The sequence below is a fragment of the Nocardioides sp. Root682 genome, from assembly GCF_001427795.1.
Classification (GTDB): domain Bacteria; phylum Actinomycetota; class Actinomycetes; order Propionibacteriales; family Nocardioidaceae; genus Nocardioides.
This window is the reverse complement of sequence record NZ_LMHJ01000004.1, coordinates 56919-287604: the sequence shown is the minus strand read 5'-3', so window position 1 is coordinate 287604 and position 230686 is coordinate 56919. Positions and strand designations below refer to the sequence as shown.

Sequence of the window (230686 nt, the reverse complement as noted above, 5' to 3'; positions counted from 1 at the left end):
CCACGCCCTCGCCCTCGCGGATCAGGCCGAGCAGGATGTGCTCGGTCCCGATGTAGGAGTGGCCGAGCTGCAGCGCCTCGCGCAGGGACAGCTCGAGCACCTTCTTCGCGCGGGGCGTGAAGGGAATGTGGCCCGACGGCGCCTGCTGGCCCTGGCCGATGATCTCCTCGACCTGGGCGCGCACGGCTTCCAGCGAGATGTCGAGGGACTCCAGCGCCTTCGCGGCGACGCCCTCGCCTTCGTGGATCAGGCCGAGCAGGATGTGCTCGGTCCCGATGTAGTTGTGGGAGAGCATGCGGGCCTCCTCCTGGGCCAACACGACCACCCGGCGGGCTCGGTCAGTGAACCGCTCGAACATCAGCACGCTCCTCACACGTCACAGGGTTGTTCAAGGGATACAACCCTTCGAACAGCCTACGCGTTCCGTGTTGGCGTTCCTTTCCAGTCCGCTGACAGCGAACAGGCCTCAGTTCGCTGAGTCGAACGCCTCGCGTACGTCGGCGGGGATCCGACCGCGCTCGGGGACCTTGAACCCGTTGGAGCGGGCCCACTCGCGGATCTCCTTGGCAGACGCTCCGGCGTCCGACGAGGCCGCGGCCCGGGCTCCGCGGCGAGCCGCGCGGCCGACCTTGCGGCCGTGGCCGACGTAGGTCGCCAGCGCCTCGCGCAGCGCGTCGGCGTTCTTGTCGTTCAGGTCGATCTCGTAGCTGGTGCCGTCGAGGCCGAAGACGACCGTCTGGCTCGCCTCGGTGCCGTCAATGTCATCGACCAGGGTGATGCTGACCTTCTGCGCCATCGCGGGAACTCCTCATTCATTTGCAATATCTCGAAACAACTCGTATTCACGAGTTCCGTTGCAAGGAATCAAAGCACAGGACTGCGGATACCGGAATCAACGCCGCCTATCGTTGATTGCGGAGGAACACCTTTTCCAGGCCGCGCAAGGTCAGCCACGGGGAATGGTCGGTGAAACAGCGACATTCTTCGAAGACGAGTGGCGCGAGGTGCCCGGTCGCAATCACCGCCACGTCGTCGGTCGCGCACCCCAGCGCGGCAATGAGGCGCCCGACCATGCCTTCCACCTGGCTGGCGACGCCGAACACCATGCCGGACTGGAGTGCCTCGACGGTGTTCTTGCCGATCACACCGCGGGGACGCACGAGCTCGACCATCCGCAGCTGCGCCCCGCCGCGGCTCAAGGCGTCGAGCGAGATCTCGATTCCGGGCGTGATCGCCCCGCCGACGTACCGGCCCTGGGCATCGACGACGTCGAAAGTCGTGGCCGTGCCGCCGAAGTCGACCACGATGGCCGGACCCGAATAATCGGCGGCGGCGGAAAGCGCATTGATGATGCGGTCCGTACCGACTTCGCGCGGATTGTCGACCATGATCGGAACTCCGGTGCGAATACCGGGTTCGACAATCACCTGCGCCACGTCGGGGAAATGCGCGGCCAGCATCTCGCGCCACGCATTGAGACCGGCCGGGACCGTCGAGCACACCACGATCCCGGTGACGTCCTGCTCGAGGTCGCCGAGCAGGCCGCGGATCAGCACCGACCACTCGTCGGCCGTACGGCGCTCGTCGGTCGACACCCGCCAGTCGGCAACCACGTCGCCGTCCTCGAGCAGGCCGAGGACGGTGTGGGCGTTGCCGATGTCGGCGGCGAGCAGGGACATGGGGCTAACCGGTCCGGAAGTCCAGGCCGAGGTCGAAGACGTTGACCGAGTGGGTCAGCGCGCCGACGGAGATGAAGTCGACGCCCGTCTCCGCGACCTCGCGGGCACGTTCGAGGGTCAGCCCGCCCGACGCCTCGAGGGTGGCGTTGCCGCCGGCCGCCCGGTTGATCCGGACCGCCTCGGCCATGTCAGCAGTGCTCATGTTGTCGAGAAGCACCTCGGTGCAGCCCGCGGCGAGCACGTCGCGCAGCTCGTCGAGGTCCATCACCTCGACCTCCACGCGGAGGCCGGGGTTGGCTGCCACGACAGCCCGGTAGGCAGGAACGACGCCACCCGCGGCGACGGCGTGGTTGTCCTTGACCATGGCGCGGTCGACGAGGCTGAACCGGTGGTTGACCCCGCCGCCGCAGGCGACGGCGTACTTCTGCAGCGCACGCCAGCCGGGCAGCGTCTTGCGGGTGTCGAGCACCCGCGCGCTCGTGCCGGCGAGTGCATCGACCCACGCGGCAGTCGCGGTGGCGACGCCGGACAGGTGCGAGGCGAAGTTGAGGGCGGTGCGCTCGGCGGTCAGGACGCCCTGGACGGGGCCTGCCACCGTGAGGACGACGTCGCCGGGGACCACTCGGGTGCCGTCGGCCACGCGGCCGCTCAGCTCCACCGTGTCACCGAGGGCGTAGACGAACGCCAGCTCCGCGATCGCGAGGCCGGCCACGACCCCGGGCTCGCGAGCGACGAAGTCGGCGACCGCGCGGCCCATGTCGGGCATCGCGGCGCTGGTGACGTCGTCGGCGCCACCGGGCAGGTCCTCCTCGAAGGCCAGCGCGACGTGCTCGTGGATCGCCTTCGGGTCGAGCCCGGCGGCGGCGATCTCCTCGACGAGCGAGGCCGGCAGGGCGTCGTACGACGTCCGGGCGATCACGCGTTGCCCCCGTCGAGCGTGCCGTCGGTGGCCGGGGAGGCGACGAACGCCACCGTGGTCACCCCGTCGGTCATCCGGACGTCGAAGTGGCCGGCCCAGTGGGCGTCGTCCCGCTCGGGGAAGTCCTCGCGCCAGTGCGAGCCGCGGGTCTCCTCGCGCAGCGCGGCGGCGTCGGTGAGGGCCGCGCTGATCGTGACCAGGTTGGTCGCCTCCCACGCGGCCTGACCGACGACGTCGGCCGTGTGGCCAGCCAGCTTGTCGAGCACGGCACCTGCCTCGGCGAGGCCGGGCGCCGTACGCAGGACGCCCACCTTCGAGGACATCGCCTCCTGCAGCTCACGGCGTACGTCACCCGCGACGAGTCCTGCCGTACGGCGGTCCTCGGCCGGCTCACGCCAGGGGGCGAGCTCTGCGGGCAGGACCTCGGCGATCCGCCGCGAGAAGACCAGGCCCTCGAGCAGCGAGTTGGACGCGAGCCGGTTGGCGCCGTGCACGCCGGAGCAGGCGACCTCGCCCGTGGCGTAGAGCCCGGGGAGGTCGGTACGACCGTGCAGGTCGGTCCGGACACCACCGGACGCGTAGTGGCAGGCGGGCGCGACGGGGATCAGCGCGTTGACGGGGTCGACGCCGTGGGAGCGGGCGGTCGCCAGGATCGTCGGGAACCGCTTCTCCCAGAACTCGGCGCCGAGGTGGCGGGCGTCGAGCCACATGTGCGGGCGGCCGGTCTCGATCATCCGCTTCATGATCGCCTTGGCGACGACGTCGCGCGGGGCGAGGTCGGCCAGCTCGTGGACACCCTGCATGAAGCGGTTGCCGCCCTCTTCCGGCGGGCCGTCGACCAGGAAGGCGCCCTCGCCGCGCACGGCTTCGGAGATGAGCGGCTGCTGGCCGCGGGACTCAGGCCCGAGGTACATCACGGTCGGGTGGAACTGCACGAACTCCAGGTCGCGCAGCGTCGCGCCGGCGCGCAGGGCCAGCGCCATGCCGTCACCGGTGGCGACGGACGGATTCGTGGTCTGGGAGAACACCTGACCGAGCCCACCACTGGCCAGGACGACAGCACGGCACTGGACGGCACCGACGCCGTCGCGCTCGCCCTCGCCGATGACGTGCAGGGTCAGGCCCGCGACGCCGCTCACGCCGTTCTCGTCCGCGCCGAGCAGCAGGTCGACGGCCAGCGCGTGCTGGATGACCTCGATGTCGGGGGCCGCCTCGATCGCGGCGATCAGGGCGCGCTGGATCTCCGCGCCCGTGGCGTCGCCGCCGGCGTGCGCGATCCGGTCGCGGTGGTGGCCGCCCTCCCGGGTCAGCGACAGCTCGCCGTCATCGGTGTGGTCGAAGTTGGTGCCGAGCGCGATCAGCTCGCGCACGGCCTCGGGGCCTTCGTTGACCAGCGCCCGGACAGCGTCCAGGTCACACGCGCCCGCGCCGGCGACCAGGGTGTCGACCTCGTGCTCCTCGGGGGTGTCACCCGGTCCGAGCGCCGCGGCGATGCCGCCCTGCGCCCATTGGGTCGAACCTGCCGCGAGCACGTCCTTGGTGACCACGAGGATCTTGTCGACCTGCCCACGCAGGCGCAGCGCAGCGGTCAGTCCGGCGATGCCGGACCCGACGATGACGACATCGGCGCGAGTGGACCAGCCGGGGCCGGGGGCGTTCAGCCGGCCCGGAAGGCGTCGTACTGCGGCGGGCACGTGGTCAGGCATCCCAGCAGGCTACTGATCCGCAGCCGCGTCAGCGCGCCGCGGTGACGTCGCCGCGCTCGAGGCTCGGGTCGCCGAAGGTCTCTGCCGGGTCGAAGCCGGTGGCCATGATCTTGTTGTCGGCGTCGACGAAGACGACGCTCGGCTTGAACTCCTTGGCCTCCTCGGTCGTCATCTGGCCGTAACCGATGAGGATGACCAGGTCTCCGGGGTGCACGAGGCGGGCGGCGGCGCCGTTGATGCCGATGATCCCCGAGCCCCGCTCGCCGGCGATCGTGTAGGTCTCGAGGCGAGCACCGTTGTCGATGTCGACGATGTGCACGAGCTCGCCGGCCAGCAGGTCAGCCGCGTCGAGCAGGTCCTCGTCGACGGTGACGGAGCCGACGTAGTGCAGGTCGGCCTGGGTGACGGTCGCGCGGTGGATCTTGCTCTTCATCATGGTGCGCAGCATGGGATTCCCCCTGGAATCGGCTTGGAGACTGGCTGGCTAGAACTGCAGGGTCATGTTGTCGATGAGCCGGGTCGTGCCGACCCTGGCTGCCACGAGGATCCGGCCCTCGGTGCCGGCTTCCGGGAAGTCGGGCAGCTCGCCCAGACCCGGATCGGTGAGCGCGAGGTAGTCGAGCTCGACGCCCGGCTCCTCCTTGATGACGCTCATGGCTGCCCAGCGGGCCGCCGCGACGCCGTACGACGCCCGACCCTGGGCCGCGCGCAGCGCACGGCTCAACGTGGCAGCTTGCTGGCGCTGCTCCTCGTCGAGGTAACGGTTGCGGCTGGACCGGGCCAGCCCGTCGGCCTCGCGATCAGTGGGGGCACCGACGATCTCGATGCCCAGGCAGAGGTCGGAGACCATCCGCCGGATCAGGGTCAGCTGCTGGTAGTCCTTCTCGCCGAAGACAGCGAGGTCGGGACGGACCAGCCCGAACAGCTTGGCGACCACGGTGAGCACACCCCGGAAGTGGCCGGGCCGGCTGGCGCCGTCGAGGACGTCGCCGAGCGGGCCGGGCTGAACGGTGACGGCCTGGGACGGCTCGCCCTCGTGCGGCACGCCGTCGGGGTACAGCTCGGCGACGACCGGCGCGAAGACGACGTCGACGCCCTCGGTGGCCGCCATCTCGAGGTCGGTGTCGAACGTGCGCGGGTAGCGGTCGAGGTCCTCGCCCGCGCCGAACTGCAAGGGGTTGACGAAGATCGAGACCACGACGACGCCGTCGACGCCGGCGCGCTCACGAGCGGCGCGCATCAGGGTCGCGTGTCCCTCGTGCAGGGCGCCCATGGTCGGCACCAGCACGACCGGAGTCCGGCCCGACGAGAGCAGGCCGGCGAGGTCTGCCCGGCTGCGCGCGACAGCCGGCATGACGGTTGCGGTCATGCCTGGTCGGCCTCGTTGGCTCGTCGTGCGCCGCCGAGGAAGGAAGCGGTGTACCCGGCCGGCCGGTTGCCGTAGGCGCCCAGCACGTCCGCGATCTTCAGTGCCTGGATCGGGATCAGCCGGCCATCGGTGACGGCCCGGTCGAGCGTGGCCCAGGCCATCGCGACGTACGACGGCAGGGTGTCGGGCGCGTTGCGCGAGATGTCGGCCAGGTGGGCCGCAACGGTCTGCACGTCGCCGCGCACGATCGGGCCGGTCAGGGCGGCGTCGCCGTGGGCGAGCGCGTTGTCGAGGGCGGCGTCGAGCAGCGGGCGCAGCGTGCCGGACGGGTCGTCCACACCGGCAGCGGCGAGCATGCCCATCGCCTCGCTCACCAGGGTGACGAGGTGGTTGGCGCCGTGGGCGAGACCCGCGTGGTACAGCGTGCGCATCTCCTCGGGCACCCAGGTCGGGCGTCCACCGAGGTCGGCGACGAGGGACTCGGCGACCTGACGCTCCTCGGGACCGGCGGTCAGGCCGAAGACGCAGCCGTGCAGGCGCTCGAGGTCGACGACGGTGCCGGTGAAGGTCATGGCGGGGTGCAGGGCGATCACGTGCGCGCCGATCTCGGCGGCCGGCGCGAGCACGGCGAGACCGTGGCGACCGGAGGTGTGGGCGACGTACTGCCCCGCTCGGAGGGCGCCGCTCGCGGCGAGGACCTGCACCACGTTGGGGAGCATGTCGTCGGGCACGGTCAGCAGCAGCAGGTCGGCGTCGCGCGCGACGTCGCTCGGCTTGTGCAGCGGTACGCCGGGCAGCAGCTCGGCAGCGCGGCGACGCGAAGCGTCGGACTCGCCGGCAGCGGACACGACGTGGTGACCGGCGGCGTGCAGACCCGCAGCGAGGACGGCACCGACGCGGCCAGCGCCGATCACACCCACGCGGAACTTGTGGGACATCTGAGAACCTTTCGTTCCCGTCCCTCCGACCACTCCTCCCTCTCGGGCGGAGCCGGGGTGGGTACCGGACGTTGTGCTCACGTATCTGCTTCCCGGGGTTCCGGGACGAGACAACGGTACGCGCACGCGACGGCACTGAGAACAGGTCCGGGCCGTGGGACGAGTCACACCCCGGGCGACCCGGGGTGCTCAGAGCTCGGCGAACACCTGCGCGAGGAACCGGCCCTCACGCTCGTGGTCGAAGGTGTACGGCGAGTGGAACGCCTTGACGACGTACGCACCACGCGGAGCGGGGATCTCGGCGACGCACCAGGCGACGTCGATCCGGTGGTTGCGGGCCGCCGCGATCATCCATTCGTTCTCGGCGGTGTAGGACTCCGAGGAGACCATGATCAGGTGCTTCGGCTCGAGAGCCAGCATCGCGTTGAAGAGCCCGCTGCCGGCGTACCCGCCGATCACCTTCGCCTCACGGAACAGCCGCGCCTGCTCGGCCAGGCTGTAGTCCTCGGGGTACACGATCTCGAAACCCTGCGCGGCGAAGAGTGCCTCCACCTCGGCGCCGTTGCGGCAGCTCCGCTTGCCGTGACGCCGGGAGACGAAGAAGCGTTCGGGATAGGCGCGGTCAGGAGCGTCGGCGGCGAGCGAGGCCCCGAGGTGGTCCCAGACCTCCGTGATGCCCGGATGGATGTAGTTGGGCTGCGAGAACATCGGCGTTGCCGCGATCAGCTTCTCGACCCGCACCGGCTCGTACTCGAACACCAGGTCCTCGCGGGCGACACCGAACCTGCCGAGGAGGTCGACCTCGAAGTCCGCCAGCTCACGGTGCTTGTTCTTGGCCATCACGACCTTCAGGCCGGGATGGATCTCCCGGGCCCGCTGGAAGGCCCACATCCGGGAGAGCTGCTCGGTCACCGCATGGCCGAAGTGGCCTCGGAACTCGGAGTCCCAGAAGAAGTGAGGGCCGTTGAGGACCTTGCGCGCCGGGCGCTTGTCCTTGGGTACGGCGAACAACGGCGCCCGCTCCGGGGCGTACTGGTTGCCCAGGCGCGGGCGCCCGATGTGGCGGTAGGTGTCCGGGAGCAGGAAGTGATCGATCACCGCCACCTGGCCCGGGAGGCACAGCACGTCGTCGTACTCGCGCAGGTAGAGGTCCGGGGCGGCGTACTCCCGCTGCCAGAAGCCTCCGAGGTCGGACTCGCTCTCCCGGAGCTCTGCTGTCGGACGCCACGTGACGCCGGGCCGGCTGTCGAGGACGCGCCCGCGACCGGTGGCCGCGATCACGGTGTTGGCGGCCTGCTCGTTGAGCTTCGCGTGCACGTCATGGCCGTTGGTGATCACGAGGTGTCCGTCGACGAACTCGACGGACGCCATGGCCGAGCGCAGGGACGTGATGTCGACCGGCCGCAGGCCGAACGGCCGGGGAGCGATCCCTGACCCCGGGTCGGTCACCGCCGCGACGAAGAGGAAGGGGCTGGACGTGGCGTCCACGGCCGGCGCAGGCGCGCCCGCCGCGGCCTCGGGGCGACGGGCCGCGTCAGGCACCACGAGGCGGCCACCGGCCCGTGCATGGAAGAGGAGGTCGGGGATCATCCGGACGCGGGCCGTGGGATTCGCGACGTCCAGGACGACCACGTCGAACCGCCCGGCCACCGCCAGGGCGGCATGCAGGTCCCACCGCTCACGGCCGGCGTCGAACACGAGCGGCGGCGTCGGGAACGCCTCAGCCAGACGGCCGGGCTCGTCCGTGACCAGCGCCAGTCGGCCACGCCCGGCCTCGGCGACGACCCGCTCGAACACCGAGCGCCCGCTCTCGGCTGGGCGCCGCGCGCGGCTGAGGCGCCGGCGTACCTTCCCCAGACCACGGCGAGCGCGGCCCGCCGAGCTTCGCAGCCGCGTCCGGACAGGAGGTCGTTCCACAGTCACGACCGACACCGTAGCGTCCGGTCAGCTGAGCGGTGGCAGCCCGTCGAGCACCTTCAGCAAGGCGGGCCCCTCGGCGTCGACGTCGAAGGTGAAGCCTGCCTGGACCCGGTTGCTGGCGACCGTGGCGCACACCACGCTGTCGATCCGGTGACCGCGTACGGCGGCCATCAACACCTCGTTGCGCGGCGTGTAGCTGCTCGACCCGACCTGGATCACGTGGATCGGGTGCGGGACGAAGGCAATCTGGAACATGCCGCTGCCGGCGAAGCCCGCCACCACCTCGGCCGAACGGAACATGGCGACCTGGTCACCCAGCGAGAGGTCCTCGGGGTAGACGATCTCGAAGCCGCGGTCCGCGAACATCCGCTCCACCACGTCCGCGTTGTCGCAGGCCCGTTTGGCGATCCGTCTGGCAATGAAGATGCGCCGTGGCCACTCGGTCCGACCGGCCTCGGCCGCGAGGCGGTCCCCGACCTCGTCCCAGGTCTGCGCGATCCGGGGATGGACGTACTCGGGGTTGCTGAGCATCGGCGTGCCCGAGAGCAGTCGTTCGACCCGGACAGCACTGTCGATCTTCACGATGCGGTCACGGGGGATGCCGCACGTCTCGTAGAAGTGGTACTCCCAGTCCGCGATCTCCGGACGGCCACGCGCCCGGCTCATCAGAGCCCGCACGCCGGGGTCGATCGCGAGCGCGGCCTGCCAGGTCCAGACCCTCGACAGGGTCTCGGTCATCAGGTGCCCGAAGTGACCGCGGACCTCGTTGTCGAGGTGGACGAAGGTCCCCTCGAGCCGGGGCAGGTCGTCACGGACAGGTCGCTGCGGCACACCCAGCCTCGGCCCGACGTCCACGACTCCGCGGTTCACGAGCCGGGCGTTCTGGTGGTGCCGGTACGTCTCCGCCGGGAGGACCCGCTCGGCGATCACCAGCTGTTCGACGTCCACGACCACGTCGCGGTAGTCACGCAACGTCAGGTCGGCGCGGTTGATGGCCCGGTCCATCGGCGGCTCTCGGAGGACCGGCACCTCGGTGATGACCGCAGCGCTCGGAGGGTCCTCGGCGGGAATCGTCGAGAGGATCCGGTGCCCGTGGCCACTCCGCTCGATCCAGGCGCTGGTCTGCGGTTCGTCCAGCTTGGCGAGGACGTCGGGCAGGTCGTGACGCAGCACGAGGTCCTCCCCGTCCGCGGTGGCCTGCACGTGCATGCGGACCGCCAGGAGGGCGTTGGCCGCGATCGAACGCAGGCGGCCCCCGCGGAGCGGCTCCTCGGCGAGCGCGGCGGCACTCGCGAGGTGATCGCCGAGCTTCCCGCGTCCGGGGCCCAGCTCGACGGCGCCGCCCGGTACGACGTACAGGCCGTGAGCGCGGACGTGGAAGAAGACCGTGCGGAACCGGAACAGGCGCCCCTCCTTGGAAGGCACGTCGATGATGGCGTCGATCGGGTCGAGCAGCGTCAGCTGGACCTGTCGCTCGTCGGCGTCGGTGGCTGCCTCCACGACCGTCCACGTCGGGGACGCAGCAACCAGGGCGTCGACGAGGCCACGTCGACCGCTGCCGAGCACGACGACGGTCGCTGACGGCCGATCACCGAGCTCGCCGCGCACCAGCGAGACCAGGCGGGCGTCGGACACGTGGCTGCCGTCCCTGCGCCGATCACGTCGGTCGCGGACGGACCCCCGGACCCTGCTCCACACCATGAACTCCCCCTCGACTGCTGGGCGGAAGCCTAGATGAGGATCACCGGATCGAGCCGACCTGGCTGTACCGTCGGGCGCGACGAACCTCGGCAATCTCGGACGGACCAGTGAGACAAGCAGAGACGGACCAGGCCCCCACCAGTGCCTCTGCACCCCCTCGGACAACCGGCTCGGTGACCACGATCCGGCCCGACATCGAGGGGTTGCGCGCCCTGGCGGTCGGATCAGTGCTGCTCTACCACGCCGGCCTGGCCTGGGTCCCGGGCGGATTCGTCGGCGTGGACGTGTTCTTCGTGATCTCCGGCTTCCTCATCACGTCGCTGATGGTGCGCGAGATCTCCCGCACCGGACGACTCGATCTCGCGAGCTTCTGGGCGCGTCGGGCGCGACGCCTGCTCCCGGCGAGCACCCTGGTGCTCCTCTTCAGCGGACTGGTCACCCTGCTGTGGCTGCCCGTCACCAGCCGGAAGGACTTCGGCGGGGACATCGTCGCCGCCGCGGCGTACGTGGTGAACTGGCGACTCGGCTACCGCGAGGTCGACTACCTCGCGGAGGACGTCGGGTCCTCGCCGGTCCAGCACTTCTGGTCGCTCGCGGTCGAGGAGCAGTTCTACGTCGTCTGGCCGTTGTTGATCGCCCTGGTCGTCGCACTCACGACCGTCGCCCGGCGCAAGCGGGCGTTGTTCGCGACCATCCTCGCCCTGACCGTCGCCTCGTTCTGCTTCGCGATCCACTACTCCGCGGAGCAGCCCGGCCTGGCGTTCTTCGTCTCGACGACCCGCCTGTGGGAGCTCGGAGTCGGCGCGCTGCTGGCGATCGGATGGCCACTGGTGCTGCGAGTGCCGGCCGCTGCGCGCGCCGCGGGCGGCTGGATCGGGGTCGGCGCTATCGCCGTGGCCGCCGCGACCTACGACCACACGATGACCTGGCCCGGCACCGCCACCCTGCTCCCGGTCCTCGGTACGGCGGCGGCCATCGCCGCGGGCGGAGACCGCATGCTGCGTCGCCCCGGGGTGGGTCGCCTGCTGGGGCTGGGCCCCGTTGTCTGGGTGGGCGGGCTGTCGTACTCCCTCTATCTCTGGCACTGGCCCTTCCTCGTCGCCGCCGAGGGCTTGTGGGGTGACCTCAGGGTGCGCCAGTCGCTGCTCGTCGTACTGGCGTCCGCGGTTCCCGCCTGGTTGTCCTACCGCTACGTCGAGAATCCGCTGCGCGTCAGCCCGCGTCTGGCCCCGACGCGGTCGGCGCTGTGGATGGGAGCCGCCGCCTCGTCAACTGCTGCCGTCGTCGGAGTGGCGGTGATCGCATCCTTCGCGCTGGTCGACACCGGCAGGCTCCCCTCGAAGGAAGAGGCGCCCGGTGCGGCCGCCCTGCAGGATCCCCGCTTCGCCGGGGTCGACTGGACCACGGTGGACAGCGTCGACGCGATCCGTCCCTCGCCGCTGGCGCCGGACCGCCCGGACATCTACACCACCCGCGAGTGCATGCCCGAGCCGCTCGAGGACCGCTTCTCGGCCTGTGAGTTCGGAGCCGTCGACAGCGACCACACCGTCGTGCTTGTCGGGGACTCGAAGGCTGCCCAGTGGTTCACGCCCGTGAAGGAGCTCGCCGAACGTGCGGGCTGGCGGATGGTCTTCATCGGCAAGGACGGGTGCCAGTTCGCCAACGTGATCCGGCCCTACGTCGGCGGACAGCCCAGTCCCACCTGCGACCGCTGGAGCCAGGAGGCGCTGCAGTGGATCATCGACGAGCGCGTCGACGTCGTGCTGACGGTGACCCGCTTCAGGGATGCCCTGCGGCCGGGCCAGGACGTCCAGGAGACCCAGACGCGCGAGGCAATGGTCGACGGCCTCGTCTCGCACTGGCGAGACGTCCTCGCCAGCGGGGCCCGACTGGTCTCGATCCTCGACACGCCCGGACGGCCCGGCAGCAACGTGCCCGGCTGTGTGCAGGAGCACCGTGACCAGCTGACTGCTTGCGGCTATCCGCTCGCCGGGCGCCTCGAGCGGACGGGCGCGCCGGCGCAGCTGGCGGCTGCGAAGCGGTTGCCGGAGGCCGCCATCGTCGACATGACCGACGTCGTGTGCCCGGGCGGGGCCGTGTGCCCGCCGGTGATCGGCAACGTGCTGGTCTACCGCTCCGGCACCCACCTGTCCGACTCCTTCGCCGAGAGCACCCTCGACCTGCTGGGTGAGCGGATCTCCGAGGCCACGGGCGGACTGTTCGGGGCGGCGCCGGACTGACGGTCCTGCGAAAGCGGCGCGGCAGGCCGGTCGTGAGAGGATTTCGGCCGTCCCCGACGCTCGCCGAAAGGTTCGTTCCCGCATGTCTGCTGCACCGTCCGACCGGCCACGCATCCTGACCGTCGGCGCCTACGAGCGGGACAACTTCGGCGACCTGCTGTTCCTCCTGGTGACCGAGAAGTACCTGCCCGGCACCCAGATCGTCGCCGCCGCACCGTTCGCGGCCGACATGACGGACCTGCTCGACCGCAAGGTCGTGGCCTTCGGGGACCTGCTGCGTGAGCAGGAGTTCGACGCGGTCTGGTCCGTGGGCGGAGAGATCGGCGGGACCACGGTCGAGTCGGCGTACCGCATGTCGATGCCGCCCGAGGTGTACGCCGGCTACACCGACGCTCCCTACGCCCGGAAGCGCGAGATGCTGGCCGAGTCGGTCAACGGCGCACCGATCGTGGCCGGCTACATCCCCACGCCGGGTGCCTTCCCCCTGAACGCGGGCGCCACCACCATCGTGAACTCCGCCGGGCTGACCGGCGTACGGTCCCGTCCCGTCCACGTGCGCGAGGAGATCCTCGACGGGCTGCGCCGGGCGGATGCCGTCTCCGTGCGCGACACGACTTCGCACGACTTCCTCAACAGCGTCGGCGTCGACAACTCGCTCGTCCCGGACGTGGTCCACGCGATCGGAGCCATCGACCCGTTCGACCGCGACCCGGATGCCGACAACGTCGTCGTCCAGGTCTCCAACGCGATCCTCCGCCAGGTCGGCCGCAAGCGGTTCGCGCAGGCCCTCGCGGAGAGCAGGAACCTCGACGGCCTGCGGATCCGCCTCCTCCTTGCCGGTACGGCGACCGGCCACGACTCCTTCGAGGCGATGGAGCAGCTCGCAGCCGACATCGCCGGGTTCGCGCCGTCGCGCGAGGTCGAGATCATCGCCGACCGACGTCCCATGGACCTGGTGGACCACATCCGCCGCGCCCGTGTGGTGCTGAGCAGCTCCCTGCACGTGCGCATCATCTCGGCGTCGTACGGCATCCCTCGCGTCACCGTGACGCGACCCAAGCCGACCCGGTACGCCGCCCACTGGGACGCGCAGATGCCCTACGGCATCGACGTCCCCGACCTCGACGCCGCCTTCGGTCGTGCCCTCGAGATCGGCGAGCGTGACGAGGTCCTGGAGGCGTCGCGGGAGCTCACCCGGCTCGCCGACTCCAACGTGCGTTCGCTGGCCGACCTCGTGCTCACCGCCGCCACCGAGCGAACTCCCGCACAGCGCGAGGAACGGGCGACCGAGCGGATCACGGCGTACGAGCCGCTCCTCGCCCAGCGCCTCGCCTGCGAGCCCCACGAGCACCGGGTCCGCGGCGAGCTCGACGAAGCCCGGCGCGAGCTCCGAGCCACCCGGGCCGAGCTGAACGCGACGCGACGCGAGCTGGACGAGGTACGAGCAGCAACACTGCGGCGGCGCGCCCGCCGGGTCGCGGGCAAGGTCAAGCGGCGGGTCAGTCGCCGAGGCTGAACGGGTCGTCCTTGCGGACGTCGTACACATGGCCGGACTGCTCGGAGATCAGCACGTCGACCGAGGTGTGCGCGACGACCTGCGAGTCCAGCAGGGTTCCCGGCGCCTCTTCACCGAACGCCTTCGTGCGCATCGGGGTACCGGTGCGCTCGGGGTTGATGCAGTTGACCCGCACGCCGGCGTCGGCCCACTCGTCGGCGAGCGCCTGGGTGAGGTTGACCGTCGCGGCCTTGGCCGAGGAGTAGAGGCTGTAGCCGCTGCGGCCACGGGTGTAGGAGCTCGAGGTGAACAGCAGCAGTGAGCCGCGCGAGGCCGCGAGGTGCGGGAAGAACTCCTGGGCGATGAAGATCGGCCCGAGGTAGTTGATCTCGGTCGCGGCGTAGACGGTCTCCTCGCTGGTCTCGAGCAGCTCACCGCGGGGCAGGACGCCGGCCGTGTTGACCACGAAGTCGATCGACCCGGTCGCGGCGATCGCCTGCTTCGCGGCGGCGGCGACGTCGGACCGCCGGCCCACGTCGGTGTTGGTGGTCGACCGGCTGAAGGTGAGCACCGTGGCGCCGTACGACGCCGCGAGGGCAGCGATGTCCGCGCCGATGCCGTAGCTGCCGCCGAAGACGACCATCGTCTTGCCGGCAAGGGCGTCGCGGTAGCCGTCGTCGGTCTTCGCGCGGGGCAGGTCGATCCCGGTCAGCTGGAAGAGCTTGTCGGCGATGAACACGTCGATCGGCTCGGTGACCTTCATGTTCCGGTCGTCGCCGTGCACCACGATGATCGGCTCGTCGGGGAGGTAGCGCAGCACGACGCTGCAGTCGTCGGTGGCGGTGAAGTCCGGGTCGGCGTCGGCGATCTCGTAGGCCTTCGCCAGCACGTCGAGCCGGAAGGCCTGCGGTGTCTGGCCGCGGCGCAGCGACGCACGTGGCGGGATGCTCCGGATCGTGTCGTCCTCCGCCACCTCGATGATCGTGTCCGCCGAGGGGATCGCGACGTCGACGGCCGGGTAGGCGTCGAGCGCGGCGAAGCACTCGCCGATGATCCGCGGCGTCACCAGCGGGCGCACCGCGTCGTGCAGCAGGATCCGCACGTCAGCGCCGCCTGCGGTCGCCTGCAGATGGCTGATCGCGAGCTGGGTCGTGGCGTTGCGGGTGTCGCCGCCCTCGAGGATCGCGGAGACCTTCGGGTACGCCTCGCCACGGGTGATCTCGCGGACCGCGTCGGTGTGGCCCGGCGTCATCATCACGATGACGTCGTCGACGTCCGGGTGGTCGTGCAGGGCCACCAGCGTGTGCTCGAGGAGCGTCTTGCCGGCGACCTTGATCAGCTGCTTGGGGATGTCGAGACCGACCCGGGCTCCCACGCCACCGGCGAGGAGGACGGCCACGTTCTTCACGGGAATCGACATGCCGACAGGCTACTTGTCACCGACCGGCGCGACCGAATGGGCACTACTGGCAGACGCGGAGCTTTCGACGTGCCACTTCCGCCCATCCGGTGCCGGTTTCGACCATCGATGGTCCCCAGCCCGAGCGGAAGCCCCTGGTCCTCCACAGGCCCGCTCGCTCGCAGCCCGGTGCGTCCGTTCGTCTGGCCAGCATCGGCAACATGCCCGACGTCACGCCCTCCCCCACCCGCCGCCGCGGTACCCGCTGGACCTCCCTCGGGTACGGCGTCGCCATCCCCTCCGGACTCGACGGCGACGATCTCTGGTGGGCCGAGCTGGCTGCATGGTCGGCGATACAGCCGGCGTCGTACGCCTTCACGGGGCTGACCGCTGCCCGGGCCCACGAACTCTGGCTGCCGCCGCTCCCCATCCACCTGCCTCATTTCGTCGCCATGCAGGAGTCCAGCGCCCGCCGACGCCGTCCGGCCCTGCGCGTGACCCGAGCACGGCAGGCACCCGCGAAGGTGACGATCAACGGCATCGCCTTCAGCCCGGTGCCCGAGGCCCTGCTCGCCTGCGCCCGTGACCTCAGCCTCCTCGACCTGGTGGTCCTGATCGACAGTGCTCTCCACCTCGAGAAGTGCTCGTTGGAAGAGCTCCAGACGCTGGCGCGGACGTCGCGGCCCGGCTCCCGTTCCCTTCGCGAAGGGCTGCGCTGGGTTGATGGACGGGCGGAGTCTGCCTGGGAGACGCTGTTGCGGCTGCTCCACACTTCATGCGGCATTGCCGTCACTCCGCAGGTCGATCTCCATGACGCCGACGGGCGCTTCCTGGGCCGCGCCGACCTCCTCGTCGACGGGTCCTTCACCCTGCAGGAGTACGACGGCGCCCACCACTTCAGGGACCGCGGCCAGTACAGCCGCGACCGTCGGCGCGACAGTCGCCTCGGCACGAGTGGCTACGTACGCCACGGATGGAGTGCACATGAGCTGCTCCACGACGGCTGGCTGATCCTCAAGGAGGCGCGCTCCGCCCTGGGCCAGCCGATCGGCGTCCAGGACATCCGCCCGTGGTTCGACCTGCTGAACCGGTCGCTCTTCACGCCTTCGGGTACCGCGCTGGCCTGCGCTCGGTGGCAGATCACGCCGGATGGGCAGTAATGGCAGGTCCGGGCCGTTGGACGCTGCCACTATTGCCCATTCCGTCAGGCGTCGGCGGTACCGCCGAAGAAGGCCTCGACCACCAACCGGGCGGACTGGCCGTCCTGGAGGTGGTTGTACTTCTCGTGGAACCGGGCGAGCTCCGGAGCACAGATCCGTTCGAGCCCCGCGAAGTCGCGCAGCAGCTTCACGGCCTCGTCGGCGGTGTCGACCAGCGGGCCCGGGGCGGAGTCGCGGTAGTCGTAGAGGAAGCCACGGACGCCGCCGACGTAGGTGTCGAGGTCGGGGACGAGGAAGATCATCGGCCGCTGGGTCAGGGCGAAGTCGAAACGCAGCGAGGAGTAGTCGAGCACCGCGGCATCGGACGCCAGGATCAGGTGGTTGATCTCCGGGTAGTCGGTGACGTCGAGGAAGCGGGCGGCGCCGGTGCCCGCGGCAGAGGCACCCGAGTGGAACCGGTGCCCGCGCATCAGCAGGACGTAGTCCGGCCCGAGGGCGCGGCTCGCGGCCTCGAGGTCCAGGTGGTGCACGATCTCGGCGCTGCGCCAGTTGGTCGCCAGGTCGTCGCGCCAGGTGGGTGCGTAGAGCACGGCCTTCTGTTCGGGACGGATCCCGAGTCGGCGCCGGGTCTCCTCGCGCACGGTGTCTGCTTCCGCAGAGACCAATACGTCGTCACGGGGGTAGCCGTGGCTGAAGATCGGCCCGTCGTAGGCGTACTCGCGGCGGTAGTGCTCGTCCATCGCCGGCTCGGGGGTGAGGATCAGGTCCCACTCCCCCGACGTGCGCACGAGCTCCAGGTCGATCCGCTTCGGGGTGAAGTTCTTGGCCCGCCACATCCGCAGGCCCATCGACTTGGCCGGGTAGCCGTGGAAGGTCTGCAGCATCTGCTGCCCCGGCTTGCGCGAGAACCACCGCTCCGGGTCGATGTTGAGGCAGAGGTACTTCGCGCTGCCGAGGACGCGGTACCACTCGCGCGAGTTCATCATGACCGGGATGCCGCCGTCCGGCACCCACGAAGCGGCCTCGCTGACACCCCAGTAGATCTTCAGCTCGGGGTGGGTACGACGGAGCTCGTGGTGGATCGCCAGCTGGCTGTCCGTGGCGGAGGCACCGACGTACGACTGGAGGTAGACCGCGTCGGCCTCGAGCGGGAAGTCGGTGGCGTCGTACCAGTCCTGCAGGGCCTGTTGGGCGAACGGCCCGCGGTCCTCGTCGGCCAGCGGGCGCTGCAGCTCGATGTTGCAGTCGCGCTCGAAGCGCATCAGTCGCGACGTGTAGGCACTGCCGACGGTGAACTGGTGCAGCTTGTCGACGGCCGGCTCACCGAGCAGGGCGATCGACGACTGCCCGCCGGTGACCACGGTGACCGGGTAGATGCCCACGGGGACCGGTCCTTCACGCAGGCCCCAGGGGTCGGTGACCAGCCGGAACCGCGCCCGGACCTCGCCGGCCGCACCACTGTCGGCGTCGATCGTGCCGACCACCGTGGCCTTCTGGCCGACCAGCTCGATCCGTACGTCGGAAGGCGGCTCGGCTGCGAGCCACCGACCGGTCACGGTGACGTCGAGGTCCTCGACCACGACGTCGTCGACGACGAGGACACCGGCTGCTTCGAGGACCTCGGCAGCACCACGTGCATCACGGCTGGCCACGATCTCGCCACCACCGACGCCCAGCCACTGCTCGGGCCGGGCCGGCCAGCCGATCGGGTGCTCGCGACCGTCGGCGTCCAGCGCCGTCAGCGACCAGCGGTTCTGCCCGGTCCAGGCCGGCGGGAGGTCCAGCCGGAAGGTCGCTGCTCCGGAGTCGTCCGCGACGGCGGCACGGGCCTGCTGCCCACCCCATGCGGCGCGAACTGCGGCGATCGACAGGCCGGCGGTGTCCAGGGTGCCGCTCAGGACGCGCCCCTCGACCGCGACCTCGCGCAGCCTGGGGCCGGAGTCGGGCAGCACCTGGATCCCGGCGAGCGAGGCGCGGGGGCTGAAGCCGACGAGTGCTCCGGCCACCGGGCGGGGTGCGAGGTGGTCCTCACCCACGAACCCGGCCGAGCCCTGCACGTCGACCCGGGCGATCGGGCCGGACCGGGTCACACCGTCCACGGTCAGGGTGACGTCGAGGAGCCAGGTGCGGCCGACGCCCGCGACACCGGCGGCCCGGGACGCGGCGACGATCTCGGCAGCGGGGACGGTCGCGACGAATGCGCCCCACGAGTTGTCCTGGTAGCGCCGCGACACCATCTGCGGCCCCATGTTGGCCCGGAGGTCGCGGGTCTGGCGCAGCGCCAGCTCGATCCGCTCACCCGATTCCTGGTCGACGAGGGCGCAGGTCGCCTCGGGGAGACCGGACATCGCGACGAAGTCGATCGCGGCGAACACGGTCAGCTCGACGGCGTCGTCGGCGTCCCAGCGCACGTCGCGCAGGACCGCGGAGAGCCGCGTCTCCTCGGCCGACATCTCGAAGAGCTCGGCGGGGATGGCGAGGTCGGCGTCGTCGTGGAAGGGCAGCTGGGCGAAGACCTTGCCGTCGCGTACGACGGTGGGTCGGCTGCCGCCCGTGAACAACCGCGCCGCGGCGTACGACGCCAGCTGCTCACGGTGGTCGTGCTGGAGCAGCCAGATCTTGATTCGCGACTCCGCGGACAGGCTCGACCAGACCTGGTCGTCGGCGGACTCCAGCAACATGGAGACGTAGTCGCGCAGGGTCTTCCACTGGTGGTCGTCGGCGCGTTCGACATCGGTCAGCAGCGGCTGGACCGCGGCGTCCAGGACGCCCCACAGCCACCAGTCGCGCGCGTCCGGGATCCCCGTCTCGATGACTGCCTGCCAGGTCCGCGCATGCTCGTCGAGCCAGTCGTCGAGACCGGAGAGTGCGTCGGGTGCGGATCCGACCCCCACGCCGTCCTTGCGCCCGCTGGGGACGTACGTCGACTGCTTGAGCAGGTCGAACGACGGCGCCTGGCGCAACAGCCCGACGGCGACGTCGGCACCACTGGGCTGGGCATCAGTGAACTGCAGGCCCGAACGCCGCCACAGGTCCGCGGTGAAGAGCTTGTTGCCGATCCCCAGGTCAGTGATCGCAATCGGTGAGGCCGCGAGCGTCGTACGGGAGACGTCGACGTGGTGGGCGGCATCAAAGGGTGCGTCCGGCACCCAGCCCACGGTGGACGGCTCCTTCATCCGGCCGACCACCAGCGCCGAACCAGAGGTCTCGTGCGCCGTGACCAGGCGTTCGATCGACGGCGGCAGGAGGTCGTCACCGCCGCTGATGACGACCACGACGTCGCCCCGGGCAGCCGCGATGCCTGCGTTGCGGGCCGCCGCGAGGGTGGACTCCGCGTGCCGGGAGCGGATCCGGATCCGCCAGTCCTCGACCGCGTGACCCTGGACGATCCCGAGAACCGTGTCGTGGCGGCCGTACGGCACGACGACGATGTCGAGGTTGCGGTAGGTCTGGGACCGCAGGGTGTCCAGGCAGGGCCCGATCCGCGTGGTCTCGTCGTCACTGAGGGGCAGGACGACCGAGACACGGGTGCCGTTGAAGCCGCCCCGGAAGCGACGGGTCGCTCGACCCACGGGCCCTCGCAACCTTCCGGGTCCCGACTTCCCGAGTCGGATCAGGGACTGCTTCGCGCGCGCTCGGTCGTAGGCCAAGAGTGAATCCTTCAGGTACGGCGGACGGTCGACTGGCGGGGGGAGAGGTCGATCCTAACGATCCGACCGATCCACCCGGAGGTCGCCCGACGCGTCGCCCCGGAGAGGCACCCGGAGAGCCGTGGCGTCAGACCGCCTTGCGGCCACTCCCGCGCGTGCGAGACTCCATCAGCTGCCACTCGGCCTGCAGGACGTCCAGCTCGGCCTCGAGCTCGGCCACGCGCACGATCGCCTGACCGGCACGCTCCTCGGCGTCGGTGAGTCGCTCGCCGAGCCGCTCGGCGACCCGCTGGGCCTCCGCCGCCTGGTCGTGGGCGTCCGCCAGCTCCTGGCGGGCGTCGGCCAGCTCCGAGGCGGCGTCGCCGAGGCGCTTCTCCAGGCGGGAGATGGTGGCGTCGCGCTTGGCGAGCCTGCCGGTCATGTCGGCTGCGAACTCGACGTTCTCGGCGGTGCGCACCTCGGTCAGGTCGGCGTACGCCTTCGCCTGGCCGGCACGGTCGCGCGCGGCTTCGTGGCGAATGGCGATCAGCTCGGTGTGGGCGATCTTCAGCGCGGCGGCACCGAGGACGACGGCGCCCGCAGCAGCAACGGTGACGAGCAGCCAGGAACCGGTCACGGCGGTACCCGCGACGGCCAGCGCCGCGAGCGTGAGGAGAGCGACGGCCACCAGGAGACGAGTGGACCGCTGACGACGACGGTTGCCGACGGGGGAAGTCATGTCAGCACGGTATGCCTCAGCGGGCCCATGAGACGGACGACACGCTTGACACATCTGTCACAACAGTCACACGGGTTGCAGCAGGAGGGCGGGTCAGTGGACCTCGGAGTCGTCCTTGCGCACCCGACAGGCCCGCTCGAGCAGCAGCGCCGCGACCATCGCCGCCACCGCGCAGCCAGTCGCGATCAGGGACCGCACGAGCCGCTCGTCGGCCAGCTCGGCCGGGTCGCCGATCCAGCTGATGGCGTAGCCGAGGTACCCGCCGGCCACGAGCGCACCCACCAGGGCACTCGCCCTGGCCAGCACCAGACGGTTGACCGCCTTGTGCGCCTCGAGCCGCTCGCGTCGTACCTGCACGGCCCGGTGGGTCGCCCAGGCGACGTACCCGAGGATCGCGGCGAGCAGCAGCAGCGCCAGCGGCTGGGGTGCCGTCACCAGCGGTGGTACGACGCCGAGCCGCTCACTGAGCGGATGGACCGCCCAGCCACCGACCAGGCCCACCAGTGCCCAGCCCAGCAGGCTCAGCAGCGGGGTGGGCCGCAGGGCACCGTTCCCGGACTCGGGGCCCGCAGCGCTCACTCAGTGCTCACTCAGGCACTCAGGTCACTCGAACTCGAGGGCCAGGTCGGACCGCGGCTTCAGGCCGGTGGTGTCCGCCTTGGCCAGCAGCTCCGAGATCGGGCCCAGGCCCGGGAACTCGGCGTCGGGCTCGAGGTCGCTCCACGGCTGCAGCACGAAGGCACGCTCGTGCGCCTGCGGGTGCGGCAGACGCAGGGACTCGGTGTCGCTGCGGCGGTCGCCGACCGCGATCAGGTCGACGTCGAGGGTCCGCGGCGCGTTCTTGACGTCGCTACGCAACCGGTCGTAGGCGTCCTCGATGGCCAGGGCGCGGTCGAGCAGGCGGTGCGCCGAGAGCGTGGTGTCGATCAGGACCACCGCGTTGAGGAAGGTCGCCGAGTCCGGCGGGCAGTCGACCGGCTCGCTCTCGTAGACGGGCGAGACGCCGGTGACCCACACGTTGGGGGTGTCGGCGAGTGCGTCCACGGCACCCTGCAGGTTCGAGAACCGTTCACCGAGGTTCGAGCCGAGGCCGATCACCACCCGACGAATGGGTCGCATCTCCCCGGTCAGGGTGTCCGCATCGATGATGTTCGGGTTGGGGGTCTCGGTCATGCTGGGCCCTCTGCCTTTCCGGTTCGGTCTCCCGCTGCAGGCGTCTCACGACGACGGGTGACGGTGAGCTGTACGTCGGCGAACGTCGCCTGGATCGGCGCATCCGGCTTGTGCACGGTCACACGCGCCCATTCAACACGACGGTCCAACAGACACACATCGGCAATCCGTTGCACGAGGGTCTCGATCAGGTCGACCGGGTCCCTCGTCACTGCTGCCACTACCTGGTCCACGAGGCTTCCGTAGTCCACGGTGTCGCGCAAGTCGTCCGATGCGGCCGCTGGGCGGGTGTCGACGCCGAGGACGAGGTCGAACTTGAAGACCTGTCCGTCCCGTCGCTCGTGGTCGAAGACGCCGTGATGGGCGAAGCACTCGATGCCGAGGATGCTCAGCTCATCCAGATGCTCATCCAGAGGATGGTCACTCACGCGCGTTCCTTCCCCGTCGCTGCCCGATCAGCGTTCTGAGTGGACCACTGTGCCGCAACTGCGAGGGCGTCGCGGTGGGCGCGCACATCGTGGACCCGCAGGCACCAGACCGGCGTCCCGGCCAGGCCGGCTGCGAGGAGTGCGGAGAGGGCGACTCCGGCCGCCTCCCGCTCGGCGACGGGGCGGGGTGCACCGTCCTCGTCCTCCAGCAGGCGTCCGAGGAAGTTCTTTCGGCTGGCACCGACGAGAAGCGGGAAGCCCAGGTCGGCGAGCACGTCCAGCCGCCGGAGGAGGTCCCAGTTGTGCTGGGCCAGCTTCGCGAAGCCCAGGCCCGGGTCGAGCACGATCCGGTCGTCGGCGACGCCCGCGGCCCGGATGGCCGCCACCCGGCCGGCCAGCTCGGCCCGCACCGCCGCGACGACGCCGCCCTGCTCGTCGTAGTCCGTGAGCTGCTGCATCCGGTCGCTGTGGTCCCGCCAGTGCATCGCGACGTAGGTGACGCCCGTTCGGGCCACCACGTCGAGGATGGCGGGGTCGGCCAGGCCGCCGGAGACGTCGTTGACGACCTGCGCGCCGGCCTCGACGGCCCGCGCCGCGACCTCGGCCCGCATGGTGTCGACCGAGACCACCGCGCCATGGGCGGCGAGCGCCTCGATCACGGGTACGACGCGGTCGAGCTCCTCGGCGAGCAGGGGCCGGGTGGCGCCCGGCCGGGTGGACTCGCCACCCACGTCGAGGATGTCCGCCCCATCGGCCAGCAGCTGCAGTCCGTGCGCGACGGCGCGCTGCGGGTCGTCGTACCGGCCACCGTCGGAGAAGGAGTCGGGCGTGACGTTGACGACCCCCATCACCAACGGTGCCGCACCCGCGCTCATGGGGAGGAGGCTAACGGTCGCGCGGGTCCGTGGATCAGTACGGTGGTGGGGTGAAGGCAACCGTCAAGGACACCGCGCAGGTCGCGGACTCGGCCCGGCTGGGCGATGGCACCACCGTCTGGGAGCTCGCCCAGATCCGCGAGGAAGCGACCCTCGGCGAGAGCTGCGTGATCGGACGCGGCGCCTACGTCGGCACGGGCGTCCAGATGGGCGACAACTGCAAGCTGCAGAACTACGCCCTCGTCTACGAGCCGGCGACGCTCGGCAGCGGCGTCTTCATCGGCCCGGCCGCCGTGCTGACCAACGACCAGTACCCCCGCTCGGTGTCCCCTGACGGCGACCTCAAGCGTGCGCACGACTGGGAAGCCGTCGGCGTGGAGATCGGCGACGGTGCCTCGATCGGTGCCCGCGCCGTCTGCGTGGCGCCCCTCAAGGTCGGCGCCTGGGCGCTCGTGGCCGCGGGGGCCGTGGTCACCCGCGACGTTCCCGACTTCGCGCTGGTCGCCGGCGTCCCGGCTCGCCGCATCGGCTGGGTCGGGAGGGCCGGCGTACGCCTGTCCGAGACCGCTCCGGGCGAGTGGACCTGCCCCGAGACCAGCGATGTGTACGACGAGAAGGACGGCGTCCTCAGCCGCCGATGACGACCCGGCGGACGCCCTCGACGTTCCACGCGTCGGCGTCCGTCGCACGGCGGCCGTCGACCAGGACGGTCACGCCGGGCAGGTCGCCGGGCTTGAGCGCCTTGTACTCCGGGTGGTCGGCCTGCACGATCGCGGCGGTGACCGGCTCGCCCTGGTGGGCGGGCAGGCCGAGCGACTCGAGCTCGGCGGCGGTGTACATCGGGTCGGACACGAACGGCACGGCGCCGCGCGCCTTCAGGCCCTCGACGAGCGGGAAGACGCCGGAGAACGCCGTCTCCTTCACCGCACCGCGATAGGCCGCACCGAGCACGAGCACCGGGACTCCGGTGAGGTCGCCCTGGGCGGCAGCCAGCAGGTCCAGGGCGTACGACGGCATGCCGGCGTTGGCCTCGCGGGCTGCGGTCACGACGGTCGCTGCCGGGTCGTTCCACAGGTAGAGCCGCGGGTAGATCGGGATGCAGTGCCCGCCGACGGCGATGCCGGGGCGGTGGATGTGGCTGTAGGGCTGCGAGTTGGAGGCGTCGATCACCTTGAGCACGTCGACGTCGATCTGGTCGGCGTACCGGGCGAACTGGTTGGCCAGGCCGATGTTGACGTCGCGGTAGGTCGTCTCGGCGAGCTTCGCGAACTCCGAGGCCTCGGAGGAGCCCAGGTCCCACACGCCGTTGCCCTGCGGAAGGTCGGGGCGGTCGTCGAAGTCGAGGACGGCGTCGTAGAAAGCCATCGCCGCGTCGGCGGAGGCCTGGTTGATGCCGCCGATCAGCTTGGGGTACTTGCGGAGGTCCTCGAACACCCGGCCGGTGAGCACCCGCTCGGGGCTGAACACCAGGTGGAAGTCCTCGCCGGCCTTGAGCCCGGAGAGCTCCTCGAGCTTCGGGCCGAAGCGGTTGCGGGTGGTGCCGATCGGCAGCGTCGTCTCGTAGCTGACCAGGGTGCCCGGCTTCAGGCCGCGGCCCACGGCCTCGGTCGCTGCGTCCATCCACGCCCAGCTCGGCGTGCCGTCGGCCGCCACGAAGAGGGGTACGACGATGACGACTGCCTGGGCTGCGGCGACGGCCGCGGTGGTGTCGGTGGTGGCGGACAGCAGTCCGGCGTCCACGGCTTCACGGAGCTTCTCGGCGAGGTGGGCCTCACCGGGGAACGGCTCCTCGCCACGGTTCACCAGGTCGACGGCGTTCTGGTCGACGTCGGCGCCGACGACGCGGTGTCCCTTGCTGGCGAACTGCACCGCCAGCGGGAGGCCGATCTTGCCGAGGGCGACCACACAGATGTCCACGTTTCCTGCTCTCCTCAATTACGTCTCAGCCGACCGAGGACCCGGCCCGCCAGCGTTCGTTCAACCGTCACGTCGACCAGGACCCGGTCCTCGGTCGAGGATGTCACCTTGATGGAGGCGTTCCACGATCGGGTGGCGACCTCGGAGGCCGCACTCACCGCAACACGGAAGGGGCGGTCGAAGATCCGGTCATCGGTCTCGATCCGCAGCCGCAGGCCCGCGCGACCACCGCCCTGTTCGATGAAGGGCGTCAGGTCGACCTCCGCCTGCACGTCCCCGTCGGCGCCGATCGTCATCGGCCCGCTGGCGAGCACGCGGGTGCCGTCGGACCGGCTCACGTCCAGCGCCCCGCGGGGGTCGCCGGCGTCGTTGAGCGGGCTGAGGGTCAGCCGGGCGTGCCGTGCCGACGCCGGGTCGAGGGTGGCCGTCGATGCGGTCACGAAGATCGTGTGCCCCTCGAGACGCACCGTGGCTGCCAGGTCAATGCTCTGGATCCACGGCGCGATGGCACCCTGCGGGATCACGAACAGGTCGTCAGGAAGCCCTTCGCGGAACCCCGGCAGCGGCGAGAACGCTCCCCCGGCCTCGACCAGGAGCGGGCCGGTCGTCGGTGCCTCGTCGGAGGCAGCGCGCAGCGCGGCCAGGTCGCCGGCGACGACGTGGTGCCAGCGCACCCGTCGCGGCACGGTCAGCCGGCGTCGTACGCCTTCAGTGAGGTAGCGGTCCGCGAGCACGGCGAGAGCGGCGAGCAGTCCCTCGCCCTCCTCGTCCGGGAGGAGGGGCAGGTCGCGGGTGATGAGCTTGTCGAACTCCCACGAGAAGTGCCGCACGAGCAGCGCATCGCGGTCGTCGCCCTCGGGCTCGATCTCGCAGAGGTGCTCGACGACCGACGTCAGGTCCGCGAGCCGCGTCGGCCAGTCGATCTTGTAGCTGATGTTGCTGTCGTCGCTGCGCTTGACGGCGAAGTACGCCGTCGGGGCTCCCAGCACGCCGATCCTGCGTGCCGCGCGGAGTGCCGCGAGCGTGAACGGCTGGTCACTGCCGACCCGCAGGTCGAGCGGGTAGCGGAGGCCGTGCTCGACGACGAGGTCGCGGCGGTAGAGCTTCGTGTTGGACAGCGAGTAGGGAAGCAACGTGCCGGGGTAGGCGAGGTCGGGATGCTCCCGCTTGAACAGCCGCTGATCCACCCGGCGTCCGTTGACTCCCTCGGCGACGGGTACGACGACGTCGGCCTGCCACGCGTCGGCGCGCTCGACCAGGCGTTCCAGCGCATCGAGCGCGAGGTAGTCGTCGGAGCCGAGGAAGAACACGAACCGGCCGGTCGCGACGTCGAGGCCGGCGTTGCACGGACGCGCCGGTCCCCCGGAGTTCTCCTGGTGCAGGACCCGGAAGACGTCGGGGTACGACGCCGCGTACTGCTCGAGCAGCTCGCCGCTGCCGTCGGTCGACCCGTCGTCCACCGCGACGACCTCGAGGCGCTCGTGACCGATGGTCTGGTCGACCAACGAGTCCAGGCAGGCGCTCAGGTAGTCGACCGTGTTGTAGACCGGAATGATGACGGAGACGTCGGCGCCGGGCGTTCCCATCAGCTGGTTGCCGGCTAGAGCCGGACGGCCCCGCCGTCCGTGGAGGAGGCGAGGATCCCGGCTGCCACCTCGACGGTCCGCATGCCCTGGGCGAGGGTGACGATGTCCGACTCCTTGCCGAGCACGGCGTCACGGAACTGCTCGTGCTCACGCAGCAGGGGTTCGCGCTTGGGGATGGCGAAGCGGGTGACGTCGCCCTCGACGACGCCACGGAAGGCACTCACGGCTTCCCACTCGGTCGGGACCGCACCGTTCGCGTAGAAGCTCAGGTCGGCGGTCAGGGTGTCGGCGACGAACGCACCGCGCTCGCCCGTGATCACCGTCGAGCGCTCCTTGAGCGGGCTCAGCCAGTTGACGAGGTGGTTGACGACGGCGCCGCCGTCGAGCTCCCCGACGACCACGATCAGGTCCTCGTGCTCGCGGCCACTGCGCCGGGCCGCCCGCGCGGAGACGGAGACGTAGTTCTGTCCGGTGACCCACGCGGTGAGGTCGATGTCGTGGGTCGCGAGGTCCTTGACCACACCGACGTCGGCGATCCGGCCCGGGAAGGGGCCCTGGCGACGGGTGACGACCTGGTAGATCTCGCCGAGGTCGCCGTTGGCGAGGCGGGTGCGCAGGCTCTGCAGCGCCGGGTTGTAGCGCTCGATGTGGCCGACGCCGCCGACCAGACCCTTCTCGGCGAACGCGTCGACCAGGCGCTTGGCACCCTCGACCGACGGGGCGAGCGGCTTCTCGATGAGGGCGTGGATGCCCGCGGCCGCGAGCTTGAGCCCGATCTCCTCGTGGGTGCCGGTCGGCGCCGCCACCACGACGTAGTCGGGCTTGAGCGCGATCAGGGCGTCGACGTCCGGGACGATCGGCGCACCGTGCGAGACCCGCTGGTCGGTGACGACCGCGTCGGCTGCGCCGATGAAGTCGACGTCGTCGAGGATCGACAGGATGCGTGCGTGGTTGCGCCCCATGGCGCCCAGGCCCACCAGGCCGGCCTTCAGCGTCATGCGGGGTCCCCGACGAGTTGTGCGCTGGAGGAGCGAAGCGGGGGAAGCGGAGAACTCGTTGGGGTGCTCATGCGTTGACCGCCACGACGATGCGGTCGAGCTCTTCAGCGGTGAGGGTCGGGAACACCGGCAGCGACAGCGCCTCGAGCGCGGCCTTCTCGGTCTCCGGCAGCTCCCAGCGCGGGTCGGGCACGCCGGCCTCGGTGAGGAACGGCTTCAGGCGGTGCACCGGCGTCGGGTAGTACGTCGCGCTGCCGATGCCCTGCTCGGTGAGCCGGGCCTGGAGGGCGTCCCGCTCGCCGGAGCGCACGGTGTACTGGTGGTAGGAGTGCAGGTAGCCCTCGGGCACGACCGGCGTGTCCGCCGTCTTGATCCCGGCGGTCAGCGTCGCAGCGTTGCTACGACGCTGCTCGGTCCAGCCAGCGAGGCGGCGCAGCTGGTTGCGGCCGACAGCCGCGGCGACGTCGGTCATCCGGGTGTTGGTCCCGACGACCTCGTTGGCGTAGCGCTGCTCCATGCCCTGGTTGCGCAGCAGGCGCAGCTGCCGGGCGAGCTCGGCGTCGGCCGTGGTGACCATGCCGCCCTCGAGGGAGTGCATGTTCTTGGTCGGGTAGAAGCTGAAACAGCCGGCCGTGCCGAGCGAACCGACGGGACGGCCATCGATGGCGGCGAGGTGGGCCTGCGCGGCGTCCTCGACGACGGCCAGCTTGTGCTTGTCCGCGATCGCGTTGATGGCGGTCATGTCGGCGGGCAGGCCGTAGAGGTGGACCGGCATGATCGCCACGGTCTTGGGACCCACCAGCGCCTCGATGGCCGCAGGGTCGATGTTGAAGGTGTCGGCCTGGATGTCGGCGAAGACCGGGGTCGCGCCGACGAGGCGGATCGCGTTGGCCGTCGCGGCGAACGTGAAGGACGGGCAGATCACCTCGTCGCCCGGACCGAAGCCCAGGGCGAGCAACGTGAGGTGCAGCGCCGACGTACCGCTGTTGACGGCGACGCAGTGGCGACCGTCGACGACCGCGGAGAACTCCTCCTCGAAGGCCTTGACCTGCGGGCCCTGCACGACCATGCCGGAACGCATGACCGCCACCACCGCTTCGATGTCGGATTCATCGATCACGGGCCGCGCAGCCGGAATCGGGGTGGGATTGGACATGATTCTCCTTGGTGAGGTCGGGACCGCCAGAAGAATATCGGCCACACACTCTGTGGGCGGCATCTCCACCGAGCGACGGCGCGCCCGGGAGGGTCTCAACGGATGCCGGACCGACCCCTGGCCGTGTCTAGGATCGTGGTCGTGAACGAGACTCCCAGCGACGCCCACCATTCCGCGTCGCCTGTCCCCGCTCCTCGGCACGCGTCACGTGGACGCGTCGTCATGTTGGTCGGAGCAGCCCTCGGCCCCGACTCGCGCGTCATCAAGCAAGCGCGATCCATTGCGGATAACGGCTGGGACCTGACCATTCTCGCGGCAAGCAACACGCTGGAACCCGATCAGTTGCCCGGAGTCACAGTGCGGGTCGTTCCCGAGGGCGGACGCGTCCCACACGCTGGAGGTCACCGCTCACTGCGCCTGCGAGCGCCGCTGGGATACTCGGCCACCGGCACCGCCGACAGGCGGTTCGGACGCGCCGAGTTCAAGCTCCTCGACATCCGTTCCAGCATCGACCGGGAACGGAGCAGTCCCTCTCCGGCGACCGGCCTCAGAATCGGCTTCATGCGCCTCAGAGCCCTCGGCACGAAGGGGCGGATAGCCGTCGTCCGGAAGCGGGCGGCCATGACCCATCACGCAGCCATGAAAAGACGACTGGCAAGTGGCTCGATCGACAAGGCCGTGACACGACTATGGTCGGCGACCCAGGGCGACCGCTCGTGGCGACGCCTGTGGCCGCAGGCGTGGAACCACGAGCACCGCTGGGGTCCGCTCCTGGATCAGCTCGAGCCCGACATCATCCAGGCCAACGACTTCGCCATGCTCGGCGTGGGCGCCCGCGCGAAACTGCGACTGCAGGCACGCGGCCTCAAGACATCGTTGATCTGGGACGCACGGGAGTTCCTGCCCGGCATGAGCCCGTGGAACCCGCACCCGCGATGGCACCTCTCGCAAATGGCGCTGGAACGGGAGTATGCCCCCGTGGCCGACTTCGTTGTGACCGTCTCGGAACCCTTGGCCGAGCTCCTGGTCAAGGAACACGACCTGGCTGAAATGCCCGCAGTAGTGACCAATGCGCCCGACGTGCAGTCGCCTCCTGTCGAGTGTCCCACCGACGTCCGAACTGAGTGCGGACTCGACGCATCGGTCCCGCTCGTGGCCTACTCGGGCGCTGCCGCTCCTCAGCGGGGCCTGGAGGTCCTGATTGACGTGTTGCCCAGCCTTCCCAGCGTTCACCTCGCCCTGGTCGTCAGGCCGCCCCACATTCCCGAGATCACGCCGTACGTCGGGTCGCTGATCGATCGGGCGAAGGATCTAGGTGTGTCGGATCGGGTGCACGTCCTGCCTTATGTCCCGAGCGCGCAGGTGGTCAGCTTCCTGTCCACGGCAACCCTGGGCGTGTTCCCGGGCCTCCCGTTCCTGAACCACACCATCTCCTTGATCACGAAGTTCATGGAGTACTCCCACGCCCGCCTGCCGATCGTGGTGAGTGAGCTGAAGATGATGGCGGACACTGTCCGCGCGACGGGCCAGGGCGAGGTGTTCGAACCCGAGAACGTCGAGAGCCTGCGCATCGCGCTCGAGCAGGTGATCGCCGACCCGGATCGCTATCGCAAGGCCTACGAAGACCGGGATCTCCTGGAGTCGTGGACCTGGGGTCCCCAAGCCGACGTCCTGGACACGGTCTACGCCCGTGCCGCCGCATCGATCTCACGAAACGGATAGACCCAGGTGTCAGTCTCCCCTTCACCCCACGTCGTCATGCTCGTCGACAACGTCATCATCGGCGACTCGCGCGTGCAGAAGGAAGCGCGCAGCATGATTGACAAGGGCTGGCGCGTCACCCTGGTCGGCCGACGGATGAAGCCCACGGACCCGAAGGCGGGCGAAGTCGGAGGCGTCCCGGTTCGCTTTGCCCACGTTGCGCAACAGGCGTCGACCCGACCGGAGCTTGATCGGTCGCCGCGGCTGCGCTCCCCACTGGCGTACCCATCGGCGCGTCTGGGACCACGGCGCGCGGCGCTGGCCGAGGTGCGGGCAATCGACGCGGGCACTGCCATCGAAACCCTGCGAAACGCCGGCCGGAACCAAGGACCTGGTTGGTTGATCGCTCGGATCCGGGGCCGTTGGGCCCGTGGACGCCGCGACGTCGTCCATCGCCGACTTGCTGCCACCGAGGCACTTCGCACACGCAGACTGCGGCGGGAAGGTCTGATCGATCGGGTCGCGGTGCGGTGGTGGCTGGCCATCAAGTCTGACAGCGCATGGCAGAACCTCGACCCCATCATCTGGGACTGGGAACTGGGTTATGCGCCGGTCATCGACGCCTTGGCCCCGGACCTCATCCACGCAAACGACCACCGCATGCTGTTCGTCGGCAGCCGCGCAGTCGCACGGGCACGTTCTCGCGGTCGCGACGTGAAACTGGTGTGGGACGCCCACGAATGGCTACCCGGGCTGGAGACCTCGGCCGCCATCAAGTCCTGGCTGCCCGCACAGACCGCCCTGGAACGCAGCCACGCCCGCCATGCCGACGCAGTCGTCACCGTGAGCGACGTGCTGGCCGAGATGCTCCACGAGGAACACGGTCTGCGCCAGCGACCGGCTGTCGTGGTCAACGCCCCGCTGACGTCGACGACACAGGTGCCGGCGACATCGCTTCGAGAAGCCATTGACCTGCCCGCGAACACGACACTGCTGCTCTACTCGGGCGCCATCTCGCCCGAACGCGGCGTGGACGCGTTGATCCGGGCGCTCACACTGCTTCCTGACGTGCACCTGGCGCTCGTGGTGCGCATCCCGCTGCAGCCCACGGTCAAGAACCTGCTCGAACTGGCAGAGGAGATCGGCGTACGCGATCGGGTCCACACGGCGCCGTACGTCCCGGTCGACGAGATCGTGCCCTATCTCAGCGGCGCCGACGTCGGGGTCCACACACTCCACCATGCACCCAACAACGAGATCGCCCTACCCACGAAGTACTACGAGTACGCCCAGGCACGGCTTCCCGTTGTGGTGTCCGACGTCAAGGTCATGGCCGCAACGACGCGAGAGAAGCGCAACGGCGAGGTGTTCCAGCCGGGCGACCACGAGGACCTTGCGCGGGCAGTGCGAGCGGTGCTGGCCGACCGGGAATCGTACGTTCGGCCCTACGACGACGCGGCACTGATGCACGCGTGGAGCTGGGAGGCCCAGGCCGAGACGCTCGATGCCGTCTACCGCACCGTGCTTGGGCTCAGCGCCGGGTCTCCATCGCCGAGATGACGGCGGCAGCGGCGACACCGTCGCCGTAGGGCGCACCCCGCTCACCTACGGGGGCGGGGCGTGTCGCTGTGGCCGACCAGACGCCGCTGTCGAGGTGATGCGGGTCGGGGACCAGCACGTTCCAGCCACCTTCGAGGGTTTCGACCCACTCGGTCTCGGGTCGGATCGTCGTACAGGGGCGCCCCAGCAGGAAGGCCTCCTTCTGGAGACCACCCGAGTCGGTGAGCACACCGACCGAACCCACCACTGCCGCGACCATGTCGCCGTACCCCAGCGGGGTGCCGACCTTCAGTGAGCCACGCTCCAGCGCGATCCCGTGCTCCGCTGCCTTCGCCACCAGGCGGGGATGTGCCAGCAGCGAGACCGGTACCGGCAGTGCTGCCAAGGCGTCGAGGATCGCATTGAGACGGACCGGGTCGTCGGTGTTGTCCGGCCGGTGCAGGGTCGCCACGAGGTAGGGCAGCGTCACGTCGATGTCGTGGGGAAGGTTCGTCGGGCCGTGGCCGGCTGTGAGCACGGCGTCACGGACCTGGAGGCAGACATCGACCATCACGTCACCCACGAGAACGGAACGTTCGGCGAGGTTCTCGTCGGCGAGGTGACCCATCGCGACCGTGGTCGGTGCCAGCAGCAGGTCCGCGGCGTGATCGGTAAGGACCCGGTTGTGCTCCTCGGGCATCCGCCGGTTGAAGGAGCGGAGACCTGCTTCGAGGTGCGCCACCGGCACGTGCAGCTTCACCGCGGCGAGGGCAGCCGCGACGGTCGAGTTGGTGTCGCCGTAGACGAGTACCCAGTCGGGCCGCTCACGGTCGAAGATCGGGTCCAGCTCGGCCAGCATCGCGCCCGTCTGCGCGCCGTGGCTTCCAGAGCCGATCCCGAGGTGGATGTCGGGAGCGGGGATCTGCAGGCCGGCGAAGAACACGTCGGACATGTCGGCGTCGTAGTGCTGCCCGGTGTGCACGATCAGGTGCTGGTGGTCGGTGCGCCCCATCGCCGCAGCGATCGGGGCGAGCTTGACGAGTTGGGGGCGAGCGCCAACGACGCTGATGACCTTCACCTTGAATGCTCCTGCCGTGGGCCGCTGGACGCGTGCGAGCCTAGCGGGCAGCGCAGCCGCCCTAAGATCGGGAGCGTGCAGAGAACCGGTGGCTCCCCTTCCGCCCGACCACGCCTGGCTGTGATCGTCGCCGACACGGTCACCGGGAACTCGAGGGTCCAGCGGGTTGCCCTGGCGGCCGCCTACGACGGCTGGGACGTGATGATGATCGGGCGTTCATCGACGGGCCGGGGCCGAGAGACCTGGATGGGCCCTGTGGAGGTCGTGCGTGTGCCGGTCGTGCCGCTCATCGAGAGGCAGGAGAACCAGCGTCGTCGCAACGCGCCGGGCCGGCGCATGCTGCGCGCCGGCATGACCGTCCCGGCCGACGTGGAACGCGCCCATGCCGTCCGAGCAGCGGCTGCCCGTCACCAGGAGGAGAAGATCGCTGGCCCCGCCGGCCTCCGGCGGTTTGCGCGCAGGATCGGTGCCAGGACTCGACGGGACCTCTTCGCGGCACGCCTCAAGGCGAATCGATGGGGCACCCGGATCACCTCGGACCCCTCCAAGCCACTCGGCGACTGGCGTCGCGACGTTCCATCGATCCTCGACTTCGATCGAATGATGGGTCCGGCCATCGAGGAATTCAGGCCGGACGTGATCCACGCCAACGACGTCGCGTCGCTCTACACCGCCGCCACCGCTGCAGCTCGGTTGCGCGGCATGGGGCACGACGTTCGCTGGCTGTACGACGCCGCCGTTCACGTCGCCGCCACGAGCTGGCCGACCCCACGGACCGTGAGCGGCTTCCCGCAAGTGGAGCGGCAATACATCCATCGCGCTGACGCAGTCATCGCGGCCTCACCCGAGATCGCAGCCGCCCTCAGCGACGCCCATGGGTTGGCGACCATGCCCTTGGTCGTTCGGAACACACCGCCGCGTGCCGCCGTCGGCCGCGCCACCGACAAGTCCGTGCGCGCGACGGTCGGGCTCGGTGAGACCACTCCGTTGCTGGTCATTGCCGGAGACCTTCGCGTCCAGCCCGCCGCGGCCACGGCCCTCGAAGCACTCGCGGCGATGCCCGACGTCCACCTTGCGATCGTCGCCAACCAGGCCGACAAGACGGCCGCCCGACTCCTGACGATCGGCCGGGACACAGGTGTTTCGAAGCGGGTCCACGTCGTGCCGTGTGTCGCCCACCACGAAATGGCTGACTACCTGTCGAGTGCTGACGCGGGGATCCTGTGCCACGAACCAGCGGCCGGTGAAGCGCAGTCCATCCCGACCACCTTTGCCGAGTACATGCACGCCGGGCTCGCCGTTCTCGTGAGCGATGTCCAGCTGCTCGGCGCCCATGTCCGCTCCCACGGTGTCGGTGAGGCCTTCGAGCCCGGCGACCAGGAGAGCTTCCGACGGGGCGCACGTGCTGTTCTCGACGCGCGCGACGTGTACGCCGGGCGGATCAGCGAGGACATCCTGACCGAGCTCTCCTGGGAGGTCCAGAGCGCCGGACTGCTTGAGCTGTACCGCCAACTGGGCGGCATCGCTGCGCTGCCGCCGTACGACGACGAAGCAACCTGGAGCGTCGAGGAGACGCCGCAACGCGTCAACCCGCCGGTCACCGCGGTCGCGTCCGGACGAGTCGAGCCCACCTGGCGCCCCCTGACACCGTCGACACCGATCCGGCTGGGGTTGGGACCCGCCAATTACGCCGGCCAGCTCGCGGCCATCGCCCAGGCCGTGACCAGGTACCGCGAGGATGTGTCCGCAGAAGTCACCATGCACACCGGGGGAAAGCCGCCCGGGTACTCAGCGGACGTGTACGCCGACACCTCCACCCTCCATCGTCTTGACGTCCAGGTGGCGCACCTCCGGCGCATCCTGCCCCGCTACACGCACCTGATCGCGGATGCCTTCAAACCGGTCTTCGGCACGCTGAACGGGAATGACATCGCCGGCGATCTCGCGGCGCTGGAGCAGGCGAACATCAAGGTGGCACTGCTGGCTCACGGCAGCGAGATTCGCTCACCAGAACAGCACCGTGCGCGCAACCCGCAGTCGCACTTCCACGACGCCCGGGACACGGACCTGCTGAATGCCCTGTCACGGATCGCCAACCGCAACCGAGCGATTCTCGCGTCGACTGATCTGCCCGTGTTCGTCACCACCCCGGACCTCCTCGACGACGTGCCGCAGGCGACGTGGCTCCCCTTGGTGATCGACATGGACTCGTGGGCGACGGCCACGCCGATCATGGAACGCGAGCGACCTGTCGTGCTCCATGCACCGTCCGCGAGATGGGCCAAGGGCACGGATCGATTCCTGCCTGCGTTGTTGGCTCTCGAGAATCAAGGCCTGATCACTCTGAACCTCGTCGAGGGACTGCCGTGGCCCGAGATGCAGCGCCAGGTCAAGGAGGCCGACATCGTGGTCGATCAAGTGGCGGTGGGCGCCTACGGTGCTTTTGCGTGCGAAGCCATGGCCGCTGGCAAGCCGGTGATCGCCTATCTCACCGAGAAGGTCACCGAGGTCGTGGGTGAAGAGCTCCCGATCCTCAACGCCACCGGCGCAGAGGTTGCCACGACGATCGAACACCTGGTCGCCGATCGCGAACGGGCCCGGACCATCGGCGCCGCTTCCGCGGCCTACGCTCGCGCGGTCCATGACGGCACACGCAGCGCAAGGATCCTTGACGACTTCCTGAGGTGACGCCGTCAGCCTCGGGGCTCAGCCAAGAAGCGCCGAGCGGCGTCGGAAACAACTCTGGCAGGCACTCCCACGAGCAAGCTGTACGCAGGCGCGACCGTGTTCTCCTTGACCACCGCGCCAGCGCCGACGACGCAGTGGTCGCCGATGTCGGATCCCATCAGGATGACGGCGTTCGCACCGACATGGACGTTGCGCCCGATCCGGGTCTGGCGCCGCTCGATCGGGAGGGCTCGGTCGCTCAGGCACCTCGCCACGGTGGAGTGGGTGTAGATCTGAGCCCCTGCAGCGATGTCACATCCGGATCCGATGGTCAGCCCGCCGCTTCCGTCAATGACGGTGAACGCGCCGATCCACACATCGGCACCGATCGTCGGCTCGCCGACGAGCCAGGCGAGCGGATGATAGGGGTTCGGAGGCAGTGGGTCACTCTGCACCACGTCGTCGGCCATCGCGCCTCCTCGTCTGAATCACGGGCCCACTTGGTAGCGTGCGGGCGCAAGCGGGAGCCTACGCCCGACCACGCTGGAGAATGAGCGCGCAATGTCAGTCAACTCGAAGTCCATCCTGGTCACTGGAGGCGCGGGCTTCATCGGAAGTCACCTCGTCGACCGCATCGTCGCCGACAACCCGGCGCGGGTCACCGTCGTCGACAACTTCTTCCTCGGCAGCATCGACAACCTGAGCTCATCGCTCGGATCCGGGATCGATCTCGAGGTGATCCGCCTCGACGCAGCCGATCTCTCGGCCATGCAGGACATCGTCGAGCGGCGGCAGGTGGACACCCTCTTCGACCTGGCCATGATCCCGCTCCCGACCTCGCTCGAGTACCCCGCGTGGACGGTGCAGACCAACGTCGCGATCGTCACCACGGTCTGTGAGCTCATCCGTCGCGGGTTGATCGAGCGACTGCTCCACGTCTCGAGCTCCGAAGCCTACGGGTCGGCGCGGTACATCCCGATGGACGAGGACCACCCCCACGACGCGATCACGCCATACGCCGCCAGCAAGAGCGCCGGCGACCGGATCATCGAGTCGTACGTGCAGACCTTCGGGATCGACGCCACGGTGGTCCGGCCGTTCAACAACATCGGCCCCCGGCAGAACCCCGGCTCCTACGCCGGCATCGTCCCGATCGTGGTCCAGCGGGTGCTGTCCGGCATTCCGATCGAGATCTTCGGTGACGGCGAGCAGACCCGCGACTTCATCTTCGTGCGCGACACCGCCGACATGATCGTCGCCGTGCACGACGAGCCGCAGTGCCGTGGCGAGGTCCTCAATGTCGCCACCGGGGTGGAGACCTCCATCAACACGCTGGTCCAGCGCCTGCTGTCCGTCATGGGCGCAGAGGGCCACGAGATCGTGCACCGCGACCCGCGCCCCGGCGACGTGCGCCGTCACCTTGCCGACGCCACCAAGGTCCGCAAGGCACTCGGTCGCGACATTCCGCTCCTGACCGACGAGGCCCTCGCTGAAACCGTCGAGTGGTACCGCGGAGTCCTCGCGTGAGGCTGAACATCCCCACGCTCGACGACGCTGAGCTCAAGGCCGTCGGCGAGGTCCTCGCCACCGGGATGTTGACGCAGGGCGCCCAGGCAGCTCGCCTCGAGCAGCTGATGTGCGAGCTGACGGGTGCATCGCGAGCCGCCGCGGTCAGCTCCGCGACGACGGGCCTGCACCTGGCCCTCGTGGCCCTCGGGGTCGGGCCCACCGACGAGGTCATCATGCCGGCCTTCAGCTTCCCCGCCACGGCCAACGTCGTCGTGCAGCAGGGTGCGCGGCCGGTCTTCGCCGACATCGACCCGGTCACCTTCAACATCCGCCCCGACCTGATCGAGGCGGCCGTCACCAGCCGGACCAAGGCCGTGATGCCGGTGCACGCGTTCGGCCTGTGCGCCGAGATGGATGCCATCAACGAAGTCGCCGGCCGTCACGGGTTGCCGGTGATCGAGGACGCCGCCTGCGCGGTCGGCGGCACGTTCCGTGGCCGGGCCGCGGGCTCGATGGGTACCGCCGGCGTCTTCTCCTTCCACCCGCGCAAAGTGATCACGACCGGCGAGGGCGGGATGATCACCACGTCCGACGAGGCGCTCGCTGATCAGCTCAACCTGCTCCGCGCCCACGGCGCACGACGCGGTGAGCTCTTCATGGAGTTCGTCGAAGCCGGGTTCAACTACCGCCTGTCGGACATCCACGCAGCGATCGGCGTCGTCCAGATGGGCAAGCTGCTCGCGATCGTGGCCGAGCGTCAGCGGCTGGCCGCCGCGCTCTCCTCACGACTGGTCGACATCGAGGGAGTGACGGTTCCGTCCGCCCCTTCCCACGTGGTGCCGACCTTCCAGTCGTACGTCGTCCGGCTCGATGACCTCATCGATCGCGATGGCGTGATCCGTTCCCTGCGCGAGCTCGACATCGAGTCGACCCTGGGCACCTACGGCATGCACCTCCAGCCGTACTTCCAGAAGACCATGGGTGATCTGGCGGCGGACCTCCCGAATGCGACGCAGGCGCACCACCAGGCGCTGACCCTGCCGCTCTACCCGGGCCTGGCCGACGGCGACCTCGACCAGATTGCTACGGCGCTGCGCGCTGCGGTTGCGAAGAACCGCCGGTCGGCTCAGCCGTCCTGACGTCCCGCACCACGAACAGCGGGCGAGCGCGGGTCTCCTCGACCGCACGCCAGAGGTACTCGCCCATCACACCGATCACGGTGAGCTGCAAGCCCCCCAGCAGGAGCACGACGACGAGAACCGTCGACCAGCCGGGAGGTGTGTCCACCCCGACGAGGACCCGGACCACCAGGAAGACGGCGTAGAGCAGTCCCAGGAACGCGACACCGAGGCCCGTGAAGGTGCACAGGCGCAAGGGCATCGACGAGAACTGGATGAGCGAATCCACGGCGAGCTGGAGCATGCGACGCCGCGTCCAGCGGGACTCGCCGTGCTTGCGGGCGACCTGGTCGTAGTCGACGCGGGTCTGAGTGAAGCCAAGCCAGGCGATCAGGGCCAGCACGTTGCGGTTTCGCTCGGGCATTTTCGCAAGCTCGTCCATGACGGCGCGGGTCACCAGGACGCCGGAAGGGCCTTCGGCCGGGTAGTTCTCGAGCTTGGCGTAGCGGGAGAACAGCAGCGAGAACGACTTGGAGAAGAGCTCCTGCGACACCGAACGACCGGTGCGCGTGCGTCGCACTCCCCACACCACGTCGGAACCTGACTCCCAGCCAGCGATGAAGTCAGCGATCAGGCTCGGTGGTTCCTGGAGGTCGGCACCCAGCACCACGGCGACGTCGCCCCGGGCGACGTCGAACCCAGCCGAGATGGCGTAGTGGGAGCCGAACCTGCGCGAGAGTCGTACGGCTGTCACCCGGTGGGCAGGATCGGCGGCGTCGAGGAGCAGGTCCGCCGTGCCGTCCGTGGACCCGTCGTCCACGAGGACCAGCTCGAAGTCGTATTCGGCGTGGGCAGCGGCAAGCGCGGCGAAGCGCACGAGAAGTCCCGGGACGTTGTCAGCCTCGTTCAGCGCCGGCACGACGATGGAAATCAGGCGGCGGGGCATCTCCTGCTGGGGCGTGTCCGTCATGCTCATCTCCATGGGCGGCCACGATAGGCCACCGCTCAGATCACTCGTTCAACGCAGTGGCACTCGCGCTACTCCGGCGGATCGTGGTCACCGCTTGATGGTCCCGGGGGGAGATAGATGACGACGGTCTGGTCGCCGATGTGCTCGGTCAACTGCACGTAGTGGGCGAGCCTGATCCCACAGTGGCGCAATGTCTTCCGCTCGAGCTTCGTGACCGGGCGGTTGAACAGGACGATCGGCTCGCGTTGGCCCCACCACCGGTCGTCGTCACACGTGCGGATGACTCCGGCGGTGGATCGCGCGGTGTCTGACGGCGCGTACCAGGCCTCACCCACCGGACGCCCATCGAGCAGAAAGACCAGGCCGGACATCGCGTCGAAGGCCATCATCGCGCGGCCCTCCTCCTCGACGTACGGAAGCAGCCTCTGACGTAGGTCGGCGTATTCCTCGGCATCGTCAGGGGCGAGCCGCAGAGAGTCGAGCGCCGGCACCTCCTTCGCCCTAGTGGTGCTCGCCTCGAACCCCGACGTGCGATACGGACGGTTCCACAGGCCGTCGACGGCGACGAACATCGTGGCGACGACGATTCCGGAAACGGCCCCCAAGATCAGCACGCGGGTGGCCAGGTGCCGCGCCGGCTCAGCCGTGGCTATCAGGATTGCGACGGCGACCCAGGCTGCGAGGCCGAGCATGGCCATGTACTGCAGGAGGTTCCCGGTTCCCATCGACACCGCGACCGGGAGCACGACCAGCATGATCACGATCACGGATCGCGGTGCACCTCGACGGACCGCGCCTCCAGAGGCCTGGTCCGGAACGGACCTCCACCGCCGCGGCAACGCGGCCACCAGAGCGGTGATCGCCACCAGCAGGATGGCCAGCAGGGGCGCGAAGATGGTCACCGTCAGCGGCATCAGATGGGGAGGCCCCGCGATCGTTCCGTCATGGCGAACCACCTGGGCGATGCTCGAAGCGAGAGCAAGAAGAACCAGCGCAAGGGCGATCCGCGGCCACCGTGCCAGGAACGGCACGGCCACAGCAACCAACAGCAGCAGCCAGTGCTGAGCGACGACGTCGTCGAGAAGTATCTCGCCACCGATTCGGTAGCGCGTCAGCAAGGCTGCCGGTGAGTTCGTCGAGTCCGCCACCATGGAATTCACTTCCAGCATGGGCGGCACGATCTTCTGGAAGGGAACGAGTGCGAACTGGACGAATGCTGCCGTCCCCAGCATTCCCGCAACTCCGAGACCCACCAGCCGGCCCAGGCGAAGCCATCCCTGACGAGCCGAGAAGTGCAGGACCAGAAGGACCGTGGCAACGCCGACGAGGACCAACGCAGCAGACGACCACTTCGCGAGCCCCATCACCACCGCGGTCGCTCCCATCCCGAGCGGCACCCAAGCAGCCGCAGGACGGTCGGCCAGGATGTCGCGAGCAATCCACAGAACGCCACCCGCGAGGACGAACGCGCAGGTGAGTGCCAGGTCGTTGTACCCGGGACTCAACGGCAACCAGGAGTAGGTGATCCCCGCGCAGGCCGTGATCGTCGCTGTTCCGGCGATCTCCCACCATCGGCTGGCGGGAGCCGCGGGGCGCTGCCAGCGCAACCAGGACATGAACGTCCAGCCGAACCAGACGTGCGCCGCCACGGTGGTTGCGAGGCGGACGAGGCGGAGTCGCGCGATGTCGAACCCGAGCAGCTCGAACACCGGCCCATAGACGTACTGCACACCGGAGAAGGAGTCGAAGTTGTCGTTCCACCAGCGGTAGCTGAGCAGGTAGAAGCTCTCGTCCGTGAGGTCGAGACCGCGGTTGGCGCAGATCACCGCGGCGACGATCCAGCTGAGCGCTGCGAGGCCCGACGCCAGGGCCGCGCCACGCAAGGCCATCAACTGCCCGCGGCCGGGGGGCTCAGGTGGCAACTGCACCGGGGGCTGCTCGAACTCCGTCTGCGTCACGCAGCGCTCTCCCTCGTGGCTCGATCGTCGGTCACCGGCGCGATCCTAGGCCCGCCCCGGCCACATCCCCTCGTCGTCGACGCCGCGGGTCAGTTGCGCGGGCTGTGGATCAGCGCCATCGCCTCGGCACGCGTCGACGCGTTCGAGAGCATCGTGCCGCGGACGGCGGAGGTGATGGTGCGGGCGCCGGCCTTGCGGACGCCACGCATCGTCATGCAGAGGTGCTCGGCCTCGATCACCACGATCACGCCACGGGCATCGAGCAGCTCCATCAGCGAGTCGGCGACCTGGGTCGTGAGCCGCTCCTGGACCTGCGGGCGCTTCGCGTAGACGTCGACCAGCCGGGCCAGCTTGGACAGCCCGGTGATCTTGCCGGTCTCGGCCGGGATGTAGCCGACGTGGGCGACGCCCGTGAACGGCACCAGGTGGTGCTCGCACATCGACCACAGCTCGATGTCGCGGACCAGGACCATCTCGTCGTGCCCGATGTCGAACGTCGTGGTGAGGACGTCCTCGGCGGTCAACCGGAGGCCGGCCGTCATCTCGGCGTACGCCCTGGCCACCCGGGCGGGCGTCTCCCGCAGGCCCTCGCGCTCGGGGTCCTCCCCGATGGCGATGAGCAGCTCACGGACCGCTGCCTCGGCGCGGTCGTGGTCGAACGCGGGCACGTCGTCGCGGTCCCGCTCAGGGACGGTGATCGGGTCGGCCATCGGGGGTCCTTCGTCAGGTGCCAGCGGAGGGCGTGGGCGGCTGCGGTTCGTTCGGCGGCACGATCGGGGGTCCACCGTGGACGTCACCGTCGGGACCCGGAGGCGTCAGGATCTGGCCGCCCTCGGGCTCGGTGTTGACACCATTGACCGTGAGACCGTTCTGCGCAGCGCGCCGACGGATCTCCTCGGGGATCTCCACCGGGGGGATGTCGGAGGGGATGCGCGTCGGGGAGCCGGTCCAGGCCGGACGACGCGGACGCAACCGCAGCGCGGTGAAGATCTCCGCGACCTCGGCCTTGTCCAGCGTCTCCTTGTCGAGCAGCGCGAGCACGAGCTGGTCGAGCACGTCGCGGTTCTCGACCAGGATGTCGAACGCTTCCTGGTGCGCACCGGTGAGGAGCAGCTTGGTCTCCTCGTCGATGATCGCGGCGACGTCCTCGGAGTAACCACGGCCATGGCCCATGTCGCGGCCCATGAACGGCTCACCGGCGGCCTCGCCGAGCTTGATCGCACCGAGGCGCTCGGTCATGCCGTACTGCGTGACCATGGCCCGGGCGACGCTCGTCGCCTTCTCGATGTCGTTGCCGGCGCCGGTGGTCGGGTCGTGGAAGACCATCTCCTCGGCCGCCCGGCCACCCAGCATGTAGGCGAGCTTGTCGAGCATCTCGGAGCGGGTCTGGGAGTACTTGTCCTCGTCCGGCAGCACCATCGTGTAACCGAGGGCCCGGCCGCGCGGGAGGATCGTGATCTTGTGGACCGGGTCGCCGCCCGGGAGCGCCGCTGCGACGAGGGCGTGGCCGCCCTCGTGGTAGGCGGTGATCAGCTTTTCCTTCTCCGTCATCAGGCGGGTACGACGCTGCGGGCCCGCGATGACGCGGTCGATCGCCTCGTCGAGGGTGGCCGCGGTGATGACCTTCTGGTTGTTGCGCGCGGTGAGCAGCGCGGCCTCGTTGAGCACGTTGGCGAGGTCGGCACCGGAGAAGCCGGGGGTACGACGCGCGACGGCCAGCAGGTCGACGTCGGTGTAGAGCGGCTTGCCCCGCGAGTGCACGTCGAGGATCTGCTTGCGGCCGGCCAGGTCGGGAGCGTCGACGGGGATCTGGCGGTCGAAGCGGCCCGGACGCAGCAGCGCCGGGTCGAGCACGTCGGGACGGTTGGTCGCGGCGATCAGGATGACGCCGCCGCGCACGTCGAAGCCGTCCATCTCCACCAGGAGCTGGTTGAGCGTCTGCTCGCGCTCGTCGTGACCGCCGCCCATGCCGGCGCCACGGTGGCGACCGACGGCGTCGATCTCGTCGATGAAGACGATGGCGGGGGCGTTCTCCTTGGCCTGTTCGAACAGGTCACGGACACGCGAGGCACCGACACCGACGAACATCTCGACGAAGTCCGAGCCGGAGATCGAGTAGAACGGCACGCCGGCCTCGCCGGCGACGGCGCGGGCGAGCAGCGTCTTGCCCGTACCGGGCGAGCCGTAGAGCAGCACGCCCTTGGGGATCTTGGCGCCCACCGCCTGGAACTTGGCAGGCTCCTGGAGGAACTCCTTGATCTCGCCGAGCTCCTCGATCGCCTCGTCGCAACCGGCGACGTCGGCGAACGTGGTCTTGGGCATGTCCTTGCTGATCATCTTGGCCTTGGACTTGCCGAACTGCATGACGCCCTTGCCACCACCCTGGACGTTGTTCATCAAGAAGATGAACAGCAAGATGATGAGGGCGAACGGCAGCAGCGTCGCAAGGATCGACCCGAGCAGGCTGGGCTTGGGGTTCTTCGAGTTGGCCTTCTCGATGGTGCCCTTGGCGACCTGGTCGTCGACAGCCGCGAGCAGCGTCTCCTGCTGGCCCTGGATGTAGTAGGCGAGCACCTTGTCGCCGGAGCCGCGGGTGCCCTTGTCGAGCGTGGCCTCGATGGACTGGTCGCCATCGATGAAGGTGATGTCCTTGACCTGCCCCTTCTCGATGTACTTCGAGAGCTGGGAGGTCTGGACCTCGTCGTACCCGCCGCCGGGCGCGAGCAGCTGCAGGGCGAGGACCACGGCGAACACCGCCACCACGATCCAGAGCCAAGGCCCCCTGAAAACGCGCTTCACAGACTCAACCGCTCCTCGTCGTCACATCAGAATCAGTCGACGGTACACGCCGACACCGCTGCCATTGTGTCCGGTCCATGGTGACCGGAGCACCATTCACGAGTACACGGAGGGCGACAGGGTGCCGATGTCGCGCAGGTTGCGGTAGCGCTCGCGGTAGTCCAGGCCGTAGCCGATGACGAACTCGTTGGGGATGTCCCAGCCGACGTACTTGGCCTCGATGGGCATCTGCAGGGCCTCGGGCTTGCGCAGCAGGGTCGCGATCTCGACGCTCGCCGGGCCACGCGAGCCCAGGTTGGACGTCAGCCACGACAGGGTCAGGCCGGTGTCGATGATCTCGTCGACGATCAGGACGTGCCGCCCGCTGATGTCGGCGTCGAGGTCCTTGAGGATCCGCACCACACCGGAGGACTTCGTGCCCGAGCCGTACGACGACACGGCCATCCAGTCCATCTCGACATGCTTGGTCAGGGCGCGCGACAGGTCGGCCATCACCATCACCGCACCGCGCAGCACGCCGACCAGGACGAGGTCCTTGCCGTGGTAGTCGCGGTCGATCTCGGCGGCCATCTCGGCGATCCGGGCCTGGATCTGAGCCTCGGTGAAGAGCACCTCGACCAGGTCGTCCCCGACGTCTGCTGCGTCCATGGGCGTCAGCCTGCCACAGCGGTGGGGCGGAACCGGAGGTGGCCGTCGCGGCGGAACGCCGTCACGTGGCCGGGGAGCTGGACCTCGCCGCGGATCTCGCCGGTCGCGAGCGCCAGAAGGGCCGTGACGTGGACGTGGAAGAGCTCGCTGTCGGTCGCTCCGGCGTCGAGAGCTGCCAGCCGCAGGACACGGGAGGCGATGGCGCGGTGGGTCTCGCAGAGCTCGACCAGCCGAAGGCCTTCTCCGTTGGTCGAGCCTGTCGAGACCAGGTTCTCGTACGCCGACCGGGCGATGGCGTCGAGCGCCTCCACGTCGTCACGGACCTGGTCGGCGGTGCGGGCCAGCGTGGACGCGACCCCGGGGCCGAGCTCCGCCTCGAGCAGGGGCAGTACCCGCTCGCGGACCCGGACCCGGGTGAACGCGGGGTCGCTGTTGTGCGGGTCCTCCCAGAACTCGACGCCCTCGGCCAGGCACGCGGCCACCGTGTCGGACGCAGCGACGTCGAGCAGCGGGCGCGCGTATCGGTCGAAGGTGCGGCGCATCCCGGCGAGGCTCCGACCGCCCGAACCACGGGTCAGCCCGAGCAGCACGGTCTCGGCCTGGTCGTCACGCGTGTGGCCGAGCAGCACCAGCGCGGCGTCGAAGTGCTCGCGGAACTGGTCGAGCACGACGTAGCGGGCGTGCCGAGCGGCGGCCTCCGGACCGAGGCCCGCCGGGTCGACCTGCACCCGGACGGACGCCGTCTCGTCAGCCCCGAGGCGTGCCATCTGGAGGACCACCCGTTCGGCGTGCTCCGCCGACCCCTTCTGCAGTCCGTGGTCGACGGTCGCGCCGATCACGCGGAGCCCGACCTTGTGGCCCTCGAAGATCGTGGCGCTGAGCAGGGCGAGCGAGTCGGCTCCGCCCGAGCACGCCACCAGGACCGGCGAGCCGGGCTCGATGCCGGCCAGCGATCGACGTACCCCTTGGCGGACGGCAGCGACGGCCGGGTGCAGACCCATCAGTCGCTGTTCATGACAGGACGCGGCGGACCCAGCCCTCGGGGTCGCTCAGCTCGGCCTTGCTCGGGAGGTTCTCCGGACCGGCCCACACGGCGTTGAACTCCTCCATGCCGACCTTGTCGACCACGGCCCGGACGAACTGCGCACCGTCGCGGTACTGCGCCATCTTCGCCTCGAGGCCGAGCAACCGGCGCAGCACGCGGTCGAGGGTGCCGACGCCCTTGCGGCGCTGGGTGAACTTGGCGCGGATCCTGTCGACGCTCGGGATCACGCTGGGACCGACGTCGTCCATGACGACGTCCGCGTGGCCCTCGAGCAGCGACATCATCCCGGTGACCCGGTCGAGGATCTCGCGCTGCTCGGGGGTGCTGAACATCTCGACGATGCTGCCGCCGTTCCGAGCGGCCTTGATCGCCTCGGTGAGCCGGTCGAGGCCGCCGTCGATGAGGCTGCTCGGGTCGACGGCGTCGCTGATCGCGGCGATCTCGGAGAACAGGTGCTCGCGCATCCACGGCACCGCCGTGAACTGCACGCGGTGGGTCTCCTCGTGCAGGCAGACCCAGAGGCGGAAGTCGTGCGGGTCGACCTCGAGCTCGCGCTCGACGTGGACGATGTTCGGTGCCACCAGCAGCAACCGGCCATGGTCCCCGTGGAACGGGTCGAACTGGCCGAGCACCTTGCCGGCGAGGAAGCCCAGCAGGCCGCCGACCTCGGCGCCGGTGATCTTCGAACCGACCTTGACCGCCAGCCGCCCCGGCGGCTTCGACTCCACCATCTTCTCGACCATGGGGCGGGTCGCGACCGCGAACGCCTCCGCGTTGGCCTGAACCCAGCCGCGGCGATCGACCACCAGGATCGGCGCCGTCCCGTCGGGGGCGTCGAGGCCGGTGAAGTCGCGGACCAGGCCGGTCGAGCGGTTCGCGCCCGCCCGCAGCTCCGCGACGGCGTCGTCGGCCTCGGTGCGGGACACCACGGGGCCCTCCCCCGCCAGCCGGGACCCGAGCGCCACCGCAAGGCCCCAGTCGATCATCGGGGGCAGTTCAGCGGTCGGCTCGGTCATGCGGGAAGCGTAGACCGCCCGCGAAGTGCGCTAACCGCCGCAGGAGCAGGCGCCCAGCCCGGCCGCGGCGTTGTCCAGCGCGGTCTGGGCCAGGGTCTCCTTCGGGTCCTTGATCCGGTCGGCCATGAGAACGAAGCCCATCAGGTTGCCGTCGCGATCGAGGGCGATGCCCGCGAGGGACGACACGTTGGACAGGGTGCCGGTCTTGGCACGCACCCGTCCGCGAGCGGCGGCCGGGCCCTTGTCCATCCGGTTGGCGAGCGAGCCGGTGAAGCCGGCAACGGGCAGGGCGGCCAGCAGCGGGCGCAGCTGCGGGTGGGCGTCCGAGGCCGCCAGCCGCAGGACACCGAGCAGTACGGCGGGCGCGAGTCGGTTGGCTCGGGAGAGCCCGCTGCCGTCGTACAGGACGGAGGCACCGAGGGGTACGCCGTTGGCGGCGAGGACCCGTTTCACCCCGGCCTGGCCAGCCTCGAACGAGCCGGCACCCTGGTCGGCGATGCCGATGTGGCGCAACAGCACCTCGGCGGCGGCGTTGTCGCTGACCTCGATCAGGCGCTGCACGATCTGCGCGACGGTCGGGCTGCTGACGGACCCCACGGGAGTCGCTGCGGCAGCTGCGGCTGCGTGCGTGGTGCGGCCGACGGCCTTGACGCCGTACCGGACCAGCGCCTTGCGGAACTCCTCAGCGGCGGTCGCGGGCGGGTTGGCCACGCGTCCCGAGCCGTCCGCCTCGCGGCCCTGGTCGACCCAGAGCGCGCCGATCGGCGCGATGTCGTCGGGCACGTAGCTCGGCTCCCAGTGCGGGTTGACCGCCGGTCCGGAGAACAGCGAGTCGTCGTAGGCGAGCTCGACCGAGCGGATGCCGTCCGCCTTCAGCGCCCGGGCGGTACGACGGGCGAGCGTCCTGATGTTCGCCCGCACCGGCACGAAGGTCGCCGATCCGGCGCCGGACGCGGTCTCCGGGGAGCGCGAGAGGAACGGGTCGCCGCCCCCGACGAGGGTCAGTCGGGGCGTCGTACCGGTCTGGTCGAGCACGGTCGTGGTGGTGAAGACCTTGTCCGGTCCGAGGAGGAAGAGCGCGACCGCCGACGTGACGACCTTGGTCGTCGAGGCAGGGATCGCGACGGCGGCACCCTCGGACCTCTCGTACGCGACGCCGGTCCCGTCCAGGGCGCCCACGATCGCCAGCACATGGCGGCCGAGGTCGGGGTCGTTCAGCCCGGCGAGCGCCTGCTCGACCGCCCCGGGGTCCAGCTGACCCAGGCCGTTGGCGGGCTCGGCCACCGCACTGGGGAGCACGACGTCCGGTACGTCGACCTCGGGCGGCGGTGCCACCGCGGCCGGATCAGCAGGGACACCGGACTGGCCGTTGCGGAAGTCGTGCCACTGGTCCTCGGCCCAGCCGGTCTGCCAGGCCACCCCACCGGCGGCGACGAGCGCGACCGCGACGAGCCCGCCGAACGCCTTCTTCCGGCGCCCGGAGACCCGCTCCTCGTCCCTGCTGGCCACTTTTCCCTCTCCCCGACTGCACGTTCGGAGACATTGTGCGGGACAATGGCGCCGACAACGACGCGGGGCAGGCCTGACGAGCCAACGGCCGCCCCCGCCGGACCCGCCAACCGGGCCAGAAATTTGTGGAGGAAAGCCAGTGCTGGAATTCGACGTCCTCGTGGAAATCCCGAAGGGGAGCCGCAACAAGTACGAGGTCGACCACGAGTCGGGACGCATGCGTCTCGACCGCTTCCTCTTCACCTCAACGATGTACCCCGCCGACTACGGCTACATCGAGGACACCCTGGGCCAGGACGGCGACCCGCTCGACGCCCTCGTGCTGCTGCAGGAGCCGACGTTCCCCGGCATCCTGATCAAGTGCCGCGCGATCGGCATGTTCCGGATGACCGACGAGGCCGGCGGCGACGACAAGGTCCTGTGCGTCCCCTCGGGCGACCCGCGCATGGAGCACCTGCGCGACATCAACCACGTGGCGAACTTCGACCGCCTCGAGATCCAGCACTTCTTCGAGGTCTACAAGGACCTCGAGCCCGGCAAGTCCGTCGAAGGCGCCGACTGGGTCGGCCGCGTCGAGGCCGAGGCCGAGATCCACGCGTCGTTCGAGCGTTTCAAACTCGACACCCACTGACCTGATCGCGCCGAGTTGGGGTTTGTCACCCGCGAGTTGGGGTTTGGGTGAGCCAGCCGGGTAGGTCGCCCATGGGCCGGTCTCCGGCCACCTCGGCGAGGGCCTCGACCATCGCGTCGAAGCGACTGGCGCCGAGCTGACTCCGCCAGCGGTCCATGATGCGCTCGAAGCCGGTCGCACTGGCCGCCAGGAGTTCGTCGGCGCGAGACGTGCGACGCAGCCGGACCGCCCTTCGGTCGCCTGGCACTGAACCCCGGGCGACGTACCCCGCCCCCTCGAGGCCGGCCGCGGTCTTGGCCGCGGCCTGCTTGGAGACGCCGAGACGCTGACCCAGCTCGTTGATCGTGCACCCCTCGGGGCCGATCGCCTGGAGCGCGAAGCCGTGCAGCGGCCGAGCCTGAGGATGGCCCTGCTCGGCAAGCTCCCCGTGGAGCGCGTCGACGGTGTCCCTGAAGGCGCCTGCCAGGAGGAGTACGACGCGCCAGCCAGGTTCGCTCATGAGCACCTCCAGATCGACAACACGGTTGACCATATCGAACCGGTTACCTACGATCGATAGACAACGACATTGTCTATCTCCCGGAGTCGGTATGCCCGCCATCAAGATCGCCCGCTCGGAAAGTCGCGTCACCGAGACACCCAACGCCTCGATGACCACCCTCGCTTCGCCCACCCAGGGCGGCACACAGGCGCTGAGCCTCTGGCGCGTCGCAATGCGCACCGGCCAGCACGGCCCCCAGCACACCTTCGATGTCGAGCAGGCATGGCACGTGCTCGACGGCACGGCGACCATCGTCGTCGACGCCGAGAGCATCGGACTGTCGGTCGGAGACACCCTGGTGATTCCTGCCGGCGCCCACCGTCAAGTCAGCACCGAGTCCGGCGCGGTGTTCGTCATCACCGGCCCGGCCCGTGGACTGGCGACCCCGCATTCACCTGCCGGTCCTGGCGACCCTGTCTCGCCCGCCTGGATCGTCTGACCCGCACGCCGCGAGCAAAACCCAACTCGAGGGTGACAAACCCCAACTCGAGGGTGACAAACCCCAACTCGCGCTAGTGAGGGGCCAGCAGTGAGGACAGCCCGGTCGCGATGGCGGCCGGGCTGTCGTCGTACTCCGGGGGCAGCGGGACGAAGCTGACGGCGAGCCGGGCCACGGTGCGCGCGAGCGTGCGCCGCTGGGTGGCGTCGACGTCGGGCCAGCTGGTCCGGAGCGCGGCCTCCAGACGGGTGCCGACATGGGTCAGCAGCGTGGCCGAATCAGCCGTGACCAGCTGGACCAGGTCCGGATGGGCGTCACCGGCGCGCACCCGCTGGATGAGCGGGTCGGTCGCGGCGACCTCGAGGTAGGTCCGCAGCCCGGCCTCGAGCCCGGCACGCCGGTCGTCGCGGTGCTCCTCCAGGGTGGCGGCGATCAGGTCACACAGGGCGTCGGCCAGGGCGAGCGTGTACGCCTGCGCCAGTCCGTAGCGCGACCCGAACGAGTTGTAGAGCGTCTGGCGGCTCACGCCGGCATCGCTCGCGACGGCCTCGAGCGTGATGTCGCCCCACGGCTTGGCGAGCAACAGGTCCCGCAACGCAGTGAAGATCGCGTCCCGCCGCGCCGCACTGGCCCGCCTCACGTGCGCTTGACCCCCCGGAAGTAGCCGATCGCCCCGCTCTTCTCGAGTACGACGTCCGCGATCCCCTGCCCCGCCAGCCACCCCTTGAGCTGGGTGGTGCTGCAGCCGGGACCCAGCACGCTGGCGAGCCGGCCGATCCGGCGCATCGGCTCGAACCGCAGGCCGGTGTCGTTGAACAGGGCACTGCCGGTGAGCACGCCACCGGGCTTGAGCACCCGGGCCATCTCGACCACCGCACGGGCGGGGTCCGGGAAGCAGTGCAGGCCGGTGAACGTGACCACCAGGTCGAACGATGCGGTGTCGAAGGGCAGGTTGCCCACGTCGGCGATCTCCGGCACGACCTGGTCGGCCACGCCGCGCGCCTCGGCTGCCCGCATCGTGCGGTCGAGCATGGCCTGCGCGATGTCGCCGGCGACGTACTCCACGCCCTGGCCGGGCTTGAGGCCGCGCAGCGCCACACCGCCGCCGCACGGGACGTCGAGGATCCGGCTCCCGGCGGGCTGGCAACCGATCTCCGCGGACGCCCTGTAGAGCCGGCGCAGGTCGCTGTTGATGCCGACGCGCCAGGCGGCGCCGCCGACGCGGGGGTGCTCGACGGTCCAGTCGTAGAACGAGGCCCAGAGCGGGTCCTCGTCCCAGTCACCGATGCCGGGGACCCGGGAGAGCGTCTTGCGGATCATGCGTGGTCCCCGACCAACGCCGGGGCACGCAGCATCTCGGCCGGGACGGCGAAGGCATCGACCAGGTCACCGGCGATCGGGCGCACCCGACGGCACAGGTCACCGATCTCGCGGGTGATCTGCTTGGACCGCTGGGTGGTGAGCCGACCGTGCTCCATGAACCAGGCCGCGTCCGCCTCGATGCTGCTCAGGGCGTACAGGTCGCAGAGCATGTTGAGGGCGAGCTTGTTGGTGCTGCCGTCGGCATCCTCGGCGAGCGTGCCGAGCTTGTCGACGAATGCCTCGAGGACGAGCCGCTCGACGTGGGCCCTGGCCGTGGAGATCACGTGGTCCTGGACCCGCGAGAAGACCTCCCCCGGTGCCATCCCGGAATCGACACCGCGCTTGAGGCGCCGGGCGACGCCGCCGATCCGGTGCTCCTCGCGGAACCGGAACATCGCCAGGTGGTAGCTCGGGTCGAGCAGCCCGCTGTCGGTGTACCAGGCGTCGTCACGGTCCGGGAGCGCGTCGCGGATCTGCTGCAGGATCTTGTGGACCCGGGTCTTCTCCAGCACCGTGTCGACGGCGAGGTTCGCCACGAACCGCACCATCCCGAGCTGGTCGAGGTCGGAGAAGTCGCTGGCGTAGTCGGTGAGCAGTCCCTTGCCGACGAGCTGCAGCAGCACGTGGTTGTCGCCCTCGAACGTCATGAAGACGTCCGTGTCGGCCTTGAGCGCGGCGAACCGGTTGACCGACAGGTAGCCGGCACCGCCACAGGCCTCGCGGCACTCCTGGATGACGTCGGTGGCCAGCCACGTCGACAAGGCCTTCGTGCCGGCGGCCCGCGACTCCAGCAGGCGCCGCGACTCCTCGTCGGGGGTGATCCCGGAGAAGACGTCGTGCAGGCGGCTGGCCAGCACCTCCTGGGCGAAGTGCAGGGCGTAGGTCCGGGCCAGGCGCGGGAACAGCCTGCGCTGGTGCAGGCCGTAGTCGAGCAGCAGTTGCTCGGCGTCCTCGCCCTCCTGGGCGGTCCCTGTCTCGAACTGCCGGCGCTGGAGGCCGTACTTCACCGCGATCGTCAGGGCCACCTTCGCGGTGCTGACCGCGGCCGACCCGACCGAGACCCGGCCCTGGACGAGGGTGCCCAGCATCGTGAAGAAACGGCGACCCGAGCTCTCGATCTCGCTGACGTAGGTGCCGTCCTCGGTCACGTCGGCGAACTTGTTGAGCAACGCCTCGCGCGGGACACGTACACCGTCGAACCAGATCCGGCCGTTGTCGACGCCGTTGAGGCCCATCTTGTGGCCGTCGTCCTCGATCCGGATCCCGGGCAGGGGCTGACCGTCCTCGTCGCGGATCGGCACCACGAACGCGTGCACGCCGTGGCCCTCGCCCCCGACCTCGAGCTGTGCGAACACGGCCGCCATCCGGGCGTGCTTCGCGGCGTTGCCGATGTAGTCCTTGCCGGCCTCTGGCGTGCTGGTGGTGATCACGAACTCGCTGGTGGCGGGGTCGTACGTCGCCAGCGTCCCGAGTGCCTGGACGTTGCTGCCGTGGGCCGTCTCGGTCATGGCGAAGCAGCCCATCAGCTTGCCCGTGATCAGGTCGGACAGGTACGCGTCGTGGTGCCGCTTCGTCCCGAGCTGCAGGATCGCTCCGCCGAACAGGCCGAACTGGACACCGAACTTCACCAACACCGAGAGGTCGCCGTACGCGAGCGTGTCGAAGGCGGCGATCGAGGCACCGATGTCGTCCCCGCCGCCGTACTCCTTCGGAAAGCCCACACCCGGGGCGCCGGTCGCAGCGATCTCGAGGACCACTCCGAGCACCCGTTCGCGGAACTCGTCGCGGGTCATCGTCTCGGCGTCCTCCAGGACCGAGGCGTACGACGGCAGCAGCTCGCGCACCTGGGCGCGCATGTCGGCGTACCTGCCGTCGAGCACGCTGGTCAGCGCAGCCACGTCGATGGTGAGCGCCGGGGGCTTGGTCGTCGTGGTCTCCTCAGCCATGGGCTGAACCTAACGGACCACGAAGTATTTCAGGGACGGGCGTAGAAATCCGGGGTGCGCCAGTAATAGAGAGATTCCTCGGTGACGGGGCGTCCGGTGCGGGGCGCGTGGATGATCCGGCCGTTCCCGGCATAGAGCGCCACGTGGTAGATCGAGCCGGGGTTGTTGCCCTCGCCCCAGAACACCAGGTCCCCGGGCCGCAGCTGTCCGGCGGAGATGGGCGTGGAGACGTCGTACTGGGCGACCGAGTAGTGCGGCAGGCTCTTGCCGCCGGCGGCCCACGCCTCGGCGGTCAGGCCGGAGCAGTCCCAGGCGTTCGGGCCCGAGGCTCCCCACCGGTACGGCTCCCCCAGCTGGGCGCGAGCGAACGCGATGGCAGCCTGGGCGCCGTTGCTGGGTGCCGGCGGCGGGTCAGCCGCGTCCGGCTCGTTCGGCTCGGGTGACGGAGTGTCGTTGCGGACCGGCGTCGGCTTCGGGGTGGCGGCGACCCGGGCAGCCCGGCGTTCCTCCTCGATCGCGCGTTGGCGCCGGGCGGCGAGCGCGACGCTCACGCCCTGGAGGCGGGCGAGGGTGCGGACCAGCCGGGTCTTCCGGCGCTCGATGCGGGCCGTGGTCGCGGTCGCGACCCGGGCAGCGGCCTGCGCCTCGTCACGCTTGACGCGAGCATCGGCCGCGGTCCGGTCCGCCTTGTCCGACGCCGCCGTTGCCGCGACGGACGCCTTCTCGGCCGTGTCCGCGGCGGCGATGAACTCGTTGCGCTGCTGGTTGAACATGGCCTGCACGTGGTCCGTCGCGGCGGATCGTTCGACCAGCGACTCCATGCCATCGGCGCTGACCAGGACGCCCACGGCCGACAGCTCGAGGCCCATCGCGTTGGCGGTGATCACCGCGTCGCGGTAGTCGGCCTTCTGGACGGTCATCGTCCGGTCGGCCTGCACCGACTCCGTGTCGGCGGCCCGCTTGGCCGTCCGGGCCTGCTCCGCGGCCCATCGGGCGCCGTTCCAGGCCTCGGCGGCCTTCGCGGCGCGGATCGATGCCGCTTCCAGGTCCGCGGCCGCCTCGGCCAGCTTCTGCTGGACCTTCTCGACCTGCGTCTTCGCGACCGCCGCCTGGTCCTGCGCGGCCCGGATGTCGCTGACTGAGGGGGTGTCGGGATCGGCTGGACCCGATGGATCAGCCATCGCTCCCGGGGCGAACGCGGCCGCCGTCAGCACCAGCGCAAGAAGACCTGACCCGAGAGTTGGAGTGCGCACTCGCGCCACCGTAGTGCGATTTCGTCACATCCGAAACAAAAATCCCAATATTCTCACCCGTCACCGGCGTGTCGCCTTGACGAACTACAACGATGTAATTCGTGAAAGGGGACACTACTCGACGTCGACAGGCACCTTCGACGTCGTCGTCGTGGGGTGCGAGTGCAGTCCGCGATCGAACTTCTGACCGCTCGCGACACCGCCCAGGTAGAAGGACACGACAGCGATCGCGATGCCGGCGATGTCGTCGGCGACGTAGTGCCACCCGAAGTACAGCGTGGCGATCACGGTCAGCCCGAAGTTCACCCAGAACACCCACTTGAGGATCTTCGAGCGCAGCGTGTACTGGACCATCAGTGCGAAGAGCAGCGTGATCGCGCAGTGCAGGCTGGCGAAGCCGGCGATGGAGTTCACCGAGCCGGTCGCGCCGCCGTACAGGACATTGCCCCTGGCTCTCACGATCCCGTTCATCAGGTCGGTCGTGCCGGTGTGCGCCAGACCTCCGGTTCCGTAGTACTCCGCGGCGTACGCGATGCCGGGGCCCAGGGTCGGGAGCAGGTAGTACGACAACGTGCCGAGCGACCAGGCCAGGCACTGGGACGTCACGAACCAGTAGCCGAACGACATGTTCCGCGACCAGACCAGCCAGGCGGTCACACCGAGCGGGACCAGCGGCAGGAACATCAGGTAGATCGGGGAGAGCACCTCCGCGGTGACCGTCTTGCCGAGAACGGCGTGCAGGACGTCGCTCGGGTCGTTCCCGAAGAAGATGACCCGGTCCATGATGTGCAGCTCGCGGTCGTACGACAGGGCCCTGACCTCGCCGGGTGCCGCCGACGGGTCGGAACGCACGAACGGCAGGAAGGACTTGAGGTTCCGGTAGCTGACGTAGGTCAGGTAGAAGCTGATGACACCGATCGCCACCAGCGTGGCGCGCTCCTTGGTCCAGTGCGTCTTGAGCCGGTGCCGGACGATCGGCATGACCCGGTTCGGACGGCCGCGAGCCTTCCACAGGGTCAGCGGCAGCAGGTCGAGCAGCAGTGCGCCGATCAGGAGCAACGGCAGGCGGATGTAGGACGGTCCGAGGAAGCTGCCCTCCGGGTCGAGCAGGCGGCGGTCGAGCTTGACCGCGGTGAAGACCGCCAGGCCCAGCATGAGCGCTGCCGTGCCGATGAGAAGGGTGTAGGCGCGGCGGTACACCGGGGCAGTCTAGGGCGAGCGCCCCAAGGGACCGCCCTTGCCGATCCCTACCGGTGCGCCTGTGCGTCGGGAATCACAGCGAGGCCGCGCCGATCCACCCGTACGGCGGCGACGTCCCCCGGCACTGGTGCCCACCCCGGGGCGCCGACCCCGGCAAGATCGCCGACACCGTCGACGGCCACGACCACGCGGCTCCCGTCAGGCGTCAGCTGGAAGTCCCGTACGACGCCCCCGCGACCGTCCCCGGGCCCGACCTGCACCGCGGACGACCGAACCGCCACCGCGGCGCCGGGTGGGACGGGCGCGCCCGCGAGGTCGAGCAGCGCGGCGGCCGCAGCTCCCTCCAGCACGCGGGAGTAGCCGAGGAACAGGGCGGTGTCGCCGTCGACCGGCGCGCCCCACACCTGCGTCGTGGCGCCCTCCTGCACGATCTTGCCGGCACGCATCACGGCCAGCCGATCGGCGACCGCGAACGCCTCGGCCTGGTCGTGGGTGACCATCAGCGCCGTGGTGCCGGACTCCGTGAGGATCCGGCGCAGGTCGGTGGCGAGTCGCCCGCGCAACCCCGCGTCGAGGGCGCTGAGCGGCTCGTCGAGCAGCAGCAGGCGTGGTCGGGCCGCGAGTGAACGGGCCAGTGCGACTCGTTGCCGCTCGCCTCCGGACAGCGTGCGTGGCAGCCGGTCGGCGTACCCCTCCAGCCCGACGAGGGTGAGCAGGTCGTCGACCTCGGCCCGGACCGCGGCACGCGAAAGGCCCCGCAGGCGCTGGGCGTAGCCGACGTTGCGGGCCACGGTCAGGTGGTCGAAGAGCTGCCCGTCCTGGAACATCAGCGCGAAGCCGCGGCGATGGGTCGGGGTGCCGGCGAGGTCCTGGCCCTCCCAGGCGATCGATCCGTCCACGAGAGGTTCGAGGCCCGCGACCGCGCGCAACAGCGTCGACTTGCCGCAGCCCGACGGACCGAGCACGGCCAGCACGTCGCCGTCCTTGACGGACAGATCCACGGCGTCCACGGCACGGGTGCCGTCGAACGTGACGGTCACGCCCTTGAGCTCCAGCATCACCAGGCTCCCGTTCCCGGCACGCGCAGCCGCTCGACGACGAGGATGACCGCGGCGGTCACCGCGGCCAGGACGACCGAGGCTGCCATGGCGGTGCCGTAGTTGAGGGCACCGGGATGGCTCAACAACCGGTAGATCGCCACCGGCAGCGTCGGTTCGGCCGGACGCACGATGAACGAGGTCGCGCCGAACTCCCCCAGCGACACGGCGAACGCGAAGCCCGCGGACGCGAGCAGCGGCCGCCAGATGACGGCGAGGTCGACGGTGCGAAGGGCCCGCAGCGGCCCGGCTCCCAGCGACGCAGCGGCCTGTCGTTGCCGGTCGTCGATGCCGGCCAGGACCGGCACGAGGGTCCGCACCACCAGCGGCAGGGCCACCAGCGCCTGGGCGATCGGCACCAGCAGCGGGCTGCTCCGCAGGTCCAGCGGCGGTTCGTCGAGGGCGATCAGGAACCCGAAGCCCAGGGTCACCGCGGACACACCGAGCGGGAGCATGAAGAAGCCGTCGAGCACGGTGCGCATCCGCCGACCCGTCCGGGTGCGAGTCCGGCGGGTCACCACGAACGCGACGGCCAGGCCGAGCGACAGCGACATCCAGGTCGCGTCGACCGCGATCCGCAGCGACGCGACCAGTGCATCCGTGACCGACACCTGGAGCAGCCCGTCGCCCGATCCCTCGAGCGCACGGTAGAAGTCCAGGGTCCAGGCGCCGTCGCTCCGGAAGGACGCGACGACCAGCGTCAGGACCGGCAGCGCCACGGCCAGCAGGGTCAGCACGGTCACCCCGATCGCTGGCGCGTCACGCCACTGCGGTCGCGCGGGGGCGGCCACGGATCGTCGTACCGTCGGGTCCGGGACGGCGCGCAGGCGGCCCACGACGACCAGGAGCACGACGACCGCGACCATCTGGACCAGCGACAGGGCCGCCGCAGCGGGCAGGTCCAGCAGGTCGGCGGTCAGCAGGTAGATCTCGGTCTCGACGGAGGAGTACCTGACCCCGCCGAGCACCAGGACCACGCCGAACGCCGTCGCGCAGAACAGGAACACCACGCTGGCTGCCGACACGATCGCCGGGCGCAGGGCGGGGAAGGTGACCGTACGGAACACCTGCCACGGTGAGGCCCCCAGTGCCGCTGCGGCCTCCCCCGGTCGACGGTCCAGGCCCTCCCAGGCCACGCCCACCGTGCGGATCACCACCGCGACGTTGAAGAAGACCAGCCCGATCAGGATGGCCACCGGGCTGCCGTCGAGGCCCAGGAAACCGAGCGGGCCCGACGTCGAGATGAGCTCACGGACCGCCAGGCCCACGACCACGGTCGGCAGCACGAACGGCACCAGCAGTGCCGCGCGCACCAGTCCGCGACCCCGGAACCTCAACCGGTGCAGGACGTACGCGGCCGGTACGCCGAGCAGCACCGCGATCGTCGTGGCCACCGTGCTCGTCCAGACGGTGAACCACAGCACCCGTCCCGTCCGCGGCCGCTGGAGCACCTCGCCCACGGCCCCTGGATCGAAGCCGCCCTCGGGCCACAGGCCCCGCTCGAGCATCGCCCCGACCGGCAGCACGAAGAAGACCGCGAACACCGCCACCGGCACGGCAGCAAGCAGCGCGAACGCGAGCTTGCGACCGGTCCCGGCAGTCGGTGTCATCGCGAGATGATCTCGGTCCATTCCTCGAGCCAGGCCTGACGCTCGCTGGCGATCTCGGCCGGCTCGACCTGCTCCGTGTCGGCGGGGCGCTTGGCGAAGGTCGCCCACTCGGCCGGCAGCTCGACGCCGTCGGCGACCGGGAAGACGTACATCGTCGGTGCGAGCGCGGCCTGCACCTCCGGGCTCAGCAGCCAGTCGATGACCGCGTGGGCGCCCGCGACGTTGGTCTCGTCGTCCTCGTCACCCTGCAGCACGCCGGCGTACTCGACCTGCTCGAAGCAGTTGTCGAGCAGCGCGCTGGTCGTCGACTTCGTGCCGGCCTTGTTGAGCGTGAAGGCGGGCGAGGAGTCGTAGGACACCACGATCGGGCGGTCACCACCGGAGAAGGTGAAGTCGGTGAAGTAGGCGTCGGACCAGCCCTTGACGACCTTGGCGCCGTTGGCGACCAGGTCCTCCCAGTAGGTGGGCCACTCGTCGCCGTACTCCTCGATCGTGGAGAGCAGGAAGGCCAGGCCGGGCGAGCTGGTGCTGGCGCCGGGGATCACGAACAGGTCCTTGTAGAGCGGCCTCGTCAGGTCGGCGAGGCCGGTCGGCGCAGGGATGCCCTGCTTGCGGAACCACGCGTCGTCGACGTTGACGCAGACGTTCCCGTTGTCGATCGGCGTCAGGGCGTCGTCGTCGTCACCCTCGAGCTCGAACTTCTCGGCGCCCGCGGGCAGCGTCGGCGAGTACGACGCGAAGACGTCCTCGTCGATCGCGCGCGTGGCGAACGAGTTGTCGACGCCGAACACGACGTCGCCGACCGGGTCGTCCTTGGTGAGGACCAGCTGGTTGGTGAGGGCGCCGGCGTCCTCGAGCTTGCTGATCTCCAGCTGGAAGCCGGACTCCTTCTCGAACGCCGCGACCAGGTCGTCGGGCAGAGCGAAGGACTCGTGGGTCACGAGGGTGACGCTCTTGTCGGTGGCGCCGGTCTCGCCGTCGTTCTCGCTGCTGATGAGCGAGCAGCCGGAGGCGAGCAGCGCGAGCGCCGCGACACCGATGACGGGGCTGGTGAGCCGGATGAGGTGGTTGCGCGCACGCATGATGGAGATGACTCCCTTCGCCGGTGTTAACCGGAGCAGGTTCAGAGGGTCTGCGGCGGATCCGCACTCTCAGCACCCTTCGGTGCTCCCCTGTCTGTGCCCGCGAGTCTAGTGCGCGCCGGCGCTGAGGCTCACAGCGCCGTGAACACGACCCCGTCGGCCTCGTCGGACGCAGTGGCCTGGCCGCGGGCGACGAGCAGGTCGAGGTGCGCCTTGGTCTCCATCGCCGCCATCCCCTGGCTGAAGATGTCGAGGTCGTCGAAGGCGTGCTCGTGACGGGTCCAGCCCAGGTCGCGGGCGACCACGATCGAGGTCACGTCGCCGCGGGCCTCCAGCGACGCCAGGCTCTGGTCGAGCCGGGTCTCGTGGTGGGCGAGCAGCTCGTCGACGCGGGTGTACGACGACGGCGCGACCGGCCCGTGTGCCGGGAGGATGCGCAGGTCGGGGAGGGCGCGCACCCGGGCCAGCGAGGACATGAACTGGCCCAGCGGCTGCTCGACCGCAGGGACCGTGAAGCCGATAGACGGCGTGATCGTGGGGAGCACGTGGTCGCCGGCGAACAGCACACCTTCGACCTTGTCGGCGTAGACGTAGTGGCCGGGCGTGTGGCCGGGCGTGTGCACCGCGTCGATGGTGCGGTGACCGACCTCGAAGGTGCGATCGCCCTCCAGCCACAGGTCGGGGAAGGCCCAGTCGACCGCGTCGGGCAGGACCCCGTCGTGGCCGGCCGCCCACAGCTCGGCGATCTCGGCGGCACCCGCGGTGCGGAGCACGCTGAGGAACGGGCTCTCGCCCAGCTCGTCCTCTGCAGCACGGTGCAACAGCTCGAGCGCCGGCTTCTCGTCGATGCCGAGCACCACCTCGGAGCCGAACTCCTGGCCCAGGACCGTCGCCATCGTGAAGTGGTCGCGGTGCACGTGGGTCACCAGGAACCGCTTGATGTCCCCGAAGCCCGAGCCGATCGACCGCAGGCTCTTGTCGAGCAGCTCGCGCGCGACCGGGATCGACCAGCCACCGTCGATCAGGGTCAGCCCGTCATCGGCCTGGACGACGTACACGTTGATCGCCTTGAGGCCGTCCATGGGCAACGGCAGCGGGATCCGGTAGATGCCGTCGGCGACCTGCCAGGCGCCCTCGTCGGCCCAGTACCGTCCCGAGTCCGGTGAAAAGGCGTGGCCGGTTGCAATGCCTCCCGTGGTCATCTGGCCACTTTAGGGAGCCGTCACCACGTGTGCTCCACCGGGCAGCAGATCGGGCAGGTTGAGGTCCAGGTTGGGCTCCTGGATGCCGCCGTCGACCTCGAGCAGCTTGCCGGTGATGAACTGGCCTGCGCGCGACGACAGGTACAGCACCGCCGCGGCGATGTCCTCGGCCTCACCGATCCGGCCCAGCGGAGTGGCTTCCTCCATCTGCTGCTTCATCTCGGGCACGCCGGCGACGAACTCCAGCGCGCTCGTCATCACCGAGCCCACGTAGACGCCGTTCACCCGGATGTTCGGGGACAGGTCGGTCGCCGCGAGCCGCGTCCAGTGGGCCAGCGCCGCCTTGGCGACGCCGTACGCGAGGTAACCGCGCGCCGCCGTACGCCCCATCATCGAGCTGATCGAGGTGATCGACTTCTGGCGTCCCTCGCCGGCCGACGCGAGCATCAGCGGGACCGCGGCCCGGCTGAGGGCGTGGGCCGTCGCGACGTTGAAGTGGAAGGACTCCTCGAGGTACGCGACATCGGTGTCGAGGAACGCGTTCGGGATCGTGCCGCCGACGTTGTTCACGACGATGTCGAGGCGGCCGAAGGCGTCGTACGCCGCCTGGGCCAGGCCGGCGACCTCGTCGGTGTGCGCCAGGTTCGCGGGTACGACGACAGCGCGGCGCCCGACGGCCTCGATCCGTGCCGCCACCTCCTTGAGCTGCGTGTCGGTGCGCGACGAGATGAGCACGTCCGCGCCGGCCTCGGCGAGCGCGATCGCGGTCGCTGCGCCGATGCCGCGGCCGGCCCCCGTGACGACGGCGACGTGGTCGGTGACGCTGAAGCGGTCGAGGATCGTCATGATGCTCCGTTGGTCGAGACCAGGCCACGTCCCGTGACGAGCGGCAGGTCGAGGGCGGTGATGAGTCCGGGCCGTGCGGCCACGACGGCCGGCACGGCGTTGATCAGGCGCTGGGCGGTGACGATCATCCCGGAGACGTTGTGGTCGCCGTGCTCGCCGTGGTGGGTGAACTCGACCTTCATGCACGGCTCGCCGGTGATCTCGATCCGGTAGCAGCCGTCGCCCTCATGGGGCCGTGGCCAGTCCGGCTCGGCCTCGGCGTCGGTGCGGGTGACGTGCTCCAGGGTGATCCGCGGGACGCCGTCGACGGTGCCGATGACGCGGAACAGCACCGAGCCCATGGTCCCCTCCTCGACATCGAGCGAGTGGGTCTTGGCCGTGCGCGGGGCGGGTCGTCGGGTGACCTCCTCGACCAGGGGCTCGTCGAGGGTGACGCCGAGTCCCGCGGCGATGACGCGCACGACCGGGCCCCACGCCGTACTCAGGATGCCGGACTCCCACAGCATCGGCTTGGTGTCCATCGACTGCCCGAAGCCGAAGATGTCGCGCATCACGACGGGCTGGTAGTAGGTGGAGTAGTCGGCGATCTCGCTGACCTTGATGTGGTCGATGCGCTGGCTGAGACTGGTCATCACCAGCGGCAGCACGTCGTTGGCGAAGCCCGGGTCGATGCCGTTGACGTGCAGGCTCGCGTTGCCCTGGCGGCCGGCTTCGTCGATGCCGTCGATCATCTCTGCAGGCAGCGTGCCGTCACGATGCAGCAGGATGACCGGCCCCGACGACACGACGTTGACCCCGTCGCGGATGAACCCGGTCAGGTCCTCGATCGACTCGAAGAGCCGGTCGTCGGTCATCGCGCCGTGCACGATGCAGTCGGGCCGCAGCGCGATCAGCTCGTCACGGTCGGTGGTGGCCTTGATGCCGAGCTCGCGACCCAGCTCGGCGAGCTCACCCGCGTCCTTGCCGTGCTTGCCCGGCGTGGAGGTCCAGACCCCGACCAGCTCGAGGTCGGGATGGGCGTCGACGCCGGCGATGGCGTGGCGCCCGATCGTGCCGGTCGACCAGACGACGACACGCAGTGGCTTCTCGGGGATGGCTTGCGACATGCGAGCCAATGTAGAACAGGTTCTAGTTTTGTGGAAGGGGTTCGGGGACTCGGACTCGCTACCGCGGCCCAGCCACCGGAATCTCCTCGCCCGGCGCCCACTCAGGACATCGCGTGCCGGAGTAGATGGTCGGCATGCAGCGGTTGCAGTGGATGCAGATCCCGCTCGCGGACTCCCCGGCCTGCAGGCGGTTGACCAGGTCCGGCTCACGCAGCAACGCCCGGCCCATCACGACGAACTCGAAGCCGTCGGCCATCGCCTGCTGCATCGTGTCGAGCCGGTTGATCCCGCCGAGCAGCATCAACGGGGTCGTCACGGCAGCCCGGAACTCGAGAGCCTTCGATCGGAAGTACGCCTCCTCGAACTCGTACTCCTTGAGGAACGACCGCCCCATCGGCGTCTTCATCCCCCACTTCACCAGCGTCGGCATGGTTGCGGCGAACTCGTTGACGGGCGCGCCACCGCGGAAGAGGTACATCGGGTTCATCAACGACGACCCACCCGACAACTGGAGCGCATCGAGGTGCCCGTCGGACTCCAACAGCTGAGCGAACTCGACACCTGCCTCGGTCGACACGCCGCCGGGGAAGCCGTCGGAGACCGAGATCTTGGCCGTGACCGCGACCGCGTCCCCCACCTCTTCGCGTACGACGCGCGCCACCTGCCGGGCGAGCCGGGCACGCCGCTCGAGCGGCCCGCCCCACCGGTCGCCGCGGCGGTTGAGCGCCGGCGCCAGGAACGACGAGATCAGGTACGAGTGGGCCATGTGGAGCTCGAGCACGTCGAAACCAGCACGCACGAGGGTGCGCGCCGTGTCGACGTACGCCCGAGTGACCCGGGTCAGGTCCTTCTCGCTCGCCGAGCGGATCATCTGCATCGACAGCGGGCTGGGCATCGGGCTGGCCGCGATCGCGGACACGCCGTTCGACCGGCCGTTGGCAACCGGGCCGGCGTGACCGACCTGGCCGGCGACCTTCGCGCCGGTCGCGTGGATCTCGTCAGCCAGCCGGGCCAGACCGGGCAGGGTCCGTTCCCCCACGACGATCTGTTCGCGATGGGTCCGGCCATCCGGAGCAACAGCGAGGTAGGCGACCGTGGTCAGGCCGACGCCGCCCTCGGCCGGCGCCCGGTGGTAGGCAATCAGCTCGTCGGTGACCTCGCCGTTCGGCGTACGTCCCTCGAAGGTGGCGGCCTTGACCGTCCGGTTGCGCAGGCGCACGGGGCCGAGGTCGACCGGGCTGAACACGTCGGGAGCACTCACCGCTGCACCCTAACCCCGAAACTGGAACACGTTCTCGTTTTCCGTGCCTGCGGAGAAACCGGGAGTGGTCACTCCACGATGATCATCGCCGTGGCGCCGGAGATGTCTTCCTCGACCGAGTAGGTCCCGGCGACGTCGAAGCGGTAGTACTCCTTGAGCCCACCAGAGATCGTCACACCGTCGAGTCCGGCGACCTCGACCGCGCCCACCTGGTCTCCAGTGTTGACGAACTCGACGGTCTGGCCGACCGAGATCGTGATCTCGGACTGATCGAACTCGCCTTCACCCAACGTCGCGGAAGCGAAGGAGAGCGTGGCATCTCCCGGGCCTTCGGTGAAGACCGGCTCGGCGGGGTTCTCGGCGGAGTCGGCGGAGTCGTCGGAATCGTCATCGGTGGAGTCGTCGCCGTCGTCGTCGGCAGCGTCGTCGGGAGCGTCGTCGCTCTGGTCGGACGCGGCGGGCGTGTCCTTCGCCCCGCTGTCGGAGTCGGCCTTGTCGTCCCCACAGCCGGTCAGGCCGAAGGCGAGAAGGACAAGGGCAAGGAGGAAGGCAGCGGCGCGGGTCATGGCGCGAACGCTAACGGAGACCAGCGCCGCGCCGCGGTCGGGTTTTGAACCAATTCAGTTGAACTTCGGGGCGCGCTTGCCCACGAACGCGGCGACGCCTTCGATCCCGTCGGGTGAGCCCGCCTGGTTGCGGATCGAGAGCGTCTCCTTACGGAGGGCCGCCTCGGGCGCGGGTACGGCGACCTCACGCAGCAGGCGCTTGGCCGCGCCGTTGGCCGAGGCCGAGCTCGCCGCGAGGACGCCCACGACCTGCTCGACGGTGTCGGCCAGCTCGGCGGCCGGGACCAGGCGCGCGACCAGCCCGGCGTCGTACGCCTCCTGCGCGGTGAGCAGGTCACCGAGGATCGCCAGGCGCAGGGTGCGGTGCAGGCCGAGCGTGTTGACGAGCAGCGAGCTGCCACCGTCGGGCGACAGTCCGACCTTCGTGTAGGCGAGGCTGAACTTCACGTTGTCCGCGGCGATCACGATGTCGCCCACGGCAGCGAGCGGGAAACCCGCGCCGGCCGCGGTCCCCTGGACGACCGTCACGACGATCGCCTCGGACCGGATCAGCTCGCCGACCGCCCGGTGCAGGGACTCGGCGAGGTCGTCGATGAAGTCGGCGGGGTCCTCGGCGCTCTCGAAGGCAGCCAGGTCGCCGCCGACCGAGAAGAACCGGCCCTCGGCGGCCAGCACGATGACCCGCGCGCCGTCGCGGCCCGCAGCGCGGACCGCGTCGAACAGCTGGGCGACCGACGCATGGTGGATCGGGTTGCCCCGGTCCCCGTCGACGAGGGTGATCCGGGCGATCCCGGCGTCGTGGGCGTAGCTGACGAACAATTCAGGGGCCTCGGTCACGGGTTCATGATGCCGGAACAATCAGGCCGCGCAGTCCCCGGTGTCCTTCTCGGACTCCTCCGTCTCGCCGGCGCGCGCGCTCGCCGCCACCTGCTTGGATGTCAGCGCATAGCCCGTCTCCGGGTCGGTGACCGACGCGGCGAACACGACGCCGGCGACCTTCCCCTCGGGCGTGACGATCGGGCCGCCGGAATTGCCGGGCCGCACCAGGCCGCGCAGCGAGAACACCTCGCGTACGACGGTGCCGGCTCCGTAGATGTCGGGCGAGCGGAGGTTCTGCATGGACCGGATCCGAGCGGTCTGTACGTCGAACGGCCCGTCCTGCGGGTAGCCGACGATCGCGACCGGGTCCTCGGCCGCGGAGGTGTCGTCGAAGCCCAGCACCTTCACGTCGCCGGTGTCGACGGCCAGCACCGCGATGTCGAGCTCCTTGTCGTAGAGCACCACCCGCGCCAGCTCGGTGCCGCCGTTGATGTTCACCTCGGGGTCGTCGACGCCGGCGACGACGTGGGCGTTGGTCATCACCCGGTCCTCGGAGAAGACGAATCCCGTGCCCTCGACACCGCGGCCGCACTGGTTGGCGCCGCGGATCTTCACGACGCTCTCGCGGGTCGCCTTCACCTTCGCCGTCCCGGGCAGGTTGGCCGGGCCCGGGGAGACCTCGACGATCTGCTCGGGAGCGAACGGCTCGAGGTAGCGCGGGAAGAAGCCGGTGCCGACGACGTTGTTGAACGCCTGCAGCACGTTGGGAGCCGCGTCCGGCAGCACCTCGTTGACCTTGGACAGCACGGTCGAGCTGCGCACCGTCGAGGTCACCGACCCGATCCGGGTGCCGGAGATCGCCACGCCCAGTGCCCACGCGACCAGCAGCACGGCCAGTGCACTCAGCAGCGCGCCGCCGATCGCATCGACTGCCCGGGCCGGCTGCCAGGTGATCCGTTCCCGGACCCGCGCGCCGGCGTACTGCAGGACCGCCTGGCCGAGCGAGGCACACAGGATCACGATGAACAACGCACCGAGAGACACGGCCAGTGACGGATCGAGGCTGCCGAGCACGACCGGCGCGAGCAGGATGCCGGCGAGACCGCCGCCCAGCAGGCCCACCGTGGCGAAGGCGCCGGTGACGAAGCCCTGCCAGTAACCGGACAGGGCATAGGCGAGGACGAGCAGCACCAACAGCCAGTCGAGGACGTTCACGCGCTCACTCGTCCGGCTCGAGGAGGTCCATGCCGTCGTCACCCGTCCGGTCGTCGTCGCCCGTCGCGGACGTCCGGCGGACGTACTCGGCGAGCATGTACTCCGGAAGATCATGCACCGGCGGGTCCTCCACTGGTGGGAGCCAACCGAGGAACGAGAAGAACCGGGTCAGGATCCCGCCCGTGAAGCCCCACAGGATGACGTCCTTGTCGTCGCCGATCAGGAAGCCCGGGCCGTTCCAGCCGCCGGGGTGCCGCACGCTGATCCGGTGCTCGGGATCGACCAGCTCACGCAGGCCGACCCGGTGGATCTCGTGGACCTCGTCGGGCGAGGCGACCCGGACCGGGCCGGGGTCGCGCCACCAGCCGAGGATCGGGGTCACCGCGAAATTGGAGGGCGGCAGCCACAGCTCGGGGAGCGCGCCGAAGATCTCGACACTGCCGGGATCGACACCGATCTCCTCCCACGTCTCGCGCAGGGCGGCCTCGACGGCCGTCTCGCCCGGGTCGATCGTCCCGCCCGGGAACGAGACCTGACCGGGGTGGGAACGCATGTGGTGGGCGCGTTCGGTGAGGAGTACGTCGCCGCCGGCGTCACCTTCGCCGAACAGCATCAGCACCGCCCCGCGGCGCGGGTTGCCCCCGGCAGGCGGGAGGAACTGGGTGAGCTCGATGCCCTCGATGCTGCGCGCCCCCTCGGCCAACGGCCGCAGCCAGTCGGGCAGGTCCTCGGGGATCTCGTCGGGGACGTGGTCGACCATCCGGGCCCGCACGTCGTCCGGCATCGGGGTGGTCATCGGGCCCCTTCCTGCGCTGTGTCGTCGGGCGTCCGGGGGGTCACGTCGATCCCGAGGTGCTGCTGGACCAGGGCCACCAGCTCGGCGACCGAGTCGATGCCCCCCGCGGACTGCTGGGTCGAACCGTCGGCGGCCACGAACACGAACTGTGGCAGACCCTGGATCACCAGGTCGGTCTCCTGGAGGTCGCCGCACGCGTCCGCCAGCGACGGGTAGGTGACCCCGCTCTGCCGCGCGAGGTCGATCGCCGCGCCGGGGTAGGTCTCGAGGTAGTCGACGCCGAGCACGCTCACCTGGTCGCCGTACTTCTCGTGGAACTCCTGGAGCACCGGGAGCTCCTTGCGGCACGGGCCGCAGTTGGACGCCCAGAAGTTGATCAGCGCCGGTCCACGGACCTCAGCCAGCGACCGAGAGGTCGTGCCGCCGAGGCAGTCCAGGTCGAGGTCGGGGAGGTCGGAGGCCGGCGCGGCGTCGTCGAACTCGGTGACGCAGTCGGAGATGCCGGCGGCCTCCCGGTCCTTGACCAGGTCGGGCGAGTCGACGTCGACCTTGCACGCGAGAGCCGGTGCGACGCTGTCGCAGCCGGTGAGCAGCACGCCGGCGGCGACCAGTGCGACCAGAGCAGCAGGAGCCCGCCTCAATTCGGACCCTCGGTGCGCAGCAGCTTGTCGGCCTCACCCGGGTCCGTCGGACCTTCGCCGTACGACGGGCACCAGCGCGCCACCGGGCAGGCTCCGCACGCGGGCTTCTTCGCGTGGCAGCAGCGGCGGCCGTGCCAGATCAGGTGGTGCGACAGCATCGTCCAGTCGCGCTTCTCGAACAGTGCACCGACCGCGTGCTCCACCTTCACGGGGTCGGTCTCCTCGGTGAAGCCGAGGCGCCGCGAGAGCCGGCCGAAGTGCGTGTCGACCGTGATGCCCGGGACGTCGAACGCGTTGCCGAGCACGACGTTGGCGGTCTTGCGGCCCACACCGGGCAGCGTCACGAGGTCCTCCAGCCGCCCGGGCACCTGGCCGTCGTACCGCTCCATGAGGGCGGCGCTGAGCTTGAGCAGGGACTCGGTCTTGGCCCGGAAGAAGCCGAGGGGGCCGACGATCTGCTCGAGGTGGTCACGATCGGCGGCGGCCATCGACGCGGGATCGGGGTAGGCGGCGAACAACGTGGGCCGCACCAGGTTGACCCGTTTGTCGGTCGTCTGGGCGGACAGCACGGTCACGACGAGGCACTCGAAGGCGTTGTCGAAGTCGAGCTCGGCCTTCGCGTCGGGATAGGTCGCGGCGAGCACCCGGTCGATCTTGCGGGCCCGCCGGACCCGCTGGGTGGGAGTTTCTTCCTCGACCGCAATCGCCCGCTTGTTCTCCCGCACGGGCCCAGCGTACGGGCGCCCGCCGACAGCACCGGCCGCGACAGCGCGTCGAAACCGCCGCCCGGCGACTAGGTGTGAGTTCGACCACTGGCTAGGATGCGGATCGAGCGTGTCGGTGGGTCTATTCCGTCCCTGGGGGGCGGACCCGCGACGCGCAGTGACTTTGGAGGAAGCGTGGACAACGACGTACTCCGTCAGGCGCCACTGTTCAGCGCGCTCGACGACGAAGCCATGGCCGCCCTGCGCACGTCGCTGGCGACCACGCGGCTGCGCCGCGGCGAGGTGCTGTTCCACGAGGGCGACACCGGCGACAAGCTGTACGTCGTGCTCGAGGGCAAGGTGAAGCTGGGCCGCACGTCCTCGGACGGCCGCGAGAACCTGCTCGCGATCATGGGCCCCGGCCAGATGTTCGGCGAGCTGTCGCTCTTCGACCCCGGCCCGCGCTCGGCCACGGTCACCGCAGTCACCGACGCCGACTTCGCCTCGCTGTCCCACGACGACCTGCTGCGCTGGCTCGAGGGTCGCCCGGTCGTCGCCCGCGGCCTGCTCACCCAGCTCGCCGGACGCCTGCGCAAGGCCAACGACGTCGTCGCCGACCTGGTGTTCTCCGACGTCCCCGGCCGGGTCGCCAAGGCGCTGCTCGACCTGGCCGACCGCTTCGGCCGCACCGCCGACGACGGCGTCCACGTGCACCACGACCTCACCCAGGAAGAGCTGGCCCAGCTGGTCGGTGCTTCCCGCGAGACGGTCAACAAGGCGCTCGCCGACTTCGCCTCGCGCGGCTGGCTGCGCCTGGAGCCCCGCTCGGTCGTCATCCTCGACGTCGAGCGCATGGGTCGCCGCGCCCGCTGAGCTGATCAGCACCAAGGTTTTTCTGCACGGTTCACCCCCGGACCACCCGTCCTGCGCGTAGGTACGGGTGAAAGGGGGTCAGCCGCATGCCACACGCACCACGGGACGCATTCGAAGAGTTCGTCCATGCCCGCACGCCGGCCCTGACCCGCACCGCGTACCTCCTCACGGGGGACGCCCACCTTGCGGAGGACCTCGTGCAGACAGCGCTCTTCAAGACCGCCCGCGCCTGGCACCGGATCCACGGTGACCCGGAGCCCTACGTGCGGCGCATCCTCTACACGCAGAACATCTCGTGGTGGCGGCGGCGCAAGCTGCAGGAGACCCTCACCCCGTCGTACGACGACAAGGCTGGCCCCGCACGCCAGCCCGATGGTGACCTGCGGCTGAGCCTGGAAGCCGCGCTCGCGCAGCTCACGGTGCGGCAGCGCTCCGTCCTGGTGCTGCGGTACTTCGAGGACCTGACCGAGGTGGAGACCGGCGCGGCCCTCGGCATCGGCTCCGGCACCGTGAAGTCGACGGCCCGTGAAGCGCTGGCCCGACTCCGCACCCGCGCTCCCCACCTCGAGGAACTGCTCGAGGGGGTGTCGTCATGAACCACCCCACTCGATTCTTCGTCTCCCCCGCTTCGCTCCTCCGACGAACAATCGATCGGGGACCCCGGTGACCGGCGAGCGCCTCCGCGCGGAGCTCGAGCGGATCGCCGAGGGCGCACCGCAGGTGCACCCCCCGAGCGATCTCTACGCCCGTGGCCGTCGCGCGACTGCCCGGGCGAGGATCCTCGCCGCGGGCGGGGCCGTGGCGTGTGTCGCGCTGCTCGTCACCCTGGTGGCACCGACCCTCCAACCCGATCGGACTCCGGTCGCAGGCAAGCCTGCACCGGGCGTGCCCTCGCACATCCACGCGGTGCCCCTGTACGTCGACGACGTCGAGACCGACCTGAAGATCGGCGTGGGTGCGGCGGCCTTCGTGACCGAGACCGGCATCCCGGTGGTGGTCAGCGCGATGACCGGCGAGTACCACCTGCTCGACCTGGACGGGCTGCTCGCCGGACCCGACACGTCGCCGATCACCCTGGACCATCCTCCGGTCGCACTGTCTCCCGACGGCACCCAGCTGGCCTGGGGGTGGGTGGACCAACACCCCATGGAGCAGGAGAACCGGGAGAGGACCCTCGACGTCAGTGGCATCCGCATCGCCGACCTCGAGACCGGCGAGGTGCGGGCCGTCAGGGTGGAGCACGACAGCTCCTCCGTCCAGCTGGGCAGGCTCTTGGTGAACCAGGTGTCCTGGTCACCCGACGGCCGCTGGCTGGCCTGGGGCGGAACGTGGATCACCGAGTGGACGGACGAGGCGTTCAGCACCCGCAACTACCTGGTCGGGGCCGTGGCGCCGGGCAAGGACAGGTCGAGCTGGGCCGAGCTGCCCGAGCCCACGATCGAGACTGACCAGGAGACAACGGCCGGCGACGTGCCGTTCCTGGTCGCCGTGTCGAACGACGGCGGGCTGAGCGCCATCTCTGGCAACCTGTGGTGGCGGAATTCCGGGCAGGAGCGGATCGTGCTGAGCAGTACCCAGCGGATCACCACGCTGTGGTCCGAGGGCGACCGCTGGTTCGCGCTCCTGTACTCCACCGGCGGCGACGAGGTTGCGATGGTGCGCGAGCTGCCCGACGGCGAGGACCAGGACGCGTACACCCTCGCTCCCCAACCCCGGATGATCGGTGTCCTCGGCGACGGAGCACGGCTCCTCCACCAGGAGTCACTCGACGGCGACGGCGGTGTGGCACCGATGGTCGAGATCATCACGACCGACGTGACGAAGGACGAGATCGGCGCCCGCAAGATCATTGACGTCGACGTGGGCGTGCTCGGCCTGACCCTGGCGAGTGATCTGATCGACCCCGACCGGCCGACCGTCAGCAGGCCGGAACCCGACTGGCCGTGGTCGACCGAGCGCAAGCTCGCCGTCGGCGGCCTGGCGTTGCTCGGCGTGCTGCTGCTCGGTGGGGTGGCCCTGATCGCCCGGCGGCTCAGTACCCGTTGAGGATCTTCCGGGTCGCCTCGTCGGCCGGGTAGAACGCTTCGATCGCCAGCTCCGACAGGGTCACCTCGCGCGGCGTGCCGAACACCGTCGTGGTGGAGATGAACGACAGCACCGTGTCCTCACCCACCCGCAGCTGCAGGGGTACGACGAGCGCGGACGAGTCGATCGACTCGACCCCGTCGCCGGTGACCTCGTCAGCGAGCTCCCCGATGAACGGGTCGCCCGTGGCGTCGTACTCGTGGCGAAGGCGCTCGGCGAGGTGCGCGCGCCACTCCTCGAAGTTCACGACACGGGGGCCGAGGCCGCGCGGGTGCAGCGAGAGCCGGATGACGTTGATGGGCGGCTCCAGCAGGTCCGGGTCGATGCCGTCCATCAACGAGTAGGCCGCGTCATTGGCGCTCACGAGCTCCCAGCGGCGGTCGACGACGAGGGCCGGGTAGGGGTGGTGCGCGGCGAGGATCGCCTCCAGTGCGGCATTCGCCTCGGCCATCGGCGGGTCGGTCAGCTGGTGCTCGGGGTGCGCAGGCGCATGGCCGGCGGCGAGCAACAGCTCGTTCTGCTCACGCAACGGGACCTCCAGGTAGTCGCACAGGCGCAGCACCATCGAGCTCGTCGGACGGGAGCGACCGGTCTCGATGTAGCTGAGGTGCCGGGTCGAGACGTCGGCCCGGCTGGCGAGCTCGAGCTGGGACAGGTGTCGTCGCTGCCGCCAACCGCGGATCAGCTCTCCTGCAGGTGCATTCACGTCGCCCAACCTAGCCAGCGGCCGGGGGCAGGGACATGACCTCGGAGGTCATCGGCACCGGCGCCTGACCGGAGGTGCGGCGCGGCTAGCCTTGCTGGGTGAGCCTCTCCGCTGCGACCACCGCACGGAGGGCGTACTCCATCTGGGTCGTCGCACTGCTCGTCTACCTGCTGGCGGTGTTCCACCGGTCCTCGCTCGCCGTCGCCGGGCTCGCAGCGACCGAACGCTTCGACATCAGCGCCTCCCAGCTCGCGACCTTCACGATGCTGCAGCTGCTCGTGTACGCCGCGATGCAGATCCCGGTCGGCCTGCTGGTCGACCGCTTCGGCCCCCGCCGGGTGCTGCTGACCGGCGCCGTGGTGCTGATCGTTGCGCAGGCCGGATTCGCCTTCGCCGACACCTACGCGCTGGCGCTGCTCGCCCGGCTCTTCGTCGGCATCGGCGACGCGATGACGTTCATCTGCGTGCTGCGCCTCGTGACCACGTGGTTCGCTCCACGCCGGATCCCGCTGATGACCCAGCTGACCGGCGTGCTGGGACAGCTCGGGTCGATCCTCGCCGCCGTTCCCATGACCTGGGCGCTGGGGCACCTGGGCTGGACCCGCTCCTACCTGCTCGCCGCATCGCTCGGCATCGTCCTGGTCGTCGCCCTGGTGGCGGTCGTGCACGATGCCCCGTCGTCGCGGTCCGTGTTCGGTCCGGCCCTGTCGTGGCCACAGATCCGTGCGTCACTGGGCGCATCGTGGGCCGAGCCCGGCACCCGACTCGGCTTCTGGATGCACTTCTCGACCCAGTTCAGTGCGACCACACTGGGCCTGCTCTGGGGCTATCCCTACTTCGTCCGCGGCGAGGGCCTGTCCGACCACGCCGCGGGCCTGTTGCTGACGCTGATGGTCATCGCCGTGATGACGGCAGGGCCGATACTGGCGTGGGCCATCACGCGCCACCCGTGGGAGCGCTCGACCATCGTGATCAGCATCGTCGTGGCGATCGTGATCATGTGGAGCGTCGTGCTGGCCTGGCCGGGCAACGCGCCAGTCCCCCTGCTGGTGCTGCTGGTGATCGTGGTCGGCGTCGGCGGTCCGGCCTCGATGATCGGCTTCGACCTCGGGCGCACCTCGAATCCCCCCTCCCGTCTGGCCAGCGCGACCGGGATCATCAACCAGGCCGGCTTCCTCGCCAGCCTGATGCTGGTCGTCGGCATCGGTGTCGTCCTCGATTGGCGCACCCCCGGGTCGAGCACGGACTACACGCCCGACGCGTTCCGCGCCGCGATGTCGTGCCAGTACCTGCTCTGGGGCGTCGGACTCGTGCAGATCTGGCGCTACCGGGTGAAGGCGCGCGCCAAGATCATGGCCGAGGAGCCCGAGGCGTACGGCCGGGCACCGCACCAGCTGGGCTAACGCCCCGCCAGGTACGCCAACTGTGCCCGCACCGACCACTCGGCCGCACCCCACAACGACTCGTCCACGTCGGCGTACACGACCTCGACGACCTTGCGGGGCAGGTCGGGGTCCTCGGCGACATCGGGCGGCAACGACGCCGGGGTGAGGCCCAGCCGGGAGAGGGCGCCCTCGACCTGGGCGAGCCGCTCGCGACGGTGCACCACGTAGTGGTCGAGCACGGCGGCCGCGTCCGGCAGCACCGGGCCGTGGGCCGGCCACAGCGACTGCGCCCGGCCGGCGGTGACGAGAGAGCGCATCCTCGCGATGGAGTCGAAGTAGGAGCCGAGGTCGCCATCGGGGTGCACGATCACCGTGGTGCCGCGACCGAGCACCATGTCGCCGGTCAGCAGCGCGCCGTCGGCCTCGATGAGCAGGGACACCGAGTCGCTGGTGTGGCCGGGCGTGGTCAGCACCTCGACCTCGAGGCCTCCGACCGACAGCACCTCACCGTCGACGATCGGCTCCGAACGCCAGCACTGCTCGGGATCCAGGCCCCGCACGCCACAGCCCATCCGCTCCGCGAAGGAGCGGGCTGCTTCGGTGTGGTCGAGGTGGTGGTGCGTCACCACGACGGCCTCGACCTGCCCGGCGACAGCAGCCACCGCGTCGAGGTGGTCGTCGTGCAACGGACCCGGGTCGACCACGATCGACCGGTCGGCGCCGGGCTCGCGCAGCACCCAGGTGTTGGTGCCGTCGAGCGTCATGATGCCGGGGTTGGGCGCGAGGACGCAGCGCCCGCGGGCGCCGTACTCGCCTCCCTGCCAGGGCACGAACGCGTCGCTCACGGCCTCAGGACCTCCGCGCAGCCACCAGCGGGCGCAGGTCGTCGGGCATGGACAAGGTGAACCCCTCGCCCAGCGGCTCGACCTGCGGCATGAACATCTCGACCGTGCGGCCCACACTGGCGGCCATCACCTCGTCGAGGTCGGGGTGGGTCCCGATCTCCAGGCAGGTGAGGTACGTCGGCGGGAGCATCGCGAGCTCGCCACGATCCGCCTGGTCGGCGGCCTCGGCGGCGGGCAGCCAGACGACTTCCGACGACTCCGTGGACACGTCGCGCGTGAGCTGGCCCTCGGGCAACCGGGCCGCGAAGAAGTAGGTCCGGTAGCGCTTCGGCTCGAAGACCGGCGTCAGCCAGCCGGTCCAGACGCCGAGCAGGTCGGTGCGCAGCACCAGCCCGCGCCGGGTCAGGAAGTCGGTCATCGACTCGGCGCGCGACTCGAGCGCGACGCGGTCGGCCTCCCAGTCCTCGCCGGTCGTGTCCGCGACGACACTGTCGGCGGACGTGCCCGCGAGCAGTACCCCCGACTCCTCGAAGGTCTCGCGCACGGCGGCACATACCAGTGCCCGGGCGACATCCTCGGTGGTGCCCAGGCGGGTCGCCCACTCGGCGGGCGAGGGCCCTGCCCAGGCGACGGTGTGGTCGTAGTCCCGCGGGTCGACGCCACCGCCGGGGAACACGCACATGCCACCCGCGAAGGCCATCGTGGTCTGCCGCCGCAGCAGGTAGACCTCAGGAGCGCCGTCGGCACCCGGCCGCAGCAGGATCACGGTCGCCGCGTCCCGCGGCTCGGCGGCCTCACGCTGCCCGTCGGCGTACTCCTGCGCGAGCGCAGCGAGCCGCTCCGGCAGCGGCACCGGCGGCAACGGAATCGTGGTCACCCGACGACCTCGGCGATGACCTCGACCTCGACAGCCGAGTCGAGGGGCAGCACGGCGACGCCGACCGCCGAGCGGGCATGCACCCCGAGCTCGCCGAACACCGCACCGAACAGCTCGGAAGCACCGTTCGCGACAGCGGCCTGCGCCGTGAAGTCCGTCGACGAGGCCACGAAGACGCCGACCTTGAGGATGCGGATGCCCTCGAGCGTCCCGGTCACCGAACGGATCGCCGCCATCGCGTTGAGCGCGCACTGGCGGGCGCACTCGTAGGCCACCTCGGGGGTGACGTCGGCGCCCACCTTGCCGGTCGCGATCAACGCGCCGTCACGCATCGGCAGCTGCCCGGCGGTGTAGACCATCGCACCGCTGCGGACAGCGGGGAGGTACGCCGCGACGGGCGGTACGACGTCGGGGACGGTCAGGCCGAGCTCGGCCAGACGCTGCTCGGCACTCACGTCACTGGGCCGGACGCTTGAAGTACGCGATGTCGTTGCCACCCTGGCCGGGGATGAGCGTGACGAGCTCCCACCCGTCCTGGCCGAAGTTGTTGAGGATCTGCGCCGCAACGTGATTGAGGACGGGCGCTACCTGGTACTCCCACTTGGTCATGCTCCGCACGATACTCAGGCCGGTCGCGGCCGCTGCCGCCGCCCGATCCGCGGCAGCGCTGCGGCAGCGCTGCGGTGAGCCGCAGCGGCACCGAGTGGCGGGCGTCACAACTTGTGCAACGATGCCGCGGTGAGTCTCGACAACGCCGTATGGATGCTGACCGCGCTGGCCGCGGTCGTCGTACTCCTGACCAGGATGCGACTCTCCTCGGAGCAGTCCCAGGCAGGCCACGCGCTCGTCCCTCTCGGGATCGTCAAGGCGCACACCATCGTGGGCGTGCTGGCACTGGCCGTGTGGATCTACTACCTGACCTCCCCGGGAGGCACCGTCGGCGCCGTCGCGCTGGTGGTGTGGTGGATCGAGGTCGCCGTCGGCCTGCTGATCCTGACCCGGTGGATGACCCGTCCGAGCAAGCACGCCGCCGACGCGACGGGCGACAGCTGGGCCCAGGGACCGGCCCTGTCGATCCTGGGGCACATCGGCATGTTGGTGGGCATCAGCTTCTTCACGTGGATCGTTCTCGCGGACAAGCTCTCCTGAACCACTAGGCTTCGGCCCGTGAGTGACTGGTCGAAGGTGCGTCTGCACATCGTCTCCGGCAAGGGCGGCACGGGGAAGTCAACCGTTGCCTCGGCGCTGGCTCTGGCGCTGGCCGGCAAGGGCAAGAACGTCCTGCTCTGCGAGGTGGAGGGCCGTCAGGGCATCGCGAGGATGTTCGACGTCGACCCGCTCCCGTACGTCGAGCGGCGCCTGACGACCGGTCTCCCGGACGAGGACGGCGGCCGCGGCGTGGTGCACGCGCTGCACATCGACGCGGAGTCCGCGCTGCTGGAGTACCTCTCCATGTACTACCGGCTCGGTCGCGCCGGAAAGGCACTGGACCGCTTCGGTGTCATCGAGTTCGCCACCACCATCGCGCCGGGCGTGCGCGACGTGCTGCTGACCGGCAAGGTCTACGAGGCCGTCGAGCGCAACAGCCGCAACAAGGGCGCCATCACCTACGACCACGTCGTGCTGGACGCGCCCCCGACCGGCCGGATCTGTCAGTTCCTCAACGTCAGCAACGAGCTCGCCGGCCTGGCGAAGGTCGGTCCCATCAAGGCGCAGTCCGACACGATGATGACGCTGTTCCGGTCGCCGCGCACGGCCGTCCACCTGGTCACCGTGCTCGAGGAGATGCCGGTGCAGGAGACCATCGACGGCATCGCGGAGCTGCGCGCCAACCGGCTCCCCGTCGGCGGCGTGATCGTCAACCTCGCCCGGCCCCAGGACCTCACGGCCGACGACCTCGCGGCGGCCCGCACCGGCAGCCTCGACCAGGCGCGGATCGAGAAGGACCTCGCCGCGGGTGGCCTCGCCGTCACCCCGACGCTGGTCGAGGACCTCGTCGCCGAGGCGGCCGACCACGCCGAGCGGCGCGCGCTCGAGGACTCCCAGCGCGAGCTGGTCGCGAAGCTGGACGTGCCCTCCTACGAGCTGCCCCGGATGGCCGGCGGCATCGACATCGGCGGGCTCTACGAGCTCGCCGCCCACCTCCGAGCACAAGGGATGGCGTGATGGCCCGGAGCAGCACGCAGCGACAGACCCGGGTCGGACCCGCGACGCCGCCCGCACGGCGGGCAGGCACCCTCGACGTCGACGCCCTCCTCGATGACCCGAAGACGGGGATCATCGTGTGCTGCGGCTCCGGCGGCGTCGGCAAGACGACGACCAGCGCCGCGCTCGCGCTGCGCGCTGCCGAACGCGGGCGGAAGGTCGTCGTACTCACGATCGACCCGGCCCGGCGCCTCGCCCAGTCGATGGGGATCGCCGAGCTCGACAACACCCCGCGACCGGTCACCGGTGTGCAGGGCGACGGCAGCCTCGACGCGATGATGCTGGACATGAAGCGCACCTTCGATGAGGTGGTCATCTCCCAAGCCAGCCCCGAGAAGGCGAAGCAGATCCTGGCCAACCCGTTCTACATCGCGCTGTCGAGCTCGTTCGCGGGCACGCAGGAGTACATGGCGATGGAGAAGCTCGGCCAGCTGCACCGCGACTCCCGCGCGGCCGGCACCTACGACCTGATCGTCGTGGACACGCCTCCGTCACGCTCGGCGCTGGACTTCCTGGACTCCCCCGAACGCCTGTCGAGCTTCCTCGACGGCAAGTTCGTCCGGCTGATGATGGCGCCGGCCAAGGGTCCGGCCAAGCTGATGTCGGCCGGCTTCGGCCTGATCGTGAACGCGATGACCAAGATCCTCGGCGCCCAGTTCCTCAAGGACCTGCAGACGTTCGTGACCGCGCTGGACACCGTCTTCGGTGGCTTCCGGCAGCGCGCCCAGCAGACCTACTCGCTGCTCAAGGCCGACGGTACGGCGTTCCTCGTGGTCGCCGCGCCGGAGCCGGACGCACTGCGCGAGGCGGAGTACTTCGTGGAGCGGCTCAGCGAGGACGGCATGCCGTTGGCCGGACTGGTGATCAACCGGGCCAGCCCCGAGCCGACCGGAGCGCTGTCGGCGGACGAGGCCATGACGGCGGCGGCGCGGCTGCGTCAGCAGGATGCGGGGTCGCTGACAGCGGGTCTGCTCCGGTTGCACGGCGACCGCGTGCGGATGGTGCAGCGCGAAGGCATGCTGCGCGACCGGTTCGCGACCGCGCACCCGCAGGTGGCGACGGTCGTGGTGCCGGCGCTCGCCGGAGACGTGCACGACCTCGACGGGCTGCGCACGGTCGGCACCCTGCTCGCACAGGGGTGAAGCAGCCGGGAAGGTCGCTCGCGCGGCCTTCCCGGATCAGGCCTCAGACAGCCGGAACGACCTGGCCGTCGCGCGCGTCCTCGAGGACCTTGCGCCACGATGCGCTCGGGCGGCGTCGCAGGAGCGCACGGCGCTCCCGTTCCGTCATTCCGCCCCAGACGCCCCACTCGATCTGGTTGTCGAGCGCCTCAGCGAGACACTCGGTGCGCACGGCACATCCCGAACACACTTGCTTGGCCTTGTTCTGCTCTGCGCCCCGGACGAAAAGCTGGTCCGGCTGCGCGTCCCGACAGGCTGCCCTTGGCGCCCAGTCATCTACCCACATGTTGTCCCCTTGTGGTTCCCACATCCGAAGAGCCAGCACCCCCACAGCGCATGGTCTCTCCGACCTAGACAAAGTAAAGGATGGAGACCCTTCTCCAACATCGCTCGTTCTGCCCAACCTGTCTAGTCACATCTGACTAGACGTTTGCTCGGTCGAGCGCGTCTCCGGTGCGACGGGGAGGCCGCGACGAGTCCGGGAGACACCCGTACGTCCCGTACCCTGAGGCCATGTCTCGTCTCCGCTTCGACGGCCTGCCGCCCGGCAAGATCGCCTCCCATCTCGGCGTGATGCTGCTGGTGTCCGCCGTCCTCGGCGTGGTCGTCTCGGGTCTCGCGATCCCGTTCGCCGGCGTGCTGGGCTTCACCGCCCGCAACGTGGCCGAGTCCGTCGACGACCTCCCGCAGCAGCTCGAGACCGAGCAGCTTCCGCAGCGCACCGAGATCAAGGACAAGGGCGGGCGCACCATCGCCACCCTCTACGACCAGAACCGGGTCGACGTACCCCTGCGGCAGATCTCGCGCACGATGGTCGAGGCCATCGTCGCGATCGAGGACTACCGCTTCTACCAGCACGGCGCCCTCGACGTGAAGGGCACGATCCGCGCGCTGTTCACCAACCAGGCAGCCGGCGGCGTCGCCCAGGGTGGCTCGTCGATCACCCAGCAGCTGGTGAAGCTGACGTTGATCAACCAGGCCAAGACCGACGAGGAACGCGCCGCGGCGACCGACGACACCTACGGCCGCAAGCTCAAGGAGCTCCGCTACGCGATCGCTCTCGAGAAGCGCCAGTCCAAGGACTGGATCCTCGAGCGGTACCTCAACACCGCCTACTTCGGTGACGGCGCGTACGGCGTCCAGGCCGCCGCCCAGCACTACTTCAGCGTCAACGCCAAGGACCTCGACCTGCGCCAGGCGGCCCTGCTGGCCGGGCTCGTGCAGAGCCCCGAGGCGTACAACCCCACCAAGAATGCCGCCCAGGCGGTGGTGCGCCGCAACATCGTGCTCGGCCGGATGGCCCAGCTCAGCGTGATCACCGACGCCGACGCCGACGCGGCCAAGAAGCGCCGGCTCGGGCTCAAGGTGCAGGAGCAGCCGAACGGTTGCGTAAACTCCGGAGCCCAGTTCTTCTGCGACTACGTCCTGCGCTGGCTCAAGACCGACCCCGCGCTCGGCGACACCCCCACCGAGCGCGAGGCGCTGATCTTCAACGGCGGCCTGACGATCAAGACCACGATCGACATGCGCTTCCAGAAGGCCGCACAGGCGTCGGTCAAGGCCCACGTCTTCAAGGACGACCTGGCCGTTGGCGCCCTCGCCCTGATCGAGCCCGGCAGCGGCAACGTGCGCGCACTCGCCCAGTCGCGGCCGATGGGCAAGAAGAAGGGCCAGACGTTCCTCAACTACTCCGTCCCGACCAAGTACGGCGACGCGGCGGGTTTCCAGCCCGGATCCACCTTCAAGGCGTTCGTGCTGGCTGCCGCGATCCAGAAGAAGATCCCGCTGAGCAAGCGGTTCCCGGCACCCAACCCGGGTCGCTTCCCGCTCAGCGAGTTCCAGACCTGTGACGGCCCCTACCAGGACAGCACCATCTGGACACCCGGCAACTCCACGAGTTCCTCCGCCGCACCCAACCTCTACGAGGGCACCCAGAAGTCGGTCAACACGTTCTTCGTGAACCTCGAGAAGGAGACCGGCATCTGCGAGCCGTGGAAGCTCGCCAAGCGGATGGGCATCCGCTCGCTGACCAAGGCCAACATCGTGCCGTCGTTCACCCTCGGTGTCGCGGACGTGAGCCCGCTGGAGATGGCCGAGGCCTACGCGACCTTCGCCGCGCGCGGCCTGCACTGCGACGCCCGCCCGGTCACGCAGATCGAGGACGTCGAGGGCAACGTGCTCAAGGAGTACGCGAAGAGCTGCACCCAGGTGCTGGCCAGCCCGGTCGCGAACGCCGTCAACGACGTGCTCCGCGGCGTGATCGCTCCCGGCGGATTCGGTGCGGCACTGAGCCCCGGCCAGCCGGCTGCCGGCAAGACCGGCACGACGAGCGGCAACAACTCGGTCTGGTTCGTCGGCTACACGCCGAACCTCGCTGGCGCGGCCACGGTCGCCGGCGCGAACCGGGCTGGCCACCCCGAGTCCCTGGACGGCAAGTCCGTCGGCGGCCGGACGCTGTACACGTCCTCCGGTTCGACGACGGCAGGCCCGCTGTGGGGCGACACGTTCAAGGCGATCGCGCAGTACCTCGCCGACGAGGACTTCGAACGGCCGTCCTCCACCGACATCGCGGGCGTGCTGACCCCGATCCCCGATGTGAGCGGTCGCAGCTACGAGGACGTCAGCGCCGAGCTGGAGGCCCTCGGCTTCACCGTCGTCCGTGGCCGCACGGTCGACTCAGGCTTCCGCGCCGGCCTGGTCGCCTACTCGTCCCCCGGTGCGGGCGCCGACCTCGGCTCGGGCGACACGGTCACCCTCTACATCTCCGACGGCAGCCCGAAGGCCAAGAAAAAGAAGAAGAAGCGCGGCGGCGATCCTCCCGCCGGCACCCCCGGGGCCACTGCCGGGGACGACTGAGCGCGCTGGCTCAGCCGAGCTGGCGTCGTACCTCTGCAGCGACAGCGGCGCCGTCGGCGCGCCCCTTGACCTGCGGCGTCACGATGCCCATCACCTGGCCCATCGCCTTGGGGCCGGCCCCGGCCGCGCCGACCTGCTCGACGGCGGCAGTGACGATCGCTGCGATCTCCTCGACCCCGAGCTGCTGGGGCAGGTAGTCCTGGAGCACGGCCGTCTCGGCCCGCTCCTTGGCCGCCTGCTCGGGCCGGTTGCCCTCCTCGAAGGCCACGGCGGCCTCGCGGCGCTTCTTGGCCTCGCTGGAGAGCACGGTGAGCACCTCGTCGTCGGAGAGCTCCTTGGCGACCTTGCCGGCCACCTCCGCGTTCGTGACCGCGGTGAGGACCATCCGCAGCGTGGAGGACCGCACGTCGTCACGGGCCTTGATGGCAGTGGTGAGGTCAGCGCGCAGACGGTCCTTGAGGGTGCTCATGCGTTGATTGTGCCTGCCGTGTGATGTGCTTGCCGAATGGGATTCGTGCGCGCTCTGCTGCGGACCGCAGGACTCGGCGGAGTGCTCGGGGCCACCGTGACGTCGTACGCCGCCTGGGAGGCCCGCCAGTACACGCTGCGGACCTACGACGTCCGGGTGCTCCCGGCCGGGATGCGGCCGTTGCGGGTGCTGCACCTCACCGACATCCACATGACGCCCGGGCAGACCCGCAAGCAGGAGTGGCTGCGGTCGCTGGCCGCCCTGGAGCCCGACCTGGTCATCGACACCGGCGACAACCTCGCGCACCGCGATGCCGTGCCGGTCGTCCTCGACAGCCTCGGTGACCTGCTCGACGTGCCCGGCGTGTTCGTCCACGGCTCCAACGACTACTTCGAGCCCCGCTTGCGCAACCCGATCGCGTACCTGCTGCCGGACGACGGCAAGCGCCACACCGAGGTCCCCCAGCTGCCCTGGGGCGACCTGAGCGCCGGCCTGGCCGGCGCAGGGTGGCTGGACCTCACCAACCGTCGCTCCCGCCTCACCGTGGGCGAGACCACCTTCGCGTTCGCGGGGGTGGACGACCCCCACCTCGGGTACGACGACCTCCCCGCCGTTGCCGGAGCAGCGGAGACCGACGCCGACCTGCGCCTCGCGGTGACGCACGCGCCGTACCTGCGCGTGCTGGACCAGTTCGCGGCGGACGGGTACGACGCGATCATCGCCGGGCACACCCATGGCGGTCAGGTCCGTCTTCCCTGGCCCGGCGGTGCCCGCGCGCTCACCACGAACTGCGACATCGATCCCGCGCGGGCTCGCGGCCTGCACCGCCACCCCGCCGACTCCCGTCCGGGCGATCCCAGGTCGGCGGTGCTGCACGTCTCGGCGGGCATCGGCACCAACCCGTACACCCGGGTCCGGATCGCCTGCCGGCCCGAGGCGGTCGTGCTCAACCTGCTGCCCCTGGCGTAGTACTGGCCGGGTCCCGGGCCGGTCGAAACCCGGCTCCCGATTGCAGGTCGGCCTCTCGCCTCCGCTATGCTCCCGTGCTTGTGAGCCGTCCCCGCAAGGGGGCTGGTGATCGGCGGGCTGTGGCGCAGCTTGGTAGCGCGCTTCGTTCGGGACGAAGAGGCCGCAGGTTCAAATCCTGTCAGCCCGACCGTGTGATCTCGCAAGAGATGCGAAAGATCCGAACCCTCATCGGGGGTTCGGATCTTTCCGTTTTCCCGATGTTCCGGGCCGTCACGACCGACACACCGGTCTTTCCTGCGCTCAGCCCGCACCAGGTGCGTGCTGAGCGCAGGAGAACGGCGTGTCCGGCCTCGCGTGGGGGTTGTCCCCTTGGCCGGACCTTCGTGACAGACTGCACGCCATGTCAGATGAGCAGGACAAGCTGAAGCTCAGCTTGGAACCGCCCAAGCTGTTCGGGCGCAAGAAGAAGCCGGTCGAGACGTCCGGCGCGCCCGAAGAGCCCACCCCGGCGGCCGCATCTCGTCCGACGCCCGCGACGGCTGAGGTCCCGGCGACCGAGGAGCCCGTCGCCGAAGAGCCCGTCGCCGAAGAGCCCGTCGCCGAGGAAGAGATCGTCGAGGAGCCCACGGCGGTCCTGGAGACTGTGGAGCCCGAACCCGAGCCGGAGCCGGAGCCCGAACCGGAACCCGAACCGGAACCCGAACCCGAACCCGAACCTGCTCCCGTCGCGACCAAACCGACCGTCACCCAGCCGAAGCCGGCGCCCAAGGCGGCCGCGAAGCCGGTCCAGGTCGAGCCGGAGCCGGTGTCGACGACCACCGCTGCCACCGAGGACGCCGAGATCGCAGCGATCGGGCCGGACGGCCCCCTGCTGACCCTCTACCGCGCCGCCGCCCTCACGGGCTTCGTGGTGGGCGCCGCAATGGTCGCCCTGACCTGGCTGTCGCTGCGCGGCTGTGAAGCCGTCCGGGGCACGTCCTCGTGCGGCGGTGGCCCGGGCTTCCTGCTGCTGATCGCCACCTTCGCACTGTGTGTGCTGCTGGGCAGTGCCCTGCTGAAGGTCTTCCTGATTCCCGACCCCGGCAGCAGCAGCTTCCTGGCGGTGGGCCTCGTGGCCGTGGTGGCCCTGTTGTTCCTGATCGACCTGCTCGACAGCTGGACGATGCTCATCATCATTCCCGTGCTGAGCATCGCGGGCTATCTCGCCTCGGTGTGGGTCACCAAGACGTTCGTGGAACCAACAGAAGCCTGATCCTGCACTGGGGCTGGACGACGAAACTCATGCCTGGACGACGAACCTTCCTCGTCCAGGCTTGAGTTTCACCGGCCGGCCGGTGAAACTCCCGTCACCGCGAGGCGGCGATCAGCTCCGCGATCTGCACCGTGTTGAGGGCGGCGCCCTTGCGCAGGTTGTCGTTGGACACGAACAGAGCCAGGCCACGGTTGTCGTCGACGCCCGGGTCCTGACGGATCCGGCCGACGTACGACGGGTCCTTCCCGGCCGCAGCGAGCGGGTTCGGGATCTCGGCGAGCTCGACGCCGGCCGCGCCGGAGAGCAGCTCGGTCGCCCGGGCAGCGGTCAGCGGCCGCTCGAACTCGGCGTTGATCGCCAGCGAGTGGCCGGTGAAGACGGGGACCCGCACGCACAGGCCGGAGACCCGCAGGTCGGGGAGGCCCAGGATCTTGCGGGACTCGTTGCGGAGCTTCTGCTCCTCGTCGGTCTCGTTGAGACCGTCGTCCACGATGCTGCCGGCCAGCGGCACCACGTTGTAGGCGATCGTCCGCTGGTAGACGCCGGGCTCGGGGAACGTGACGGCCTCGCCGTCGTACGCCAGCTCACGGGCCTTGTCGCCGGCTGCCTCGACACGCGTGGCGAGCTCCTCGACACCGGCGATGCCGGAGCCGGAAACGGCCTGGTACGTCGACGCGATCAGCCGGACCAGGCCGGCCTCGTCGTGCAGGGGCTTGAGCACGGGCATCGCGGCCATCGTGGTGCAGTTCGGGTTCGCGATGATGCCGCGACCGGCGGCGATCACCTCGGCAGCCGCCTCGGGGTTCACCTCCGAGACGACGAGCGGGATCGACGGGTCCTTGCGGAAGGCCGAGGAGTTGTCGACGACGATCACACCGGCGTCGACGAACCGGGGCACGAGCGCCCGGGACGCGGTGGCACCGGCGGAGAACAACGCGATGTCCAGCCCGGTCGGGTCGGCCGTCTCGGCGTCCTCCACGACGATCTCGCGGTCGCCGTAGGCGAGCACCTTGCCCGCGGAACGAGCCGAGGAGAAGAACCGGATCGTGTCAGCCGGGAAGTTCCGCTCCAACAGGATCTGGCGCATGGCGACGCCGACCTGGCCGGTGGCCCCGACGATTCCGATGCTGAGTCCCATGGCGTTCATCGCCCCGTTCCGCCGTACACGACGGCCTCGATCTCGTCCGAGCCCAGCTCGAAGGTGGCGTGTGCAGCGTTGACGGCGTCCTCGACCTGCGTCTCCGCGACGACGACGGAGACCCGGATCTCGGAGGTGGAGATCATCTCGATGTTGACGCCCGCCTCGGAGAGCGCCTCGAAGAAGCGCGCCGAGATGCCCGGCGAGGAGCTCATGCCGGCGCCGACGATGGAGACCTTGCCGACGCTGTCGTCGTACTGCAGGCTCTCGAAGCCGACCGCTTCCTGGATCCGGGACAGCGCGGTCATCGCGGTCTGGCCCTCACCGCTCGGCAGCGTGAACGAGATGTCCGTGCGGCCCGTCGCGGCGGCCGACACGTTCTGGACGATCATGTCGATGTTGATCTGCGCGTCGGCAACGGCGCGGAACAGTGCGGCCGCCTCGCCCGGCTTGTCCGGCACACCGACGACAGTGATCTTGGCCTGGCTGCGGTCGTGGGCGACACCGGTGATGATGGCGGCTTCCATGGATTCCTCCTGGACTACATCCTCGGCCTTGACGACCCAGGTGCCCTCCTTCTCGGAGAAGGACGAGCGGACGTGGATGGGCATGTCGTAGCGGCGGGCGTACTCGACGCACCGCAGGTGCAGGATCTTGGCACCCTGCGCGGCCATCTCGAGCGTCTCCTCGTAGGAGATGCGCGGCACCTTGCGGGCGCGCGGCTCGATCCGCGGGTCGGCGGTGAAGATCCCGTCGACGTCGGAGTAGATCTCGCACACGTCGGCCTTGAGCGCGACGGCGAGCGCCACGGCAGTCGTGTCCGAGCCGCCGCGGCCGAGCGTGGTGATGTCCTTGGTGGTCTGCGAGACGCCCTGGAAGCCGGCGACGATGGCGATCGCGCCCTCGTCGATGGCCGCCTGGATGCGACCGGGCGTCACGTCGATGATCTTGGCCCGGCCGTGCTCGGCATCGGTGATCACACCGGCCTGCGAACCGGTGAAGGACCGCGCCTCGTGCCCGACGCTCTGGATCGCCATGGCCAGCACGGCCATCGAGATCCGCTCACCGGCGGTGAGCAGCATGTCGAGCTCACGGGCCGGCGGCAGCGGGGAGACCTCGTTGGCGAGATCGATCAGCTCGTCCGTCGTGTCCCCCATCGCCGAGACCACGACGACGACCTGGTGGCCGGCCTTCTTGGTGTTGACGATGCGCTGCGCGACGCGCTTGATGCCGGCCGCATCGGCGACCGACGAGCCGCCGTACTTCTGCACGACAATGCCCACGGGGGCTCACTCCTGGCTGTACGGGGAAGGGGACCTGGCCACGACCGCGACACGGCACGGTGGGCCGAGCCCGATTCTACCGAGGTACGCGAGCGGATTTCGCCAGCGTCCAGCCCGGTCGTCGTACGCCGGTCCGGGCGACCGGGTTCAGTCGCCCAGCACCGCTGCCGCGACCTGGACCAGCTCGATCTCCTGGGTGCGGTCGAGGTCGACGTCGAGTCGGTCATGGGCGACCACCGACAACAGCGCCTTCATCGACGCGCCGGCGAGCGCTCCCCACGCCGAGACGTAGGAGAACTGCCACCACCACAGCGCTTCCTCGACGTCGCCGACGTCGTAGTGGCGCACGCCCACCTCGAGGTCCGCTGCGATGCTCGTCAGGTCGTCGGACAGCAGGCCCTCGACCATCTCGGGCTGGTACGGGTCGAAGACGTAGCTGTAGGTGTCGAGGTCACCGAGCAGGGTCGCCAGCTGGAGCCGGAGCCCGTCCAGGTCAGGATCCGGGCCGTCATCGGGCTGGAACTCGTCGCGCGGGGCGAAGTCCCGGTGCACGCCCAGACGCGCGCCGGTCAGCGCGATCTGGCTGATCTGGAGCAGCAGCAGGGACACCGCCTGCCCGCCCGTTGCCTCGGCCGCGACGACCCGCAGCCCGTCGAGGAACGACCGGACCGAGGCCGCGATCTCGTCGGCAAGGCGCACGGTCTCCGTCTCGAGGGCAATCAGCGCCTCGAGCGCAGCCAGTCCCGGAAGCTTGTCGGTCACCTCGGTGACGTTGGTGTTCTCGCTCATGTTGCTGTCTGCCTTCCCACGAATGCCCGACCCAAGGTGACCTCATCGGCGTACTCCAGGTCTCCTCCCACCGGAAGTCCACTCGCCAAACGTGTCACGCGCAACCCCAACGGCCCGAGCATTCTCGTGAGGTACGTCGCTGTCGCTTCACCTTCGAGGTTCGGATCAGTCGCGAGGATCACCTCGGTGACCACCTCGTCGGCCAGACGAGTGAGCAATTCCCGGATGTGCAGCTGCTCCGGACCGATGCCGTCGATGGGCGAGATCGCGCCGCCCAGGACGTGGTAGCGCCCCCGGAACTCCCTGGTCCGCTCGATCGCCACGACGTCCTTGTACTCCTCGACCACACAGAGGATCGACGGGTCGCGTCGCACGTCACGGCAGATCCGGCACTGGTCGTCCTCGGCCACGTTGAAGCAGATGCTGCAGAACTTCACCTTCGCCTTGACCTCGATGAGCACGTCCGCGAGACGGCGTACGTCGACCGGGTCGGCCTGCAGCAGGTGGAACGCGATCCGCTGGGCGCTCTTCGGACCGACCCCGGGCAACCGCCCGAGCTCGTCGATCAGGTCCTGGACAACGCCTTCGTACAACGCCGGTGTCCGCTCAGAATCCGAGCTGGCCCGGCAGGCCGGGCTCACCCGCACCGGGGAGCCCGCCGGCCAGCGGGCCGAGGGTGCTGCTGGCCAGCTCGTCGACCTTGGTCCGGGCGTCGCGGAAGGCCGCCACGATCAGGTCGCCGAGGTCGGCCAGCGCGGCAGCGTCGGTGCCGTCGAGGGCCTCGGGGGTGATGTTCACGGCGGTGAGCTCACCGACACCCGACACGGTGACCGTGACGACGCCACCGGCGACCGAGCCCTCGACGCTCGTGTCTGCCAACCGGTCCTGTGCGGCCTGGAGGTCTTCCTGCATCTGCTGGGCCTGCTGGAGCAGGGCGCCGAGATCCAGGCCCCCAAGGGCACCGGAGAGGTCGCCGCCACCGGAGAGTGCGTCGAACGGGTTCTGGCTCATGGTCATCTCATCTCTGCAGGGGGAACGGGGTCAGGGTGGAGGCGGTAACGCGGCGGCCTCAGCCGCGCGGGATCTCCTCGATGACGCGGGCACCGAGCTCACGGGCGAGCAGCTCGGCGCTGGACTCCTCGTCGACCTCGGCGTCGTCGAACGAGACCGAGGCGTCGGGGTCCTGCTTCGGGGCCTCGGCCTCGGCCTGGATGTCCGCCATCCGGGGACGGCGGGAGACCGGCTCGTCGGCCGGACCCTGGTCGCCCTCGACGGCCCACGGCGGGGCGTCGGCAGCGGACGCCTGGGGTGCGGCCGGCGCGGCCGGCTGCGGAGCAGCTGCGGCGACGGGCGCTGCCTCGGGCGCCGACGGCGCAACGGGTGCGGGTGGCGTGTGGGCGTTCGGATCGGCAGCCGGGTCGATGATCGCCTCGATCCGCACGTTGGCGCCGATCTCGTCGATCACCGCCTGCTGGACGATCTCGGCGTGCCCGCCGGACTCGAACGACTTGCGCGGTCCGTCGGACTGGAAGCCGAGGCTGAGCACGGCGTTGTTGAACCCCACCACCTGGGAGTTCTGGGTGAGGTGGATCCAGGTGACCCGCTTGACGCCCTTGACCCGGTCGATCACCGAGGGCCACAACCTGCGGATGTCGACGAGGGTGAGGGCGCTGCCGGCCGGCGCAGCGCTGGCAGGCGCGGCGGCGGGGGTGGCGGCAGGTGTGGCCGGCTCCGGGACTAACGCGACGGGCTCGGGAGCGACGGGCTCGGGGGCCACCGGCTGCGGGGCGACGGGCTCGGGGGCCACTGGCTCGGGAGCGGCCGCTTCGCGAATCGGCTCCGGCTCCGGGTCCGGTACGACGGCGACCGGCTCGGGCGCCGGCGGCGCCTGCCGCTGCGGCGGGGCCGGCTCCTCGGACCGCTCGGGCGCGGCCCGCTCGGCGCGCGACGGGACCGGGCGGTCCTGCGCAGGCACGGCTGCGGGGGCGGGCGCCGGAGCAGACTCCGCGGACGTCGTACCGCTGATGGCGGCACGGCGCTCGAGACGGTCCAGCCGGGCCAGCACGCCCTCGGTGCTGTGGTCGGCGGCCGGGAGCAGGATCCGCGCACAGATCAGCTCGAGCAGCAGGCGGGGAGCGGTCGCTCCGCGCATGTCGGTCAGGCCGGACGCGACGAGGTCGGCGGCCCGGGTGAGCTCGCCCCGACCGAACGAGGTGGCCTGGGCGACCAGCCGGTCGGCCTGGTCGCCGGACACGTCGATCAGGCCGGACGCGGCCGCGTCGGGAACGGCGGAGATGATCACCAGGTCGCGCAGGCGGCGCAGGAGGTCCTCGGTGAAGCGACGCGGGTCCTGTCCGGTCTCGATCACCTTGTCGACGACACCGAAGACGGCGCCCCCGTCGCCGGCCGCGAACGACGACACGACGTCGTCGAGCAGCGTGTCGGGGGTGTAGCCGAGGAGGCCGCTGGCGAGCTCGTAGGTCACGCCGGCAGGACCGGCTCCGCCGAGGAGCTGGTCGAGGACCGAGAGGGTGTCGCGAGCCGAGCCAGCTCCGGCGCGCACGACCAACGGCAGCGCTGCAGGCTCGATCGTGACGCCCTCCAGCTCGCAGAGCTCGGAGAGGTAGGAGGACAGCAACCGCGGCGGGATCAGCCGGAACGGGTAGTGGTGCGTGCGCGAGCGGATGGTCGGGATGACCTTCTCGGGCTCGGTCGTCGCGAAGATGAAGCGCAGGTGGGGCGGCGGCTCCTCGACCAGCTTGAGCAGGGCGTTGAAGCCCTGCGTGGTGACCATGTGCGCCTCGTCGATGATGTAGACCTTGTAGCGGCTGCGCACCGGCGCGAAGAACGCCTTCTCGCGCAGGTCGCGGGCGTCGTCCACACCACCGTGCGACGCCGCGTCGATCTCGATCACGTCGATCGACCCGGGGCCACCCCGGGCCAGGTCACGACAGCTGTCGCACTCGCCACACGGATCGGCGATCGGCGCCTGCTCGCAGTTCAGCGCCCGCGCCAGGATCCGGGCACTCGTGGTCTTGCCACAACCTCGCGGACCGGAGAACAGGTAGGCATGGTTGACCCGGTTGGCGGCCAGGGCCGCACGCAACGGCTCGGTCACGTGCTCCTGCCCGATCACCTCGGCGAAGGTCTCGGGCCGGTAGCGGCGGTAGAGCGCGAGCGGGGAGTCCACGTGTGAACACTAACCAGCCACGCCGACATCACCACAGGGCCATGCCCGGGTGGACGAGGGAGCGCTCACTCGATCCGATGCTCGTGGACCGTCGACTGCAGCGTCGTCTGGTTCAGGTCGAGGTAGAGCTGGCTCTCCGTGAGGGAGAGCGTGGTCACGTTGCGGCGTTCGATCGCAGCGACCGCGGCATCGATGAAGCCGGGATCGAAGCTGCGTACAACGACGTCCTGGGCGCGATGGATGCGCTTCCCCGACCAGGTGGCCATCACCCTGACCGGGTCGCGATGGGTGTAGACCGCCACCCGGTCCGCCAGCTTGCTGGCCTGGTGCAGGCGCTCGGCGTCCGGTGCACCCACCTCGATCCACGCAAGGACCCGGCCAGTCAGGTCACGGACGAGAACGGCAGGCTCCTGGGTCGAGGAGATGCCCTCGCTGAACGCGATGCCTTCCTCGTACTCCATGCAGTAGGCCAGCACGCGCGTGAGCATGTACGCGTCAGTCTCGGACGGATGCCGCGCCACGCGAAGGGTGAAGTCCTCGTAGACCCCACGGTCCATGTCGGCCCATTGCACGGTGAACGTGTGGATCATCGCGCCGGTTGCCATGTCGATCGACAGTACGGGGCGCAGGCACCGGGAACGCAAAGGCCCCCCGTGCACCCGACAGAGCTCACTTACCCTTGCTGCCTTCCGGCCCTGGGGGAGTTGGGTGAGATGCCGCCGCACGGGGGGTTGGGAGCACTTTAGTCGACCCCCGGCAGACCACCGAACTCAGGTGTCGATCCGCCAGCGCACGCCGACGCCGAGCCCACACGCGTTCATCGTCAGGCCGGTTCCGAGGCTGCGGTTGGTCACGCCGAGGCACAGACCGCCCCGCACCAGCCGGAACGACAGGCCGCCGGCCGGGTTGGCGAGGACGCGCCACTGCTGGTTCTCCTGGGTGCCGCACGAGTACGTGCCGACCTGACCGCCCGGACCAGTGCCGTAGGCGTCGTAGCACCGGCCGGTCAGGGCGTTGCGGAGCTGGTACGTGCCGTTGGCGTTGCGCGCGATGATCACCCGCGTCGCGGTGCCGTCCGGCTCCCGGATCAGCAGCTCGGAGTTCCCGGACGCGGCGGCGGGCACGCCGGCGGGGCGCCCCGAGCCGAGCTGGACGAGGGAGCGCTGCCCTGCTGCCGGAGCGACGGGCCCCCACGTCGAGACGTCAGGTGCACGGACACCCCAGCTCATCGCCAGGGACAGCCCGCAACGCCGGTGCCTGATCTTCGCGCCGCTCGTCATGCTCGCCCGGTCCGGGTGCAGGCAGGTCCCGAACCGCGCGCTGACCACGGCCGTCCCGGTCACAGGGTGCTTCACGAACCGGAAGCGCTGGGCAGCGATCGCACGGCAGCGCACGATCACGACGGCTCCGTCGGAGCGCGCCTCCAGGCAGCCACCGCCCACCCTGCGGATGGCGTAGCCCGTGAGCCGGCGCACCTTGAACGAGGTCAGCGTCCCCGCTGCCCCTCGCTGGACGAGCGCACCGGTCGAGCTGCGGCCCATGCGCAGCCCGGACTGGGCGTTGACCAGCGCGTAGCCCGTGGCGTCGGCAACGGAGATCGCGGGCCACGAGCTGACCGGGCCGGGCCGGGGCGCGGGATCGACGCGGAACAGCACCACGCCCGTCGCCGTACGCCCGGTGGAGTCGCGCACGACGTAGCGCACGAAGTCGGTCGTCCGACTCGACACCGCGGGCGGGACGTACGTCACGACGTTGCCCGAGTAGGACAGTCGCCCACCCAGCTGGCTGCGGGAGGCGACACCGGCCAGGGCGAGGGCGTTCCCGTTCGCGTCGTGGTCGTTGGCGGTCGGCCGGAAGGAGAAGGCCGTACCGCTGGTCTGGTGGATCACCAGGTCGAGAGCGGCGTACGGCGGCAGGGGCACCGTCTGCGCGGGGACGACCTCGAAGGGTGACACCGCCCGCACCAGTCGGTCGTTGCGGAGCCGCAGGATCGCGCTGAGCTCGGTGCCGTCGAAGCGGTGGAACTGGTTGCCCGAGTTGATGGTCGCGCCCTCGGGGCCGTTGGTGTGGTTGTCGTCCGCTCCCCAGACGTGGCCGAGCTCGTGGCGGGTCACCACCCAGGGTGTGCCCGTGCCGCCGTTCGCGCTGACGCCCCAGTCGCTGGCGATGGTGCGCAGGTAGGCGACGCCGCCACCTCCGGCCCCGCCGTGCCAGAGGGCAACGGCGTCGGCGCCGGAGTCCGCCTGCGCCGTACGCCACTCCTCACGGACGTCGCCGAGCGGCGAGTCGTACCCGGCATAGGGCTCGGCCGAGGCGGAGGCGCGAACGATCACCCGTCCCGTCGCCGGCCGGAGCCGGGCGTCGGTCTCGTAGGCGAGCTGGAGGAGCACGGTGTTGAGCTCGACGGCGTCGAGCGCACGCGCCACCGAACCGGTGACCGTCGCGGCGTCACTGAACCAGCGGTTCGCGAGGTCGTACCCGACGCTCCACCGATAGGTCCTGGACCCGACCTGCCCCGGGACGACCGTGACGTTGCGGGACGCGTCGGTGGCGGACGGCCACTTGTACGTCGCCGGCTGGGACAGCCCGCGGGTGCCCACCACCGTGGAGTCCACGAACTGCCAGGTGCCGCCACGATCGAAGGCGATCAGGCCCTCGACCTTGCCGTCGGAGCGGAGCACCGCGGCGACGCTCGCGCCCGGGACCCCGTCGACGGTGCCGAGGTAGGAGCGCTCCGCGGGCGCAGCGGTGGCGACCAGCGCGCCGCTCGCCTGCTGGACCAGGACCTCGAACTCGGGCGCCCGGGTGTTGACCCGGGTCAGCCGCACCTTGAGAGTGCGCCCGTCATGGGTGACCGTCCGCTCGAGCGACGACGGCGGCGCGGCCCCGGCCACTGCCGAACGTTCGGCAGGACCTGCCCCTCCTGCCGATGCACCCACCGGCAGGGCAAGCAGCCCTGCCAGCACGACCACGAAAACTGCCAGCGCACGGCGCTGCTGATCCCCCATGCCAGATCCTCCCCAGGATGACGCTCCGCGGATCAGTGTGGTGCAGAGGTGTCGCGCTGTCGAGAGCACTGAGGCGTGGACGATTTCATGCCGCTGCCGGGCGACGGGTAGCCTCCTCCGCGGAGGTATCGCCTAGTGGCCTATGGCGCTCGCTTGGAAAGCGAGTTGGGTTAACGCCCTCCGGGGTTCGAATCCCCGTACCTCCGCCAGATCGAACGGCGTCGACGCCCGTCGGCGCCGTTCGTCATTGCTTGCGCGCTACCGGGAACGCCAAGCCTTAACGTTGGTGAGTGCTCATGGTGCGTCCCGTAAGAATCCTGGCCTGGTGCGCGGTCCTGCTCATCGTCGGCCACGTCGCCAGCCTGGTCGCGCGTGAGGGCTTCGACGTCTACGCCACCAAGTACGGACTGGTCCGCCAGCTGGACCTGAACGCCGAGGCCAACATCGGCGCCTGGTTCTCCTCGTTCCTGCTGGGGTGTTCCGCCGCGTTGTGCCTCCTGGTCGCCCAGGTGCGTCGCCTCCGTCACGAGGCGATCGCTGGCCGGTGGGCTGTCCTGTCGGCGTTCCTGCTGGTCATGGCGATCGACGAGACCGCCCAGCTCCACGACATGGCCACCCGCCCGCTCCGCAACGCTCTCGGCCTCGACTTCGGGGTGCTCTACTTCTCGTGGCTGCTTCCCGCGCTGCTCGTCGTCGGCGCCGCCTTCTTCTACTTCACGCCGCTGGTGCGGAACCTGTCCGCCACCATCCGGCCGCAGCTGCTGGTCGCCACGATCGTCTACCTCGCCGGAGCGGTGGGCCTCGAGATGATCGGCGGCAGCCTCGTGTCGGGCGGCCACCAGTCGCTGAGCTACCTCACCGTGATCACGCTCGAGGAGAGCCTCGAGATCTTCGGCGGGTTCCTGCTCCTCACCGCCCTGCTGAACCAGGTGCGCGAGCTTCGTCCGGCCCTCGTCCTGCGCTGGACCGGTGTCCTGCCCGAGCTCGCGCTCGCCGAGGACCACGCGGTCTCATCGACGGACGTCTGAGCCGCCACCCGCACGCCGGCGCGCGAGCACCGGGCGCAGCACCAGCAGGATCACCAGAGCACCGCCCCCGCCCAGTCCCCACCAGACGGCGTTCTCGCGAGCGTCGGCGAGCAGGTCCGCCCGCTCCCGCGGCACCTTGGCCCGGGGTACGACGTCCGCCTCGTGTCCTTCGGCACCCATCCCGTTGATGTCCCGGAGGATCGCCTCGACCGGTTGTACGACGCCGTACCCGGTCAACGGGCTGGCGCCGTCGCTGTTGCCGCTCGCCGTGCCCTCGAGGCGCTCCTCGAGCTGCTGGGCCGTGTCGCTGCGGTGGACCGACCAGACGACGGCCGCGACCCCGGCGACCTGCGCGGCGGCCCAGTGCGAGGAGACCGTCGTGACCACGCACCAGGCGCCGTTGAGCGCCTTGGAGACAGATCCGGTGCCGGGGGCGGCGAGGTCGATGCCCGAGTTGCGGAGCACGCCATCGGTCGGCGTCGAGACACCCACCGAGACGACGCCATCACCGCCCGCCGGCCAGACGTCGGCGACCGCGTCCTCGCCGGGCGCGGCCGTCTCGCCGGCGTACGACTTCAGGAAGGAGTCATCGGCGGCCGGGCGGTCTCCCGCTGCGGCGATCACCAGGGCGCCGGACGCGACCAGCGCCTGCACGGCCTTCTCCAGGGAATCGGTGTGCAGGACCTCCATCGGGACCACCACGATGGTGGGGCCCTTGAGCTGTCCGCTGCGGCGACGTGCCGTGATGGCTTTCAGCCGCGCCTCGAGGGCATCCGACATCGGCACCCGGACACCGTCCTGCTCCTCGCCGCGCGGCACGTCGTAGAACGGTTCGTCGACCATGCGGGCACCGGGGGCGATGCCCACGGACACCGCCGGCTTCGGCTGGTTCGGCCCGGCGATGATCCCGCCCACGATCAGGCCGTGCGCGCTCTTCAGCGGCGACGGGCCGCGCTCGTCCACCCCCGTGATGCCACTGTCGACCACCACCACGGTCACGCCCGCACCCGGGCGCTTGCCTGCCTTGCTCGCCTCCGACCAGGCCTGCGGGACCTGGAGTGCCTCCATGGCGGTGTTCTCACCGGTCACGGGTCGCTCCACGTCGTCGTCCGGGGACACGGCCCCGCACTCGGGACCGTCCGCGACCGCGACCGTCTGGTGCGCCACCGACTCCCCCGGGAACAGCAGGACCGGACCACACACGAGCGCCGCGACGGAGGCGATCAGCGGTCGTCGTACGGTCACGAACACGTGTTCTTGTCCTCGTCGGCCTGCGACGGAGCGTTCGTCGTCGGCGGGCACAGGGCGGCGAGGCGGGAGAGGTCCGCGCCGGGCTGGAACAGCTTGTTCCACGAGTCGGGGACGACCACGGCTGGCACGTTCTTGTAGCCGAGCTTCTCCACCTCGAGGGCACCGGCCACCGAGTTGGTGCGCCCCCGGTCGTCGATGAGGAAGGTGGTCCCGCCGCGCGAGGTCGTCCACTCCGCCGATCGGATCAGGGCACCGCGACCGGACATGACATTCACCTCACGGCCACCGTTGGCGACACCGTCGAGCATCCCGGAGTCCGAGGGCGCGGTGGCGAGCAGGACCCGGGGCTGCTCGTCCTCCTCGGTCACGAGCTGGCCACAGATCTGGTCGGACGCGCCGGCCGAGTCGCTGAGCACGGCGTCGGGCCACGCCGCGGCGGCATAGGGACGAGGACCGTCCGCCACCTCGGTGTTGGCGCTCTCCGTCTCCGCCGGCGGGCGACCCGCACCGGGGAGCTGGGTGTTGCGAAGGACCGCCTCTGCGAAGTCGGACAGCTCGATGAGGCCCTGCTTCGACACGGCGTACCAGTCGCCGGAGCGCGAGACGAGGTCACCGACGCGGGTGCCGGACGGGTAGCCCGCGACCCCCACCGGTGCACCGAGGTCGGGGATCGCCAACCCGGACGCCGTCAGCGCGCCGCCGACCGGGAACAGCGCCAGCCACTCGTCGGGCACCGCGATCTCGTCGTTGGGCGAGACGCCGATGGCGATGTCGAGTCCGTCGTTGTCAGCCGGCAGCTCGTAGCTGTAGGCGCGCCGCGGCCGACCGTCCACGGTGGCCTCGGCAATGAGGTAGCGCTTCCCGCTGCCGGCCGCCCGCACGACGAACCCCAGGTCAGGCTCGAGCTCGACACCCGGTCGGTCCGTGACCTCGGTCTTGATGCCCTTGCCTGTCGCCGTGCACGAGATCCAGCCGCTGTTGATCAGCTGGCCGGCCGCCGGCACGGTCGCGGGCGCATCGAGGATGCCGATCGGCGAACCCTTCTGGCGCGCGTTGAGCTCGTCCTCGGGGACGCTCTTGGTCTTCACGTCGGCGCCCAGGATGAGCTGGGCGGAGGTCACGTTGATGATCTGCCGCAGCCGCGGCTGACCGGGGACTGCGTCCTCCTCGAGGATGACGTACAGCGCACCGTGGTCGTCGGTCACCAGGCCCGGGGTGTCCCAGTCGGCCGGCGGACGATCGGTGAGGGCGCCGGCGACCGCCGCACCCGCGATGAGCAGCACGGCCAGCGCCACGCCACCGACGATCATCCGTCCCGGACGGGCGGGCTCGACCTCGCGCCCGCCGGGCGCCCCGGACACGAAGGCAGTGACCAGTCGGCGACGGCTGAAGGAGTACGCCTCGACAAGGTCCTTCTTGGTCGCCATCAGATCGCCTGGCGGACCTGGGCGAAGAGGCCGACTGCCACGACCAGCAGGGGCAGCAGGGTGAGCAGCGCGACCGATTCGAGCACGTCGCCGAGCCGGCCCCGTCGTACCGACGGGACGGACGGCGAGAGGGTCGCGGTCAGCAGCACGGCACCCAGGACCGCGAGCAGGACCGACAGCGTGGGGCGCCAGTCGTCGTGCATCGACAGCACCGCGAGGGCAGTCACCACCAGGCCGGCGATGCCCGTCCCGAGTCCGAGCATCACCTCGCTGCCGGTGCGGTACTGCCGCGTCCGCAGCATCACGATGAGGCACGCGTCGACCGCGAGCAGCGTCCCGCTCACGCCCAGGCTGACCGCCAGCGGCGCCACCAGGACCAGCAGCAGGCCGACGGTGCCGGAGATCGCGAGCAGGATCTCGTGCGCGATGCGGGCATCGGCGGCGACCCGGGAGTGCTCGATGTCCTCGGGGTCGGCGGTGATGTCGGAGGGGGTGAAGAGCTGGTCGACCCGGGTCGAGGTCGCGCCGAGAGCGAGCCACGGGAAGACACTGCCGGCCAGCACCACCAGCGCGAGCACCGTGGTGAGCAGCGGAGCGGGCTCGAAGCCGTCGCCCCCGGCCGAGCGGAGGTAGAGACCCACGACGAGGGCCAGGACACCGATCACGACCGGCGGGAAGACCAGCGTCCGCCCGGCACCGAGACCGACGACGCAGATCAGCCCGGCCACGAGCGCTCCAGCACCCGCGAAGGCCAACGGCTCTGCGAACAGGTCGGCGTCGAGCGGCGCGAACATCACGCCGGCGCCGGCCGCATAGGCGGCTCCGAGCCACGAGACGCCGACCGCGGCCTCCGGCTCGTGCTGGGCACGCGACAGCACGATCCCGCCGGCACACAGGGCGAGGGCGACCAGGGCGGTCGCCGCACCGGCGAGGTCCGAGCCGCGCTGGATGAGCAGGGCGACCAGGCCGAGGACCAGGAAGAGTCCGGCCGCCGTCAACGCCGTACGACGGCCGGAGGCGGGCCGCCAGGGCTGGAGATCGTGCTCGACGACATCGGTCATCGCTTCGACCACGTCGTCGTACACACGCGGGGGCGGGTCGTCGACACCGGCGGAGACGGTGAGCAGGCCGCCGTCCTCGACGCCCTGCAGGATCAGGCCGGTGTCGGGCGCGAGCCGGCGACCGTCGGCCGTGCCGACGCGGTAGCCGCCGTGGACCGTGGCCGGATCGAGCAGCCCGACGCTGCGGGCCAGCTCGGGCAGCAGCTCCGCCACGGGAATCGCTCCGGGGAGCACGAGGTCCACACGCCGCGTGCCCGAAGTGATCGTCACCCGGACCAGTCCGGAGGCGACTGCCCCCGAAACCCGACCTGCCTGTGTCATCTGCTCAACCCTTCCCGAGACCGTCGTCCCATCCTGACATCAGCGAAAGGGACCGACGCGTGTGCGTCGGTCCCTCGCTGTGATGAAAGGTCGATCAGAATTCGAAACGACCCGCGCCGCGCTTGTCGGCAGCCATGTACTCGGCGTTCGACGAGTAGACGGTCTTGTGGCTCTCGTCGAGCAGGTCCTTCATCTCCTGCATCGCCCAGTCCCAGGCCGCCTTGGAGACCCGGTAGGCCTCCTGCTGCTGGCCGGACCAGGTGGCGACGTCGTTGGCGATGTCCTTCTCGAGGTTGTTGAGCGACTCGTCCAGCTTCTGGACGGTGGCGTACATGTTCTGGGCAGCGGCTTCGAGCTCGCCGTGGTTGACGCGGAGGCCGTCGAGGCTCATGTCATATCTCCTTGGGTTCTCGTCCGGCTCAGAGGTTGCCGAGTTTGTTGATGAGGTTGTTCATGCTGCCGCCGGCCTGCTGGTCGACCGCAACGTTGTCCTTCTCGGTCTCGGTCAGCGAGGCGTGGAACTTGTCCAGCGCCGTCGTGACGACCTTGTGCTTCTCGGTCCATGCCTGGTGGAGGACCATGAACGCGCGACCGCCGTCGCCCTCCCACTTGCCCTTCAGGGCGCTGATCTGGCCGTCGAGGGTGTTGGAGTGCTTGCCGAACTCATCCTTGGCCTGGATGACTCGATCGGCGATCCGCTTGAGTGCGCCTTCTGCCTGTCCGAACTCGACAGTCATGTCTGTTCTCCCTTGGTCTCTGGTTGCGGCCGGATCATCTGACTGGCCGCTGGATGCGGTTTACCTCTTTGAACTGGCTCCCGAGTTGCTTTCAAAGAGCCGACGCGATGGGTGGTACCCCGGCCACGGACCGGGCTAAACATCAGCCGGTGACTTCCCACAGATGACGGAAGAACCCGACGGCCACCACGAGGGCCCCGAAGGCGAACGAACCACACACGGCTTCGGCGACCTCGGCCCGTCGAGACCACCATGCCGAACGCCAGCCCCGACCCACCAGAACCCCCACCAGGACAAGGATTGCGGCCAGTGCGATGGCGGCCATGGCCAGGAATCCCGGCAGGCTGGAACCGTCCGACGACTCCCCCGGACCCATCACGCCGAGCATCGCCAGCGCGACGAGACCGACCGAAACGACACCAGCAAGTCGCAGCACGCGGCGGGCCAGCACGTGGCGATAGCTCCGGGCAGCGAGCAGCAGGGTTCCGCCCCCGAAGCCCACCAGGCAGCGTGCGCCGATCCGGTCCAGAGGCAGGTGGGCGGTCCAGAGAACCATCGGCGCGGAGACGAGGACGACTACCAGGATCGCGACCGCGGCGGCACTGATCGTGCGAGCACCACGAGCGGCGACCATGCTCACCGCCTGCTCGGGGACCACAATCCGGCCCCGACGCCCTGCCGGGCGTTCCCGGGCCGACCACGCCGTGACGGCGAGCCGCTCGAGGTCGAGGAGGTACTGGTCAGGTACGTCGATGGCCACCTCGGGCACGAAGCGCGCCCCGAGCACGGCCAGCAGGAACAGCACGGCCCACACCACCTGGGGGGCCACGTTGGTCAGTGCGCCGACTCCGGCCAGGGCGAACCACGCCGCGCCCACGATCATCTGGATCCGCAGTCCGACCTCGGCACCACTGTCCGGATCGGCGAGGGCCCGGCCCACCGCCGCCGTCACGGCAGCAGCCAGCGCGGCCGCGCCGAAGACGGTCGGCAGACGCTCGTCGAGCGGGTCCCACGCGGCGGCGAAGCATGCTGCCGCGGCAAACGCCGGGGCGGCCAGCACGCGTTGCGTCGCCAGCGCACCGAACGGCAGGCAGCCGACCAGTGCAGCGAGAAGCAGTACGGCGATCGTCGGCCACCGGTCGTCCGGCGCCAGGCGGGTCGTGGACCACGCGGCGGCGAAGGCAACGGCGACGGCGACCGTCAGCCAGGTGCTCGATGCCGGGCCGGGGGCCACGCCGGTGGAGCGGGACTCGCTCGATCCGGAGCGACGCGGCGGCGCCGGGCGCGACGACGGGTCGACCGCGACCAGTACCGACCCGGCGACGAGTCCGGCGGCACCGACCTCCGTCGACATCTGGAGCGGCTCACCGGTGCGGGTGACGAACGGCAGCGGCGCGGCCAGTCCCGTCTCGGCGGCATAGGTCGCGGCCAGGTCGGCGAGCGTCGCGTCCGTCGGCACCGTGAGGTCGAGGACGCCGAGGGGTCCGTGCACGGTCACCGCAGTCACTGATCCGGCCGCAGGCGGCCGGGACGGCGTACCCGACATCGCGCCTCCCGAGAAATCCATCGTCGTCACCGCGGTTCACGGCCCCGTCCGCAGGGTAGTCGTACGTTTCGTGCTTCCACAGACCTTCCTCTACCCACTGACGCCGCCGCCTATCATCGTGGCCGTCGCATGATCGGGCGTCGACGACAGGGGAGCACCGCATGACCGTGACACCGGGGACACCGGGTACGGCCCAGGGCCGGAGGGTGCGCACGGCTGCGCCCGGAAGCCTCACGCAACGAGCCGGTCGCAGCGAACGTCCCGACCTGCCGAGCGGCCAGCTGCAGATCCAGCCGCCGCCGCAGATCCAGCCCAGCGAAGGCGCTGCCGGGGTCGCGATGAACGCGATCCCGATGCTCGGCAGCCTCGGGTCGATCGTCCTGGTCGCCGGTCTCAGCACCGGCAGTGGACAGAACCCCGCGCTGCGCTACATCGCGGGCGGCATGTTCCTGTTCGCGACCCTCGGTTTCATCATCGTGCAGATCGACCGGCAGCGTAAGCAGCGCCAGCAGCAGGTGACGGGCTCCCGCACCGAGTACCTCCGCTACCTCGCCACCGTGCGGGGCGTCGCCCGTGACGCGGCCGACCAGCAACGCCGCGCGCTGACCTGGATCCACCCCGACCCCTCGGCCCTGCCTGCCCTCGCCGAGGACCGTTCCCGGGTGTGGGAGAGGTCGTCGGCCGACCCCGCCTTCCTGCAGGTGCGGTACGGCGTCTGCGCGCAACCCCTCGCGCTCGAGCTCGTGCCCCCCGAGGGCGCACCCATCGACGACGTCGACCCGGCATCGGCCTCCGCACTGCACCGCCTGCTCGTGGTCCACCGGCTGCAGCCCGACCTGCCCGCCTCGATCGACCTGCGCGCCTTCGACCGGATCGAGATCTGCGGTGCCGAGGAGGAGGCCCGGTCGCTCGCCCGGACGCTGCTCTGCTCGGCGAGCACCTTCCAGTCGCCGGAGAACCTGCAGGTCGCCGTCCTCGCGACCGAGGCGACGCTGGCCAACTGGGACTGGGTCAAGTGGCTCCCCCACGCCCACAGCCAGCACCAGACCGACGCGGTCGGCCCGGCGCGCATGGTCACCACGTCGCTGACCGACCTGGTCGCGATGCTGCCGCCCGACCTCACCGAGCGTCCGCGGTTCGGCGCCGACGAGCGCCCCGCCACACCGCACATCCTGCTGATCACCGATGGCGCAGAGCTGCCGCCCGGCAACCACGTCATCCCGCCCGACGGCCTGCACGGCGTCACCGTCCTCGACCTCCCTGCCCGGTGGGGCGAGCTCGACAGCGCGACCGCCCTGCGCCTGGAGATCGAGGACGTCCCGGCGCGTCAGCGCACCGGCGGCCGGCCCGCTCACGATGCAGGCACGAGCACGGTGCCCCTGGTCGCCGTACGACTCCGGACGGAGCCGGTGCGTGCCAAGGGCGACCAGTGCAGCCTGGTGACCGCCGAGGCACTGGCGCGACGACTGACCCCGCTGTTCACGCCGAGCGCGGGCTCCACGGTCGGGGACGACGCCGTCGACATCACCGCGCCGACCGACTTCATGGACCTGCTGGGGCTGGGCGACGTACGCAGCTTCGACCCCGACGCCGCGTGGCGGTCCCGACCCGCTCGCGACCGGCTGCGCGTGCCGATCGGCGTGGGCGACGGTGCCGCCCCGGTGCACCTCGACATCAAGGAATCGGCCCAACAGGGCATGGGGCCGCACGGCCTGGTGATCGGTGCGACCGGATCCGGCAAGTCCGAGTTCCTGCGCACCCTCGTGCTCGGCCTGGCGATGACCCACTCCCCCGAGCAGCTCAACATGGTGCTGGTCGACTTCAAGGGTGGCGCGACCTTCGCCGGCATGTCCGAGATGCCGCACGTCTCCGCGGTGATCACGAACCTCTCGCAGGAGCTCACCCTCGTCGACCGCATGCAGGACGCCCTGTCGGGCGAGATGGTGCGGCGCCAGGAGCTGCTGCGCGAGGCCGGCAACTTCGCCTCCATCCGCGACTACGAGAAGGCGCGCCTGTCGGGCGATCCCTCGGGTGCCGGCCTGCCGCCGCTGCCCTCCCTGTTCGTCGTGGTCGACGAGTTCTCCGAGATGCTCTCGGCCAAGCCGGAGTTCATCGACCTGTTCGTCGCCATCGGACGACTCGGCCGGTCGCTCGGCCTGCACCTGCTGCTCGCCTCGCAACGCCTCGAGGAAGGTCGCCTGCGCGGGCTGGAGTCGCACCTGTCCTACCGGATCGGCCTGCGCACCTTCAGCGCGCAGGAGTCGCGCGCCGTGCTCGGCGTACCCGATGCCTACGAGCTCCCGGCCGTTCCCGGCCTCGGTTACCTCAAGCCCGACCCGACGGCGCTGACGCGGTTCAAGTCGGCGTACGTCTCGGGTCCGCCGGAGGCCGGACGCCGCCGGGTGACCCGCGACAGCGGAGGCAAGGTGCGGGGCATCCTGCCGTTCACGATCTCCGAGGTGCAGGCGTTCGACCTGCCCGACACCGACTCCGAGCCGGACGTCGCACCGGCCGCCGCAGCGAGCGACAGCAGCATCACGTTGCTCGACGTCGCCGTACAACGGATGGAAGGGCGCGGCCTGCCGGCCCACCAGGTCTGGCTGCCGCCGCTCGACGAGCCCGACACCCTCGACCAGCTGATGGCCGACCTCGCCCCGCATCCCGAGCTGGGCCTGGTGTCGATGCGCTGGCGTGGTGTCGGCAACCTGACCATCCCGCTCGGCACCGTCGACCGCCCGCGCGAACAGCGCCGCGACACCCTGACGGTCAGCCTCAGCGGCGCGGCCGGCCACGTGGCCGTCGTCGGCGGTCCACGCAGCGGCAAGAGCACGCTGCTGCGCACCATCGTGACCAGCCTGGCCCTGACGACCACGCCGCTCGAGTCGCAGTTCTACGTCCTGGACTTCGGCGGCGGCACGTTCTCCCCGCTCGCCGCGCTGCCGCACGTCGCCGGCGTCGGCAGCCGCTCGGAGCCCGAGGTGGTCCGCCGGATCCTCGCCGAGGTCAAGGGCATCGTGGACCGGCGCGAGAAGTACTTCCGCAACCAGGGCATCGACTCGATCGAGACCTATCGCAGCCGTCGCAGCCAGGGTCGCGCCGACGACGGGTACGGCGACGTCTTCCTCGTCATCGACGGCTGGGGCACCCTGCGCTCGGAGTTCGACGACCTCGAGCTGGAGATCCAGCAGCTCGCCGGCCGAGGGCTCACCTTCGGCCTGCACGTGGTGACGTCCTCGACCCGCTGGCCGGACTTCCGCGCAGCGATGCGCGACGTCCTCGGCACCCGTCTCGAGCTGCGGCTCGGTGACCCGATCGACTCCGAGATCGACCGCAAGGTCGCGGCGCTGGTGCCGATGAGCCGGCCCGGACGCGGCCTGGTGCCCGGCAAGCTGCACTTCCTGTCCGCGCTCCCGCGCATCGACGGCGACCCGTCGGCCGGCACCCTGGGTGACGGGGTGGACGCCCTGATCTCCGCCGTCGCCAAGGCCTGGCGTGGCCCGACCGGGCCCAAGCTCCGGTTGCTGCCCGACCGGATCACCCTCGACGACGTACGGGCGCTCACCGCGACGCCGCCCGCGCGCCACCTGCTGCTCGCGATCAACGAGAAGGAGCTGGCGCCGGTCGGGCTCGACGCCGACGCCGAGCCGCACCTGCTGCTCTTCGGCGACGGCAAGTCGGGCAAGTCCAACCTGCTGCGGACGTACTGCCAGGAGATCATGCGGAGCCGCACGCCCGCGGAGGCGCAGATCGTCGTCGTCGACTACCGGCGCTCGCTGCTCGGAGAGGTCCCCGAGGACTACCTGCTGAACTACCTCACCTCCGCCACGCAGGCACAGCCGGCGCTGAACGACCTGGCGACGTACCTCCAGAACAGGATCCCGGGACCGGACGTCACGCCCGAGCAGCTGCGCAACCGCTCGTGGTGGTCCGGCGCCGAGGTGTTCGTGGTGGTCGACGACTACGACCTGGTCGCGACCCAGCAGAGCTCACCGGTCGCCCTGCTCCAGCCGCTGCTGGCGCAGGCACGCGACGTGGGCCTGCACGTGGCCATCGCCCGTCGGTCCGGTGGCGCGTCGCGCGCGCTGTACGAACCGGTCATCCAGTCGCTGCGCGACCTCGCGATGCCCGGCATCCTGCTGGCGGGCAACCGGGACGAGGGCGTGCTGCTCGGCAACGTCCGTCCCGGTCCGGCCCAGCCCGGCCGTGGCCGCCTGATCACCCGCGACCGTGGCACCGAGACCGTCCAGCTCGCCTGGACCGACCCCACTGTCTGATTGCGCGAGACGCGTCTTCGCAGGTTTTTTGGGCAGCAAGCTGCCAGCGACCTGCTCTCGCCGCGCTGCCGCGCCGCAGTCGACTTTTGCTGTGCGGACCTTGGCCTGGCGGCAAGCCGACAGTGTCAGTCAATCGGGGCGCGCGGGTGAGGCGACGAGGGTGGCCAGCGCCGTCGTGATGGGTACGGCGAGCACGAGGCCGACCGAGGTGACCAGGGTCCGGATCACCTCTTCGGCGAGCTGTTCGGTCGAGAGCAGGTCGATGAGCGGTCGGTCGTAGACCCGCAGCAGCATCAGCAGGATCAACGCGGTGCCGACGTAGGCGAACACGATCGTGTAGATCGTCGAGGCGATGTGGTCGCGGCCGATCCGCATGGCGCTGGCGAACACCTCGGCTCGGGACGCCTCCGGCGAGACGGCCCGCAGCTCCCACACGGCCGAGGCCTGGGTGATGGTGACGTCGTTGAGGACACCGAGCCCGGCGATCACCAGGGCGCAGCCCAGCAGCGCCTGGAAGTCCAGGGTCCCGAAGGTCGCGAGGATGGCGCCGCTCTCGTCGCTGATGCCGGTCAGGTGCGCATCGCCGATCGCGATCACGCCGATGCCGGCAGCGAGCACGATCCCGACGAGGGTGCCGGCGAGCGCCGTACTCGTCCGCAGGGAGAACCCGTGGGTCGTGTAGAGGACGACGAACATGATGGCGGCCGCGCTGGTGAGGGCGACGCCGACGCCGGGCGACCCGTCGAGCAGGGCCGGCAACATCCACCACCACACCACCAGGCCGCCGAACGCGAGCCCGACGAGCGCGAACACCCCGCGCCAGCGGGCGATCGAGATCACCACGACGACGAAGAACAGCGTCAGCCAGACCAGGGTGCCGTTGCGTTCGGTCGCGAAGTAGGAGTACGACGCCTCCTGGCCGTCCTCGGCCTCAGGAGTCGGGGTGCGCAGCAGCTCGACGTGGTCGCCCTTGGCGATCCCGGAGTCGAGCACCTCCGGCGGGACCTGTACGGCGACCTCGCCCTCACCGTCGACCTCGACCCGGAGCTCGCTGCATCCCGACCCGTCGGGCAGCCCCCGGCCCGGGCAGCGCGCACTGATCGAGACGATCTCGCCGCTCGGGAACGTCACGCCGGGAGCAGCGAACTGGCCGGCGGCGCCCCCGGACTCGGCGGCGCGGTCGGCGACGTCACTCGGCGGCCACCACACGACCAGGGCCACGAGGGTGGCGAGCAGCGCGATCCCGAGCCCGGCCAGCAGCAGGGTCCGGGCCGTCGTACCGACGCTGACGTGGTCGGCGTCGGTGTCGCTGGTGGCGCGATGGCTGTGTCCGGCACCCACGGGCGCTCCTCCTGGTCGGGAAGTCATGCGAACTGGTCGCCGGAGCGACCAGTTCGCATGACGTTAGCCGGAAGGGTTCACCAGCTCGACTTTGTGACCCCGGGCAGCTCGCGCGCCCGGCGCCGCCGGTCGGCGACGATCTTGCTCTGCTTGGCCATCAGCGCTCCTCACGGAAGTCGACGTGGCGTCGTACGACGGGGTCGTACTTGCGAATCGTCATCCGATCGGGGTCGTTGCGACGGTTCTTGCGGGTCACGTAGGTGTAGCCCGTGCCTGCGGTGGAGCGGAGCTTCACGATCGGTCGCACGTCGGATCCCTTCTTCGCCATCTCAGATCTCCCCTCGGGCACGCAGGCCGGCGACGACCGTCTCGATCCCGCGCTGGTCGATGGTCTTGATGCCGCGGGCGCTCACCCGCAGCGTCAGGTGACGCCCGAGCGAGGGCACCCAGTAGCGCTTGCGCTGGATGTTGACGTCGAAGCGCCGGCGGGTACGGCGGTGCGAGTGGGACACGTTGTTGCCGAACGCCGGTCGGGCGCCGGTCACCTGGCACACCTGGGACATCGCTGTTCCTCCTTCGTGGGATGTGGCATGATTGAGAACGATTCTCATTCTAACCATGGAGGCAAGACATGAAGCAGGGCATCCACCGCCACCACGACGACCGGGCCGGGCGCGGAGCGCAGCAGTCATGAGGGTCCCTGTCGTCCTGATCTCCGGAGTCGACCCCGAAGCCATGGCGTCCACAATGGTGGGACTGCAGTTCGACCTGCCCGGGGCGGTCGCCGTACGCCACGCCATCGACGTCGAGCGCGGCCTGCTGACGCGCACCGTCAGCGACCTGTCCGGCGTCGTCGAGACCCACGAGACGTTGCTCGAGCACGCCTGCGTCAGCTGTGCGATCCGCGAGGACATCGTGCCGACGCTGGAGCGCCTGGCACGCGACGGTCGCTGGCAGAGCATCGTGGCCCACCTCCCCGTCGGCGCCGAGGCAGCGCACCTCTGCTCGGTCCTGACCTGGGACACCCGGCTGGCCCGCTTCATGCGGATCTCCGCAGTCGTCACGGCCGTCGGATCGCAGGACCCGGTGCGGGACCTGCTCGGCGACGACCTGCTCGCCGATCGCGGCCACCACTGCTCGCACGACGACCGTCGAGGCGTGGGCGAAGTGCTCGCCGCGATGGTGGAGTACGCCGACGTGGTGACCTTCGACGACGCCGGGAACCAGGTGGACCCGGTGGCGCACGGCCTGGTCACCGCACTCGCGCGCCCGGACGCGGCCGTCATCGAAGGCGGTCACGGACTCGACGGAGCCACCCTCACCGGGCGGCTCCACCAGCACACGCGCACCGACGCGTGGACCTCACCCACCCGCACCGACGCCCTGCCCGACCTCCGGACCGAGGGCATCTGGCGACTCGATCTCCAGTCCCTGCAGGCCTTCCACCCCGAGCGGCTCCTGGAATCGCTCGAGCTGCTGGGCGCAGGAGCACACCGCTCCCGCGGCTGCTTCTGGCTGCCGACCCGCCCCGGCCGGGCACTCACCTGGGACGGCGCCGGTGGCCAGGTCAGCATCGGCGACCACGCCGGCTGGGCGCTGAGGCACCCGTTCACCCGGCTCGTGATCACGGGCGTGGGCGCGGCTCCCGCATCGTTGCGCGCGTCCTTCGACGACCTGCTGGTGCGCCCGGGCGAGCGCGGCACCTGGTCGGTGAGCGAGGACGGGTTCGAGCCGTGGCTCGGCCCGATCCGAGAGGTGGCGTGATGGCGGTCCCGAAGCGCCGTACCTCGCGGAGCAACACCCGGCACCGCCGTTCGCAGTGGAGGGCGACCGCACCCGACCTCGTCCCGGTCACGATCGAAGGCGTCCTGCACCGTGTCCCGCGACGACTGGTGGGCGCCGTGATGGACGGTCTCGTCGACCCGCGCACCGGGCGCCCGACCCGAAGGAGGGGCCGATGAAGGTCCGCAACTCGCTGCGCTCGCTCAAGTCCAAGCCTGGCGCCCAAGTGGTGCGCCGGCGCGGCCGGACCTACGTGATCAACAAGCAGGACCCACGCTTCAAGGGGCGGCAGGGGTGACCAGCCGCCACTGACCGGCCGACCCACCCCACCGACAACTAGAACACGTTATCGTTTCGGCATGGACCTGCAGCAGGAGTACGACGTCGTGGTGGTCGGGACGGGCGGCGGCGCCCTGACCGGTGCCGCCCTCGCAGCCAAGGCCGGGCTGAGCACCCTGGTGCTGGAGCGGACACCGCTCATCGGCGGCACGTCGGCGTACTCGGGCGGCGCCTGCTGGCTGCCCGGCACCGACGTACAGCAACGGGCCGGCCTGCCGGACTCGACCGAGGGAGCGCGCACCTACCTCGCTGCCGTCCTCAAGGAGGCGGACCAGGAGCGGGTGGAGGCGCTGCTGGCGCAGGCACCCAAGCTGGTCGCGCAGCTCGAGGCCGACGAGCTGATGGACTTCGAGTGGATCCCGTTCTCGGAGTACTACGACGCCCCCGGCCGGGTGCCGATGGGCCGCTCCATCCAGCCGAAGAACATCAAGCGGGCCGACCTCCATCCCGCAGTCGGCGAGCTGCTGCGACCGCCGGTCGAGCGTGACCGGGCCGGCGAGGGCGGCCGTAACACCCTGTCCGGAGGGCAGTCCCTGATCGGCCGGCTCGCGGCCATCGTGCTGCGTGACGGCGGCACGATCGCGACCGGTCACCACGTGACGGGCTTCCAGCGCGACGAGACCGGTCGGGTGACGACCGTCATCGCCGACGGCCCCGACGGCCCCGTCGAGATCACCGCGACGCGCGGTGTCCTGATCGCCGCCGGCGGGTTCGAGGGCAGCCCCGAACGACGGGCCGAGCACGGCACGCCCGGCCGCGCCGAGTGGACCATGGCGCCGCAGGGCACCAACACCGGCGAGGTCATCGACGCCGCTGCGGCGATCGGGGGCGCCACCGACTGGTCGGGCGAGGGCTGGTTCTGCCCCGGGCTGCTGCAGCCCGACGGCAGCGGCGCCTTCACCCTCGGCTTCCGCGGCGGCCTGATGGTCGACCAGTCGGCACAGCGCTACGGCAACGAGTGCCTGCCCTACGACCAGTTCGGCCGGGTGATGGCCGAGTCCGCCGCCCGCACGCCTTCCTGGTTCGTGTTCGACTCCCGCGAGGGCGGCGCGCTGCCGGCCATCGCCATCCCCGAGGGGGACCGCGCCGAGCACCTCGCCGCGGGGACCTGGGTGCAGGCCGACTCGATCGAGGAGCTCGCGTTGGCGGCCGGCCTGGAGGCAGCCGCCCTGACCGCGACCGTCGAGCGCTTCAACGGCTTCACCACCACCGGTGTCGACGAGGACTTCGGTCGCGGAACCGACGAGTACGACACGTTCTTCGCGAGCGCCGGCAAGCCCAACAAGGCGCTGGTCGCGCTCGACCAGCCGCCGTACTTCGCCGCGAAGTTCGTCCTGTCGGACCTCGGCACCAAGGGCGGCCTGGTCACCGACGCATCGGCACGGGTCCTCGACGAGGCCGGTACACCCATCCCGGGCCTGTACGCCGCCAGCAACTCGACGGCCTCGGTGTTCGGCTCCGCCTACCCCGGCCCCGGCGCGCCGCTCGGTGCGGCGATGGCCTTCGCCTCACTCGCCGTCGAGGACATGCTCGACTGATTCAGTCGGAAGCCAGGCGGGCGAGCACCGTGGTGGCGTAGTCGGCGAGGGCCGCCACCTGCTCGCGGTCCATGCCCTCGAAGAACAGCTCGCGCACCAGCTCCACGTGACCGGGGGCCGCGGCCGCGATCGCGGCCATGCCCTCCTCGGTCAGGTCCACGAAGGCTCCCCGACGATCGTCGGCACAGTGCCGTCGTACGACGAGGCCGCGGGCCTCCATCCGGGTGATCTGCTTGGAGACCCTGCTCTTCTCCCACTGGAGCCGCTCGCCGAGCTCGAACATCCGCAGCGAGCAGTCGTCGGCGCCCTCATCAGTCCGCTGGTCGGTCAGCGCCACGAGGATCTCGTAGTCGGCGATGGAGAGGCCGCTCGCGGCCTGGAGCTCACGGTTGAGCCGGGCCGTGAGCTGCGAGTTGAGGTCGACCCACGCCCGCCAGGCCCGCTGCTCCTCGGCGTCGAGCCATCGCGTCGTACTCATCCTTCGATGGTAGCCAAAGATGTTGACACATCCACGACCCGTGGCGGACGGCGCCACGGGTGGGATTGGTCACCTTCCCCGTCCCAGCGCACGGCACGATTACCCCCGGCCCCCGTCTCCCGGCCTACCATCGAGCGATTTTGTTGATGACCGAAGGGGAAGCCGTGAGCGTCACCGAGGACAAGTTCGACCGCTGGAAGCACCACGAGGAGCTCGCCGAGGCGGCGATCCCGATCATCGGCAAGCTGCACCGCGAGAAGGACGTCACGATCCTTCTGCACAGCCGTTCGCTGGTGAACAAGTCGGTGGTCAGCATTCTCAAGACCCACCGCTTCGCCCGGATGATCGAGGGCGAGGAGCTGTCGATCACCGAGACGTTCCCCTTCCTCGAGGCCATCGCCGCGCTCGACCTCGGCGCCGCGAAGATCGACCTCGCGCTGCTCCTCGCCTCCTACAAGGCGTCGACCACCAACCTCAGCTCGGCCGAGTTCACGGCCCTGGCGCTCTCCGACGCGACCGGCGAGAACAAGACCGCGGCCCCCGGTCCGCAGGACATCGTGCTGTACGGCTTCGGTCGCATCGGCCGCCTGGTCGCCCGCCTCCTCGTCGAGAAGTCCGGCTCCGGCAACGGCCTGCGCCTGCGCGCCGTCGTCGTCCGCAAGGGCGGGGAGGGCGACCTCGCCAAGCGCGCGTCGCTGCTGCGCCGCGACTCGGTGCACGGCCAGTTCAACGGCACGATCACCGTCGATGAGGAGAACGACCTCATCATCGCCAACGGCAACGTCATCAAGGTCATCTACAGCAACGACCCGACGACGATCGACTACACCGACCACGGCATCAGCGACGCCATCCTGATCGACAACACCGGCAAGTGGCGCGACCGCGAAGGCCTGGCCAACCACCTGCGCCCCGGCATCGCGAAGGTCCTGCTCACGGCGCCCGGCAAGGGCGACGTCCCCAACATCGTGCACGGCGTCAACCACCTCGAGGTCGACCTCGACGAGAAGATCCTGTCCTGTGCATCCTGTACGACGAACGCGATCGTCCCGCCGCTCAAGGCGATGGAGGACGAGTTCGGCATCAGCCGCGGTCACGTCGAGACGGTGCACTCGTTCACCAACGACCAGAACCTGCTCGACAACTACCACCCGGCCGACCGTCGGGGCCGCTCCGCGCCGCTCAACCTGGTGATCACCGAGACCGGCGCCGCCTCGGCCGTCGCGAAGGTGCTCCCGGACCTCAACGCCAAGATCACCGGCAACTCGATCCGGGTCCCCACCCCCGACGTGTCGATCGCGATCCTCTCGCTGCAGCTCAAGCGGGAGACCACCCGCGACGAGGTGCTCGAGCACCTGCGCAAGACGTCGCTCACCGGGTCACTGAGCCGCCAGCTCGACTACACGACTGCCAGCGACGCGGTGTCCACCGACTTCATCGGCTCGCGCGCCGCCTCGGTGATCGACGGCAACGCTGCCATCGTCGACGGCGACTCCGCGATCCTCTACGTCTGGTACGACAACGAGTTCGGCTACTCCTGCCAGGTGCTGCGCACCGTGCAGTATGTGTCGGGCGTGGAGTACCCGACGCTGCCCCGCGTCTGATCCCACGAGCGCCCGTGTGCGCCGGTCCCCGAGCAGCCCTTGCGGCGCGCCCGGGACCGGCGCACACTGCAATTGGGGACCAATCGGGGGTCCCGAAGGGGCGACAACCATGACCGACAACAGCGTCGACATCCTGGCCGACACCATCACCCAGACCCACGACGTGCTCGCCGAGCGACTCGCCACCGCCATCGCCTGCCGACCGACCCGTGAGCGACCACGGGACCGTCTGGCCGCCACCGATCCCTTCCTCGCGAGCGCCAGTCGGCACGTCTCCGCGGCCAACGCCGTACTCGCGCCCACGGCCCGCCGCCACCTCGCCCACGGGCACCGCCGCGCCCAGGAGTTCGCGCACGAGAGCCGGCGCCTGGAGGTCGCCCTGGCCCAGGTCAAGGGCAAGCTCTACGGCTCCACCTTCGTCGTACGACGTCCGTGGTCCTCGATCTGGGAGGAGGTCGAGGACGCGCTCGGCCAGTTCCGGGCGCTGGAGGAGCGGATGGCCGACGACCTGGTCGCCACCGAGGCCGGACCGGACACCGACGAGCTCGCCGAACGCCTCTACCGGGCCGAGCAGCGGGTGCCGACCCGTCCGCACCCGTACCTGCCCCACCAGGGCCTGCGCGGGCGGGTGGCCCGCCGGATCGCGGTCCGGGTGGACCAGTTCTGGGACACCGCCGAGGGCCGGATGGTCCCCGAGCCGGTGCGTCCGCACCGTTCGCGCGAGGGCCGGATGGCGCAGTACCTGCTGGCCGATCCGCATGGTGTCCCCGCGCCTGCTAGCAGCGGCAAGCGGCACCGGGCCGGCTGACGATCGAGCCGGAATCGCAGTCCGAACGGCCGAGTTACGGGTGAGGGTTGCCACACCCGGATCGTGACCCGCGCCACTGCGCTAACTATTGCAAGCATGCGAAATTTGGTGGGTCAGACCTCCCCGACCTGGGGAGGCCGCCCACGCCGCGCTGAGGCCCGCGACGACGTGGAGCGACATCGCACAACGATGAAGTAGTCGCGGGCGCGGGAGAACCAATCAACACCGCCGGACCGTCCACGAGGACGAGCCCGGCTCGGGGCTAAGGAACGAGAGTTCCTGGGCATCAGCAGTCCAAGCCCGACAGGTCACCTTTCGCAAGCGTCGCTGTTGGAGACACTCCGATGTCCACCACCCTTTCGCGCGTTGGCGCACGCCTGCTCGTCGTCCCGCTCGCCGCTTCCCTGCTCGTCTTCGCGCCGGGCAACGCCGCGCATGCCGACGTGACCTTCGTCCCCGCGCCCGGCGTCACCTCCGCCACCGCGGCCGAGGGCCCCACCGCACCCGCCCGCCACAAGAAGAAGAAGGTCCGGGTCGGCGAGCGTGCCCTGCGGGCCGCCAAGTCCCGCGCCGGCAAGCCCTACGTGTACGGCGCCACCGGCCCGAACGCGTTCGACTGCTCCGGCCTGGTGCAGTGGTCCTTCCGCAAGGCCGGCAAGAAGCTCCCCCGTACCTCGGGCGCCCAGGCCGGCGCGACCCGCCGGGTCTCGCACCCGCGCCGCGGCGACCTCGTGTTCTTCACCGGCGGTGGCGGCGTCTACCACGTCGGCATCTACGCCGGGAACCACACGATCTGGCACGCCTCGCGTCCGGGCTCCCCGGTCAAGCGGGAGCGCATCTGGACCAGCTCGGTCTTCTACGGCCGCGTCCGCTGACCCAGCGCCACCGCACCACGCAACAACCCGAGGAACCGCCGGCGCCCCGTATGAGGAGGCACCGGCGGTTCTCTGGGTTGCTCGGTCGCATACCGTCCTCCCATGGGGCATCGCGACCGGCGGCGACTTCTCGCCGGCATTGTCGCGACGGCTCTGCTCGGCTCCGGGTGCGGATCGTCGGTTCCCGAGCCCACCCCTCCGAGCAGCGGGCCCCAGAGCCCGGCCCCCACGGTCGATCCGACCGGTACGACGACTGGCCGGCCGACCGATCTGCCGCCCGATCCGCCGACCGATGATCCGACGGCCGAGCCGACCGGACCGGTCGACGACGTCAAGACCAGGAACGCGTCGACCCGCAAGCGCTTCCACCGCCTGAACGGGCAGAGCTACCGGTTCGAGAACTCCTATCGCGGGCTGGACTACGCGGCGGCCCACGGCTACCTGTGGATCGACATCGACACCAACTACTGCCTCGACGACACCCACACCCGCCGGATCCCGATCGCGACCCACTGGCGCCACCTCGACACCGAGGGTTTCGACCCCGGCGGCCGCTACGCACCCGCCACGGTGTGGTCCGACCTGACCTTCAGCCAGGTGCGCGAGCTGCGCTCGGCGGACAACCCGCCGTACGAGCTGGTCAGGATGGTGGACATGGTCCGCTACGCCGCCCGGGTCGGCATGGAGGGCATCGAGTGGGAGGTCAAGGCCGGCGTCGGCTTCGAGAAGGTGGAGACCTACCGCGAGGTGTTGCGCGTGGCCCGCAGGCTGGGGATCGCGATCGAGGTCAAGACGCTCTACGAGCTCGGCGGCGCCAAGGCCTCGCTGCGGCGCCTGCGTGCGGCCAAGCAGGCGGGGGCCACCACGATGCTGATCGTCACGCGCAAGCAGCCCCGGATCCTGCTCAGCCCGGGTCACGAGACCTTCGTCGACTACGTCCGCGGCAAGTGGGGACGGGTCTGACCGTCAGCTGACCGTCAGTTGATCGGTACGCCGCGGAACTGTCCCGGCGCGCGGTAGCTGACCAGCTTCAACATGGACGCGCGCTTGTCCGACGTGTTGGCCTGCGCCGACACCGACCAGGGGATCGTCCCGGCGGCGGCGTAGACGCGCGACGAGTGGTACAGCTCGCCGACCCGGCCGTACATCGCGCGACCGTAGGTGTGGCCGCCGACGAGCCACGCGTCCCGGGTGCGCTGGTCGGTGTCGTAGCGGGCCCAGAAGTAGTCCGTCGCAGCCGTCACCGAGGACCACCGGATGAAGGTGATCGACTTGTTCGTGCCGTCGGCAGTGCGGATCGTGCACCCCCACCCCTCGACGAAGCCGGGCGTGCTGCGCGAGAGCCGGGAGCAGTTGGGCACGCTGGCTGCGCCCGGGAACACCCAGGACGATCCCGCCCGGCCAGTCGGCTGGGAGCAGGAGGACAGCGCCTGCACCTCGGGGCCGTTCCAGCAGCGGTGGCTCGCCACCGGCTTCGGAGTCGACGTGGGGGTCGGCGTCGGCGTACGCCTCGGCCTCGGCGTGCTCCGCGGGCCGGCCGGTTCCGGCTCTGCCTGCTCCTCGGGGAGCGCATCCGTCTCGCCCCCGGGCACCGACGTCGAGTCGGTGGCCCGGGTGCCGCCGACCGACGTGTCCCGGGAGCCGTCGGTCTGTCCCCGCGCCCCGGAGGTCGGTGTCCCGGGCGTGGCAGACGTGGTCGTGTCGTCGGAGGCGAGCACGGACGGCACCATCTCCACGCCGCCGAGCAGCGAACCGACGTACACGGCCGAAGCGACGAGCGCGACGACGACCGCCGTGACGAGCACGCGGCGGGTGCCGTTGCGGGCCGGCGGGGTGATCAGCGGTTGCCGGACGGCCGTGACGTCGGGGATCACGATCGCGCCGGGGATGACGTCCCCGAGCGCCGCCAGGTCGGCCCGCATCGCCCGCGCGGACGAGTAGCGCTGCTTCGGGTCCTTCGCCAACGACCGCCGCAGCACGGCGTTGATCCGGTCCAGGAACGGACTGCGGCCGGGCAGCTGCGGGACCGGCGCGTGCAGGTGGCCCATGGCGATCTCGGCATCGGTGCCCACGAACGGCTGGGTGCCGGTGAGCAGGTTCCACAGCAGGCAGCCGACGGCGTACAGGTCAGCGGCGACGCCGGACGTGCCGGCGGTGTCACCGGAATGCCGCTCGGGCGCCATGTAGGCGGTCGAGCCGACGAGCGCACCGGTACGGGTCAGCTCGCGTCCCGGCGAGGTCGCGATGCCGAAGTCGCAGAGGTACGCGACGCGACCGTCCTCCCGCAGCAGCACGTTCGACGGCTTCACGTCCCGGTGGACCACACCGATCGCGTGCGCGTCGCCCAGACCCTCGAGCACCTGGTCGACGAGGTCGACGGCGTACGACGGATCGAGCGCGCCCCGCGCGCGCAACAGGTCCATCAGGTCGCCACCACGCACCAGCTGGGCGACGAGGTACGGCGACCCGTCCTGCTCGCCGTGGTCGAAGACGGACACCACGTGCGCGCTGTCCATCCGCGACAGCACCACGGCTTCGCGGCGGAACCGCTCGCGGAACTCGCTGTCGTCGGCCAGCAGCGCGTTGATGACCTTGACCGCGACATCGCGCTCGAGCTCGTCGTCGCGAGCCCGGAAGACCGTGCCCATGCCACCGCGGCCGAGCACCTCGAGGAGGGTGTAGCGACCGAGGCGGTCGCCCACGCGAGGCTCCGAGCTGCCCATCCGAGATTCCGTCCTGTGCTGTTCCGGGAGTCGTTGCCGACCTCACCGATGGTGCGTCACTGCGGCATGCTGTGCAAATGACGGGGTTCGTGGCGTGATCTACATCGATGACATGCAGCGGCCGGCGCAGGTCGGCCCGGTCGAGGGCGTGTGGTCCCACCTGTTGTCGGACCTGCCCGGCGAGGCCGGTACCGCCGAGCTGCTCGCGTTCGCCGAACGCCTCGGGATCGACGCCCGCTGGATCCAGAACGCGGGTACGGCGACCGAGCACTTCGACGTCCGGGAACCCACCCGACAGCGGGCGCTCGCGCTCGGCGCCACGCCGGTCCGGTACGGCCGGGAGGTCGCCGCGATCACCATGGCGAAGCGCAGCGCTCTCCCCTGACCTCGGCGGCCGATGGGCTCGGCGGCCGACGGACTCAGCGCCCGGTGAACTCCGGCGGCCGGCGCTCGGCGAAGGACGTCAGCGCCTCCTTCAGGTCGTCGCTGACGAGGAACGCCGCGTTCCAGGCAGCCGTGTAGCGCAGGCCTGCCTCGACCCGCGGGCCGCGCTCGGCGTCGAGGACGTCCTTGATGCCCCGCGAGACCAGCGGCGAGTTGGCGGCGATCCGGCCCGCCAGCTCGACGGCGGCCGCGCGGGCAGCATCCGCGTCGTCGTAGACGCTGTTGACCAGGCCGATGGCCAGGGCACGGGCCGCATCGATGTCGTCGCCAGTGAGGGCGAGCTCGCGCAGGTGGCCGTCGCCGATCACGCCGACCAGGCGCTGGAGGCTGCCGAGGTCGGCGACGATCGCCATCTTGGCCTCGCGGACGCTGAACACCGCGTCGGCCGAGGCCACCCGGACGTCGCACGCCGCCGCGAGGTCGACGCCGCCACCGATGCACCAGCCGGTGATCGCCGCGACGGTCGGGGTGCGGCTGTTCGCGACGGCGTCGATGCAGCCCTGCCAGCGCCGGATGAGGCCCAGCAGCTCGGCCCGTCCGCCGGCGTGCGTCTGCTCGAAGAGCGGCGCGAACGTCGCGAAGGCCTGGCCGAGGTCGAGGCCGAACGAGAAGTGCTTGCCACTGCCGGTGAAGACGATCGCTCGGACGTCGGGGTTCGCGTCGAGCGTCGCGACGGTGTCGGCCAGCTCGAGGAAGAAGTGGTCGTCCATGACGGCCTTGCCGTCAGGACCCGCCAGCGTGACGGTGGCGACCGGGCCGTCGTACGCGATGGTGAAGCGCGGCTCGGTCATCAGGCGCCGGCCTCCGAGGTACTGGTCTCGGCGGCGATCTCCGAGAGGCGGCGCAGCTGGCTGACCCGCTCCTCCGGGGTCGCGGCGAGCGAGTTGAGCAGCAGGGTCCGCACCCCCGCGGCGTCGAACTCGGCGAGCTGGCGGCGGATCGAGTCCTCGTCGCCGATCAGCGTGGTCGCCTCCACCAGGTCGTCCGGTACGGCGGCCGCGGCCTCCGCCTTCTTGCCCGAGAGGTAGAGGTCCTGGATCTCCTTGGCCTCGGTCTCGTAGCCGTAGCGGCAGGCGAGCTGGTTGTAGAAGTTCTTGTCGCGGGCACCCATCCCGCCGATGTAGAGCGCCAGCTGGTTGCGGACCGTGGCGATCGACTCCGGCGACGGCTCACCGAGGAAGAACTGCATCTGCAGCTGGATGTCGAGCTCACCGAGCGCGGGGTCGCGCTTGCTGAAGCCCTCCTCCAGGGACTCGCCCCATGCCTGCCGGGCCTTCGCGGGGTGGAAGAACAGCGGCTGCCAGCCGTTGGCGAGCTCGGCGACGAGGGCGACGTTCTTCGGACCGAGCGCGGCGACCGAGATCGGGATGCTCGAGCGCACCGGGTGGTTGATCAGCTTGAGCGGCTTGCCGAGACCGGATCCGCCCTGCTCCTTGGTCAGCGGCACGTTGTAGTACTTGCCCTCGAACTGCACGGGCTGGCGCTGCCAGACCTGCCGGCAGATCTCGATCACCTCACGCGTGCGGCCGAGCGGGGCGTCGTACTTCACGCCGTGGAAGCCCTCGATGACCTGCGGGCCGCTCGCGCCGAGGCCGAGCGTGAACCGGCCGTCGGACACGAAGTCCAGCCCGGCGGCGGTCATCGCGGTCAGCGAAGGGGTGCGGGTGTAGATCTGGAAGATGCCCGACATCAGCTCGAGCTTGTCGGTCTTCGCGGCGATGTAGCCGAGCTGGCTGACCGAGTCGAAGGAGTACGCCTCGGCCACGGCGACCAGGTCAAGGCCGTTGCGCTCGTACTCCTGGAGGAGCTCCACGGTCTCGGCGAAGCCGCCTGAGTAGTCGATGATCATGCCGAGGCGCATGGGTGTTCCTCCGTGGGTGGGGTGTCTGCGGGGCCGGTGGCAGCGTAGTCGCCCGGGTGGTCGACGGAGCGACCCGATAGATTCGCGTCGTGACCGGAGTCGCCCAACAGATCAGGCAGCACGGGGTCTCCGACGTCACCGACGACGCGGCGGTCCTCGCCGCCTACTCCTCCGATGCGTCGCTCTACCGCGTGCTCCCCGCCGCCGTGGTGTTCCCGCACACCGCCGACGACGTGCGCGCTGTCCTGGCCGCGGGCCGCGAGCTCGGCCTGCCCGTCACCTGCCGCGGCGCCGGTACGTCGGTCGCGGGCAACGCGATCGGCCGCGGCATCGTCATCGACTTCAGCCGCCACATGAACCAGGTCATCTCGATCGACCCCGTCGCCGAGACCGCGGTCGTGCAGCCGGGTGTCGTGCAGGCGGCCCTGCAGAGCGCCGCGGCGCCGCACGGCCTGCGGTTCGGGCCGGACCCCTCGACGAGCACGCGCTGCACGATCGGCGGGATGATCGGCAATGACGCGTGTGGTGCGCGCTCGCTCGCCTACGGCCGGACCTCGCACAACGTCGTCGGTCTTCGCGCGCTGCTCGCGGACGGATCCGACCTGGTCACGGGCTACTCCGCGTCGGGAGAACCCTCGGCCACGGGGTCGGTCCTGGACGACCTGCGCGCCGTCATCGCCGGCGACCTGGCCACGGCCCGCACCGAGTTCGGCACGTTCGGTCGCCACGTGTCCGGCATCGCGGTGGACCACCTCGTGCCCGAGCGCGGCTTCGACGTCACCCGTGCGCTCGTCGGCTCCGAGGGCACGCTGGCCGTGATCACCGAGGCGACGGTGCGCCTGGTGCGGACGCCGGCCGCACGTTCGCTCGTGGTCCTCGGCTTCGCCGACTTCCCGACCGCCGGCTTCGCGACTCCCGCGGTGCTCGCCTTCAAGCCGTCGGCGTGCGAGGGCCTCGACCGGCGGATCGTCGACGTGATCATCGAGCGGCGCGGGCCCGACGCCGTACCCGCCCTGCCTGCCGGTGACGCGTGGATGTTCGTCGAGATCTCCGGCGACTCCCCCGACGACGTACGACGCCAGGCCGGCCTGCTGGCCGAGGCCGGGCTCGGGCTCTCCGCCCTCGTCGTGGAGGACGCCGCCGAGATCGAGCGCCTGTGGCGGATCCGCGCCGACGGTGCGGGCCTCGCCGGTCGCGCACCGTCCGGCCTGCCGGCGTGGGCCGGGTGGGAGGACGCCGCCGTACCACCCGAACACCTGGGCACGTACCTGACCGGGTTCGACGCGCTGCTGGAGCGGCACGGCCTGACCGCCATGCCGTTCGGGCACTTCGGCGAGGGCTGCATCCACGTCCGGATGGACTTCCCGTTCGGCGACCCCAACGGCGCGGAGCGGTATCGCGCCTTCATCGGTGAAGCAGCCGACCTGGTCACCTCGCTCGGCGGTTCGCTGTCCGGCGAGCACGGCGACGGCCGGGCCCGGAGCGAGTGGCTGGACCGGATGTACTCGCCCGCCGCGCTCGCGCTGATGGGTGCCGTGAAGCACGCCTTCGACCCCACGTCCCTGCTCAACCCCGGCATCCTCGTCGACCCGGTGTCCAGCACCGCCGACCTGCGCTACTCGGCCACGTCGCGACTGACCAAGGGCCTCGCGCTGGCCTACGCCAGCGACGGCGGCGACTTCGGGCAGGCCGTGCACCGGTGCACGGGTGTCGGCAAGTGTCGCGCCGACAATTCCGACTCGGGCGGCGTGATGTGCCCGTCGTACCAGGCGACGAAGGAGGAGATCCACTCCACGCGTGGCCGCGCGCGCCTGCTGCAGGAGATCGTCAACGGCGAGAGCGCGATCTCGTGGTCGTCGCCCGCCGTGCACGAGGCGCTCGACCTCTGCCTGTCCTGCAAGGGCTGCGCATCGGACTGCCCGACCGGCACCGACATGGCCAGCTACAAGGCCGAGGTGCTGCACCAGACCTACAAGGGCAAGCTCCGTCCGCGCACCCACTACTCCGTCGGCTGGCTGCCGCGGTGGGCAAAGGCGGGCTCTGCGACCCCGCGGGTCGCCAACAAGATGATGAGCTGGTCGGCGGTGCGGATCCCTGCGTTGAAGGCGGCCGGGGTGGACACGCGTCGGCAGATGCCGGCGTTCGCCCGGCACACGTTCAGGAAGACTTTCCGCCGTACCTTCGGGGCTTCCGGGGCTTCTGCCCCTTCGACGACAGGCAAGCCGGTCGTCGTGTTCGTGGACTCGTTCACCAACCACTTCGCCCCGCAGGTCGCCGACGCGACCGTGGCCGTCCTGCGCTCGGCTGGGTTCGAGCCGCGGATCACCCGGCACCAGGAATGCTGTGGCCTTCCGTGGATCAGTACCGGCCAGCTCGACGGAGCCGCGAAGCGGTTGCGGTCCATGGTCGACGCGCTTTCGGTGGACGCACTGGCGGGCGTACCGATCGTCGGGATCGAGCCGTCCTGTACGGCGGTCCTGCGGCACGAGCTCACCGAGCTCGTCCCCGGTGACGATGCGGCGGCCGTGTCGAAGGCGACGGTGACGCTGGCCGAGCTGCTCGCGACGGAGCCGACCTGGACCCCGCCCGACCTGAGCGACGTCTCCGTGGTCGCGCAGCCGCACTGCCACCACCACGCGATCATGGGCTGGGCGACCGACAAGTCCTTGCTGGAGAAGGCAGGCGCGACGGTCGAAGCCGTGGCCGGATGCTGCGGCATGGCCGGCAACTTCGGGGTCGAGCAGGGACACTACGAGGTGTCGGTCGCCATCGCGGAGGCCAACCTCCTGCCCGCCGTACGACGGGAAGCTGATGCCGCACGCGAGCGGGTCGTGCTCGCCGACGGCTTCTCCTGCCGCACCCAGCTCGACGAGCTGGCCCCCGAGGCCGCACCGCTGCACCTGGCCGAGCTGCTGGCCGGCCGGATGCAGCGGTGACCTCCGTCAGGGAGTGGTGTTCGGCAGGACGGTGATGGACCCGGGGCTGACCACCGCGATGTCGGTGTCGCCGTCCTCGTCGTAGTCGGCCAGGACCGGGTTCTGCGGGAAGGCAGCGGTGCTGAACGTGCCGACCTTCCGCATGCCGGGCGTGCCGTTCCCGGCGAGCACGGTGAGGGTGCCGGACGCAGGGTTGGCGAGCGAGGAGACCACCAGGTCCTGTCGACCGTCACCGTCGAGGTCCGCGACGGCCGCGCTGGTCGGTCCGGGACCACCGAACTGGAACGAGGCCGGAATGACGGACCGGAACTTCCCGGTGCCGTCGGTGAGCCCGGTGGCGAGCGAGAAGCTGAAGGAGCCGACGACCGCGCCGTCGTCGTACCCGTCGCCGTCGAGGTCGATGGCCGCGACGTCCTCAGGGATGAAGGACGTGCCGTACAGGGCGCCGCTCTGCCGGAAGGTGCCGTTGCCGTTGCCCGTGAGCGCGAACAGGGTGCCTGAGCCGCCGTCGATCGCGAACAGGTCCGGGGTGCCGCCGGGGTCCAGGTGCGCCACGGCGATCGCGGAGAGCACGAAGGCGCCGGAGACCGTGGTCCTCGGTCCGACGGTGAATGCGCCCGACCCGTTGTTGACCAGGGTCTGGATCGCCGTGAACGTCGGGGCCACGACGTCGAGGTCCCCGTCGCCGTCGAGGTCGACGACGAGGGGCTGGACCTGACCGCCGAGGGTGAGCGGGTAGCGGCCGATCTCGGAGAAGCCGCCCGAGCCGTTGCCCTCGAGGATCCGAGCCTCCGACACCGTCATCGCCACCAGGTCGGCATCCCCGTCCCCAGTGACGTCACCGAGGTCGAGACCCTGCGTCTGGGTCGTGCCGGCGACCTTGGTGGCCGCGCCGAAGGTGCCGTCGCCCCTGCCCAGGGACACCCGGATGTCGCCGAAGGTGAAGTCGCCGATGCTCACCAGGTCGGCGTGACCGTCACCGTCGACGTCGGCTGTCGCGGCCGGACGGGGCGCCGGACCGGGACCGAGTGAGTTGTCGAGTGGGCTGGTGACCGGAGCACCGAACCACCCGGCTGCCAGGGCCGGACTGGCCGCCGCGACCAGGAGACCGGCCGTCAGGGATGCAGCAAGTGAAAGGGGAACGTTTCTCATGGAGGCGACGGTAACGACGGTCCCCGAAGTCCGACAAGGTGCCTTTTCGGATCGAGCGGCAAGGACTTCACGACGACCGGAATATTTGAAGTCTCAAGTGTCTTGGACCCAGACAGCAACGCTTGAGACTTCAAATACCTAGGAGCGCCGAATGGCCGCCGAACTCCTGCACCTCAGCACGACTCCCGTCCTGGCCGCCGCCGCCGTACGGACCAAGGTCAGCGTGCCGCTGCGCTTCGCCGACGGTTACGCGACCTCGGCGGCGGTCAGCACGTTCACCGGCCTCGTCGACGAGAAGGAGCACCTGCTGCTCGGGCTCGGCGACTGGCAGGGTGCATTGCGCCGCTCCGCACTGGGCGGCCCGGCACCCCTGGTCCGTCCGCACAGCGAGTGCCTGACGGGCGACGTGTTCGGGTCCGAGCGGTGCGACTGCGGCCCGCAGCTGCGCGAGTCGGTCGAGCGGATCAGCGACGCAGGCGGGTTCCTGCTGTACCTGCGCCAGGAGGGCCGTGGCATCGGCCTCTACGCGAAGCTGGACGCCTACGCACTCCAGGACGCCGGCCTCGACACCTACGAGGCGAACACCGCACTGGGTCGGGGCGAGGACGAGCGCGACTACACCGCCGCCGCGCAGATGCTGATCGCCGTCGGCGCCGACCGGATCCGGCTGCTGAGCAACAACCCCGACAAGGCCGCGCAGCTCGAGGACCTCGGGATCTCCGTCGCCGAGCAGGTCACCACCGGCGTCCACCTGACCGACGCGAACGCGCGCTACCTCACGGCGAAGCGGGACCACACCTCGCACACCCTGGCGCTGCCCGAGCTCGTGCCGTGAATCGGAAATGCTTGGTTGGTGGGCGTGCGATCGGTGCGTGGATCGCAAGGCGCCGGAGGGAAGGCGGGCCGTGGCCCGTCGACCGACGGCAACGCAGCGAGGCGCGTGCCGAGCGTGCGTCCACCGGCCAATGATTTCCGATTCACGGCACTTAGGCTGAGGGGGTGCCCGCCGACGACGTACCCGAGCAGTCCTGGCTCACGGACGCGCAGATGGCGGCATGGCTCCCGTTCCTGCGCACCCTCCTCCAGTTGCCCCATGAGCTGGACAGGCAGCTCCGGGAGACGGCGGGGATCAACCACGCCCACTACGGCATCCTCGCGATCCTGTCGGCGCAGGACGACGGCATGCTCTCGATGACTGCACTGGCACAGCAGTCGGCGACGTCGCCTTCGCGGCTCTCCCATGCCGTGTCCAGCCTCGAGCAGCGCGGCTGGGTCGTTCGCAGCCAGTGCACCGACGACAAGCGGATGCAGTACGCCGCACTGACCCCGGCCGGCCGGGCGCTGCTCGACCAGGTCGCGCCCGACCACGTCGCCACCGTGCGCCGGCTGGTCTTCGACCAGCTCAGCGACACGGACGTGGAGTCCCTGCGCAGGATCAGCACGAAGATCGTCGCCGCGATCAACGACTGACGACCGCGCAGGGTCCGTCCAGGATCAGGACGCTGGAATCAGGTAGCCGGAGAGGTACACGTAGCCACCGCCGTCGCCGGTCACCTGACCTCCGGCAGGCAGCTGCCGCTCCAGCGTGATGGAGTAGAAGGAACCGGGCGCGGCAAAGTCCAGCACGGGTGTCGCACCCTCGTAGAACGCATTCCCGTTCCCGACGCCCTGGAGCTGCACGGGGATCGGGAACCCGAGGGCACCGGTGCCGGCATTCGCGCTCAGCAGCGGCGTCTGCCCCGAGGGCACGTTGACACTCGCCGAGATGAACTCGACCACGAGTCGCTTCCCGGCGGGCACCTGGAAGTTCCCGGTGTCGACGCTTCCGCCCGCATCGGCGAGATCGACCCGCTTCTCGAACGGCTCGCGATTGTCAGCGACGGCAACGCTCCCGCTCACCCCGACATTGCCGGTCACCGGCACCGGGTTCGCGCCGGTGTTGTTGACGGCCACCGACCCGCTGACGGGGACGGGATGCGCCGAGTCGTTGGCGACGATCACGTTGAGCAAGGCGCCCGCGGCATGAGCGCCGGGGCCGCCGAACAACAAGCCGCCCAGGAGCAGGGCGAAGGTCAGGGCCAGGATCGCCCGACCGCGACGGCGCACCAGCGCGACGGTCGATCCGATCCTCTGATTCTCGGTGAACAGTTTCATGCGGTTTCTCCAGGTGGGTTCTGACGACTGTGCAGTCCTCTCCCTCCCGCACCCATCACGCTAGCTCCGGTTCGCCGGCCAGGGCATAGCCCTTTCGGGCCAATTGGCAAGGCTGCTCGCGACGCGGTGAGGTTCGGTTCGCGCTACAGGGTCATCGGGACACCCGGTCCGCGGCATGAGCGAGCTCCGACGCTATGCCCGACTAGCGGCATGAGCGGTCACTCAGACGCTGGCGCTCCCAGCCGACTCCATGCCGCCCTGACCGCGCCGCGTAGGCCTTCGGCGTTCACGTAGGGCGGACCCTCGCTGGGGTTGTAGAGCGCGAGCGCTTCCAGCAGGACTTCGACGCGCTCGTCGCCCGGGTAGTCGTCGAGCAGGACGCCTTCCAACGAACGAGCGGCATCCATTGAGTCGTCCTTCAGCACTCGTGCAGCGGCCTCGTCGAAACGCTCGTGGAACACCGGAGCAGTCTTCCACCGCTGGCTCAGATCCGACCACTCATCGGCAGGGCCGCGCGATCGAATCGCAGCATGATCGCCGTCTCCGAGTCAACAGGGCACGGTATGCGCGAGCGTCTGGGAAGATGCTGCACATGGTCGAGCACTTGCGTCTGGTCAAGTACAGGCGTCCCATCGCTCTCGCGTTGAGCATCTCTGCGATCGCATTTGCCGTCCTTGCCGCCCTGGACGCGTTCCAGTGGGCAGATATTCCAGGCAGAGGGTACTTGACCGCCACTTGGCTACTGATAGCTGCGAACTGGGTGTTCACCGACGTCTCAAGCCGATGGCGAACTCCGAAGGTCACCAAGACGAAACGCTGACAGCGGTCCGGCGCTCATTGGCACGTTCGCGCACTATGAGCGGCATGAGCGAGTGCCCCTACGCAGTTCGAACTCGAAGCGATCAGTCCAACCGAAGTTGAGGTCCTGTTGTGCGACCTCCTCGAATACCTCGACGATGCTGAAGAAGAGGGGCTCACCCAGGCGTTCTCGGCTACGACCGGCACTGACCCAGACGATGCGCACCGGACGGGGTACATCAGCCAAAAGCCTGTCGCGGAGCGCAGACAGGTTGCTGCCGTAGAACTCACCGAACTCCAGTTGCCGCTCCAGAGCACGGTGGACATCCACCTCGGAGTGGACAGCATCACCGTCGATCACAACCTCCGCCATGACCTGAAACTACGGGATGGCACCGCCCTGTCATCGGTGTGGGCTCAAGCGGTCATCGCAACACTTCGGCGAGTGCTTGTGATGGTGTCTTGAATCCCAGGGTCTGTCGAGGACGTTCGTTGAGCTCGAGCGCGATGGCGTCGAGATCGTCTTGGGTCAGCGTTCTGAAGTCGAGTCGTCGAGGCAGGTACTGACGCAGCAGCCCGTTGGTGTTCTCGTTGCTCCCGCGCTGCCAGGGCGACTTCGGATCACAGAAGTAGACGTCGATCCCGGTCTCGCTGCTGAAGCGCCGATGCGCAGCCATCTCGTGGCCCTGGTCCCACGTCAGGGACTTCGCCAAGTGGGCGGGCAGGTGCTGCACCGCCGCGGCGAGCGCGTCCGCGACGGCATCTGCTTTGTGGTTCCCACCGGGCAACCCGACGAGGATCAGGAACCGGGTCGATCGCTCGACCAGCGTTGCGACCGGGCTCATCTGCCGACCGAAGACCAGGTCGCCTTCCCAATGCCCGGGCACCGCGCGGTCGGCGACCTCGGCAGGGCGTTCGCTGATGTTCACGATCCCTGGGCGGGAACCGCGGCCGTCGGGCACCCGCATCCCGTGCGAGCGTCGGATCACCCTGCCCGTGCGCAGATAGGCGGTCAGTTCCTTGCGTAGCGCTCCGCGTGACTGCACGAACAGGGTGCGGTAGATGCTCTCGTGCGACACGTGCATCCCTGGGTCGTCGGGGTAGGTCAGCTTCAACCAGCCGGCGATCTGCTGGGGCGACCACCGACACTGGAGCTTCTCGGACACGATGCCAGCCAGCACTGGATTGGTGGCCAGCTTGCATACCTTCGGTCGCATCGACCGTGCCCACGCAGCCTGGTCCGCGACCGTGGCCCGGTACCGAGATCGACCACCATTGCTGGCAACCTCGCGAGTGACCGTCGACGGCGACCGCCCCAACCCGGCAGCGATTGCGCGTAGCGACTGGCCAGCGGCCAGGCCGCGACTGATCTCTTCGCGCTCCTCAAGACTGAGTCGACCAGCTGCACGTTGCCGCGGTTCAGGTTTGATCCCTCCACAGCGGACCAGATACGTGCGGAGCGTGCTGGTCGGCAGCCCCAGCGCCCGCGCGGTGGGCTTTGCCGAATGCCCAGCACGGAGCCGACGCCAGATCTCGTCGATGTCCGCCGGTGATAACCGTTGATAGTGCTGACGCGCCATCGCAACCTCCTTCAGTCAGAGAAGTGTTGCGATGACCCGTTGAGACCGCCGGCAGATCCGAGCGGATCGACGGCGGCGTCGTCGGACCAATCAGCAGCGCAGTTTTTCCGGAAACCTCTCGCCGCGGCCCTTGTCGTTCGAACATCTGTTCGTTATCATCTATGTATGATCTCGGGTCTCGCGAAGATGTCGCCGGAGCAGTTGCTCCAGGCGGCTGACGACGCGCTGCTCAAGAGCCGTGAAGCCGAGGTCGAGAAGCTGGAAGTCCTGCTGGCGTGGGGTGATGCGTTCTCGGGTGACCCACAGGACGAACCGAATGCGGTCCCGGTCCGGTACGGCGGCCCGCGCCTGATCACCCTGGGTGGGGAGGGCACCCCTCAGATGTCGGACCTGGCGTTGGTGGAGATCGCGGTCGCTCGTCGGGAGTCGGTGTTCACCACCCGGCGCCGCACCGCCGACGCGTTCGACCTGCGCCACCGACTCCCCTTGGTGTGGGCCGGGCTGCAGGAACTGCGCTGCGAGACCTGGGTCGGTACCAAGGTCGCGGCCATGTCGCGCAAGCTCACCCTGACCCAGGTCGCCCTGGTTGATGTCGCGGTTGCTGAGGCACTTGATGAGTCACCCGCACGGATCTTGGAGATCGCCGAAGCCAAGATCATCGAAGCCGACCCCGTCGCCCACCAAGAACGGATCAAGGCGAACCGCGCTCGCAAGGGCGTGTGGTGCTCGCGTCCCAAGACCGGCGAGTCCGTCGAGGGCGAGACCGCGGGTGTGGGCAGTGTGTTCGCGCGGATCGATGAGGCCGACCTCGAAGCCCACCGCGAGTTCATCGAAGAACTCGCCCAGGCCCTGGCCGCCCACGCTGGCCCGCCCGCTGAGGGTGAGGAGCCGCCCTCGATGGACCACTGGCGGGCCGAGGCGTTCGCGATGCTCGCTGACCCCGCCGCCGTCCTGGCGTTCCTGCGCGGCGAAACCGACCAGCCCGTCGACGAACCCACCGACGAGTCCGACCAGCCCGCCGAGGCACCCGCACCCGAGGCAACTGCGGAGCCCGCAACCAGCCCGACCGCGGGACCTTCCGCGACCGTGGTCGTGCACGTCGCCCAGGACCCCGACACCGGCGCCCTCGGCCCCGTGGCCCGCGTCGAAGGCCTCGGCCCGAGACTCCTGTCCCAGGTCCGCGACCTGCTCCGCCGCCACGCGGAAGTGACCGTGACCCCGGTCATCGACCTGCACACCGGGCTACGAACACCCCACCGACGTCAAGACCCGCACCGAGCTCCGCACCCTGGGCGACGTGTTCCCCCACGCCACCGGCCTCTTCACCAAGACAGGCCGAGCACCCGACCACGACCACACGACGCCGTATGGCAAGCACGGCCCACCCGGGCAGACCGGGGATCACAACGACACCCCACTGCGGCGACATCACCACCGGGCCAAGACCCACGCCGGCTACACGGTTCACCAGCTCGGACCCGACCGCTGGATCTGGCGTACACCCCACGGCCTGCACCGCCTCGTCACCACCAGTGGCACCACGTCGATCACCCGAGGTGAGTTCCACGCGCTCAGAACCCTGGCCGTGCACCTCGCCGGCGACTACGCAGCCGCCTGATCAGCGTCACACGCTGACGAAAGGCTCCGTCTTCTCGCGGACCTCGTCCTCGGCGACGCCGGGGGCGAGCTCGACGAGCTTGAGACCATCCGGCGTGATGTCGAGGACGCAGAGGTCCGTGATGATCCGCTCGACGACACCGCGTCCGGTGAACGGCAGCGAGCACTCGTTGACGATCTTGTAGGAGCCGTCGCGGGCAACGTGCTCCATCAGCACGATCACCCGCTTGGCACCGTGGACCAGGTCCATCGCGCCACCCATGCCCTTGACCATCTTGCCGGGGATCATCCAGTTGGCGATGTCGCCCGTGACCGAGACCTGCATGGCGCCGAGGATCGCGGCGTCGATCTTGCCGCCGCGGATCATGCCGAAGCTCGCGGCGGAGTCGAAGAACGACGCACCGCGGCGCAGGGTGACGGTCTCCTTGCCCGCGTTGATCAGGTCGGCGTCCTCCTCGCCCTCGAACGGGTAGGCCCCGACGCCGAGGATGCCGTTCTCGCTCTGCAGGACCAGCTCGACGTCGTCGGCGACGTAGTTGGGGACCAGGGTAGGCAGGCCGATGCCCAGGTTGACGTAGGACCCGTCGCTCAGCTCGGAGGCCGCTCGGGCAGCCATCTCCTCACGTGTCCAGCTCATCGCGAACGCACCGTCCTCTTCTCGATCCGCTTCTCGGCCGCCTGTTCCGCCGTCAGCGGGACCACCCGGTGCACGAAGACACCGGGCGTGTGGACGTGGTTGGGGTCCAGCTCGCCGGGCTCGACGAGCTCCTCGACCTCGGCGACGGTGACGACGCCACACATCGCCGCCAACGGGTTGAAGTTGCGCGCGGAGTCGCGGAACACGAGGTTGCCGTGGCGGTCGCCCTTCCAGGCCCGGACCAGTCCGAAGTCGGCGACGATCGCCTCCTCCAGCACGAACTCGAACTCACCGTCACGGGTCTCGAAGACCTGCGTCTGCTTGACCGGCGACGACTTCACGACGTTGCCGTCGGCGTCGTACCGCCAGGGCAGGCCGCCCTCGGCGACCTGGGTGCCCGACCCGGTCGGGGTGAAGAACGCCGGGATCCCGGAGCCACCGGCGCGCATCCGCTCGGCCAGCGTGCCCTGCGGCGTCAGCTCGACCTCGAGCTCGCCGGAGAGGTACTGCCGCGCGAACTCCTTGTTCTCGCCGACGTACGACGACACCATCCGCCGGATCCGGCGCTGGCCCAGCAGCAGGCCCAGTCCCCAGTCGTCGACGCCACAGTTGTTGGAGACCACCTCGAGGTCGGTCGTGCCCGCCTCGAGGAGGGCCGCGATCAGCACCGAGGGAATCCCGCAGAGTCCGAATCCGCCGACGGCCAGTGTCGCGCCGTCGGGGATGTCCGCGATCGCTTCGGCCGCGGTTGCCACCACCTTGTCCATGCCCCGATCCAAACGGCGGATGCGGGTCGGCGTCAACGGTTGACCGGTGACCTGACGCGAATCACCCGCTGAGTGAGACCGGTGGTCCAGTACCGTTCACTGAATGGACACCCCGTCGGACGTCGTCGGTCGCACCGGAGCCGTGCTCCGGGCCGTCTCGGTGCACGAGCCGGGCGGCGCCACCACCTCCGAGGTCGCCCGTCGCACGGGCCTGGCCCGCCCCACCGCGCACCGCCTGCTCGCCTCCCTGCTCGGCGAGGGCCTGGTCGACCGCGATCCCGCCGGGCGGTGGCTGCTGGGTCCCGAGCTGTACCTGCTCGGCACCACCGCCGCGTCGAGGTACGACGTCACGGCGCTCGCGCAGCCCGTCGTACGACAGCTGGCCCTGGCCACCGGCGAGAGTGCCTTCTTCTCGGCCCGGCGCGGCAACGAGACCGTGTGCCTGTTGCGCGAGGACGGCAGCTTCCCCATCCGCTCGCACGTCCTGTACGAGGGCATCCGGTTCCCTCTCGGCGTGGGTACGGCGGGCCTCGCGATCCTCGCGTACCTCAGTGACGGCGAGGTCGAGGAGTACCTCGCGCGGGCCGACCTCACGCCGTCGTACGGCGAACAGCACGGCCGCGACGCCGTACGGGAGCGCGTGGGCACGACCCGCACGCAGGGCTACGCAATCAACCCGGGCCTGATCGTGGAGGGCAGCTGGGGCATGGGCGCCGCTGTCTTCGACGCCGAGGAGCAGCCGCGCTGGGCGCTGAGCCTGACCGGGATCGAGCAGCGCTTCGGACCGGACCGACGGGGCGAGCTCGGCGAGCTGCTGCTGCGCGCGGCCCACCAGCTGACCCGGACGCTGCGCCCTCGTACCTAGGTGGTCGAAGTACGTATCCGAATGAGTGGGATTACGGGTGCACGGCGTCCTCGAAAAGCGCACCATCGAAGAGTGCTCATCACGGAGCACCCCTCCGCAGGAAGGAGGCCTGTCATGACCTGGCACACCTCGACCACGACGAAGACCGAGCTGCACGCACTGCTCGCCCAGATCCGGCACCAGGGCGGCACGGTGGCGAGCTGCCACCGGTGCAGTGCCGGCCTCGAGATCACCTGGTTCACGCTCTGACTGTCGCCGGCTCTCCTATGATCCGGGAGTGACGCGACGAGCAGTGGTGACCGGCGCTGGCCCCGGCTCGATCGGCGAGGCAGTCGCCGCCCGGCTGGCTGATGACGGCTTCGACGTCACCGTCACGACCCGGGCACGACCGGTGGCAGAGCACCGCTGGCACGAGCTCGACCTCGCCGATCGCACCTCGGTGGCCACCTTTGCCCAGTGGTACGCCGACCAGGGCGCCGAGCTCGACCTGCTGGTCAACTGCGCAGGCATCCACCTCGACCTCGGGTCGCGCTGGTCCGAGCCGCAGGTCCTCGACGGCCACGAGATCCACTGGCGCACGAACTACCTCGGCACCGTCGACCTGACCCGGGCCCTGCTCCCCGCACTGCTCGCTGCGGCCGATGCGCGAGGAACCGCCGGAGTCGTCCATGTCGTGTCGAAGCTCCACGAACGCGGCGTCGCCGCAGCCCTCGTCGGCGAGGACTGGGACTACGACTCGTGGGTGGCGTACGGGAGCTCGAAGCTGGCGCTGGTGCACGACGCGGCCGCGCTGGCGGACGAGCACGGCGCCCGCGGGCTGCGGGCCGTCGCGATGCACCCGGGGGCGGTGTCGACCAACATCGCCGATCGCGGCCTCGAGACGCGGCCGGTGCTGCGGCGGCTGCGCAACCTCGCCCGTCCCCTCGAGCGCCGGACCCTGATGCGGCCCACCGAGTCCGCTGAGCACCTCGTCCGACTGGCCACCGACCCGGCCATCGTCTCCGGCTACTTCCACAAGTCGCACCCCGCCGACCCCGCGCCGCTGGCCGGCGACCTCGACCTCCGCGCGCGGCTGCGGGTCTCGACCAACGAGTGGCTGACCGGTTCCCGCTAGCGTTCGGCCCGTGTTCGCATACGAGTTCGAGGGCAAGGCCCCGCAGGTCCACCCCGAGGCGTTCGTCGCCCCCACCGCCACCCTGATCGGCGACGTGACCATCGAGAAGGGCGCCAGCGTCTGGTACGGCGCCGTCCTGCGCGCCGACATCTGCACGATCATCGTCCGCGAGGGCGCCAACGTGCAGGACAACTCGGTCGTGCACGGAGCACCCGGCGTGGTCGTCGAGCTCGGCGCGAACTCCACGGTCGCGCACGCCTGCGTCTTCCACGGCGACCGGCTGGGCACCCAGGCCCTGCTCGGCAACGACAGCACCGTGCTGGACGGTGCGTCGATCGGCGACGGCTCGCTGGTCGCGGCCGGCTCGCTCGTCACTCCCGGCACCGAGATTCCTGCCGGCGTCCTTGCCGCGGGCGCGCCGGCGCAGGTGAAGAAGCCGATCGAGGGCACGGGCGCAGCGTTCTGGATCGCGACGAACGCGCCGTACTACTCCGAGCTGGCGCAGCGGCACAGCGCAGGGATCCGCGAGGTCGACCCGCGCGCGTCGTCGTAGTCTCCGGACGTGTCCCGAACCGCCCGGAGCAGCCTCACCGTCGTCGTGGCGCTGCTCTTCGTCGCGGGCTGGGCCACCAACCACTTCGCGGCGATGATCCCGGTGCTCCGCGACCGGGAGGGGTTGTCGGCCACCGTGCTCGCGGGCGCGTTCGGCGTCTACGCGCTGGGCCTGCTGCCGGGCCTGCTCGGAGGTGGCGCCCTGTCCGACAGGTTCGGTCGTCGCCCGGTCGTCCTCGTCGGCAGCACCGTGGCGGCCGCCGGCAACCTGCTGATGCTCGCGTGGCACCCGGCGTCGGGGATCTACACCGGCCGTCTGGTCGTCGGGGTCGGTGTCGGCCTGGCCATGAGCGCAGGGACGGCGTGGGCTGCTGACCTCGCGGGCCGGCGAGGTACGACGATCGCGGGCACCGTGCTCACCGCGGGCTTCGCGTGCGGGCCCCTCGCATCGGGCCTGATCGCCCAGTTCGTCGCCTCGTCGGCAGCGCTCGTCGTGCCGTTCGTGGTGACCGTCGTGCTGTCGCTGGCCACGGTGTTCGCCGGCCTCCGGGTCGCGGCCGACTCCTCGCCACCACCACCTCTGTCTCCCCTTCCCTCAGCGCACGGTGGGCCTGCGGTCGTCGTACCGTCCGACGGGCGGAGCGTCACGCACGCCCTGTCCCGATCCGTGCCGATGGCGTTGTGGGTGTTCTCGGCCGTCACCGTGCCGGTCGTCGTCCTGGCCGGTCGGGTGGGCGGCGGGCACAGCGGTCCGTGGCTGCCGGGGGTCGCCTCCGCCCTGGCGCTCGGCAGCGGCGTCGCCGTCCAGATCGCCGCCCGGCGCGCTGAGTGGGGGCCGCGCGCGGGAGTCGTGGGCGCCCTGCTGGCGGCAGCCGGCTTCGCCATCGCCGCGGTCGTCGACTCCTCGGAGAGCGTGCCGTTGTTCGTCGTCGTCTCCGTGGTCCTCGGGTCGGCGTACGGACTGTGCCTGCGCGCCGGCCTGGTCGACGTCGAGAGCCTCACTCCCCCCGACCACCGCGGGATCACCATCGGCATCTACTACGTCTGCACCTACCTGGGCTTCGGGCTCCCGGTGCTCCTCGAGGGGTTGCGCTCCCCGGTCGGCACCCTGGTCCCACTCCTGTGCCTCACCGGTCTCGCTCTCGCTGCAGGCGTCGTCCGGTCGCTCCAGCTGCGCCCGACGACCACCGACTGACGGTGAGGAACCCGTCAGACCGGACAGGGCCACCCCCGCCCGAAGTGACTAGGACCTTGCCCCGAAGGGGGGTCGTCCCCGCGCGCCCACCGCGCGCACGATGGAGGGGTGCTCGACGACGAGCACCCGCTTCCAGAGAGGAGGGACGTCATGACCTGGCACACCTCGACAACGACCAAGGCAGACCTGCAACACCTGCTGGCCCACATCCGGCACCAGGGCGGCACCGTGGCGAGCTGCCACCAGTGCTCCTCCGGCCTGGAAGTCACCTGGTTCACCCTCTGACCCGACCCACCCGACACAATGACGGGCATGGCGCACCCTGGCGGACCTGACCACGAGTCCCCGGTTCTGCTGCACCGTGACGGCCACGCGGCCCACGTCGTGCTCAACCGGCCCCGCGCGATCAACGCCCTGACCCACGAGATGGTCGGCATCATCACCGCCGCGCTCGAGGAGTGGGCGACCGACGACACGGTCCGGACCGTCGTACTCACCGGCGCTGGTGAGCGCGGCCTCTGTGCCGGCGGCGACATCGTCGCCCTGTGGCAGGACGCCAAGGTCGGCGGTACGGCGGCCGCAGCCTTCTGGGCCGACGAGTACCGCCTCAACGCGATGATCGAGGCCTATCCGAAGCCGTACGTCGCGATCATGGACGGCATCGTCCTCGGTGGCGGGATCGGTCTGTCGGCGCATGCGGGCGACCGCGTGGTCACCGAACGTTCCGCGATCGGCATGCCCGAGACCGGCATCGGCTTCCTGCCCGACGTGGGGGGCACCTTCCTCCTCTCGCGCGCTCCCGGCGAGACCGGCACGCATCTCGGCCTGACGGCCGGCTCGGTCGGAGCCGGTGACGCGATCGCGATCGGCTTCGCCGACCACTACGTCCCGAGCGACCGGATCCCTGCCCTGCTGGCGGATCTGGCGCTGCGCGAGGCACACGTCGCACTCGCTGCGGCCGAGCAACCCGCCCCGGACTCCCCGCTGGCGGCCGCGCGATCCTGGCTCGACGATGCCTACGCCGGCGACGACGTCCTCGTCATCCTCGACCGGCTACGGTCCCTCGGCACCGAGGAAGCAACCCACGCCGCCGCCACCATCGAGGCCAAGTCGCCGACGTCGGTGCGCCTCACGCTGCGTGCGCTCCGCGAAGCGGCGCAGATGACGTCGCTGCCCCTCGCACTGGACATGGAGTACCGCCTCGCCCTGGGCCTGCACAGCCACCACGACTTCGTCGAGGGCGTGCGGGCGCAGGTGGTCGACAAGGACCGGAACCCGCAGTGGGACCCGCCGCGGCTCGACCTGGTCAGCGACGAGGACGTCGCCACCTACTTCGTCTCGCTGGGTGAGCGCGAGCTCGGCCTGGCGCGCTAGTCCCCTTTCCGCCTGACTTCCTGCGGAGCGCTCTGCGGTGTGGTCGGATGGCCCCCATGCCATTGGAAGTCTCGGGCACCTTCCCGCCGCGCCCCACGCCACCGTCACCGTCGTACGGCGGCGCACCGGTGCCGTACGACCGGAACGCCGTCACGTCGCTGGTCATCCTGGGGACGTGCCTGCTGGCACCCGTCGCCGTCTGGCTCGGCGTCCGCGGGATCGTCGGGACGAAGGGCGGCGTACGCCGCGGACGGTGGTGTGCCGTCATCGCAGTGATCGGCGGTCTGCTCAGCACGTCGCTGATGGTGGCGGGAATCGCAGGAGGCGAACGGTTCCGGGACCTCACCTCCACCAAGGTCGACCTGTCCGTCGGCGACTGCGTCGACGCGTTGTACGCCGACAACGGCGCGGGCGCCCTGGTGGACTTCGACGTCCGGCCCTGCACGGCACCGCACGAGTCCGAGGTCGCGTTCCGCGGTCAGCTCAAGCTGGCCCAGGTCGACGACTACGAGCGCCTGTCTGCTGCCGACCTGTGCACGGCATTGATGGGTGACCGGTACACGCAACCGGCGAAGTCGGGCCGCTTCGTGGTCGATCTCGTGACACTCGGCGATCCCGACAGACCGACCACCTCCGACACCGTCTACTGCCTCCTCGCGAACGATGACGGCGCGCCGTTGTCCGCATCGATCGGAGCGGGGGCATGAGCATCTACCCGCACTATCCGCCGGCCAGCGGGCACGACTACCGCCCCGCCACGTCAACGCCGAGCTCCACGACGGCCGGCTGGGCGCTCGGCCTGTCCCTGTTGAGCTGCTGCTTCCTCGGGAACATCGTGTCGACGTTCATGGCGCTCAGCGCCCTGCGCCGGAGCAAGGACACCGGCCATGACCACGACCAGGGCCTCGCCGTCGCTGCCCTCGTGATCAACGCGCTGACGGCCGGCTCGCTGGTGATCGTGGTCTACTTCGGCCTCTTCCTGGGCCTGTTCTCGACCGACGTCCCCAGCTATGCCAAGGCGCCCGCCAACGCGGACCCGCAGGTCGTCACCGACGTCGACCTCCTCGAACCGGGCGACTGTCTCCAGATCCCGGCCGCACGCGGCGAGGACGACCCCGACCGGCTGGTTGCCTGCACCGAGCGGCACGACGCCGAAGTCACCCACCGCGTCGACCTCACCGACCCCCGGTTCCCGGGTGTCCGGGCGATCGACCGGATCGCCGAGGTCTGCACGGGCAAGCCCTTCCAGGAGTACGTCGGTGCCGCGTTCTCCACCGCCCGCCTCGACGTGAGCTACTACTACCCGACCGCGGAGACCTGGCGTGAAGGCGCCCGCGCCATCGTCTGCACGGTCACGGATCCCCAGGGACCGATGAAGGGTTCCGTCAAGGGCTCGGCCACCGGCGACGAGGCGGAGACCGACGCGTCCTGATGCGTGCTCGGTCGCTCAGTCGATCAGGCCGGCTTCACGCGCGAGGCGAACGGCGTGCACGCGGTTGGTCGCGTGCAGCTTGCGCATCGCGGTCTTGAGGTAGGACTTGACGGTGTTCTCGACCAGGCCGAGCGCCTCGCCGACGTCTCGGTTGGACGCTCCGAGGGCGACCTGGGCCAGGACGTCGATCTCCCGTGCCGCCAGCACGCAGGGGGTCGCGGCACGACCGTTCGACGGTTGGCTCACGCGACCGGACCCGATCTTGTCCCGCAGGGCTTCGATCCGCAGGCGCACCGCGTCGTCGCGGACCAGCTCGGCCAGCTCGGCGAGCTCCCCGGTGATCGACCGGAGGTCGGCATCGTTGAGCCGGGGCTCGGCCGGGTGCGGCGCAGCTTCGTCGGTCTGCAGCACCGCGAGCCGGCGACGCACCTCGTCGGCGATGACGATCTCTCGCTCCAGGCCGCGCGCCAGCGGAGCCAGGCGGTCGTACCAGACGTCGCCGAGCGAGACCTGGGTCCGGTGCGCGAGGTAGACGACCATCCTCGGGACCCGAGCGACCACGATGGGGACCGCAGTGACCGTCTCCAGCCGCTCGGCCTGCACCGGGCGGTCGTAGCGGTGGGTGATGCCGCGCGCGGCGACGTAGTTCTCGACCGAGACCGGACGACCCAGCGAGACGGCCTTTCCGCCGAGTCCGTCGCCCGCGATGATCTTGAGCCCGGACAGCGAACGGGTCAGGTTGCCCTGCATCGCCGTGATCTCCAGGACGCCCGCCCGGCGTTGCGGCGCCGTACCTCGAACGGGACCGCCGAAGACCATCTCCGCGGACGCCACCGAACGGAACTCGGAGAGCGCACGACGGAAGGTCGCGGCGCTGACCGGAGTCTCCGCGGACAGCGGCGAGGAGGGGAATGTAACGGCGGTCACATCCCCTAGGGTACGGCAGGCCGTACCCCTCGAAAGTGGGTAGCGCTCGACCCACTTTCGAAGGTTCCCGCAGCGGCTCCGGCTGGCGACACTCGCCGGGTGACGACCTCCACCACTGCCCTCCGCGAGGCCCGCGACCAGCTGCGCACGTTGCGCACGTCCTACGAGCAGGCCGTGGCCGACTTCTCCTGGCCCGACGTCGGTGCTTCGTTCAACTTCGGCCACGACTGGTTCGACGCGTTCGCCCGCGGCAACCAGGGCCCCGGCCTCGTCATCGTCGAGGAGGACGGCACCCGCGCCTCCTTCTCGTTCGACGAGCTCGCCACCCGCTCCGACCAGGTGGCCGCACACCTCGTGGCCCAGGGCATCGGGCGCGGGGACAGCGTCGTGGTGATGCTCGGCAACCAGGTCGAGCTGTGGGAGAGCATGCTCGCGCTCATCAAGCTCGGCGCCGTGCTGATGCCGACGACGACCGCCGTCGGCAGCGCCGAGCTGGTCGACCGCATGACCAGGGGTGGGGCGCGGGCGGTGATCTGCAACGCGGCGGACGCGTGGAAGTTCGACGACGTGCCCGGCGACTACGTGCGCGTGGTGGTGGGGGCGACCTCGGGCGCCTGGGTGGACTACGCCGCGGCGTACGACGTGGCTGCTGACCGCGCCCGTCAGACGGTCGTCCATCCGATGAATGCCTCCGACGACCGGCTGCTCCTCTACTTCACCTCGGGCACGACCAGCCGGCCGAAGCTCGTCGAGCACACCCATGTCTCGTATCCCGTGGGCCACCTCTCGACCATGTACTGGCTCGGGCTCCAGGCGGGCGACGTGCACCTCAACATCTCCAGCCCGGGCTGGGCCAAGCACGCCTGGTCGAACTTCTTCGCACCGTGGCTGGCCGAGGCGACCGTGTTCGTCTACAACTACAGCCGCTTCGACCCGGTCGCGCTGATGGAGCAGATCAGGGCCGAGGGGGTGACCACCTTCTGCGCACCGCCCACGGTGTGGCGGATGTTGATCAACGCGGACCTGAGCGAGGGCCCGGGCCGTCTGCGTGAGGCGATCGCGGCCGGTGAGCCGCTCAACCCCGAGGTGATCAGCCAGGTCGAGAAGCGGTGGGGACTGACCATCCGCGACGGCTTCGGGCAGACCGAGATGACGGCGGCGATCGCCAACAGCCCGGGACAGCCGGTGACGTCCGGTTCGATGGGACGACCGCTCCCCGGCGTACCCGTCACGTTGGTCGACCCGGTCACCGGAGAGGCGGTCGAGGGTGTCGGCGAGGGCGAGATCTGCCTCGACCTCGGCCAGGCGCCGCTCACCCTGATGACCGGCTACCAGGGCGACCCTGAGCGCAACGCCGACGCCATGGCAGGCGGCTGGTACCACACCGGCGACGTGGCCACCCGGGACGAGCAGGGCTACATCACCTACGTCGGCCGCACCGACGACGTCTTCAAGGCCTCGGACTACAAGGTCTCGCCGTTCGAGCTGGAGTCGGTGCTCATCGAGCACCCCGCCGTGGCCGAGGCGGCCGTGGTGCCGGCGCCCGACCCGGTGCGCCTGGCCGTGCCCAAGGCGTACGTCGCACTGGCTCCCGGCTTCGCGCCCGACGCCGAGACCGCACGGTCGATCCTCACCTACGCGCGCGAGCACCTCCCGCCGTACCTGCGCGTGCGACGGCTGGAGTTCTACGAGCTGCCGAAGACGATCTCGGGGAAGATCCGCCGCGTCGACCTGCGCCAGCGGGAGAACGCCATCGAGGGTGAGCGCCCGAGCGGCGAGTTCCGTGACGACGACCTGGTGGCGACCACGGCCTGAGGTGCCACAATCGGCAGCGTGCCTCGCCGGACCCGCCTCCGCCACACGTACGGCGAGGATCCCAGCCAGTACGGCGACCTGTTCCTGCCGGACGCCGCGCCGCGGGGAGTCGTCGTGGTCATCCACGGCGGGTTCTGGCGCCCCGCGTACTCGGCCGAGGCGCTCGGCGTCCCCTTGGCCGAGGCTCTCGCGCTCGAGGGCTGGGCGGCCTGGAACCTCGAGTACCGACGGGCCGGAGACAGCCCGGGCGGTGGTGGCGGCACGCCGGCCACCTTCGACGACCTGGCGGCCGGCATCGACCGGCTGGCCGACCTCGATCTCGACACCAGCACGGTCGTGACCCTCGGCCACAGCGCCGGCGGCCACCTCGCCGCCTGGGCGGCTGCTCGCGGGCGGTACGACTGGGCCGACCGGGTGCCGGTGACGCACGTGATCAGCCAGGCCGGCGTACTCGACCTCCGCGCAGCGGACGCCGACGGTCTGGGCAACGGAGCGGTCCGCAACCTGCTCGGCCACCAGCCGACGTCCGACGACGAACGGTTCGACCCGGCCCAGCAGCTGCCGCTGGACGTCCCGATCTGGTGCGTGCACGGGGAGGCCGACGCCAACGTGCCCTTCAGCCAGTCGACCGACTACGTCGGCCGGGCGCGAGCGTCGGGCGCGACCGCCGAGCTGGTCGAGGTGTCCGGTGACCACTTCGTCGTCATCGACCCCGCCTCGCCGGCCTGGGCCCGGCAGCTCGAGATCCTCCACACCATCGGCTGAACGACACTCAGCCGAGGCGGCGCCAGGTCCAGCCCGCCGGAGACACCCTCGTCGAGCTCGTCAGCGAACCCCCGTCGGCAGAGTCGGGACGCAGGGCGCGCAGGAAGCGGCCCCCGCCGGTCTCGCGGTTCACGGCGAGGATGCCGAGGTAGGAGCGGATGCCCGCGTAGTTCGGCGTGTGGCAGTAACCGGCGCGCAGCCCGGTGGTGGTCGCGAAACCGGACGACTGGCGCAACACGATGTCGGTCGTCGCGGCACCCTTGTCGGTGACGACGTGGAAGCGGCCGCGGGTGTCGGTGTAGTAGACGTGCATGCCGCGGTCGCTGCCCTTGGCGGTCATCGCCCGCGCGCCCGTGATGGTCACCGGGAGCTTCGTCGGGTTGGTGAGGCGCCGGCCGTTCCACGTCGCCCGGTTCAGCGAGTGGTCCGCCGCGACCCAGAAGAGGGAGAACTCGTCGAAGGCGACGAGCCGGCTCGGGTAGCCGCTGCCGACGACCTTCAGCACCCGGACGCGCAGGTTGCTGCTGCTGGTGCGGAACTCCGTGGAGACCAGGCGGATCCGGCCGTCGGTCGACGCGACGATCTGCTCGGAGTACTCGTAACCAGGCCAGCGGTTGGACGAGACGAGCCCCCAGGCCATCGGCCGCCAGGCGAACGTGCCGGCCGTCGCCTTGGACGCCGTCACCCTCGAGTTCACCACCCGGCGGAACTTGATCCGCCCGCTCGCGGTGTGGCCGAACGCGTCCATCACGCAGCGGTAGTCGACGCTGGCTGCAGCCGATGCGGAAGCTGGAGCCGGTGCACTCGGCCCGGTGCCGGGCACCAGGAGCACAGCGGCGAGGAGGACGGCGAGGACCCGAGAACGCTTCATCACCCGGTCACCCTAGGTGGCCCAGCGACCTCTCGAGGCAAAACGACGATCGGCGCGGATCGTCAACCAAGCTGACGTGTTCCGCGCCAGGATTCTGTCGTTGTGCCACTATACTGACATTGCGCCAGAATACTGGCACAATGGGCGTGTGGACCTCTCCGATCCGACCCAGTCGCTCATCCCTTCCTTGGACGGCGCAGTGCTGGGGGTGCTCGCCGGCACCGAAGGGGCCCTGAGCGTCACCGCGATCAAACGCCTTGCCAGGCGGGGGTCTCGAGCGGGACTGTCCTTGGCGCTGGACCGGCTCACTTTCCACGGACTTGTGATCGCCGAGCCCGCGAACCGCGGCTACATGTACCGCCTCAATCGGCACCATGTCCTCACCGAAGCCGTCCTGTCCGCCGCCTCAGCTCGCGCTGAGCTGCTGACCCGGATGCGGGACGGACTCACCAGTTGGGAACCTCCCCCCGTACACGTGTGCGTGTTCGGATCGTTCGCACGAAGCGACGGAGGACCGGACTCCGACATCGATGTCCTCGTGGTGACCTCCGACGGGGTCGACCGCCACGCCGAGTGGTGGACCAGTCAACTCACGACATGGGCAGACAACGTCTTGTCGTGGTCCGGCAACCGGGTTGAGCTTCTCTCCATGTCTCTCAGCGAGCTCGCACACGCGGCCCGTGCCGAGGAGCCGGTCCTCGATTCCATCCGCAACGACGGTGTTGTGCTTCTCGGTCCCGCTCCCTCCGAGACCATCGCCTCAGCGGTCCGGGTCGGGAAGAAGGAGAGCAACCGGTGAGCCCGAAGAAGCTTGCCACCAAGCCAGCCGACCTGCCTTGGGGGCGGGCACGACGTCTCGTAGCGCAGAAGTACCGCGAGGTCGCCGAGGTTGCTGAGGTCGAAGACGGTGCAGCGATCAATGTGTGCGTCGGGCTGTGCGTCTTGGCCGGCATCGCAGCCAGCGATGCGATCTGCGCCGCTGCGGCCGGCGAACGATACTCAGGATCAGACCACTCCGCCGCGGTCGACCTGCTCGCCCGTCACGACGCCGATGCGGCCAAGCATTTACGCACGCTGATCGCCCTCAAGCCGGCCGCCCACTACGGCAAGGATCTCCTCAAGGAGAGTGACCGCAAGGCGGCCCTGCGAGCTTCAGCATCCTTGGTCGATGAAGCAACCAGGCGCACGAGCTGACCGCCCGTGGTCCGGCGGTCCACCGAGGGGCAGCTGCCGGAAACGTGTCACGCGTTTGAATCGGACCAAAACGTACAGCGGCTCTGATCAGCATTCCTGCTGGTCAGAGCCACTGTCGTCAGAGCCGCCTGTCAGAATCGAACTGACGACCTAGTCACCGCTGGAGGTGCCGGTCATGAAGAGTCGTCGAGGCCCGGAAGGGTGCATTCAGGCCCTAGAACGGGCGCATCCGGATGATCGCCGGTCTCGTCCGGATCGGATAAGCGCGGCGAAACGTGTCGCAAACGTGTCACCTCGCCGACCCCGGTTCCACGTCGTCGCCGGACGACTCCGGAACGCCCTCGAGTCGCCGCCATCGGGCCGCTGCTGCGCCGCACCGTGCTGCAACCACGCGCCTTTGACCCCGACTCGCACTGGACTGCTCCCCCACGATAACTCGCTTGTTGATCGCTCCCGACCCCTCAGCGCACCTAGGAGAACTAGAAGCGGCAGGGCGCTGCCCGACGAAAGGGATAAGGACATGACCGAGAACAAGCCATCCGAGACCGGCGGCGTTCACGTCACCGCGACTGACCCGCTCCTCACTCCAGAGGACGTCTCCCACATGCTCGGTGGCGTCCCCGAGGCGACCTTGAAGCGGTGGCGGACGCAGCGCACCGGACCCGTCGCACTCCACATCGGCCGGCACGTCCGCTACCGCCGCTCCGCGGTCGAAGCCTGGCTCGACGCCAAGGACCGCGAGGCCGCCGCATGGATGGCGTCCTGACGCCATGCCGCAGATCCGAATCCCCCGAGGCGGCCACGGAGAAGTCGTCGCCAAACAACTGGCAGACGGCCGATGGTCCGCCCGCGTCCAGGTGCGCGACATCGACGGCCGCATCCGCTCAGTTCGCGCAACCGAGAAGACCAAGGGCTCCGCCACCCGCCTCGTCGAACGCCGCCTGAAGGAGCGCGTCGATCCATCGATCGCCGGCATCACCGGAGACACCACCTTCGAAGACCTCTCCGCGCTGTGGCTGCAACACCGCAAGGACCACGGCAAGGTCAAGACCAAGGGACTGCTCGCACCCCAGACCTTGGCGACCTACCAGTACGACATCAAGCAGGTGATCATCCCCGCCATCGGCCACGTCAGAGTTCGCGAAGCGAACATTCCCCTCCTCGATCGCCTCTTCGCCGACGTCGAGCACGGGCGCAAGCACGGCAACTACCCGGCCAGGACCGGCGGCCGCTCCACACGGCAGCTCCGAGTGGTCCTAGGCGGGATGCTCGCCCTCGCCGTCGCCCATGGAGCGCTGCCCGCCAACCCGATCCGGGACGTCTCCCAGTCATCCCGACAACCCAATCCGGAGGTCAAGTACCTCACCGTCGACCAGGCACGACGACTGCGCACACGCGTCAGCCGCACAGCCATCCGTGTCCCCGACCAACGCATGCCGAACCTCGACCTCGAGGAGTTCATCGACCTTCTGCTCGGCACCGGCTGTCGCGAGGGCGAAGGCCTCGCCATCCGACCCATCGACCTCGACGACCTCGACGGGCCCGTGCCCACACTGCACATCTGCGGCACCGTCGTCGAGCCACGCAAAGGGTTCGTCGACCACCTCCACCGACAGAACCGGACGAAGACCGGCGATGACCGCCGCCTGATCCTGCCCGACGCCGTCGCTGCCATGCTGCGTGAGCGGATGCGAAGAGACCCGCCCAGCACGCCCGAGTCACCGATCTTCGCAACCGGCACCGGTAACTGGATCTCCCCCGCCAACCTGCGCACCCGTTTGCGATCAGCACTCAGCCGGAGTTCCGAACCGCCCAGCCCGTCCGATCAGGCGCTGGCAGGAACGACCTTGCACACCCTGCGCCGGACTGTCGGCACCCTCATCGCGCACGAGGTGTCTCTCGACGCCGCCCGCGACCAGCTCGGCCACCGCGACCCGTCGGTCACCTTCCGCCACTACGTCGGCAAACGACTTGTCGCGCCCGACCTTCGTTCAACACTCGACCAGTTCTTTATTTGAGGCGACCGAACGACTGCGCCTTCGCTGTCAGATGGCGTCGTCGCGGCGGACCTTGCGCCCGCTACTCAGGAGGCCGCGAAGACATCGGCAAGCACCCAGCAGTTGGCTCGCAACTCGTCCAGCGAAAGGCCATGAGATGGGGGCATCAACGCGACCGAGTCCACGACGCCTTCCCATTGTCGGATTGCACGGCGTACTTCGTCGGGCGTTCCAGCAATCCCGAGCAGGTCAACCATGTCATCGCTGACCGCTGCTACCGCGGCGGGGGTGTCGTTCTTGGCCAGAGCGTCTCGGATGCATTCCGCCTCACGACCGAAGCCGTAGCGAGCGTACTGAGCCAGGTGGATCGGGTAACGGCCGTACTCGGCGATGCCTTGTCGAGCGCGTTCTCGCGCTAGAGCACGGTCGGTGTCGACCGAGGCACGCAGGCAGACGGCACGTTGGAACCCATCGAGGGATCGCCCGGCCTGAGCAGCCGCGGCCCGGACTTGCGGCAGGACGTGGGTCTTAACGTGAGGGGCACTAGTGGACGGGTTGAGCAGGACGCCGTCGGCAAGGCGTGCGGCGAGCCTGAGCATGTTGTCACCTACTGCGGCGAGGAACAACGGAGGCCGAGCACCGGAGAACACTGTCTGATGGAGGCCGCGGACGGTGAAGTATTCGCCGAGGAATTCGAAGGGCTCGCTCTGAGCGACCCACGTCCCGTGTAGCACTTGGAGGTACTCGGCCATACGACTAACCGGCCGGTCGAAATCGATGTTGTGATGGGCTTGGTTGGACTGTGCGGTTCCTGCTCCTAGCCCGAAGTTGAATCGACCGTCCGACAGTTGGTGCAGCTCGGCGGCAGCCATCGCCATGGCGACGGGACTCCGCGTCCACTGGGCGATTCCGGTCGCTACCTTGATCCGCTGTGTGCGGGCGACGGTCGCCGCGCAGCGGACGAACGGGTCTCGATCTATCTCCGTGAACCAGGCCGTATCGAAGCCGGCGTCTTCCAACCCGACAGCGAAATCGACAGCTTCCTGCGACGGCATGGCCTCGGGAATGAACATGCCGATCGACATCGGCATTGCATCCATGCCGTTCACCCGGCCTCGTGCATCAGGGCTGCGACCTTCCCGACGGTGAGGCCGGAATCGAGCATGTGGGTGGCGTGGCCGCGCCGAAGAATAATGACCCGGTCGCTCAGGTCGCAGAGCTCGTCGAGATCAGAGCTCACGATGATGACGGCCATTCCCGCTTCGACCGCAGAGCCGATGACTGCGTGGATCTCCGCGCGTGCTCCGACGTCCACTCCTCGCGTCGGCTCATCCAGGAGGAGCAGGGCTGGTGAGGTGTCGAGCCATCGGGCAAGGATCGCCTTCTGCTGGTTGCCACCCGAGAGGGTCGCGATCGGCGCTTGAGCAGAAGACGACTTGATCGCGAATTCAGCAACCCGCATCCTCCCGTGAGCCTGCTCCCGCGAGGTCCTGATCGAACCTCGGATCCGAAACTTCTCGACGCGGGCAGCGGTGATGTTCTCGGTGACTGAGCGGTCGAGGAACAGGCCTTGGTGGGTCCTGCTCTCGGGGACGAGCCCGATCCCCGCTCGGATGGCATCGCCGGGATGCCGAAACCGTTGCGACCGGCCCCCGATGGTCACCTGTCCTCCTCGAAGGGGTCGGGCGCCGAAAATGCCTTCAAGGATTGCTGATCGACCCGAGCCGACAAGTCCAGCGATGCCGAGGATTTCTCCAGGCGCGACGTCGAAGGAGAGATCGCGCACGGGTCCTACGCTGAGGCTCTCTACCTTCACCGCAGGTGCTGCGCCAACGCGCACCGCTTGTCGGCGACGCGGCACCGCGACGCGATTGCCGGTGATGTGCTCGACGAGGTCTGCGCGCGACAGTTGGCTGGTAGGCCCTGATGCGACGACGTTGCCGTCGCGAAGGACGGTGACCTCGTCAGCGACCTCCGCGACTTCAGCTAGCCGATGCGAGACGATCACGAATGTCAGGCCGTCTGCGGCGAGGTTCCTGATCGAAGTCAGCAGGCGGGATGTTTCGTCTTCGGGCAGCGCCTCGGTGGGCTCATCCAGGACCAACACTTTTGCCCTGTCGCGGTCGCTCATTGCCCGGCCGATCGCCACCAGGGTCTGAACTGCGGGACGTAGGCGGTCTACCCGATCCTCCGGGTCAGCGTCGATGCGGAACTGTGCCAGCATCTCGCGGGTGCGCCGGTTGAGACTGTGGCGGTTGATCGGTGAGAGCGACCTGCCGCCGAATCCGGCTGTAGCGGCGAAGTTGTCGGCGATGGTGAGTTGAGGGAACAACCCCAACTGCTGGTGGACAAAACGCAGACCGAGCGAGGCGGAGCTGGCCGGTGAAATGGTCGACGCCGGCACCGCCAGCTCTCCTACGCGGATCTGGCCTTCGCCGGTGGCTTGGTGGACTCCCGCGAGGATCTTGACCAGCGTCGACTTCCCGGATCCATTGGACCCCAGCAAGGCGTGTACGCGCCCAGCCCCTACTTCCAGGCTGACTTCGTTGAGCGCAACCGTAGCTCCGAAGGCCTTCGTGACGTCGGTGACGACGAGACCCGGCAGGTCGGTAGCACGCGGGGCACCAGCCTCGATGCGGTTGACCACGGAGCTCACTTCTTGCCAACCGATCGGCGTCGCATCAACACGGTGGACAAGACGACGGCGAGTGCGAGCGATGCTCCGTAGAAGACGGGCTGGACCCACGGCAGAACGCCGGCGAGGTTGAGTCCGCTGACGCTCAGGGCGACGAAGAAGACCCCGATGATTGTGCCCAGGACGTTGAACTGGCCGGGCCTGACGGTCGTCGCTCCCAAGAATGCTGCGGCGATTGCTGGGAACAGCAGGCCAGGACCATCCCCGGTATTGGCCGCGCCATTACGAGCAGTGAGCGCGATGGCGGCCAGCGCACAAAGGACGGCGGACGTCACGAAGGTTGCCGTGACATATCGCTCTACCCTTACTCCCACAAGGCGAGCGGACTCGCGATTGGAGCCGATAAACCGCAGGTATCTGCCCGCTGGGGTCCGTTCGAGCACCTGCCATGCGACCAGGACCACGGCAAAGAGGAGGTAGGCCGAACACGGGACTCCCCACCATGTGCCGGAGCCGAGCTCGATGAGGTCGGGTGAGATTCCGGTCGTGATCGACAGCCCGTCGGTGTACCAAAGGACGATCCCGCTCATCAGCGTCCCGGTCGCGAGGGTGATGACCAGGGACGGTACGCCGAGCCTCGAGACTGCCAGTCCCGTGCAGAGACCGATGGCCACTGCCACAGCAAGGGTCACCGTGACCGCGACCCCGACCGACAGATCGAAACGCGCCATCGCTGCTGCGTTGACGATCGACAGGAACGCCACCAGGTTGCCGATGGAGAGGTCGAATTCCCCGACAACCAAGGGGAAGATCGCTGCTATCGCCATCAGCCCGACGACTGTCTGGGCCCCCAGCAAGTTGCTGATGTTGGCGGAGGACGTGAACGGGATCGCGGTCGCCGGCCAGGTCGCGAAATAGATGGCGATCACGGCAAGGAGCAGCAACAACGCATTGCGCTCCGCCAAAGAAATGACTTGGGCGCGGAGACTCCTGCCCGATCGGGGCTGTGAGTTCTCGTCGAGAGAATGCTCTGGCCGCGAGTGGGCGCGGTCGGCGCGCGCAAGCTCGGGAGCCCTCACTTTCCCCAGGCCTTCAGGTAAGCAGCCTTGAAGTCGACCGGGGGAACGACTCCAGCCTTGTTCGTCTCTGGGAAGTGGTCGCCGTCGAGCAGCTGGCTGCCGATGCCGGCAGGCTCCTGCGCGTCGTCGTTGAAGACTCGGACAAGTGAGTCGACCGCAGCCCAACCGAACCACTCTGTCGATTCGTAGATCGCCGCGTCCTGGCCGCCGTTGTTCTTGATGAGCTCCAGGTTGGGGGAGTAACCCTCGCCGCCGATCGATGCGATCTCATCGTTGCGACCCGAGCGCACGATGGCCTGAGCCACGCCGAGCACCAGGAGTGAGTCGTAGGGGGTCATGACCGCGTTGATCTCCGGGTCCTTGAGCAGGGCCTGGCTCACCTTGTTCGGCAATGCGCCGCTGGCGATGTCGGCCAAGGTGAATTTCAACGACACGAGCCGGCATGACGAGCAGGCTTTGATCTCCTCCTCGAAACCCTTGGCGATGTCGGCGCCGAGCAGATTGTCGGTCTCATAGAGGGACAGGGCGACCGTCTCCCCCTCGGTTTGCGCGATGGCCCACTGAGCCTTCATCTTTCCCTGAGCAATCGAGTACGCCGAGACCGTCTTCTCGTCGGCATTGGGGATCACGCTGGCCGAGTACAGCGGCTCGCCTCCGCCAAGGCGCGGGTCGTCGCAGTCATAGGACAGAAGCGTGACTACCTCGACCCCGGCCTCTCGCGCCTCCGCCAAGGGTTGCTTGATCAACGAGCAGTCGATGGACGCGATGATGATTGCGTCGGCGTCTCCTGCGACGGCCTGACGCACGCCGTCGGCGTAGGCGTTGTCGGCACCGAGCTTGCCGTCGTAGAGGTTGACATTCCATCCGATGGCTTCGACCGCCTCGACTGCCGCGTCGGACGGTGTCGAGCAACCGATGACGGCCTGTCCGCAGGAGATCACCCACACGTTCTTGTCCTCGGGCGGGCTCGATGCCGTCGACGGCGGGGTCGAGTAGGTCCCTTCGTAGGCCGCATCGACGGCCACCTGCGCGTCCTGGACCGCTCGGTCGTCGGCCGGTCCCGCCGAGGGTCCGTCTGAGGCACCCGCACAGCCAGCTGCCGCGAACAGAGTCAGGGCGATTGCCGCCGACGTCATGTTCGAGCGAGCGCTGCGGGTTGACCGCAACGTCCGATTACTTGATCGCATCATGCTCTCCTCAAGGTTGCGGGCACCGTCTGGCACACCCCATGGCGGAGGAGTGAATCAAGTGATCTACCCCACTGTCAATAATTTGACCGCATGTTTAAAGTTAAGTCCTCGGCGGCTATCGGCACGCCTCTTTTGGGCACGGTCAGCGCGGTCGAGTTCGACGCCATTCACTCCCCGCGGCAGGGCCGAACCAGTAGTTGCAGGCGCCCGTTGGCAGGGGTCGCGGGTAGCACGGCGAGGCCGCATTGCCAGCCATGAGCGCTACCCCAGGTTTGTTGACGCAAGGTTGAGCCAACCCTCAGCGCCCGAAGGGGCCCCGGGATTCAAGGGTCGCTGCGCTATGGCGTGAGTTCGTCTGCGCAGTTCCGACGGCGACGGGCCTCAGGCGGGAACGAAGCGGAACCCTCCGTCGGCGTGGGTGATCCGACCAGCACTGGTGCCCGCGAAGTGCGTCCCCAGGACCAGGAGGTCGCTGTCGGCGTACTTCTTGACGAAGTCGGCCCGCTGCGCAGCGCTGAGCGCTCGGTCGAAATCGCCGTGCGACTGCCAGGACGGCTCACCGATCTGGCACGGGTGGTGGATGAAGTCGCCGGTGATGAAGGCGCGCTGACCTTCGGATTCGAGCATGACGCTTTGATGCGATTTGGTGTGCCCCGGCGTCGACACGTACGTGACCCCGTCGGTGATCTTGTGACCACTCGGCACCAAGTCCAAGAGGCCTGCGTCGATGCAGGGCTGGATCGACTCCTCGAAGACCAGACGCTGCTGGTTGTGGATATCGGGGTTGGCGCCGTCGTAGACGACGGCACCCGCGAGGTCGGAGGAGATGTCACCTTCGTCGGCGATCGCTCGGTGGTAGTTGTACTCGTCCTCGGCGTAGGTGTAGCGCGCGTTCGGGAACGTCGGTACCCATTGCCCGCCGTCGTCCATGGTGTTCCAGCCGACGTGGTCGAGGTGCAGGTGCGTGCCGAGCACGACGTCGACCTGCTCGCGGTCGTACCCCGCCTCGGCGAGCCGCTCAAGAAAGGGGTTGTCGAGGTTTCCCCAAGCCGGGATCAGCGGTGCGGACTTGCCGTTGCCGCAGCAGGTGTCCACGACGATGACCTTTGAGCCCGTGTCGATGACATACGAGTGGAGGCTCCAGATCAGTTGCCCCGCCGAATTCGCGTAGTCCGGTGCAAGCCAGGGCAGGCCTTGCACCGCCTCTGGCGTCGCTTCCTCGATGAGCCCGTCCAAAACACCGATCTCAACCGGCATCTCGAGCACACGAGAGATCTTGAAATCACCGACGGTCCAGCTGTACATGGCTTCGTGTAGGTCCTTTGCTAGTGGTGGGGTGGCCACCGTCACTGGGAGTGCGGCTGACGATCAGACCGATCGGCCGGCCATCTCGCCTTCGTAGATCGCTTCGTCGACGCGCCGGGGTGCTAGGCAGTCGCCCACTTCGGTGACCGGGAAGGCCGCCTTGAACGCTGCGGTGTGCGTCGTCTCGGGATCGCGCAGCATGACGGTGACGATCGAGTCGACAGGCAGGACACGTGATTCGCCGTCCCAGACTCGCGTGAGTACGGCTCCGTCCGCGTTGACCTCGCCAACGATGTGTTGCGGGGTGAGCCTGACGCCCTTGGCGTGCAGCCGCGGATACAGGTGGCCCACGTCGAGGGTCAACAAGATGTTTTCGCCGAGGAAGAGTGACGCTGACACGACCTCGACGCTCTTGCCGAGGTCGGCCAGTGTCTCGGCGATGCCGAGTGCGGTGTAGTCGCCGATGTCGTCGACGACGAGCACTCGGTCACCGCAGCGTTCGGGCGACGTGATGGCGTCGAGCGGGTCGAGCACCTGCACGTGTGAGAGGCCGGGGATTCCAGGACGCGCAGCGAGCTTGGCCGAGAAACCGTCGGTCCGCCATCGCGACCCCGTCGCCAGGATGACGTGGTCCGGCTTGAGCGCACGCACTTCCTCGACTGTGGCGGCGACGCCGGTGCGGACGTCGACCCCATAGCGTTCCAAGGCCCGTTCCATGTCCCGGATCATCACCGCCCATCGTCCGCGGGTGGCCAGCCGAGCGGCGTACCGGATCTGACCTCCCAGCTGGTCATCACGCTCGAGCAGGACTACGTCATGTCCGCGTTCGGCGGCCATCTCGGCCGCGCGCATCCCCGCCGGACCGCCTCCGACGACGACGATGCGGCGCGAGGCTTCCGCCTTCGCGAAGGTGCCACTCCCCAGTAGTGCCTCGCGTCCAGCCGCAGGGTTTTGGGTGCAGGTCAACGACCAGCCCTTGGCCATCCGGTTGATGCAGCCCTGGTTGGCGCTGACGCAGTGCCTGATTTCACCTTCGCGGCCCGAGAGGGCCTTGCTCACAAGGTGCGGGTCTGCGATGTGGGCCCTCGTCATTGCCACCAGGTCAGCCTGACCCGCGTCGATGATCTCAGCGGCGATCGACAGGTCGGTGATGCCGTTTGCCGTGAGGATCGGGAGGCCGTTGACGACTTTCTTCGCTCGAGCGGCGAGGTCCACGAGCCGCGCACCCGGAAGGCTCATCGGAGAAACGACCTGATCGAAGGTGGATGCGTTACCCGCGCTCACGCTCATGTAGTCGAACAGGCCGCTGTCAGCGAGGTGTTTGGCAATGCGTTCGCCCTCCTCCTCGTCGATACCACCGGGGACGCCCTCGACCATTGAAATGCGGACTCCGATGGGAAAGTCAGGGCCGCACTGCTCGCGGACTGCTCGGGCGCACTCGAGAACGACTCGACAGCGATTCTCTGTGCTGCCGCCGTATTCGTCGGTCCTGAGGTTGGTCAGAGGCGAGAGGAAGCTGCACAACAGGTAGCCGTGGGCCGCGTGCACCTCAGCTCCATCCAGACCTCCCTCTTGGGCGTTGGCCGCGCTGCGCGCGAATCCGGCCACGAGTTCGCGGATGTCCTCGTGCGTCATGGCTCGGCCGATCTCGCCGTACGTCGCCGACGGCAGGCCCGAGGGACTCCACAGCGCGCGCCAGTTGTCGAGATGCATGGTGTTGTAGTCCTCGACGCCGAAGTGCGACAGGTCCGCAAACACCTTCGCTCCGTGCCGGTGAACCGCGTCAGCGAGGCGCCGGTAAACCGGAACGACCTCCGATGGCCAGCCCTGAGTCGTGCGCAGCGCAAGCCCCCGGCTGGAGGAGTGCACGGCCTGGGCTTCGGTCAGGATCAGTCCCGCCCCACCCTTGGCCCGCTCCTCGTAGTAGTCGACGCTCTGCTGCGTCATGAGGTTGTTCTCGGCGTACTGCAGCGCGTGAGCGGTGACGACGACGCGATTCTTCAGCGTGATCGATCCGATCTTGAGCGGCTGCCACAGCGAGGCGTACTTCTCCATGATGTCCTCCGTCCGGACCCAACCGGTTGTTCAAACTTTTGACCTTATGGTCATAGTGTGGCCTGGGCCACACGCTGTCAACCCTGCTTCTCAGGCCATGATCAAAGTGACAGTGTCGGCAACGCAGGCCGGCTTGTCGGCACCCTCGATCTCGATGGTCACCCGAGCGCCGAGCTGATGTCCTCGGCTCGTGTGGGCAAGTGAGGTGAGTTCGACCCCGCCCCGCAGACGCGAACCCGTAGGAACAGGGCTCACGAAACGCACGCGGTCAGAGCCGTAGTTCACGAGCATCGCGACCCCGGCAATGTCGAAGACCTCATTCATGAAGAGAGGAACGTGCGAGACGGTTAGGAAGCCGTGCACGATCGTCGTGCCGAACGGCCCCGCCGCAGCCCGCTCCCGGTCGACGTGAATCCACTGCTGATCTCCGGTCAACGTGGCAAACGCCTCGACGTCCTCCGCGGAGACGACCTTCCAATTCGAGTAGCCCAGGTGAGTGCCAATGGCCGCCCGAACGTCCTCTGTTCCGTTGAAGACCTTCACGTCACATCGCCAACCCGCCGTCGACCGGCAGCACGACGCCAGTGACATAGCCAGCCTCCGCGGACGCCAGGAACGCTGTCGCCGCGGCCATCTCGGTGGGCTCTCCGAAGCGCCCCATCGGAATGGTTGCCTCAATGTTGGCTCGCACGTCAGGCGGAATGGAGTCAATCATTCGGGTTTCGGCGTTGGGCGAGATCGCGTTGACGGTCACCCCGAACGACGCCAACTCCTTGGCCGTCGCCTTCGTGAAGCCGATGATCCCGGCCTTGGCGGCCGCGTAGTTGGACTGCCCGACATTGCCGTGCAATCCGGTGTACGACGTCACATTCACGATCCGGCCGTAGCCCTGAGCGCGGAAGGTCGGTACACAGGCCTGCGTGAAGTTGAACGTGCCGGTGAGGTGCACGCCCAAGACCGCATTCCAGTCGTCCGCCGTGAGCTTCCAGACCCGCCGGTCTCGCAGGATGCCCGCGTTGTTGACCAGGACGTCCACCCGGCCGGATCTATCAAGCGCGACCTCGACCACCCGATCGACCTGTGCACGGTCGGCGACGTCGGCGAGGACGGGCACCGCACCCAGTTCGTCGGCCGCGGCGGCAAGGGCTGCTTCGTCCATGTCGACTGCGACGACCGTTGCGTTCGCCTCGGCGAACGCACGCGCGATGGCCAGCCCGACCCCGCGCCCAGCACCGGTGACAATGGCGGTCTGGCCCGTGAAGTCGAAAGTCAGGTTCCGAGACGACGGTGCGGGGCTCACCGCGCGACCTCGAAGAGTCCGGCGGCGCCCATTCCGCCGCCCACGCACATCGAGACGACGGCCCACTGCACGTCGCGTCGTCGGCCCTCGATCAGCGCGTGACCGACAAGACGTGCTCCCGTCATGCCATAGGGGTGACCGACGGCGATCGCGCCGCCGTCGACGTTCATCTTCTCGGGGTCGATGCCGAGGAGGTCGCGACAGTAGATGGCCTGGGAGGCGAAGGCCTCGTTCAGCTCCCAGAGGCCGATGTCGTCGACGGTGAGGCCATGGTTCTCCAGCAGGCGCGGGATCGCGGTGACCGGGCCGATCCCCATCTCGTCGGGCGAGCAGCCCGTGACTGCCATGCCGCGGTAGTAGCCAAGCGGGGCGAGCCCCCGGCGCTTGGCCGCCGATCCCTCCATCAAGACGATTGCTGCCGCCCCGTCGGAGAGTTGTGACGCGTTGCCCGCCGTCACACTTGGGACCTCGCTGACCTGACCGGGGGCCATCACGGGCTTGAGTCCCGCGAGCGCCTCGGTGCTGGTCGCTCGGATGCCTTCGTCGTGCGAGAGCGTCACCTCCCTCTCGGAGACCTCGCCCGTCTCCCGATCGCGGGACAGTGAAGTGACAGTGATCTGGGCGATCTCTTCGTCATATCGGCCAGCTTCGACAGCAGCGATTGCGCGTTGCTGTGACTGCAGGCCCATGAGGTCCTGTGCCTCGCGGGTCACGCCATAGCGCTGCGCGACCGTCTCAGCAGTCTGGAGCATGGACCAGTAGACGTCCGAGCGGTGCTGCTCGAGCCACGGGTCCGTAGCGCGGTGGCCGTTGTAGTGCTCGTTCTGGACGAGCGAGATTGATTCGACGCCGCCGCCGATGGTCACGGTCATCTGTTCCTGGACAATCTCCCGTGCCGCAGAGGCGACGGCCATTAGCGACGACGCGCACTGGCGATCAATTGTCGATCCAGGGACCGTGACAGGGAGGCCGGCGCGAAGAGCTGCCTGTCGGGCGACGTTGAAGCCGGTCGTGCCCTGTTGCATCGCGCAGCCAAGCAAGACGTCCTCAACCTCGCCACCTTCCAGCCCGGCCCGCTCGAGCGCATGCGCGATGGCGTGCCCGGCCAGTTCTTGACCCGAGGTGTTGTTGAAGGCCCCTCGGTATGCCTTGCCGATGGGCGTACGCGCCACACCAACGATTGCTGCTTCTCGACTGGTCATGGGCTGCATCCTGACACCGGATCTACCCATGGGTCAATAATTTGACCCTTAAGAATGTTGTGGCCTTCGTCGGCCTCTCCATCCGTCGTGTCCCTGCCGAGTCACTGCCCGGCTAGGATCCTTGCTCCAGCAGTGTCGACAGCAGATGAGCAGGCAAGTTGATGGTCAGACGAACGATGGTGCGGGACGAAGTCATCCGGGTGGCCACGCGCCTCTTCAAGGAGAAGGGCATCCGGGGCGTCTCCCTTCAAGCCATCGCTGACGAGGTGGGGCTGACCAAGGGCGCGCTCTACCACTACTTCAGCGGACGCGACGATCTCCTGCGCCAGGTCGTTGGCGACTGGATCACTCAGGAGTTCGAGAGCGTCCGGGACCTCGTTTCGAGCTCCGGGACGGCGACCGAGCAACTGCGTGCCTATGTGCGCTACCACGTCTCTTCCGTGGCCAACAACCTCGACCTCTACAGCCTGACGTACTCATCGGAGTCTGAGTTCCCGGCCGACATCCAGGACGAGTTCCGCAAGTTGAAGCGCCAGAGCGACACGCTGTTGAAGTCGATCCTCAGTCAAGGCGTGGCCGAGGGGGAGTTCGAGGTACGCGACGAGAAGATCATCGCGTTCGCAATCGACGGCATGTGCAACTGGCTGTGGCAGTGGTACACCCCCGACGGACCCAAGGCGCCAGAAGACGTTGCCGACACCTACATCGACCTATTGCTCCGCGGGATGCTGCGCAGCAGTGACGACGAGAGCCCAGCGGCGGCGCAAGGCACTCAGAGTCCGGCGGACCAAGCCGAGTACCACGCGCGATCGATCCGCTTCCACACCGAGCGCCTTGAGGCGGTGCTTCCGTCGCTAACTGCTCCCGTCCGCAACGGCACGGGAAAGCGGAGCGGTGCGTCAGGATCAAAGGACCGCCGGGTCTAGGTCGCGGCACAGCATCTGCTTGTCGATGACTGCCGATAACCACCCATAGACCCGCGGAACCTCATAGGCGAAGAAGTACCGCATAGTCGCGATACGACCGGCGGCCTCAGCGTGCTTCGACGACAAAGCCGCCAGCGCCAGGTCCAGATGGACCCAGGCAAGACACACGTGACCGAACGCCTGCAGGTACGGCGTGGCGTTGGCCAGCGCGTCGCTGGCATCTCCCGTGGCCCAGGCTTGGTCAGTCGCCTCAAGGACGGCCGACCATGCCTGGGCAAGCGAATCCGCCTCATCGGCCATTCCGGCCACACCTGCTGCGGCCACGGTGCGCGCGACTTCCTCGCCCAGCTCCGTGAGGGACTCACCGCCCCGCTGCCGCACCTTCCGTCCGAGCAGGTCCAAGGCCTGCACGCCGTGGGTCCCCTCGTGGATCATGTTCAGCCGCTGGTCTCGCCAGTACTGCTCCACGGGATAGTCGCGCGTGTACCCCGCACCACCCAGAACCTGGATGGCGAGGCTGTTGCCCTCCAGACACCACTCACTCGGCCAGCTTTTGAGGACCGGCGTAAGGATTTCCAGCAGAGCCGTGGCGTGCTGCACCGTGTCGTCGTCGCCGGTTCGCTGCTCATCGAGCAGTCGGGCCACGTAGAGGGCCAGAGCTATGCCCCCCTCGGCGTACGACTTCTGAGCCAGGAGCATCCGCTTGACGTCGGCGTGCTGGATGATCGGCACCGAGTCGGTCGACGTACCGCCCCGCGCACGTCCCTGTCGGCGCCACTTGGCGTAGTCGAGTGACACGGCGAAACCAGCGAAACCGATCGAGGCGGCGAGGAGTCCGATCTCCGTGCGCGCGGCATTCATCATGTGGAACATCTGCGAGAGGCCCTCGCCCGGCTCCCCTACTAGGTAGCCGATCGCTCCCCTTGCTCCTCGGGGTCCGTCGTCGAGTTGCCCGAAGGCCAGCGCGGTGTTGGGGATCCCGCGGTTTCCGAGCTTGTGGTTCAGGCTGATCAGACGCACGTCGTTCCGTTCGCGGTCTCCGGAGTCGCTGTCGACCAAGAACTTCGGCACGATGAAGAGCGACAGAGCCGAGGTCGTCGCAGCCAATGTCCCGTCGGCGAGAGGGATCTTCGCCAGCACCAGGTGGACGATGTTGTCCGCCAGAGTGTGCTCGGCACCGCTGATCCACATCTTCTCGCCGACCAGTCGGTAGCGCGCTCCGAGAGGGTCCAGTTCGGAGCGAGGACCATCCGGCGTTGCCCTTGTGAGGATGTCTGCCAGCGAGGAACCGGCCTGCGACTCCGACATGGCCATCGTGCCGGTGAAACGCGACTCGATCTGAGGAACGGCGAAGGCTCGGCGCTGGGCCTCCGTACCGTGCTCGAGAATGAGCGACGCGTTCGCCTCGCTCAGCAAGGTCGGCAGGACATTGGGTCCGGCGGCCGAAAAGACGACGCGGACCGCTAGCTCCACGAGCCTCGGCAGCTGGGAGCCCCCGAACTCGACGTTGTGGCTGGCACCCATCACACCGAAATCCCGGTAGGCCGCAAAGGCGCGATGCGTCTCCGCGGGGAGGACGACCTCACCCGCGACGTCGACATAGGGCTCCTCGACGTCGCTGACTCGGTTCGCCGGCTCGAAAAACTGCGCCGCGATCTCAGACGCCCCCCGCAGCAGTTCTCGGCAAGCCTCTCCGGAATGCTCGGCGAACCGCGGTTCGCCGAGCAGATCGCCCAAGGACAACCAGTCAAAGAGCATGAATTCGATCGCAGGGATCAGCTTGTCTTGGATGGTCGTCACACGACCCGCCCTTCTTGGGGGATGGCTCGGGTGCACGAGCCGTGATGAACGGTCAAGGCGTCATGTCGAGCGTGGAGGGCAGGCCGAGGCCGAGCAGCTCGCGATAGCGGTCACTCAACATTTCGTGTCCGCCCGGAACGGACACGGTTCGTCCGCGGATCATCACGGCTCCGTGGTCAATCTCCGCCGGGACGTTGTGCATCGATGGCTCCACGATCAGGATGCCGACGCCCTCCTCACGCAGGCCGACGACTGTGTTCAGAAGTTCACCGACGACGACCGGTGCCAGACCTAGGGTCGGCTCGTCGAGGATCAGCACTTTCGGGGCGCTCATCAGGCCCCGGGCGATGGCGAGCATCTGTCGTTCACCACCAGAGAGGACTCCAGCGATCGCATCATGGCGAGTCCGGAGGATGGAAAAACGATCCAGGGCCTCGTCCACGACGGCCGGAGCCAACCGCAGGGCGTCGGCGATCACCTTGAGGTTCTCAACGACCGTGAGGCGCGGGAACAACTGGCGGCCCTGCGGCACCAACGTGATCCCGGCGATCGCTCGTTGCGCCACCGTGAGACCGGTCAGCTCCTGCCCACCCAGCGTGAGCGTCGTCGCGCGACCACGTACCGCCCCCACGACCATCTGCACCAGTGAGGACTTCCCTGCACCGTTGGGCCCGACAAGGGCCGTGACCGTCCCAGGCCGCACGGCCAGCTCCGCATCGACTACCGCGGCAGCACGGCCATAGGTGACGTTCGCTCCGGCTACCAACAGTTCCACGTTCATCAAGCCACTCCGATGTATCGCTCGCGGAACACGCTGCTCGCGAGGCATTCGTCCACGGGTCCTTCGATTGCGACCTCGCCGTCGGCGATCAGCACCAGCCGGTCGGCAATCGAGGCCACGATGTCGACGTTGTGATCGACGAGAAGGACCCCCTTGCCCTGTCCTCGCAGGGTGCGGAGCGCAGCCAGGACGCCCATGACGCCTTCGTCATCCACTCCGGGGAACGGCTCGTCGAGCATGACGACGTCGGGCTGCTGGACAAGCGCCCGGCCCACCTCGGCCAGGCGGAGATCGCCGAATGACACCGTCCCTGCAACCCGATCCAGGTCGGTGAGGCCGATCGACTCGCACAGGCGGTCCACCTCCGCCCACGGGGTGGTGTCGATCAACGCCGACAGCGCCAGTTCGCGCAATACGTGCAGCGGGGATCTCATTCGCGTGGACGCAAGCCCACAGGCGACGTTCTCCCGCAACGTCAGCACCTCGGAGATCTGAGGGTGTTGGAAGGTACGCGAGATTCCGGCGCGAGCTCGCCGCGCGGGTCGACCCTTGACCTCACGGTCGCGCAGCATCACTGCTCCTCGCGACGGCTCGGTGTTTCCGCTGATGATGTCGATCAGTGTCGACTTCCCGGCACCGTTGGCGCCGACGAGACCGACAATCTCTCCGACGCCGACCGTGAGGTCGATGCGCTTCAGAGCGGTTACGCCTCCGTAGTTCTTGCCGATGTCAGCGCACCGCAGCAAGGCACTCATAGCTTGTCTTCCTTTCGCATCCGCGACCGAGCAGCGGACCACCCCAGTGCGACTACACCGATGAGCCCGCCCGGCAAGAGGATCAGGATCGCGAGGGACGCGCCGCCGAACACAAGGGGACCCGGCCCTTCGATGAACGCCGATGCCTCGTTGAGGAAGCAGAGCAACCCTGCACCGATGACGGCCCCCCACGGCGTGGAAATCCCGCCGAGCAGGGGCAGAAACAGGGCGAGGAAGACGATCTCGGGGGCATAGGAGTCAGCAAGAATGAACTGATTCATGAGCGCGACGAACACTCCGCCGAGGGAGCCGATCGCTGCGCCCATGGCGAGTGAGACCAGCCGGATTGAAGTCGTCGGTATACCGGAGACTTCAGCCGCCGGCGTGGAGGCACGATTGAGACGCACAGCGAGCCCGGGGAGCGAACGGCGGAATCGACTCAAGGCGAAGGCCACCAGCCACACAGCGATGAGGCCAGCCGCGACCAACTGCTCGCGGCCGAACTCGATTCCGAGCAGGTCCAGCCGAGGGATTCCTCCGATGCCGCTGGCGCCGCCCGTGAGGCCTGCTCCTGTACTGCTGATCCATCGGTACGCCGCGGTGCCGGCGAGCAGAGTCACGAGCGCCAGATGGAACCCGGTGAGATGACTGGTCACGAGGCCGAGGACCAGGGCCATTGTCGCAGCGACCGCTGCACCGATGGGAATGGCCAGCACCAAAGGGATGTCCGTCCGATTGGCAATGATCGCCACTGCGTATGCGCCGGCCGCGAGGTAGGCGTTGTACGCCAGGTCAATCTGACCCCCCAAGAAGAGCGGCGTGTACATGCCGAGTGCCAAGAGGGAGAACATCGTGAACGTCATCGCGATGTCGAGGTGGTACGACTCCGCCAACGCCCACCCGAAATAGAGCGCAACGAAGGCGACCAGGAAGAACACGGCGGGGAGCAAGGTGGTGTCGCGCCGACCCCGTGATCGCGGTGGAACTTCCATGCGGTCGGTTCTTGCCGGTGTGACGGTGATGGTCATGTGGTTCTCACCTTCAAGCTGAAGAGGCCCTCGGGGCGGGCGATGAACACGAGAAGCACTGCCGCCAACAAGAAGTAGTCGCGACTGGTGCTGCCAAAGATCAGGGAGGTTCCCAACTCCAGGAAGCTGAGCAGGACACCACCGATCAGCGGGGCGTATGCGCTTCCCATGCCGCCGATGACCAAGGCGATGAAGCCGACGATCGACAGGCTGACGCCCGAGTGGAAGGAGTTACCCGCCTGCGGGGCGGTCAGTGCGCCGGCCAGGCCGGCGAGTAGGCCGCCGACAGACGCGGCGATCAACCGGACCCGCCGCACGGGGATGCCAAGGGTGAGCCCGGCCTGCTCGTTGTCGCCGATCGCGCGCATCATCCGGCCGGATCGCCCGCGGCCGATCCACAACCCGACCACCACGGCGGCGACGAAGCCGACCGCGATGGTCAGCAGGTTCTGGAAGCTCACCTCGTAACCAGCGAGCTCGACCCGACCGGCCGTCAGCGGCTCACCGATGATCGCCCTGCGGCCGAACACGAAACCGGCCAGTTGCTGGATGACGAAGAGGAGGGCGGTGATCGCCAGCACCACGACGAACTCGTCGCGGCCCTTACTCGCGATCGGGCGAATCACGAAGGTCTCCGTCATTCCGCCCAGCACAGCGCCAAGGCCGACCGCTACGACGAAAGCAACGAGCGGGGAGGTTCCGCCGCCCGTGAGCGTTGCGTACAGCATCGCCGCTGCCATTGCGTAGCCGCCGACCGCGAAGTTGATCGTGTCCGTCGTACGGGCAAACAGAAAGTAGGCAAGCGCGAGGAGCGCGTAGACGATGCCGACCCGCAGTGCGGTGACCGCATCGATCCATTCAATGGCCATCATGAACTCCTTGTGGTCGGGTCTCGGTGGACGGCCAGACCGTCCGCCGAGACCCGAGAGCCACTAGTCGGGAATCGTCTCGTCGTCGGCGAGCGCGATGGATCCGTCGGCCTCGAGGACGACGGGGACCAGCGCCTTAGATGACGATCCGTTGTGGTTGTCGGCGCTGAAGGAGGTCGTGTACCCCGGCGGGCCTAGCACGGAAGGGAAGTCCTTCAGACCCTCGATCTCCGCTACGACGTCGGGACCGTCAGTCGAGCCCACTTCTTCGAAAGCGTGCTTGAGGACCATGAAGGCCTCCCAGTTGCAGATGGTGGTCCAGGACAGATAGTCGATGTCGGGGTGCGCCTTCTCGAAGGCGTCCTGAACCTCGACGCCGTAGGCGTTCTCGATCGATCGGACGTCGAGTGTCTTGACGCCCTCGATGTCCGGACCAGCGACCTTGGCTGGCTCGTCACTGGTGATCAGTCCGTTGTTGCCCCAGCGAGCGATGCCGTCCAGGCTGTCGCCCGCAGACTTGTAGAACAAGCCCTCCTCCGACAGGGCAGCGAAGCTGTCGAACACCACGTCGGGGTTCGCCGAGCGAACGCGCGACACTTGGGCGGTCGCGTCGGTGGATCCCACGGGAACCACCTCGCGGGCGACCATCTGGAGCCCAGCGTCATCGAAGGCCGCCTTGTACAGGTCCGCCACGGCGGCAGATGTAGGGGAGCTGTCGCCCACGATGGCGTACGTCTCGTAGCCGTTCTCCTTGAAGATCCCCGAGAACGATGCCCCCTGCACGGTTGAGTTGGGCGCAATCGTGAACATATAACCGGCGTTGGGCTGCTGGACGATCGCTCCCGAGCTGCTGTACGGCGCGATGCACGGGATCTTCTCCTCCTCGCACACGATTCGCGACTGGAGGGCCGAGGCTGATCCAGACGTGCTGATGATCGCTTCCGCACCAGCTGCAATCAGTTTCCTGGCAGCTTGTACGGCCCGGTTCGGGTCGCTCCCGTCATCTTCGGTGACGATCTTGACCGGCCGGTCGAGGATGCCGCGGCTGCCTTCACCGAAGAGGCCCTGAAGGGCAACTGGGAACTCGCCCGTGTTGGTCGCCTCGGCCGCGTACTCGATCATCTCGACGGCCTGCTCGGAGTAGAAGGACGCCGTCCCCGAGGTGTCCATGATGACTCCGATGACCAGCGGGTCACCCTCCAGCCCTTCCGCGCCGGGTAGCTCGTCCGTGCCCCCACAGCCGGTCAGACCCACCGAGATCAATGCCGCGCCGGCGACCATCGCCGAACGCACTGTGCCTGTCTTCATGCCGCAGTCCCTTCTGTCGTCGTGTCCCTGGTCCGTGACTGGGGTCACAGCTGCCATCGCCGCAGAACTTATGCAGGGTTGCGCCACTTGTCAACCGGTAAGTCAGATTTTCGACCAATAGGTCAAATTGGAGCTTCTCGGCTGTCCTCGCGGAGGTACGACGAAATCCGCGACGTCCTAATGACGTCGCGGTAAACCCGCTCTGCGAGGCGCACCGGCCGGCAAGCCCCGCCTTTACGAGCCGCCCGGGCTCAGTCGCGGGAGGAGGTCATGGAGACGCTCACTGTGAAACCGGATCGCTCGTGCGTGCTGCTTGGCCGTCTCCAGAGAGCTCGACGACGTGGGCGGATCTCCCTCGCGGTCATTCGTGTCGGTGACGAGACCGTGCACCAACAGCGCCAAGAACTCGTCAGCGATGTCGGCGGCAGATTTTGGCCCATCGACGTCGTACCACTGGCAAAGCCAGTTGCACATCCCGTCGATGGCGAACGCCGCCACCTTCACGTCCGGACCAGCAAACCGGCCCTCGGCCCTTCCCTGGCGCAGGATCTCCATCAAGATCGCGTCGCTCTGGCGCTTGAGCCCGCGGAACTCGGCGCGGACGTCAGGCGGAATCTCGACCTCGGAGAAGAACGACAGCGTGTAGAGGTCGACGTTGGTCACCACGGATGAGACGTGGTAGCGGACGTACGCACGCAGCTTCTCGACAGCGTCGCCCGGATGCGATGTCTGCTGCCGCAAGGAGATGATCTCCTGGGTGATCCAGTCTCCGAAAACGTGCCTGAGCAGGTCATCACGAGAACTGAAGTAGTGGTACAGCGCTCCCTTCGTCAGCCCCACCTCGTCCGCGATGTTCTGCAGCGAGACGCCACGAATGCCGCGCTCCGTGAACAGTCGTGTGGCCGCGCGGACGACCTCGTCCCGGACCATCGTCCCCTTGGCCATCAGCCCCTCCTTGTCGCGGGACGCCGTCGGCGCCAAGGCCTACTCGGGCACCTCGATCAGCTCGATCTGCACCCCGGCCATCTCCTTGGGATGCACGAAATTCACTGCCTGGTGGTGCTCCCCGCGCGCCGCTTGGTCCAGCAACGGGGCAACACCGATCTTGCGCAGCTGATCGCTCGCCTCATCGGCATCCGGCACCGCGAGGGACAGCAGGAAGAACCCATCGCCTGAGCGCGACAGGAAGCGTCCAACCGAGGTCGTGGGGTCATCACTGCTGATCAGGTTCAGTTTGAATCCACCGATGTCGAAGGCGGATCCCGTCAGTCCCGGGAAGGCAAAGCCCTCCTCCGCCACCGGTGCGCTCTTCACGCCGAGCACTAGCTCGTACTTGCGGGTCCAGTGGTCCAGATCGGCGACTGCGATGTTGATGCCGTGGACGACATTCGATAGCACTGTGAAGCCTTTCGTTGAAGGTGACGCCGGAGCGCCAGAGGCGATCGATGCGGAAGCACCGATCGATCAGGTCACCGACATGCCGCCGTCAACGACGATCGTCTGACCGGTGGTGAAACCAGAGGCCGGTGCTGCGAGCCACACCGCGGTGGCAGCAAGCTCCATGGGATGCCCCACGCGATCGACCAGGAGTCGGGGCATGAGGGTGTTCGCGACGTACTCGTCCGAGTAGGTCTCTGTCATCTCGCTGTCAAAGAAACCGGGAGCGAGCGCGTTGACACGGATCCCCTTGCGTCGTCCCCACTGTTGGGCCAAGTCGCGCGTCAGGCCGCTGAGGGCTGCCTTGCTGGAGGAGTACGCCGCCTGCGGGAGACCCGCTGTCGTCACGGCCAAGACGCTTGAGATGTTGATGATCGAGCTCCCGGGCAGCATCACGCGGCCACATGCCTGAGCCATCCAGTACGAGCCGTTGAGGTTCACCTCGATCACGGACCGGAATTGTTCGGGCGTCTCCCGGGTCGCCGGGATGGCGTGCGCGATCCCTGCGTTGTTGATGAGTACGTCGACGCGCCCGAACTCATCCATGGCGCGTGCCACGAGGCGGTCGCACTGCTCGGGCACCGACACGTCCGTCTCGACGGTGAGAGCGCGGCGGCCGTGTGCCCGCACCGCTTCGGCGGTCTTGCTCAACCGATCGGCTCGACGTGCGCCGAGGACGACGTCCGACCCGGCCTCCGCGAATGTTTCGGCGAAGCTCGCACCAAGCCCCGATGAGGCCCCGGTCACGACCGTGACCCGGCCGGCCATCGAGAACCAACCAGCGAGGGCGGTCGTCATCGCAGATCCACGAGACGCTTGACCTTGCCCTCGCCACCGAGACCAGTGAACGGTGCGAGCGAGCCGGCCGGCACGATCTCGACGTCAACGGCCACACCGAACAGGACCTTCAGGCGGCTGACCATGTCAGCGTGCAATGCCTTCTCGTCGACGTTCCGCTTGGCCTCGACCTTGACCGTCATTCGCTCGCGGGCGCTGATGCCCGAACCAACGCTGTCGACGACGCAGACGAACTCACCGGTGGACCGCTCGTCGCCTTGGACAGTGTCCTGGGCGGCCCGCGGATAGACACTGGTCGCGCGCAGCTTCACCATCTCGTCGCTGCGCCCCAAAAACCCAGAGAGCTTCGTGGTCCGCGCGCCGCACCCGCAGAGACTTCGCGACTCACGCCGCATCAGGTCCTTCAGGTCGTAGCGAATGATCGGCGGGACCGACCGGTGCAGGCTGGTCACCACGATGTTGCCGGCACCGCCGTCGGCGAGAGGTTTCGACGTCTCCCGGTCGACGATCTCCAGCAGCGCTGTGTCGTCGTTGACGTGCAGCCCGTTCTGCAGACGGCACTCGTAGCCAACGAGACCGACCTCGTGGGTGCCGTAGTTGTCATAGACCGGAGCGCCCCAGGCGTCCTCGAGGAGTCGCCGGAGGTGTCCGTCCGTGTCGACCCCGAGATACGTGTGGATGAAGCGAGTCGAAAGGTCGCGCCGCAGGTCGATGTCGTTGGCAGCCGCCGTCTCAGCCAGGATCTTCAAGTACTCACCGAAGGCGACCCAACCAGCGGTCCCCCACTCTTTGGCCAGTTCGAGCTGGCGGACGGAACTGGTGACCGCCCCGGAACCCGTCGTCAGCGGCACGAGCCCGCTCCAGTGCATCGCTGCAGTGGAGGCGCACCATGCCGTGTTCGCCAAACTGTTCGTCAAGGTGATCTGCAGGACATCACCGACCTCCCCACCCTGAGCGACAAAGGCTCGGGCGTACTGGATCGCTTGGACCTCCCACGCCACGGGGTCGAAGAGTGTGGGCCGCGGCAGGCCCGAAGTTCCACCACTCGACTGAATCTTCAGCGGCGTCGCCATGTTCTGGAGCGCGAAGTTCTGGTGATCACCGAACGGTGGGTTCGCCTGGGTGGAGTGCTTGATGTCCTCACTGGTGAAGGTGGGAATCTTCTCCAGGTCGTCCAACCCCCGGATGTCGCCTGGCTCCAGACCAGCAGACCGCCAGCGCTCGGCATAGAACGGCACGTCCCAGGCCTCCGTGACACGCTGGAGGAACCGAGTCTCCTGCAGCGCACGCAGCTCCTCGTCAGACCGCCCGGCCATCGCAACGTCGAAGTGCGGCGGCGGGGGGTAGTCCTCTACCAGCTTCTCCCAGTCGATGCTGGACCAGTAGTACGGGATCGCCTTGGTGTTCATCCGGGCTGTTCTCCTCGAACTGATTGCGTGGTCAATTTTTTGACCATAGGGTCGATTGTCGCTGGCCCGAAGGCTTCCGTCAACCCGCAGTGCCGATGAGGTCGTCGGCGGCTTCCCAAAGGTCACGCGAGCCACTCCTTGAGTTGCGCGACCACTGCGGGCGCGTCTTCGGTGACCGGGTCCACTTGCAGGTCCGTGACGCCAGAGTCGCGGAAGTTCACGATGCGCTCCTTCACCTGCGTCGCGCTGCCCACGAGGTTGCACATCTCGAGGAGCGCACGCGGAACGGCCGCCTCGGCGTCACGCTTGCGGCCCTCGAGGTACAACTTCTGAATAGTGGCCGCCTCGGCCTCGAAGCCGTACCGGCTGACTAGCTGTGCGTAGAAGTTCTGGCTCCGGGCACCCATTCCACCGATGTAGAGGGCGTACGTCGGGCGGAGCCGGTCGAGCACGTCGCCGACGTCATCGCCGATGGCCACCATGCCCCCGGCGACGATGCGAAGCGGACCGAGGTCAGACGAGCGGCTCGCGCTGCCGGCCGCAAGGGCTGCGCCCCACTGGTCCGCTGCCCTCTCGGGCGCGTAGAGGAAGGGAAGCCAGCCGTCGGCGAGCTCGGCCGCGAGTTGGACGTTCTTCTCGCCGAGGGCAGCCAAGAAGATCGGCACGGCCGAGCGCTCGGGTTGGTTGATCAGTTTCAGCGGCTTGCCCAACCCCCTGCCCGAATGAGACGGGAGCGGAACGTCGAAGACCTCGCCGCTGAACTGCAGAGTCTCGCGCCGCAGGATCGATCGGACGATCGCGATCACGTCGCGGGTCCGGGCGAGCGGCTTGGCGTAAGGCAGGCCATGCCAGCCCTCGATCACCTGAGGCCCTGAAGAGCCGAGTCCCAGAAGGGCACGGCCACCACTGACGTTGTCCAGACCGGCAGCTGTCTGCGCCAGTGCGCTGGGGCTGCGCGAATAGATGTTCAGGATTGCCGAGCCGATCTCGACGGTCGACGTCTTCGCAGCCAGGTACCCCATGAGGGTGGGCGAGTCGAAGCCGTAGCCCTCGGCCACCCACACTGTGTCGAGGCCTGCGCTCTCGAGTTCCTTCACCTGATCCGCAGCCGTTCGCGGATTGCCCGCATAGGGCAGCGTCATCGAAAGCTTCACGGCATCCTTCCCCCTATCGCGGGACGTCGGTCAGGGTCGGCACGTGGGTGTAGACCGAATCGATGAATCCGCCGTCGACGGTCAGTGTCTGGCCCGTTATGTAGGCCGCGCTCGAACCGGCCAGGAATGCCGTCGCCTTGCCCATGTCCTCCGGCGTGCCGATCCGGCGCATGGGCACGACCTCCTTACGTGCTGCGTGTACGTCCTCGTCGGTGTAGGCCGATTGCGTCAGGTGGGTCTCGACCATGCCGGGAGCCACCGCGTTCACGCGCACCCCGTAGGCGGCCCATTCGAGGGCCATCTGGCGGACCAACATCTCGAGAGCCGCCTTGCTGGGGGGGTAGGCCCCGGCTCCGGGAGCAGGCGTTCCGCCGGTGATCGACGACACCGCCACAACCGAACCCTGCGATTGCCTCAGGGCTGGCAAAAGACGCTGGGATATCAGCAGGGTGGGCCGGAGATTGGCGGCGAACAACAGGTCCCAGTCCTCCACAGCAAGGCTCGCCAATGGCCCAGGACGCATCGCCCCCGCGTTCGACACGAAAACTGACATGCCGCCGCAAAACTCCAAAGCGCTGTCTGCGAGCTCCCTGCAGGCCGCGGGCTCGGTGAGATCCGCGGCAAAGTGGCGGACCCCCACCCCCAGGTCATCGATGTCCCGCAACAGGTTCCGGGGCACGCCCCTCCTGCCTGACGTCGACAGCGCGATCGCCCCGCCGCCGTCGGCGGCCGCCAATCGCGCCAGTTCGCGCGCGATGCCACCGCCGATGCCGTCGTCGCTAGCGCCCGTCACGAGTGCCTTGATCATCTACATCCTCCGAAGGGTGTTCTTCGCGCAGTCAGGGAAGAAGTGGGTAGCCGCCGGAGACCTTGAGGGTCTCGCCGGTGACGAACGACGCCCGGTCCGAGCACAGGAACCGGATCGCCTCGACGACGTCGGCAGGCAGGCCGCGACGCTGCAACACCTGCCGCGTGTCGACGAAGTCGTCGAACGTCGAACGATCCAGCGCGTGTACGGCGTTGTCGGTGGCGATCAGGCCTGGCGCGACGGCGTTGACGCGAATTCCGTCGGCTGCCAACTCTTGCGCGAATGCGACGGTGAGACCACGGACCGCCAGTTTCGTCACTCCGTAGATCCCGTACGAGGCCACTCCATAGGAGGCGATCGACGACAGATTGACGACTGTGCCCCCGGCGGCAGCCAACAGCCGGCGTGAAGCCAGCGTGCCGTGGACGACACCTAGGACGTTGACGTCGACGGCAGCACGAAGCTGCTCAGTGGTCAGGGCCGCGATCGGCTGGCTGTACGTGGACAGGTGCAGCCCGGCATTGTTGATCAGGTGGTCGAGGCGACCGAACGTCCTCTCGACGAGGGTGATTGCCGCCTCGAAGGCGTCGGGGTCGGCCACGTCCAGTCCGACCGACATCGCACTGCCAGGTGCGTGCTCGTTAAGCGCGGCCGCCACACGCACTGCAGCGCGTTCGTCGATGTCGGTGACGACGACGCGGACACCATCGCCCACGAACGAGCTGGCCAACGCTTCGCCTAGCCCGGCGCCGGCGCCTGTGATCAGGGCGACCGGTTGTTCGCTGAGATTCGATGCCATGCCTGGACCTTAGGGACACTTCAACCCTTTGGTCAACTATTTGACTTAACGGTCAGGACCTTTGTAGGGTCCGTCACACCGCTATCTGAGCGACACCTTCCAGCCCGTTACGGGCGAATGCGAACGGGGATGGCATGAGTCATCGCGACAAGACAGTCGTCATCGGCCTAGGCCCGATGGGCGGCGCGATCGCTGCCCGTCTCGCCGATCAGGCCTGGGACGTGATCGGTCTCGACCTCGATGCCAGCCGGGTCGCAGAGTGGGGCCGAACCGCTGTGCGTCCCGCGACGTCCGACATCGACGCCGTGCCGTGGAGCCGGGTCAGCCGGATCGTGGTCGCGCTCCGGACGTTTCCCCAGGTCTCGGCCGTGCTGGCGGACGACCGAGTGTCGACGGCTCTGAATTCCGGGGCGAGCGGCTACATCATTACGACGCTCGCTCCATCGGACGCACGCGCCCTCCTCGCACGCGAAGCTGGACGACGTCTGTTTGAGGTGCCCGTTTCCGGTGGAGTCCCTCGAGCGCGACGGGGCGATCTCACAGGCTTGGTTGCCGGTCCACCGTTGGAGCCTGCGGATGAAGAGTTCCTGCGGGACGTGTTCGCCCAGACGTTCTGGTTTGACGAGGTTGGCCAGCCGTCCATGGTCAAACTCATCAACAACAGCCTCGCTGCCTACCACCTACTAGGTGCGGCGGTCGCTGTCCGCGCTGCACACGAGCAGGGGATCGACGCCCAGCTTGCACACCGCATCATCGCCACGTCGTCTGGTTCGAGCCTGACCGGCGACGTACTCCCAGACCTCACGTCAAACGACGCCGAGCTGTTGTTGAAGGACGTCCGTCTCCTCACGACCGAGCTGGGCCACTCGCCTTTCGAAGGTGCCACCTTCGACAGCCTCACTGACCGTTTCGCGGTCACCCATGAACTGCTTCGGCTAGCTGACAGGAAAGGAACCCGATCGTGATTGAGCACTGGCAGGACGACCTGCAGCTCCCGCGACTGATGAGCCCGGTTCGGATTGGCACTCGCGAAATCAAGAACCGCATCGTGTCCCCACCGCACGGCACCTACTTCGGCGTGAATGGGATGGTCTCTGAGAAGCAACTGTCCTACTACGCGGAGAAGGCCGCGGGTGGCGTGGGCATGATCGTCGTCGGCAGCGTCGCAGCCTGGGATCGGTCGAAGGCCAGCGGGGGCCAGAACTATGGATTCTCCCCTGAGGCCGTCGAAGGTCACCGACAGCTGGCTGGGGTGGTGCAGCCGCACGGCGCCTTGCTGCTCGCGCAACTTTGGGACGGCGGACGGCAGGGTTCCTCGCGCGCCAGCCACCTGCCCCTGTTGTCAGCCTCGGCGCTGCCTGATCCACGGGTGCGCGAGATCCCCAAGGAACTCGAGGCGGACGAGATTGAGGAAATGGTCAGCAGCTTCGCGCGATCGGCGGCTCTTCTGGAGGAGGCGGGCTGGGACGGCGTAGAAGTTCTCGCGGCTCAGGGCTATGGACTCGCTCAGTTCCTGTCACCCCAAATGAACGATCGCCAGGACGCGTGGGGCGGTTCTCACGAGAATCGGGTACGCGTCGTTTCTGACATCGTGCAGCGGATCCGCACGGTGGTCTCGCCTGAGTTCCTGGTTGGCGTACGGATCAACGGCGACGACATGATCGCGGGTGGTGCGGGTCCCGACGATGCCGTCGTGATCGCCCGGCTGCTGGAGGGCACCGGCTGCGTCGATTACCTCAACGTGAGTGGCGCGAGCAACGAGTCCTTCCCGTTGTGGATCGCCGACATGGGGCACAAGCCGGGCCTCTTCGTTGATGCCGCCCGTCAGATCAAGCAGGCGGTGTCGATCCCGGTGATGGTCGCCACCAGGATCAAGGATCCGCTCCTGGCCGAGTCGCTGTTGGAGGACGGGACCGTCGACCTCGTCGGCATGAATCGAGCACTCATCGCCGACCCTACGATGCCCAAGAAGATCCAGTCGGGCCTGCTCAGCCAAGTGCGTCCGTGCCTCAGCTGCAACCAGGGCTGCATCTCCAGCACCGGCAACGGCCTTCCTCTCGAATGCACGGTCAACCCGACGGTCGGGCGCGAGAACTCGGTGGTGCGAACGAGCGTCGCCGGACTGCGAGTCGGTGTTGTGGGCGGCGGTCCTGCGGGCCTTCAGGCGGCCGTGTCCGCGGCCGAGCGCGGGGCCACCGTCGTCCTCTTCGAGTCGCGGCCCACTGTCGGTGGACAGATCGCGATGGCCGCGCGGTGCACCAGCCGGCGCGAGCTCGGCCTGATCGTCGAGCACCTCAGCCGACGCCTGTTTGAGTTGGGTGTCGATGTACGGACGGGCGTGACCGCGACGTCCGATGACTTGAACGACTTCGACGCCGTCGTCCTCGCCACCGGATCGCGTCCGTGGCGTACCGGGTTCAGCACAGCCGAGCCAGGCGTACGTGCGCTACCAGGTCACGACCTGAGCCACGTCGTCACCGCCTGGGAGGTCTTCGACAGGCTCGACACCATCGGCACCCGCGTCCTCGTCGCTGAGGACGACACTCAGGGTCAGGCCACGACGGCGGCCGAGTATCTCGCCGAGCACGGTCGGGAGGTCACGATCGTGAGCCGGTCCACCTCGATCGGGCTGTGGAGCGCGGTCAACCAAGACTTCCTCTACACCCGATTGCGAAACGCTGGAGTCGAACTGCTGCCGCACACGTGGGTCTCACGCATCGGCGAGAAGTCCGTGGAAGGCCACGATGCCTTTTCGCATGCCCCGGTCCCGCTCGGTGAGTTCGACACGGTCGTCCTCGCCACGGGCGCAGAGGTAGAGGACACACTCTTCCGTCAGTTGGCAGGCGATCCTCGCGTCGTACGAATCGGGGACTGCCTCGCACCACGCCGGCTCGACAACGCCGTCTGGGACGGCTTCACGGCCGCGCAGCAGTTAACGGCTCGTGTTCGCAGCGAGTCGACTGGGGCAAAGTCGTGAGAGTGGGATTCATCGGCCTCGGCGAGATCGGCGGGCCGATGGCAGCAAACATGCTGGCTCGGGGCCATTCCGTCGACGTCTACGCTCGCCGTTCCGAGGTCGCCGAACATTACGACACCCTTGGCGCTGGCATCGTGGACTGCGCTACCGAAGTCGGCAGAGACGCCGAGGTAGTCATGCTCTGCGTCTACACCGATGAACAGATACAAGCCATCGCGCTGGACGATCCGGCATTCTTGGCGTCTCTGCGCCCGGGGTCCGTGCTGGTCATCCACACCACGGGCCGCCCCGAAACCGCTCGTCGTCTTGCCGCTGCGGCCACTCCACTTGGGATCAGCGTCCTCGACGCGCCAGTCAGCGGCAGCGTCGCCGACGTCACCGAGTCCCACATCACGCTCTTGGTGGGTGGAACCGAAGACGCTCTTGAGTGCGCCCGGCCTGCGATGTCCTGTTACGCGGATCCCATCATCCACATGGGACCTGTCGGCAACGGTCAGGCCGCCAAGCTGGTCAACAATGCGCTCTTGGGCGTGAACGTCCAACTGTTACGAGACGCCGAGCGCATTGCAGAGGCATTGGGATTGGCCCCGGGTTCCTTGGCACCTGCCCTGGTGCACGCCAGTGGCGGCACACATGTGGCACAAGTGGCGGCCGACATGGATTCCGTGGAGAAGATGACCGAGTTTCTCCGGCCCTTCCTGCGCAAGGACGTCGCCGTCGTCCGAGAGATCGCCGCAGAGATGAGCGTCGACCTCGGCCTTCTCGACGCCGTCTTGTCGCGCAGCGATCCATTCTGACCAAGAACGGCCTATCTCGGCCTGGACTGCTGAGCATGACGAGGACGAACGTGACGCATAGAGCAGACGAGTTTGATGGCCCTGACGGGTGGTCAGAACTCTTCTTCATCGACCTTCGTTCAGTCATGCAGTTGCTCCGATGGGACAGTCGTTTCGTTACGCCTTGGCCGGAAACCACCTACCGAACCCACGGCCCTCCTGCTGAGAGCCCTCACTGACGGTTCTGGTCCCAATCCGGAGAACAGCCGCGGTCCACGCTCCTCTGCGTCCCCCGGAAGCCCGCGAACTTCAAGTGCCACACACCTCCTGCATCTCCGGCCAGGCTGTTCTGCGGAACCCTCGGAAGTCCGCAGCATCTCTGCGCAACCCGGGAAGTGATTGCGCTTTCCCACGCGGTGCCGCGCATCCTCGTCGGCCGGGACCGCACCCGCCGCGGTCGCACACGACATCACCGCCGAAGTCTCACCGTCGTCATCACTCCCGAGCCCCGATGACGACGGTTGACGGACTCTGACGAGCCCGAAAATCCTCTCCCCACAAGGGCATCCGAAGCCTCGAAACCCAGCGGCACGCATGCTACGAAGTTCGTAGATGGTCCGTCCCCCCGGGGGACGGACCGCTGTCATTTCAGGGGTCTTTGACGAGACGTGACGGGCGGTGACGAGCACATCATGCACGGTGGCGTGAAGTTCTACCGCGGCTCAGCAGCCGCCGCACGTTCGTATGTAGAAGCCGACCACTCACGGGCTGATGACTACTACCTCGCCGAAGGAAGCGGTGTCGCCGAGCACTACACCGTCAACGTCCGTGACGACGGAACTGTCATCGATCGGAGACCTGACCTCGACGGACCGGCGTACGAAAAGTGGGTCGCCGGGTACGACGTCACCACCGGATCCGTGAAGGGTCGGTTGCGCGACGACGACCGCGCGCTTCGGTTTGTCGAGGTCGTCGTCAACGGACCCAAGACCTGGTCGCTCGCCGCGGCGCTGCATCCCGAACTCGCAACTGCTTACGAAGTCGCACAAACCCGTGCAGCCGAGGAGGTCATCGGGTGGGTCGCAGAGCACGCGACCACACGCATCGGTCCGCGCGGTCGACAGGTCCAGGTGCCCGTCGAAAGAGTCGAGGCCGCTGTCGTGCGGCACTACACCTCGCGTGCCGGTGACCCGCACCGTCACCTGCACGTCCAGATCAACGCACGCGTGCACGCAGCCGGTGCGTGGCGTGGCCTTCACTCGGTCGGCGTTGTTGACTCGATCGAGGCGCTCAACGGAATCGGTCACGCCGCCGTCACGTGCGACCCGGAGTTCCGCACGGCGCTCGCCGAACATGGCTACACCTTGAACGAATTGGGTGAGGTCAACGAGCTTGTACCGTTCGCGGGTCGGTTCAGCCAACGCACCTCCCAGATCAACCGAAACGTCGACCGCTACGAAGCCAAGTGGCGCACCGAGCACCCCGGCGAGGAACCGGGGCCGAAGCTCCGACGCTCGTGGGACCGGCGCGCGTGGGCTGAGGCACGACCGGACAAGGTCGTACCCGCCGACGGCGCCGACCTCATTGCTCGATGGAACGGTGAACTGCACGACCTCGGCTTCCGTCCACCGACAGAACCCGTCGAGGTTCACTCGACCGCTATCGGTCGATTGCGTCGCGACGCGGTCGTCGGCCTCGTCCTCGCCCGGCTCGGTGCGAAGCGCTCGGCCTGGAACGCCGCCGACATCCGCGGCGAAGTCGAGAAGATCATCCCCGCGGTCGGCATCATCGCCGACCGAGCAGTGCGCACGGAAATTGCAGAGGACCTCACTGCACGAGCAGTGTCCTCGTGTCGCCCGTTGCGCGAACGCGGCGACGTTCCGGACCACATCAGGAACCTCACCTCCGACCGCGTCCTCGACGTCGAGGCGAAGCTGGTCGACTCCATCGCCACCCGTGCACTGCAACCAATCGCGCCCGCCGCTCTTCGCGGTGGCGAGCTGGATGCCGCGCAACGCGAGGTCGTGAGTGCGCTCGCCGGCCGAGCCGGCGTACTGGTCATCGAAGGCGCCGCCGGGACCGGCAAGACCACCACCCTCGCCGCCGCGCACCATGCGCTCAGGTTCCAGGACCGTCGCCTCGTCGTCGTCACACCGACTCTCAAAGCCGCCCAGGCCGCGCGACAGCAGGTCGGCACCGACGCGTTCTCCGCAGCGTGGCTCATTCACCAACACGGCTTCCGTTGGGACGAGGACGGCCACTGGTCGCGTGTCGACGTTGCCCGCGAACAGATCAACTCCGCAGCCCGGCTCGCTCCCGGTGACGTCCTGCTCGTCGACGAAGCCGGGATGCTCGACCAGGACACCGCTCGCGCGCTCTTCGCGATCGCCGACCACGCGGGCGCAACCGTGGCGCTCCTCGGGGACCGCCACCAACTGCCCGCCGTCGGTCGCGGCGGCGTACTGGATCTCGCCGCCAGGTGGGCGCCACCCGAAGCCCACCTCGAACTCGAGTCCGTGCACCGCTTCGTCGCCCCCGAGTACGCAGAACTCAGCCTGAAGATGCGCGAAGGTGATCACGCGGCCGACGTCTTCGACTCCCTTCTCGAACGCGGATTGATCACCATCCACGCCACCGACGTTGAACGCACCGCGGCCCTCGCGGACATTGGCGCACGCGGCGATGAACTAGTCGTCGCCGACACCCGCGAACAAGTCGCCGCCCTCAATACCGCCATCCGCGACCACCGCCGGCGTGCTGGTGAGCCGGCTGGTGACCGCGCTGGTGAGCGACCTGGTGAGCCGGTCACGCGTCGTGGTGAGCGGATCGGACTTGGTGATCGTGTCGCGACTCGTCGCAATGACCGCGACCTCGGCGTCGCCAATCGCGACACCTGGACCGTCGCCGGCATTGGAGACGACGGAAGCCTCTACGTCACTGGTCGCGCCGGCCCACGAGAACTGCCCGCCGCCTACGTCGGGGAACACGTTGAGCTCGCCTTCGCCTCCACCGTCTATGGCGCCCAGGGCGAGACCGTCGACTCCGCCCACCTCGTCGTCGGCGAAACAACCGGAGCAGCAGCCGCTTACGTCGCCATGACCCGCGGCCGCCACAGCAACATCGCCCACCTCGTCGCCGACACCATCGACGAGGCACGTCAGCAGTGGGTCGCCGTGTTCGTCCGCGACCGCGCCGACCTCGGCCCAGCACACGCAGCCACTCGCGTCGACGAAGACATCGACCGCTACGGCACACGTCTCCCCGACGAGTCCTGGATCCCGGAGTCGAGACGCCTCAGACATCAGCGATCCGGGAATCGACCGGCAGCCAGTGCTCCGCAACGCGCGCGCGGCGTCGGCCGATGACCAACTTGTACGAACCGTGATCGCTGCGAACCGCAAATCTCACATAGGTGACTAAGAGCAGCCGACGCCAGTCCGCGCCAACCCAAGGAGTCATCAATGAGCATCAAGCCGCTGGGCGTACCCGACGACTGGGACGACAACCACATCCTCATGTTCGAGGAGTTCTGCGCCTTCATCCGCACCCCGCAACGCACCGTCCGCGAATGGCGCCGCCTCAGGCGCGGACCGCGATGGTGGCGGTTCAACGGCAACGGCCGCCTCTACACAACCGTCGCCGAACTGCGCCGCTTCTTGAGGGCAGGCGACTGAGATCACGACCACGGTCGGGTCTCCTTCGGGCGAACTCAACGCCGGCCGGGCGCCCGCTCCTGCGCGGCCTTGAACGCTGTCGCCCTGTAGTCCTTCAGCTGCTCCAGCACGTCGCGTGCGGCCTCACTCGGCACCGAAGGTCCACCAAGCTGCCGAAGCCACGGAACGAGCTTGCGGCCGTCGACGAAGTGCACCCCGTCCACCTCATGGCCGTCCGGCACGGTCTGTCTCACAGCGCCCCACAGCACCACGACAGAGACAACCGTGACGGGCTGCGCAGACGCACGGTGCTTGACCCCGCGCTCCGACTTGAGCAACGTCCGAGCCAGCCCTTGTGCTCGCGCACCAGCGCGCTTGGCGGATGCGGTCATCTCTGCGATCGACCTCGCATCGACGGCACTTCGCCATTTCGAGTCCAGTACGACGATGCCCCCGGACCGCGTGACGACGACATGGTCGAGGTCCCCGTCCCGCAGGGTGATGCTGTCGACCCACCCCCAGATGACCCGTCGCCGCTTCGCCTTCTGCAACTCCGAGCGGGTGTTCTCCTCTCCCCACGCACCCCTGAGCTGCCACACGGCGGTGCCCTCGTGGGCCAAAAAGGCCGAGTTGCACAGGTGCAACGCCGCTGCAGCGAGGCCGGCGTGGAGGAATCCCAGGAGGTACCACCGGCCAGGCAAGTCAGACATGGACAGCGGGACTGTGATGAGGGCTGCCATGAGGGTGAACCCGACGGCAAGGAACCCGACGACGTCCCAGTTTCGGCGAAGCCAACTGGCGCGCAGGCGCCTGAGCTCCCGGCGCGGAAACGGCTGGAACGAGCGCAAGCGGACCTCCTTGACGGCCACCGTCATTCAAGACCCATCACTCGGCTCCTGTTCACCGAATCTGTCAGGTTCCGAGGCGACGCCACTCAGCTTGTTCAGCCGCCACCTGATGCGCGGCGCACAGAACTTCGGCCAGCCCATGGATCGTTCGGATCTCCCCGTGACCACCACAGACCTCGCACGCAGCACTCGCTCGTCGCGACGCCACATCAATGAGCGCGCTGAACTGGGCGGCCAGGTCAGGTTCCGACGGCTTGGCGTCGAACACCAAGACCCCGTCCACCCTGCCGACGCGAAACAAGTCATAGGCCGGATCCAACTCTGCGAGCTGTCGATCAAGTTCGCCAATCAGTGGGAACCACCCTTCGCTACAACCGAGGACATGCCCCGTCGCGGCCATGCGTGCGAGTACCGACTTCGCATCATGCTCTTCACTTCCCCGAGATGCATCTTCCATATATGGAAGATAAGCCGCGATAAGGCCTTCTTGCGGTTATCCACAGGGCTGGAGTCGGCCTATGTTTTGACGCGTGCCGAAACCGCCGTCAACGATGCCCCGCGACCTACTGGAGCATCCTGCGCTCTTCGGCCGCCCGACGGACGTGATCTGGATCGAGCCCACGACTCCCGCGGGGTACGCGACCATGCGAGCCGCCGAACTTCAGCACCACTTCGTGGTCGAGCTGACTGCGCGGCTCGAGCGGGCCGAGCGCCCCAAGTCATGGCTCGAGGAGCAATCCGGAATCGCGCCAGGCCGCCTCAGCAAACTTCTCCGCGGCTATGCGCAACTGACCCTGCGCGACGTCGCCGCACTCGAAGGTGTCCTCGGGCTCGCCCTCACCTCACCCGACCTTCCGCGACACACCATCAGCAGTGCGGAGCTCAAGGCACGATTCGCCTACGGGCAGTAGTGGCGGAAAGACGCGCTTGCGTTATGCCCAGGAAGCGCAGCGCGGTCTCTGCACCCGGCTCCAGGTTGTGGCCGAAGAGTCGCTCGCGATCGCGATGTTGCTGTCGATCAGAACAGCACGCTCACAGGTTTCCCGAATGCGCCCGACCTCGCTGCAGTACTACCGGTAGAGCTGTGCTGACGAGCCGATCCTGAGGGGTCGGATCAGCCACCTGCCCAAAGTCGGTCGGCCACGGCCGATGCCGTTAACGCATCCCGCAGCGCTGAGCGCTAATGATGCCGAAGTGCACGTCGGAGAAAATGAGCGCTGAGCTGGGCTCGGGGGTGGTGCCATCACTCCTCGGGGGAGTCCCCAATCTCGTACCTCTGGAACAACGTCCGTCCGAAGGACCATTGCTCGGTCTCACGCTGGTAGCGCCCGGCGACAATGGCTGGCGCGATCCCGAGCTGCGCCGCTAGCGCTTCGGCATCCGCTGGCGTCTTCATCGCGAGCAACACCGGCTCGGCGTCAACTGGAATCAGCAGTTCTCCGGCGAACTTGTTTGCCTCCTCCTCGACGCGGGCGCCTTTGCCGCCTGCTTCCTTGTCGTCGAAGCGCATGAACGTCTCCTTCTTGCTGTGGAGGAGGAGATGTCCGATCTCATGGAACAGCGCGAACCAGAACTTGTCGTTCCGCTTACCGCGGTTACTGAGCTGAACGACCGCGCGAGCAGGAGATAGGAAGCGGGTGGCGCCACTGGCGCGGGTACCGGCGATGTCCGGGACTAGGACAAGGCATACCCCTGCATGGGCGAGCTTGTCGACGAGCGACGGGTAGAAGTCCGAGGGGTCCTGAACGGTCATCGCTCGTAGCTCCGGAAGCAGTGACCGCAGCTTTGCCCGATCGAACGGTTCGTGCTCCATCTCTTGCGCGGCAATCTCACCGAGGCGGAGCCAGGCGGCTACCGCAGCTGGGTCAATTGAGTACGCGCCGGACTGGAGGAAGGCTGCGGCCGGCTGATCCCAGGATGTGTCCCAGGCTTTGATGGTGGCGACGCCGAAGAACGTCAACAGTTCCTGGAGCAGGCGCCCTGGGTCGCGTTTGGTGGCAGAGACAAAGCCGCGCTTCCGCAGATCGGAGACTGGCATCTTCTCGATCCACTCGGCACTAGCGGCGAGCTCGTCGGCCTCGTCGGCCCGCACCTTGTGGTCTTGGTACTGGGATTCGAGGTTGTTCCAGAACGACGCCGGGACTCCGGTCGCGCGTTCCAGGGCGACTGCTGTACCGGGGCTGATGGCCGCGTTGCCCTGGATTATCTGGTTGATGTGCTTGAGGGTCAGGCCGGTGCGCGACGCGAGCTTGCTTTGCGACATGCCAATTGCCTCAAGGGTCTCTCGCAGCGTGTATCCGGGAGCGGGGATGCTGGCAGGAACGTAGGGGTGCCAGTCCTGCTGCACGACTTCTTCGTGTGCGATCTCCATGTTCTTGCCTCCTCTCAGGACGCTCAGTGCGTGTTCGCGATCTCGATGAAGATGAGCCGCTGAACGCGGCTGCGGTCGATCCCGCCATCGTCGAGACGCGGGACCGGGTTGTCTGCCACCTGCACGATCAGGCGGAGCGGATGCTCGAGGTCGAGGGAGAACTGCTCGCTTCGATCAGCGACCAGCTGGTGGCATCGGGCTTGAGGCAACTGGCACAGGATGTCCAGGTTTGCCGCAGCATTGATCTGGGCGAGCCGCGCCTCGATCTTCTCAGCACAACGGGGGCCGTACTTCTGTCGGAGCCGGCGCGGATCGTTGAAGAGCGCCGCATCGCGCTCCCGTCCGAAGCCGAACTCCACCCCACCGCTCCATGACTAGATCATACACCGTTGTGGTGTATTGTTACGAATGTTCAACCGATCAGGTACAGAAATCTAGCCCCGATCGTACATGTGGTGGCGGCGCTGCCATTGGACCGGACGCGCCGCCACCAACGAAGCCCAACTCAGAGAAAGGCCCGGCCATGACAGTAGCCGAGCAGGCACATCCGCACCCGGAGAACGCGCCCAACCGCCAGAAGCCCCACGACGTCACGATCGTCGTCAACAACGCTGATGTGACCCTGCCGAAGGGCAAGTACACCGGCCTGCAGATCAAGCAGGCCGCGATCGATCAGGGCGTCAAGGACATTGCTCCGAACTTCGTCCTCTCCGTGCAGCACGGCAACCACTATCAGGTGATTGGGGACGCGGATCTCATCGAGATCCACCAAGGACTCGACTTCCTGGCGGTCACCGGCGATGACAACTCCTAACTCCCTCAGCCCGATCGAGGAGGCCGTCGAAGGGGTGCGCGAACAGTTCCCCGACCACGATGTGGAGGTCATCCGCGACGCCGACGGAGCCGTGGTGATCATCAAGAACGTCCACGTCGGCGACCAGTACGAGCCCAGTCTCACCTGGTTGGGCTTCCGCCTCACCGGCGCGTATCCGAACGCGGACGTCTACCCGCACTACATCGGTCGCGTCGTCCGCACGGACGGCACAGCGCACGGCTCGGCCGTTCAGTCCGTCGAGTGGCAGTCCAGACCAGCGATGCAACTCTCTAGACGGTCGAACGGCTGGAACCCAAGCCGCGACACGGCGGCGCTGAAGGCGGCGAAGGTGTTGTCATGGTTCGCCGAGCAGTGAACCCGCCGACGCGGGGGTGGAGCTTGGTGCTCCGCCCCCGCGACTGGGCGCGCCTCGAAGGACACCTGTTCGGCCAGGGAGGCGAGCACGGCGCGATCCTGCTCGCCAGGGTCGTTGACGGGCCACGCGGCGTTCGTCTGCTCGGTGATCAGCTTCTGCTGGCCGAGGAGGGCAAGGACTACGTGCCAGGGGTTCACGGCCACCGGGCCCTGACTGCGGAGTTCGTGCGGGACGCCGCCCTGCGCGCTCGCCGTGATGGGTTGGCGTACCTCGCGCTCCACAATCACGGCGGTACGACCGAAGTGGCGTTCTCCCAAGTGGACATGGCCAGTCACGAACGCGGCTATCCGGCGATCGGCCGGATCACGAAGCAAGTTGTCGGGGCGGTTGTGTGCACGCCGTACGCGGCAGCCGGTGACCTCTGGCTTCCCGACGGGAGCCGAGTGCCGCTCGGCGAGCTCGTGGTGCCGGGCAGTGCGCTGCGGCGACTACGGCCAAACCTCGCGCAGGTGATGGGCTCGTCGGAGCTCTTCGACCGACAGTCGCGACTTTTCGGTGCCGCCGGTCAGGCGTGCTTCGCTGACATGCGCGTTGCGATCGTCGGACAGGGGGGAGTCGGCAGCCTGCTGACGGAGTATTTGGCCCGGCTCGGCGTCGGCAGCCTGCTCCTGATCGACGGCGACAACGTGGAGTCCACGAACCTTCCGCGGCTCCTCGGCGCCCGCAGGCGAGATGTCGGCCGGCCGAAGGTAGCGCTCGGCCGCCGCAATGCCCGCCGCGCGAACCCCAGCGTCGAGGTGAAGACTATGAAGTCGCGGGTCGAGCATTCCCAGTCGCTGCAGGCGCTGAGCCAGTGCGACTGGGTCTTCCTGGCCGCCGATAGCCATGCCGCGCGCCACTGGGTCAACGCAATTGTGGAGACCTATCTCATTCCCGCGACCGAAGTCGGTGTCATGGTTCCAGTCGACGATGCAGGCGACGTTGGCCGGATCCACACCGTTTACCGACGGATGACCCCAGGTCAGGGCTGCTTCTGGTGCAACGGTCTGATCGACGCCACAGAGCTCGCCATCGAGATGCTGCCTGACGCGGAACGAAAGGCCGCTCGCTACATCGAGGACGTGCCCGCTCCGAGCGTGATCACGTTGAACGCAGTCGCGGCCGGACAGGCAGCCACTGACTTCATGCTCGCCGTGACCGACCTCCACCAAGAAGAGGTGGCTGATCAGCAGCTGCAGTTCGTCCGGACCGGTCAGACCGCCGGCCTGCTTTCACGTCAGGACCCGGACTGTCGATGGTGCGGCGACGCCGGGCTGCCAACCGATGCGAGCCTTGCCACCCGCATCGCCTCGGCCGACCCGCGTGAGCGCGCTGCATGGTGGAGCCCCCGGCACCTCCTGCAGACCGTCCGACGCCGTCGAACGGAGGACCGATGAGCTCATGACAGTGGCCGAATGAGCTCGTTAAGGACCGCACGAAGAAGAGAGGAACCAGCTTCGAGCCAACCGCGAACTCTGATGGGGCGACGGATCGCCGCCGTCTCTTCAGAACAGACTAAAGAACACCAGCCGACTAGAGATTGGATGCTGATGGCGCGCAGTGACACGCTCCGCAAAGAGATCGCCAGCCTGGAAGACAGGAAGGCCGGCTACGCCAAGGTCATCGCGGCACAGGAGAAGGTCGCAGCGACCGCTCGCGAAGCCGCGCGCAAGAAGCGAGAGCAAGCAAGAAGTTCCAAAAACGCCTCCACTATTCGGTCCGCGAGCACCGCGGCCGAGCGCGAGGAGAAGAAGGCCGCGGCCGCCGAGGCGAAGATCGCCAAGGCGCGGAAGGAGATGGCGACGGCCGACAAAAACGTCGCATCGAAGACTACGTCGTTGCGCACTGCGGAGGCCTCGGAGCGGAGAACCGCGGAAAACGCCAGGCGACGGGACGAATCGCGGCGCCGCCGGGACGAGCTCAACCACGCACGGGCAGTCGCGAAGGCGAGCGCTGGGCCGACACAGGTCCGGTACGTCGAAGTTGTGCCGCCCCGATCGGAGCCACTCCGAGTCCTGTACTTGACCGCGAACCCCGACGCCACCACCACGACCGTGACGAGACCGGATGGCTCGGTCGTCGAACAGGGGACCTGGCTTCGCGTCGATCAGGAGGTTCGACAGGTGAAGCAGGGCCTGCGTGGCTCGAAGTACCGCGACCTCGTCGTCGTCGAGCACGCCCCCGCAGCAACATTTGGTGATCTGACCGACGGTCTCAACGACCACCGCCCGCACATCGTTCACTTCTCAGGGCACGCTGACTCCCTTGGTGTGTGGATGGAGAACGAGGCAGGTGACCCGGGCGGGCAAGACGTCGAGTTCACGCTTCTCGCACGGCTGCTCGGGGCGACGGATGAGCCACCACGTCTCCTTGTGCTCAATGCCTGCGAGAGTCTCGACGGCGCCGACGACCTGTTGCAGACAGTCCCAGTCGTCATCGGCATGTCCGACACGATCGACGACACTGCGGCCATCGTGTTTGCAAGATCCTTCTACGCCGCGATGGCCTCCGCACAGTCCGTTTCGTCGTCCCTCGAACAGGCCAAGGTGCAGATGCTCGCGGCATCGATGGCCGACCCCGACCAGGTCGACCACTCGGCCCTCCCGACTTTGCGGGCTCGCGACGACGTCGATCCGACGAAGCTCGTTTTGGTTACTCCACCGGCCGGCACGTAGCACCAGGCCGTGCCGCCTCGCGGGGCGACGTCGAGTCAGGCCCCTACTTAGACCGACCCCCTCCGTACCGGGGGGCGTTTCGTCACACCTTCCGCGGGTGGTTCGTCAATTAGCCCTGCATCTCGGCAGTAGGCGAAGCCAGCGTCGCTCTCAGCACGTGCGCCAAAATGGGCGGAAGGCAGCCGGGCCGATCTTCAGTCCGAACACAGCCGGCATGGCCGGTAGGTGCCAACGTGGTCCGCTGTGCGGGCTAGTCGCGGTAGGCCTTCGCGAGCCCTGCGAGGCGCGCCGCGGGAAACGTGTCGCAAACGTGTCACTCGTTTGAATCGGACCAAAAACGTACAGTGGCTCTGATCAGCATTCCTGCTGGTCAGAGCCACTGTCGTCAGAGCCGCCTGTCAGAATCGAACTGACGACCTAGTCATTACGAGTGACTCGCTCTACCGACTGAGCTAAGGCGGCGTGCTCCACGCCGAGACGCAGAACAACGTGCGGAAGCATACCGAGGGCAGGCCCGCGTTACGGAATCCGGGGCTGCGTCTCGATACGCCGCTCGTTCCTCGCGGCTACTCGACGACCTTGTGGACCTCAGCACTTCAGGCCGTCCGCGGGCACCTTTCCCTCGATCAGGTAGGCGTGGACCGCGTCGTCGATGCAGCTGTTCTGCTTGTTGTACGCCGTGTGGCCGTCGCCGTCGCGGCTGACCAGCACGCCGGACTCCAGCTGCTCGGCCATCGCCACCGCTTCCTCGTACGGCGTCGCGGGGTCGCGCGTCGTACCGAGGACCACGATCGGGGCGGCGCCGGAGCCGTCGATCTTCAGGTCGGGCTCGTCGGTGGCCTTGAACGGGATGCCGTTGCAGGCGGTCAGGCCCCAGGCGAACACCTTGCCGAAGGTCGGCGAGGCCTCCTCGAAGTCGGCGAACTGTGCCGGCACCTCGTCGGGGGTGATGGAGTACGGGTCATCGAGGCAGTTGATCACCGAGATCGCTTCGAGGCTGTTGTCGGTGTACTTGCCGCTCTCCCGGGAGCCGTAGAAGTCGGCCAGCAGGAGCAGGGTGGACCCGTCGCCCTTGAGCGCCTTCCGCAGGCCGTCATCCAGGTAGGTCCAGTTGTCCTGGTTGTAGAGCGGGGTGATCAGGCCGTAGAAGGCCAGTCCGACGGTCAGCTTGCGACCCTCGGCGTCACCGGTCTCGAGCGACTCCTCGTCGATCGACGCGAGCAGGTCCTTGATGGTCTTCAGTCCGGCGTCGACCGTGGCCCCGAGGAAGCAGTCGCCGCCGTCCACGCAGTCCTTGATGTAGGAGCGCAGCGCGGTCTCGAAGCCCTTGGCCTGGCTCAGCGAGCCCTCACGCGAGGAGATGGAGGGATCGATGGCGCCGTCCAGGACGAGCCGGCCGGTCTTGTCGGGGTAGAGCTCGGCGTACGTCGCACCCAGGCGGGTGCCGTAGGAGAAGCCGAGGTAGTCCAGCTTGTCCTCACCGAGCGCCGCACGCAGCACGTCCATGTCGCGCGCGGCCTCAACCGTGCTGACGTGGGCGGCGACGGTGCCGGACTTGGCCTCGCATCCGGCCCAGAAGTCCTCGGCCTTCTCCTCGCCGTCCTCGATCTCCTGGTCGGTGTCCGGGTCGGGGTCCGCCGCGATCTGGGCGTCGAGCTCGTCGTCGGTGATGCAGTCGACGGGCTCGGACTCGCCGGTGCCGCGCGGGTCGAAGCCGACGATGTCGTAGGCCGCACGCAGCGGTTCGGCGAAGTAGAGGTCCGCGTCCTCGACGGTGGAGGTGCCGGGCGCGCCCGGGCCCCCGGGGTTGACCACGAGGGAGCCGATCCGGTCGCCGGTGGCCTTCGCCTTCTCCAGCGCGAGCAGGATCGTGCCGTCGCCGGGCGACTGGTAGTTGACGGGGACCTCGAGGGTGCCGCACTCGTTGTCGCCGCATGACTTCCAGGCGATCTTCTGGCTGTAGAAGTCGTCCATCGACTTGCCGGCGGAGGGCTGGCTCGTCGGGTCGTCGGGCTTCTTGTCCGCCTTGTCGTCGTTGTCGTCGCCGCCCGTGAGGAGCAGGACGCCGACCCCGACTGCGCCGGCGAGCACCAGGGCCCAGATCGCAATCACTGCGATGACCAGGTTCTTCTTCACAGCCATGTCCACTCCCTCGTGACGGTGCTCGTCATGGTGCTCTTCATCGTTGCGGCGTCTTCAGCGCCACCATCATCGACTCCAGTGCCAAGGCGACCGGGACATTGAACTCCAGCATCTGCTCCCGCGCGGCGAAGATCCAGCCGATCCGACGCAGGTTGAGCTCCGGGGACGAGGTCGCCACGATCTGCTCGACCTGTTCCCGGATGTCCTCGTTGACCAGTCCACCGGGCGCTCCAGTCGCCAGCGCGATCGCGTCGCGGTAGACCGACACGAGGTCGGTGAGACCACGATCGACCATGTCGAGGTGGCGCCGCTTCGCGCGCGTCTTCTGCGCCTTCTCGAGCGCAGCCAGCGCGGGGCCGTACTCCCGCGGGCGTCGCCCGCGCTCGACCACGCCGTACGCCGTGTCGATGTCGACCTTCTCGCGGGCGTCGAGGTCGGCAGTGATCGCGTCCGCCTCCTCCTTGGCCGTGGTCGCCAGCCGGGCGGCCGCGTCCATGCAGCGCCCGAGGTTCGACAGGCGGGAAGGGATCGTCACGACCTCCTGGCGCCGGGTCCGGACCGCCTCGTCGAAGGCCAGCGCCTTCGCCCGGCCGATGTGGCCCTGGCTCGCGCGGGCGGCGTACGACGCCAGCGGCTCCGCGACGCCCTTGGCGGCCAGGAAGCCGGCGACCTCGGGCACGGTCGGGGTCGAGAGCGTCACCAGCCGGCACCGTGACCGGATGGTGGGCAGCACGTCCTCGACGGTGGGCGCGCAGAGCATCCACAGGGTGCGGCCGTTCGGCTCCTCGATCGCCTTGAGCAGCGCGTTGCAGGCCTGGTCGGTGAGCCGGTCGGCGTCCTCGACGATCAGGATCTGCCAGCGGTCGCCCATCGGGCTCAGCGCGGCCCGGCGCACGAGGTCCCGGACCTCGTCGACGCCGATGGAGAGCTTCTGGGTACGGATCACCGACACGTCGGCGTGCGACCCGTTCAGCACGGTGTGGCAGGCGTGGCACTGGTCGGGGCAGTCGGGCCCGAGACCGGCCTGGGGGCACTGGAGCGCGGCCGCGAAGGCGATCGCGGCGTTGGACCGACCCGATCCCGGCGGGCCGGTGAACAACCAGGCGTGGGTCATCCCCTGCCCGGCAGCGGCCTGTCGCAGTGCGGTGATCGTCGGACCCTGGCCGACCAGGGTGTCCCAGACCGTCATCTGGTCTCCCGCCGGGCCTGGGCCAGGAGCGGCTCGACGCGAGCGGCGATGGTGGCGGCGATCTCCTCGATCGGCGCACGCGCATCCAGCACGGCGTAGTGCTCCGGGGCGCGGGCCGCGAGGTCGAGGAAGGACTGGCGCACGCGCTGGTGGAACTCCAGCGACTCGCCCTCGATCCGGTCACGGCCCTCGAAACGCCCGAGCCCCGTCTCCGGCTCGAGGTCGAGCACCACGGTCAGGTGCGGTCGCAGGTCGCCGGTCGCCCAGCGGGCGACCTCCTCGACCTCGTCGACGTCGAGCGCCCGGCCGGCACCCTGGTAGGCGAGGGTCGAGTCGACGTACCGGTCGGTGATCACGACCTCACCCCGGTCGAGCGCGGGCTGCACGAGCGTCTCGACGTGCTCGGCCTTGTCGGCGGCGTACAACAGGACCTCGGTCTTGTGGGCGAGCACGCCGGTCTCCGGGCTCAGCACGATCCGCCGCATCTCCTTGCCGACGGGGGTGTCGCCGGGCTCGAAGGTGAGGCGCACGCGGTAGCCCGCGGCCTCCAGGCGGTCGCGCAACAGCCGCGACTGGGTCGACTTGCCGCCGCCCTCGCCACCCTCGAAGCAGACGAAGACACCCGTCGGGGCGTAACGGCCGGGGTACGAGGTCACGGGGTGAACCTACAAGGCGGGTCCGTCAGGACTTCTTGGCAGCCGTCTTCTTCGCCGGAGCCTTCTTGGCGGCCGTCTTCTTGGCAGCGGTCTTCTTCGCCGCCGCCTTCTTGGCCGGGGCCTTCTTCGCGGTCTTCTTGGCCGCCTTCTTGGCCGGGCCCTTCTCGCGCCGCTCCGCCAGCAGCTCGGCCGCCCGCTCGAGGGTGATCGCCTCGACCGAGTCGTCCTTGCGCAGCGTGGCGTTGTACTCGCCGTCGGTGACGTACTCGCCGAAGCGGCCCGCCTTCACCACGATCGGCTGGCCCGACACGGGGTCGTTGCCAAGCTCCTTGAGCGGCGGAGCCGCGGCAGCACGGCCGCGCTGCTTGGGCTGGGCATAGATCTTGAGCGCCTCGTCGAGCTGGATCCCGAAGATCTGGTCCTCGCTGGTGAGCGAGCGGGCGTCGGTGCCCTTCTTGAGGTACGGCCCGTAGCGGCCGTTCTGGGCGGTGATCTCCTCGCCGTCCTCACCGACACCGACGACGCGGGGCAGCGCGAGCAGCTTGATGGCGTCCTCGAGCGTGACCGTGTCGAGCGACATCGACTTGAAGAGCGAGCCGGTGCGCGGCTTGTCGCCCTTCTTGGGCTTCGCACCCTCGGCGGGCTCGGGGATCAGCTCGGTGACGTACGGGCCGTAGCGGCCGTTCTTCGCGACCACCTGCAGACCGGTCTCCGGGTGCACGCCCAGCTCGATCTCCTCGCCGGCCGGGTTGGCCAGCAGCTCGATCGCCTTCGCGACCGTGAGCTCGTCGGGCGGCAGGTCGTCGGGGACGTTCGCCCGCCGGGCGAGCGGAGCACCGTCGTCGTCGGGGCCCTCGAGGTACGGGCCGTACTTGCCGACGCGCAGGTTGATGCCGTCCTCGGGCGTACCGACCGGGAAGGTCGCGAGCTCCCGGGCGTCGATGTCGCCCAGGCCCTGCACGAGGGGCAGCAGGCCGGCCAGCGTGTCGGAGCCGTAGTAGAACTCGGTCAGCTCGGTGGTCCGGTCCTTCTCGCCGCGGGCGATCTGGTCGAGGACCTCTTCCATGCCGGCGGTGAATTCGTAGTCGATCAGCCGGGAGAAGTGCTCGGTCAGCAGCCGGACCACGGAGAACGCGATCCAGGCCGGCACGAGTGCCGTGCCCTTCTTGTAGACGTACCCGCGGTTGAGGATCGTCCCGATGATCGAGGCGTACGTCGACGGGCGGCCGATCTCGCGCTCCTCGAGCTCCTTGATCAGCGTGGCCTCGGTGAAGCGCGACGGGGGCTTCGTCTCGTGGCCGTTCGCGGAGATCGACGCGGCCGAGACGGAGTCGCCCTGCTGCAGGTTGGGGAGCCGGGTCTCCTGGTCGTCCTTCGTCGCGGCGGTGTCGTCGGTGCCCTCGACGTACGCCTTGAGGAACCCGTGGAAGGTGATGACGCGACCGGTGGCCGAGAACACGACGTCCTCGCCGCTGGCGGCCGCTCCGCCGAGGCGGATGCTGACCGACTGGCCGACGGCGTCCTTCATCTGCGACGCGACGGTGCGCATCCAGATCAGCTCGTAGAGCCGGAACTGGTCGCCGGTCAGGCCGGTCTCGCCGGGGCGCTTGAACGAGTCACCCGCCGGGCGGATCGCCTCGTGCGCCTCCTGGGCGTTCTTGACCTTGCTCGTGTAGGTCCGCGGCTCGTCGGGGACGTACTCGCTGCCGTAGAGCTCGGCGACCTGACTGCGAGCCGCGGAGATCGCGGTGCCCGACAGGGTCGTCGAGTCGGTACGCATGTAGGTGATGTGGCCGTTCTCGTACAGCCGCTGGGCGACGCTCATCGTCACCGACGCGCTCATCCCGAGCTTGCGGCTGGCTTCCTGCTGCAACGTGGTGGTGCGGAAGGGCGCGTACGGCGAACGGCGGTACGGCTTGGCCTCGACCGACCGGACGTCGTACGCCGTGTCGGCGAGTGCCGCGACGAGGGCTTCGGCCCGCGGACGGTCCAGGTGGACCACCTCGGCCTTGCCCTTCAGCTGGCCGTCCTGGCCGAAGTTGCTGCCGCCGGCGACGCGGGTGCCGTCGATGGTGTGCAGCTTGGCCGGGAACATCCGCTGGTCGTGCTTCGAACCGGCGTCGAAGGTGCCCTCGAGGTCCCAGTAGGAGGCCATCTTGAAGGCCATCCGCTCCTTCTCGCGGTCGACCACGAGACGGGTGGCCACGGACTGCACGCGGCCGGCGGAGAGACCGGACATGATCTTGCGCCACAGGACGGGCGAGACCTCGTAGCCGTAGAGGCGGTCGAGGAGGCGACGGGTCTCCTGCGCCTCGACCAGGTCCATGTCGAGCTCGCGCGGGTTGGCGGCGGCTTCCTGGATCGCGGCCTTGGTGATCTCGTGGAAGACCATCCGGCGGACCGGGATGTTCTTCGGCTTCAGCTCGTCGAGGAGGTGCCAGGCGATGGCCTCTCCCTCGCGGTCCTCATCGGTGGCGAGGTAGAGCTCGTCGGCGTCCTTCAGCAGCGACTTGAGCTTGGCGATGTGGCTCTTCTTGTCCCGAGGGACGACGTAATAGGGCACGAAGCCGTTCTCGACGTCGATCGCCAGCCGGCCCCAGGGCTTGTCCTTGATCTTGGCCGGGGTGTCGGCGGCATTGTTCGGGAGGTCGCGGATGTGGCCGATGGAGGACTCGACGACAAAGCCGTCACCGAGGTACCCGCCGATGGTGCGGGCCTTGGCCGGCGACTCGACGATCACCAACTTGTGTGCCACTACTGAGACCTTCTCTGCTGCTTCGGAGTTGCCACGGGGCTGCTTCGGTTGCCCGGGAGAGGCGAACTCGTCACCCGTGATGGGCTCTACGGCCGATCACGGTAGCGGGTCGTGTCCAGTCCGTCGGTGTTCGGCGTCCACCGTGGGTGCCGGAACAGGTCCCCGTCAACCGACCTTGATGGCCTTGATCTGGCTGTCGACCAGCGCGATGCTGGTCGGCTCGCCGATGGTCGCCACCCCGAGAAAGAGGCCGAAGGTGGCCGTGTCGCCGGTGTCCACCACGATCACCGTGGTGACGTCTCCCTCGGCCACGACGTCCGGATTGTCGACCTTGATCTCCGCGGTGATGCGGTGGGCCGGCTTGCCGTCGACGGTGATCGCCTCGTTGCTCAGGTCCTTGCGCTCGGAGAAGCCCTCGTAGATGTCGTCGTTGGTCGTGAGGCACTTCATGATGATCTCCGCTGCGTCGGCGACGTCATTGAAGCCGTTGGTGCGCGGAAGACCCCCGACGGCGAACTCGGTGATCCAGTTCTCCTCGACGGACTTGTAGGCGACCAGCACGCCGTCGGCGAAGCTGTGGGGCGGGGAGAGCCGGACGTCGACGGTGTATCCGGACGGCACCGGGATCGTCAGGCCTCCGCCCGTGATCGTCGCGGGCGTCGCACCCGGGTCCTTCGCAGGCTCGGGAGTCCCACCGGTGCACTGGATGCCCGTCGGGGCAACGGTGTTCGTGGGTACGTCGGTCGGGTCGGTCCCGTCGGTGGGGCTGCTCGACTCCGACGAGTCGGAGGACTCGCTCTGCGAGGGGTCGTCGGCCCGGCCGTTGTCGTCGTCATCGCCACTGAGGGCGCGGACGCCGAAGAAGCCGCCGACACCGAGCAGGACCAGGACGAGCACCGCGGCGATGACGATCCCGATGACCTTGCCGCTGCTGCCGCCGCTCCCGCCGGAGGGCTGGGGGCTCCACTGCTGCTGGGGATACCCGCCCGAACCGCCGGAGAAGCCGCCGGTCCCGTAGGCGGGCGTGGGCGTGGGAGGTTGCGGTACGGCGCCGTACCCACCCTGGTTCGACTGCTGGGGCTGCTGGGGGAACTGCTGCGGCGGGAACTGCGTGGGCGCCGCAGCAGGCGGGCTGGGCTGTTGCGGCTGCTGCGGGGGCTGGGGCGTCGGCTCCTGGGCCGCGGCCGGCGGGTGGCTCGTGGTCATCTGGCTCCACGACTGACCGTCCCAGTAGCGGTAGGTGTCGGGAGCGCCCGCGGGGTCGGGGTACCAGCCTGCGTTCGTCACGGGTCAAGTGTGCATCACGAGCGGGACGGGACTACCCGGCCACCGTGAGGAAACCCTCGGCCACCAGTTCGGCGAGCTCGGGGAGGTAGACCTCCTGCAGGCTTGCGGAATCGCGCTCCAGGAGCTGGCCGACGGCGTCGACGAGCGGTCCGACAGCCAGGTCGCCGTCACAGGCTCCCGTCACCGCGGCAGCGACCGTGTCGACCTGGCGGGCGCGGCGGAAGCCGCGCTGCTGGCGCAGCACGATGGTCGCGGGGTCCTCGACACCGACCGGTCCGCTGGTCTCCTGCAGGACGTCCTCGCGCAGCACGAGGTGGGTGTCCGGTCCGACGGACTGAGCAGCCAGGGCCGAGTCGGCCCACGAGGCGATCGCCGGCGCGATGGGCTGCTCGACGTCGTACGGCCACTCGAGGAGGTCACGCACGAGGGCACCCGGGGTGACGTCTGCGCGACGGCGCAGGTTGATCCAGCCGAACCCGATCCCGCCGACGCCCTGCTGCTCCAGCCAGGAGAGCCAGGTGTCGTAGCGCTCGGCGTACGACGCGGGGTCGCCGCCGGTGGAGGGGTGGTGGCCGGCGTCCTTGAGCCAGAGCTCGACGTACGACGCCGGGTCGAGCACCTCGCGCTGGACGACCAGCGCGTCGCACTCGTCGGGCAGCCACGTACCGAGCCGCTCGTCCCACGGGCGGTCGGTCTCGATGACCCAGTTCGCGAGGACCTGGCACCAGCCGCCGTCGTTGAGGTGGTCGGGCGCGCGGCGCACGATGTGCTCGACGACCTGGTCGCCGGGCAGGCCGGAGTCGCGGTAGACGAGGCGCTCGCCGCTGGCGGGCGAGATCACGAACGGCGGGTTGGTGGCGATGAGGTCGAACCGCTCGCCGGCCACGGGGGCGAAGAACGAGCCGTCGCGCACCTCGACGATGTCGTCGACGTCGTTGAGCGCCGCGTTGAACCGGGCGATCGCGAGCGCGCGCTGGTTGACGTCGGTGGCGACGACGCGGTCACTGTGGGTGGCCAGGTGGAGTGCCTGGACGCCACATCCGGTGCCCAGGTCGAGCGAGGTGCCGACGTCGTGGCGGACGGTCAGCTGGGCCAGGCTCGAGGAGGCCGGGCTGATGCCGAGCACGTAGTCGCCGGTGACCGACGTCGCGATGCCGTTCAGGCCCGGCGTCAGGTCGCTCACGACCCACAGGTCGCCCTGCTCGGAGCCGTAGGGGCGGACGTCGAGCCGCGCCGCGACCTCGCCGACGCTCTGGGCCAGGAAGCCAGCGTTGACGAGTCGGTCGACCAGCCCCGGCAGCGCCCTCTCGGCGGCAGAGGTGGGCACCACGGCCTGGAGCAGGAACAGCCGGATCAGCGTGGCGAGCGGCTCGTCGTTCGTCGTACGACGAAGGCCCGGTGTCGTCTCGTTGCGGGACAACGCCTGGTGGGCCTCCGCCCCGAGCAGCTCGCTGATGGCGTCGTAGGTGAAGTCGGCAGCGAGCAGGGCTTCACGGAGCGGGGCAGCAAGAGCGACGGGGAGCACGAGACCACGCTAGTGGCCCCGTGCTCCCCGTCGCGGAAGAGCCTTGCGGAATCAGACGGACTCGACCGCAGCCGGCGCTTCCTCGCCGATCGTCGAGACGCGCTGCTTCGAGATGTAGACGGCGGCGATGATGCCCGTCGCGGCCGCGGCTGCGATGAGGATCCGGACCACGTCGTTCTCGCTGCTGCCGTAGGACAGGCTGATGATCGCGCCGACGATGAGCAGCGACACGAGGTTCATCACCTTGAGCAGCGGGTTGATCGAGGGGCCGGCGGTGTCCTTGAACGGGTCACCGACGGTGTCACCGATGATCGTGGCCTCGTGGGCCGGCGATCCCTTGCCACCGTGGTTGCCGTCCTCGACCAGCTTCTTCGCGTTGTCCCACGCACCACCCGCGTTGGCGAGGAAGACCGCCATCAGCGTGCCCGTTGCGATCGCGCCGACCAGGAAGCCGGCCAGCGGGCCGACACCGAGGCCGAAGCCGACAGCGACCGGAGCCAGGATCGCGAGGATGCCGGGCGTGGCCAGCTCGCGCAGCGAGTCGCGGGTCACGATGTCGACGACCTTGCCGTACTCCGGACGGGCCGTGCCCTCCATGATCCCGGGGATGTCGCGGAACTGGCGTCGTACCTCCACCACCACAGCGCCCGCCGCACGGGCGACGGCGTTGATCGCCAGGCCCGAGAAGAGGAACACCACGGCGGCACCGAGCAGCGTGCCGACGATGAGCTTGGCGTCGAAGACCAGGAAGCTGTTGTAGACGAGGTCTTCGGTGCCCTCCTTGACACCCGTGGCCTCGGCCAGGGAGTCGAAGGCCGACTGCGTGTACGACGCGAACAGCGCACTCGCTGCGAGTACTGCGGTCGCGATCGCGATGCCCTTGGTGATCGCCTTCGTGGTGTTGCCGACCGCGTCCAGCTCGGTGAGGATCTTCGCGCCCTCTTCGCTGACGTCACCCGACATCTCCGCGATGCCCTGGGCGTTGTCGGAAACCGGACCAAAGGTGTCCATGGCGACGATGACGCCGACCGTGGTGAGCAACCCGCACCCGGCGAGGGCGACGGCGAACAGCGCGAGACCGGTCGAGCTGCCAGCGAGCAGGGCAGCACCGAACACGGCCGAACCGATGACGATCGCGGTGTAGACGGCCGACTCGAAACCGACCGAGAGGCCGGCCAGGATCACGGTGGCCGCGCCCGTCAGCGAGGTCTTGCCGACATCCTTGACCGGGCGGTGTTCTGTGCCGGTGAAGTAACCGGTCAGCGCCAGGATCGCGGCAGCGAGAACGATGCCGATGACGACCGCGCCGGCAGCGAAGACCGGCGGGGAGAGGTCGGCCTCGGCACCCGTGCCGTTGAGCTCGCTCCACTTGGTGGGCAGGTAGATGAACGCAGCAGCCGCACTTGCCACCGCACCGACCGCAGCGGAGATGTAGAAGGCCCGGTTGATCGTCTTCAGGCCGCTCTCGCTGGCGCGGGGCTTGGTCAGGTAGACGCCCGCGATCGCGGACAGAGCGCCGATGGCGGGCACGATCAACGGGAAGACCAGGCCCTTGTCACCGAATGCCTGCGAACCCAGGATCAGCGCGGCGACCAGCGTGACGGCGTACGACTCGAAGAGGTCTGCAGCCATTCCGGCGCAGTCACCGACGTTGTCGCCCACGTTGTCCGCGATGGTGGCGGCGTTGCGCGGGTCGTCCTCGGGGATGCCCTGCTCGACCTTGCCGACCAGGTCGGCGCCGACGTCAGCGGCCTTGGTGAAGATGCCGCCGCCGACGCGCATGAACATGGCGAGGAGAGCTGCGCCGAAGCCGAAGCCCTCGAGCACGTTGGGGGCCGCGGCCTGGAACACGATCACCACGACGCTGGCACCGAGGAGGCCGAGCCCGACGGTGAACATGCCGACGAAGGCACCCGTGCGGAAGCCGATGTTCATCGCGACGTCGCGACCCTGCTCGTTGGCGGCCGCAGCCACGCGCAGGTTCGCGCGCACGGCGAGCGACATGCCGAGATAGCCGACGGCCCCGGAGAACCCGGCACCCACGAGGAAGAAGACCGAGCGGAAGATCCGCACCGTCCACTCCGACTGGAGGCCGGTCGCGTCGTCGCCGGTGTGTGCCGGCAAGGCCAGCAGCACGAAGAAGGCGATCGCCGCGAAGATCGCGAGCGTGCGGAACTGGCGGGTGAGGTAGGCGTTCGCGCCTTCCTGCACCGCTTGGGCAATCTTCTGCATGTTCGGAGTGCCCTCGCCTGCGCGGAGCACCTCGGATCTGAAGAGGAAGCCCATGCCGAGAGAGCCGAGGGCGATGACGGCGACGCCGATGACCAGGGCGAGGTCGCCGCCGGTCACTTCGACATCCACGAGCAACGGACGGGGCATACGAGTGCCTCCTGGTGAAGTTCAGGTACGGGTCGTGTGACCCAGGTCATAGAACGTGCCGGAGTCTACGCAGAGTCGGACGCACAAAAGGGCAGGGGTGTGACCCGTGTCACAGAGGTTTCGCCAAAAAGGCGCGCGGCGTCAGGCCAGCGCGGCGTCGGCGGAGCTGTGGATGACGAAGACCTTCGCCAGTCCGGTGATCTTGAAGATCTTGAGAAGACGGTCTGCGTTGCAGACGAGCTCGAGCGAGCCGTCGTGGGCACGCACCTTCTTCAGGCCACCGACGAGCACGCCCAGACCGGTGGAGTCGAGGAACTCGACCGCCTCCATGTCGACGACCAGGTGGTAGGTACCGCCGGCCACGAGCTCGGTGATCGTGTCACGGAGCTTGGGCGCGGTGTAGACGTCGATCTCGCCACCCACGGCAATGACGGTGCGCGCACCGACCTCGCGCGTCGACAGTGTCAGATTCACGACCCTCACCCCGGGATATTCCTACGTCTGGCAGATGCGCCCAATCAAACCATGCCTGCCATGACCGCGCACGAAGTCCACAGAACCTCCGGCCCACCTCCAGCCCACCTCCAGCCCACCTCCAGCCCACCTCCAGCCCACCTCCAGCCCACCTCCAGCCCGTGGGGGCGACGATGTCGGCCCCGCTTGCGACACTGGTCAGGTGACCGCGCAGCCCGACACCCCCACCCGCTCCGGGTCGGTACGGCGTGACCCCGCGGCCCTGATGGCCAGCCTGACCGCCGGTCCCGGGAGGGCCGACCGGCTGACCCATCTCGAGCAGGTCCCGGCCCGCCCGGCCAGCTGCGGCGCCTGGCCGACGTGGGCGGACCCGACCGTCGTGGCGTCGTACACGGCGAGGGGGGTGGGGCAACCCTGGGCGCACCAGGTCGCCGTCGCCGAGGCCGCGCACCGTGGCGAGCACGTCGTGGTCGCGACCGGTACGGCGTCCGGGAAGTCCCTCGCGTACCTCCTTCCCGCACTGTCCGGGATCCGCGCCGCCCGAGGAGCGCGCGGACAACGCGGCGCGACGGTGCTCTACCTCGCGCCGACCAAGGCACTCGCCCACGACCAGTGGGCGGCGATCCGGACGCTGGGGCTCGACGTACGCGTGGCGACCCACGACGGCGACAGCACCGCCGAGGAGCGCGAGTGGACGCGCGAGCACGCCGAGTACGTCCTGACCAACCCCGACATGCTGCATCGCTCCCTGCTGCCCGGCCATGCGCGGTGGACACCCTTCTTCCGGTCGCTGCAGTACGTCGTCATCGACGAGTGCCATCACTACCGCGGCGTGTTCGGGGCGCACGTCGCACAGATCGTGCGGCGGCTGCGGCGCATCTGCGCGTCGTACGGCGCCTCGCCGGTGTTCATCCTCGCCTCCGCCACGGTCGCCGACCCGGAGGTCACCGCCCGGCGGATGCTCGGGCTCGACGTCACGGCGGTGACCACGGACGGGTCGCCGCGCGGCGAGCTGGCCGTGGGCCTGTGGGAGCCGCCGCTGACGTCGTACACGGGAGAGCACGGGGCGCCGGTGCGGCGACCTGCCACCGCTGAGACGGCCGACCTGCTGGCGGACCTGGTCGTCCAGGACGTGCGGACGCTGGCGTTCGTGCGCTCGCGACGCGGGGTGGAGACGGTCGCCCGGCGCGCCGGGGAGCTGGTCGCGGAGGTCGATCCGTCCCTCGTCGGCCGCATCGACTCCTACCGTGGCGGCTACCTCCCCGAGGAGCGGCGCGCTCTCGAGGAGGCGCTGCGCAGCGGTCGCCTGCTCGGCATGGCCGCGACCAACGCGCTCGAGCTCGGCATCGACGTGAGCGGCCTGGACGCCGTGCTCATCACGGGCTATCCCGGGACGCGGGCGGCGTTCTGGCAACAGGTCGGGCGGGCCGGGCGCGACGGCGGTGGCGCCCTCGGGATGCTGATCGCCCGCGACGACCCGCTGGACACCTACCTCGTGCACCATCCCGAGGCGTTGCTCGGGCGACCCGTCGAGGGCACGGTCTTCGACACCGACAACCCCTATGTCCTCGGCCCGCACCTGTGCGCCGCGGCCCAGGAGCTGCCGGTGACGATCGACGACTTCGAGCTCTTCGGACCGCGCACCCGGGAGGTGCTGGGCTCGCTGGTCTCCGAGGGACTGTTGCGACGGCGTGCGCCCGGCTGGTTCTGGACCGACGGTTCCCGTGCGGCCGATCTCGCCGACATCCGTTCCACCGGCGGGCAGCAGGTGCAGCTGATGGAGGCCGGGACAGGCCGCGTGGTCGGCACCGTCGACGGGGGCCGCGCCCACGGCACCGCCCACACCGGTGCGATCTACCTGCATCGCGGCGAGACCTGGCTGGTCGAGGAGCTCGACCTCGAGGACCACGTCGCCACGATGCGGCGGGTCGAAGTGGACCACACGACGTCGGCGCGCGACATCACAGACATCACGATCGCCGCCGAGCACGAGCACACCGACTGGGGGCCGTGCCGCATCTCGCTCGGGACCGTCGAGGTGACCAACCAGGTGACGTCGTACCTCCGGCGACGGGCCCGCACCGGCGAGGTCATCGACGAGACGCTGCTGGACCTGCCCGCCCGGACGCTCTCGACGACCGCCGTGTGGTGGACCGTGCCGGACGCCGTGTTGCTCGAGATGGCAGCGGCCACCGGGGTGGAGGCCGCGGACCTGCCCGGGGCCGCCCACGCAGCGGAGCACTGCTCGATCGGGCTGCTCCCCCTGTTCGCGACGTGCGATCGCTGGGACATCGGCGGTGTGTCGACCGCCCGCCACGCGGACACTGGCGTGCTCACCGTCTTCGTGCACGACGGGCATCCGGGAGGTGCGGGCTTCGCGGAGCGCGGCTATCGCACTGCCCCTGCCTGGCTGCGGGCGACGCGGGCCACGATCGCTGCGTGCGAGTGCGCGGCCGGGTGTCCGTCCTGCGTCCAGTCGCCGAAGTGCGGCAACGGCAACGACCCGCTCGACAAGGCCGGCGCCGTTGCCCTGCTGGACGCGCTGCTCCGTCATGCGCCCGCGTCGCCGGAGTAGCGTGCCGCCATGGTGATCTTCGGTCTGCTCCTCCTCATCCTCGGTGTGCTCGGCCTTCTCTCCGGGATCTTCGGTTCCGAAGCGGAGTCGACCTCCAGCAAGGGCCAGACCGACGTGCACACGACCCTCATCGGGATCGAGTTGTCGGCGACCGCCCTGTTCATCGTCGGCGCCGTCTCCGCACTGCTGGTCCTCGCCGGCCTGTGGGCAATGAAGTTCGGCGCGAAGCAGGGCTGGAAACGACGCAAGGACCAGAAGCGCCTCTCCGATCTCTCCGACAAGCTCGATGAGGTCGAGCTGGACCGGCGCAAGGACGACCTGTCGGGCCGCGAGGAGAAGTAGGCAGGGCTCCTGGGTCGAGCCGACCTGGCGACTCAGCCCTGGCCGAACCGCTGGAAAGCTGCCTGACGCGTCGTGCCCAGCGCCGCGCCGATCACCGTCCATGTGTCACCGGCTGCCCGGGCGGCAGCAACGGCCGCGCGCAGCTCGTCCTCCGCTGCTTGCAGGCCCTTGCGCGCCGCGATGATCCGTCTGAAGTGCTGGGCATCGCGGGCAGGCGTCGTGGCGGGATCGAGCAGGTCGAGGCCCGCGTCGTCGCGAACTCTTCGTGTCGCCATGGTCCTCACCTCAGGTAGTCGTAGAACTTGGGGCGGAGTCGATCTGCGTGGATGACACGCTCTGGCGCGAGCACCGGGACGGCGACCAGCTCAAGCAGGTTGCCGTGGCGGTCCGGGCCGATGACCAGGAGTCTCTCCTCGCCGTCGTACTCGTATTCGACCAACCTCAGCGCGTTGTCCCACCCGTGGCGGATGTCGTCGTCGGCAATGTCGTGTCGGCGCGCGGATTCCGCGATTTCCATGTAAAGCGTACCTTTACGTCGCGAGGCTTTGTCAAGGATCCATTTACGGAGTGGCAGGTCCCGCCCGGGCGGCGCCGACCAGGTCACGGTCCTGCCCCAGCCAGCGCGGACCGGCGACGGTGACCTCGACGACGACGTCCTGACCCTCGATGACGCACGACGACAGCTCGGCGCCATTGGCCGACGCGACCTCGGCTGCTGCGGTGCACGGATCGCGCGCGCCGGGGCTGCCTGGATCGGCCAGGACCGTCGCACCTGCGAGGGCCGCCAGGTCAGCCGCCGACTGAGCTTTCCGGTGCGCGACCACGATCGCGGCGACCACTCCCGACGCGGCTCCGACCAGGAGCAGGACGCCGGCCATCGCGACGACCAGCACGGTGGCGGCACCGCGCTGATCAGGCGCTCGAACCCTCATGGACCCGCCTCGCCGGATTCCTCAGCAACTGCGACGGCCTCTGCTTCGAGCACCGCACCGGGGAGCGCCCGGAACAGGCCGCCGGGGCCGTCAATGCGCCCCCGCGCCCGGACGACGACGCGGTCGCCCTCGCGCGCCACCGAGACGCGGACGCCGCCGGGCGCGATCCGCTCCCCCAACGCACGGGCCTCGCCGGGATCGTCACCGCGCGCCAGCGCCCGGGCGGTCTCGCGCACCGCATCGACCGTGCGCACCTGGCCGATGCCGACCGCCAGCAGCCAGACCAGTCCCGCCGTGACGGCCAGCAGCAGCGGCAGCCCGACAGCGAGCTCCGCAGTGACCGCACCTCGCTGATCGCGGCGCGCTCGGTCGGTCACTGCAGCCCGAGAAGGGAGAGCACGTGGTCGAACAACGTCTTGATCAGCTTGTTCCCGAACCCTCCGCTGAGCATCTTGTAGAGCAACCCTGCGAACCCGGCGCCTGCCGCCGTGGCCACGGCGTACTCCGCCGTCGTCACTCCGCGCTCGTCGTGGATCTGCACCATCTCGTCTCCTCCGTCATGGCCACCGGATGCGGCCGTTCACTGCAGGATGCGCGAGCAGTGCGACGTCGAGGCTCAGCCCGAAACCCGCCTGTGGACAGGGATCCGTCGTCCACAGGTACGCCGGCCGCAACCGGCGCACGCTGTGACGGGTGGTGCGGAATCAGACGATCACGGCGGCCAGGGACACGGCCAGCGGAACGATGCCGAGCAACAGGAACGAAGGCAGCAGGCACAACCCGAGCGGTACGGCGGCGCGGACCCCGACGGCCCGCGCCCGGTCCTCGACCTCCGCCCGACCACGCCGGGCCAGCTCGACGCCCAGCCGCTCGACCGCCGCCACCACCGGAGCACCGGTGCGGTGGGCCCGAGCAAGGGTGCGGCCGAGGGAACCGAGGTCAGGGTCAGCGGCGAGGGCTGCCCAGATCGGTACGACGTCGCCGCCCAGCCGGAGACGGGTCGCGACCGGAGCGAGTCGATCGGCGGCCGCTCCGGGCAGTGCGCGGGACACGAGTCCGATGGCATCGACGGGCGCGAGGCCGGAGCGGAGGGCGGCGGCCAGCAGCGTCACGACATGCGGCAGGTCTCGTCGTACCTCCTCGCGGCGGCGGCGAACGGCCGCAGGCTCGAGGCGACCGGCCACGACCCAGACGCCCGCGGCGGCTGCGACCCCGGCCGGGACCGCCAGTGGACCGCCGAGGACCAGCCCGGCACCCACACCGGCCAGCGACGACCAGGCCCAGCGACCGCGACGCAGCAGGCCGTCGCGGTCGGTCTGGGGCGGCAGGTCGCGCACCTCGGACGAGAAACCTCCGCACCTCGGAGGAGAAACCCCCGCACTTCGCGGCACTGACAGGGCCGTGGCAAGGGCGGTGGCGAGGACGACCAGGAGGTTGAGGAGGGGCGTCAGGGTCGTCGCGGTCATCAGGCGGCGCGTTCGATGTCACGGGCGAGGGCGTCGATCCAGGCGAGGCCGGCGTACGCGAGAGCCAGGCCGCCGCTCAGGCAGGCGAGGCCGACCGGGTGGCCGAGGAGGAAGCGCCACGGGTCGGCTCCGGCGCCGGAACCCATCGCCAGCGCGAGCAACGGGAGGGCAGCCAGGAGACGGGCCGTGGCGCGGGCCGACGACAGCTCGCCGTCGACGATGCGCCGGGTCTGCTCGGTGGCGCGCAGGTCGTCAGCGACCCGGCCGAGGGTGTCGGCCAGCCCGTGTCCGGTGCGGTGGGCGACCTGCCAGGCCGCCGCGACCACCCATAGGGCGCCGGCCCCGGGACGGTCGGCGAGGGATCGCAGCGCGAGCGGTACGTCGCCTCCGGCTGCAGCAGTGCGAGCGACCGGGGCGATCTCCGGCCACTCCGCGGCGGCTCGTTCGAGCGCCAGGCCCGCCGTCTGGCCGGCGGCGAGCTCGGCCTGCAGGGCGTCGCAGAGCTCGATCACCCGCGAACGGGTGCCGACCGCGAGCCGTTCGCGACGCCGACCCGCGACCAGCCGGGCCAGTCCGCAGGCCACGCCGACCGCCAGCAGGGCGACGACGACGAGGCCCGTGGAGCCAGCCAGCAGCGCGACGCATCCGAGTGCGGCGCCGCCGGCCAGCCACGGTCCTCGACCTGCCCACTCACCGGGCGCACGGACCGGGGACGGTGAGCGAGGAAGCAACAGGGCGGCCGCGGTCGCCGTACCCAGGACTGCCACGAGAGCGCTCATCGCAGGGACCTGCCATCGAGGAGGTCCAGCAGGCGACGCGACCCCGGACCCGAGGCCAGGGTGCCGTCGTCGGCGAACGTCACTGCCGGCTCGGCGCGGACCCACCCGTCCGGATCCCGCCCCAGCACTGCGATCTGGGCCAGACGACGTCGTCCGCTGACTCGGTCGCGGGTGACGTGCAGGACGAGGTCGACGGCCGAGGCGAACTGGCTGTGCGCCGCGGCGCGACCGAGGCCGGCGGTCAGGGCGAGCGCCTCGACACGCGCCGGGACGTCGGCCGCGGAGTTCGCGTGCAGCGTGCCGCTGCCCCCTTCGTGACCCGTGTTCATCGCGGCGAGCAGGTCCACCACCGCTGTGTCGCGCACCTCGCCGACCACCAGCCGGTCGGGCCGCATCCGGAGCGCCTGGCGCACCAGGTCCCGGAGCACGACGGCGCCAGCGCCCTCGAGGTTCGCGGGTCTGGCCTCCAGGCCGACGACCTGGGGGTGCACGGGCCGCAGCTCGGCGGCGTCCTCGACGATGACGATCCGCTCGCCGGGATCGACGGCGCCGAGCATCGCGGCGAGCAAGGTCGTCTTGCCCGTGCCGGTCCCCCCGCTGACCAGGAAGGCGAGCCGGGCAGCGACGACCTGACCGACGAGGTCGTGCGCCTCAGCGCTCAACGCTCCGGCCGCGCGCAGCTCGTCGAGGGTGAAGCCACCGCGGCGCGGGATCCGCAGCGAGATCGCCGTCCCGGGTTGGGCCAGCGGGGACAGGACGGCGTGGCACCGGGTGCCGTCCGGCAGTCGTACGTCGGCGAAGGGGGCCGCGTCGTCGATACGGCGACCGCCGGTCGCCACCAGGCGTTGGGCCAGGCGACGGCACGCGTCCTCGGAGGCGAGCACCACGTCGGTCTCCTCGAGCCCGTTGCCGCGGTCGATCCGGACAGGGCCGGGGCCGTTGACCAGGACATCGGTCACCCCGGGCAGGCGCAGCAACGGGTCCAGCGGGCCTGCCCCCACGACATCGCGCCGGAGCGCTTCGTAGACGGCGAGGACCGTCGCATCGCCCACCGGCCGACCCGCGGCGCGCAGGGCGTCGGCGACCCGGTGCGGAGTGAGGGCACCCTCGACCGCGGACAGCCGACGGCGTACCTCCTCGACGAGGACGACGACGTCCTCGGCGATCACGAGGCTGCCTCCTCGGCCGTGGTGCTGACGGGTGCAGCGTCATCCAGGATCCGCGCCACGGCCCGCGCCAGCGGTCCACGGGCGTGGCGGAGCGGGCCGAGGCCGAGGTCGACGGCTTCGGCCAGGCCGCGCTGGTCGCGCATCTGGGCGACCACCGGGAGTCCGACCGCCCGCTGGACGTCGGCGGCCGCGAACGCCTCGCCGCGGAGCACGACCCCCGGCGCGGCGTGGTCGGCGAACCTGGCCCGCATCCGGGCGGCCCCCGCCACACCCACCACGCTGGCGGACGTCGCCACCAGGAGCTCGTCGCAGCGCGCCGCGATCTCGTCGATGAGGGGGTCGGTCGACCGCGGCAGGTCGACGACGACCACGCGGTGCCCACGCCGCGCGGCCGACAGGGCCTCACGCACGGCGAACGCCTGCAGCGTCTGCACCCGCCCGTCGACGTACCACGACAGCACGCCGAGATCGCCGCACCGGGGCAGCGCATCGCGGAGGGCACGCGCCGACAGTCGACCGGTGGTCTGGCACAGCGCGTCCCACCGGAAGCCCTCGTGCCGCTCGACGCCCAGGATCCGGTCCAGGCCGGGTCCCTGGGGGTCGCAGTCGATGACCACCGACGGGCCCGAACGGGCCGCCCACTGGCCCAGCGCGCAGGCCAGCGTGGTCGCGCCCGCTCCGCCGCTGCCACCGATCACACCGATCACCCGGCCGCGGTCCGTGCGGCGCTCGGTGAGGTCCGCGAGCAGGTCCACGATCCAGCCCGACGAACCGCCCACGTCGATGACCTGGTCGGCTCCGAGCTTCAACGCCGTGCGGTACAGCTCGTGCGGGGCGTTGCGGACGGTGACGACATAGGTGCGCGGTCGCTTCTCGGGACCGACCTCGGCCACCACCTCGGCCAGGTCCGGACCGACCAGGACCACCGGCGCACGGCTCCAGGTCGCGAGCGCTGCCAAGGGATCGCGCGCGATCGTCGGCGTCACGTCGGCCGCGGCGGCGAGCGGCAGCAGCTCGGCGAGGAGGGCTTCATCGGCGGTCACCAGCAGGGGCGGGACGTCCACGGTCGGCGCGGACGTCGTACGGAAGGAAGGTTGGTTTCTGGACATGGGGACGTTCTCGCCGAATGCCGACACCGGCACACGCCGGCACTCCCGGCCTGGGGACGACGCTGCGTCGAGGGCGTGTTGTGGAGGGGAAGTGGACATTTCGAACACCCCTGCGACCTACGATGGAGCCATGGCCCTTCCGGGTACTTCGCCCACTGCGGCTTTCTTCGACCTCGACAAGACGATCATCGCCAAGTCGAGCGTGCTCGCCTTCAGCAAGCCGTTCCAGGCCGGCGGCCTGATCTCGCGCCGGGCCGTGCTGCGCTCGGCGTACGCGCAGTTCGTCTTCATGGTCGGCGGTGCCGACCACGACCAGGTCGAGAAGATGCGCCAGTTCATGTCGCAGCTGACCACCGGCTGGGACGTCGCCACGGTTCGCGAGATCGTCGCCGACACGCTCCACAACATCGTCGATCCCCTCGTGTACGACGAAGCCGTCCGCCTCATCGAGGAGCACCACGCCGCGGGGCGCGACGTCGTCATCGTCTCCACGTCCGGCAGCGAGGTCGTCGAGCCGATCGGTGCCCTGCTCCACGCCGACCGCGTCATCGCCACCCGGCTCAAGGTCGAGGACGGCCGCTACACCGGCGAGATCGAGTACTACGCCTACGCCGAGGAGAAGGCGAACGCCATCCGCGCGCTCGCCGAGGAGGTCGGCTACGACCTCGAGAACTCCTGGGGCTACTCCGACTCGATCACCGACGTGCCGATGCTCGAGATCGTCGGCCACCCGCACGCGGTGAACCCGGACAAGGAGCTGCGCAAGGTCGCCGCGTCACGCGGCTGGCCGGTGCTGGCGTTCACCCGGCCGGTCGCACTCCAGTCGCGTCTCCACCTGCCGCCGCCGAAGCCGACGCTGGCCGCACTGGCCGTCGGTGGCGTGGTCGCGGTGGGCGCCGCGGTGTGGGTCGGCGCGCGAAAACGTGCGCTCAGCGCCTGACGTCGTACCGGGATGGACAACACGTCTCAACCCCCCAGAGTTCTCTGCGCGGCCCGAAAACACAACCCTTGAAGGTGCCGCCGAAGGGGCGTACAAAGGACATCAAGAACTCCACAGACGACACGTGATCCCAGTACCCACGCGGCGATCTACCCTTCCTAATTGGGCGCTTGCATTCCGGAACACTTCCGGAGCAGCTGAAATGGTGCACGCCTGGTAGCCAGGACCACGTGTAAGCGATGGCACCCGAGTCACACGTTGACTCGGGTGCCATCTGCATTTGCTCGGCCTCTACTCGGCCTCGCGCACCAACGGGCTCGCCTCGGCCGCCGCGGCGTACGCCTCGGTCGCATAGATCAACCACGCGTGCCGGCCGGCCTGACCGCCGTTCGCCCAGCCCCGGAGGTTCGACTCGTACTCGGCGCGCAGCGCCAGGTGGGCGGCCTCGGGCACGATCAACGACTTCTCGTCGACACCCTTGACCGCCAGCAGCAACCGCTCGGTCGCCCGCGCGACGATGCCGTTGTGGGATCCGAACGGCGCCGCACTCACGAGGTAGGCGTGCACCACAGCGGCCACCGCCAGGGCCGGCGCCTCGGTGGGCGCGGTGATGAGCTCGGCCACGGCCCGCAGCTTCCGCGCGGCCTCCTCGTCACGCGGCCGGCCGAGCAGCTCGTCCGGGAGCACGCCCCGCGCGGCCACCGTGTGCATCCGGGCCAGGGCCTGCAACGGCTGACGACGCAGCACCGGCATCAGGGAGAGCAGCTCGGTGGCCAGTCGTACGGCGACCGTCGCGATCTCGTCACCCTCGCCGTCGCGCACCTCCGCCAGGGTCGACGTCGACCCCTCCAGCACGGCGCTCGCGTGGGCGCCACGCAGCAGTGACTCGGCCGTCAGCTCGGGGCTGGTACGACGCAGGCCGCGATCGCGCAGGACGACGTCGATGCCGTCGCGGGCGGCCGTGAAGCCCGACGGGACGCCTTCGAGGGAGACCAGCCAGGCGTGGGGATCGGTGCTCACAGGGTGCAGCCTAGAAGGGTGGAAAGGTAGACGGTGGCGAGGGTAGAAGGTAGATTGTCGGCAAGGAGGTCAGCGATGAGCTTGAACATCAAGAACGAGCGGGTGCACGCCCTCGCCCGCCAAGCGGCACGGGTGACCGGAAAGACGCAGACGAGCGCGATCGAGGAGGCGCTGGTGAAGTTGCTGGCGGAGTACGGCGTCGACCCCGTTGAGGCGGAGAGGCAGCGGAAGCTCGACGTCATCCATCAGATTCAGCTCCGGGTCGCTGCCCTTCCCCAGGCAACGGGTGACGATCGCATCCTCAGCGACGACGACCTCTATGACCGCGACACCGGGCTGCCGGCGTGATCGTCGATTCGTCCGCGGCCATTGCAGTCCTGTTCGGCGAACCCGAAGCCCTGTCCTTCGCCGAGCTCATGTCGACGTCGCGGTGTCGCATGTCGACAGCCAACTGGGTCGAGACGGCGATGCGCATGGAGGGAGCGCTGGGCCTCAAGGGCGGGGGGGAGCTCGATGCGCTGGTCGCCGAACTCGACATCGAGTTGGAGCCCGTTACCGAGGCCCACGCCCGGGCCGCCCGGATCGCCTTCCGCCGCTACGGTCGGGGCTCCGGCTCGCCGGCCCGCCTGAACTTCGGCGACTGCTTCGCCTACGCCCTCAGCGCCACGTCCGGTGAGCCACTGCTGTTCAAGGGCGACGACTTCACCCACACCGACGTACTCCGGGCCGGCTGACGCCGCCGCGCCTCCGCGACGAGGCCGGCCCGCCGCCGTACCCTCGCCTTGATGGCTACCGACTCCACCCCCCGCACCACGGCCGCACTCTCCTTCGGGAACGTGGCCGAGGCCTACGACCGCGGCCAGCCCGGCTACCCGCGCGAGGCCGTCGCGTGGCTGACCGGAGAGCAGCCGCGATCGGTCCTCGAGCTCGGCGCCGGCACGGGCAAGCTGACCGAGCACCTCGTCGCGCTCGGCCACGACGTCCACGCCACCGACCCCGACCCGCGCATGCTGGAGCGCCTCGCCGACCGGATCCCCGAGCTGCGGGTCTCGCAGACCACGGCCGAGGAGATCCCGGCCGCCGACGCGACGTTCGACCTCGTCGTCGCCGGCAACTCCTTCGAGTGGTTCCACCACGAGAAGGCGCTGCCCGAGATCGCGCGCGTCCTCCGCCGCGGCGGCTCCCTCGCGATCGTGCGCAACCTCCGCGACGAGCGGATCCCGTGGGTCAAGCGCCTGGGCAACCTGATCGGCCACCACGTCGCCGGCCTCGGCGCCGGCGAGGACCTGGACGCGTCGCCGTACTTCGGCCCGGTCGACGAGAAGTCGTTCAAGCAGTGGCAGGTCATCCAGCGTGCGTCCGTGCAGGACCTGGTCCGCTCGCTCGCCGACGTCGCCGTCCTCGAACGCACCGGCCAGGAGTCGCGGATCCGCGAGGTCCTCGCGTTCTACGACGACTTCGGGCGCGGCATGGACGGCATGCAGCTGCCCTACGTCACCGAGTGCTTCCGCGCGGTGGTCGGCATCCAGCCGAAGACGATCCGTGCCGAGAGCGGTACGACGGACGCGCTCGCCCTGGCCCAGGAGGAGCCGGGCGACGAGTCGGTGTCCGTCGGAGCCCTCGCGCCCGCCGTCGAGCCGCCGGCCGACGACGACTCGGGCATGCTCCTCATCGACTTCCGCTGAACCATGCGCGGCCGGTTGGTCCTGGTCGCCCTGGCCCTGCTGGTCACCGCGTGCACGACGTCCGGTGAGCCGTCGCCTCCACCTGCTCCAGCGGTCGTGGTGCCGAGCGCGGTCCCTGCCGGTGCGGTGTACGGGCGGTTGCTCGACGGGTCCGGGAAGTCGGTGCCGGGTGGCGCGGTGACGCTGACGCAACCGTTCGACGACAACATCGTGCTGCTGTCCGGGCGGTTGATCTCCCTCGGAGTGTTCTGCCTGATTCCCGACGCGGGCCTCTGCCCGACGTCCCACCGTGCCGACCTCACGGACAACGGGCTGTGGAGCGTGCCGGCCGGTGACGTCGAGGAGGGCAAGGCCCTCACGCTCGGCGGGCAACGACCCGGCACCAGCACCGGCACGGGCGCCCTGACGACGGTGTCGGTGCCGAACGGCCCGGACCCGCAACGCGTGCCCGACCTCGTGCTCTGGGAGCCGGAGGTGACGCTGACACCGGTCGCCCGCGGCACCCGGGTCACCTGGCCACGGCTGACCGGGCCGCGGGGCAGGAAGGCGCGCTACGCGGTCTACGTCACCACCGGGGAGCCCGCGTTCGCCAAGCCCGTGGAAGTGGCGAGCGGCCTTCGTCGTACCAGCGCCGTGGTGGCGGGGTGGGTGACCGAGGACCAACCGATGCGGGTGACCGTGATCGCCTCGACGAAGCGCGGGCGGGCCGTGTTCGTCCACACCTCGCCGTCGGTGGCGGCCACGGGCACGGCGGTGCCGGTGTCGCGCGGCCGACCGTGCAGCGCTGACAAGGGCGGGCGCCAGGTGCGTGCTGTCGGGACCTGCGGGCTGACCGACGGCGACCTGTCCAGCCACGTGCAGGTGCGGTTGAAGGGCGAGTGCGACGTCGACACGTCGGGCTGCCGCCCCCGCTCGCACCACCGGATCTGCGTCGACCTGGGGCGGGCCCGGCCGGTGTCGCGCGTGGTGGTGCGGACACCGTTCCTGGCCGTGGACCAGGTCGTCGAGCTCTCCCGGGACGGTCGGACGTTCACGACGCAGGGACGGTTGGGCGACGTCGGCGCGGACGACGCGCGGGTCTTCGCCGTACCGGTGCGCCCGGCCGCGACCGCACGCTTCGCGTGCATCCGCAGTGACGCCTACGGCTACGCGGGAGCAACCACGGCCGAGATCTCGGTGTGGTGACACGATGGGCGGATGCGGAACGCGGGGCGGTGGCGGCGGGGCCATCTGGGCAGTGACGCGGACCGCGCGGCGTTCCGGGCCCTGCACCAGGCGTCGCTGGCCGCGCCCGCGCTGCAGCAGGGACTGACCGCGGCCAGCGCCGAGCGCGCTGTGAAGCACCTGCGCAACCTGCTCGGCACGCCGGCCATGGCGATCACCGACACCGAGTCGGTGCTGGCCTGGGACGGCGTCGGCGGCCACCACCTCGACCAGGCGGCCGTGGTCGGCCTGCTGACCATCGAGCGGGGCAGCACCCGGACGGTCGACCGCGGGCAGCTCGGCTGCACCACCAACGGGTGCCCGGTGCGGTCCGGCATCGCGAGCCCGTTGATCGTCGAGGGCCGCGTGCTCGGCACCGTCCAGGCGTTCGCGCCGACCACGACCGCCGGGCTGGTGCGGGCCACCGAGGAGGTCGCGCAGTGGGTCTCGGGCCAGCTCGAGCTCGCCGAGCTCGACGCCCACCGGAACCGGATGATCGAGGCCGAGGTCCGGGCCCTGCGCGCCCAGATCAGCCCACACTTCGTCTACAACTCGCTCAACGCGATCGCCAGCTTCGTCCGCACCGACCCCGACCGGGCGCGCGACCTGCTGCTGGAGTTCGCCGACTTCACGCGGTACTCCTTCCGCCGGCACGGCGAGTTCACCACCCTCGCCGAGGAGCTGCGCTCCATCGAGCGCTACCTCCTGCTCGAGCAGGCGCGCTTCGGTGACCGGCTCCAGGTCACGCTCAACGTGGCGCCCGAGGTGCTGCCCGTCGTCGTACCGTTCCTCTGCATCCAGCCGCTCGTCGAGAACGCCGTACGCCACGGCCTCGAAGGGGTCGAGCAGGCCGGCCACCTCACCATCAATGCCCACGACCGGGGGCACGAGGCCGTGATCGAGGTCGAGGACAACGGCGTCGGTGAGGATCCGGAGAAGGTACGACGCGCCCTCGCCGGCGACGCGTCACTCGACTCGGTCGGGCTCGGCAACGTCGACGCACGGCTGCGCGCGACCTTCGGCGACGACTACGGTCTGGTCGTGGAGACCGCACCCGGCGCCGGTACGAAGGTGATCGTGCGCGTCCCGAAGTTCGCACCCGGAGTCACGGTGGATCGGGCATGACTCACCCCCCGAGCGGCCTGCGGGTGCTGGTGGTCGACGACGAGCGGCCCGCGCTCGACGAGCTCTCCTTCCTGCTCGAGGCCGACCCGCGCGTCGGCGAGGTGGTCGCGTGCCAGTCCGCCACCGACGGCCTGCGCACCCTGCGCGAACGGGAGGTCGACTGTGTCTTCCTCGACATCCAGATGCCCGGGCTCACCGGACTCGAGCTGGCCGAGGTGCTGAGCCGGTTCAAGCAACCGCCGCCGATCGTGTTCGTGACGGCCCACGAACGGCACGCGGTCGAGGCATTCGACCTGCGCGCCGTCGACTACGTCCTCAAGCCGGTGCGGCCCGAGCGCCTGGCCGAGGCGGTACGACGGGTGCTGGCCGACACCGCAGCCCCCGCGCCCGCCACCGACAGCCAGGTCGCGGTGGAACGCGGCGGCGTCACCCGGTTCATCGACCGCCGCGACATCACCCATGTCGAGGCGCAGGGCGACTACGCGCGGCTCCACACGAAGGCCGGCGAGGCCTACCTCGTCCGGGTGCCGCTCACGACGCTCGCCGAGGACTGGGCGGAGTCCGGCTTCCACCGGATCCACCGCTCGTTGCTGGTCGCGCTGGCGCACGTGACCGAGGTGCGCTCCGACAGCGGCCGGACCTCCGTGATGGTCGGCGACACCGAGCTGCCCGTCAGCCGGCGGCACACGCGCGGCCTGCGCGACGTCCTGGTCCGCCGAGCCCGGGCAGGCGGCTGACGATGGTCGAGCGGGTGCGGGTCACCGGTCCGCCACGCCACACCGCGGCCAGTCGTACGGCGACCCGGCTCGGTGACGTCACCGAACAGACCGCTCTCGGGGACCTCTACCTGCGCTCCCTGCTCGCCGAGCAGCTGCGGCTCGCGCTGCGGGTGATCGGCCTGCTCGTCGTGACCCTGGGGCTCGTCCCGCTCCTGTTCCACCTCGCCCCCTCGCTGGCGGAGCGGCAGCTGTTCGGGGTGCCGGTGGTCTGGCTGGCCCTCGGGGTGCTCGTGTACCCGTTCCTGCTGTTCCTCGGCTGGCGCTACGTGCGGCGGGCCGAGCGCAACGAGCGCGTCTTCGCCGACCTGGTCGGCGGTCACGCGGACCACGACGGGGACGGGGACTGAGGCGTGGACACCACCGCCGTGCCCGGACTCGTCGCCGTCGTCCTCGTCTCGCTGGTCACGCTGGCGATCGGCACCTGGGGACTGCGCTTCTCCCGCACCACGAGCGATTTCTTCGTCGCGTCCCGGACGGTGCGGCCGCGGCTGAACGCGTCGGCGATCGGTGGTGAGTACCTCTCGGCCGCGTCCTTCCTGGGCATCGCGGGCCTGCTGCTCGTCGGCGGCGCCGAGATGCTCTGGTACCCCGTCGGCTGGACCGCCGGCTACCTCGTCCTGCTCGTCCTGGTCGCCGCTCCCCTGCGCCGCTCCGGCGCCTACACGCTCCCTGACTTCGCCGAGGCCCGCCTCGGATCCCGCACCGTGCGGGCCGCCTGCTCACTGTTCGTCGTCGGCGTGGGCTGGCTCTACCTGCTGCCGCAGTTCGAGGGCGCCGGGATCACCCTGCACGCGGCGATCGGAGCGCCCGAGTGGGTCGGCCCGGTGGTCGTCGGGGGCGTCGTGCTCGCCAACGTGACGTCGGGGGGCATGCGGTCGATCACCTTCGTCCAGGCCTTCCAGTACTGGCTCAAGCTCACCGCCCTGCTCATCCCCGCGGCAGTGCTGCTCGCCGTCTGGTGGGGGGACGGACGCCCGGGCAGCGGCCTCGGCGACGGGGAGTGGTCAGTCCCGGTCGCGGGCCACGCCGGCGACGGCGGACTCGGGCTCTACACGACGTACTCCCTGATCATCGCGCTGTTCCTCGGCACCATGGGCCTGCCGCACGTGGTCGTCCGCTTCTACACGAACCCGGACGGCCGGGCAGCGCGTCGTACGACGGTCGTGGTGCTCGGCTTCCTCGGCCTCTTCTACCTGCTGCCGCCCGTCTACGCCGGCCTCGGTCGCGTGTACGGCGGCCAGCTGGTCTCCTCCGGACGCTCCGACGTCCTCGTCCTCGAGCTCCCCCGGGTGATGCTCGAGGGCGCCGGCGGTGACGTGCTGACAGGGCTGGTGACGGCCGGTGCCTTCGCGGCGTTCCTGTCGACGTCGTCCGGCCTCGCCATCGCCGTGGCGGGCGTGCTGACCCAGGACGTGACGACGCGCCTCGTCGGCGAGCGCGACGGCGTCACGGCGTTCCGGGTGGCCGCGGTCGTGGCTGTCGTGATCCCGCTGGTCGTCGCGCTCCTGGTCCGCAACGTCGGCGTCGCCCAGTCGGTCGGACTGGCGTTCGCGGTCGCCGCCTCCACGTTCTGCCCGCTGCTGGTGCTGGGCATCTGGTGGCGCGGACTGACCGACGTCGGCGCGCTGGCCGGACTGGGAGCGGGTGGCCTCGGTGCCGGCGGTGCCGCCGTCGTCACTCTCGGCGGCTACTCACCCGGCGGCTGGGCTGGCGCCCTGCTCGGCCAGCCGGCTGCCTGGAGCGTCCCGCTCGCCGTCGTGGTGATGGTGACGGTCTCGCTGGCGACCGCCGGCCGGGCTCCCGCGCATGCGCGCCGCTTCCTGGTCCGCCTGCACACCCCCGAGTCGCTCGCCAGCTGACGAGGTGCGTGGGTTTCTCACACGAAGTGCGTGGGTCTCTCAGGCGGAGGCGCGCTCGGCCACCTGCATCGACCGGGCCCGGTCGCAGATCAGGTCCACCACGAGCGGGTGCGGGCCGATCACGTCCGCGACGACACTCGCACCGGCGGCGAGCGCGTCGTGTCGCGCCTTGCGGTGGAAGTGCCCCGTCGCCAGGAGGTACGGCGACACCGCGTCGCCAGCGCGCACGACGTGCTCGGGTCGACGGCCCAGCCCACTCATCGTCGCCAGCCGCACGGGCGCGCCCCAGGCGTGCGCCAGCAGGTGGGCGGCGGCTTCGAGGTCGGCGGTGGCGAGCGGGTCGGAGGACCCGGCGGCGATCAGCACGACCGGCTGGCCGGGCGTCGCGCCGGCCTCGCGGAGTCGGTCGACCTGCGCGGCGGCCAGCAACGGGTCGGGCCCGAGGCTGCTGCCCAGGCTCACGAGGTCGACCTGCTCGGCCGCATCGACAGCCTCCGGCAGGTCCTTGCGCAGGTGGTAGCCGGTGCTCAGCAGGAGCGGTACGACGACGGTGGGGCCAGCGGTCGCTGCGACGACGTCAGCGAACAACGGCGAGCAGAGCTCGACGTACGACGTCGTGGCGGGCCAGCCGAGCCGCGCACCGGCCGCTTCGGTGAGCTCCGCAGCGACGAGGTTGCCGGCCGCCGTACGCGTGCCGTGCGCGACGGTGACCAAGTGGGGCACCTCGAGCGAGAAAGCCTCGCACTTCGAGGGAGAAACCGGCGTACTTCGTGCGAGAAACCCACGCACCTCGCGCATCACGACGACACCGCCAGGCGGTAGCCGCGCTTCACGACGGTCTGGATGCAGCGGGTGCCGATGGCGGCACGGAGGCGGGCGACGGCCATCTCGACGGCGTGCTCGGACCCGGCTGTGCCGGAAGGCAGGGACATGAGCAGGTCACGGCGGGAGACGACCGTGCCGGGGTTGACCAGGAGCGCCGCCAGGACGGCGTACGGCGCCGGGGAGAGCTTGATCTCGACGCCGTCGAGGAGCACGTCGTCGCCGTGCAGGAGCAGCGTGTGGCCGGCGACCTCGAGCGAGGTGCCGGTCGCGCGCGACGGCAGCTCGAGCTCGAGCTGCTTGACCATCGCGGCGAGGCGGAACCGCTCGGGATAGATCGACGGGACGCCCCACATCTCGAAGGCGGCGGCGGTCACGGGACCGATGCAGGCGGCGATCACGTCGGCCTGGAAGGAGGTGATGACCTCGTCGCGGTGGCCGGTCGTCCCCGCTGCCTCCATCAGCGCAGCGATGGCGGGCGCGGCGGTGAAGGTGACAGCGTGGACGCGGCGCTCCGCGATCTGCTCGATCAGGCCGAACATCGGCTCCAGGTCATCCGCGCCCTCGACGCGGTAGACGGCAACGGTGGTCACGTCCGCGCCGAGGCGCCGCAGCGCGTGCGCGGCCATCGACAGCGACTGGCCGTGCTCCTGCACCACGATCCGCAACCCGTTCAGGTCCCGGCCGCGCAGGTGTCCGAGCACGTCCTCGAAGGCCTCGGACTCCGGCGCCCACAGCTCGCGCAGGCCGAACCGACGGATCACACCCACGCTCTTGGGTCCACGGGCCAGGATCTCGGCCCTGCCGAGGTGGGCCAGCAGTTCCGTCTGGAGGCCCCAGCGCTCGGCCGCGGCGAACCACGACTTCAGGCCGATGCCCGTCGTCGCCACGAAGATGTCGACGGGCTGGGACAGCACGCCCTTGGTGGCGGCGAGCAGGCCGACCTCGTCGATCCGGTTCGGATCGACCGACAGCGCCTGGGCATGCACGACCGTCGCGCCGCGACGTTCCAGCAGCGCGATCTGCTCCTCGGCGCGCCGGGCGGCGGTGACGCCGATCCGGAATCCTGAGAGCGGCAGGTCGGTCATGTTGCGATTGTCCCCCGTTGTGCCCCCACAGCGACAACACCGTCGATGACCCGGACGTCGTACGTCGGCACCGAGACCTCGGCATTGTCGAGGCAGATGCCCGTACGGAGGTCGAAGGGCTGCTTCAGCAACGGGCTCGCGACGAAGGGCACCTGCTCCTCGACCCGACCGTCGACGCCGTCGACGACGACCGTCTTGGTGCCGACGATGCCGCGCGACAGCACGGACGCCTTGCCGAACGGGTCGAAGTTCGACAGCGCATAGACCTGGTCGTCGTACGTCCGGAAGACGGCGACGGCCTCCCCCGCGACGAGCGCGGTCACGCCGGACTCCTTGCGGATCTGGTCGAGGCGACACACCACGGTCTCGATGCTGGTCCTCTCGAGGCTCGTCATCACGGGGCTCCCACAGGGATCGTGCTGCCGAGCGACACCGGACCGTCGTTGAGCTCGGCCTGGATCTGGCCGCGCTCCTCACGGAAGGTGATGTTCGGGTCGGGCGTGCCGGGCGCGTTGACGAAGGACACGAAGCGGGCGAGCTTCTCCGGGTCCTCGATGGTGGCCTTCCACTCGTCGAAGTACGAGTCGACGTGGGTGTCCATGGCTGCCTCGAGCTCGGCGCCCAGGCCCAGCGCGTCGTCGACGACGACCTCGCGGATCCGGTCCAGGCCACCGATCGCGTCCATCCAGTACGACGTCCGCTGGAGGCGGTCCGCCGTACGGATGTAGTACATGAGGAACCGGTCGAGGTACTTGATCAGCGTCTCGTTGTCGAGGTCTCCCGCGAGCAGCTGGGCGTGCGAGGGGATCGCGCCGCCGTTGCCGCAGACGTAGAGGTTCCAGCCCTTCTCCGTCGCGATGATGCCGAAGTCCTTGCTCCGGGCCTCCGCGCACTCCCGCGCACAGCCGGAGACGCCGCCCTTGAGCTTGTGGGGCGAGCGCAGGCCGCGGTAGCGCAGCTCGAGCTCGATCGCCATGCCGACCGAGTCCTGCACGCCGTAGCGGCACCAGGTCGAGCCGACGCAGGACTTCACCGTCCGCAGCGACTTGCCGTAGGCGTGGCCGGACTCCATGCCGGCGTCGACCAGCTGCTTCCAGATCGCCGGCAGGTCCTCCATGCGGGCACCGAACAGGTCGATCCGCTGACCGCCGGTGATCTTCGTGTAGAGGCCGAACTCCTTGGCGACCTGGCCGATCACGATCAGCTTGTCGGGCGTGATCTCGCCGCCGGGGATGCGCGGGACGACCGAGTAGGTGCCGTTCTTCTGCAGGTTGGCGAGGTAGGCGTCGTTGGTGTCCTGCAGCGTCGCGTTGGCGCCGTCGAGGACGTGGTGGTTGAGCAGGCTCGCGAGGACCGAGGCGACGGCCGGCTTGCAGATGTCGCAGCCGCGGCCCTTGCCGTGGCCCTCGATGATGTCGTCGAACCGGTTGTAGCCGTGCACGGCGACGACGTCGAACAGCTCCTGGCGGGTCATCGCGAAGTGCTCGCACAGCGACTTGTCGACGACCTTGCCGGACGCGGCGAAGTGGTCCTCGACGATCTTCTTGACGACGACCTTGCAGGACCCGCAGGTCGAGCCGGCCTTGGTGCACTTGGTGACGCAGCCGGCGTCGCTGCACGGCCCACCGTCGTTGAGGGTGGCGTCGTCGGAGACGGCCGCCTTGATCTCGGCCTTCGTGACGTTGTTGCACGAGCAGATCTGGGCTTCGTCGGGAAGCCCCAGCTCGACGCCGCCACCGCGACCGGCCGGAAGGATCAGCTCCTCCGGGTTGGCCGGGAGCTCCATGCCGGAGCCGACCATCGGGCGCAGCGAGCCGTAGGCCGACGCGTCGCCGACCAGGATGCCGCCGAGCAGCTCGTAGCCGCCGGTGGCGTTCTCGGCCACGACGAGCTTCTTGTAGATGCCGGCCACGGCGTCGGCGAAGACCAGCTCGAGGGCGTCCTCGGTCGTGGCGAACGCGTCACCGAACGACGCGACGTCGACACCGAGGAGCTTGAGCTTGGTCGACATGTCGGCGCCGAGGAACTGGCCCTCGCCACCGAGCAGCTGGTCCACGACGACCTCGGCCATCGAGTAGCCGGGAGCGACCAGGCCGTACATCCGCCCACCCGGTGCGGCGCACTCGCCGATCGCCCAGACGTGCTCGTCGGAGGTGCGGCAGTCCTCGTTGACCAGGACGCCGCCGCGCTCGGCGATGTCGAGGCCGGCCTCGCGGGCGATCAGGTCACGGGGACGGATGCCCGCGGAGAAGATCACGATGTCCAGGGGGAGAGTGTCCTCGTCCTTGAACTTGATGCCGCTGACGTTTCCGTCGGCGTCACCATCGATGAGCTCGGTCATCACGCCGGTGTGGATCGACAGGCCGAGGTCCTCGACGTGGCGCTTGAGCGTGGCACCGCCCGCCTCGTCGATCTGGACGGCCATCAGGCGCGGCGCCATCTCGACGACGTGCGTCTTCACACCGAGCTGGTGCAGCGCGTTCGCGGCCTCCAGCCCGAGCAGGCCACCACCGATGACCGCACCGGCCTTGGCGGTCCTGCTGGCTTCCCGGATCGCCTCGAGGTCCTCGATGGTCCGGTAGACGAACACGTTGCCGAGGTCCTTGCCGGGCACCGGCGGGACGAACGGCGCGGCACCCGTGGCGAGCACCAGCTCGTCATAGGCGAAGGCCTTGCCGTTCGCGAGGGTCACGGTCTGCGCAGTGGCGTCCATCGCCACGACCTCGGACTCGAGGTGCAACGAGACGCGCGGGTCGTCGTACACGCCCTCGGGGAGGTAGGAGAGGGCCTCGGCGCCGACCTCGAAGAAGGAGGTCAGGGCGACGCGGTCGTACGCCGGCCGCGGCTCCTCGCCCAGCACGATGATGTCGTAGGTCTCGGTGAGTCCGCGCTCGATCGCGGCCTGCACGAAGCGGTGGCCGACCATTCCGTGGCCGACGACGACAAGTTGCTTCCTGAGGTGCGGTGCCATCTCAAGATCCCTTCTGGGAGGTTGCCAGGGCCGGTCGACTGCCGAGCAGCTGCCGGACCGTTGGGGCACAACCACCGCAGCCGGTGGTCGCACGGGTGGTGTCACGTGCCTGCTCGAAGGACGAGCAGGCACGGATCCGACCAGCGGAGACGCCCGCACAGGCGCACACCTCCGCGTCGTCGGGAAGGGTGAGGGCGGCGCTGCCCTCCTCCCCGGATCGTTCGGGCATCAGCAGGTTCCCGGGCTCGTGGGCGCCGAGGACCGTCTGGCGGTCGAAGTGCTGGGTGATCAGGCCGACCCGCGAGAGGTCGCCGACCAGGGTGGCCGCGACGATCCGGCCGTCGCGGACGACCAGCCGGCGGTGCGAGCCGGAGATCGGGTTGGAGACCTCGACGACCTCGCCGCCGGCGGTGATCTCGCGCTCGGCGTCACCGAGGACGGCGACGTCGAGGTCGGTGGCGCGCAGGCGAGCGACGATCCGGCTGCCGTCGTACTTCACGGCCTCGTTGCACAGGATGCCGGCGAGGATGCCGGCCTGCTCCCAGGCGGGCGGCACGAAACCGGTGGTCCGGCCGTCGTGCTCGACGCAGTCGCCGAGGGCGTGGATGGCCGGGTCGGTGACGCTGGCGAGCTGGTCGTCGACGACGATCCCGCGGCGGACCTCGAGCCCGCAGCCGCGGGCCAGCGCGGTCGAGGGGCGACCGCCGGCGGTGAGGACGAGCAGGTCGGTGTCGAGGTTGAAGCCGTTGTCGAGGCGCAGCGCGACCTTGCCGGGGTTGCGGGGCAGCGGGTCGAGGACTCTGACGGATCCGATGCCGGACAGACCGGGCGTGGCCGGCTCGTCAGGCGACTGCAGGCGTACGGCGCGGGCGCCGGTGTAGACCGAGACGCCGAGCTTCTTCAGGTCGCGCGCGAGGATCTTGCCCGCCGAGGTGTTGATCTGCTGGTGCAGCAGGTGCTCGCCACCCTCGACGATCTCGGTGTCGAGGCCGCGGGCACCGAGTGCCCGGGCGACCTGCAGGCCGAGCAGTCCGCCACCGACGACGACCGCGCGCTTGTTGATCGGGCCCTGGTCGTCGATCGCCTCGATCGCCTCGACCAGGCCCTCGCAGTCCGAGAGCGAGCGGAAGGCGTGCACCGACGGGTGCAGCGAGCCGTCCATCCGCACCAGCCCGCGGATCGGCGGGAGCGTGGGGATGGAGCCGGTCGCCAGCACCAGGGCGTCGTACTCGATCAGGGTGCCGTCGACGAGCATCACGTCGCGGTGGTCGCGGTCGACTCCGAGGACACGCGCGCCGAGGCGGAGGTCGACGCCATTGTCGGCGTACCACCCCGGCGAGCGCAGCGTGAGGGCCTCCGGGCGGTGCGTCCCCTCGAGGACGGCCGACAGCAGGATCCGGTTGTACGGCGCCACCGGCTCGTCGCCCAGGACGGTGATGTCCCAACCATCGGGCGTGGCGGTCGCGTTGCGCGCGACCAGCTCCTCGATCAGCCGGGTGGTGGCCATGCCGGAGCCGACGACGACGAGCCGCTTGCGCGGCTGGTCGGGGCGGTGGCTCTCGGGCATGTGTCCATGGTCGACGGGCCAGGTTTCACGGCGCAGTCGTCGTGTTGCACCCCGAGGTCAACTACTTCTCACAACCTCACCGCACTCACGACATCACGGCGTGAGGGGCGTCACGAACGTGTTACGCGACCGGTCAGACGAGTACCTCGGCCGCACACACCTTGAACTCCGGCATCCGGCTGGACGGGTCGAGGGCGTCGTTGGTGAGCCGGTTGGCGCCGACCCAGTGGAACGGGACGAAGACGGTGTCGGGCCGGATCGTGCTGACCACCCGCGCCGGCGCCTTCATCTCGCCGCGGCGGGTGCGCACGATGACCGGCTCCCCGTCGTGCGCGCCGATCCGGTCGGCGAGCATCGGGTGCATCTCGACGAACGCCCCCTCGTCGGTGAGCGAGCGGATCCGTCGGGTCTGGGCGCCGGACTGGTACTGCGCGAGGACCCGGCCCGTGGTCAGGTGGATCGGGTACGACGCGTCGGGCTGCTCGGCGGCACCGGCGAACTCCTGCACCAGGAAGCGCGCGCGGCCGTCCGGGGTCGCGAACGCTTCGGTGAACATCCGCGGGGTGCCGGGGTGTTGGTCCTCACCCTGCGGCACAGCAGGGCAGGGCCAGAACACGCCCTTCTCCTCCGTGATCCGCTGGTAGGTGATGCCCGAGTAGTCGGCCTTGCCGCCGGCCGACGCCCGGCCGAGCTCGGCGAAGATCTCCTCCGGCTCGATCGAGAACTCGATCGGCGAGGCGAGCCGCTCGGCGAGCCCGGCGATCACGTCGAGGTCGCTCTTCACGCCTGCAGGCGGGGCGACCGCACGGTTGCGCAGGATCACGCGGCCCTCGAGGTTCGTCATGGTGCCGGACTCCTCGGCCCACTGCGTAATGGGGAGGACGACGTCCGCGAGGGCCGCCGTCTCGGACATCACGATGTCGCAGACCACCAGCAGGTCGAGGGACTCCAGGCGCTGCGTGACGTGGGTGGCGCGTGGTGCCGACACGACGATGTTGGAGGCGAACACCAGCAGCGCCTTCGGGCCACCGCCGTCGCCGAGCGAGTCCAGGAGCTCGTAGGCCGACTTCCCCTTGCCGGGCAGGGTCTCGGGCTCCACGCCCCACACCTTCGCGACGTGCGCGCGGGCTGCCGGGTCGTCGATCATCCGGTAACCGGGGAGCTGGTCGGACTTCTGGCCGTGCTCGCGACCGCCCTGCCCGTTGCCCTGACCGGTGAGGCAGCCGTAGCCGGCGTACTGCTTGCCGGGCATGCCGAGCGCGAGGGCGATGTTCATCCAGCCGAGCACCGTGGCGGTGCCCTGAGCGTGCTGTTCTGCACCGCGTGCGGTCAGGACCATCACCCGGTCGGCGCCGGCCAGCAGGGCGACGAGCTCACGCAGCTCCTCGGTGGCGACGCCCGTCGTGCGCTCGACCCGCTCGGGCCACCACGAGGCCACCGAGCGTCGTACGTCGTCGAAGCCGGTGGTGCGGGCGGCGACGTACTCCTCGTCGATCGCGCCCTGGGCATCGAGCAGGTGCAGGGCGCCGAGGGCGAGGGCGAGGTCGGTGCCGGGAACCGGCTGGAGGAACAGGTCGGCGCGCTCGGCGGTCGAGGTGAAGCGCGGGTCGATCACGACGACCTTGCCGCCGCGCTCACGCAGGCGGTCGAGGTGGCGCGCGGCCGGCGGCATGGTCTCGGCCAGGTTGGAGCCGACCAGCACGACGACGTCGGTCTGCTCGATGTCGGCGAGCGGGAAGGGCAGGCCGCGGTCGACGCCGAGGGCCTGGTTGCCGGCGCTGGCGGCGGAGCTCATGCACCAGCGGCCGTTGTAGTCGATCTGGCTGGTGCCGAGCGCGACCCGCGCGAACTTCCCGAGCTGGTAGGCCTTCTCGTTCGTCAGTCCGCCGCCGCCGAAGACCGCGACCGCGTCCTTGCCGTGATCGGCTTGCAGGGCGCGGACCCGGTCGGCGATGAGGTCGAGCGCCTCGTCCCAGCTGGCGGCGCGGAGCTCACCGGTGGCGCGGTCCCGGATGGACGGCGTGGTGAGTCGCTCGCGGCTGCCGCGGAGCTCCCCGGAGGTCCAGCCCTTGCGGCACATCGCGCCCTCGTTGACCGGGAACTCGTCCCAGGCGCTGATCTCGACACCGACGCGGCCCTTGCGAGCAACCTTCATCCCGCACTGCAGGCTGCAGTACGGGCAGTGGGTGCTGACGGCAGAGGTCTCGGTCATGTCATCCATTTTCCGTCACGCCTCGTTTCAGGCACCAGAAGCCGCGAGGCCGTGAGGTCAACATCTCCTCACGGCCTCACGGCCATGCTGGGGTCTCGACAGGCTCGACCACCGGGGTCGAGCCTGTCGAGACCTGCGGGGAATCAGACCCCGACGTACCCGGTGTCCGCCTTGGCACCCTTGCGCTTGCGCAGGTAGACCGCCCAGGTGACGAGGGCACACACCACGTAGAACGCCGCGAAGATCGTGAACGCATTCTTCGTCGCCGCCAGCGGCTCGGTGACCCACGGGCTGTTGAACGTGATCGGGATCAGGAAGCCGCCGATCGCGCCGACCGCTCCGATGATGCCGATCGCGGCCGAGGCCTTCTTGGCCTGGGCGACGAGCGAGAACTCGCGCTCCGGCGAACCCTCCTCGGTGCCCCGGATCGCGTCCTTGCGGAAGATCGCCGGGATCATCTTGTACGTCGACCCGTTACCGATGCCGCTGAACACGAAGACCAGCAGGAAGGCGCCCAGGAAGAACGGGAAGATGTCCTGGTTGGACTCGATCGCGGCACGGACCGGCTCAGGGAACTGGAACGCAGCCGGGTCCTTGGCGATCTCGGCGAGCTTCGCCTTGTCCGGCGGCGGGGGCAGCACGGTCAGCTTGCTGAGCGTGAACAGCACCAGCAGCGTCGAGGCGATCATGCCGGTGAAGGCAACGAGGGTGATCCGCGCGCCGCCGTACTTGTCGGCGAGCCAGCCACCGAACGGGCGGGCCATCGACCCGACGAGCGCACCGAGGAACGCGTAGAAGGCGAAGTTGATGCCGATGCCCTGGATGGACGGCAGCGGCTGGCGCCAGAAGTTGACCTTGATCAGCAGCGGCATCGCGGCGGAGTAGCCGATGAACGAGCCGAAGGTGCCGATGTAGAGGAACGACATGATCCAGGTCTGCTTCTCCTTCAGGACGGAGAGCTGCTCACGGGGGTTGGACTTCGCACCCTCGAGGTTGTCCATGAAGAAGTACGCCGCGACGGTCGCCACGATCGCGAGGCCGGCGTAGACGAACGCCGCGCGCTCGAGGTTGATGCCACCTTCGCTGGCCTTCACGAGGCCGAAGATGCCGGCGCCGCCGACGATCACGGGCAGGAAGAACTGGATCAGCGAGACGCCCAGGTTGCCGCCGGCGGCGTTGAGGCCGAGCGCAGCACCCTTCTTGTCAGCGGGGTAGAAGAAGTTGATGTTGGCCATCGAGCTGGCGAAGTTGCCACCACCGAAGCCGGCCGTCGCCGCGATCACGCAGAACACCCAGTACGGCGTGTCGGGGTTCGTCACCGCGAACGCGAAGCCGAGCGTGGGGATCAGCAGCAGTGCAGCGCTGCACATCGTCCAGTTCCGGCCACCGAACTTCGGCACCGCGAGGGTGTAGGGCACCCGCAGCAGCGAACCGACGAGGTTCGGGATCGCGACCAGGAAGAACAGCTGCTCCACGGTGAACGTGAAGCCCTGGGCGAGCAGGAAGGCGGAGCTCACGCTCCAGATCAGCCAGACCGAGAAGCCGAGGTGCTCGGCGAAGATCGACCAGATCAGGTTCCGCTTGGCGATCGGGGCGCCGGTGGACTCCCAGAACTCGGGGTCCTCGGGGCGCCATTCGTCGATCCACCGCCCGGAACGGTGGCTCTTCGTGGGTGTCGGCGTACCGACGCCAGAGGCGTCGGGGCCGGTGTTGGTTGTCAGTGTCATCGTCGGGCTCCTGGCGGCTGTGCACATGTGGCAGGGGTCGGATACTGATGCTGATCCTGTGCGCCGCTCGTTTCGCCCCGACGGTCCTCCGGGTTTCATTTCGTCAACTCGTTCTCACGGCCTCACCGACCTCACGGCCTCTCCGGCGTGGGCCAGGTCACTGTTGGGGGCGCGGCACCCCCGCGAGCTCCAGCGCGCGCGCCCGGTCGATGAAGAAGAATTGAGCCGGCTTCTCGCTGATGCTGGTCTTCAGGTCGACCAGCGGGCCACGCTCGGCGCCGAGCCGCTCCATCAGGGCGATCGAGGGGGCGTTGCGGGCGTCGGGCTCGAGCACCAGCCGCTGGCATCCGGGCAGGTGCGCGACGAAGTCGAGGCCGGCGGTGATCACCTCGTGAGTCCGGCCCGCGCGGGTCGGGTCGTCGGCCAGCAGGAGGTGGATCCCCACGTCGCCGGGCGCGCGGTCGTACCACTCACCGATCTCGTCGATGGCGGGGTCGTAGGTCTGGAGGAGCCCGACCGGATGGCCGTCGAGCTCGAGGACGTACGCCGCCAGGTGGGCCTGCTCGTCGATGTAGCGGTAGATCTCGGCCACCTCCTCCTCGGCGAGATCGCCCATGCCCCAGAAGGCGGCGCGGGGCTCGGTGACCCAGCCGTGCAGCAGGGGGATGTCGCTGCCGGTGTCGGCGTCGGGGTCGACGGGGCGGACGGTCACGGTCATCGGTCTTCTCCTGGTGGTGCGGGGCGGGTCAGCGGCAGGGTGCCGCCGGCGGCCCAGGTCCATTGCTGGTCGTGGTGATGGGGCGAGTCCGGGTCTCCCGAGGCGCCGAGCGGGACGACCCAGCGGCTCTCGCCGCCGAGGTCCCACACGAACCGCGCCACGGGTCCGTGGACCGTGGCACCGGTCCCGCCGAGCGCCCGCGCAGCCAGCACGCAGTCCTCGTCGCCGGCCATGTCCGGCATCGGCGCTGCTGATCCGTCCGGAGCGGCGAGACCGAACTGTTCGTGCGGCGTCAGCGGTACGGCGACGTGCCGCTTCCCCCAGGCCGGCGGCTCCGGCCGTCGGGCGACGTTCTCGAGCGCGGAGGCGACGGCCTGGAGCGGATCGACCCCGAACGGCTTGTCGGCGACGAGCAGGCTCGGCAGGGCCAGCCGCACCCGGCCGCGCAGCTCGAACCAGGGCGCGAACAGCTCGCCGTACGGACTGGTGTCGACGCCGGCCAGGGCCGGCGCGGTGGCGAAGGTGTCGACCACCTCGGCGCGAACGGCGGCGAAGAGCGCAGCGTCGAAGCTGTCGGCGGCCATCTCGCGGTTCCAAGCGAGGAGCCTGGCGCGCAGTCCCGCCGCCGGGGGGTCGAGGTCGACGAGCTGCTCGATCGCGTCGAGCAGCGCGGCGCCGGCGGTCTGTCGTACGTCGGCGAGCACGTCGCCGACCGCTGCGGGGGTCAGCGGCCCGGCCGCCGCCAGCGCCTCGAGTCGTTCCCGGATCCGGTCGGCCCGGAACGGTCGCGCGAAGTCGTCACCGATCCGCCCGAAGTCCTCGGTCGCCCGGTCATTGGCGCTGACCAGGATCGAACCGCTCCGTCGCGGGAGATCCTCGACCCAGCCGCTCCGGGTCTGGACGAGGTGCGCCGGTTGCGTGTCCGAAGTGCGGGGGTTACTCCTTCGAGGTGCGCCGGTTTCTCGCTCCGGCACGCGCCCGACGACGCGGTGCTCGACGTGACCGGCCGTGTCGGCGACCAGCAGGTTGTTGACCGGCGCCACCCAGTCGTCGTACGCCGACGCGACACCCGCGGCCGTCCGTGACCGCAACAGCGGCAGGATCGCGTCGAAGCCCAGGTCGCCGAGCACGAAGGCGGGCGTGCGCAGGCTGACGGCGCGGTCCGCGTCCGGGCCGCCGAGGATCACAGGGCCACGGTCGGTGACGAGGACCTCGATCTCGTCGGCGACGTACGCGTCCCCCCGATCGACGCCCTTCGAACCCCCAATTGGCGCACTTCGTGCCCCCAAGGGGCGCTCTTCGTGTTCCCCCACCCGCACGCGCACCAGCTCGGTGCGGCGGGCGACGGGCTCCCAGCCGGCGGGTCCGCGCGCGATCACCGCTCCCGCGTGGCGGAGCAGCTCCTCGTCGTACACGTCATCGGTGTCGGCGACGGCGTTGGTGATGCCCCAGGCGACGGAACCGGCGTGGCCGAAGTGCTGGACGCCCGGTACGCCGACGAAGGTGAGTCCGGTGACGTCGAAGGGGTCATCGGGATCGGTGCAGGCCAGTCGCACCTGGGCGTAGCAGCCCGGCGCCTCGATCACCCGGTGCGGATCGCCCGCGACGATCGGCATTCCGCTCGCCGTCAGCGAGCCGGCGACGGCAAAGGCGTTGCTGCCGCCGGGCAGGCCCTCGGTGCGGAACAGGTCGATCCACCCACCGGCGTCCGGGCCGGCGGTGTCGAGGACGTGCTGGCGCCACAGCTTGCTCGGGAAGGTGGAGAAGAGCAGGTGCTGGGTGGCGAAGACGGCCAGCGGCATCCACGGCTGCCACCTGCGGTCGAGGACCTCGTTCAGGCCCTCGACATAGGCACCGACGAAGTCGGCGCTCTCCTCCGACAGTGCGGCGAACGCACGCCGCGCGGTGTCGACGATCAGGGCCCGCCGCGCCAGCACGTCCCATTCGAGGGCCGGAGCACCGAACACCTCGGCGCAGGTCCCCTCCGCGCGGCGGCGCTCGACCTCGAGCTGCCACGCGCGGTCGGTCGCCGTCGCGCGGCCCTGCTCGCGGGCCACCTCGAGGACCGATCCCCCCTCCACCTGCGGGACTCCCCAGGCATCACGGGTGATCGTCACCGGGTCTCGAGACGGCCGTGAGCGGCCTCCTCGACCTCCGGTCGGGTGACCGGGTTGCGCAGCGTGCCCGCGAAGATCAGCGACTGCGACTGATCGGCGATGTCCACCATCTGCAGGGTGTTGCGCAGCTGCAGCCGGTTGAGGCAGCTGTGCCGGAACCGCGGCGCCAGCAGGTCGTAGCGCGCCGCCGCCTCGGCGAGCTCGGGGTGGTCGGCGAGGTGCTCGGTGATGGTGTCGCGCGCGATCCCCCAGAACTCGCCCTCGGCCAGCATGCCGTCCTCGTCGAGGATCGCCGCGACGAAGCGCAGGACGCCGTCGAACACGTCCGTGTGCACGGCGAGCGGCTTCACGTCATTCGGTACGGCGGCGCGGATCCGCTCGATCTCCTCCGGCAGCGCGAGGTCGCCCATCACGGCGACCTCCTCGCCGATGTCCTTCATGAACGCACCCACCGGCACGTGGTCCCGCAACCGGAGCAGCAGGTTCTCGCCGTGCGGCATGAAGGCCAAGTCGTAGGCGTACAGGCAGTGCACGAGCGGCCGGAGGTAGACCCGCAGGTACGAGCGCACCCAGGTCGCTGCATCCACGGGCGACGCCTTGATCCACGCCGTGACGAGCGCGTCCCCGTCGGCGTCGCGGTGCAGCAGCGCCGCCATCGTCGACAGCTGCTCACCCTCGACGGCCCGGGGCACCGGACTCTCGCGCCACAACGCCGCGATCATCTTGCGGTACGGCGACGGCGTGGCCGCGCGGTGGAAGGCATCGCCGGTGTAGCCGATCGCCGCGAGCTCACGGAGCACCTCGAACCCAGATGCCTGGAGCTCCGGATCCGCATGCACGACGGACGCGACCCAGTCATTGATCGCCGGCGTGACGGCCATGTACGCGGGCGAGAGGCCCCTCACGAAGCCCATGTTCTGGATCGCCAGCGCGGTCTTCACGTAGTGGCGCTCGGGCCGGCTGGTGTTGAAGAACGTCCGGATCGACTGCTGCGCGCGGTAGTCGTCCCCGGTCGCTCCGAGGTGCACGAGGTCGCGCCGCGCGACATCCGGCGCGAACGTGATCGCGAGCTTGTTCGTCCACTGCCACGGGTGCACGGGGAGGAACAGGTACGCCGCCGGGTCGAGGCCGAGCTCGCGCAGTCGGCCGTCGAAGGCTTCGCGGACCTGGGGGGCCAGCTCGCCGTCGTACAGGGTCTGCTCGGTCTCGCCCTCACCCAGGGAGAGGTGGCTGAGGTCGCGCCGGGCCGCGACCCATTGCAGGTGGATCGCGGCCCCGGTCTCGGGGGCGAAGGCGCGGTAGTCATCGATGCCGAACCCGATCCGGCCGTTGTTGGCGACGAAGGCGGGGTGGCCCTCGGTCATCGCGGCCTCGAGGTCCTGGTAGCCGGCGTCGACGAGGTCACGGACGGGCACGTGGCGGTGCGCCAGCTTCCACGCCGTCGAGGCGAGCGTCGAGGCGATCTCCTCGAGGTACGTCGGCAGCAGCTGGTCCGGAATCCCCAGCACCGGCGCCAGCTCGGCGATGAGCTCCTGCGCGTCGGGCACGGCGTGGACGCCGTCGATCGTCCGCTCGATGGAACCAGCGTCGACGACCCAGTGCTCGAGCGCGTGCACCCGCGCCGTGAAGCGGTACGACGACCGGTCGGTCTCGACGCGCCAGGTGCCGTCGTCCAGCGACTCGGGGGCGAGCAGCCGTTCGTGGCTGAACTCGCCGAGCGCCTTGGCCACCAGGTGGCGCTGGGCGCGGTCCATCAGCGCGGGGTTCAGGTGGTCCGCGGACGATAGTCCCGGGTCAAAAGCACCGGAATTCGACGTCTCCTGGTGCTTTTGGGCAGGGACTATCCCGTCGAGACGCACCAGGTCGGGGTGGTTCCAGTCCTCGCGCGGGCAGACGGACAGCATCGAGGTCTTGCCGGGCATCGGGATCTCGCGCAGCTCGGTGAAGCCGGCCGCGACGTTCTTCGCCCGGATCGCGGTGTTGCGGGCGTCGGGCTCGACGACGATCCGCTGCACGGAAGGATCCGCGAAGCAGAACGCCAGGACCGCGTCGAAGATCCGCGTGGTCAGGCCGGGGACCGGGTCGCCGGCGGGCGGCGCGACGAGGACGTGCATCCCACCGTCGCCGGGCTGCAGCTCCGGCAGGCCGGCCAGGCCCTCGGTGTGGGCCGGGTCGTAGGTCTCGACCAGGAACGCCGGTCGCCCTCCGACCCGGCCGAGGAAGGCGTCGTGGTGCGGATGGGCGGCGATGCCGGCGTACTCGGCCCGCACGTCCTCGACCGACGCGTCCTGCATCATCCAGTAGACGCAACGGGGGTGGGTCACCCAGCCGTGGAGCAGCTCGAGATCGCGAGACAGGTCGAGCGGTTCGATGGTGATGTCGTGGGTCATCGCGCTGCGCTCCTCAGGTGGTCCGGTACACCGAAGGTCTGGACGGCGACCCGCTTCTCGATCGGGTAGACCTCGCGGCCGAGCAGCGCGGCGATGATCACCGAGTTGCGGTACGGCCCCATGCCGAGGTCGGGCGCGAGCAACGAATGCGTGTGCTCCTCGGCGTTCTGCACGAAGATCTCGCCACCGGCGACGTCGACGGAGTAGTCGCCCGCGACGTCGTACCGACCGCGCTCGTCGAGGCGGATCCGGTCACGGACCCCGTCGAGGAAGGACGGTGCGGTCGACGCGTAGCCGGTCGCCAGCACCAGTCCGCCGGTGCGGATCGAGAACTCCTCGCCGGTCTCGACGTGCAGCAGGTCGAGCTCGGACACCGCGCCAGAGCGACGTGAGCCGCGCACCTCGGTGTTGGTGACCAGGGTCGTGCGCGGGCCTGCACCGGTCACCCGCTGCTGGTAGTGCAGGTCGAAGATCGCGTCGACCAGGTCAGCACTGATCCCCTTGAAGAGGTGCCGCTGCTCGCGGGCCAGCCGGTCGCGCGTCTCGATCGGCAACGACCGGTGATAGGCGCCGTACTCCGGCGAGGTCATCTCGAGGGTGAGCTTGGTGTACTCCATCGGGAAGAACCGCGGGCTGCGCGTCAGCCAGGTCAGCGTGTAGCCGTGGGCCGGCGCCTCGGAGAGCAGGTCGTGGTAGATCTCGGCGGCACTCTGGCCGCTGCCCACGATCGTGATCGTCTCCTGCTGCTGCAGGGCGGCCTTGTGGGCGAGGTAGTCGGCGGAGTGCGTGACGACACCTCCTCCGTTGGTCGAGGAGGTCGCTCTGCGACCGTCTCGAGACCCCTCGACCAACGGGCGGAGCGCAGCGGGCACGCGTGGCGTCGTACCGATGCCGAGCACCAGACGCCGCGCCCGGAACGTCTCGCCGCTCCCGCTGTGGACGACGTACGACGTCCCGTCGTGCTCGACGTTCGTGACCCGCTGGCCGAACCGGACGCTGTCGAGGCGCTCTGCGGCCCAGCGGCAGTAGTCGTCGTACTCGCGCCGCAACGGGTAGAAGCTCTCCCGGATGTAGAACGGGTAGAGGTTGCCGCTCACCTTGAGGTAGTTCAGGAACGACCAGCGCGAGGTGGGGTCGGCCATCGTGACCAGGTCGGCGAGGAACGGCACCTGCAGCGTGGCGTCGTCGAGCAGCATGCCCGGGTGCCAGTCGAAGCCGTCACGGGCCTCCAGGAACACCCCGTCCAGGCCGTCCGAGGAACGCAACGGGTCGGTCAGGCAGGCCAGGCCGAGGTTGAACGGCCCGAGGCCGATCGCGACGAAGTC

At 69.4% G+C, this 230686-nt stretch carries 215 protein-coding genes, 3 tRNA genes, 1 other RNA gene and 1 riboswitch (2 of these 220 only partly in view); of the genes, 75 read left to right on the top strand and 144 right to left on the bottom strand.

From position 1 onward, the window contains the following. The 10 genes from ASD84_RS22140 to ASD84_RS22095 all read right to left on the bottom strand — a co-directional run. On the bottom strand, positions 1-358 hold the 5' end (the start) of the coding sequence (locus ASD84_RS22140) for an ATP-dependent Clp protease ATP-binding subunit (protein WP_056715711.1). Its footprint begins 2210 nt before the window's first position; the window shows 358 of its 2568 coding nt (coding positions 1-358); its start codon is at positions 356-358; its stop codon lies off the left edge, out of view. 108 nt (positions 359-466) lie between these two features. Further along, on the bottom strand, positions 467-796 hold the full coding sequence (locus tag ASD84_RS22135; protein WP_056715709.1) for a histone-like nucleoid-structuring protein Lsr2: 330 nt from the start codon (positions 794-796) through the stop codon (positions 467-469). Positions 797-902: 106 nt separating this feature from the next. Beyond that, entirely contained in the window at positions 903-1679 is a 777-nt protein-coding gene (locus tag ASD84_RS22130) for a type III pantothenate kinase (protein ID WP_056715705.1), read from the bottom strand. A gap of 4 nt (positions 1680-1683) precedes the next feature. Then, positions 1684-2598 (bottom strand): carboxylating nicotinate-nucleotide diphosphorylase, encoded by a 915-nt coding sequence (gene nadC / locus ASD84_RS22125; RefSeq protein ID WP_235531202.1) that lies wholly within the window; start codon positions 2596-2598, stop codon positions 1684-1686. Further along, positions 2595-4304, bottom strand: coding sequence for an L-aspartate oxidase (locus tag ASD84_RS22120; protein ID WP_056715703.1), 1710 nt, complete (start codon positions 4302-4304; stop codon positions 2595-2597). The genes nadC and ASD84_RS22120 overlap by 4 nt, the downstream gene beginning before the upstream one ends. A 28-nt stretch (positions 4305-4332) precedes the next feature. Continuing rightward, positions 4333-4752 (bottom strand): aspartate 1-decarboxylase, encoded by a 420-nt coding sequence (gene panD / locus ASD84_RS22115; RefSeq protein WP_056715699.1) that lies wholly within the window; start codon positions 4750-4752, stop codon positions 4333-4335. Positions 4753-4788: 36 nt separating this feature from the next. Next, positions 4789-5673 (bottom strand): pantoate--beta-alanine ligase, encoded by an 885-nt coding sequence (gene panC / locus ASD84_RS22110; protein WP_056715695.1) that lies wholly within the window; start codon positions 5671-5673, stop codon positions 4789-4791. Then, entirely contained in the window at positions 5670-6611 is a 942-nt protein-coding gene (locus ASD84_RS22105) for a Rossmann-like and DUF2520 domain-containing protein (protein WP_082573962.1), read from the bottom strand. The genes panC and ASD84_RS22105 overlap by 4 nt, the downstream gene beginning before the upstream one ends. 189 nt (positions 6612-6800) lie before the next feature. Continuing rightward, the gene (locus ASD84_RS22100; RefSeq protein WP_056715691.1) at positions 6801-8408 is read right to left on the bottom strand and encodes a glycosyltransferase family 61 protein; all 1608 of its coding nucleotides are present in this window, start codon (positions 8406-8408) and stop codon (positions 6801-6803) included. Positions 8409-8555: 147 nt separating this feature from the next. Next, positions 8556-10166: a glycosyltransferase family 61 protein gene (locus ASD84_RS22095; RefSeq protein WP_056715689.1), complete on the bottom strand. Its 1611-nt coding sequence runs from the start codon at positions 10164-10166 to the stop codon at positions 8556-8558. 239 nt (positions 10167-10405) lie between these two features. Between ASD84_RS22095 and ASD84_RS22090 the strand changes: the two genes are divergently transcribed. Both ASD84_RS22090 and ASD84_RS22085 read left to right on the top strand, forming a co-directional pair. Continuing rightward, entirely contained in the window at positions 10406-12472 is a 2067-nt protein-coding gene (locus ASD84_RS22090; RefSeq protein WP_056715685.1) for an acyltransferase family protein, read from the top strand. An 82-nt stretch (positions 12473-12554) separates the two neighbouring features. Beyond that, a complete protein-coding gene (locus ASD84_RS22085; RefSeq protein ID WP_056715682.1) occupies positions 12555-13988 on the top strand; it encodes a polysaccharide pyruvyl transferase family protein in 1434 nt (477 codons plus the stop codon). On the opposite strand, the gene ASD84_RS22080 is transcribed toward ASD84_RS22085, so the two are convergent. After that, the gene (locus ASD84_RS22080) at positions 13972-15387 is read right to left on the bottom strand and encodes a bifunctional cytidylyltransferase/SDR family oxidoreductase (protein WP_056715680.1); all 1416 of its coding nucleotides are present in this window, start codon (positions 15385-15387) and stop codon (positions 13972-13974) included. The two genes, ASD84_RS22085 and ASD84_RS22080, sit on opposite strands and share 17 nt — an antisense overlap. A gap of 200 nt (positions 15388-15587) precedes the next feature. Between ASD84_RS22080 and ASD84_RS22075 the strand changes: the two genes are divergently transcribed. After that, positions 15588-16526 carry a hypothetical protein gene (locus ASD84_RS22075; RefSeq protein ID WP_156392175.1) on the top strand — a complete coding sequence of 313 codons (939 nt, stop codon included), beginning with the start codon at positions 15588-15590 and terminating at the stop codon, positions 16524-16526. A 44-nt stretch (positions 16527-16570) separates the two neighbouring features. Here ASD84_RS22075 and ASD84_RS22070 read toward each other — a convergent pair whose 3' ends face one another. The 6 genes from ASD84_RS22070 to folP all read right to left on the bottom strand — a co-directional run bounded on the left by ASD84_RS22070 (position 16571) and on the right by folP (position 23370). Then, positions 16571-20098, bottom strand: coding sequence for a CDP-glycerol glycerophosphotransferase family protein (locus tag ASD84_RS22070; protein WP_056715673.1), 3528 nt, complete (start codon positions 20096-20098; stop codon positions 16571-16573). A gap of 205 nt (positions 20099-20303) precedes the next feature. Further along, positions 20304-20894, bottom strand: a complete 591-nt coding sequence (locus tag ASD84_RS22065; protein WP_056715669.1) for a hypothetical protein — start codon at positions 20892-20894, stop codon at positions 20304-20306. 93 nt (positions 20895-20987) lie between these two features. Further along, entirely contained in the window at positions 20988-21473 is a 486-nt protein-coding gene (locus ASD84_RS22060; RefSeq protein WP_082573956.1) for a DUF3180 domain-containing protein, read from the bottom strand. 24 nt (positions 21474-21497) lie between these two features. Further along, positions 21498-22067, bottom strand: a complete 570-nt coding sequence (folK, locus tag ASD84_RS22055; protein WP_056715664.1) for a 2-amino-4-hydroxy-6-hydroxymethyldihydropteridine diphosphokinase — start codon at positions 22065-22067, stop codon at positions 21498-21500. Further along, a complete protein-coding gene (gene folB, locus ASD84_RS22050) occupies positions 22064-22495 on the bottom strand; it encodes a dihydroneopterin aldolase (protein ID WP_235531201.1) in 432 nt (143 codons plus the stop codon). Before folB ends, folK begins: the two co-directional genes overlap by 4 nt. Continuing rightward, positions 22492-23370 carry a dihydropteroate synthase gene (gene folP / locus ASD84_RS22045; protein WP_056715661.1) on the bottom strand — a complete coding sequence of 293 codons (879 nt, stop codon included), beginning with the start codon at positions 23368-23370 and terminating at the stop codon, positions 22492-22494. The genes folB and folP overlap by 4 nt, the downstream gene beginning before the upstream one ends. A 50-nt stretch (positions 23371-23420) precedes the next feature. On the opposite strand from folP, the gene ASD84_RS22040 reads away from it, so the two are divergent. Continuing rightward, on the top strand, positions 23421-24011 hold the full coding sequence (locus ASD84_RS22040; RefSeq protein WP_056716163.1) for an acyltransferase: 591 nt from the start codon (positions 23421-23423) through the stop codon (positions 24009-24011). Here ASD84_RS22040 and ASD84_RS22035 read toward each other — a convergent pair. The 4 genes from ASD84_RS22035 to ASD84_RS22020 form a co-directional block, all read right to left on the bottom strand. After that, positions 23998-25287 carry a nucleotide sugar dehydrogenase gene (locus ASD84_RS22035; RefSeq protein ID WP_056715659.1) on the bottom strand — a complete coding sequence of 430 codons (1290 nt, stop codon included), beginning with the start codon at positions 25285-25287 and terminating at the stop codon, positions 23998-24000. The two genes, ASD84_RS22040 and ASD84_RS22035, sit on opposite strands and share 14 nt — an antisense overlap. Positions 25288-25301: 14 nt before the next feature. Next, positions 25302-26873 (bottom strand): glycosyltransferase family 2 protein, encoded by a 1572-nt coding sequence (locus ASD84_RS22030; protein ID WP_056715656.1) that lies wholly within the window; start codon positions 26871-26873, stop codon positions 25302-25304. A gap of 14 nt (positions 26874-26887) precedes the next feature. After that, positions 26888-27871, bottom strand: a complete 984-nt coding sequence (locus ASD84_RS22025) for a Gfo/Idh/MocA family protein (protein ID WP_056715652.1) — start codon at positions 27869-27871, stop codon at positions 26888-26890. Positions 27872-27938: 67 nt separating this feature from the next. Beyond that, a complete protein-coding gene (locus ASD84_RS22020; protein WP_056715649.1) occupies positions 27939-29027 on the bottom strand; it encodes a DegT/DnrJ/EryC1/StrS family aminotransferase in 1089 nt (362 codons plus the stop codon). A 225-nt stretch (positions 29028-29252) separates the two neighbouring features. Here ASD84_RS22020 and ASD84_RS22015 point away from each other — a divergent pair, with 225 nt between their 5' ends. Both ASD84_RS22015 and ASD84_RS22010 read left to right on the top strand, forming a co-directional pair. After that, positions 29253-30749, top strand: coding sequence for a glycosyltransferase family 4 protein (locus ASD84_RS22015; protein ID WP_200958505.1), 1497 nt, complete (start codon positions 29253-29255; stop codon positions 30747-30749). 36 nt (positions 30750-30785) lie between these two features. Beyond that, positions 30786-32288, top strand: a complete 1503-nt coding sequence (locus ASD84_RS22010; protein WP_056715643.1) for a glycosyltransferase family 4 protein — start codon at positions 30786-30788, stop codon at positions 32286-32288. Here the strand turns inward: ASD84_RS22010 and wecB are convergent. Continuing rightward, positions 32260-33345: a non-hydrolyzing UDP-N-acetylglucosamine 2-epimerase gene (gene wecB / locus ASD84_RS22005; protein ID WP_056715641.1), complete on the bottom strand. Its 1086-nt coding sequence runs from the start codon at positions 33343-33345 to the stop codon at positions 32260-32262. The genes ASD84_RS22010 and wecB overlap by 29 nt on opposite strands. Positions 33346-33420: 75 nt before the next feature. Between wecB and ASD84_RS22000 the strand changes: the two genes are divergently transcribed. After that, positions 33421-36033, top strand: a complete 2613-nt coding sequence (locus tag ASD84_RS22000) for a glycosyltransferase (protein ID WP_056715639.1) — start codon at positions 33421-33423, stop codon at positions 36031-36033. 5 nt (positions 36034-36038) lie between these two features. Here the strand turns inward: ASD84_RS22000 and ASD84_RS21995 are convergent, their stop codons facing one another. Next, complete coding sequence (locus ASD84_RS21995) at positions 36039-36482, bottom strand: acyltransferase (RefSeq protein WP_056715636.1); 444 nt, start codon at positions 36480-36482, stop codon at positions 36039-36041. A 91-nt stretch (positions 36483-36573) separates the two neighbouring features. On the opposite strand from ASD84_RS21995, the gene ASD84_RS21990 reads away from it, so the two are divergent. Continuing rightward, on the top strand, positions 36574-37539 hold the full coding sequence (locus tag ASD84_RS21990; protein ID WP_056715634.1) for a dTDP-glucose 4,6-dehydratase: 966 nt from the start codon (positions 36574-36576) through the stop codon (positions 37537-37539). Then, positions 37536-38660 carry a DegT/DnrJ/EryC1/StrS family aminotransferase gene (locus ASD84_RS21985; protein WP_056715631.1) on the top strand — a complete coding sequence of 375 codons (1125 nt, stop codon included), beginning with the start codon at positions 37536-37538 and terminating at the stop codon, positions 38658-38660. Before ASD84_RS21990 ends, ASD84_RS21985 begins: the two co-directional genes overlap by 4 nt. On the opposite strand, the gene ASD84_RS21980 is transcribed toward ASD84_RS21985, so the two are convergent. The 8 genes from ASD84_RS21980 to dacB all read right to left on the bottom strand — a co-directional run bounded on the left by ASD84_RS21980 (position 38605) and on the right by dacB (position 48584). Next, positions 38605-39609, bottom strand: coding sequence for a glycosyltransferase family 2 protein (locus tag ASD84_RS21980; protein ID WP_162251582.1), 1005 nt, complete (start codon positions 39607-39609; stop codon positions 38605-38607). The two genes, ASD84_RS21985 and ASD84_RS21980, sit on opposite strands and share 56 nt — an antisense overlap. A gap of 68 nt (positions 39610-39677) precedes the next feature. After that, a complete protein-coding gene (locus tag ASD84_RS21975; protein WP_056914082.1) occupies positions 39678-41567 on the bottom strand; it encodes a hypothetical protein in 1890 nt (629 codons plus the stop codon). 89 nt (positions 41568-41656) lie between these two features. Continuing rightward, positions 41657-42277: a GTP cyclohydrolase I FolE gene (gene folE, locus ASD84_RS21970; RefSeq protein ID WP_056715625.1), complete on the bottom strand. Its 621-nt coding sequence runs from the start codon at positions 42275-42277 to the stop codon at positions 41657-41659. A 13-nt stretch (positions 42278-42290) separates the two neighbouring features. Continuing rightward, positions 42291-44366 carry an ATP-dependent zinc metalloprotease FtsH gene (gene ftsH / locus ASD84_RS21965; RefSeq protein WP_056715620.1) on the bottom strand — a complete coding sequence of 692 codons (2076 nt, stop codon included), beginning with the start codon at positions 44364-44366 and terminating at the stop codon, positions 42291-42293. A 96-nt stretch (positions 44367-44462) separates the two neighbouring features. Then, positions 44463-45014, bottom strand: coding sequence for a hypoxanthine phosphoribosyltransferase (gene hpt / locus ASD84_RS21960; RefSeq protein ID WP_056715618.1), 552 nt, complete (start codon positions 45012-45014; stop codon positions 44463-44465). Between the two features lie 5 nt (positions 45015-45019). Next, complete coding sequence (gene tilS, locus ASD84_RS21955) at positions 45020-46015, bottom strand: tRNA lysidine(34) synthetase TilS (protein ID WP_056715616.1); 996 nt, start codon at positions 46013-46015, stop codon at positions 45020-45022. Between the two features lie 10 nt (positions 46016-46025). Continuing rightward, a complete protein-coding gene (locus ASD84_RS21950) occupies positions 46026-47075 on the bottom strand; it encodes a zinc-dependent metalloprotease (RefSeq protein ID WP_235531200.1) in 1050 nt (349 codons plus the stop codon). A 30-nt stretch (positions 47076-47105) separates the two neighbouring features. Beyond that, positions 47106-48584 carry a D-alanyl-D-alanine carboxypeptidase/D-alanyl-D-alanine-endopeptidase gene (gene dacB, locus ASD84_RS21945; protein WP_056715613.1) on the bottom strand — a complete coding sequence of 493 codons (1479 nt, stop codon included), beginning with the start codon at positions 48582-48584 and terminating at the stop codon, positions 47106-47108. A 142-nt stretch (positions 48585-48726) separates the two neighbouring features. On the opposite strand from dacB, the gene ASD84_RS21940 reads away from it, so the two are divergent. Next, positions 48727-49215 (top strand): inorganic diphosphatase, encoded by a 489-nt coding sequence (locus ASD84_RS21940; protein ID WP_056716157.1) that lies wholly within the window; start codon positions 48727-48729, stop codon positions 49213-49215. Between the two features lie 25 nt (positions 49216-49240). On the opposite strand, the gene ASD84_RS21935 is transcribed toward ASD84_RS21940, so the two are convergent. Then, positions 49241-49714: a MarR family winged helix-turn-helix transcriptional regulator gene (locus ASD84_RS21935; protein WP_056716154.1), complete on the bottom strand. Its 474-nt coding sequence runs from the start codon at positions 49712-49714 to the stop codon at positions 49241-49243. A 91-nt stretch (positions 49715-49805) separates the two neighbouring features. On the opposite strand from ASD84_RS21935, the gene ASD84_RS21930 reads away from it, so the two are divergent. Then, on the top strand, positions 49806-50195 hold the full coding sequence (locus tag ASD84_RS21930; protein WP_056715610.1) for a cupin domain-containing protein: 390 nt from the start codon (positions 49806-49808) through the stop codon (positions 50193-50195). Between the two features lie 73 nt (positions 50196-50268). On the opposite strand, the gene ASD84_RS25370 is transcribed toward ASD84_RS21930, so the two are convergent. The 18 genes from ASD84_RS25370 to nth all read right to left on the bottom strand — a co-directional run bounded on the left by ASD84_RS25370 (position 50269) and on the right by nth (position 68922). Beyond that, positions 50269-50835 (bottom strand): TetR family transcriptional regulator, encoded by a 567-nt coding sequence (locus ASD84_RS25370; protein WP_056715607.1) that lies wholly within the window; start codon positions 50833-50835, stop codon positions 50269-50271. After that, positions 50832-51515, bottom strand: coding sequence for a class I SAM-dependent methyltransferase (locus ASD84_RS21920; RefSeq protein ID WP_056715604.1), 684 nt, complete (start codon positions 51513-51515; stop codon positions 50832-50834). Before ASD84_RS21920 ends, ASD84_RS25370 begins: the two co-directional genes overlap by 4 nt. Beyond that, the gene (locus ASD84_RS21915; RefSeq protein WP_056715601.1) at positions 51512-53503 is read right to left on the bottom strand and encodes an acyl-CoA dehydrogenase; all 1992 of its coding nucleotides are present in this window, start codon (positions 53501-53503) and stop codon (positions 51512-51514) included. The genes ASD84_RS21920 and ASD84_RS21915 overlap by 4 nt, the downstream gene beginning before the upstream one ends. Positions 53504-53532: 29 nt before the next feature. Continuing rightward, positions 53533-54756 (bottom strand): C40 family peptidase, encoded by a 1224-nt coding sequence (locus ASD84_RS21910; protein ID WP_156392171.1) that lies wholly within the window; start codon positions 54754-54756, stop codon positions 53533-53535. Positions 54757-54870: 114 nt separating this feature from the next. Beyond that, entirely contained in the window at positions 54871-55956 is a 1086-nt protein-coding gene (locus ASD84_RS21905) for a phosphatase PAP2 family protein (RefSeq protein WP_056715595.1), read from the bottom strand. Between the two features lie 47 nt (positions 55957-56003). Next, a complete protein-coding gene (locus tag ASD84_RS21900; protein WP_056715592.1) occupies positions 56004-57014 on the bottom strand; it encodes an ABC transporter ATP-binding protein in 1011 nt (336 codons plus the stop codon). After that, positions 57014-58663, bottom strand: coding sequence for an ABC transporter permease (locus tag ASD84_RS21895; protein WP_056715589.1), 1650 nt, complete (start codon positions 58661-58663; stop codon positions 57014-57016). Before ASD84_RS21895 ends, ASD84_RS21900 begins: the two co-directional genes overlap by 1 nt. Continuing rightward, the gene (locus ASD84_RS21890) at positions 58660-59745 is read right to left on the bottom strand and encodes a thiamine ABC transporter substrate binding subunit (RefSeq protein WP_056715587.1); all 1086 of its coding nucleotides are present in this window, start codon (positions 59743-59745) and stop codon (positions 58660-58662) included. The genes ASD84_RS21895 and ASD84_RS21890 overlap by 4 nt, the downstream gene beginning before the upstream one ends. Further along, a riboswitch (TPP riboswitch) is annotated at positions 59741-59847 on the bottom strand. It overlaps the preceding gene by 5 nt. A 29-nt stretch (positions 59848-59876) precedes the next feature. Then, positions 59877-60947: an MBL fold metallo-hydrolase gene (locus ASD84_RS21885; RefSeq protein WP_056715583.1), complete on the bottom strand. Its 1071-nt coding sequence runs from the start codon at positions 60945-60947 to the stop codon at positions 59877-59879. A 9-nt stretch (positions 60948-60956) separates the two neighbouring features. Then, positions 60957-61793, bottom strand: a complete 837-nt coding sequence (locus ASD84_RS21880) for an SDR family oxidoreductase (RefSeq protein ID WP_056715581.1) — start codon at positions 61791-61793, stop codon at positions 60957-60959. Next, on the bottom strand, positions 61790-62899 hold the full coding sequence (locus tag ASD84_RS21875; RefSeq protein ID WP_056715578.1) for a diacylglycerol kinase: 1110 nt from the start codon (positions 62897-62899) through the stop codon (positions 61790-61792). Before ASD84_RS21875 ends, ASD84_RS21880 begins: the two co-directional genes overlap by 4 nt. Positions 62900-62957: 58 nt before the next feature. Further along, positions 62958-64160, bottom strand: a complete 1203-nt coding sequence (locus ASD84_RS21870; protein ID WP_056715575.1) for an NADH:flavin oxidoreductase — start codon at positions 64158-64160, stop codon at positions 62958-62960. A gap of 68 nt (positions 64161-64228) precedes the next feature. Beyond that, positions 64229-64726: a hypothetical protein gene (locus ASD84_RS21865; protein ID WP_056715572.1), complete on the bottom strand. Its 498-nt coding sequence runs from the start codon at positions 64724-64726 to the stop codon at positions 64229-64231. Between the two features lie 54 nt (positions 64727-64780). Next, positions 64781-65563, bottom strand: coding sequence for an enoyl-CoA hydratase/isomerase family protein (locus ASD84_RS21860; protein WP_235531199.1), 783 nt, complete (start codon positions 65561-65563; stop codon positions 64781-64783). A gap of 21 nt (positions 65564-65584) precedes the next feature. Beyond that, positions 65585-66760, bottom strand: a complete 1176-nt coding sequence (locus tag ASD84_RS21855) for a MarP family serine protease (protein WP_056715570.1) — start codon at positions 66758-66760, stop codon at positions 65585-65587. Between the two features lie 4 nt (positions 66761-66764). Further along, positions 66765-67556 carry an NUDIX hydrolase gene (locus ASD84_RS21850; protein ID WP_235531198.1) on the bottom strand — a complete coding sequence of 264 codons (792 nt, stop codon included), beginning with the start codon at positions 67554-67556 and terminating at the stop codon, positions 66765-66767. After that, entirely contained in the window at positions 67553-68197 is a 645-nt protein-coding gene (locus ASD84_RS21845; RefSeq protein ID WP_082573950.1) for a TlpA family protein disulfide reductase, read from the bottom strand. Before ASD84_RS21845 ends, ASD84_RS21850 begins: the two co-directional genes overlap by 4 nt. After that, on the bottom strand, positions 68194-68922 hold the full coding sequence (gene nth / locus ASD84_RS21840) for an endonuclease III (protein WP_056715565.1): 729 nt from the start codon (positions 68920-68922) through the stop codon (positions 68194-68196). The genes ASD84_RS21845 and nth overlap by 4 nt, the downstream gene beginning before the upstream one ends. A gap of 231 nt (positions 68923-69153) precedes the next feature. On the opposite strand from nth, the gene ASD84_RS21835 reads away from it, so the two are divergent. The 3 genes from ASD84_RS21835 (at position 69154) to ASD84_RS21825 (ending at position 71820) form a co-directional block, all read left to right on the top strand. Then, positions 69154-69774, top strand: a complete 621-nt coding sequence (locus ASD84_RS21835; RefSeq protein ID WP_182380449.1) for a Crp/Fnr family transcriptional regulator — start codon at positions 69154-69156, stop codon at positions 69772-69774. Between the two features lie 86 nt (positions 69775-69860). Next, positions 69861-70370, top strand: a complete 510-nt coding sequence (locus ASD84_RS21830; protein ID WP_056715559.1) for a SigE family RNA polymerase sigma factor — start codon at positions 69861-69863, stop codon at positions 70368-70370. Between the two features lie 67 nt (positions 70371-70437). Then, positions 70438-71820, top strand: a complete 1383-nt coding sequence (locus tag ASD84_RS21825; protein WP_056715557.1) for a PD40 domain-containing protein — start codon at positions 70438-70440, stop codon at positions 71818-71820. Here ASD84_RS21825 and ASD84_RS21820 read toward each other — a convergent pair. Next, positions 71807-72565 (bottom strand): helix-turn-helix domain-containing protein, encoded by a 759-nt coding sequence (locus tag ASD84_RS21820; protein WP_235531197.1) that lies wholly within the window; start codon positions 72563-72565, stop codon positions 71807-71809. The two genes, ASD84_RS21825 and ASD84_RS21820, sit on opposite strands and share 14 nt — an antisense overlap. Before the next feature lie 98 nt (positions 72566-72663). Here ASD84_RS21820 and ASD84_RS21815 point away from each other — a divergent pair, with 98 nt between their 5' ends. Next, complete coding sequence (locus tag ASD84_RS21815) at positions 72664-73968, top strand: MFS transporter (RefSeq protein ID WP_056715551.1); 1305 nt, start codon at positions 72664-72666, stop codon at positions 73966-73968. Here the strand turns inward: ASD84_RS21815 and ASD84_RS21810 are convergent. The 4 genes from ASD84_RS21810 to ASD84_RS25610 are packed head-to-tail and all read right to left on the bottom strand — an operon-like array spanning position 73965 to position 76281. Continuing rightward, positions 73965-74795: an MBL fold metallo-hydrolase gene (locus tag ASD84_RS21810; RefSeq protein ID WP_056715548.1), complete on the bottom strand. Its 831-nt coding sequence runs from the start codon at positions 74793-74795 to the stop codon at positions 73965-73967. The genes ASD84_RS21815 and ASD84_RS21810 overlap by 4 nt on opposite strands. Before the next feature lie 4 nt (positions 74796-74799). Continuing rightward, a complete protein-coding gene (locus ASD84_RS21805) occupies positions 74800-75672 on the bottom strand; it encodes an NUDIX hydrolase (protein WP_156392169.1) in 873 nt (290 codons plus the stop codon). Beyond that, positions 75669-76127, bottom strand: a complete 459-nt coding sequence (locus ASD84_RS21800; RefSeq protein ID WP_056715545.1) for a RidA family protein — start codon at positions 76125-76127, stop codon at positions 75669-75671. Before ASD84_RS21800 ends, ASD84_RS21805 begins: the two co-directional genes overlap by 4 nt. 1 nt (position 76128) lies before the next feature. Beyond that, positions 76129-76281, bottom strand: coding sequence for a hypothetical protein (locus ASD84_RS25610; protein WP_200954657.1), 153 nt, complete (start codon positions 76279-76281; stop codon positions 76129-76131). A 129-nt stretch (positions 76282-76410) separates the two neighbouring features. On the opposite strand from ASD84_RS25610, the gene ASD84_RS21795 reads away from it, so the two are divergent. From ASD84_RS21795 to ASD84_RS21785, 3 genes are read left to right on the top strand one after another with little or no spacing between them, the layout of a single operon-like run. Then, on the top strand, positions 76411-76821 hold the full coding sequence (locus tag ASD84_RS21795) for a hypothetical protein (RefSeq protein WP_056715541.1): 411 nt from the start codon (positions 76411-76413) through the stop codon (positions 76819-76821). Between the two features lie 18 nt (positions 76822-76839). Then, the gene (locus tag ASD84_RS21790; protein ID WP_082573949.1) at positions 76840-77838 is read left to right on the top strand and encodes an ArsA-related P-loop ATPase; all 999 of its coding nucleotides are present in this window, start codon (positions 76840-76842) and stop codon (positions 77836-77838) included. Next, positions 77838-79019 carry an ArsA family ATPase gene (locus ASD84_RS21785; RefSeq protein ID WP_082573947.1) on the top strand — a complete coding sequence of 394 codons (1182 nt, stop codon included), beginning with the start codon at positions 77838-77840 and terminating at the stop codon, positions 79017-79019. The genes ASD84_RS21790 and ASD84_RS21785 overlap by 1 nt, the downstream gene beginning before the upstream one ends. A 43-nt stretch (positions 79020-79062) precedes the next feature. Here ASD84_RS21785 and ASD84_RS24895 read toward each other — a convergent pair whose 3' ends face one another. After that, the gene (locus tag ASD84_RS24895) at positions 79063-79344 is read right to left on the bottom strand and encodes a WhiB family transcriptional regulator (protein ID WP_082574004.1); all 282 of its coding nucleotides are present in this window, start codon (positions 79342-79344) and stop codon (positions 79063-79065) included. A gap of 227 nt (positions 79345-79571) precedes the next feature. Between ASD84_RS24895 and ASD84_RS21780 the strand changes: the two genes are divergently transcribed. After that, entirely contained in the window at positions 79572-81914 is a 2343-nt protein-coding gene (locus tag ASD84_RS21780; protein WP_156392167.1) for a transglycosylase domain-containing protein, read from the top strand. A gap of 10 nt (positions 81915-81924) precedes the next feature. Here the strand turns inward: ASD84_RS21780 and ASD84_RS21775 are convergent, their stop codons facing one another. Continuing rightward, a complete protein-coding gene (locus ASD84_RS21775; protein WP_056715538.1) occupies positions 81925-82383 on the bottom strand; it encodes a GatB/YqeY domain-containing protein in 459 nt (152 codons plus the stop codon). Positions 82384-82419: 36 nt separating this feature from the next. Between ASD84_RS21775 and ASD84_RS21770 the strand changes: the two genes are divergently transcribed. The 3 genes from ASD84_RS21770 to ASD84_RS25605 all read left to right on the top strand — a co-directional run bounded on the left by ASD84_RS21770 (position 82420) and on the right by ASD84_RS25605 (position 84604). Then, entirely contained in the window at positions 82420-83352 is a 933-nt protein-coding gene (locus ASD84_RS21770) for a metallophosphoesterase (RefSeq protein WP_056715534.1), read from the top strand. A gap of 113 nt (positions 83353-83465) precedes the next feature. Then, positions 83466-83539, top strand: a tRNA-Pro gene (locus ASD84_RS21765). 213 nt (positions 83540-83752) lie between these two features. Continuing rightward, complete coding sequence (locus ASD84_RS25605) at positions 83753-84604, top strand: hypothetical protein (protein WP_056715530.1); 852 nt, start codon at positions 83753-83755, stop codon at positions 84602-84604. 94 nt (positions 84605-84698) lie between these two features. Here the strand turns inward: ASD84_RS25605 and ASD84_RS21755 are convergent, their stop codons facing one another. From ASD84_RS21755 to ASD84_RS21720, 9 genes are all read right to left on the bottom strand, one after another. Next, positions 84699-85742, bottom strand: a complete 1044-nt coding sequence (locus ASD84_RS21755; protein WP_056716145.1) for an aspartate-semialdehyde dehydrogenase — start codon at positions 85740-85742, stop codon at positions 84699-84701. 5 nt (positions 85743-85747) lie between these two features. Next, positions 85748-87025, bottom strand: coding sequence for an aspartate kinase (locus tag ASD84_RS21750; RefSeq protein ID WP_200954656.1), 1278 nt, complete (start codon positions 87023-87025; stop codon positions 85748-85750). A 147-nt stretch (positions 87026-87172) separates the two neighbouring features. Further along, entirely contained in the window at positions 87173-87814 is a 642-nt protein-coding gene (locus tag ASD84_RS21745; RefSeq protein WP_082573945.1) for a DUF5063 domain-containing protein, read from the bottom strand. Further along, a complete protein-coding gene (gene recR / locus ASD84_RS21740) occupies positions 87811-88407 on the bottom strand; it encodes a recombination mediator RecR (protein WP_056715529.1) in 597 nt (198 codons plus the stop codon). Before recR ends, ASD84_RS21745 begins: the two co-directional genes overlap by 4 nt. A gap of 13 nt (positions 88408-88420) precedes the next feature. Beyond that, positions 88421-88825 carry a YbaB/EbfC family nucleoid-associated protein gene (locus tag ASD84_RS21735; protein WP_056716136.1) on the bottom strand — a complete coding sequence of 135 codons (405 nt, stop codon included), beginning with the start codon at positions 88823-88825 and terminating at the stop codon, positions 88421-88423. A 58-nt stretch (positions 88826-88883) separates the two neighbouring features. Beyond that, positions 88884-91004 (bottom strand): DNA polymerase III subunit gamma and tau, encoded by a 2121-nt coding sequence (locus tag ASD84_RS21730; RefSeq protein WP_056715526.1) that lies wholly within the window; start codon positions 91002-91004, stop codon positions 88884-88886. A 65-nt stretch (positions 91005-91069) separates the two neighbouring features. Beyond that, entirely contained in the window at positions 91070-91609 is a 540-nt protein-coding gene (locus ASD84_RS21725; protein WP_056715523.1) for a YaeQ family protein, read from the bottom strand. Between the two features lie 37 nt (positions 91610-91646). Next, positions 91647-91737, bottom strand: an RNA gene (gene ffs, locus ASD84_RS24890) — signal recognition particle sRNA small type. Positions 91738-91774: 37 nt separating this feature from the next. After that, positions 91775-94012 (bottom strand): RICIN domain-containing protein, encoded by a 2238-nt coding sequence (locus ASD84_RS21720; RefSeq protein WP_082573943.1) that lies wholly within the window; start codon positions 94010-94012, stop codon positions 91775-91777. 121 nt (positions 94013-94133) lie between these two features. Between ASD84_RS21720 and ASD84_RS21715 the strand changes: the two genes are divergently transcribed. Together ASD84_RS21715 and ASD84_RS21710 are read left to right on the top strand one after the other, a co-directional pair. Further along, positions 94134-94221, top strand: a tRNA-Ser gene (locus ASD84_RS21715). A gap of 81 nt (positions 94222-94302) precedes the next feature. Next, positions 94303-95040: a hypothetical protein gene (locus ASD84_RS21710; RefSeq protein ID WP_056715516.1), complete on the top strand. Its 738-nt coding sequence runs from the start codon at positions 94303-94305 to the stop codon at positions 95038-95040. Here the strand turns inward: ASD84_RS21710 and ASD84_RS21705 are convergent. The 6 genes from ASD84_RS21705 to ASD84_RS21680 all read right to left on the bottom strand — a co-directional run bounded on the left by ASD84_RS21705 (position 95023) and on the right by ASD84_RS21680 (position 101404). Continuing rightward, positions 95023-96285: a S8 family serine peptidase gene (locus ASD84_RS21705; protein ID WP_156392165.1), complete on the bottom strand. Its 1263-nt coding sequence runs from the start codon at positions 96283-96285 to the stop codon at positions 95023-95025. The genes ASD84_RS21710 and ASD84_RS21705 overlap by 18 nt on opposite strands. Next, positions 96282-97718 carry a type VII secretion protein EccB gene (gene eccB / locus ASD84_RS21700; RefSeq protein WP_056715511.1) on the bottom strand — a complete coding sequence of 479 codons (1437 nt, stop codon included), beginning with the start codon at positions 97716-97718 and terminating at the stop codon, positions 96282-96284. Before eccB ends, ASD84_RS21705 begins: the two co-directional genes overlap by 4 nt. Beyond that, a complete protein-coding gene (gene eccD / locus ASD84_RS21695) occupies positions 97718-99049 on the bottom strand; it encodes a type VII secretion integral membrane protein EccD (protein WP_235531196.1) in 1332 nt (443 codons plus the stop codon). Before eccD ends, eccB begins: the two co-directional genes overlap by 1 nt. A 145-nt stretch (positions 99050-99194) precedes the next feature. Then, positions 99195-99491 carry a WXG100 family type VII secretion target gene (locus ASD84_RS21690; protein WP_056715505.1) on the bottom strand — a complete coding sequence of 99 codons (297 nt, stop codon included), beginning with the start codon at positions 99489-99491 and terminating at the stop codon, positions 99195-99197. A gap of 28 nt (positions 99492-99519) precedes the next feature. Continuing rightward, entirely contained in the window at positions 99520-99837 is a 318-nt protein-coding gene (locus ASD84_RS21685) for a WXG100 family type VII secretion target (protein ID WP_056715502.1), read from the bottom strand. Positions 99838-99979: 142 nt separating this feature from the next. After that, a complete protein-coding gene (locus tag ASD84_RS21680) occupies positions 99980-101404 on the bottom strand; it encodes a hypothetical protein (RefSeq protein ID WP_156392163.1) in 1425 nt (474 codons plus the stop codon). Positions 101405-101544: 140 nt separating this feature from the next. On the opposite strand from ASD84_RS21680, the gene eccCa reads away from it, so the two are divergent. Continuing rightward, positions 101545-105657 carry a type VII secretion protein EccCa gene (gene eccCa / locus ASD84_RS21675; protein ID WP_082573941.1) on the top strand — a complete coding sequence of 1371 codons (4113 nt, stop codon included), beginning with the start codon at positions 101545-101547 and terminating at the stop codon, positions 105655-105657. A gap of 129 nt (positions 105658-105786) precedes the next feature. Here eccCa and ASD84_RS21670 read toward each other — a convergent pair whose 3' ends face one another. The 3 genes from ASD84_RS21670 to rpmB all read right to left on the bottom strand — a co-directional run bounded on the left by ASD84_RS21670 (position 105787) and on the right by rpmB (position 107561). Beyond that, the gene (locus ASD84_RS21670; protein WP_235531195.1) at positions 105787-106998 is read right to left on the bottom strand and encodes a YibE/F family protein; all 1212 of its coding nucleotides are present in this window, start codon (positions 106996-106998) and stop codon (positions 105787-105789) included. Positions 106999-107155: 157 nt separating this feature from the next. Beyond that, entirely contained in the window at positions 107156-107326 is a 171-nt protein-coding gene (gene rpmG, locus ASD84_RS21665; RefSeq protein ID WP_056715493.1) for a 50S ribosomal protein L33, read from the bottom strand. Between the two features lies 1 nt (position 107327). Next, on the bottom strand, positions 107328-107561 hold the full coding sequence (gene rpmB, locus ASD84_RS21660) for a 50S ribosomal protein L28 (protein ID WP_056715490.1): 234 nt from the start codon (positions 107559-107561) through the stop codon (positions 107328-107330). 127 nt (positions 107562-107688) lie between these two features. On the opposite strand from rpmB, the gene ASD84_RS21655 reads away from it, so the two are divergent. The 4 genes from ASD84_RS21655 to ASD84_RS21640 all read left to right on the top strand — a co-directional run bounded on the left by ASD84_RS21655 (position 107689) and on the right by ASD84_RS21640 (position 110657). Continuing rightward, positions 107689-108762 (top strand): GTP-binding protein, encoded by a 1074-nt coding sequence (locus ASD84_RS21655; RefSeq protein ID WP_056715487.1) that lies wholly within the window; start codon positions 107689-107691, stop codon positions 108760-108762. Further along, complete coding sequence (rpmF, locus tag ASD84_RS21650) at positions 108762-108959, top strand: 50S ribosomal protein L32 (protein WP_056715484.1); 198 nt, start codon at positions 108762-108764, stop codon at positions 108957-108959. The genes ASD84_RS21655 and rpmF overlap by 1 nt, the downstream gene beginning before the upstream one ends. Further along, positions 108956-109078 carry a type B 50S ribosomal protein L36 gene (ykgO, locus tag ASD84_RS21645; RefSeq protein WP_056715481.1) on the top strand — a complete coding sequence of 41 codons (123 nt, stop codon included), beginning with the start codon at positions 108956-108958 and terminating at the stop codon, positions 109076-109078. Before rpmF ends, ykgO begins: the two co-directional genes overlap by 4 nt. Before the next feature lie 61 nt (positions 109079-109139). Next, positions 109140-110657: an FAD-dependent oxidoreductase gene (locus ASD84_RS21640; protein WP_056715478.1), complete on the top strand. Its 1518-nt coding sequence runs from the start codon at positions 109140-109142 to the stop codon at positions 110655-110657. A 1-nt stretch (position 110658) separates the two neighbouring features. Here the strand turns inward: ASD84_RS21640 and ASD84_RS21635 are convergent, their stop codons facing one another. After that, a complete protein-coding gene (locus ASD84_RS21635; RefSeq protein ID WP_056715476.1) occupies positions 110659-111135 on the bottom strand; it encodes a MarR family winged helix-turn-helix transcriptional regulator in 477 nt (158 codons plus the stop codon). Between the two features lie 164 nt (positions 111136-111299). Here ASD84_RS21635 and ASD84_RS21630 point away from each other — a divergent pair, with 164 nt between their 5' ends. The 4 genes from ASD84_RS21630 (at position 111300) to ASD84_RS21615 (ending at position 115385) form a co-directional block, all read left to right on the top strand. Next, complete coding sequence (locus tag ASD84_RS21630; RefSeq protein WP_056716133.1) at positions 111300-112739, top strand: glyceraldehyde-3-phosphate dehydrogenase; 1440 nt, start codon at positions 111300-111302, stop codon at positions 112737-112739. 109 nt (positions 112740-112848) lie between these two features. Beyond that, on the top strand, positions 112849-113547 hold the full coding sequence (locus tag ASD84_RS21625; RefSeq protein ID WP_056715473.1) for a hypothetical protein: 699 nt from the start codon (positions 112849-112851) through the stop codon (positions 113545-113547). Between the two features lie 344 nt (positions 113548-113891). Beyond that, positions 113892-114422 carry a C40 family peptidase gene (locus tag ASD84_RS21620; protein ID WP_056715472.1) on the top strand — a complete coding sequence of 177 codons (531 nt, stop codon included), beginning with the start codon at positions 113892-113894 and terminating at the stop codon, positions 114420-114422. Positions 114423-114524: 102 nt separating this feature from the next. Then, positions 114525-115385 carry a hypothetical protein gene (locus tag ASD84_RS21615; protein WP_056715469.1) on the top strand — a complete coding sequence of 287 codons (861 nt, stop codon included), beginning with the start codon at positions 114525-114527 and terminating at the stop codon, positions 115383-115385. A 14-nt stretch (positions 115386-115399) separates the two neighbouring features. Here ASD84_RS21615 and ASD84_RS21610 read toward each other — a convergent pair whose 3' ends face one another. Next, positions 115400-117124, bottom strand: coding sequence for a serine/threonine-protein kinase (locus ASD84_RS21610; RefSeq protein WP_162251581.1), 1725 nt, complete (start codon positions 117122-117124; stop codon positions 115400-115402). 115 nt (positions 117125-117239) lie between these two features. On the opposite strand from ASD84_RS21610, the gene ASD84_RS21605 reads away from it, so the two are divergent. Continuing rightward, positions 117240-117530, top strand: coding sequence for a DUF4031 domain-containing protein (locus ASD84_RS21605; RefSeq protein ID WP_056715464.1), 291 nt, complete (start codon positions 117240-117242; stop codon positions 117528-117530). A gap of 34 nt (positions 117531-117564) precedes the next feature. Here ASD84_RS21605 and ASD84_RS21600 read toward each other — a convergent pair whose 3' ends face one another. Together ASD84_RS21600 and ASD84_RS21595 are read right to left on the bottom strand one after the other, a co-directional pair. Next, positions 117565-118380: a crotonase/enoyl-CoA hydratase family protein gene (locus tag ASD84_RS21600; RefSeq protein WP_056715460.1), complete on the bottom strand. Its 816-nt coding sequence runs from the start codon at positions 118378-118380 to the stop codon at positions 117565-117567. Beyond that, on the bottom strand, positions 118380-119450 hold the full coding sequence (locus ASD84_RS21595) for an LLM class F420-dependent oxidoreductase (protein ID WP_056715457.1): 1071 nt from the start codon (positions 119448-119450) through the stop codon (positions 118380-118382). Before ASD84_RS21595 ends, ASD84_RS21600 begins: the two co-directional genes overlap by 1 nt. An 89-nt stretch (positions 119451-119539) precedes the next feature. Between ASD84_RS21595 and ASD84_RS21590 the strand changes: the two genes are divergently transcribed. After that, positions 119540-122386: an FAD-binding and (Fe-S)-binding domain-containing protein gene (locus ASD84_RS21590; RefSeq protein ID WP_235531194.1), complete on the top strand. Its 2847-nt coding sequence runs from the start codon at positions 119540-119542 to the stop codon at positions 122384-122386. A gap of 6 nt (positions 122387-122392) precedes the next feature. Here the strand turns inward: ASD84_RS21590 and ASD84_RS21585 are convergent, their stop codons facing one another. Further along, on the bottom strand, positions 122393-123538 hold the full coding sequence (locus ASD84_RS21585; protein WP_056715447.1) for an FG-GAP repeat domain-containing protein: 1146 nt from the start codon (positions 123536-123538) through the stop codon (positions 122393-122395). A 151-nt stretch (positions 123539-123689) separates the two neighbouring features. On the opposite strand from ASD84_RS21585, the gene ASD84_RS21580 reads away from it, so the two are divergent. Both ASD84_RS21580 and ASD84_RS21575 read left to right on the top strand, forming a co-directional pair. Next, positions 123690-124373: a GTP cyclohydrolase II gene (locus ASD84_RS21580; RefSeq protein WP_056715445.1), complete on the top strand. Its 684-nt coding sequence runs from the start codon at positions 123690-123692 to the stop codon at positions 124371-124373. A 164-nt stretch (positions 124374-124537) separates the two neighbouring features. Next, positions 124538-125008, top strand: coding sequence for a MarR family winged helix-turn-helix transcriptional regulator (locus ASD84_RS21575; RefSeq protein WP_200954655.1), 471 nt, complete (start codon positions 124538-124540; stop codon positions 125006-125008). Between the two features lie 24 nt (positions 125009-125032). Here the strand turns inward: ASD84_RS21575 and ASD84_RS21570 are convergent, their stop codons facing one another. From ASD84_RS21570 to ASD84_RS21550, 4 genes are all read right to left on the bottom strand, one after another. Continuing rightward, on the bottom strand, positions 125033-125692 hold the full coding sequence (locus ASD84_RS21570; protein WP_056715442.1) for a hypothetical protein: 660 nt from the start codon (positions 125690-125692) through the stop codon (positions 125033-125035). 218 nt (positions 125693-125910) lie between these two features. Next, the gene (locus ASD84_RS21565) at positions 125911-126153 is read right to left on the bottom strand and encodes a hypothetical protein (protein ID WP_056715441.1); all 243 of its coding nucleotides are present in this window, start codon (positions 126151-126153) and stop codon (positions 125911-125913) included. 392 nt (positions 126154-126545) lie between these two features. Beyond that, entirely contained in the window at positions 126546-126863 is a 318-nt protein-coding gene (locus ASD84_RS21555; RefSeq protein WP_056715435.1) for a barstar family protein, read from the bottom strand. 52 nt (positions 126864-126915) lie between these two features. Next, positions 126916-128070: an IS30 family transposase gene (locus ASD84_RS21550; protein WP_056715432.1), complete on the bottom strand. Its 1155-nt coding sequence runs from the start codon at positions 128068-128070 to the stop codon at positions 126916-126918. A gap of 165 nt (positions 128071-128235) precedes the next feature. Here ASD84_RS21550 and ASD84_RS21545 point away from each other — a divergent pair, with 165 nt between their 5' ends. Next, positions 128236-129630, top strand: coding sequence for a hypothetical protein (locus tag ASD84_RS21545; RefSeq protein WP_056715429.1), 1395 nt, complete (start codon positions 128236-128238; stop codon positions 129628-129630). A 64-nt stretch (positions 129631-129694) separates the two neighbouring features. Here the strand turns inward: ASD84_RS21545 and ASD84_RS21540 are convergent, their stop codons facing one another. Beyond that, positions 129695-130324, bottom strand: coding sequence for a CoA transferase subunit B (locus ASD84_RS21540; protein WP_056715425.1), 630 nt, complete (start codon positions 130322-130324; stop codon positions 129695-129697). Then, a complete protein-coding gene (locus ASD84_RS21535) occupies positions 130321-131091 on the bottom strand; it encodes a CoA transferase subunit A (RefSeq protein ID WP_056715422.1) in 771 nt (256 codons plus the stop codon). The genes ASD84_RS21540 and ASD84_RS21535 overlap by 4 nt, the downstream gene beginning before the upstream one ends. A 103-nt stretch (positions 131092-131194) precedes the next feature. On the opposite strand from ASD84_RS21535, the gene ASD84_RS21530 reads away from it, so the two are divergent. From ASD84_RS21530 to ASD84_RS21500, 9 genes are all read left to right on the top strand, one after another. Further along, entirely contained in the window at positions 131195-131956 is a 762-nt protein-coding gene (locus ASD84_RS21530; protein ID WP_056715420.1) for an IclR family transcriptional regulator, read from the top strand. Between the two features lie 114 nt (positions 131957-132070). After that, complete coding sequence (locus ASD84_RS26055; protein WP_268788485.1) at positions 132071-132205, top strand: hypothetical protein; 135 nt, start codon at positions 132071-132073, stop codon at positions 132203-132205. Between the two features lie 28 nt (positions 132206-132233). Beyond that, complete coding sequence (locus ASD84_RS21525; RefSeq protein ID WP_162251580.1) at positions 132234-133070, top strand: SDR family NAD(P)-dependent oxidoreductase; 837 nt, start codon at positions 132234-132236, stop codon at positions 133068-133070. 10 nt (positions 133071-133080) lie between these two features. After that, the gene (locus ASD84_RS21520; RefSeq protein ID WP_056715414.1) at positions 133081-133623 is read left to right on the top strand and encodes a gamma carbonic anhydrase family protein; all 543 of its coding nucleotides are present in this window, start codon (positions 133081-133083) and stop codon (positions 133621-133623) included. Between the two features lie 9 nt (positions 133624-133632). Beyond that, on the top strand, positions 133633-134817 hold the full coding sequence (locus tag ASD84_RS21515) for an MFS transporter (RefSeq protein ID WP_056715411.1): 1185 nt from the start codon (positions 133633-133635) through the stop codon (positions 134815-134817). 150 nt (positions 134818-134967) lie between these two features. After that, a complete protein-coding gene (locus tag ASD84_RS26050; protein ID WP_268788484.1) occupies positions 134968-135102 on the top strand; it encodes a hypothetical protein in 135 nt (44 codons plus the stop codon). A gap of 27 nt (positions 135103-135129) precedes the next feature. Next, positions 135130-136191: an enoyl-CoA hydratase/isomerase family protein gene (locus ASD84_RS21510; RefSeq protein WP_156392159.1), complete on the top strand. Its 1062-nt coding sequence runs from the start codon at positions 135130-135132 to the stop codon at positions 136189-136191. Positions 136192-136247: 56 nt separating this feature from the next. Further along, on the top strand, positions 136248-136898 hold the full coding sequence (locus tag ASD84_RS21505; protein ID WP_156392158.1) for a hypothetical protein: 651 nt from the start codon (positions 136248-136250) through the stop codon (positions 136896-136898). Next, a complete protein-coding gene (locus tag ASD84_RS21500; RefSeq protein ID WP_056715404.1) occupies positions 136895-137623 on the top strand; it encodes a septum formation family protein in 729 nt (242 codons plus the stop codon). The genes ASD84_RS21505 and ASD84_RS21500 overlap by 4 nt, the downstream gene beginning before the upstream one ends. A 15-nt stretch (positions 137624-137638) precedes the next feature. Here the strand turns inward: ASD84_RS21500 and ASD84_RS21495 are convergent, their stop codons facing one another. Continuing rightward, complete coding sequence (locus tag ASD84_RS21495) at positions 137639-138550, bottom strand: helix-turn-helix transcriptional regulator (RefSeq protein WP_056715401.1); 912 nt, start codon at positions 138548-138550, stop codon at positions 137639-137641. Between the two features lie 99 nt (positions 138551-138649). On the opposite strand from ASD84_RS21495, the gene ASD84_RS21490 reads away from it, so the two are divergent. Both ASD84_RS21490 and ASD84_RS21485 read left to right on the top strand, forming a co-directional pair. Further along, on the top strand, positions 138650-140365 hold the full coding sequence (locus ASD84_RS21490) for an AMP-binding protein (RefSeq protein ID WP_056715398.1): 1716 nt from the start codon (positions 138650-138652) through the stop codon (positions 140363-140365). Positions 140366-140383: 18 nt separating this feature from the next. Then, positions 140384-141130, top strand: a complete 747-nt coding sequence (locus ASD84_RS21485) for an alpha/beta hydrolase (RefSeq protein ID WP_200954654.1) — start codon at positions 140384-140386, stop codon at positions 141128-141130. 7 nt (positions 141131-141137) lie between these two features. Here ASD84_RS21485 and ASD84_RS21480 read toward each other — a convergent pair whose 3' ends face one another. Continuing rightward, on the bottom strand, positions 141138-142004 hold the full coding sequence (locus ASD84_RS21480) for a hypothetical protein (protein WP_156392156.1): 867 nt from the start codon (positions 142002-142004) through the stop codon (positions 141138-141140). A 13-nt stretch (positions 142005-142017) separates the two neighbouring features. Between ASD84_RS21480 and ASD84_RS21475 the strand changes: the two genes are divergently transcribed. From ASD84_RS21475 to xerC, 4 genes are all read left to right on the top strand, one after another. Next, complete coding sequence (locus ASD84_RS21475) at positions 142018-142800, top strand: nucleotidyltransferase domain-containing protein (RefSeq protein WP_156392154.1); 783 nt, start codon at positions 142018-142020, stop codon at positions 142798-142800. Further along, positions 142797-143195: a hypothetical protein gene (locus ASD84_RS21470; RefSeq protein ID WP_056715386.1), complete on the top strand. Its 399-nt coding sequence runs from the start codon at positions 142797-142799 to the stop codon at positions 143193-143195. The genes ASD84_RS21475 and ASD84_RS21470 overlap by 4 nt, the downstream gene beginning before the upstream one ends. A gap of 520 nt (positions 143196-143715) precedes the next feature. Further along, positions 143716-143961: a helix-turn-helix transcriptional regulator gene (locus ASD84_RS21465; RefSeq protein WP_056715385.1), complete on the top strand. Its 246-nt coding sequence runs from the start codon at positions 143716-143718 to the stop codon at positions 143959-143961. Positions 143962-143965: 4 nt separating this feature from the next. Beyond that, positions 143966-145213, top strand: coding sequence for a tyrosine recombinase XerC (xerC, locus tag ASD84_RS21460; RefSeq protein ID WP_056715382.1), 1248 nt, complete (start codon positions 143966-143968; stop codon positions 145211-145213). Positions 145214-145278: 65 nt separating this feature from the next. Here xerC and ASD84_RS21455 read toward each other — a convergent pair whose 3' ends face one another. The 9 genes from ASD84_RS21455 to ASD84_RS21415 form a co-directional block, all read right to left on the bottom strand. Continuing rightward, the gene (locus ASD84_RS21455; protein ID WP_235531207.1) at positions 145279-146292 is read right to left on the bottom strand and encodes an LLM class flavin-dependent oxidoreductase; all 1014 of its coding nucleotides are present in this window, start codon (positions 146290-146292) and stop codon (positions 145279-145281) included. A gap of 5 nt (positions 146293-146297) precedes the next feature. Then, positions 146298-147839, bottom strand: coding sequence for a sugar ABC transporter ATP-binding protein (locus tag ASD84_RS21450; RefSeq protein WP_162251579.1), 1542 nt, complete (start codon positions 147837-147839; stop codon positions 146298-146300). Between the two features lie 5 nt (positions 147840-147844). Continuing rightward, positions 147845-148906 (bottom strand): ABC transporter permease, encoded by a 1062-nt coding sequence (locus tag ASD84_RS21445; RefSeq protein WP_156394694.1) that lies wholly within the window; start codon positions 148904-148906, stop codon positions 147845-147847. Beyond that, positions 148903-149931 carry a sugar ABC transporter substrate-binding protein gene (locus tag ASD84_RS21440; protein ID WP_162251578.1) on the bottom strand — a complete coding sequence of 343 codons (1029 nt, stop codon included), beginning with the start codon at positions 149929-149931 and terminating at the stop codon, positions 148903-148905. Before ASD84_RS21440 ends, ASD84_RS21445 begins: the two co-directional genes overlap by 4 nt. Before the next feature lie 546 nt (positions 149932-150477). Beyond that, positions 150478-151401: an MBL fold metallo-hydrolase gene (locus ASD84_RS21435; protein WP_056715367.1), complete on the bottom strand. Its 924-nt coding sequence runs from the start codon at positions 151399-151401 to the stop codon at positions 150478-150480. 63 nt (positions 151402-151464) lie between these two features. Then, the gene (locus ASD84_RS21430) at positions 151465-153456 is read right to left on the bottom strand and encodes an FAD-dependent oxidoreductase (RefSeq protein WP_056715365.1); all 1992 of its coding nucleotides are present in this window, start codon (positions 153454-153456) and stop codon (positions 151465-151467) included. A gap of 90 nt (positions 153457-153546) precedes the next feature. Beyond that, the gene (locus tag ASD84_RS21425; protein ID WP_056715362.1) at positions 153547-153999 is read right to left on the bottom strand and encodes a MaoC family dehydratase; all 453 of its coding nucleotides are present in this window, start codon (positions 153997-153999) and stop codon (positions 153547-153549) included. Between the two features lies 1 nt (position 154000). After that, positions 154001-154756 (bottom strand): 3-oxoacyl-ACP reductase family protein, encoded by a 756-nt coding sequence (locus ASD84_RS21420; RefSeq protein WP_056715358.1) that lies wholly within the window; start codon positions 154754-154756, stop codon positions 154001-154003. Beyond that, the gene (locus ASD84_RS21415) at positions 154753-155958 is read right to left on the bottom strand and encodes an acetyl-CoA C-acyltransferase (protein ID WP_056715355.1); all 1206 of its coding nucleotides are present in this window, start codon (positions 155956-155958) and stop codon (positions 154753-154755) included. Before ASD84_RS21415 ends, ASD84_RS21420 begins: the two co-directional genes overlap by 4 nt. A 161-nt stretch (positions 155959-156119) precedes the next feature. Between ASD84_RS21415 and ASD84_RS21410 the strand changes: the two genes are divergently transcribed. Beyond that, positions 156120-156884, top strand: a complete 765-nt coding sequence (locus tag ASD84_RS21410; RefSeq protein WP_082573931.1) for a TetR/AcrR family transcriptional regulator — start codon at positions 156120-156122, stop codon at positions 156882-156884. Here ASD84_RS21410 and ASD84_RS21405 read toward each other — a convergent pair. The 13 genes from ASD84_RS21405 to ASD84_RS21345 all read right to left on the bottom strand — a co-directional run bounded on the left by ASD84_RS21405 (position 156864) and on the right by ASD84_RS21345 (position 169830). Next, positions 156864-158684 (bottom strand): acyl-CoA dehydrogenase, encoded by a 1821-nt coding sequence (locus ASD84_RS21405; protein WP_056715350.1) that lies wholly within the window; start codon positions 158682-158684, stop codon positions 156864-156866. The two genes, ASD84_RS21410 and ASD84_RS21405, sit on opposite strands and share 21 nt — an antisense overlap. 52 nt (positions 158685-158736) lie before the next feature. Further along, positions 158737-159465, bottom strand: a complete 729-nt coding sequence (locus ASD84_RS21400) for an ATP-binding cassette domain-containing protein (protein WP_056715347.1) — start codon at positions 159463-159465, stop codon at positions 158737-158739. Then, complete coding sequence (locus ASD84_RS21395; protein WP_156394693.1) at positions 159465-160262, bottom strand: ABC transporter ATP-binding protein; 798 nt, start codon at positions 160260-160262, stop codon at positions 159465-159467. Before ASD84_RS21395 ends, ASD84_RS21400 begins: the two co-directional genes overlap by 1 nt. Beyond that, on the bottom strand, positions 160217-161248 hold the full coding sequence (locus ASD84_RS21390; RefSeq protein ID WP_082573927.1) for a branched-chain amino acid ABC transporter permease: 1032 nt from the start codon (positions 161246-161248) through the stop codon (positions 160217-160219). The genes ASD84_RS21395 and ASD84_RS21390 overlap by 46 nt, the downstream gene beginning before the upstream one ends. Further along, positions 161245-162117, bottom strand: coding sequence for a branched-chain amino acid ABC transporter permease (locus tag ASD84_RS21385; protein ID WP_056715338.1), 873 nt, complete (start codon positions 162115-162117; stop codon positions 161245-161247). Before ASD84_RS21385 ends, ASD84_RS21390 begins: the two co-directional genes overlap by 4 nt. A 63-nt stretch (positions 162118-162180) precedes the next feature. Further along, a complete protein-coding gene (locus tag ASD84_RS21380; protein WP_162251577.1) occupies positions 162181-163425 on the bottom strand; it encodes an ABC transporter substrate-binding protein in 1245 nt (414 codons plus the stop codon). A 234-nt stretch (positions 163426-163659) separates the two neighbouring features. Then, positions 163660-164370 carry a TetR/AcrR family transcriptional regulator gene (locus ASD84_RS21375; RefSeq protein ID WP_056715330.1) on the bottom strand — a complete coding sequence of 237 codons (711 nt, stop codon included), beginning with the start codon at positions 164368-164370 and terminating at the stop codon, positions 163660-163662. Between the two features lie 39 nt (positions 164371-164409). Then, positions 164410-164823: a VOC family protein gene (locus ASD84_RS21370; protein ID WP_056715327.1), complete on the bottom strand. Its 414-nt coding sequence runs from the start codon at positions 164821-164823 to the stop codon at positions 164410-164412. Between the two features lie 66 nt (positions 164824-164889). Then, positions 164890-165660: an SDR family NAD(P)-dependent oxidoreductase gene (locus ASD84_RS21365; protein WP_056715324.1), complete on the bottom strand. Its 771-nt coding sequence runs from the start codon at positions 165658-165660 to the stop codon at positions 164890-164892. Continuing rightward, a complete protein-coding gene (locus ASD84_RS21360) occupies positions 165657-167204 on the bottom strand; it encodes a phenylacetate--CoA ligase family protein (RefSeq protein ID WP_156392150.1) in 1548 nt (515 codons plus the stop codon). The genes ASD84_RS21365 and ASD84_RS21360 overlap by 4 nt, the downstream gene beginning before the upstream one ends. Then, positions 167192-168223: an LLM class F420-dependent oxidoreductase gene (locus ASD84_RS21355; protein WP_056715316.1), complete on the bottom strand. Its 1032-nt coding sequence runs from the start codon at positions 168221-168223 to the stop codon at positions 167192-167194. The genes ASD84_RS21360 and ASD84_RS21355 overlap by 13 nt, the downstream gene beginning before the upstream one ends. A gap of 13 nt (positions 168224-168236) precedes the next feature. Then, positions 168237-169031 carry an SDR family NAD(P)-dependent oxidoreductase gene (locus tag ASD84_RS21350; RefSeq protein WP_056715312.1) on the bottom strand — a complete coding sequence of 265 codons (795 nt, stop codon included), beginning with the start codon at positions 169029-169031 and terminating at the stop codon, positions 168237-168239. Positions 169032-169062: 31 nt separating this feature from the next. Beyond that, positions 169063-169830, bottom strand: a complete 768-nt coding sequence (locus tag ASD84_RS21345; RefSeq protein ID WP_056715311.1) for an SDR family NAD(P)-dependent oxidoreductase — start codon at positions 169828-169830, stop codon at positions 169063-169065. Positions 169831-169964: 134 nt separating this feature from the next. Here ASD84_RS21345 and ASD84_RS21340 point away from each other — a divergent pair, with 134 nt between their 5' ends. The 5 genes from ASD84_RS21340 (at position 169965) to ASD84_RS21320 (ending at position 177257) form a co-directional block, all read left to right on the top strand. Next, the gene (locus ASD84_RS21340; RefSeq protein WP_056715307.1) at positions 169965-170795 is read left to right on the top strand and encodes an NAD(P)-binding domain-containing protein; all 831 of its coding nucleotides are present in this window, start codon (positions 169965-169967) and stop codon (positions 170793-170795) included. After that, the gene (locus ASD84_RS21335; RefSeq protein WP_056715305.1) at positions 170792-172807 is read left to right on the top strand and encodes an FAD-dependent oxidoreductase; all 2016 of its coding nucleotides are present in this window, start codon (positions 170792-170794) and stop codon (positions 172805-172807) included. The genes ASD84_RS21340 and ASD84_RS21335 overlap by 4 nt, the downstream gene beginning before the upstream one ends. 2 nt (positions 172808-172809) lie before the next feature. After that, positions 172810-173604 carry an NAD(P)-dependent oxidoreductase gene (locus tag ASD84_RS21330; protein WP_056715302.1) on the top strand — a complete coding sequence of 265 codons (795 nt, stop codon included), beginning with the start codon at positions 172810-172812 and terminating at the stop codon, positions 173602-173604. A 647-nt stretch (positions 173605-174251) separates the two neighbouring features. Next, positions 174252-176948 (top strand): MobF family relaxase, encoded by a 2697-nt coding sequence (gene mobF / locus ASD84_RS21325; RefSeq protein ID WP_056715300.1) that lies wholly within the window; start codon positions 174252-174254, stop codon positions 176946-176948. 96 nt (positions 176949-177044) lie between these two features. Continuing rightward, positions 177045-177257, top strand: a complete 213-nt coding sequence (locus ASD84_RS21320; protein WP_056715298.1) for a hypothetical protein — start codon at positions 177045-177047, stop codon at positions 177255-177257. Positions 177258-177292: 35 nt separating this feature from the next. Here ASD84_RS21320 and ASD84_RS21315 read toward each other — a convergent pair whose 3' ends face one another. Together ASD84_RS21315 and ASD84_RS21310 are read right to left on the bottom strand one after the other, a co-directional pair. After that, positions 177293-177946, bottom strand: coding sequence for a nuclease-related domain-containing protein (locus ASD84_RS21315; RefSeq protein ID WP_162251576.1), 654 nt, complete (start codon positions 177944-177946; stop codon positions 177293-177295). A 202-nt stretch (positions 177947-178148) separates the two neighbouring features. Beyond that, complete coding sequence (locus ASD84_RS21310; RefSeq protein WP_156392149.1) at positions 178149-178541, bottom strand: hypothetical protein; 393 nt, start codon at positions 178539-178541, stop codon at positions 178149-178151. 73 nt (positions 178542-178614) lie between these two features. Here ASD84_RS21310 and ASD84_RS21305 point away from each other — a divergent pair, with 73 nt between their 5' ends. Continuing rightward, entirely contained in the window at positions 178615-178995 is a 381-nt protein-coding gene (locus tag ASD84_RS21305; RefSeq protein ID WP_156392147.1) for a hypothetical protein, read from the top strand. Positions 178996-179327: 332 nt separating this feature from the next. On the opposite strand, the gene ASD84_RS21300 is transcribed toward ASD84_RS21305, so the two are convergent. Together ASD84_RS21300 and ASD84_RS21295 are read right to left on the bottom strand one after the other, a co-directional pair. Further along, a complete protein-coding gene (locus ASD84_RS21300; RefSeq protein ID WP_056715286.1) occupies positions 179328-180455 on the bottom strand; it encodes an ImmA/IrrE family metallo-endopeptidase in 1128 nt (375 codons plus the stop codon). Between the two features lie 23 nt (positions 180456-180478). Beyond that, positions 180479-180814 carry a hypothetical protein gene (locus tag ASD84_RS21295; protein WP_056715282.1) on the bottom strand — a complete coding sequence of 112 codons (336 nt, stop codon included), beginning with the start codon at positions 180812-180814 and terminating at the stop codon, positions 180479-180481. A 164-nt stretch (positions 180815-180978) separates the two neighbouring features. On the opposite strand from ASD84_RS21295, the gene ASD84_RS21290 reads away from it, so the two are divergent. From ASD84_RS21290 to ASD84_RS21275, 4 genes are all read left to right on the top strand, one after another. Then, positions 180979-181269: a multiubiquitin domain-containing protein gene (locus ASD84_RS21290; protein ID WP_056715279.1), complete on the top strand. Its 291-nt coding sequence runs from the start codon at positions 180979-180981 to the stop codon at positions 181267-181269. A gap of 34 nt (positions 181270-181303) precedes the next feature. Further along, complete coding sequence (locus ASD84_RS21285; protein WP_235532895.1) at positions 181304-181645, top strand: hypothetical protein; 342 nt, start codon at positions 181304-181306, stop codon at positions 181643-181645. A 26-nt stretch (positions 181646-181671) separates the two neighbouring features. Beyond that, positions 181672-183081, top strand: a complete 1410-nt coding sequence (locus ASD84_RS21280) for a ThiF family adenylyltransferase (protein ID WP_235532898.1) — start codon at positions 181672-181674, stop codon at positions 183079-183081. Positions 183082-183234: 153 nt separating this feature from the next. After that, positions 183235-184359, top strand: a complete 1125-nt coding sequence (locus ASD84_RS21275; protein WP_162251575.1) for a CHAT domain-containing protein — start codon at positions 183235-183237, stop codon at positions 184357-184359. Positions 184360-184748: 389 nt separating this feature from the next. Here ASD84_RS21275 and ASD84_RS21270 read toward each other — a convergent pair. From ASD84_RS21270 to ASD84_RS21230, 9 genes are all read right to left on the bottom strand, one after another. After that, positions 184749-184821, bottom strand: a tRNA-Thr gene (locus tag ASD84_RS21270). Between the two features lie 126 nt (positions 184822-184947). After that, the gene (locus ASD84_RS21265) at positions 184948-186501 is read right to left on the bottom strand and encodes an alpha/beta hydrolase (protein WP_235531193.1); all 1554 of its coding nucleotides are present in this window, start codon (positions 186499-186501) and stop codon (positions 184948-184950) included. 37 nt (positions 186502-186538) lie between these two features. Further along, positions 186539-187690 (bottom strand): DNA polymerase III subunit delta', encoded by a 1152-nt coding sequence (locus ASD84_RS21260; RefSeq protein WP_056715271.1) that lies wholly within the window; start codon positions 187688-187690, stop codon positions 186539-186541. Beyond that, the gene (gene tmk, locus ASD84_RS21255; RefSeq protein WP_056715268.1) at positions 187687-188346 is read right to left on the bottom strand and encodes a dTMP kinase; all 660 of its coding nucleotides are present in this window, start codon (positions 188344-188346) and stop codon (positions 187687-187689) included. The genes ASD84_RS21260 and tmk overlap by 4 nt, the downstream gene beginning before the upstream one ends. A 25-nt stretch (positions 188347-188371) precedes the next feature. Then, positions 188372-191101 (bottom strand): type I DNA topoisomerase, encoded by a 2730-nt coding sequence (gene topA, locus ASD84_RS21250; protein ID WP_056715265.1) that lies wholly within the window; start codon positions 191099-191101, stop codon positions 188372-188374. 165 nt (positions 191102-191266) lie between these two features. Continuing rightward, complete coding sequence (locus ASD84_RS21245; RefSeq protein ID WP_056715262.1) at positions 191267-192388, bottom strand: DUF2510 domain-containing protein; 1122 nt, start codon at positions 192386-192388, stop codon at positions 191267-191269. Between the two features lie 31 nt (positions 192389-192419). Further along, positions 192420-193913 (bottom strand): methyltransferase, encoded by a 1494-nt coding sequence (locus ASD84_RS21240; RefSeq protein WP_056715259.1) that lies wholly within the window; start codon positions 193911-193913, stop codon positions 192420-192422. A gap of 51 nt (positions 193914-193964) precedes the next feature. Beyond that, complete coding sequence (locus ASD84_RS21235; protein WP_056715256.1) at positions 193965-196292, bottom strand: sodium-translocating pyrophosphatase; 2328 nt, start codon at positions 196290-196292, stop codon at positions 193965-193967. 141 nt (positions 196293-196433) lie between these two features. Continuing rightward, positions 196434-196766: an STAS domain-containing protein gene (locus ASD84_RS21230; protein ID WP_056715253.1), complete on the bottom strand. Its 333-nt coding sequence runs from the start codon at positions 196764-196766 to the stop codon at positions 196434-196436. Between the two features lie 202 nt (positions 196767-196968). On the opposite strand from ASD84_RS21230, the gene ASD84_RS21225 reads away from it, so the two are divergent. Both ASD84_RS21225 and ASD84_RS21220 read left to right on the top strand, forming a co-directional pair. Then, entirely contained in the window at positions 196969-199341 is a 2373-nt protein-coding gene (locus tag ASD84_RS21225) for a DEAD/DEAH box helicase (RefSeq protein ID WP_056715250.1), read from the top strand. Positions 199342-199350: 9 nt separating this feature from the next. Further along, complete coding sequence (locus ASD84_RS21220; protein ID WP_056715246.1) at positions 199351-199683, top strand: hypothetical protein; 333 nt, start codon at positions 199351-199353, stop codon at positions 199681-199683. A gap of 32 nt (positions 199684-199715) precedes the next feature. On the opposite strand, the gene ASD84_RS21215 is transcribed toward ASD84_RS21220, so the two are convergent. The 9 genes from ASD84_RS21215 to ssd all read right to left on the bottom strand — a co-directional run bounded on the left by ASD84_RS21215 (position 199716) and on the right by ssd (position 205138). Further along, positions 199716-199958, bottom strand: coding sequence for a hypothetical protein (locus tag ASD84_RS21215; RefSeq protein ID WP_056715243.1), 243 nt, complete (start codon positions 199956-199958; stop codon positions 199716-199718). 5 nt (positions 199959-199963) lie between these two features. Continuing rightward, positions 199964-200200: a hypothetical protein gene (locus ASD84_RS21210; protein WP_056715241.1), complete on the bottom strand. Its 237-nt coding sequence runs from the start codon at positions 200198-200200 to the stop codon at positions 199964-199966. A gap of 43 nt (positions 200201-200243) precedes the next feature. Next, positions 200244-200615, bottom strand: a complete 372-nt coding sequence (locus tag ASD84_RS21205; RefSeq protein ID WP_056715238.1) for an Rv3654c family TadE-like protein — start codon at positions 200613-200615, stop codon at positions 200244-200246. After that, on the bottom strand, positions 200612-200992 hold the full coding sequence (locus ASD84_RS21200; protein WP_056715236.1) for a TadE family type IV pilus minor pilin: 381 nt from the start codon (positions 200990-200992) through the stop codon (positions 200612-200614). Before ASD84_RS21200 ends, ASD84_RS21205 begins: the two co-directional genes overlap by 4 nt. Beyond that, on the bottom strand, positions 200989-201159 hold the full coding sequence (locus ASD84_RS24885; RefSeq protein WP_082573916.1) for a DUF4244 domain-containing protein: 171 nt from the start codon (positions 201157-201159) through the stop codon (positions 200989-200991). Before ASD84_RS24885 ends, ASD84_RS21200 begins: the two co-directional genes overlap by 4 nt. Before the next feature lie 160 nt (positions 201160-201319). Beyond that, on the bottom strand, positions 201320-202081 hold the full coding sequence (locus tag ASD84_RS21195) for a type II secretion system F family protein (RefSeq protein WP_235531192.1): 762 nt from the start codon (positions 202079-202081) through the stop codon (positions 201320-201322). Continuing rightward, the gene (locus ASD84_RS21190) at positions 202081-202860 is read right to left on the bottom strand and encodes a type II secretion system F family protein (protein WP_056715234.1); all 780 of its coding nucleotides are present in this window, start codon (positions 202858-202860) and stop codon (positions 202081-202083) included. The genes ASD84_RS21195 and ASD84_RS21190 overlap by 1 nt, the downstream gene beginning before the upstream one ends. Next, positions 202857-204026, bottom strand: coding sequence for a TadA family conjugal transfer-associated ATPase (locus ASD84_RS21185; protein WP_200954664.1), 1170 nt, complete (start codon positions 204024-204026; stop codon positions 202857-202859). The genes ASD84_RS21190 and ASD84_RS21185 overlap by 4 nt, the downstream gene beginning before the upstream one ends. Next, complete coding sequence (gene ssd / locus ASD84_RS21180; protein ID WP_056716119.1) at positions 204026-205138, bottom strand: septum site-determining protein Ssd; 1113 nt, start codon at positions 205136-205138, stop codon at positions 204026-204028. The genes ASD84_RS21185 and ssd overlap by 1 nt, the downstream gene beginning before the upstream one ends. A 130-nt stretch (positions 205139-205268) precedes the next feature. Here ssd and ASD84_RS21175 point away from each other — a divergent pair, with 130 nt between their 5' ends. Next, entirely contained in the window at positions 205269-206078 is an 810-nt protein-coding gene (locus tag ASD84_RS21175; RefSeq protein WP_056715227.1) for an HAD family hydrolase, read from the top strand. A gap of 291 nt (positions 206079-206369) precedes the next feature. On the opposite strand, the gene ASD84_RS21170 is transcribed toward ASD84_RS21175, so the two are convergent. Further along, on the bottom strand, positions 206370-207098 hold the full coding sequence (locus ASD84_RS21170; protein WP_056715223.1) for a hypothetical protein: 729 nt from the start codon (positions 207096-207098) through the stop codon (positions 206370-206372). Between the two features lie 75 nt (positions 207099-207173). Between ASD84_RS21170 and ASD84_RS21165 the strand changes: the two genes are divergently transcribed. From ASD84_RS21165 to ASD84_RS21130, 8 genes are read left to right on the top strand one after another with little or no spacing between them, the layout of a single operon-like run. Continuing rightward, a complete protein-coding gene (locus ASD84_RS21165) occupies positions 207174-207446 on the top strand; it encodes a type II toxin-antitoxin system VapB family antitoxin (RefSeq protein ID WP_056715221.1) in 273 nt (90 codons plus the stop codon). Further along, positions 207443-207832 carry a type II toxin-antitoxin system VapC family toxin gene (locus tag ASD84_RS21160; RefSeq protein ID WP_056715217.1) on the top strand — a complete coding sequence of 130 codons (390 nt, stop codon included), beginning with the start codon at positions 207443-207445 and terminating at the stop codon, positions 207830-207832. Before ASD84_RS21165 ends, ASD84_RS21160 begins: the two co-directional genes overlap by 4 nt. A 51-nt stretch (positions 207833-207883) precedes the next feature. After that, complete coding sequence (locus ASD84_RS21155; RefSeq protein ID WP_056715215.1) at positions 207884-208783, top strand: class I SAM-dependent methyltransferase; 900 nt, start codon at positions 207884-207886, stop codon at positions 208781-208783. A gap of 3 nt (positions 208784-208786) precedes the next feature. Next, positions 208787-209968 (top strand): hypothetical protein, encoded by a 1182-nt coding sequence (locus tag ASD84_RS21150; RefSeq protein ID WP_056715212.1) that lies wholly within the window; start codon positions 208787-208789, stop codon positions 209966-209968. A 12-nt stretch (positions 209969-209980) separates the two neighbouring features. Continuing rightward, positions 209981-211111: a sensor histidine kinase gene (locus ASD84_RS21145; protein ID WP_056715208.1), complete on the top strand. Its 1131-nt coding sequence runs from the start codon at positions 209981-209983 to the stop codon at positions 211109-211111. Continuing rightward, on the top strand, positions 211108-211848 hold the full coding sequence (locus tag ASD84_RS21140) for a LytR/AlgR family response regulator transcription factor (RefSeq protein WP_056715205.1): 741 nt from the start codon (positions 211108-211110) through the stop codon (positions 211846-211848). The genes ASD84_RS21145 and ASD84_RS21140 overlap by 4 nt, the downstream gene beginning before the upstream one ends. Before the next feature lie 2 nt (positions 211849-211850). Beyond that, complete coding sequence (locus ASD84_RS21135) at positions 211851-212237, top strand: hypothetical protein (protein WP_056715201.1); 387 nt, start codon at positions 211851-211853, stop codon at positions 212235-212237. A gap of 3 nt (positions 212238-212240) precedes the next feature. Beyond that, positions 212241-213749 carry a cation acetate symporter gene (locus ASD84_RS21130; protein WP_056715198.1) on the top strand — a complete coding sequence of 503 codons (1509 nt, stop codon included), beginning with the start codon at positions 212241-212243 and terminating at the stop codon, positions 213747-213749. Positions 213750-213788: 39 nt separating this feature from the next. Here ASD84_RS21130 and ASD84_RS21125 read toward each other — a convergent pair whose 3' ends face one another. The 11 genes from ASD84_RS21125 to ASD84_RS21075 all read right to left on the bottom strand — a co-directional run. Further along, positions 213789-214463, bottom strand: coding sequence for a sirohydrochlorin chelatase (locus ASD84_RS21125; protein ID WP_056715195.1), 675 nt, complete (start codon positions 214461-214463; stop codon positions 213789-213791). Positions 214464-214546: 83 nt separating this feature from the next. Then, positions 214547-215659 (bottom strand): uroporphyrinogen-III synthase, encoded by a 1113-nt coding sequence (locus ASD84_RS21120; protein ID WP_056715192.1) that lies wholly within the window; start codon positions 215657-215659, stop codon positions 214547-214549. Further along, positions 215656-216054 (bottom strand): nitrite reductase small subunit NirD, encoded by a 399-nt coding sequence (nirD, locus tag ASD84_RS21115; protein WP_056715190.1) that lies wholly within the window; start codon positions 216052-216054, stop codon positions 215656-215658. Before nirD ends, ASD84_RS21120 begins: the two co-directional genes overlap by 4 nt. Then, positions 216054-218630, bottom strand: coding sequence for a nitrite reductase large subunit NirB (nirB, locus tag ASD84_RS21110; protein WP_056715187.1), 2577 nt, complete (start codon positions 218628-218630; stop codon positions 216054-216056). Before nirB ends, nirD begins: the two co-directional genes overlap by 1 nt. 1 nt (position 218631) lies before the next feature. Then, positions 218632-220197 (bottom strand): FAD-dependent oxidoreductase, encoded by a 1566-nt coding sequence (locus ASD84_RS21105; protein ID WP_056715183.1) that lies wholly within the window; start codon positions 220195-220197, stop codon positions 218632-218634. 133 nt (positions 220198-220330) lie between these two features. After that, the gene (locus ASD84_RS21100) at positions 220331-222409 is read right to left on the bottom strand and encodes a molybdopterin oxidoreductase family protein (RefSeq protein WP_056716116.1); all 2079 of its coding nucleotides are present in this window, start codon (positions 222407-222409) and stop codon (positions 220331-220333) included. Between the two features lie 143 nt (positions 222410-222552). After that, the gene (locus tag ASD84_RS21095) at positions 222553-224136 is read right to left on the bottom strand and encodes an MFS transporter (protein ID WP_082573910.1); all 1584 of its coding nucleotides are present in this window, start codon (positions 224134-224136) and stop codon (positions 222553-222555) included. 157 nt (positions 224137-224293) lie between these two features. Continuing rightward, positions 224294-224854 (bottom strand): GNAT family N-acetyltransferase, encoded by a 561-nt coding sequence (locus ASD84_RS21090; RefSeq protein WP_056715180.1) that lies wholly within the window; start codon positions 224852-224854, stop codon positions 224294-224296. Continuing rightward, a complete protein-coding gene (locus ASD84_RS21085; protein WP_056715177.1) occupies positions 224851-226971 on the bottom strand; it encodes a penicillin acylase family protein in 2121 nt (706 codons plus the stop codon). The genes ASD84_RS21090 and ASD84_RS21085 overlap by 4 nt, the downstream gene beginning before the upstream one ends. After that, positions 226968-229361, bottom strand: coding sequence for a GNAT family N-acetyltransferase (locus tag ASD84_RS21080; RefSeq protein ID WP_056715172.1), 2394 nt, complete (start codon positions 229359-229361; stop codon positions 226968-226970). Before ASD84_RS21080 ends, ASD84_RS21085 begins: the two co-directional genes overlap by 4 nt. Then, positions 229358-230686 carry the 3' portion of a lysine N(6)-hydroxylase/L-ornithine N(5)-oxygenase family protein gene (locus ASD84_RS21075; protein ID WP_056715169.1) on the bottom strand. 15 nt of this gene lie beyond the right edge of the window, so the window shows 1329 of its 1344 coding nt (coding positions 16-1344); the start codon falls outside the window, past its right edge — the gene reads right to left on this strand; it ends in the stop codon at positions 229358-229360. Before ASD84_RS21075 ends, ASD84_RS21080 begins: the two co-directional genes overlap by 4 nt.

Excerpts from the sequence above, each read along its gene's own strand:
- ASD84_RS21120 (WP_056715192.1), bottom strand. The coding sequence starts at position 215,659 with ATGACCGACCTGCCGCTCTCAGGATTCCGGATCGGCGTCACCGCCGCC.
- eccB (WP_056715511.1), bottom strand. The coding sequence starts at position 97,718 with ATGGCGACCAAGAAGGACCTTGTCGAGGCGTACTCCTTCAGCCGTCGC.
- folP (WP_056715661.1), bottom strand. The coding sequence starts at position 23,370 with ATGAGCGCGGGTGCGGCACCGTTGGTGATGGGGGTCGTCAACGTCACG.
- ASD84_RS21210 (WP_056715241.1), bottom strand. The coding sequence starts at position 200,200 with ATGGAAATCGCGGAATCCGCGCGCCGACACGACATTGCCGACGACGAC.
- xerC (WP_056715382.1), top strand. The coding sequence starts at position 143,966 with ATGCCGCAGATCCGAATCCCCCGAGGCGGCCACGGAGAAGTCGTCGCC.
- ASD84_RS21655 (WP_056715487.1), top strand. The coding sequence starts at position 107,689 with ATGAGGGTCCCTGTCGTCCTGATCTCCGGAGTCGACCCCGAAGCCATG.
- ASD84_RS21735 (WP_056716136.1), bottom strand. The coding sequence starts at position 88,825 with ATGAGCCAGAACCCGTTCGACGCACTCTCCGGTGGCGGCGACCTCTCC.
- ASD84_RS21890 (WP_056715587.1), bottom strand. The coding sequence starts at position 59,745 with ATGCGTGCGCGCAACCACCTCATCCGGCTCACCAGCCCCGTCATCGGT.
- ASD84_RS21260 (WP_056715271.1), bottom strand. The coding sequence starts at position 187,690 with ATGACGGTCTGGGACACCCTGGTCGGCCAGGGTCCGACGATCACCGCA.
- ASD84_RS21165 (WP_056715221.1), top strand. The coding sequence starts at position 207,174 with ATGAGCTTGAACATCAAGAACGAGCGGGTGCACGCCCTCGCCCGCCAA.
- ASD84_RS21505 (WP_156392158.1), top strand. The coding sequence starts at position 136,248 with ATGCCATTGGAAGTCTCGGGCACCTTCCCGCCGCGCCCCACGCCACCG.
- ASD84_RS21720 (WP_082573943.1), bottom strand. The coding sequence starts at position 94,012 with ATGGGGGATCAGCAGCGCCGTGCGCTGGCAGTTTTCGTGGTCGTGCTG.
- ASD84_RS21950 (WP_235531200.1), bottom strand. The coding sequence starts at position 47,075 with ATGACCGAGCCGACCGCTGAACTGCCCCCGATGATCGACTGGGGCCTT.
- tilS (WP_056715616.1), bottom strand. The coding sequence starts at position 46,015 with ATGGGTCTGCACCCGGCCGTCGCTGCCGTCCGCCAAGGGGTACGTCGA.
- ASD84_RS21690 (WP_056715505.1), bottom strand. The coding sequence starts at position 99,491 with ATGAGCCTCGACGGCCTCCGCGTCAACCACGGCGAGCTCGAAGCCGCT.
- ASD84_RS21435 (WP_056715367.1), bottom strand. The coding sequence starts at position 151,401 with ATGTACAGCTGGACCGTCGGTGATTTCAAGATCTCTCGTGTGCTCGAG.
- ASD84_RS21190 (WP_056715234.1), bottom strand. The coding sequence starts at position 202,860 with ATGAGCGCTCTCGTGGCAGTCCTGGGTACGGCGACCGCGGCCGCCCTG.
- ASD84_RS21390 (WP_082573927.1), bottom strand. The coding sequence starts at position 161,248 with ATGACCATCACCGTCACACCGGCAAGAACCGACCGCATGGAAGTTCCA.
- rpmF (WP_056715484.1), top strand. The coding sequence starts at position 108,762 with ATGGCGGTCCCGAAGCGCCGTACCTCGCGGAGCAACACCCGGCACCGC.
- ASD84_RS21100 (WP_056716116.1), bottom strand. The coding sequence starts at position 222,409 with ATGACCGAGACCTCTGCCGTCAGCACCCACTGCCCGTACTGCAGCCTG.
- ASD84_RS21345 (WP_056715311.1), bottom strand. The coding sequence starts at position 169,830 with ATGGCATCGAATCTCAGCGAACAACCGGTCGCCCTGATCACAGGCGCC.
- ASD84_RS22080 (WP_056715680.1), bottom strand. The coding sequence starts at position 15,387 with ATGTCGATTCCCGTGAAGAACGTGGCCGTCCTCCTCGCCGGTGGCGTG.
- ASD84_RS21220 (WP_056715246.1), top strand. The coding sequence starts at position 199,351 with ATGGTGATCTTCGGTCTGCTCCTCCTCATCCTCGGTGTGCTCGGCCTT.
- ASD84_RS21885 (WP_056715583.1), bottom strand. The coding sequence starts at position 60,947 with ATGACCACGGGAGGCATTGCAACCGGCCACGCCTTTTCACCGGACTCG.
- ASD84_RS21140 (WP_056715205.1), top strand. The coding sequence starts at position 211,108 with ATGACTCACCCCCCGAGCGGCCTGCGGGTGCTGGTGGTCGACGACGAG.
- ASD84_RS21320 (WP_056715298.1), top strand. The coding sequence starts at position 177,045 with ATGAGCATCAAGCCGCTGGGCGTACCCGACGACTGGGACGACAACCAC.
- ASD84_RS21145 (WP_056715208.1), top strand. The coding sequence starts at position 209,981 with ATGCGGAACGCGGGGCGGTGGCGGCGGGGCCATCTGGGCAGTGACGCG.
- ASD84_RS21540 (WP_056715425.1), bottom strand. The coding sequence starts at position 130,324 with ATGAGCTGGACACGTGAGGAGATGGCTGCCCGAGCGGCCTCCGAGCTG.
- ASD84_RS21310 (WP_156392149.1), bottom strand. The coding sequence starts at position 178,541 with ATGGAAGATGCATCTCGGGGAAGTGAAGAGCATGATGCGAAGTCGGTA.
- ASD84_RS21500 (WP_056715404.1), top strand. The coding sequence starts at position 136,895 with ATGAGCATCTACCCGCACTATCCGCCGGCCAGCGGGCACGACTACCGC.
- ASD84_RS21095 (WP_082573910.1), bottom strand. The coding sequence starts at position 224,136 with ATGACACTGACAACCAACACCGGCCCCGACGCCTCTGGCGTCGGTACG.
- ASD84_RS21640 (WP_056715478.1), top strand. The coding sequence starts at position 109,140 with ATGGACCTGCAGCAGGAGTACGACGTCGTGGTGGTCGGGACGGGCGGC.
- ASD84_RS21135 (WP_056715201.1), top strand. The coding sequence starts at position 211,851 with ATGGTCGAGCGGGTGCGGGTCACCGGTCCGCCACGCCACACCGCGGCC.
- ASD84_RS21685 (WP_056715502.1), bottom strand. The coding sequence starts at position 99,837 with ATGACTGTCGAGTTCGGACAGGCAGAAGGCGCACTCAAGCGGATCGCC.
- ASD84_RS21455 (WP_235531207.1), bottom strand. The coding sequence starts at position 146,292 with ATGGATGCAATGCCGATGTCGATCGGCATGTTCATTCCCGAGGCCATG.
- ASD84_RS24885 (WP_082573916.1), bottom strand. The coding sequence starts at position 201,159 with ATGGTGCAGATCCACGACGAGCGCGGAGTGACGACGGCGGAGTACGCC.
- rpmB (WP_056715490.1), bottom strand. The coding sequence starts at position 107,561 with ATGTCCCAGGTGTGCCAGGTGACCGGCGCCCGACCGGCGTTCGGCAAC.
- ASD84_RS21290 (WP_056715279.1), top strand. The coding sequence starts at position 180,979 with ATGACAGTAGCCGAGCAGGCACATCCGCACCCGGAGAACGCGCCCAAC.
- panD (WP_056715699.1), bottom strand. The coding sequence starts at position 4,752 with ATGCTGCGCACCATGATGAAGAGCAAGATCCACCGCGCGACCGTCACC.
- ASD84_RS21175 (WP_056715227.1), top strand. The coding sequence starts at position 205,269 with ATGGCCCTTCCGGGTACTTCGCCCACTGCGGCTTTCTTCGACCTCGAC.
- ASD84_RS26055 (WP_268788485.1), top strand. The coding sequence starts at position 132,071 with ATGACCTGGCACACCTCGACCACGACGAAGACCGAGCTGCACGCACTG.
- ASD84_RS21265 (WP_235531193.1), bottom strand. The coding sequence starts at position 186,501 with ATGGCTGTGAAGAAGAACCTGGTCATCGCAGTGATTGCGATCTGGGCC.
- ASD84_RS21530 (WP_056715420.1), top strand. The coding sequence starts at position 131,195 with ATGGACACCCCGTCGGACGTCGTCGGTCGCACCGGAGCCGTGCTCCGG.
- ASD84_RS21580 (WP_056715445.1), top strand. The coding sequence starts at position 123,690 with ATGGCCGCCGAACTCCTGCACCTCAGCACGACTCCCGTCCTGGCCGCC.
- ASD84_RS21535 (WP_056715422.1), bottom strand. The coding sequence starts at position 131,091 with ATGGACAAGGTGGTGGCAACCGCGGCCGAAGCGATCGCGGACATCCCC.
- ASD84_RS22065 (WP_056715669.1), bottom strand. The coding sequence starts at position 20,894 with ATGACTTCCCCCGTCGGCAACCGTCGTCGTCAGCGGTCCACTCGTCTC.
- ASD84_RS21835 (WP_182380449.1), top strand. The coding sequence starts at position 69,154 with ATGGCCGCCCTGCGCACGTCGCTGGCGACCACGCGGCTGCGCCGCGGC.
- ASD84_RS21900 (WP_056715592.1), bottom strand. The coding sequence starts at position 57,014 with ATGCTGGAGCTCAAGGGCGTGACCGTCACGTTCGACGGCACCCGTGCC.
- ASD84_RS21195 (WP_235531192.1), bottom strand. The coding sequence starts at position 202,081 with ATGACCGCGACGACCCTGACGCCCCTCCTCAACCTCCTGGTCGTCCTC.
- ASD84_RS21430 (WP_056715365.1), bottom strand. The coding sequence starts at position 153,456 with ATGGAGAAGTACGCCTCGCTGTGGCAGCCGCTCAAGATCGGATCGATC.
- ASD84_RS21595 (WP_056715457.1), bottom strand. The coding sequence starts at position 119,450 with ATGCGCCTCGGCATGATCATCGACTACTCAGGCGGCTTCGCCGAGACC.
- ASD84_RS24895 (WP_082574004.1), bottom strand. The coding sequence starts at position 79,344 with ATGTGGGTAGATGACTGGGCGCCAAGGGCAGCCTGTCGGGACGCGCAG.
- ASD84_RS21410 (WP_082573931.1), top strand. The coding sequence starts at position 156,120 with ATGGTCAGACGAACGATGGTGCGGGACGAAGTCATCCGGGTGGCCACG.
- ASD84_RS22085 (WP_056715682.1), top strand. The coding sequence starts at position 12,555 with ATGTCTGCTGCACCGTCCGACCGGCCACGCATCCTGACCGTCGGCGCC.
- ASD84_RS21585 (WP_056715447.1), bottom strand. The coding sequence starts at position 123,538 with ATGAGAAACGTTCCCCTTTCACTTGCTGCATCCCTGACGGCCGGTCTC.
- ASD84_RS22130 (WP_056715705.1), bottom strand. The coding sequence starts at position 1,679 with ATGTCCCTGCTCGCCGCCGACATCGGCAACGCCCACACCGTCCTCGGC.
- ASD84_RS21350 (WP_056715312.1), bottom strand. The coding sequence starts at position 169,031 with ATGATCAAGGCACTCGTGACGGGCGCTAGCGACGACGGCATCGGCGGT.
- ASD84_RS21745 (WP_082573945.1), bottom strand. The coding sequence starts at position 87,814 with ATGAGCGAGAACACCAACGTCACCGAGGTGACCGACAAGCTTCCGGGA.
- ASD84_RS21375 (WP_056715330.1), bottom strand. The coding sequence starts at position 164,370 with ATGGCCAAGGGGACGATGGTCCGGGACGAGGTCGTCCGCGCGGCCACA.
- ASD84_RS21365 (WP_056715324.1), bottom strand. The coding sequence starts at position 165,660 with ATGACGACCGCCCTCGCTGGTTGGTTCTCGATGGCCGGCCGGGTCACG.
- ASD84_RS21755 (WP_056716145.1), bottom strand. The coding sequence starts at position 85,742 with ATGGGACTCAGCATCGGAATCGTCGGGGCCACCGGCCAGGTCGGCGTC.
- ASD84_RS21635 (WP_056715476.1), bottom strand. The coding sequence starts at position 111,135 with ATGAGTACGACGCGATGGCTCGACGCCGAGGAGCAGCGGGCCTGGCGG.
- nirD (WP_056715190.1), bottom strand. The coding sequence starts at position 216,054 with ATGACGAGCCTCGAGAGGACCAGCATCGAGACCGTGGTGTGTCGCCTC.
- ASD84_RS21510 (WP_156392159.1), top strand. The coding sequence starts at position 135,130 with ATGGCGCACCCTGGCGGACCTGACCACGAGTCCCCGGTTCTGCTGCAC.
- ASD84_RS21865 (WP_056715572.1), bottom strand. The coding sequence starts at position 64,726 with ATGACCCGCGCCGCTGCCTTCCTCCTTGCCCTTGTCCTTCTCGCCTTC.
- ASD84_RS25610 (WP_200954657.1), bottom strand. The coding sequence starts at position 76,281 with ATGACCAAGTGGGAGTACCAGGTAGCGCCCGTCCTCAATCACGTTGCG.
- ASD84_RS21725 (WP_056715523.1), bottom strand. The coding sequence starts at position 91,609 with ATGGCAACCGGCGCGATGATCCACACGTTCACCGTGCAATGGGCCGAC.
- panC (WP_056715695.1), bottom strand. The coding sequence starts at position 5,673 with ATGACCGCAACCGTCATGCCGGCTGTCGCGCGCAGCCGGGCAGACCTC.
- ASD84_RS21625 (WP_056715473.1), top strand. The coding sequence starts at position 112,849 with ATGACCGACAACAGCGTCGACATCCTGGCCGACACCATCACCCAGACC.
- ASD84_RS21465 (WP_056715385.1), top strand. The coding sequence starts at position 143,716 with ATGACCGAGAACAAGCCATCCGAGACCGGCGGCGTTCACGTCACCGCG.
- ASD84_RS21770 (WP_056715534.1), top strand. The coding sequence starts at position 82,420 with ATGGGATTCGTGCGCGCTCTGCTGCGGACCGCAGGACTCGGCGGAGTG.
- ASD84_RS22075 (WP_156392175.1), top strand. The coding sequence starts at position 15,588 with ATGCCCGACGTCACGCCCTCCCCCACCCGCCGCCGCGGTACCCGCTGG.
- ASD84_RS25605 (WP_056715530.1), top strand. The coding sequence starts at position 83,753 with ATGTCAGATGAGCAGGACAAGCTGAAGCTCAGCTTGGAACCGCCCAAG.
- ASD84_RS21600 (WP_056715460.1), bottom strand. The coding sequence starts at position 118,380 with ATGACCGAGCCGCGCTTCACCATCGCGTACGACGGCCCGGTCGCCACC.
- ssd (WP_056716119.1), bottom strand. The coding sequence starts at position 205,138 with ATGTCCAGAAACCAACCTTCCTTCCGTACGACGTCCGCGCCGACCGTG.
- ASD84_RS21915 (WP_056715601.1), bottom strand. The coding sequence starts at position 53,503 with ATGGCTGAGGAGACCACGACGACCAAGCCCCCGGCGCTCACCATCGAC.
- ASD84_RS21555 (WP_056715435.1), bottom strand. The coding sequence starts at position 126,863 with ATGGCGGAGGTTGTGATCGACGGTGATGCTGTCCACTCCGAGGTGGAT.
- ASD84_RS21300 (WP_056715286.1), bottom strand. The coding sequence starts at position 180,455 with ATGGAGATCGCACACGAAGAAGTCGTGCAGCAGGACTGGCACCCCTAC.
- ASD84_RS21980 (WP_162251582.1), bottom strand. The coding sequence starts at position 39,609 with ATGACGGACACGCCCCAGCAGGAGATGCCCCGCCGCCTGATTTCCATC.
- ASD84_RS21990 (WP_056715634.1), top strand. The coding sequence starts at position 36,574 with ATGTCAGTCAACTCGAAGTCCATCCTGGTCACTGGAGGCGCGGGCTTC.
- ASD84_RS21545 (WP_056715429.1), top strand. The coding sequence starts at position 128,236 with ATGATCTCGGGTCTCGCGAAGATGTCGCCGGAGCAGTTGCTCCAGGCG.
- ASD84_RS22010 (WP_056715643.1), top strand. The coding sequence starts at position 30,786 with ATGCTCGTCGACAACGTCATCATCGGCGACTCGCGCGTGCAGAAGGAA.
- ASD84_RS22025 (WP_056715652.1), bottom strand. The coding sequence starts at position 27,871 with ATGACGCTGAAGGCCGGCCTGGTGGGCCTGGGCGCCATGGGGCGCAAC.
- rpmG (WP_056715493.1), bottom strand. The coding sequence starts at position 107,326 with ATGGCGAAGAAGGGATCCGACGTGCGACCGATCGTGAAGCTCCGCTCC.
- ASD84_RS21315 (WP_162251576.1), bottom strand. The coding sequence starts at position 177,946 with ATGTCTGACTTGCCTGGCCGGTGGTACCTCCTGGGATTCCTCCACGCC.
- ASD84_RS21930 (WP_056715610.1), top strand. The coding sequence starts at position 49,806 with ATGCCCGCCATCAAGATCGCCCGCTCGGAAAGTCGCGTCACCGAGACA.
- ASD84_RS21400 (WP_056715347.1), bottom strand. The coding sequence starts at position 159,465 with ATGAACGTGGAACTGTTGGTAGCCGGAGCGAACGTCACCTATGGCCGT.
- ASD84_RS21920 (WP_056715604.1), bottom strand. The coding sequence starts at position 51,515 with ATGATCCGCAAGACGCTCTCCCGGGTCCCCGGCATCGGTGACTGGGAC.
- ASD84_RS21850 (WP_235531198.1), bottom strand. The coding sequence starts at position 67,556 with ATGACCACCCCGATGCCGGACGACGTGCGGGCCCGGATGGTCGACCAC.
- ASD84_RS21235 (WP_056715256.1), bottom strand. The coding sequence starts at position 196,292 with ATGCCCCGTCCGTTGCTCGTGGATGTCGAAGTGACCGGCGGCGACCTC.
- ASD84_RS21080 (WP_056715172.1), bottom strand. The coding sequence starts at position 229,361 with ATGACCCACGACATCACCATCGAACCGCTCGACCTGTCTCGCGATCTC.
- ASD84_RS21830 (WP_056715559.1), top strand. The coding sequence starts at position 69,861 with ATGCCACACGCACCACGGGACGCATTCGAAGAGTTCGTCCATGCCCGC.
- nirB (WP_056715187.1), bottom strand. The coding sequence starts at position 218,630 with ATGGCACCGCACCTCAGGAAGCAACTTGTCGTCGTCGGCCACGGAATG.
- ASD84_RS21155 (WP_056715215.1), top strand. The coding sequence starts at position 207,884 with ATGGCTACCGACTCCACCCCCCGCACCACGGCCGCACTCTCCTTCGGG.
- eccCa (WP_082573941.1), top strand. The coding sequence starts at position 101,545 with ATGACCGTGACACCGGGGACACCGGGTACGGCCCAGGGCCGGAGGGTG.
- ASD84_RS21090 (WP_056715180.1), bottom strand. The coding sequence starts at position 224,854 with ATGACCGTGACCGTCCGCCCCGTCGACCCCGACGCCGACACCGGCAGC.
- ASD84_RS21105 (WP_056715183.1), bottom strand. The coding sequence starts at position 220,197 with ATGCCCGAGAGCCACCGCCCCGACCAGCCGCGCAAGCGGCTCGTCGTC.
- ASD84_RS21775 (WP_056715538.1), bottom strand. The coding sequence starts at position 82,383 with ATGAGCACCCTCAAGGACCGTCTGCGCGCTGACCTCACCACTGCCATC.
- ASD84_RS21620 (WP_056715472.1), top strand. The coding sequence starts at position 113,892 with ATGTCCACCACCCTTTCGCGCGTTGGCGCACGCCTGCTCGTCGTCCCG.
- ASD84_RS21615 (WP_056715469.1), top strand. The coding sequence starts at position 114,525 with ATGGGGCATCGCGACCGGCGGCGACTTCTCGCCGGCATTGTCGCGACG.
- ASD84_RS21680 (WP_156392163.1), bottom strand. The coding sequence starts at position 101,404 with ATGGATTTCTCGGGAGGCGCGATGTCGGGTACGCCGTCCCGGCCGCCT.
- ASD84_RS21785 (WP_082573947.1), top strand. The coding sequence starts at position 77,838 with ATGGCCCGGAGCAGCACGCAGCGACAGACCCGGGTCGGACCCGCGACG.
- ykgO (WP_056715481.1), top strand. The coding sequence starts at position 108,956 with ATGAAGGTCCGCAACTCGCTGCGCTCGCTCAAGTCCAAGCCTGGCGCC.
- ASD84_RS21550 (WP_056715432.1), bottom strand. The coding sequence starts at position 128,070 with ATGGCGCGTCAGCACTATCAACGGTTATCACCGGCGGACATCGACGAG.
- ASD84_RS21415 (WP_056715355.1), bottom strand. The coding sequence starts at position 155,958 with ATGACCAGTCGAGAAGCAGCAATCGTTGGTGTGGCGCGTACGCCCATC.
- ASD84_RS21570 (WP_056715442.1), bottom strand. The coding sequence starts at position 125,692 with ATGAAACTGTTCACCGAGAATCAGAGGATCGGATCGACCGTCGCGCTG.
- ASD84_RS21895 (WP_056715589.1), bottom strand. The coding sequence starts at position 58,663 with ATGACACCGACTGCCGGGACCGGTCGCAAGCTCGCGTTCGCGCTGCTT.
- ASD84_RS21880 (WP_056715581.1), bottom strand. The coding sequence starts at position 61,793 with ATGACGATCCTCGACCGCTTCAGCGTCACCGACCACGTCGCCGTCGTC.
- ASD84_RS22030 (WP_056715656.1), bottom strand. The coding sequence starts at position 26,873 with ATGGGAACGCCCGGCGCCGACGTCTCCGTCATCATTCCGGTCTACAAC.
- ASD84_RS21385 (WP_056715338.1), bottom strand. The coding sequence starts at position 162,117 with ATGGCCATTGAATGGATCGATGCGGTCACCGCACTGCGGGTCGGCATC.
- ASD84_RS21875 (WP_056715578.1), bottom strand. The coding sequence starts at position 62,899 with ATGTCGCAAGCCATCCCCGAGAAGCCACTGCGTGTCGTCGTCTGGTCG.
- ASD84_RS21995 (WP_056715636.1), bottom strand. The coding sequence starts at position 36,482 with ATGGCCGACGACGTGGTGCAGAGTGACCCACTGCCTCCGAACCCCTAT.
- ASD84_RS21380 (WP_162251577.1), bottom strand. The coding sequence starts at position 163,425 with ATGAAGACAGGCACAGTGCGTTCGGCGATGGTCGCCGGCGCGGCATTG.
- ASD84_RS22120 (WP_056715703.1), bottom strand. The coding sequence starts at position 4,304 with ATGCCTGACCACGTGCCCGCCGCAGTACGACGCCTTCCGGGCCGGCTG.
- ASD84_RS21205 (WP_056715238.1), bottom strand. The coding sequence starts at position 200,615 with ATGAGGGTTCGAGCGCCTGATCAGCGCGGTGCCGCCACCGTGCTGGTC.
- ASD84_RS21150 (WP_056715212.1), top strand. The coding sequence starts at position 208,787 with ATGCGCGGCCGGTTGGTCCTGGTCGCCCTGGCCCTGCTGGTCACCGCG.
- folK (WP_056715664.1), bottom strand. The coding sequence starts at position 22,067 with ATGACCGAGACCCCCAACCCGAACATCATCGATGCGGACACCCTGACC.
- ASD84_RS21340 (WP_056715307.1), top strand. The coding sequence starts at position 169,965 with ATGAGTCATCGCGACAAGACAGTCGTCATCGGCCTAGGCCCGATGGGC.
- folE (WP_056715625.1), bottom strand. The coding sequence starts at position 42,277 with ATGGCCGACCCGATCACCGTCCCTGAGCGGGACCGCGACGACGTGCCC.
- ASD84_RS21215 (WP_056715243.1), bottom strand. The coding sequence starts at position 199,958 with ATGGCGACACGAAGAGTTCGCGACGACGCGGGCCTCGACCTGCTCGAT.
- ASD84_RS21935 (WP_056716154.1), bottom strand. The coding sequence starts at position 49,714 with ATGAGCGAACCTGGCTGGCGCGTCGTACTCCTCCTGGCAGGCGCCTTC.
- ASD84_RS21780 (WP_156392167.1), top strand. The coding sequence starts at position 79,572 with ATGTCTCGTCTCCGCTTCGACGGCCTGCCGCCCGGCAAGATCGCCTCC.
- hpt (WP_056715618.1), bottom strand. The coding sequence starts at position 45,014 with ATGGACGCAGCAGACGTCGGGGACGACCTGGTCGAGGTGCTCTTCACC.
- ASD84_RS21275 (WP_162251575.1), top strand. The coding sequence starts at position 183,235 with ATGGCGCGCAGTGACACGCTCCGCAAAGAGATCGCCAGCCTGGAAGAC.
- ASD84_RS22105 (WP_082573962.1), bottom strand. The coding sequence starts at position 6,611 with ATGTCCCACAAGTTCCGCGTGGGTGTGATCGGCGCTGGCCGCGTCGGT.
- ASD84_RS22020 (WP_056715649.1), bottom strand. The coding sequence starts at position 29,027 with ATGTCCAATCCCACCCCGATTCCGGCTGCGCGGCCCGTGATCGATGAA.
- ASD84_RS26050 (WP_268788484.1), top strand. The coding sequence starts at position 134,968 with ATGACCTGGCACACCTCGACAACGACCAAGGCAGACCTGCAACACCTG.
- ASD84_RS22135 (WP_056715709.1), bottom strand. The coding sequence starts at position 796 with ATGGCGCAGAAGGTCAGCATCACCCTGGTCGATGACATTGACGGCACC.